Annotated in this window: 217 protein-coding genes, 4 tRNA genes, 2 rRNA genes, 1 other RNA gene and 6 pseudogenes (2 of these 230 only partly in view); 81 read left to right on the top strand and 149 right to left on the bottom strand. The window is 69.5% G+C overall.

The annotated features are described in order from the left end of the window. Positions 1-622, top strand: partial view of a hypothetical protein gene (locus AAG688_RS03890; protein ID WP_411834044.1) — the 3' portion only. 197 nt of this gene lie to the left of the window's left edge; 622 of the gene's 819 nt are visible here — the last part of the coding sequence; the start codon falls outside the window, past its left edge; its stop codon occupies positions 620-622. 105 nt (positions 623-727) lie between these two features. On the opposite strand, the gene AAG688_RS03885 is transcribed toward AAG688_RS03890, so the two are convergent. From AAG688_RS03885 to rocF, 4 genes are all read right to left on the bottom strand, one after another. After that, the gene (locus tag AAG688_RS03885) at positions 728-931 is read right to left on the bottom strand and encodes a CsbD family protein (protein WP_411834043.1); all 204 of its coding nucleotides are present in this window, start codon (positions 929-931) and stop codon (positions 728-730) included. Between the two features lie 194 nt (positions 932-1,125). Further along, the gene (locus tag AAG688_RS03880; RefSeq protein WP_411834042.1) at positions 1,126-1,257 is read right to left on the bottom strand and encodes an entericidin A/B family lipoprotein; all 132 of its coding nucleotides are present in this window, start codon (positions 1,255-1,257) and stop codon (positions 1,126-1,128) included. An 89-nt stretch (positions 1,258-1,346) separates the two neighbouring features. Beyond that, a complete protein-coding gene (locus AAG688_RS03875; protein ID WP_411834041.1) occupies positions 1,347-1,499 on the bottom strand; it encodes an entericidin A/B family lipoprotein in 153 nt (50 codons plus the stop codon). Between the two features lie 151 nt (positions 1,500-1,650). Then, positions 1,651-2,574: an arginase gene (rocF, locus tag AAG688_RS03870; protein WP_411834040.1), complete on the bottom strand. Its 924-nt coding sequence runs from the start codon at positions 2,572-2,574 to the stop codon at positions 1,651-1,653. Between the two features lie 170 nt (positions 2,575-2,744). On the opposite strand from rocF, the gene AAG688_RS03865 reads away from it, so the two are divergent. Continuing rightward, positions 2,745-3,350, top strand: a complete 606-nt coding sequence (locus tag AAG688_RS03865) for a DUF892 family protein (RefSeq protein WP_411834039.1) — start codon at positions 2,745-2,747, stop codon at positions 3,348-3,350. A gap of 233 nt (positions 3,351-3,583) precedes the next feature. On the opposite strand, the gene AAG688_RS03860 is transcribed toward AAG688_RS03865, so the two are convergent. Beyond that, on the bottom strand, positions 3,584-4,747 hold the full coding sequence (locus AAG688_RS03860) for a zinc-dependent alcohol dehydrogenase (protein ID WP_411834038.1): 1,164 nt from the start codon (positions 4,745-4,747) through the stop codon (positions 3,584-3,586). Positions 4,748-5,165: 418 nt separating this feature from the next. On the opposite strand from AAG688_RS03860, the gene AAG688_RS03855 reads away from it, so the two are divergent. Next, positions 5,166-6,368 (top strand): tyrosine-type recombinase/integrase, encoded by a 1,203-nt coding sequence (locus tag AAG688_RS03855; RefSeq protein WP_411834037.1) that lies wholly within the window; start codon positions 5,166-5,168, stop codon positions 6,366-6,368. A 130-nt stretch (positions 6,369-6,498) separates the two neighbouring features. After that, positions 6,499-7,017: a hypothetical protein gene (locus AAG688_RS03850; protein WP_411834036.1), complete on the top strand. Its 519-nt coding sequence runs from the start codon at positions 6,499-6,501 to the stop codon at positions 7,015-7,017. A gap of 92 nt (positions 7,018-7,109) precedes the next feature. Here the strand turns inward: AAG688_RS03850 and AAG688_RS03845 are convergent, their stop codons facing one another. Further along, the gene (locus AAG688_RS03845) at positions 7,110-7,625 is read right to left on the bottom strand and encodes a hypothetical protein (RefSeq protein ID WP_411834035.1); all 516 of its coding nucleotides are present in this window, start codon (positions 7,623-7,625) and stop codon (positions 7,110-7,112) included. Positions 7,626-7,732: 107 nt separating this feature from the next. On the opposite strand from AAG688_RS03845, the gene AAG688_RS03840 reads away from it, so the two are divergent. Further along, complete coding sequence (locus AAG688_RS03840; protein ID WP_411834034.1) at positions 7,733-8,674, top strand: hypothetical protein; 942 nt, start codon at positions 7,733-7,735, stop codon at positions 8,672-8,674. Positions 8,675-8,807: 133 nt separating this feature from the next. Here AAG688_RS03840 and AAG688_RS03835 read toward each other — a convergent pair whose 3' ends face one another. From AAG688_RS03835 to AAG688_RS03790, 10 genes are all read right to left on the bottom strand, one after another. Further along, positions 8,808-9,047 carry a hypothetical protein gene (locus AAG688_RS03835; protein ID WP_128988896.1) on the bottom strand — a complete coding sequence of 80 codons (240 nt, stop codon included), beginning with the start codon at positions 9,045-9,047 and terminating at the stop codon, positions 8,808-8,810. A gap of 34 nt (positions 9,048-9,081) precedes the next feature. Further along, positions 9,082-9,807 carry a hypothetical protein gene (locus AAG688_RS03830; RefSeq protein ID WP_411834033.1) on the bottom strand — a complete coding sequence of 242 codons (726 nt, stop codon included), beginning with the start codon at positions 9,805-9,807 and terminating at the stop codon, positions 9,082-9,084. A 228-nt stretch (positions 9,808-10,035) separates the two neighbouring features. Continuing rightward, positions 10,036-10,350: a hypothetical protein gene (locus tag AAG688_RS03825; protein ID WP_411834032.1), complete on the bottom strand. Its 315-nt coding sequence runs from the start codon at positions 10,348-10,350 to the stop codon at positions 10,036-10,038. Positions 10,351-10,438: 88 nt separating this feature from the next. Next, positions 10,439-10,684, bottom strand: coding sequence for a hypothetical protein (locus AAG688_RS03820; protein ID WP_411834031.1), 246 nt, complete (start codon positions 10,682-10,684; stop codon positions 10,439-10,441). Next, a complete protein-coding gene (locus tag AAG688_RS03815; protein WP_411834030.1) occupies positions 10,677-11,189 on the bottom strand; it encodes a hypothetical protein in 513 nt (170 codons plus the stop codon). The genes AAG688_RS03820 and AAG688_RS03815 overlap by 8 nt, the downstream gene beginning before the upstream one ends. 450 nt (positions 11,190-11,639) lie before the next feature. Continuing rightward, a complete protein-coding gene (locus tag AAG688_RS03810; protein ID WP_411834029.1) occupies positions 11,640-13,529 on the bottom strand; it encodes an AAA family ATPase in 1,890 nt (629 codons plus the stop codon). 198 nt (positions 13,530-13,727) lie between these two features. After that, positions 13,728-14,027 carry a helix-turn-helix transcriptional regulator gene (locus tag AAG688_RS03805; protein WP_411834028.1) on the bottom strand — a complete coding sequence of 100 codons (300 nt, stop codon included), beginning with the start codon at positions 14,025-14,027 and terminating at the stop codon, positions 13,728-13,730. Positions 14,028-14,370: 343 nt separating this feature from the next. Further along, positions 14,371-15,285 carry a hypothetical protein gene (locus AAG688_RS03800; RefSeq protein WP_411834027.1) on the bottom strand — a complete coding sequence of 305 codons (915 nt, stop codon included), beginning with the start codon at positions 15,283-15,285 and terminating at the stop codon, positions 14,371-14,373. Beyond that, positions 15,282-15,743: a DUF6932 family protein gene (locus tag AAG688_RS03795; protein ID WP_411834026.1), complete on the bottom strand. Its 462-nt coding sequence runs from the start codon at positions 15,741-15,743 to the stop codon at positions 15,282-15,284. The genes AAG688_RS03800 and AAG688_RS03795 overlap by 4 nt, the downstream gene beginning before the upstream one ends. Before the next feature lie 80 nt (positions 15,744-15,823). Next, complete coding sequence (locus AAG688_RS03790) at positions 15,824-16,261, bottom strand: hypothetical protein (protein ID WP_411834025.1); 438 nt, start codon at positions 16,259-16,261, stop codon at positions 15,824-15,826. Positions 16,262-16,351: 90 nt separating this feature from the next. Between AAG688_RS03790 and AAG688_RS03785 the strand changes: the two genes are divergently transcribed. The 4 genes from AAG688_RS03785 (at position 16,352) to AAG688_RS03770 (ending at position 18,998) form a co-directional block, all read left to right on the top strand. Further along, the gene (locus AAG688_RS03785; RefSeq protein ID WP_049431408.1) at positions 16,352-16,639 is read left to right on the top strand and encodes a helix-turn-helix domain-containing protein; all 288 of its coding nucleotides are present in this window, start codon (positions 16,352-16,354) and stop codon (positions 16,637-16,639) included. A 225-nt stretch (positions 16,640-16,864) separates the two neighbouring features. Further along, on the top strand, positions 16,865-18,094 hold the full coding sequence (locus AAG688_RS03780; RefSeq protein WP_411834024.1) for an integrase arm-type DNA-binding domain-containing protein: 1,230 nt from the start codon (positions 16,865-16,867) through the stop codon (positions 18,092-18,094). Between the two features lie 137 nt (positions 18,095-18,231). Further along, the gene (locus AAG688_RS03775; RefSeq protein WP_411834023.1) at positions 18,232-18,726 is read left to right on the top strand and encodes a hypothetical protein; all 495 of its coding nucleotides are present in this window, start codon (positions 18,232-18,234) and stop codon (positions 18,724-18,726) included. 11 nt (positions 18,727-18,737) lie between these two features. Beyond that, entirely contained in the window at positions 18,738-18,998 is a 261-nt protein-coding gene (locus AAG688_RS03770; protein ID WP_411834022.1) for a hypothetical protein, read from the top strand. A 91-nt stretch (positions 18,999-19,089) separates the two neighbouring features. Here AAG688_RS03770 and AAG688_RS03765 read toward each other — a convergent pair whose 3' ends face one another. From AAG688_RS03765 to AAG688_RS03720, 10 genes are all read right to left on the bottom strand, one after another. Then, entirely contained in the window at positions 19,090-19,605 is a 516-nt protein-coding gene (locus AAG688_RS03765; protein ID WP_411834021.1) for a hypothetical protein, read from the bottom strand. A gap of 70 nt (positions 19,606-19,675) precedes the next feature. Continuing rightward, positions 19,676-20,056 carry a hypothetical protein gene (locus tag AAG688_RS03760; protein WP_411834020.1) on the bottom strand — a complete coding sequence of 127 codons (381 nt, stop codon included), beginning with the start codon at positions 20,054-20,056 and terminating at the stop codon, positions 19,676-19,678. A 230-nt stretch (positions 20,057-20,286) separates the two neighbouring features. Further along, positions 20,287-20,526: a hypothetical protein gene (locus tag AAG688_RS03755; RefSeq protein WP_128988896.1), complete on the bottom strand. Its 240-nt coding sequence runs from the start codon at positions 20,524-20,526 to the stop codon at positions 20,287-20,289. Positions 20,527-20,560: 34 nt separating this feature from the next. Then, positions 20,561-21,286 carry a hypothetical protein gene (locus AAG688_RS03750; protein ID WP_411834019.1) on the bottom strand — a complete coding sequence of 242 codons (726 nt, stop codon included), beginning with the start codon at positions 21,284-21,286 and terminating at the stop codon, positions 20,561-20,563. 227 nt (positions 21,287-21,513) lie between these two features. Then, positions 21,514-21,828: a hypothetical protein gene (locus AAG688_RS03745; protein WP_411834018.1), complete on the bottom strand. Its 315-nt coding sequence runs from the start codon at positions 21,826-21,828 to the stop codon at positions 21,514-21,516. Positions 21,829-21,916: 88 nt separating this feature from the next. Further along, positions 21,917-22,162, bottom strand: coding sequence for a hypothetical protein (locus AAG688_RS03740; RefSeq protein WP_411834017.1), 246 nt, complete (start codon positions 22,160-22,162; stop codon positions 21,917-21,919). Continuing rightward, positions 22,155-22,673, bottom strand: a complete 519-nt coding sequence (locus AAG688_RS03735; protein WP_411834016.1) for a hypothetical protein — start codon at positions 22,671-22,673, stop codon at positions 22,155-22,157. The genes AAG688_RS03740 and AAG688_RS03735 overlap by 8 nt, the downstream gene beginning before the upstream one ends. Positions 22,674-23,150: 477 nt before the next feature. Continuing rightward, on the bottom strand, positions 23,151-25,190 hold the full coding sequence (locus tag AAG688_RS03730) for an AAA family ATPase (RefSeq protein ID WP_411834015.1): 2,040 nt from the start codon (positions 25,188-25,190) through the stop codon (positions 23,151-23,153). A 3-nt stretch (positions 25,191-25,193) separates the two neighbouring features. Then, the gene (locus AAG688_RS03725; RefSeq protein WP_411834013.1) at positions 25,194-25,496 is read right to left on the bottom strand and encodes a helix-turn-helix transcriptional regulator; all 303 of its coding nucleotides are present in this window, start codon (positions 25,494-25,496) and stop codon (positions 25,194-25,196) included. 319 nt (positions 25,497-25,815) lie between these two features. Next, positions 25,816-26,613: a NaeI family type II restriction endonuclease gene (locus tag AAG688_RS03720; RefSeq protein WP_411834012.1), complete on the bottom strand. Its 798-nt coding sequence runs from the start codon at positions 26,611-26,613 to the stop codon at positions 25,816-25,818. 85 nt (positions 26,614-26,698) lie between these two features. Between AAG688_RS03720 and AAG688_RS03715 the strand changes: the two genes are divergently transcribed. From AAG688_RS03715 to AAG688_RS03700, 4 genes are read left to right on the top strand one after another with little or no spacing between them, the layout of a single operon-like run. Beyond that, positions 26,699-26,899: a plasmid-related protein gene (locus tag AAG688_RS03715; RefSeq protein WP_411834011.1), complete on the top strand. Its 201-nt coding sequence runs from the start codon at positions 26,699-26,701 to the stop codon at positions 26,897-26,899. Next, complete coding sequence (locus AAG688_RS03710; protein WP_411834010.1) at positions 26,896-27,852, top strand: DNA cytosine methyltransferase; 957 nt, start codon at positions 26,896-26,898, stop codon at positions 27,850-27,852. Before AAG688_RS03715 ends, AAG688_RS03710 begins: the two co-directional genes overlap by 4 nt. Positions 27,853-27,900: 48 nt before the next feature. Continuing rightward, on the top strand, positions 27,901-28,278 hold the full coding sequence (locus AAG688_RS03705; protein ID WP_411834009.1) for a very short patch repair endonuclease: 378 nt from the start codon (positions 27,901-27,903) through the stop codon (positions 28,276-28,278). Continuing rightward, positions 28,275-28,559, top strand: a complete 285-nt coding sequence (locus tag AAG688_RS03700; RefSeq protein ID WP_411834008.1) for a hypothetical protein — start codon at positions 28,275-28,277, stop codon at positions 28,557-28,559. Before AAG688_RS03705 ends, AAG688_RS03700 begins: the two co-directional genes overlap by 4 nt. A 38-nt stretch (positions 28,560-28,597) precedes the next feature. Here AAG688_RS03700 and AAG688_RS03695 read toward each other — a convergent pair. From AAG688_RS03695 to birA, 4 genes are all read right to left on the bottom strand, one after another. Beyond that, positions 28,598-28,673, bottom strand: a tRNA-Thr gene (locus AAG688_RS03695). A 361-nt stretch (positions 28,674-29,034) separates the two neighbouring features. Then, the gene (locus AAG688_RS03690) at positions 29,035-29,703 is read right to left on the bottom strand and encodes an SPOR domain-containing protein (RefSeq protein ID WP_411834007.1); all 669 of its coding nucleotides are present in this window, start codon (positions 29,701-29,703) and stop codon (positions 29,035-29,037) included. Continuing rightward, a complete protein-coding gene (locus AAG688_RS03685) occupies positions 29,697-30,476 on the bottom strand; it encodes a type III pantothenate kinase (RefSeq protein WP_411834006.1) in 780 nt (259 codons plus the stop codon). The genes AAG688_RS03690 and AAG688_RS03685 overlap by 7 nt, the downstream gene beginning before the upstream one ends. Next, positions 30,473-31,438, bottom strand: coding sequence for a bifunctional biotin--[acetyl-CoA-carboxylase] ligase/biotin operon repressor BirA (gene birA / locus AAG688_RS03680; protein WP_411834005.1), 966 nt, complete (start codon positions 31,436-31,438; stop codon positions 30,473-30,475). Before birA ends, AAG688_RS03685 begins: the two co-directional genes overlap by 4 nt. Before the next feature lie 256 nt (positions 31,439-31,694). Here birA and AAG688_RS03675 point away from each other — a divergent pair, with 256 nt between their 5' ends. Together AAG688_RS03675 and AAG688_RS03670 are read left to right on the top strand one after the other, a co-directional pair. Beyond that, the gene (locus AAG688_RS03675; protein WP_411834004.1) at positions 31,695-32,003 is read left to right on the top strand and encodes a hypothetical protein; all 309 of its coding nucleotides are present in this window, start codon (positions 31,695-31,697) and stop codon (positions 32,001-32,003) included. A 3-nt stretch (positions 32,004-32,006) separates the two neighbouring features. Beyond that, a complete protein-coding gene (locus tag AAG688_RS03670) occupies positions 32,007-32,765 on the top strand; it encodes a zinc-dependent peptidase (protein WP_411834003.1) in 759 nt (252 codons plus the stop codon). Positions 32,766-33,394: 629 nt separating this feature from the next. Here AAG688_RS03670 and AAG688_RS03665 read toward each other — a convergent pair. From AAG688_RS03665 to AAG688_RS03615, 11 genes are all read right to left on the bottom strand, one after another. Beyond that, positions 33,395-34,843: a sensor histidine kinase gene (locus AAG688_RS03665; RefSeq protein WP_411834002.1), complete on the bottom strand. Its 1,449-nt coding sequence runs from the start codon at positions 34,841-34,843 to the stop codon at positions 33,395-33,397. Further along, entirely contained in the window at positions 34,843-35,529 is a 687-nt protein-coding gene (locus tag AAG688_RS03660) for a response regulator transcription factor (protein ID WP_411834001.1), read from the bottom strand. The genes AAG688_RS03665 and AAG688_RS03660 overlap by 1 nt, the downstream gene beginning before the upstream one ends. A 63-nt stretch (positions 35,530-35,592) precedes the next feature. After that, complete coding sequence (locus AAG688_RS03655) at positions 35,593-35,946, bottom strand: hypothetical protein (RefSeq protein WP_411834000.1); 354 nt, start codon at positions 35,944-35,946, stop codon at positions 35,593-35,595. Between the two features lie 203 nt (positions 35,947-36,149). Continuing rightward, entirely contained in the window at positions 36,150-37,064 is a 915-nt protein-coding gene (locus AAG688_RS03650) for an arginine deiminase-related protein (protein WP_411833999.1), read from the bottom strand. Continuing rightward, positions 37,064-38,107, bottom strand: a complete 1,044-nt coding sequence (dusA, locus tag AAG688_RS03645) for a tRNA dihydrouridine(20/20a) synthase DusA (RefSeq protein ID WP_411833998.1) — start codon at positions 38,105-38,107, stop codon at positions 37,064-37,066. Before dusA ends, AAG688_RS03650 begins: the two co-directional genes overlap by 1 nt. Positions 38,108-38,301: 194 nt before the next feature. After that, entirely contained in the window at positions 38,302-40,434 is a 2,133-nt protein-coding gene (gene recG / locus AAG688_RS03640) for an ATP-dependent DNA helicase RecG (protein ID WP_411833997.1), read from the bottom strand. Positions 40,435-40,563: 129 nt separating this feature from the next. Further along, complete coding sequence (locus AAG688_RS03635) at positions 40,564-40,947, bottom strand: RidA family protein (protein WP_411833996.1); 384 nt, start codon at positions 40,945-40,947, stop codon at positions 40,564-40,566. A gap of 77 nt (positions 40,948-41,024) precedes the next feature. Then, complete coding sequence (locus AAG688_RS03630) at positions 41,025-43,196, bottom strand: RelA/SpoT family protein (RefSeq protein ID WP_411833995.1); 2,172 nt, start codon at positions 43,194-43,196, stop codon at positions 41,025-41,027. 125 nt (positions 43,197-43,321) lie between these two features. Further along, positions 43,322-43,621 (bottom strand): DNA-directed RNA polymerase subunit omega, encoded by a 300-nt coding sequence (gene rpoZ, locus AAG688_RS03625; RefSeq protein WP_411833994.1) that lies wholly within the window; start codon positions 43,619-43,621, stop codon positions 43,322-43,324. A gap of 135 nt (positions 43,622-43,756) precedes the next feature. Next, complete coding sequence (gene gmk / locus AAG688_RS03620) at positions 43,757-44,371, bottom strand: guanylate kinase (protein WP_411833993.1); 615 nt, start codon at positions 44,369-44,371, stop codon at positions 43,757-43,759. A 133-nt stretch (positions 44,372-44,504) separates the two neighbouring features. After that, a complete protein-coding gene (locus tag AAG688_RS03615; RefSeq protein ID WP_411833992.1) occupies positions 44,505-45,365 on the bottom strand; it encodes a YicC/YloC family endoribonuclease in 861 nt (286 codons plus the stop codon). Positions 45,366-45,455: 90 nt separating this feature from the next. Here AAG688_RS03615 and rph point away from each other — a divergent pair, with 90 nt between their 5' ends. The 6 genes from rph (at position 45,456) to pepQ (ending at position 52,636) form a co-directional block, all read left to right on the top strand. Further along, positions 45,456-46,181, top strand: coding sequence for a ribonuclease PH (rph, locus tag AAG688_RS03610; protein ID WP_411833991.1), 726 nt, complete (start codon positions 45,456-45,458; stop codon positions 46,179-46,181). Positions 46,182-46,361: 180 nt separating this feature from the next. Then, positions 46,362-46,955, top strand: coding sequence for an RdgB/HAM1 family non-canonical purine NTP pyrophosphatase (gene rdgB / locus AAG688_RS03605; RefSeq protein ID WP_411833990.1), 594 nt, complete (start codon positions 46,362-46,364; stop codon positions 46,953-46,955). Between the two features lie 161 nt (positions 46,956-47,116). Next, entirely contained in the window at positions 47,117-48,265 is a 1,149-nt protein-coding gene (gene hemW, locus AAG688_RS03600) for a radical SAM family heme chaperone HemW (protein ID WP_411833989.1), read from the top strand. A gap of 94 nt (positions 48,266-48,359) precedes the next feature. Continuing rightward, positions 48,360-50,867, top strand: coding sequence for a DUF1631 domain-containing protein (locus tag AAG688_RS03595; RefSeq protein WP_411833988.1), 2,508 nt, complete (start codon positions 48,360-48,362; stop codon positions 50,865-50,867). Further along, positions 50,864-51,214 carry a PilZ domain-containing protein gene (locus AAG688_RS03590; RefSeq protein ID WP_411833987.1) on the top strand — a complete coding sequence of 117 codons (351 nt, stop codon included), beginning with the start codon at positions 50,864-50,866 and terminating at the stop codon, positions 51,212-51,214. The genes AAG688_RS03595 and AAG688_RS03590 overlap by 4 nt, the downstream gene beginning before the upstream one ends. A gap of 69 nt (positions 51,215-51,283) precedes the next feature. Next, a complete protein-coding gene (gene pepQ, locus AAG688_RS03585) occupies positions 51,284-52,636 on the top strand; it encodes a Xaa-Pro dipeptidase (RefSeq protein WP_411833986.1) in 1,353 nt (450 codons plus the stop codon). A 73-nt stretch (positions 52,637-52,709) separates the two neighbouring features. Here pepQ and AAG688_RS03580 read toward each other — a convergent pair whose 3' ends face one another. The 3 genes from AAG688_RS03580 to AAG688_RS03570 all read right to left on the bottom strand — a co-directional run bounded on the left by AAG688_RS03580 (position 52,710) and on the right by AAG688_RS03570 (position 55,556). Beyond that, complete coding sequence (locus AAG688_RS03580) at positions 52,710-53,492, bottom strand: TerC family protein (RefSeq protein WP_411834924.1); 783 nt, start codon at positions 53,490-53,492, stop codon at positions 52,710-52,712. A 196-nt stretch (positions 53,493-53,688) separates the two neighbouring features. After that, entirely contained in the window at positions 53,689-55,017 is a 1,329-nt protein-coding gene (locus AAG688_RS03575; protein ID WP_411833985.1) for an aminopeptidase P N-terminal domain-containing protein, read from the bottom strand. Next, positions 55,017-55,556, bottom strand: a complete 540-nt coding sequence (locus AAG688_RS03570; protein WP_411833984.1) for a UPF0149 family protein — start codon at positions 55,554-55,556, stop codon at positions 55,017-55,019. Before AAG688_RS03570 ends, AAG688_RS03575 begins: the two co-directional genes overlap by 1 nt. An 87-nt stretch (positions 55,557-55,643) precedes the next feature. On the opposite strand from AAG688_RS03570, the gene AAG688_RS03565 reads away from it, so the two are divergent. From AAG688_RS03565 to AAG688_RS03520, 10 genes are all read left to right on the top strand, one after another. Further along, positions 55,644-57,950, top strand: a complete 2,307-nt coding sequence (locus tag AAG688_RS03565) for a putative bifunctional diguanylate cyclase/phosphodiesterase (RefSeq protein WP_411833983.1) — start codon at positions 55,644-55,646, stop codon at positions 57,948-57,950. A gap of 61 nt (positions 57,951-58,011) precedes the next feature. Then, complete coding sequence (locus AAG688_RS03560) at positions 58,012-58,233, top strand: TIGR02449 family protein (protein WP_411833981.1); 222 nt, start codon at positions 58,012-58,014, stop codon at positions 58,231-58,233. Continuing rightward, complete coding sequence (locus AAG688_RS03555) at positions 58,230-58,529, top strand: cell division protein ZapA (protein ID WP_411833980.1); 300 nt, start codon at positions 58,230-58,232, stop codon at positions 58,527-58,529. Before AAG688_RS03560 ends, AAG688_RS03555 begins: the two co-directional genes overlap by 4 nt. A gap of 115 nt (positions 58,530-58,644) precedes the next feature. Next, positions 58,645-58,829, top strand: a non-coding RNA gene (ssrS, locus tag AAG688_RS03550) — 6S RNA. 331 nt (positions 58,830-59,160) lie between these two features. Then, positions 59,161-59,763, top strand: a complete 603-nt coding sequence (locus tag AAG688_RS03545; RefSeq protein ID WP_411833979.1) for a 5-formyltetrahydrofolate cyclo-ligase — start codon at positions 59,161-59,163, stop codon at positions 59,761-59,763. Beyond that, on the top strand, positions 59,760-60,242 hold the full coding sequence (locus tag AAG688_RS03540; protein ID WP_411833978.1) for an EVE domain-containing protein: 483 nt from the start codon (positions 59,760-59,762) through the stop codon (positions 60,240-60,242). Before AAG688_RS03545 ends, AAG688_RS03540 begins: the two co-directional genes overlap by 4 nt. A 97-nt stretch (positions 60,243-60,339) precedes the next feature. Next, positions 60,340-60,987, top strand: coding sequence for a ribose-5-phosphate isomerase RpiA (rpiA, locus tag AAG688_RS03535; RefSeq protein WP_411833977.1), 648 nt, complete (start codon positions 60,340-60,342; stop codon positions 60,985-60,987). A gap of 91 nt (positions 60,988-61,078) precedes the next feature. Next, positions 61,079-62,548, top strand: coding sequence for a DNA polymerase thumb domain-containing protein (locus AAG688_RS03530; RefSeq protein ID WP_411833976.1), 1,470 nt, complete (start codon positions 61,079-61,081; stop codon positions 62,546-62,548). A gap of 43 nt (positions 62,549-62,591) precedes the next feature. After that, the gene (locus AAG688_RS03525) at positions 62,592-63,047 is read left to right on the top strand and encodes a DUF192 domain-containing protein (RefSeq protein WP_411833975.1); all 456 of its coding nucleotides are present in this window, start codon (positions 62,592-62,594) and stop codon (positions 63,045-63,047) included. Between the two features lie 142 nt (positions 63,048-63,189). Beyond that, positions 63,190-64,038: a SirB1 family protein gene (locus AAG688_RS03520; RefSeq protein WP_411833974.1), complete on the top strand. Its 849-nt coding sequence runs from the start codon at positions 63,190-63,192 to the stop codon at positions 64,036-64,038. Between the two features lie 453 nt (positions 64,039-64,491). Here the strand turns inward: AAG688_RS03520 and AAG688_RS03515 are convergent, their stop codons facing one another. After that, complete coding sequence (locus tag AAG688_RS03515) at positions 64,492-64,677, bottom strand: rubredoxin (protein ID WP_411833973.1); 186 nt, start codon at positions 64,675-64,677, stop codon at positions 64,492-64,494. A 63-nt stretch (positions 64,678-64,740) separates the two neighbouring features. Between AAG688_RS03515 and thiE the strand changes: the two are divergent. Then, positions 64,741-65,377: pseudogene (gene thiE, locus AAG688_RS03510) on the top strand (thiamine phosphate synthase). 103 nt (positions 65,378-65,480) lie between these two features. Continuing rightward, positions 65,481-66,774, top strand: a pseudogene (gene hemL, locus AAG688_RS03505) (glutamate-1-semialdehyde 2,1-aminomutase). Positions 66,775-66,900: 126 nt separating this feature from the next. Here the strand turns inward: hemL and AAG688_RS03500 are convergent. Next, positions 66,901-68,019 carry an alpha-hydroxy acid oxidase gene (locus AAG688_RS03500; RefSeq protein ID WP_411833972.1) on the bottom strand — a complete coding sequence of 373 codons (1,119 nt, stop codon included), beginning with the start codon at positions 68,017-68,019 and terminating at the stop codon, positions 66,901-66,903. Continuing rightward, on the bottom strand, positions 68,016-68,696 hold the full coding sequence (locus AAG688_RS03495) for a Fe2+-dependent dioxygenase (RefSeq protein ID WP_411833971.1): 681 nt from the start codon (positions 68,694-68,696) through the stop codon (positions 68,016-68,018). The genes AAG688_RS03500 and AAG688_RS03495 overlap by 4 nt, the downstream gene beginning before the upstream one ends. A gap of 426 nt (positions 68,697-69,122) precedes the next feature. On the opposite strand from AAG688_RS03495, the gene AAG688_RS03490 reads away from it, so the two are divergent. Then, positions 69,123-69,776 (top strand): hypothetical protein, encoded by a 654-nt coding sequence (locus AAG688_RS03490; protein WP_411833970.1) that lies wholly within the window; start codon positions 69,123-69,125, stop codon positions 69,774-69,776. Between the two features lie 342 nt (positions 69,777-70,118). Here the strand turns inward: AAG688_RS03490 and AAG688_RS03485 are convergent, their stop codons facing one another. The 8 genes from AAG688_RS03485 to AAG688_RS03450 all read right to left on the bottom strand — a co-directional run bounded on the left by AAG688_RS03485 (position 70,119) and on the right by AAG688_RS03450 (position 76,748). Next, positions 70,119-71,348: an acetylornithine transaminase gene (locus tag AAG688_RS03485; RefSeq protein ID WP_411833969.1), complete on the bottom strand. Its 1,230-nt coding sequence runs from the start codon at positions 71,346-71,348 to the stop codon at positions 70,119-70,121. A gap of 95 nt (positions 71,349-71,443) precedes the next feature. Continuing rightward, the gene (locus AAG688_RS03480) at positions 71,444-72,106 is read right to left on the bottom strand and encodes a hypothetical protein (RefSeq protein WP_411833968.1); all 663 of its coding nucleotides are present in this window, start codon (positions 72,104-72,106) and stop codon (positions 71,444-71,446) included. Between the two features lie 97 nt (positions 72,107-72,203). Next, a complete protein-coding gene (locus AAG688_RS03475) occupies positions 72,204-73,295 on the bottom strand; it encodes a hypothetical protein (protein ID WP_411833967.1) in 1,092 nt (363 codons plus the stop codon). Then, on the bottom strand, positions 73,292-73,828 hold the full coding sequence (locus AAG688_RS03470) for an RNA polymerase sigma factor (RefSeq protein WP_411833966.1): 537 nt from the start codon (positions 73,826-73,828) through the stop codon (positions 73,292-73,294). The genes AAG688_RS03475 and AAG688_RS03470 overlap by 4 nt, the downstream gene beginning before the upstream one ends. A 108-nt stretch (positions 73,829-73,936) precedes the next feature. Beyond that, complete coding sequence (locus AAG688_RS03465; RefSeq protein ID WP_411833965.1) at positions 73,937-74,467, bottom strand: cysteine hydrolase family protein; 531 nt, start codon at positions 74,465-74,467, stop codon at positions 73,937-73,939. Between the two features lie 20 nt (positions 74,468-74,487). Continuing rightward, entirely contained in the window at positions 74,488-74,925 is a 438-nt protein-coding gene (locus AAG688_RS03460) for a VOC family protein (RefSeq protein ID WP_411833964.1), read from the bottom strand. Between the two features lie 193 nt (positions 74,926-75,118). Further along, on the bottom strand, positions 75,119-75,931 hold the full coding sequence (locus AAG688_RS03455) for an SDR family oxidoreductase (protein ID WP_411833963.1): 813 nt from the start codon (positions 75,929-75,931) through the stop codon (positions 75,119-75,121). A 154-nt stretch (positions 75,932-76,085) separates the two neighbouring features. After that, the gene (locus tag AAG688_RS03450) at positions 76,086-76,748 is read right to left on the bottom strand and encodes a serine/threonine protein kinase (protein WP_411833962.1); all 663 of its coding nucleotides are present in this window, start codon (positions 76,746-76,748) and stop codon (positions 76,086-76,088) included. Positions 76,749-77,005: 257 nt separating this feature from the next. On the opposite strand from AAG688_RS03450, the gene AAG688_RS03445 reads away from it, so the two are divergent. Next, a complete protein-coding gene (locus AAG688_RS03445; RefSeq protein WP_411833961.1) occupies positions 77,006-79,012 on the top strand; it encodes a VTT domain-containing protein in 2,007 nt (668 codons plus the stop codon). A 42-nt stretch (positions 79,013-79,054) separates the two neighbouring features. On the opposite strand, the gene AAG688_RS03440 is transcribed toward AAG688_RS03445, so the two are convergent. Next, a complete protein-coding gene (locus AAG688_RS03440) occupies positions 79,055-79,630 on the bottom strand; it encodes an LON peptidase substrate-binding domain-containing protein (protein WP_411833960.1) in 576 nt (191 codons plus the stop codon). 122 nt (positions 79,631-79,752) lie between these two features. After that, a complete protein-coding gene (mpl, locus tag AAG688_RS03435; RefSeq protein WP_411834923.1) occupies positions 79,753-81,156 on the bottom strand; it encodes a UDP-N-acetylmuramate:L-alanyl-gamma-D-glutamyl-meso-diaminopimelate ligase in 1,404 nt (467 codons plus the stop codon). A gap of 167 nt (positions 81,157-81,323) precedes the next feature. On the opposite strand from mpl, the gene AAG688_RS03430 reads away from it, so the two are divergent. Next, positions 81,324-81,848: a DUF411 domain-containing protein gene (locus AAG688_RS03430; protein WP_411833959.1), complete on the top strand. Its 525-nt coding sequence runs from the start codon at positions 81,324-81,326 to the stop codon at positions 81,846-81,848. Between the two features lie 131 nt (positions 81,849-81,979). Here the strand turns inward: AAG688_RS03430 and AAG688_RS03425 are convergent, their stop codons facing one another. Continuing rightward, complete coding sequence (locus tag AAG688_RS03425) at positions 81,980-82,543, bottom strand: adenylate kinase (protein WP_411833958.1); 564 nt, start codon at positions 82,541-82,543, stop codon at positions 81,980-81,982. A gap of 122 nt (positions 82,544-82,665) precedes the next feature. On the opposite strand from AAG688_RS03425, the gene AAG688_RS03420 reads away from it, so the two are divergent. After that, positions 82,666-83,922: a 6-phosphofructokinase gene (locus AAG688_RS03420; RefSeq protein WP_411833957.1), complete on the top strand. Its 1,257-nt coding sequence runs from the start codon at positions 82,666-82,668 to the stop codon at positions 83,920-83,922. Between the two features lie 60 nt (positions 83,923-83,982). Here AAG688_RS03420 and AAG688_RS03415 read toward each other — a convergent pair whose 3' ends face one another. Beyond that, a complete protein-coding gene (locus AAG688_RS03415; RefSeq protein ID WP_411833956.1) occupies positions 83,983-84,219 on the bottom strand; it encodes a thioredoxin family protein in 237 nt (78 codons plus the stop codon). Between the two features lie 78 nt (positions 84,220-84,297). Between AAG688_RS03415 and AAG688_RS03410 the strand changes: the two genes are divergently transcribed. After that, positions 84,298-84,633 carry a winged helix-turn-helix transcriptional regulator gene (locus tag AAG688_RS03410; protein WP_411833955.1) on the top strand — a complete coding sequence of 112 codons (336 nt, stop codon included), beginning with the start codon at positions 84,298-84,300 and terminating at the stop codon, positions 84,631-84,633. 68 nt (positions 84,634-84,701) lie between these two features. Here the strand turns inward: AAG688_RS03410 and AAG688_RS03405 are convergent, their stop codons facing one another. Further along, positions 84,702-85,196, bottom strand: coding sequence for a hypothetical protein (locus tag AAG688_RS03405; protein WP_411833954.1), 495 nt, complete (start codon positions 85,194-85,196; stop codon positions 84,702-84,704). Between the two features lie 248 nt (positions 85,197-85,444). Here AAG688_RS03405 and AAG688_RS03400 point away from each other — a divergent pair. The 3 genes and pseudogenes from AAG688_RS03400 to AAG688_RS03390 form a co-directional block, all read left to right on the top strand. Then, a pseudogene (locus AAG688_RS03400) lies at positions 85,445-87,469 on the top strand (sodium-translocating pyrophosphatase); the annotation flags it as partial. Further along, a complete protein-coding gene (locus AAG688_RS03395; RefSeq protein ID WP_411834922.1) occupies positions 87,458-87,850 on the top strand; it encodes an OmpA family protein in 393 nt (130 codons plus the stop codon). The pseudogene AAG688_RS03400 and the gene AAG688_RS03395, both read left to right, overlap by 12 nt. Positions 87,851-88,392: 542 nt before the next feature. Next, positions 88,393-88,935, top strand: a complete 543-nt coding sequence (locus AAG688_RS03390) for an acyloxyacyl hydrolase (protein WP_411833953.1) — start codon at positions 88,393-88,395, stop codon at positions 88,933-88,935. 21 nt (positions 88,936-88,956) lie between these two features. On the opposite strand, the gene AAG688_RS03385 is transcribed toward AAG688_RS03390, so the two are convergent. Next, positions 88,957-89,490 carry a lipocalin family protein gene (locus tag AAG688_RS03385; protein ID WP_411833952.1) on the bottom strand — a complete coding sequence of 178 codons (534 nt, stop codon included), beginning with the start codon at positions 89,488-89,490 and terminating at the stop codon, positions 88,957-88,959. Between the two features lie 168 nt (positions 89,491-89,658). After that, a complete protein-coding gene (locus tag AAG688_RS03380; protein WP_411833951.1) occupies positions 89,659-90,030 on the bottom strand; it encodes a BON domain-containing protein in 372 nt (123 codons plus the stop codon). 193 nt (positions 90,031-90,223) lie between these two features. On the opposite strand from AAG688_RS03380, the gene AAG688_RS03375 reads away from it, so the two are divergent. Continuing rightward, positions 90,224-91,267: an oxidoreductase gene (locus tag AAG688_RS03375; RefSeq protein ID WP_411834920.1), complete on the top strand. Its 1,044-nt coding sequence runs from the start codon at positions 90,224-90,226 to the stop codon at positions 91,265-91,267. 142 nt (positions 91,268-91,409) lie between these two features. On the opposite strand, the gene soxR is transcribed toward AAG688_RS03375, so the two are convergent. Next, entirely contained in the window at positions 91,410-91,853 is a 444-nt protein-coding gene (gene soxR, locus AAG688_RS03370) for a redox-sensitive transcriptional activator SoxR (RefSeq protein ID WP_411833950.1), read from the bottom strand. 95 nt (positions 91,854-91,948) lie between these two features. Between soxR and AAG688_RS03365 the strand changes: the two genes are divergently transcribed. Together AAG688_RS03365 and AAG688_RS03360 are read left to right on the top strand one after the other, a co-directional pair. After that, positions 91,949-92,512 carry an NADPH-dependent FMN reductase gene (locus AAG688_RS03365; RefSeq protein ID WP_411833949.1) on the top strand — a complete coding sequence of 188 codons (564 nt, stop codon included), beginning with the start codon at positions 91,949-91,951 and terminating at the stop codon, positions 92,510-92,512. Positions 92,513-92,565: 53 nt separating this feature from the next. Beyond that, positions 92,566-94,419 (top strand): ABC transporter ATP-binding protein, encoded by a 1,854-nt coding sequence (locus AAG688_RS03360; protein ID WP_411833948.1) that lies wholly within the window; start codon positions 92,566-92,568, stop codon positions 94,417-94,419. A gap of 67 nt (positions 94,420-94,486) precedes the next feature. Here the strand turns inward: AAG688_RS03360 and AAG688_RS03355 are convergent, their stop codons facing one another. Further along, complete coding sequence (locus AAG688_RS03355) at positions 94,487-94,909, bottom strand: hypothetical protein (protein ID WP_411833947.1); 423 nt, start codon at positions 94,907-94,909, stop codon at positions 94,487-94,489. A gap of 163 nt (positions 94,910-95,072) precedes the next feature. Between AAG688_RS03355 and AAG688_RS03350 the strand changes: the two genes are divergently transcribed. Next, the gene (locus tag AAG688_RS03350) at positions 95,073-95,282 is read left to right on the top strand and encodes a hypothetical protein (RefSeq protein ID WP_411833946.1); all 210 of its coding nucleotides are present in this window, start codon (positions 95,073-95,075) and stop codon (positions 95,280-95,282) included. Positions 95,283-95,312: 30 nt separating this feature from the next. Here the strand turns inward: AAG688_RS03350 and AAG688_RS03345 are convergent, their stop codons facing one another. The 3 genes from AAG688_RS03345 to AAG688_RS03335 form a co-directional block, all read right to left on the bottom strand. Then, complete coding sequence (locus AAG688_RS03345) at positions 95,313-95,522, bottom strand: CPXCG motif-containing cysteine-rich protein (RefSeq protein WP_411833945.1); 210 nt, start codon at positions 95,520-95,522, stop codon at positions 95,313-95,315. Between the two features lie 7 nt (positions 95,523-95,529). Further along, the gene (locus AAG688_RS03340; protein ID WP_411833944.1) at positions 95,530-95,829 is read right to left on the bottom strand and encodes a DUF3247 family protein; all 300 of its coding nucleotides are present in this window, start codon (positions 95,827-95,829) and stop codon (positions 95,530-95,532) included. Between the two features lie 309 nt (positions 95,830-96,138). Then, positions 96,139-96,822, bottom strand: coding sequence for a type 1 glutamine amidotransferase domain-containing protein (locus AAG688_RS03335; RefSeq protein WP_411833943.1), 684 nt, complete (start codon positions 96,820-96,822; stop codon positions 96,139-96,141). A gap of 138 nt (positions 96,823-96,960) precedes the next feature. On the opposite strand from AAG688_RS03335, the gene AAG688_RS03330 reads away from it, so the two are divergent. Both AAG688_RS03330 and AAG688_RS03325 read left to right on the top strand, forming a co-directional pair. Further along, on the top strand, positions 96,961-97,821 hold the full coding sequence (locus AAG688_RS03330; protein WP_411833942.1) for an SDR family oxidoreductase: 861 nt from the start codon (positions 96,961-96,963) through the stop codon (positions 97,819-97,821). 150 nt (positions 97,822-97,971) lie between these two features. Then, positions 97,972-98,520, top strand: a complete 549-nt coding sequence (locus AAG688_RS03325; protein WP_411833941.1) for an adenine phosphoribosyltransferase — start codon at positions 97,972-97,974, stop codon at positions 98,518-98,520. Positions 98,521-98,566: 46 nt separating this feature from the next. Here the strand turns inward: AAG688_RS03325 and AAG688_RS03320 are convergent, their stop codons facing one another. Next, positions 98,567-98,773: a hypothetical protein gene (locus AAG688_RS03320; RefSeq protein ID WP_411833940.1), complete on the bottom strand. Its 207-nt coding sequence runs from the start codon at positions 98,771-98,773 to the stop codon at positions 98,567-98,569. Between the two features lie 113 nt (positions 98,774-98,886). Beyond that, the gene (locus tag AAG688_RS03315; RefSeq protein ID WP_411833939.1) at positions 98,887-99,255 is read right to left on the bottom strand and encodes a glycine zipper 2TM domain-containing protein; all 369 of its coding nucleotides are present in this window, start codon (positions 99,253-99,255) and stop codon (positions 98,887-98,889) included. Positions 99,256-99,521: 266 nt separating this feature from the next. On the opposite strand from AAG688_RS03315, the gene AAG688_RS03310 reads away from it, so the two are divergent. Next, complete coding sequence (locus AAG688_RS03310) at positions 99,522-100,187, top strand: hypothetical protein (protein WP_411833938.1); 666 nt, start codon at positions 99,522-99,524, stop codon at positions 100,185-100,187. Positions 100,188-100,222: 35 nt separating this feature from the next. Here AAG688_RS03310 and AAG688_RS03305 read toward each other — a convergent pair whose 3' ends face one another. The 6 genes from AAG688_RS03305 to AAG688_RS03280 all read right to left on the bottom strand — a co-directional run bounded on the left by AAG688_RS03305 (position 100,223) and on the right by AAG688_RS03280 (position 107,260). Beyond that, positions 100,223-100,621: a host attachment family protein gene (locus tag AAG688_RS03305; protein WP_411833937.1), complete on the bottom strand. Its 399-nt coding sequence runs from the start codon at positions 100,619-100,621 to the stop codon at positions 100,223-100,225. Between the two features lie 119 nt (positions 100,622-100,740). Continuing rightward, positions 100,741-101,061, bottom strand: coding sequence for a thioredoxin family protein (locus tag AAG688_RS03300; RefSeq protein WP_411833936.1), 321 nt, complete (start codon positions 101,059-101,061; stop codon positions 100,741-100,743). Positions 101,062-101,086: 25 nt separating this feature from the next. Continuing rightward, positions 101,087-101,446, bottom strand: coding sequence for a response regulator (locus tag AAG688_RS03295; protein ID WP_411833935.1), 360 nt, complete (start codon positions 101,444-101,446; stop codon positions 101,087-101,089). After that, complete coding sequence (locus AAG688_RS03290) at positions 101,443-102,465, bottom strand: sensor histidine kinase (RefSeq protein WP_411833934.1); 1,023 nt, start codon at positions 102,463-102,465, stop codon at positions 101,443-101,445. Before AAG688_RS03290 ends, AAG688_RS03295 begins: the two co-directional genes overlap by 4 nt. Positions 102,466-102,768: 303 nt before the next feature. Beyond that, positions 102,769-105,939, bottom strand: a complete 3,171-nt coding sequence (locus tag AAG688_RS03285; RefSeq protein WP_411833933.1) for an efflux RND transporter permease subunit — start codon at positions 105,937-105,939, stop codon at positions 102,769-102,771. Between the two features lie 190 nt (positions 105,940-106,129). Beyond that, a complete protein-coding gene (locus tag AAG688_RS03280) occupies positions 106,130-107,260 on the bottom strand; it encodes an efflux RND transporter periplasmic adaptor subunit (protein ID WP_411833932.1) in 1,131 nt (376 codons plus the stop codon). Positions 107,261-107,336: 76 nt separating this feature from the next. Here AAG688_RS03280 and AAG688_RS03275 point away from each other — a divergent pair, with 76 nt between their 5' ends. From AAG688_RS03275 to AAG688_RS03265, 3 genes are all read left to right on the top strand, one after another. Then, on the top strand, positions 107,337-108,002 hold the full coding sequence (locus AAG688_RS03275) for a TetR/AcrR family transcriptional regulator (RefSeq protein WP_411833931.1): 666 nt from the start codon (positions 107,337-107,339) through the stop codon (positions 108,000-108,002). Between the two features lie 132 nt (positions 108,003-108,134). Continuing rightward, positions 108,135-108,791 (top strand): protein-L-isoaspartate O-methyltransferase family protein, encoded by a 657-nt coding sequence (locus AAG688_RS03270; protein ID WP_411833930.1) that lies wholly within the window; start codon positions 108,135-108,137, stop codon positions 108,789-108,791. 21 nt (positions 108,792-108,812) lie between these two features. Further along, a complete protein-coding gene (locus AAG688_RS03265; RefSeq protein ID WP_411833929.1) occupies positions 108,813-110,162 on the top strand; it encodes a TolC family outer membrane protein in 1,350 nt (449 codons plus the stop codon). A 133-nt stretch (positions 110,163-110,295) separates the two neighbouring features. On the opposite strand, the gene AAG688_RS03260 is transcribed toward AAG688_RS03265, so the two are convergent. Further along, positions 110,296-111,534, bottom strand: a complete 1,239-nt coding sequence (locus AAG688_RS03260; protein ID WP_411833928.1) for a CaiB/BaiF CoA transferase family protein — start codon at positions 111,532-111,534, stop codon at positions 110,296-110,298. After that, positions 111,527-112,846 carry a lipid IV(A) 3-deoxy-D-manno-octulosonic acid transferase gene (waaA, locus tag AAG688_RS03255; RefSeq protein WP_411833927.1) on the bottom strand — a complete coding sequence of 440 codons (1,320 nt, stop codon included), beginning with the start codon at positions 112,844-112,846 and terminating at the stop codon, positions 111,527-111,529. Before waaA ends, AAG688_RS03260 begins: the two co-directional genes overlap by 8 nt. 153 nt (positions 112,847-112,999) lie before the next feature. Between waaA and lpxL the strand changes: the two genes are divergently transcribed. Further along, positions 113,000-113,950 carry an LpxL/LpxP family Kdo(2)-lipid IV(A) lauroyl/palmitoleoyl acyltransferase gene (gene lpxL / locus AAG688_RS03250; RefSeq protein ID WP_411833926.1) on the top strand — a complete coding sequence of 317 codons (951 nt, stop codon included), beginning with the start codon at positions 113,000-113,002 and terminating at the stop codon, positions 113,948-113,950. Here lpxL and AAG688_RS03245 read toward each other — a convergent pair. From AAG688_RS03245 to AAG688_RS03225, 5 genes are all read right to left on the bottom strand, one after another. After that, the gene (locus AAG688_RS03245) at positions 113,941-114,843 is read right to left on the bottom strand and encodes a lysophospholipid acyltransferase family protein (RefSeq protein ID WP_411833925.1); all 903 of its coding nucleotides are present in this window, start codon (positions 114,841-114,843) and stop codon (positions 113,941-113,943) included. The genes lpxL and AAG688_RS03245 overlap by 10 nt on opposite strands. Continuing rightward, the gene (locus AAG688_RS03240) at positions 114,840-116,174 is read right to left on the bottom strand and encodes an O-antigen ligase family protein (RefSeq protein WP_411833924.1); all 1,335 of its coding nucleotides are present in this window, start codon (positions 116,172-116,174) and stop codon (positions 114,840-114,842) included. The genes AAG688_RS03245 and AAG688_RS03240 overlap by 4 nt, the downstream gene beginning before the upstream one ends. Next, positions 116,149-117,288, bottom strand: coding sequence for a glycosyltransferase (locus tag AAG688_RS03235; protein WP_411833923.1), 1,140 nt, complete (start codon positions 117,286-117,288; stop codon positions 116,149-116,151). Before AAG688_RS03235 ends, AAG688_RS03240 begins: the two co-directional genes overlap by 26 nt. 28 nt (positions 117,289-117,316) lie before the next feature. Next, complete coding sequence (locus AAG688_RS03230; protein WP_411833922.1) at positions 117,317-117,514, bottom strand: zinc-finger domain-containing protein; 198 nt, start codon at positions 117,512-117,514, stop codon at positions 117,317-117,319. A 222-nt stretch (positions 117,515-117,736) separates the two neighbouring features. Continuing rightward, on the bottom strand, positions 117,737-118,315 hold the full coding sequence (locus tag AAG688_RS03225; RefSeq protein WP_411833921.1) for a YceI family protein: 579 nt from the start codon (positions 118,313-118,315) through the stop codon (positions 117,737-117,739). A gap of 175 nt (positions 118,316-118,490) precedes the next feature. Between AAG688_RS03225 and AAG688_RS03220 the strand changes: the two genes are divergently transcribed. Beyond that, positions 118,491-119,435, top strand: coding sequence for a mitochondrial fission ELM1 family protein (locus AAG688_RS03220; RefSeq protein ID WP_411833920.1), 945 nt, complete (start codon positions 118,491-118,493; stop codon positions 119,433-119,435). A 187-nt stretch (positions 119,436-119,622) separates the two neighbouring features. On the opposite strand, the gene glnE is transcribed toward AAG688_RS03220, so the two are convergent. From glnE to AAG688_RS03200, 4 genes are all read right to left on the bottom strand, one after another. After that, positions 119,623-122,409, bottom strand: a complete 2,787-nt coding sequence (gene glnE / locus AAG688_RS03215; RefSeq protein WP_411833919.1) for a bifunctional [glutamate--ammonia ligase]-adenylyl-L-tyrosine phosphorylase/[glutamate--ammonia-ligase] adenylyltransferase — start codon at positions 122,407-122,409, stop codon at positions 119,623-119,625. A gap of 484 nt (positions 122,410-122,893) precedes the next feature. Next, positions 122,894-123,562 (bottom strand): lipoyl(octanoyl) transferase LipB, encoded by a 669-nt coding sequence (gene lipB, locus AAG688_RS03210; RefSeq protein WP_411833918.1) that lies wholly within the window; start codon positions 123,560-123,562, stop codon positions 122,894-122,896. Beyond that, complete coding sequence (locus AAG688_RS03205; RefSeq protein WP_411833917.1) at positions 123,550-123,828, bottom strand: DUF493 family protein; 279 nt, start codon at positions 123,826-123,828, stop codon at positions 123,550-123,552. The genes lipB and AAG688_RS03205 overlap by 13 nt, the downstream gene beginning before the upstream one ends. 121 nt (positions 123,829-123,949) lie before the next feature. Further along, positions 123,950-124,906, bottom strand: a complete 957-nt coding sequence (locus AAG688_RS03200) for a CsgG/HfaB family protein (protein ID WP_411833916.1) — start codon at positions 124,904-124,906, stop codon at positions 123,950-123,952. Between the two features lie 250 nt (positions 124,907-125,156). On the opposite strand from AAG688_RS03200, the gene AAG688_RS03195 reads away from it, so the two are divergent. After that, entirely contained in the window at positions 125,157-126,017 is an 861-nt protein-coding gene (locus tag AAG688_RS03195) for an EamA family transporter (RefSeq protein ID WP_411833915.1), read from the top strand. Between the two features lie 116 nt (positions 126,018-126,133). Here AAG688_RS03195 and AAG688_RS03190 read toward each other — a convergent pair whose 3' ends face one another. The 8 genes and pseudogenes from AAG688_RS03190 to AAG688_RS03155 all read right to left on the bottom strand — a co-directional run bounded on the left by AAG688_RS03190 (position 126,134) and on the right by AAG688_RS03155 (position 135,926). Continuing rightward, entirely contained in the window at positions 126,134-127,327 is a 1,194-nt protein-coding gene (locus AAG688_RS03190; protein WP_411833914.1) for a D-alanyl-D-alanine carboxypeptidase family protein, read from the bottom strand. 87 nt (positions 127,328-127,414) lie between these two features. Further along, positions 127,415-128,644, bottom strand: coding sequence for a septal ring lytic transglycosylase RlpA family protein (locus AAG688_RS03185; protein ID WP_411833913.1), 1,230 nt, complete (start codon positions 128,642-128,644; stop codon positions 127,415-127,417). 7 nt (positions 128,645-128,651) lie between these two features. Beyond that, positions 128,652-129,770 (bottom strand): annotated as a pseudogene (gene mltB / locus AAG688_RS03180) (lytic murein transglycosylase B); the annotation flags it as partial. A 191-nt stretch (positions 129,771-129,961) separates the two neighbouring features. Beyond that, positions 129,962-131,080, bottom strand: coding sequence for a rod shape-determining protein RodA (gene rodA / locus AAG688_RS03175; RefSeq protein ID WP_411833912.1), 1,119 nt, complete (start codon positions 131,078-131,080; stop codon positions 129,962-129,964). Beyond that, entirely contained in the window at positions 131,077-133,248 is a 2,172-nt protein-coding gene (gene mrdA, locus AAG688_RS03170) for a penicillin-binding protein 2 (RefSeq protein ID WP_411833911.1), read from the bottom strand. Before mrdA ends, rodA begins: the two co-directional genes overlap by 4 nt. Before the next feature lie 7 nt (positions 133,249-133,255). Beyond that, positions 133,256-133,735, bottom strand: coding sequence for a rod shape-determining protein MreD (mreD, locus tag AAG688_RS03165; RefSeq protein WP_411833910.1), 480 nt, complete (start codon positions 133,733-133,735; stop codon positions 133,256-133,258). Beyond that, entirely contained in the window at positions 133,732-134,712 is a 981-nt protein-coding gene (gene mreC, locus AAG688_RS03160; RefSeq protein ID WP_411833909.1) for a rod shape-determining protein MreC, read from the bottom strand. Before mreC ends, mreD begins: the two co-directional genes overlap by 4 nt. Before the next feature lie 167 nt (positions 134,713-134,879). Then, positions 134,880-135,926, bottom strand: a complete 1,047-nt coding sequence (locus AAG688_RS03155; RefSeq protein ID WP_411833908.1) for a rod shape-determining protein — start codon at positions 135,924-135,926, stop codon at positions 134,880-134,882. Between the two features lie 288 nt (positions 135,927-136,214). Between AAG688_RS03155 and AAG688_RS03150 the strand changes: the two genes are divergently transcribed. After that, the gene (locus AAG688_RS03150) at positions 136,215-137,150 is read left to right on the top strand and encodes a carbohydrate kinase family protein (protein WP_411833907.1); all 936 of its coding nucleotides are present in this window, start codon (positions 136,215-136,217) and stop codon (positions 137,148-137,150) included. A gap of 7 nt (positions 137,151-137,157) precedes the next feature. Here the strand turns inward: AAG688_RS03150 and AAG688_RS03145 are convergent, their stop codons facing one another. From AAG688_RS03145 to AAG688_RS03125, 5 genes are all read right to left on the bottom strand, one after another. After that, a complete protein-coding gene (locus tag AAG688_RS03145; RefSeq protein ID WP_411833906.1) occupies positions 137,158-137,424 on the bottom strand; it encodes a hypothetical protein in 267 nt (88 codons plus the stop codon). A gap of 13 nt (positions 137,425-137,437) precedes the next feature. Further along, positions 137,438-138,163, bottom strand: coding sequence for a hypothetical protein (locus tag AAG688_RS03140; protein ID WP_411833905.1), 726 nt, complete (start codon positions 138,161-138,163; stop codon positions 137,438-137,440). 79 nt (positions 138,164-138,242) lie between these two features. Next, on the bottom strand, positions 138,243-140,165 hold the full coding sequence (locus AAG688_RS03135) for a leukotriene A4 hydrolase C-terminal domain-containing protein (RefSeq protein ID WP_411833904.1): 1,923 nt from the start codon (positions 140,163-140,165) through the stop codon (positions 138,243-138,245). Between the two features lie 189 nt (positions 140,166-140,354). Further along, complete coding sequence (gene ubiE / locus AAG688_RS03130; protein ID WP_411833903.1) at positions 140,355-141,116, bottom strand: bifunctional demethylmenaquinone methyltransferase/2-methoxy-6-polyprenyl-1,4-benzoquinol methylase UbiE; 762 nt, start codon at positions 141,114-141,116, stop codon at positions 140,355-140,357. A gap of 39 nt (positions 141,117-141,155) precedes the next feature. Continuing rightward, on the bottom strand, positions 141,156-142,736 hold the full coding sequence (locus tag AAG688_RS03125; RefSeq protein ID WP_411833902.1) for a hypothetical protein: 1,581 nt from the start codon (positions 142,734-142,736) through the stop codon (positions 141,156-141,158). Between the two features lie 162 nt (positions 142,737-142,898). On the opposite strand from AAG688_RS03125, the gene AAG688_RS03120 reads away from it, so the two are divergent. Next, positions 142,899-143,345, top strand: coding sequence for a nucleoside deaminase (locus AAG688_RS03120; RefSeq protein WP_411833901.1), 447 nt, complete (start codon positions 142,899-142,901; stop codon positions 143,343-143,345). Positions 143,346-143,364: 19 nt separating this feature from the next. Here the strand turns inward: AAG688_RS03120 and AAG688_RS03115 are convergent, their stop codons facing one another. The 5 genes from AAG688_RS03115 to hslV all read right to left on the bottom strand — a co-directional run bounded on the left by AAG688_RS03115 (position 143,365) and on the right by hslV (position 147,665). Continuing rightward, on the bottom strand, positions 143,365-143,829 hold the full coding sequence (locus tag AAG688_RS03115; RefSeq protein WP_411833900.1) for a DUF2269 family protein: 465 nt from the start codon (positions 143,827-143,829) through the stop codon (positions 143,365-143,367). A 1-nt stretch (position 143,830) separates the two neighbouring features. After that, complete coding sequence (locus tag AAG688_RS03110; protein WP_411833899.1) at positions 143,831-145,147, bottom strand: SDR family oxidoreductase; 1,317 nt, start codon at positions 145,145-145,147, stop codon at positions 143,831-143,833. A gap of 40 nt (positions 145,148-145,187) precedes the next feature. Beyond that, positions 145,188-145,529, bottom strand: coding sequence for a zinc ribbon domain-containing protein YjdM (locus AAG688_RS03105; RefSeq protein ID WP_411833898.1), 342 nt, complete (start codon positions 145,527-145,529; stop codon positions 145,188-145,190). 112 nt (positions 145,530-145,641) lie between these two features. After that, entirely contained in the window at positions 145,642-147,006 is a 1,365-nt protein-coding gene (gene hslU / locus AAG688_RS03100) for an ATP-dependent protease ATPase subunit HslU (RefSeq protein WP_411833897.1), read from the bottom strand. 107 nt (positions 147,007-147,113) lie between these two features. Then, positions 147,114-147,665 carry an ATP-dependent protease subunit HslV gene (gene hslV / locus AAG688_RS03095; RefSeq protein ID WP_411833896.1) on the bottom strand — a complete coding sequence of 184 codons (552 nt, stop codon included), beginning with the start codon at positions 147,663-147,665 and terminating at the stop codon, positions 147,114-147,116. Between the two features lie 252 nt (positions 147,666-147,917). Here hslV and AAG688_RS03090 point away from each other — a divergent pair, with 252 nt between their 5' ends. Further along, positions 147,918-148,361 carry a CopD family copper resistance protein gene (locus AAG688_RS03090; RefSeq protein WP_411833895.1) on the top strand — a complete coding sequence of 148 codons (444 nt, stop codon included), beginning with the start codon at positions 147,918-147,920 and terminating at the stop codon, positions 148,359-148,361. 93 nt (positions 148,362-148,454) lie between these two features. Here the strand turns inward: AAG688_RS03090 and xerC are convergent, their stop codons facing one another. The 8 genes from xerC to AAG688_RS03050 form a co-directional block, all read right to left on the bottom strand. Continuing rightward, a complete protein-coding gene (gene xerC / locus AAG688_RS03085) occupies positions 148,455-149,378 on the bottom strand; it encodes a tyrosine recombinase XerC (protein WP_411834919.1) in 924 nt (307 codons plus the stop codon). A gap of 56 nt (positions 149,379-149,434) precedes the next feature. Further along, positions 149,435-150,124: a DUF484 family protein gene (locus AAG688_RS03080; RefSeq protein ID WP_411833894.1), complete on the bottom strand. Its 690-nt coding sequence runs from the start codon at positions 150,122-150,124 to the stop codon at positions 149,435-149,437. Next, complete coding sequence (dapF, locus tag AAG688_RS03075) at positions 150,121-150,969, bottom strand: diaminopimelate epimerase (protein WP_411833893.1); 849 nt, start codon at positions 150,967-150,969, stop codon at positions 150,121-150,123. The genes AAG688_RS03080 and dapF overlap by 4 nt, the downstream gene beginning before the upstream one ends. Beyond that, positions 150,962-151,159 (bottom strand): LPS translocon maturation chaperone LptM, encoded by a 198-nt coding sequence (gene lptM, locus AAG688_RS03070; protein WP_411833892.1) that lies wholly within the window; start codon positions 151,157-151,159, stop codon positions 150,962-150,964. Before lptM ends, dapF begins: the two co-directional genes overlap by 8 nt. 35 nt (positions 151,160-151,194) lie before the next feature. Beyond that, positions 151,195-151,623, bottom strand: a complete 429-nt coding sequence (locus AAG688_RS03065) for a YbaN family protein (RefSeq protein WP_411833891.1) — start codon at positions 151,621-151,623, stop codon at positions 151,195-151,197. A 136-nt stretch (positions 151,624-151,759) separates the two neighbouring features. After that, entirely contained in the window at positions 151,760-153,889 is a 2,130-nt protein-coding gene (locus AAG688_RS03060; protein WP_411833890.1) for a S9 family peptidase, read from the bottom strand. Between the two features lie 166 nt (positions 153,890-154,055). Beyond that, on the bottom strand, positions 154,056-156,149 hold the full coding sequence (locus AAG688_RS03055) for a prolyl oligopeptidase family serine peptidase (protein WP_411833889.1): 2,094 nt from the start codon (positions 156,147-156,149) through the stop codon (positions 154,056-154,058). 77 nt (positions 156,150-156,226) lie between these two features. Continuing rightward, positions 156,227-156,547, bottom strand: a complete 321-nt coding sequence (locus AAG688_RS03050; protein ID WP_411833888.1) for a hypothetical protein — start codon at positions 156,545-156,547, stop codon at positions 156,227-156,229. A gap of 152 nt (positions 156,548-156,699) precedes the next feature. On the opposite strand from AAG688_RS03050, the gene AAG688_RS03045 reads away from it, so the two are divergent. Next, entirely contained in the window at positions 156,700-157,272 is a 573-nt protein-coding gene (locus AAG688_RS03045; protein WP_411833887.1) for a lipocalin family protein, read from the top strand. A gap of 123 nt (positions 157,273-157,395) precedes the next feature. Here AAG688_RS03045 and AAG688_RS03040 read toward each other — a convergent pair whose 3' ends face one another. Further along, the gene (locus AAG688_RS03040; protein ID WP_411833886.1) at positions 157,396-158,364 is read right to left on the bottom strand and encodes a helix-turn-helix transcriptional regulator; all 969 of its coding nucleotides are present in this window, start codon (positions 158,362-158,364) and stop codon (positions 157,396-157,398) included. 235 nt (positions 158,365-158,599) lie between these two features. Between AAG688_RS03040 and AAG688_RS03035 the strand changes: the two genes are divergently transcribed. Further along, complete coding sequence (locus AAG688_RS03035) at positions 158,600-158,773, top strand: hypothetical protein (protein ID WP_411833885.1); 174 nt, start codon at positions 158,600-158,602, stop codon at positions 158,771-158,773. A gap of 128 nt (positions 158,774-158,901) precedes the next feature. Then, complete coding sequence (locus AAG688_RS03030; RefSeq protein WP_411833884.1) at positions 158,902-159,795, top strand: YdiY family protein; 894 nt, start codon at positions 158,902-158,904, stop codon at positions 159,793-159,795. A gap of 21 nt (positions 159,796-159,816) precedes the next feature. Here AAG688_RS03030 and hemC read toward each other — a convergent pair whose 3' ends face one another. The 10 genes and pseudogenes from hemC to AAG688_RS02980 all read right to left on the bottom strand — a co-directional run bounded on the left by hemC (position 159,817) and on the right by AAG688_RS02980 (position 169,090). After that, complete coding sequence (hemC, locus tag AAG688_RS03025; protein WP_411833883.1) at positions 159,817-160,728, bottom strand: hydroxymethylbilane synthase; 912 nt, start codon at positions 160,726-160,728, stop codon at positions 159,817-159,819. Between the two features lie 281 nt (positions 160,729-161,009). Then, positions 161,010-161,738, bottom strand: coding sequence for a LytR/AlgR family response regulator transcription factor (locus AAG688_RS03020; protein WP_411833882.1), 729 nt, complete (start codon positions 161,736-161,738; stop codon positions 161,010-161,012). A gap of 84 nt (positions 161,739-161,822) precedes the next feature. Then, positions 161,823-162,503: an alpha/beta hydrolase gene (locus AAG688_RS03015; protein ID WP_411833881.1), complete on the bottom strand. Its 681-nt coding sequence runs from the start codon at positions 162,501-162,503 to the stop codon at positions 161,823-161,825. 112 nt (positions 162,504-162,615) lie between these two features. Further along, a tRNA-Ile gene (locus tag AAG688_RS03010) sits at positions 162,616-162,687 on the bottom strand. A 206-nt stretch (positions 162,688-162,893) separates the two neighbouring features. Beyond that, positions 162,894-163,070, bottom strand: a complete 177-nt coding sequence (locus AAG688_RS03005) for a hypothetical protein (protein ID WP_411833880.1) — start codon at positions 163,068-163,070, stop codon at positions 162,894-162,896. A 699-nt stretch (positions 163,071-163,769) separates the two neighbouring features. Next, positions 163,770-164,126 (bottom strand): hypothetical protein, encoded by a 357-nt coding sequence (locus tag AAG688_RS03000; protein ID WP_411833879.1) that lies wholly within the window; start codon positions 164,124-164,126, stop codon positions 163,770-163,772. A gap of 146 nt (positions 164,127-164,272) precedes the next feature. Further along, a pseudogene (locus tag AAG688_RS02995) lies at positions 164,273-164,498 on the bottom strand (transposase); the annotation flags it as partial. Between the two features lie 100 nt (positions 164,499-164,598). Next, positions 164,599-165,371 (bottom strand): annotated as a pseudogene (locus tag AAG688_RS02990) (IS5 family transposase). A 423-nt stretch (positions 165,372-165,794) separates the two neighbouring features. Further along, positions 165,795-167,276: a hypothetical protein gene (locus AAG688_RS02985; protein WP_411833878.1), complete on the bottom strand. Its 1,482-nt coding sequence runs from the start codon at positions 167,274-167,276 to the stop codon at positions 165,795-165,797. Positions 167,277-167,287: 11 nt separating this feature from the next. Further along, entirely contained in the window at positions 167,288-169,090 is a 1,803-nt protein-coding gene (locus tag AAG688_RS02980) for a hypothetical protein (protein ID WP_411833877.1), read from the bottom strand. 314 nt (positions 169,091-169,404) lie between these two features. On the opposite strand from AAG688_RS02980, the gene AAG688_RS02975 reads away from it, so the two are divergent. Beyond that, entirely contained in the window at positions 169,405-170,841 is a 1,437-nt protein-coding gene (locus AAG688_RS02975) for an IS1182 family transposase (protein ID WP_411833876.1), read from the top strand. A gap of 272 nt (positions 170,842-171,113) precedes the next feature. Here AAG688_RS02975 and AAG688_RS02970 read toward each other — a convergent pair. Continuing rightward, positions 171,114-171,189: transfer RNA gene (locus tag AAG688_RS02970), tRNA-Ile, on the bottom strand. A gap of 99 nt (positions 171,190-171,288) precedes the next feature. Here AAG688_RS02970 and AAG688_RS02965 point away from each other — a divergent pair. Further along, positions 171,289-171,498 (top strand): nitrate reductase cytochrome c-type subunit, encoded by a 210-nt coding sequence (locus AAG688_RS02965; RefSeq protein ID WP_411833875.1) that lies wholly within the window; start codon positions 171,289-171,291, stop codon positions 171,496-171,498. A 259-nt stretch (positions 171,499-171,757) separates the two neighbouring features. On the opposite strand, the gene AAG688_RS02960 is transcribed toward AAG688_RS02965, so the two are convergent. From AAG688_RS02960 to dtd, 10 genes are all read right to left on the bottom strand, one after another. Next, positions 171,758-174,181, bottom strand: coding sequence for a prolyl oligopeptidase family serine peptidase (locus AAG688_RS02960; RefSeq protein WP_411833874.1), 2,424 nt, complete (start codon positions 174,179-174,181; stop codon positions 171,758-171,760). 106 nt (positions 174,182-174,287) lie between these two features. Beyond that, positions 174,288-176,831, bottom strand: coding sequence for a TonB-dependent receptor domain-containing protein (locus tag AAG688_RS02955; protein ID WP_411833873.1), 2,544 nt, complete (start codon positions 176,829-176,831; stop codon positions 174,288-174,290). Positions 176,832-176,969: 138 nt separating this feature from the next. Beyond that, positions 176,970-177,341, bottom strand: a complete 372-nt coding sequence (locus AAG688_RS02950; RefSeq protein ID WP_411833872.1) for an STN domain-containing protein — start codon at positions 177,339-177,341, stop codon at positions 176,970-176,972. 119 nt (positions 177,342-177,460) lie between these two features. Further along, positions 177,461-178,534 carry a FecR family protein gene (locus AAG688_RS02945; RefSeq protein WP_411833871.1) on the bottom strand — a complete coding sequence of 358 codons (1,074 nt, stop codon included), beginning with the start codon at positions 178,532-178,534 and terminating at the stop codon, positions 177,461-177,463. After that, positions 178,531-179,061 (bottom strand): RNA polymerase sigma factor, encoded by a 531-nt coding sequence (locus AAG688_RS02940; protein ID WP_411833870.1) that lies wholly within the window; start codon positions 179,059-179,061, stop codon positions 178,531-178,533. Before AAG688_RS02940 ends, AAG688_RS02945 begins: the two co-directional genes overlap by 4 nt. A gap of 376 nt (positions 179,062-179,437) precedes the next feature. Further along, positions 179,438-179,511: transfer RNA gene (locus tag AAG688_RS02935), tRNA-Ile, on the bottom strand. A gap of 46 nt (positions 179,512-179,557) precedes the next feature. Continuing rightward, positions 179,558-181,459: a glucans biosynthesis glucosyltransferase MdoH gene (gene mdoH, locus AAG688_RS02930; RefSeq protein ID WP_411833869.1), complete on the bottom strand. Its 1,902-nt coding sequence runs from the start codon at positions 181,457-181,459 to the stop codon at positions 179,558-179,560. Further along, positions 181,456-182,982, bottom strand: a complete 1,527-nt coding sequence (locus AAG688_RS02925) for a glucan biosynthesis protein (RefSeq protein WP_411833868.1) — start codon at positions 182,980-182,982, stop codon at positions 181,456-181,458. The genes mdoH and AAG688_RS02925 overlap by 4 nt, the downstream gene beginning before the upstream one ends. Before the next feature lie 328 nt (positions 182,983-183,310). Then, the gene (gene rpoD / locus AAG688_RS02920; protein WP_411833867.1) at positions 183,311-185,167 is read right to left on the bottom strand and encodes an RNA polymerase sigma factor RpoD; all 1,857 of its coding nucleotides are present in this window, start codon (positions 185,165-185,167) and stop codon (positions 183,311-183,313) included. 112 nt (positions 185,168-185,279) lie between these two features. Then, positions 185,280-185,720, bottom strand: coding sequence for a D-aminoacyl-tRNA deacylase (gene dtd, locus AAG688_RS02915; protein WP_411833866.1), 441 nt, complete (start codon positions 185,718-185,720; stop codon positions 185,280-185,282). Positions 185,721-185,910: 190 nt separating this feature from the next. Here dtd and AAG688_RS02910 point away from each other — a divergent pair, with 190 nt between their 5' ends. The 5 genes from AAG688_RS02910 to AAG688_RS02890 all read left to right on the top strand — a co-directional run bounded on the left by AAG688_RS02910 (position 185,911) and on the right by AAG688_RS02890 (position 190,876). Then, positions 185,911-186,810: a lauroyl acyltransferase gene (locus AAG688_RS02910; RefSeq protein ID WP_411833865.1), complete on the top strand. Its 900-nt coding sequence runs from the start codon at positions 185,911-185,913 to the stop codon at positions 186,808-186,810. 113 nt (positions 186,811-186,923) lie between these two features. Then, complete coding sequence (locus AAG688_RS02905) at positions 186,924-187,469, top strand: PH domain-containing protein (protein WP_411833864.1); 546 nt, start codon at positions 186,924-186,926, stop codon at positions 187,467-187,469. Continuing rightward, on the top strand, positions 187,466-188,986 hold the full coding sequence (locus AAG688_RS02900) for a PH domain-containing protein (protein WP_411833863.1): 1,521 nt from the start codon (positions 187,466-187,468) through the stop codon (positions 188,984-188,986). The genes AAG688_RS02905 and AAG688_RS02900 overlap by 4 nt, the downstream gene beginning before the upstream one ends. Positions 188,987-189,062: 76 nt before the next feature. Next, entirely contained in the window at positions 189,063-189,818 is a 756-nt protein-coding gene (locus AAG688_RS02895) for a glycosyltransferase family 2 protein (RefSeq protein ID WP_411833862.1), read from the top strand. Beyond that, complete coding sequence (locus tag AAG688_RS02890) at positions 189,815-190,876, top strand: glycosyltransferase family 9 protein (protein ID WP_411833861.1); 1,062 nt, start codon at positions 189,815-189,817, stop codon at positions 190,874-190,876. The genes AAG688_RS02895 and AAG688_RS02890 overlap by 4 nt, the downstream gene beginning before the upstream one ends. 45 nt (positions 190,877-190,921) lie before the next feature. Here AAG688_RS02890 and AAG688_RS02885 read toward each other — a convergent pair whose 3' ends face one another. From AAG688_RS02885 to def, 5 genes are all read right to left on the bottom strand, one after another. Further along, on the bottom strand, positions 190,922-191,755 hold the full coding sequence (locus AAG688_RS02885) for a glycosyltransferase family 2 protein (RefSeq protein WP_411833860.1): 834 nt from the start codon (positions 191,753-191,755) through the stop codon (positions 190,922-190,924). 30 nt (positions 191,756-191,785) lie between these two features. Further along, the gene (locus AAG688_RS02880; RefSeq protein ID WP_411833859.1) at positions 191,786-193,060 is read right to left on the bottom strand and encodes an O-antigen ligase family protein; all 1,275 of its coding nucleotides are present in this window, start codon (positions 193,058-193,060) and stop codon (positions 191,786-191,788) included. A 157-nt stretch (positions 193,061-193,217) separates the two neighbouring features. After that, complete coding sequence (gene rsmB / locus AAG688_RS02875) at positions 193,218-194,510, bottom strand: 16S rRNA (cytosine(967)-C(5))-methyltransferase RsmB (RefSeq protein WP_411833858.1); 1,293 nt, start codon at positions 194,508-194,510, stop codon at positions 193,218-193,220. After that, on the bottom strand, positions 194,507-195,427 hold the full coding sequence (gene fmt / locus AAG688_RS02870; protein ID WP_411833857.1) for a methionyl-tRNA formyltransferase: 921 nt from the start codon (positions 195,425-195,427) through the stop codon (positions 194,507-194,509). Before fmt ends, rsmB begins: the two co-directional genes overlap by 4 nt. A gap of 93 nt (positions 195,428-195,520) precedes the next feature. Then, positions 195,521-196,036: a peptide deformylase gene (gene def / locus AAG688_RS02865; protein WP_411833856.1), complete on the bottom strand. Its 516-nt coding sequence runs from the start codon at positions 196,034-196,036 to the stop codon at positions 195,521-195,523. A 129-nt stretch (positions 196,037-196,165) separates the two neighbouring features. Between def and AAG688_RS02860 the strand changes: the two genes are divergently transcribed. The 9 genes from AAG688_RS02860 (at position 196,166) to AAG688_RS02820 (ending at position 205,629) form a co-directional block, all read left to right on the top strand. Next, positions 196,166-197,290: a LysM peptidoglycan-binding domain-containing protein gene (locus tag AAG688_RS02860; RefSeq protein ID WP_411833855.1), complete on the top strand. Its 1,125-nt coding sequence runs from the start codon at positions 196,166-196,168 to the stop codon at positions 197,288-197,290. Between the two features lie 73 nt (positions 197,291-197,363). Next, positions 197,364-198,527, top strand: coding sequence for a DNA-processing protein DprA (gene dprA, locus AAG688_RS02855; protein WP_411833854.1), 1,164 nt, complete (start codon positions 197,364-197,366; stop codon positions 198,525-198,527). A gap of 16 nt (positions 198,528-198,543) precedes the next feature. Continuing rightward, on the top strand, positions 198,544-199,017 hold the full coding sequence (locus AAG688_RS02850; RefSeq protein ID WP_411833853.1) for a DUF494 family protein: 474 nt from the start codon (positions 198,544-198,546) through the stop codon (positions 199,015-199,017). Positions 199,018-199,060: 43 nt separating this feature from the next. Next, positions 199,061-199,774, top strand: a complete 714-nt coding sequence (locus AAG688_RS02845; RefSeq protein WP_411833852.1) for a pilin — start codon at positions 199,061-199,063, stop codon at positions 199,772-199,774. A gap of 110 nt (positions 199,775-199,884) precedes the next feature. Then, positions 199,885-200,865 (top strand): RDD family protein, encoded by a 981-nt coding sequence (locus AAG688_RS02840; RefSeq protein ID WP_411833851.1) that lies wholly within the window; start codon positions 199,885-199,887, stop codon positions 200,863-200,865. A gap of 195 nt (positions 200,866-201,060) precedes the next feature. Next, the gene (locus AAG688_RS02835; protein ID WP_411833850.1) at positions 201,061-203,628 is read left to right on the top strand and encodes a DNA topoisomerase I; all 2,568 of its coding nucleotides are present in this window, start codon (positions 201,061-201,063) and stop codon (positions 203,626-203,628) included. 25 nt (positions 203,629-203,653) lie between these two features. Beyond that, entirely contained in the window at positions 203,654-204,232 is a 579-nt protein-coding gene (locus AAG688_RS02830) for a Sua5/YciO/YrdC/YwlC family protein (RefSeq protein WP_411833849.1), read from the top strand. A gap of 54 nt (positions 204,233-204,286) precedes the next feature. Next, positions 204,287-204,970 carry a hypothetical protein gene (locus AAG688_RS02825; RefSeq protein WP_411833848.1) on the top strand — a complete coding sequence of 228 codons (684 nt, stop codon included), beginning with the start codon at positions 204,287-204,289 and terminating at the stop codon, positions 204,968-204,970. Next, positions 204,967-205,629 carry a DUF4124 domain-containing protein gene (locus AAG688_RS02820; protein WP_411833847.1) on the top strand — a complete coding sequence of 221 codons (663 nt, stop codon included), beginning with the start codon at positions 204,967-204,969 and terminating at the stop codon, positions 205,627-205,629. The genes AAG688_RS02825 and AAG688_RS02820 overlap by 4 nt, the downstream gene beginning before the upstream one ends. 28 nt (positions 205,630-205,657) lie before the next feature. Here AAG688_RS02820 and AAG688_RS02815 read toward each other — a convergent pair whose 3' ends face one another. Further along, entirely contained in the window at positions 205,658-206,431 is a 774-nt protein-coding gene (locus AAG688_RS02815) for an SDR family oxidoreductase (RefSeq protein WP_411833846.1), read from the bottom strand. Positions 206,432-206,493: 62 nt separating this feature from the next. Between AAG688_RS02815 and AAG688_RS02810 the strand changes: the two genes are divergently transcribed. Continuing rightward, the gene (locus AAG688_RS02810) at positions 206,494-206,721 is read left to right on the top strand and encodes a hypothetical protein (protein ID WP_411833844.1); all 228 of its coding nucleotides are present in this window, start codon (positions 206,494-206,496) and stop codon (positions 206,719-206,721) included. Positions 206,722-206,796: 75 nt separating this feature from the next. On the opposite strand, the gene sppA is transcribed toward AAG688_RS02810, so the two are convergent. Beyond that, positions 206,797-208,692 carry a signal peptide peptidase SppA gene (gene sppA, locus AAG688_RS02805; protein ID WP_411833843.1) on the bottom strand — a complete coding sequence of 632 codons (1,896 nt, stop codon included), beginning with the start codon at positions 208,690-208,692 and terminating at the stop codon, positions 206,797-206,799. An 81-nt stretch (positions 208,693-208,773) separates the two neighbouring features. Next, a complete protein-coding gene (locus tag AAG688_RS02800; protein WP_411833842.1) occupies positions 208,774-210,132 on the bottom strand; it encodes an MATE family efflux transporter in 1,359 nt (452 codons plus the stop codon). Positions 210,133-210,233: 101 nt separating this feature from the next. On the opposite strand from AAG688_RS02800, the gene AAG688_RS02795 reads away from it, so the two are divergent. Both AAG688_RS02795 and AAG688_RS02790 read left to right on the top strand, forming a co-directional pair. Further along, positions 210,234-210,581, top strand: coding sequence for a DUF4286 family protein (locus AAG688_RS02795; protein ID WP_411833841.1), 348 nt, complete (start codon positions 210,234-210,236; stop codon positions 210,579-210,581). 462 nt (positions 210,582-211,043) lie between these two features. After that, positions 211,044-213,272: a primosomal protein N' gene (locus AAG688_RS02790; protein WP_411833840.1), complete on the top strand. Its 2,229-nt coding sequence runs from the start codon at positions 211,044-211,046 to the stop codon at positions 213,270-213,272. Between the two features lie 129 nt (positions 213,273-213,401). On the opposite strand, the gene AAG688_RS02785 is transcribed toward AAG688_RS02790, so the two are convergent. The 3 genes from AAG688_RS02785 to AAG688_RS02775 form a co-directional block, all read right to left on the bottom strand. Next, a complete protein-coding gene (locus AAG688_RS02785) occupies positions 213,402-215,048 on the bottom strand; it encodes a hypothetical protein (protein ID WP_411833839.1) in 1,647 nt (548 codons plus the stop codon). 274 nt (positions 215,049-215,322) lie between these two features. Beyond that, positions 215,323-216,129 carry a hypothetical protein gene (locus AAG688_RS02780; protein ID WP_411833838.1) on the bottom strand — a complete coding sequence of 269 codons (807 nt, stop codon included), beginning with the start codon at positions 216,127-216,129 and terminating at the stop codon, positions 215,323-215,325. Next, entirely contained in the window at positions 216,126-217,118 is a 993-nt protein-coding gene (locus tag AAG688_RS02775; protein WP_411833837.1) for a hypothetical protein, read from the bottom strand. The genes AAG688_RS02780 and AAG688_RS02775 overlap by 4 nt, the downstream gene beginning before the upstream one ends. Positions 217,119-217,344: 226 nt before the next feature. On the opposite strand from AAG688_RS02775, the gene AAG688_RS02770 reads away from it, so the two are divergent. Both AAG688_RS02770 and AAG688_RS02765 read left to right on the top strand, forming a co-directional pair. Continuing rightward, a complete protein-coding gene (locus AAG688_RS02770; RefSeq protein ID WP_411833836.1) occupies positions 217,345-220,062 on the top strand; it encodes a tetratricopeptide repeat protein in 2,718 nt (905 codons plus the stop codon). Positions 220,063-220,097: 35 nt separating this feature from the next. After that, on the top strand, positions 220,098-220,715 hold the full coding sequence (locus tag AAG688_RS02765; protein ID WP_411833835.1) for a trimeric intracellular cation channel family protein: 618 nt from the start codon (positions 220,098-220,100) through the stop codon (positions 220,713-220,715). 245 nt (positions 220,716-220,960) lie between these two features. On the opposite strand, the gene rpoH is transcribed toward AAG688_RS02765, so the two are convergent. From rpoH to AAG688_RS02745, 4 genes are all read right to left on the bottom strand, one after another. Beyond that, positions 220,961-221,839 carry an RNA polymerase sigma factor RpoH gene (rpoH, locus tag AAG688_RS02760; RefSeq protein ID WP_411833834.1) on the bottom strand — a complete coding sequence of 293 codons (879 nt, stop codon included), beginning with the start codon at positions 221,837-221,839 and terminating at the stop codon, positions 220,961-220,963. 92 nt (positions 221,840-221,931) lie between these two features. Further along, positions 221,932-223,197, bottom strand: coding sequence for a dipeptidase (locus tag AAG688_RS02755; RefSeq protein ID WP_411833833.1), 1,266 nt, complete (start codon positions 223,195-223,197; stop codon positions 221,932-221,934). 95 nt (positions 223,198-223,292) lie between these two features. After that, positions 223,293-223,407, bottom strand: a 5S ribosomal RNA gene (rrf, locus tag AAG688_RS02750). A gap of 126 nt (positions 223,408-223,533) precedes the next feature. Then, positions 223,534-224,096 (bottom strand): 23S ribosomal RNA (locus tag AAG688_RS02745); it runs 2,317 nt beyond the window's last position.

Genomic DNA, 224,096 nt, shown 5'->3' with positions numbered 1-224,096 from the left:
CACCAGCGGCGAGCGCGTGCTGGTGGTGCTGTCGGTCGACGGCGTCAACGCGATCACCGGCCAGATCGCATCGCCGTCGCAGGCCGGCTACGTGATCGGGCCGTGGGAAAGCGCCGAGATCACCGGCTGGCGCAAGTCGATGGGCGAGGTGGCGCAGTTCGTGTTCAGCGCGCCGCACGACAGCTATGCCTCGCGCACCGGACGACCGCGCAACGTCGGCGTGATCGGCATCGCCGTGTACACCGAGGCCGCGCCCCACCGGCAGCCGCCCTCGGCGCCGCCGATCGCCGGTGCGCAGGCGCGCGCGGCGCAGGAAGCCGCGGCTGCCACGGACGACGGCCAGGCCCGGCGCGCGGCATCGGCCGACGCCTACGGCATGCCCGCTCCTTCCGCGCCACCCGGCATCGGCACCGGGCATGGCGCGCGCGAGTCGTCGTGGACGCAGCGCACCCACTTCGTCCGCAGCGCCCGCCCCGCGCAGATCGAGCAACTGCGCTACGACACCCGCGAGAACCTGATCGCCCGCGGCATCCTGCGCGAGCGGCGCATGCCCCCGTGGCCGCGCCCGGCGCCGCAGGCGTTCCCGCAAGGCTTCGTCGCCGATCCGCCGTACCGGCGCTGACGGGTCGTGCCGCCGCCTGCCGCGCGGAAACGAAAACGGCAACGGACCCGAAGGTCCGTTGCCGCTCCGGCCCGCAGGCCGGCGATGCCCTGCCGGTATCGAAGGTCAATCGCGCAGGCTGCGCTCGAAGTCGCGCACCTCGCTGGCGGCGCGATCGCGATCCCAGCCATAGCGCTCCTGCAGTTTGCCGGTCAGGTATTCGGCGTTGCCCTCGGCGACGGTGAAGTCGTCGTCGGTCAGGTCGCCCCACTTGGCCTGGATCTTGCCCTTGAGCTGCTTCCAGTTGCCGGCGATGGTGTCCTTGTTCATGGATGTCTCCTCTCGGATGCAACGGCGGGAGTTGCCGCCGGCACAGGCTCGCATCCCTCGCGTTCCCAGCGAATCAAGCCGGCGTCAACGCGGCATTACCAGCGCATCAAGAACGCATTCACCCCGGCGCGCCGCGCAAGCAAAAGGCCGGGTTTCCCCGGCCTTTCGTGCGGAATGCATGGCGGCGAAGCGGCCTACTTGGCCGCATCCTCGACCTTCTCGCCGACCTTCTGCACGTCCTTGCCGGCGCCGGCCACGGTGTTGCAGGCGGACAGCAGGGCCATCGAGAACAGCGCCAGCATCACCAGGGAAAGGGAACGCTTCATGGTGGACTCCTCGGGGAATGGGATGGAAGGAACCGCGGCAACCGCCGTCGCCGCGGGATTGGCGCGGCCGCGGATCGCGGCCGCAACCGTCAGCACTTGCCGTCGCTGCAATCCTGGGCCTTGTCCTCGACCTTTTCTCCCGCCTTCTGCATATCCTTGCCCGCGCCGGCCACGGTGTTGCAGCCGGAAAGCACCGCCACCGAAAACAGCGACATCAGAAACAACGCCATCAAACGCTTCATGCCTGGACTCCTGGTTGGATAGGGAGCGGCTGCCTGGCGTTTTCCCCCTGCGTTGGCGGCGCCAGCGGCCTGCGCGAAGACATTAACCGGCGGTGATGTGGAAGCCGGGTGAAGCCGGCCGGCGCCGTTCAGTCCGCAATCACCGCATGCCTCAGTCGCGCATCAGCGTGGACTTGCCGAACAGGCTCTCGACCAGGTCCACCGCCAGCATGGCGGTGCGGTTGCGGCGATCCAGCACCGGGTTCAGCTCGACGATGTCCAGCGATCCCATCCGCCCGCTGTCGGCGATCATCTCCATCACCAGTTGCGCCTCGCGGTAGTTGGGACCGCCCGGCACGGTGGTGCCGACGCCGGGCGCGATGCTGGGATCGAGGAAGTCCACGTCGAAGCTGACGTGCAGGTGGGTGTCGGCGTCCACCCCGGCCAGCGCCGCCTCCATCGTGCGCTTCATGCCCACCTCGTCGATGTAGCGCATGTCGTAGACGTCGACGGCGTGTTCCTTGATCAGCCGCTTTTCCTCCGGATCCACCGAGCGGATGCCGATCTGCCGCACCATCGCCGGCGTGATCGCCGGCGCGTCGCCGCCGAGCCGGGTCAGCTCGTCCGGGCCGATGCCGCACAGGCAGGCCACCGGCATGCCGTGGATGTTGCCCGACGGGGTGACCTGGCGGGTGTTGAAGTCCGAATGCGCGTCCAGCCACAGCACGCGCAGCTTCTTGCCGGCCTGCCGGCAGTGGCGCGCCACCGCGGTGATGCTGCCGATTGCCAGGCAGTGATCCCCGCCCAGCATGATCGGCAGGCGGCCGCGCGCCAGCTCGGCGGCGGTGGCCTCCATCAGCGCGCGGTTCCACGCCACCACCTCGGCAAGATGGCGGTAGCCCTGCACCGGCTCCACCCAGGGATTGCGCGGACCCTCGACGTTGCCGACGTCCTCCACCTGCAGGCCGCGCGCGGCCAGCGCCTCGCCCAGCCCGGCGATGCGCAGCGCTTCCGGCCCCATGCGCGCGCCACGGTGCCCGGCACCGACGTCGGTCGGCACGCCGATCAGGGAAACGGGCGGGAAGGTTCGGCTCATCGGCTCTCTCCGTGCAGGCAGGCGGGCCACAGAGTCTAGACGGTTGCGATGGAAACCGATGCGGCGGCGCAACCGGCGAGGGCCGGGGGCCGCCCGTGCGCGTCCTCACGATCTCTTCGCCGGCCGGCTCCTAGCGTGGGTGCCCCCACCCTTACCGGCAGGCGATCCCAATGGCGCGTTCACGCACGAGCAGCGATCAGGTCCACGAACTCCTCCTCCAGGCACTGGAGACCGAGCGTGGCGGCATCCAGGTCTACACGGCCGCGGTCGAGGCCGCCGTCAACGAGGACCTGAAGAAGGAATGGCAGGAATACCTCGAGGAAACCCGCACCCACGAACAGGTGCTCACCCGCGTCTTCGAGCAACTGGGCATGGATACCGAGGAGCAGAGCCCGGGGCGCGCCATCGTCGCCCACCACGGCAAGTCGCTGGTCAAGGCCATCGAGATGGCGATGGCGCAGGCAGATCCCGCCGCCGCCGAACTGGTCGCGGCCGAATGCGTGGTGCTGGCCGAAACCAAGGATCACCAGAACTGGGAACTGATCGGCCGCGTGGTCGAACAGGGCGGCAAGCACGCCAAGGTGCTCAAGGCCGCCTACGACGCGGTCGAGGAGGACGAGGACCACCACCTCTACCACACGATGGGCTGGTGCCGGGAACTGTGGATCCAGAGCCTGGGCATGCCGGCGGTGCTGCCGCCGCCGGAGGAAGTCCGGAACGTCGAGACCGCGATCGGCGCATCGCGCGCCGAGCAGGCGCGCGACACCATGCTCTGAACTGCCGGCGCGCATCCGCCCACTCCGATCGGGCGGCACGCAGCGGACAAGGAATGGCCCCGATGATCGGGGCCACGTCATGGACTGCCGATTCCGGCACGAAGGCCTCCGACACGCGCCTACCCTTCTCCTTCTCCCGCAAGCGGGAGAAGGTGCCCCGCAGGGGCGGATGAGGGCGCTCCCCGCGCGTCCGGTTCCTCCATCGCGGTCTGGCATGAAGAATCCGGGTGCCCTCACGGCGTCAGCACGACCTTGCGGCAGTCCTCCTCCTTCCCGTCGAAGATCGCATAGGCCCGCGCGGCCTCGGCCAGCGGCAGCCGGTGGGTGATGATGGCCTGCGGGTCGAGGCGGCCGTTGCCGATGTGCTCGAGCAGTTCCGGCATCAGCTTCTGCACGTGGGTCTGGCCCATCTTGAAGGTCAGGCCCTTGTCGAACGCGTCGCCGAACAGGAAGCCGTGGATGAAGCCGGCGTACACGCCCGGCACGCTGACCGTGCCGCAGCGGCGCGTGGCCGCGATGCACTGGCGCAGCGCGGCGCCGCTGCTGCCCTCCAGCTTGAGCGTGGTCAGCGCGGTTTCCAGCCGGCTGCCCTTGGCCTCGAAACCCACCGCGTCGATCGACACGTCGACGCCGCGCCCCTGCGTCTGCTCGACGATGATTCCGGCCGGGTCGTCCTGCTCGTCGAAATCGATGGGGATGACGCCGTAGGCGCGCTGCGCGAACTGCAGCCGGTACGGATGGTGATCGACCATGAATATCTCCGCCGCGCCCAGCATGCGGCAGCAGGCCGCGGCCATCAGCCCGACCGGGCCGGCGCCGAAGATGGCGACCGTGCTGCCCGCGCCGACGCCGGCGTCCACGGCCGCCTGGTAGCCGGTGGGCAGGATGTCGGACAGGAACAGCACCTGCTCGTCGGGCAGCGCGTCGGGCACCGCGAACGGCCCCACGTTGGCCATCGGCACGCGCACGTACTCGGCCTGGCCGCCGGCGACGCCGCCGTAGAGATGGCTGTAGCCGAACAGCGCGGCCGGCGGCCGGATGCCCTTCTGGTTCATCGCCGCGCCCTTGCCGGTGTTGGTGGTCTCGCAGGCCGAGTATTCGTCGAGCCGGCAATGGAAGCACTGCCCGCAGGCGATCACGAACGGGATGACCACGCGATCGCCCTTGCGCACCGCGGTGACCCCGGGGCCGGCGTCCTCGACGATGCCCATGAACTCGTGGCCGAGGATGTCGCCATCGTGCACCTCGGGAATCTTGCCGCGATACAGGTGCAGGTCGGATCCGCAGATCGCCGTGGCGGTGACGCGCAGGATGATGTCGTCGGGCTGGAGCAGGACGGGATCGGGGACCGATTCGACGCGGACGTCCTTGGAACCGTGGTACGTGAGGGCTTTCATCGAACGTTTCCTGTGAGATAGGAAACGCCATCCTTCGCTTCATGCGGTGGACACGACGTGACAGGCGCGCGCGACATCGTGCCGGCATTCACGCCGAGGCAGCTTATTCCGCATGCCATTACCGCAGCGCCGGGGATCACCCGTTTCATGCTCGCGCCGGTCGGGAACCTTCATGGTCCCCGGCGCACGGATCTGGGGGGATGGTGCCGGCAGCAGGAATCGAACCCGCGACCTACTGATTACAAATCGGCACGCGGATAGCTTGCCATGATTTGAAATCGGATGGCCTAAGTGCGCTTACAACAAGGGAAAACCACGACCTAATGAGGCTTCAGGGGCACTTACGGCGCGACTGAACACGGCAGCTTGTGGTGCGAAACCGTGTCCGTGCCGTGGCCCCGCCACCCACGGAGCCAGCATGAAGTCGAAGATCACCCAGTCCCTCGTCGAGCGCAGCCCCACCCCCGAGCGCGGCAAGTCTATCCTCCACGCGGACACCGAGATGCGCGGGTTCTACCTCATCGTCACGCCCACGAAGCGCAGCTTCTACGTGCAGTCGCTCGTCAACGGGCGGCAGGTGCGCACGAAGCTGGGCGACCACCCGGCGCTCGACGCGAAGCAGGCCCGCGACATGGCGCGAGGCGTCCTCGTCGGGATGCGCGGCGGCGTCAACCCGAACGAGGAGCGACGCCGGGCGCGTGCGCGCGGGATCACCCTGCGCGAGGCGCTCGACCTCCACCTGGCGGCAAAGCCGCTGTCCCCGAGGACCAAGGACGACTACCGCTACAACTGCGAGCAGTACCTGTCCGACTGGCTCGACCGCCCGCTGGCCGAGCTCGGCGCGGACCGCTCGGGCGTGCGCGACAGGCACCGCAGGATCACCGAGCGGCACGGTGCGCCCTCGGCGGACAACGCCTTCCGCATCTTCCGGGCCGTGTACAACCGAGGCCTGCGGGAGCACCCGGACCTGCCGCCGAACCCCTGCGGGAACGTGGACTACCACGGGCTGCGGCGCCGCAAGGTGGACGCCCCGACGGACAGGCTCAGGGCGTGGGGCAAGGCGGTGCTCGGCCTCCACCCGGTGCGGCGGGACCTGCACCTGTTCATGGTGCTCACCGGCATGCGGCGCACGTCGGCCTGCGAGGCACGAGCATCCGACCTGGACCTCGCCTCCGGGCGCCTGCACGTGCCCAAGCCCAAGGGCGGATCGACCCGCGCGTTCGACCTGCCGCTGTCCGGGCCGCTCGCCGACCTGCTCGGCCACCGCGCCGAGGAGAACCCGCGCCTGCACCGCAAGACTCCGTGGCTGTTCCCCGCCGAGTCGAAGTCGGGCCACGTCGCCGAGGTCGCGCAGCACGAGCTGGACGGTCTGACGGGACACGCCCTGCGGCACACGTTCGCCACGCTCGCCGTGCAGGCCGGCGTCCCGCTGCTCGAGCTGAAGTACCTGCTCAACCACGCGGCGAGCAACGTCACGATGGGCTACATCCACGTCGGTCCCGAGCACCTACGCAAGCACCAGGAGGCGGCGTCGCGCTACATCCTCGAACAGCTCGGCCTCGAATGGACCGAGGGCGAGTGGCCTCCTCACCTCGCAAGCACGCACGCTGGTGCGTTGTAAATAAACGTTCCTCGGAACTGTCGGGAAGGCGGCAGTTCCAGCATTCGTTTACATACGGCGTCGAAAAGTGTGCTTAGCATTCCTCACCAGCTGGTCGCCCGATCAGTGACAACCAACTGGGAAAATGCACATGAGCCAGAACCGAAACATCGAAACGAACACCAAGGCCGTGGCTGGTATCTACGAGTTCGCTCGCTACCAATTGTTTGCGGTCGCGATCGATCTTGCACCCTCGGAAACCGGCGGCTCCACAGAGCGCCTCGTCTCGGCCTGGAAGCTGATGCCGACGAGTATCCTCAGTGACAGAGACCATGACGACGACGAGGGCTGGGTACTCCTCGAGGCGGTGAAGAAGGACCTCGACGAGGCGACTGCCCTGCGCGGGTTCGGCGCGGACGTACTCGACTGCCACGCGGAGTACGACTGGTACCGTTACTACATCGATTTGGCGGACGTCTACGGCGCAGAGGACTGGCCGACCGCCGCGCTGACTGACTACCTGCGCGGATTCGAGGGCATGCACGAACTCCATGCACGCGTCACGGCTGCCCTCGTGTGGGAGAAGGCGAAGCACCTCTACAACGCCCAGAAGGCGGATGACCCCGAAGCTCAAGTCCCCGTCATGACGCCTGAGGAAGCGGCCGCCTGATCCGCAGTCGTCGCGCGACGCATCATAAGGCGATGAAATGAAAGGGCCACCGTGACGGTGGCCCTTTTTTCGTACACGACGGGAGAACGGCGTCAGTCGTCAGATGGCGCGGGCTCGACCACCCGGACGGTGGACAGCGCCTCGGCCGACTGCCCCTCGTCCATGTCTGCCGGGTGGTGCTTCTGACGCGGCGGCACCTCGACGCCCTTCTTGCGCATGTCGTTGGCATACCACCGAACGCTCTTCGCGGTCGCCGCCGCGCCCGCGATCTGCGCGTTGACCATCTCCGCGATGAGCGCGTGCGGGTGACCGGCCGGGTCCATCAGAATCGCGCGTGCGAGCGCGCCCACGCCGAGGCCGCGCGGCTTCTTCTCGGCGGCTTCGGGCGCCTCGGCGGCCTCGGCCTTCGGCTCTGCGCGCTGCGCGGTCGCCTTGGGCTTCTTCGGCTGCCCGAACGAGGCCAGGTCGATGTTCTTGTCGGCCGCGACCTGCTCGATCCGGGCGACGAGCTTCGTCCGCGTCGCGAAAGTCTTGGGTCCTGCGGGCTTGTCGGCGATGCGGTTGTGCAGCGCGAGCAGTTCCTTGGTGGGCATCTCTTCCAGCTTCATGGCGCTCTCCTACGTGTGGGTGGACACATAGGCATTAGGTCGCGATACGCTGGGTTCGGGAGCCCCCCGCCCCTTTACGGACCCTTGGACGACAATCCGGTGCCCTTATGGCTGAGCAGATATACAACGTCTTTCTCTTCTTTGACGCCAAGGACCTATGCTCCGTGGCGGGCTATGCCACCCACCTACACGAAGGCTCAGACCAGGAAGGGATCGACTTCTTACGGCAGCGAGTCGACGCGGACCTCGCCCTTGCCCAAAAGGTTCCACTCTCAAGACCATTCACAAGGTCCGAGTACAACGCGAGGTGTCGAATTGGAGAGGGCCACCATCTTTACGATGAGTTGTTTGTGCAAACGGGTGCTGGCGCGGCCCCACTTTTCGTGTCGACGCCTGTTCTAGATGGGAAGACCCACTTCAATTACAGCTCCGAGCATGGGGATCTGGATGTGAACGAGGTTTCAGAGAAGTTGGGGGAACCCGGCGTCATGGTGGATTGGCTGCGAAAGTACGCCAGTGACGATGGAATCAACTTCTCCCAGCTCATCCACGATGACTACTTCTTGGCGATCAAGTTGACCTTCAACGCAGGCCTATATGTATCTGCGATGAAACTTCTTGTCTGCTGCATCGACAGCTTGGCGTACATCGAGTACGGAGACGACCGGGGAGCCTTCGTGAAATGGATGGAGGCTTATTGCGATCTAGCACCGCTGGGCATAACGGCCGCAGAGCTCTGGGGACTACGCAACGGCATACTTCACATGACGAACCTCAATTCCTCAAGTGTGCTGAAGGGCCAAGTCCGCCGAATATCTTTCCGGGTTGGAGATTCCCCGGAAATCCCGCGCGATGTTGGAGGCGTCTACTACTTTGACTTCCTCGGGCTCGTGCACGCTTTCGCTCAGGCCCAGGCTCGCTGGATCGAGAGCTACAACGATGACCGAGGCAAGTTCGCCAAGTTCGTGGAGCGGTACGACGAGACGATCTCGGATAGCAGAGTCGCAGTCGCGCACTTGGGTGACGGCGGGTTCGCAACAGCACCCTAACTCGCTGTCGGCGCGCGAGGGTCCGCAAGCGCATGAAAAAGAAGGGGATGCCGTGAAGACATCCCCTCCGAAACACGGCCGGGCCACCCTTTGCCCTCTGCGCACCTAACCAACCCGACCGGGTTTGCTCGGGTCAGGCCGGGAGGAAGGCCAGGTGCGCCATCCCCGACCCCAGGGCGTCCGCCCTGCGCTTGGTCTCGCGGTCGACGTACAGGTCCAGTGCACGGCAGTACGGCTGCCCGGCCAGCGCTGCGGCCTCGTCGAACTCCTCGGAGCCGACGGCCACGCCGTTGCGGGCCGCGGCTGCCTCAAGCTCGGGGAACGGGTCGCACCTGTGCTGGATCGCCGCGACCAGGGCCGCGAGTGCCAGCATCGCCGGGTGGCACGGTGGATAGTGGGCGCGTCGGTCAGTCATCGCCGTCGCCCCCGATCAGGTCGTGGTCGATGTCCTTCTCACGCATCGCGAGCTGCACCGCGCCGAGCGGGTTCGACTTGCCGGAGTTCCAGGCGCGGATCGCGACCAGGATGCCCTGGAGGCGCGCGTCGCCCAGCTTGATGTACTCCTGCACCTTGAGGAAGTCGTCTTGCCTCATCGCGGTCGCCAGCTCGACCGGGCCGACCGGGCGGTCCTTGCTGGGCATGCGGTCGATCAGGGACAGCACGGCCGAACCCAGGGCGACGTTCTTGGTACCGACGGCGACCTGGGCCATGTGGCCGAGCTCGGCCGGGCCGGCGTGCTGGATCTGCTGGAGGTACTCGGTGCGCCTGGGGTCGCCCAGGGCGGCGCGTGCCAGGACCTTCGCCGGGGAGTCGTAGAACTGGCGCTGGCCGACCAGCTGCGCATGCGGGGCGCCCGCGTCCTTGATGATCTTGTCGAGCTCGGCCTTGGAGTTGTCCCTGATCTCGCGGACGGTGGCGATGGTCTCGTTTTGGGCGAAGCGCGCGAGGTCGCCGGACGACAGGCCGGGTGCATTCTTCCAGCGCGATGCGATCTGCTGCTTGCGGGTTGCGACGTCCTTGTTCAGCCGCTCGATCGCGGTGAGGGCACGCTTGTGCAGCAGGTCCAGGGTCGAGGCGAGCTCGCCGATCTGCTGGGTGCTGAGGAGGGGGGTGTCGCTGAGGGTGATCTTCATGGCTCGTGTGCTCCGGTGGTTGTGGTCCTCCGGTCGCCTGTCACGAGCGAGTGCACCAAGCCGAGGTGCTGGTCACGCGCGCCTGTGCGCTGACCGGATGCCTGCAATGTGTCGCGGAGCATTGGGCGCGAACGCCATCGTTCTCCGGGCGTGTTTCCCTCGGATCTGCCGCTGTCGCTGTGGCTTGCGATTCATGGGCTTGGCGTAGCGCCGCCCACCGATGGAATGTCAGACGTCCTTGGCTGGCGCGCTGCCCAGGCCGCCGCACTCCTCGCACATGCGCACGCGCACCACGTCGTCGGAGAAGGTGAAGCGGGCGCAGCACATGCAGCGGAGCCAGCCGATGCGGCGCACCACCTTCGGTGGCCCCTCGTTGAGGTCCAGCACATCGGCGCGGCGCCTGCCGCCGTCGCAGGGCCAGCGGGCTGGCTCGACCAGCGCCCTGGCGATGCGCCTGTCCTCGGGCCTCAGTTCGCGCCTGCCCGGCGTGGCGCCGAGCCATCGGTAGTTCTGGTGCCTGGGGTCGTGGCATCGCGCCGTCACGGCGCTGTACCCGATCCCCACGGCTGCCGCGGCCGACCTAGCGGAGGGGTATCGCACCCCGTCCACCTCGACGGCGACCGCGTGACCGTTAGTGCCCGCGGTTGACGCTGCCATGCTCGCGCCGCCCCTCGTACTCCTGCGACATGCGCTCCCAGGTCTCGGCGTCCAGGCGCGGCACCGGGCCGATGCAGGTCATCTCCGACTTACGGGCTAGGGCGTCGCGCCCGCCCATCGCCTCGACCGCGTCGGGCGCGGTGCCCTGGATCGCGCCCAGCATGGCGTCAATCTGCTCGGCCTTGTGCAGCGCCTCGGCGACGCTCAGGTGCTCACTCATCGTCTTCCTCCTGCGGCCGCGCCGCGTTGTACTTGGACAGCAGCGCCACCAACTGGGCGCGCTCCTCGGCGGGCATCGCCAGCAGGGCGTCGGCCGACAGGCCCGTGTCCTCCACCTTCACGCGCAGCCTGTCCGCCATCTGCTCGCCGTAGCGGAACTTTAGGAGAACCTCCAGGAGTCTGTCGCTGTGCTTCCTGACGGTGAGCGGCCGCTCCTCCCCGGTCGCCGGGTCCGCGGTGGTGGCGAGGCGTCCCTGGTGGATGACCGGCTCGTCGTAGCCGATCGCGGCGCGCCTGTACGCCTCGTCCAGCAGCGAGTCCAGGGCGACCTCGATGGCCTTCTCCCACCGGGTGCGGAACTCGATGTCGTTTGCCTTGTGGTAGAAGGCTGTCTGCCTGCTGATGCCCGCCGCTGCCGCGGCCTGCTTGGGCGAGCACGTGTCCTCCAGCACCTGGAAGAACAGCTCGCGCCGCTCGGGCGTGAAGGTGTTCGGGATGGAAAGCACGACTGCGGTCTCCGGGGTGAAAAGTGGCTTACGTTGTGATGGTGTCGTGCTTACGCGCGCAGGCACGCCATCGTTCAAGCAGTTGGATCAACGGCTTGGATGGCGTCGGCCATCCGATGCTCGATTAGATGGCGCGCGTCGCCTGGGATTGCCTGTCCTGTTCGCCTCGCGCGCGAGGGACACGGCACGCAAGGTTGGACGCATCCGTCCATGCGCTCGCCGTTTGTGGGGTAACTCAAGAATCAGACTCCGGGCAGACTTCGCTTTCACTTTCTTAAGAAAGTGAAAGCTGCGAAGTCTCGTCTGCCGTGGCCGAAGTCTCGTCCGAAGTCTGCGAATCGAGTGGGCGCATAAGCTGCTGATCCGGAACAGACTTCAGACTTCAGGACGCCGCGAAGTCTCCGAAGTCTCGAGACTTCAGAATCAGACTTCAGGAGACTTCGCGGGCGTTCATGGCGCGGCCTCGACCCGCACCACCTTCGGCGCCGTGGAGTGCTTGCCGACGCGCTCGCACCACAGCCAGAAGTGGCGACCGTCCCAGCTTGCGCGCACGGCGTCGATGCGACCCTCGGGGATCCTTTCCGTCACCGCGCGCTGCGCCGAGCTCTTGCTCATGCCCAGGCGCTTGGTGGCTGCGTCGAGCAGCTCGGACGCCTTCACCGTCCCGCCCGACGCGCCCAGCTCGCACGCCAGGGCGGTCAGCCCGTCGTCCGTCGTCGCCTCGCCCCCGAAGTCGGAGGCCGCGTCGACCATCACGGTCGGACGGAGCACCAGCGACGACGGCGGCCTGCCGTTCCAGTCGGGTTCCCCCGGAAGATCCACGCGCTCCAGGTTGAATCGCATCGGCGGCTCGCGCTCCGCGTCCTTCTGCTTGTGCACGGTCACGGTGATGGCGCGTACCTCCTTGTCGCGGCTCACCTCGACCGTGGTGTCCATCGCCCCGAGGAGCGACGAGCTGCCGCGCATGCCCTTGCCGGGGTCCTTGCCTGAGTGGTGCACGACCACGACGGTCGCGCCCGTCTCGTCGCGGATGCGCTTCATGCTGGCGATGTAGCGCCCCATGTCCTTCGCCGAGTTCTCGTCGGCGCCAGCCGCCGTCTGGTTGAGGGTGTCGATGACGACCAGGCGCAGCGGCCCGAGCTCCTCGACCACGTCGCTGACGAAGGCGCGGACGCCGCCGTCGCGCTCGGCTGCGAGGTTGATCTCGCCGTGGTCCAGCCAGAGCGGGAACTTGCCCACGTCGATGCCGCGGTCGATCTCCCACGCGCGGACGCGCTTGCCGAGGCCAGACGCGCCCTCAGCCGCGACGTACAGGACGCCGCCGTCGGTGACCCTGCGGCCGTGCCAGTCCACGCCGCCCGCGACGGCCATCGCGATGTCGAGCGCCAGGAACGACTTGCCCGACTCGGGCGCGCCATAGATGGCCGCGACGCTGTCCTCCACCAGCAGGCCGGGCACGAGCCACCGCGGCGGCGGCAGCGCCTTCAGGTCGTTCACGTTGAGGAAGCGCCTGCGAGCGCGCGGCTCGATCGGCTCGACCTCGTCCCACACGTCGAAGTCTTCGGCAGCGTCGGGCGGCGCGATGTCGGACCCGACCTCGTTGAGGCGCCTGCGCAGCGTGGCGATGGTCACCGCGTCGTCGCGGTCGGCGTGCAGCGAGTCCCAGCGACGCCCGACGATCCACTCGTGGTCTGCGTAGCTGGGGTCCGACGTGGACCAGGCGATGAACTCCTGCCGCGCCTCGCCGTCGCCGTCGGTGGCGTGGTGGCAGGCCATCATCAACTCCAGCCAGCGATCGTGCTCGCGGAAGTCCGTCGGGTCCAGGTACTCCAGCGACGCGGCGAGCTGCTCGGCGGTGATCTCGCCAGCGCCCGCGGCGCGCTTCCTCTCCGGCCTGCGCGCCGCCTCGACCAGCCGCGCGGGCAGGTCCGGCATGTCTGGTAGCGGCGGCGAATCAGATGCCCAGCGGTACAGGCCGCCGGTCGGGTGTACAGAGCCGGCCGCGACGACCTGGCGGCCCAGCGACTTGAACTCGACGCCCTCGAAGCCGTCCACGGTGTCCAGCAGCACGGCGCCCGCTGGCTTGCGGAAGTAGAAGTGGTGGCCGGGGTGTTCCAGGTTGCCGGTGAGGACGTGCGGCGCAGACGCGAGCGGCAGGCCGAAGGCGGCGGCCAGCTCGGCCAGGCTGTCGCGCCCAGCCGGGAAGTTGCGCGGGTCCACGTCCACCACGACCACGTCGGCGGGCAGGCGCACGCCCAGGTTCAGGCCGTCGCGCCTCGCGCGCTCCAGCACCTCGCCCCGGTCGTAGCTGCGCTCCTGCCAGCGCTTGTCGGCGGGCACCTTGTCGCGGCGGCGCAGGGGGATCAGGTCGAGCCGGGCGCGGCGGTACTCGGACGCGGCCTCAAATGATGGCGTCGCGGCGGCAGACCCCGCGGCATCATTGATCCCGTGAGTCCTGGACAGCTCACTCTCCTGGTCGGTCGTACCCCTGCGCCCACGGTCTCGCACGCCGTGGGCGTTTTCATGTGCGGCCATCGGTCAGCCCTCCGCGTTGGCGGTGCGGGCGGCGAGCATCGCGGCGGCGACCTTGCGGACGCCCTCGCTCATCGGCTGGCCCTTGGCATATTCGCGCAGGTCGCCCATGCGGTACCGGATCAACTTCGGTCCGACGCGTGAGTAGTTCGGTCCACCACCGTGGCAGCGGTACCACGCCAACGTGGCGCGCTTGAGCCGCAGGAGCGCGGCGGCTTCCTCAGGCTTGACCATCGCCTCGTCGGGAAGCGCGTGCAGTTCGGCCAGCTCTTCGGGGTTGAGCTTCTTGGGTTCGGGGGTAGTCACAGGCGTGCTCCATCTCCAAGTTCCCACGGAGGCGGAATGCCGCCGGGGGACTGGGCCTGCTGTGCGTCGCAGAGATGGGCTGCTCAGTTCGTCATGCTGGGCTGGCCTCGGCTGTTCTTGCCACCGAAAGCACTTCTGATCGCCATAGCCATTGCCGACGATCCTCGGGCTGGTCTGGTCCGCAGCCCGATTAACCACACTGTACCCAGATGGCTCGCGCGTTGACACCAACATTGCATCCGGGCTCCCCGGTGAGCCCGTGTTGTCCGATTCGATCCGGGCTGCTCGGTATCAGGCCGCGTGGTCCCGAGCTCGGCACGGGCCGTCTGGCGAGGCCGTGCGGCTACTGAACCTCGACAAGCTGTCGCTTGTAGATGTCCTTTTTCTGCACAGAATCCCAATAGCGTGCAGTCTCTACTTGGATTGTGGTCAATGACGTAATGGTCAAGCGTTGCACCTGCTCCGTAAGCTTGAGCGGGAAGCGGATCATGACCTTTCCATCGTCGGTGCGGAGTTCCAGCCTGCCCGTGTCGGTGATGCCAGCAACCCTGCCCGTGATCGTCTCAAGATACCGCTCTGGCTCGCGGATGGTGTCGAGGAGTGCGCGAATACGGACAATCTCGTCAGGGCGCCCCTCCCAAAATTGCCGCCCTCGCGGGGACTGCCACGTGAATTGCGCGGCGAAGCCACCTTGATCTAGCTCCTTCATAAACTCGCCGAGCTGGTGCGCGGACTTGCCGCCCACAGCATCCACCGCATCGTAGAACTCATCTTGGCGTGCGTTTAGCAGGCGAAATACCTGAGCAAGCGTCGCCTGCAACAGGCTCTCCCCGGTCAAGTCAGGCATAGCATTGCCAGTAACGAAGATGCGGGTCGAACCGTGGCCTATGCCAGCCAGCTTCAGGTTGAGGGCGCTGATGACATCAGAACCGGCACCTCGCGCTGCATCATTGCCGTAGCGCAGCCTGTGTGCAGCGAGCTTCCACGCCTTCGACAAGGGGTCCATCGCTCGAATGAACCAGTCGAGAGAGATGCTGCCATTTGCCCGTGGCCCCAGAAGCCGCAAATCAACCAGCTCTCCAGCCTCTTCGGCCTCTTCAAGCATTAGTTGATGGGCCGCTTCCCGCGCTGCATCTTCCTGATTTCGTGCAGCCAGCTGGAGGAAGAAGTCATCGGGCTTTTCACGGGCGCGATCCGACGTCTCCTTTGCGAATTCAGAGAGCGCTTCGGCGTGGCCTTTCAATATCTTGCTGCTCATATGCCCACCTCCGCTAGACCCTTCGCCGTCACCCGGTCGTGGCAGAACCCGAAGAAGCCACGCCAGTATGCTTGTCGATGCACCAACTTGAGCTGATCTGGCGTTTCTATATACAAGTCCAAGCCGAACAGAGCCTTAGCAGATGGCTTGTCCAACAGGCGCTGGGCCTGCTGCTGATTTGCAGCCGTGGCATTCGCCGCTGACGACCACCGCGGGTACCAAAGCACGCAATCGATGTCGCTGGGACCAGGCTTTTCCGTCAAGAAAGAGCCATCCAGCCAGAGCGTACCATTCACCCCGCAGGCATTGAGTGCCCCGACCCAGTTCATCAAGTTCTGGTACAGACCGGTACGCTGCGCATCATCAGGGAACGGCGTGACCGCCAGTGCCTGTATGTCTGCCAAGGTCAGATTGTGCATCCCCGGCGCCAATAGCGCCGGGAAATCGGGCTTCGCCATTTATTCCCCCATCCAGTCCTTCCCGAACTAGTTGGGGAAGTTTCACCCACCTGAACGGCGCTGTCGAGTCAGCGTTGACCCTATAGGCACGCCCCGACCCAAGCGTCAGCGACATTATCCCGTCCTTCGACGATGACGATCTTTCCGTCAAACACAAAGCGCCGAAAACCCGTGTATCCACCGAACTCGTTCTTGGCGTTGACCCGGCCACAGGCGACCACGCCGAACTCCTCGGTGTAGTTCGCACGCACTTCCTTGAACTGCGCTGCGTCCGGATCCTTCAGTTCGCGCCTGACGGCGTGCTCGGCCGCGACGATGGTCTTGGCGCCGAACCACTTCTCCTGCTGAGCCTTCTTCTCGGCGGACGACATGGGTCGTTCCGGCTCGGGCTGCTGGACCTGCTCATGCGGCGCCCCGGCCGCCGCGGCGGCAACTGCGGGCTTGCTGCGCGGCACCACCTTCGACCCGATCCAAGCCAGGACCACCAAAACCACCAGAAGAATCCCTATCCGCTTCATGCACTCCCCCTGAGCAACGCTAGTAAATAGTCTATTTTGGACTAATCCAATACGAACTCTAGCGTGCGGTGACCAACCTGTCACCGTGCGATGGCCCAATCGACCCACAACCCTGACTACCAGCTACTGCTGACCGTCCTGAAGGCGGCCCGCAAGCGCGCCGGCGTGTCACAGGTCGATCTGGCCGAGCGGCTTGGGAACACGCAGACCTTCGTGTCCAAGTGCGAACGTGGGGAGCGGCGCATCGACGCCGTGGAGCTGGTCGAGTTCGCTGAGGCGCTCGGCGTGCCGCCGCTCGGGCTGCTCGGCGAGTACCTGGAGCAGCGCGCGGCCAGACTCCAGCCGAAGTCCAGAAAGAGCAGCGCGAAGGGGCGCTGACTACGAGGGATGGTGCCGCTTCACAGACTCGAACTGTGGACCTATCGCTTACAAGTCGGCACGCGGATAGCTTGCCATGATTTGAAATCGGATGGTCCAGGGCCGCTTACACCGAGGAAAAACCGCGACTTAATGAGGCTTCAGGGGCACAAACGGCGCGTCTGAACACGGCACCTTGTGGTGCGAAACTGTGTCCGAGCCGTGGCCCCGTCACCCGGAGCCAGCATGAAGTCGAAGATCACCCAGTCCCTCGTCGAGAGGGCACCAAAGCCCGAGCTGGGCAAGTCGGCCCTGTACGCCGACACCGAGATGAGGGGGTTCTACCTCATCGTCACCCCCACCAAGCGCAGCTTCTACGTCCAGTCCCTCGTCAACGGGCGTCAGGTCAGGACGAAGCTGGGCGACCACCCGGCGATGGACGCCAAGCAGGCCCGCGACGCCGCCCGGCAGACGCTGGTCGGCATGAGGGGCGGCACCAACCCCAACGAGGAGCGCCGCAAGGCCCGGGCGCGCGGGATCACCCTGCGGGAGGGACTGGACCTGCACCTCAACTCCCGGCGGCTGGCCGACAAGACCCGCAGCGGCTACGAGTACCACGTCACCTACTACCTCAAGGACTGGCTGGACAGGCCGCTGGCCGAGATCGGCGCTGATCGACAGGGCGTGCGCGAGCGCCACCGCAGGATCACCGAAAGGAGCGGCGCCACCTCGGGCGACAACACCATGCGGGTCCTGCGCTCGGTCTACAACCGCGCCCTGCGGCAGTTCCCCGACCTGCCACCTAACCCGGTGGGCAATGTGGACATGAACGGCATGCGCCGGCGCGAGGTGGACGCCAGTCCCGAGAAGCTCAGGGCGTGGGGCAAGGCGGTGCTGTCGCTGGGCAACCCCGTGCGCCGCGACCTCCAACTGTTCATGCTGCTGTCGGGCATGCGCCGGACGGCGTCGTGCGAGGCGAGGCGCGCGGAGCTCGGCGACGGGCGCTTGCACGTGCCGAACCCGAAGGGAGGATCGTCCAAGAAGTTCGACCTACCGCTGTCGTCGGCGCTCACCGACCTGCTCGCCCACCGCGAGGCGAACGCCGACGGCGTGAGGCGCAAGACGCCCTACCTGTTCCCGGCCGACTCGGCGTCGGGCCGGGTGGCGGAGGTCCAGCAGCACGAGCTCGGCGACCTCACCGGCCACGCGCTGCGGCACGCGTACGCGTCGCTCGCATTGCAGGCTGGCGTGCCGCTGCTGGAGCTGCGGTTCCTGCTGAACCACAGCGCATCCAGCGGCGGCGTCACGATGGGCTACCTGCACCCGTCAATCGACCACCTGCGCGAATACCAAGAGAAGGCATCGCGCTACATCCTCGACGCGCTCGGCCTCGTGCACGAGCCGGGGACGTGGCCGCCGAGGCTCACAACCACGCCCGCGAATGCGCCGTCAATCAACGAATGCGAGGTTGCGTAGCGCCTGCAAACGTTTATGGACGCGCAAAAATCGGGGCGCGAAACTCCTCCCTACACCGCGCGGTGTTGTTGCATCGGAGTTCGACGAGGACTGGCCCCCTCGTTGACTCCTTCACCAACAAACCAGGAGAACGAACAATGCTTCCCTCATATGTAACGATCATCAAGACATTGACCGACGAGTACTACCCCAGCTTCAAGGGCGGTGGAACAGGGTCACTGCTCGACGTAACACTTGGCCCCGCATGGAATGGATTGATGTCCAAGGATGGCTCCGACGGCATCCTCAGGGTCGTGTCCGCCTGGCACGGCATCATGGAGGATGGAGTGACGCAGAATTGCGCCTACGACGAATGGGCTGACGACATTGCGAACTACGTCGAGCAAGACCTCGGCAAGGAGATTGCAGCTGCCGACCGCTACGAGGTGCGCGAGCACAGCATGCTGTACTGGAGTTTCGCAATCTTGTTCCAAGCATTCGGGGACGACTGGCCTACCGAAGCACTGACAGCTCGCATCTTGGAGAACGAAGACATCTCGAAGGTGCAAGGTGCGGCGTTGACCGAAGTCATCTGGGAGCATGCGTTGCGGGAGTACCGCGCGTTCAAGGCCCTCCAAGCCAAAGCGGCATAGGGAGAAGCGCGATGGAAATCACCTTGCAGAACCCATCCCTGCGTGCCCTCAAACTGGTCATGCGTGCGAACATCCAGGAGCAGCTACGGGAGCGCTTGGGTGACAGGCGCCTCAAGCTAGGCACGAAGACTCACAACATCGTCCGGTGGGTCGGCTACCAGCTCTACGAGGGAAGCGACGAGGAACTCCAAGGCTTGCAGGCCACGCTGGAAGAGTGCCTTGCCTTCGTGCTGAAGGAACAGCGGCGGCAGAAGGAAGCGACGACCACCTGATCCACCATCGGGACGCGATCGCGCGCAAGCGCATGAAAAGAAAGGGCCACCGCATAGGTGGCCCTTTTTCGTACACGACGGGAGAACGGTGTCAGTCGTCGGATGGCGCGGGCTCGACCACTCGAACCGTGGACAGCGCCTCTGCCGACTGCTCCTCGTCCATGTCGACGGGGTGGTGCTTCTGACGCGGCGGCACCTCGACGCCCTTCTTGCGCATGTCGTTGGCGTACCAGCGAACGCTCTTTGCAGTCGCCGCCGCGCCATCGATCTGCGCGTTGACCATGTCGGCCACCAGCGCGTGCGGGAAACCCGCTGGGTCCATCAGGATCGCGCGTGCCAGCGCGCCCACGCCGAGGCCGCGCGGCTTCTTCTCGGCCGCATCCGGCGCTTCGGTGGCCTCGGCCTTCGGCTCTGCGCGCGGCGCGGTCGCCTTGGGCTTCTTCGGCTGCCCGAACGAGGCCAGGTCGATGTTCTTATCGGCCGCGACCTGCTCGATCCGCGCGACGAGCTTCGCGCGCGTCGCGAAGGTCTTGGGGCCTGCGGGCTTGTCGGCGATGCGGTTGTGCAGGTCCAGCAGTTCCTTGGCGGGCATTTCTTCCAGCTTCATAGCGCTCTCCTACGTGTTGGTGGACACGTAGGCATTAGGTCGCGGTTCGCTGGAGTCGGGAGCCCCCCCCCTATCGATTAGCTGCCATAGCAAGGGTGTCCTGCTCTTCAAGCTCCTCTTCGGCAGTCGGACTAGGCGCAGCGGGCCGATTCGCGATCAACGCAGTGACATCGCTCCACTCTTCCATACGGAACACGTGCACCCTGTTTACGTGGGCACAGAAGTTTGGGGCCTGCGTTTGCAGAACTCCTTGCAATGTCATCAGCGCCGTAATTGGATCCTGGTCGCTAACAGTGTGATACAGCGAGCCTTGAGGGTGTGCGGTGAAACCACAGGCCGCCAGCGCCTGTGGGATTTCCACTTGGTACACACGAGTGATTTGAGCGTTCGTGAAACCAGCGGCACGCATGCCGACCGTATTCAAGTCAAACGCGATCGCGTAGTTCGCCATATGTCCTCCATCCGCTGGTTAATAGGCGTATGACGATATACCTCTACAAGATGAGCCGCAAACTACGCAGGACGAGTTAAGAGAATCGACTCTCCAACTGGCTGTCTGGGCGCGGTGCGCCGTAAGCCCATGAAAAAGAAGGGGATGCCCTAGGGACATCCCCTCCGAAACACGGCCGGGCCACCCGTTGCCCTCTGCGCACCTAACCAACCCGGCCGGGTTTGCTCGGGTCAGGCCGGGAGGAAGGCCAGGTGCGCCATCCCCGACCCCAGGGCGTCCGCCCTGCGCTTGGTCTCGCGGTCGACGTACAGGTCCAGCGCGCGGCAGTAGGGCTGCCCGGCCAGGGCCGCGGCCTCGTCGAACTCCTCGGAGCCGACGGCCACTCCGTTGCGGGCTGCCGCTGCCTCGAGCTCGGGGAACGGGTCGCACCTGTGCTGGATCGCCGCGACCAGGGCCGCGAGGGCCAGCATCGCCGGGTGGCACGGTGGGTAGTGGGCGCGTCGGTCAGTCATCGCCGTCGCCCCCGATCAGGTCGTGGTCGATCTCCCGCTCGCGCATGGCGAGCTGCACCGAGCCAAGCGGGTTGGACTTGCCGGAGTTCCAGGCGCGGATGGCGACCAGGATGCCCTGGAGGCGCGCGTCGCCCAGCTTGATGTACTCCTGGACCTTCAGGAAGTCGTCCTGCCTCATCGCCGTCGCCAGCTCCACCGGGCCGACGGGGCGGTCCTTGGTGGGCAGGCGGTCGATCAGGGACAGCACGGCGGACGCCAGGGCGACGTTGCGCGTGCCGACGGCGACCTGGGCCATGTGGGCGAGCTCGGCTGGGCCTGCATGCTGGAGCTGCTGGAGGTACTCGGTGCGCTTCGGGTCGCCCAGGGCCGCGCGGGCCAGGACCTTCGCCGGGGAGTCGTAGAACTGGCGCTGGCCGATCAGCTGGGCGTGCGGCGCGCCCGCGTCCTTCAGGATCTTGTCCAGCTCGGCCTTGGAGTTGTCCTTGATCTCGCGGATCGTGGCGACGGTCTCGTGCTCGGCGAAGCGGGCGACGTCAGCCCCGCCGATGCCGGGGGCGCTCTTCCAGCGCGCGGCGATCTGCTGCTTGCGGGTCGCGATGTCCTTGTTCAGCCGCTCGATCGCGGCGAGGGTGCGCTTGTGCATCAGGTCCAGGGTCGAGGCGAGCTCGCCGATCTGCTGGGTGCTAAGGAGGGGGGTGTCGCTGAGGGTGATCTTCATGGCTCGTTGGCTCCTGTGAGGGTTGTGGTCCTCCGGTCGCCTGTCACGAGCGCATCCCCAGCCGCGGGGTGGTCTGCGCGCCAATGCGCTGACCGGATGCCTGCAATGTGTCGCGGAGCGTTGGGCGCGAACGCCATCGTTTCCCGGACGTGTTTCCCTCGAAGCTGCCGCCGTCACTGCGGCTTGTGATTCATGGGCTTGGCGTCGCGCAGCCCGCCGATGGAATGTCAGGCGTCCTTGGCTGGCGCGCTGCCCAGGCCGCCGCACTCCTCGCACAGGCGCACGCGCACAACGTCGCCCGAGAAGGTGAAGCGGGCGCAGCACATGCAGCGGAGCCAGCCGATGCGGCGCACCACCTTGGCCGGACCCTCGTTGAGGTCCAGCACGTCGGCGCGCCGCGTGCCACCGTCGCAGGGCCAGCGTGCCGGCTCGACCAGCGCCCTGGCGATGCGCCTGTCCTCGGGCCTCAGCTCGCGCCTGCCCGGCGTGGCGCCGAGCCATCGGTAGTTCGGGTGCCTGGGGTCGTGGCAGCGCGCCGTCACGGCGCTGTACCCGATCCCCACGGCTGCCGCGGCCGACCTGGCGGAGGGGTATCGCACCCCGTCCACCTCGACGGCGACCGCGTGACCGTTAGTGCCCGCGGTTGACGCTGCCATGCTCGCGCCGCCCCTCGTACTCCTGCGACATGCGCTCCCACTCGTCTGCGTCCAGGCGCGGCACCGGGCCGAGGCACGTCATCTCGCTGCGTCGGGCCAGGGCGTCGCGCCCGCCCATCGCCTGGACCGCATCGGGTGCCGTGTCGTGGATCGCGCCCAGCATCACGTCGATCTGCTCGGCCTTGGCTAGAGCTTCGGCGACAGTCAGCTTCTCACTCATCGTCCTGTTCCTCGTCCTGCGGCCGCGCCGCGTTGTACTTGGAGAGCAGCGCCACGAGCTGCGCGCGCTCGTCGGCGGGCATCGCCAGCAGGGCGTCGGCCGACAGGCCCGTGTCCTCGACCCTGACGCGCAGCCTGTCCGCCATCTGGTCGCCGTAGCGGAACTTGAGCAGCACCTCCAGGAGCCTGTCGCTGTGCTTCCTGACGGTGAGCGGCCTCTCGTCGCCGGTCTGCGGGTCCGCGGTGGTGGCGAGGCGTCCCTGGTGGATGACCGGCTCGTCGTATCCGATCGCCGCGCGCCTGTACGCCTCGTCCAGCAGCGCGTCCAGGGCGACCTCGATGGCCTTCTCCCACCGCGTGCGGAACTCGATGTCATTGGCCTTGTGATAGAAGGCGGTCTGCCTGCTGATGCCAGCCGCCGCTGCGGCCTGCTTGGGCGAGCACGTGTCCTCCAGCACCTGGAAGAACAGCTCGCGCCGCTCGGGCGTAAAGGTGTTCGGGATGGAAAGCACGGCTGCGGTCTCCAGGGAAAAAGTGGCTTACGTTGTGATGGTGTCGTGCTTACGCGCGCAGGCACGCCATCGTTCAAGCAGTCGGATCAACGGCTTGGATGGCGTCGACCATCCGATGCTCGATTAGGTAGCGTGCATCGGTGGGATCGCACGGCCTGTTCGCCTCGCGCGCGAGGGACACGGCACGCAAGGTTGGACGCATCCGTCCACGCGCTTTCGATGATGTGGAGGGGTTCGCTTTTCGATTGTCGGACTGATTGTCACGTTCGTCGTCTATAGACTGACGAACGCCGTGACAATCGAATCCACCAGTGACTTTCGCTTTGACAATCGGGTGGCCGAAAGTGGCCTAAGTGCTTGCCGCGATTAGATTGTCGAGCTGACAATCGAAACTGACTTTCGGCGACAATCTGATTGTCACTGGGCGCGACAATCGAGCTCCGAAAGTCGCGCCCCGTGACAATCGAAAACGCGCGTTCACCCCTCCGTCCTGACTAGGATTCCGAGCCTCGGGTTGCGCGCGTCCATCGGCTCCAGCCACACCATGAAGCCGTCGATCGACGCCCTGGCGTTGCCGCGCCCATCGAGGATGGCGGCCTCGATCTTGCGCCTCGCCGTCTTGTCGGCGACGCCGTCTCGCTCGCAGACGATCGCGGCCAGCTCCTTCAGCGGGATGCTGCCGCCGCGCTCGTTCGCCTCCTGCCGTGCCAGCTCCAGGATGGGGTCCATCGCGCCGCCGAACTCACCCTGCGCATCGACCATCACGGTGGGACGCAGTACCAATGAGTCGCCGACTTTCTCCATGTTGAAGCGCATCGGGGGCTCGCGCTCCGCGTCCTTCTGCTTCTTCACCGTCACCCTGATCGAGTGCCCGTCGCTGGCGCGCTCCACCTCGACAGTCGTGTCCATCGCGCCCAGCAGCGCGGTGCTGCCGCGCATGCCCTTGCTCAGGTCCTTGCCCGAGTGGTGCACCACGACCACCGCCGCGCCCGTGGCGTTGCGCAGCAGCTTCATGCTCGCGATGTAGCGGCCCATGTCCTTCGCCGAGTTCTCGTCGGCGCCTGCGGCCGTCTGGTTCAGGGTGTCGATGACGATCAGGCGCAGCGGTCCCAACTCGTCGGTCACGGCCTGGACGAACGCGCGCACGCCGCCGTCCTTCTCGGCCGCGAGGTTCAGGTCGTCGCGCATGAGGTGCAGGTCGAACCCGCGACCCTGGGCGCACCTGTCCGCCTTCCAGGCGCGGAAGCGCTTGCCCAGGCCGGGCGCGCCCTCCGCGGCGATGTAAAGCACGCCGCCGTGCTCGACCTGCCTGCCATGCCAGTCGATGCCGCCCGCGATGGCCATCGACATGTCCACCGCGAGGAACGACTTGCCCGACTCTGGCGCGCCATAGATGGCGGCGAGGCTGCCCTCAGTCAGCACGCCAGGCACCAGCCACTTCGGCGGCGGCAGCGACTCCACGTCGTCCAGCGAAAGGAAGTTCCAGCGGCTGCGCTCCTCTGCGGGTTCGACCTCGTCCCACACGTCGAAGTCGTCGGCCGCGTCGGGCGGCGCGATGCCGCCACCCACCTCCTGCAGGAACATTTGCAGGGTCGCCGTGGTGACGGACTCATCCCTGTCAGCGTGCAGCGAGTCCCAGCGGCGACCGACTTTCCACTCTTCGCCGCGGTAGTGACCGTCGCCCATGCACCAGTCGATGAACTCCTGTCGTCCTTCGCCGTCGGTGGCGAAGTGACAGGCCATCATCAGGTTCTCCCAGCGCTTGTGGTCGCTGCCGCGGCCGAAGTCGCACGGGTCGAGTTGCTCCAGGGTCTCGGCCAGTTGTTCAGGCGTCAGCTCACCGGCGCCGGTCGCCTGCTTCTTGGGGCGATCCGGCCTGCGCGCCTTCTCGACCAGCCTTGCGGGCAGGTCCGGCATATCGCCCAGCGGCGGCGAGTCGGGCGCCCAGCGATACAGGCCACCAGACGGATGCACAGAACCCGCCGCAACCACCTGACGGCCGAGCGACTTCAGCTCCACACCCTCGAAGCCGTCCACGCTCTCCAGCAGCATGACGCCCGCAGGCTTGTGAAAGTAGAAGTGGTGGCCGGGGTGGGACAGGTTGCCGGTGAGGACGTGCGGCGCCGACGCGAGCGGCAGGTCGAAGGCTGCGGCCAGCTCCGCCAGGCTGTCGCGCCCCTCGGGAAAGTTGCGCGGGTCCACGTCCACCACGACCACGTCGGCGGGCAGGCGCACGCCCAGGTTCAGGCCGTCGCGCCTCGCGCGCTCCAGCACCTCGCCCCTGTCGTAGTTGCGTTCCTGCCAGCGCTTGTCGGCGGGCACCTTGTCGCGACGACGTAGGGGGATCAGGTCGAGCCGGGCGCGGCGGTACTCGGACGCGGCCTCAAATGATGGCGTTGCGGCGGCGTGCCCCGCGGCATCATTGATCCCGTGAGCTCTGGCAGGCTCCGTCTCCCGGTCGGTTGTAACCTTGCGCCCACGGTCTAGCACGCCGTGGGCGTTTTCTTGTGCGGCCATCGGTCAGCCCTCCTTCTTTGGGGACAGGCCGCGAGCGACAAGTGCCGCCTGGGCACAGCGTCGCATGCCCTCGCCCATTGGCTGGCCCTTCGCGTATTCGCGCAGGTCGCCAAGGCTGTAGCGGATCAGCTTCGGCCCGACGCGGGTGAACTTCGGACCGCCGCCCTGGCAGCGATACCACGCGAGGGTCCCGTAAGTGAGGCGGAGGAAGGCCGAGGCCTCCTGAGCGGTGACGAGCGCGTCGTCGGGTAGTGCGTGGAGCTCGGCGAGCTCCGCAGGAGAGAACTTCTTCGGTTCGTAGGCCATCTTCTGGACTCCGTGCAGGTGCGATCCCCACGCGGCGACATGCCGTGCGGGGACTGCCTGCTGTGCGTCGCAGAGATGGGCCCGTTTGCTCCCCTCAGTCGGCGGGGCGGGTCTCGGTCTTGTAGGCCACCGAAAGCCTGGCGTCGGCGGCTGGTGGCACCGACAGACCTAATAGTGCACGAGGTGTTCTCGCGCTGATACCAACGCTTTGTCCGGGCTCCCCGGCGAGTCCGTATCGCGCGATGCGGTCCGGGCTGCGCGGTATCAGGCGACGTGGCCCCGGACGCGGCACGGGCCACCTGGTGAGGCCGTGCGGCTATCAGATGCTCAGCCAGTCATCCTCGTTGAACTGAGTAAACCCCTGCGCTACAAACTGGGCACGATCTGCCATGTAAGTTGCACACAGAACCTGTATTCCTTCTGGCGCAAGGATTGCTTTAGCTTCGCGAGCGCGCTTGAGTGAATCCCTTTGCTGTGCCACCTGCTCTATGACAGAACGAGGGATGATCTTCCCGCGCGCATTCCGAAAAAGCGCCGCGATAGCCTGCTTTCCGCTTGGCGCAGTCATGATGGCAACCCGCGCCGAATTGGGTAGGTCTAACATGAAGTTGCGGGGCATCGCCCCCTGCGCCAGCCAAACAATCTGTGCCTTACCTGCGGCCGATACGCTCTTCTTGCCATCCTGATTGGCCCCGTTCGTCAGAACGCTGGGCACCATCCTAAGAATCCCGATCCCGCAAGTCCCGGTGTCGTCGTTGCCGGTGACGAGGAGGCAGAGTTCCCCAAAAGCCTCGCGCGGGATCATCCATGTGTTGCCCACCGTGAACTTGGTGTCCACTTCGTGGCCAGCAATCAGGTTGTCAAGAATCTGGCCGCGCGCTAGGCCTAGCTCCGCTCGGAGCACAATCTCGACCTTTGTACCGATATAGGTCTTCTCGGTCTTCTCCAACTGCTGGATGCAGTAGCGGCCAGTGCGCGGGCCATCGATGACTTCGTCGAATGACTTGCGAATGGCGCGGCCAACTGTACCGAGCAAGTCCGGTTTTGCTAGCAGTTCGGCTTGTACTTGAACCAAAGCCGGGTCCGCAGCCAATGGATTGGGAATAACCGCACTCATCTCGCACATCTCCTACATGCTGTTCTTGAGTATGGAGATGCCCACGTGGATACACAAGTGTGTATCCACGTGGTAGATTCGCTGGGTGAACAGAAAAGATGTCGGTCTGCGTATTCGCGTTGATAGGGGCCTACGGGAGTCCTTCGTCGAGGCGTGCCGAGTCCAGGATGTCCAAGCGTCTCAGGTGCTGCGCCAGTTCATGCGTACCTTCGTTGAAAAAAGTGCAGGAGGCAGCCAGCTAGCGCTGCCGCTTGAGAAAGATCACAAATTGCAGAGTGCCAAATGAGCGGACCCACTTCCCTAGAAATTTGTAGCGGCGCCGGCGGCCAGGCGCTTGGCCTCGAGCTAGCCGGTTTCGGCCACGAGGCGCTCGTAGAAATCGAACCGCCCGCATGCGCCACCCTGCGTGCCAACCGACCCGACTGGCAGGTCTTCGAAAAAGACCTGAGAACTTTCAGCGCTAAGGCCTACAAAGGCATCGACCTTCTCGCAGGCGGAGTGCCGTGCCCACCCTTTTCCAAGGCTGGCAAGCAACTTGGCGCTGATGACGAGCGCGACCTATTCCCGGAAGCCATCAGGCTCGTGGACGAATGCCGCCCGCGGGCTGTGATGCTTGAAAACGTGCGCGGCCTGCTGGATGCGGTCTTTGATGACTACCGCAATAAGGTTGAGAAGCAACTTAAGAAGCTGGGCTATGTCCCAAGCTGGCGGTTGCTTAATGCATCCGATTACGGCGTCTCGCAGCTGCGCCCTCGTGTTGTCTTCGTGGGCATCCAGAAGGAGTTCGCCAGTCAGTTTTCGTGGCCTAAGCCCAACGACAAGGACCCTCTCACCGTTGGCGAGCTACTGCATGACCTGATGGCTGAAGCAGGATGGCGCGGGGCGAATCGCTGGAAGGAACAAGCTAATGCAATCGCGCCCACCTTAGTTGGGGGCTCAAAAAAGCATGGCGGTCCCGATCTAGGACCGACGCGCGCCAAGCGTGCATGGGCAGCGCTTGGAGTGGACGGCCTCGGCATCTGGGATGCTCCACCAGAGCGTGACTTTGTTGGGATGCCGCGCCTTACGACCCGCATGGCCGCGCGCATTCAAGGCTTTCCCGACGAATGGCAATTCTCGGGCAGGAAGACTGCGGCGTACCGCCAGATCGGGAATGCCTTCCCGCCTCCGGTTGCCAAAGCCGTCGCCAGCCAGATCTATCAGGCCATCACTGCCCGCAAGATGTTTGCGGTTGCCTGAAGGCGCAGCCCGGTGGACAAACTTTCACCGGACCGGCGAAGCGCGAACATGAGCGCCATACGGAGCTCGGATACCAAGCCTGAGCTCCTCGTCCGCAAGCTGGCCCACCGCTGCGGATATCGATTTCGTCTCCATCGCAAGGACCTACCTGGGAAGCCAGACCTCGTCTTTCCAAGCCGCAAGGCCGTCATCTTAGTCCACGGCTGCTTCTGGCACATGCACGGCTGCCCGAGCGTTCGAGCCCCCAAGTCCAACGCCGACTACTGGCGCCCAAAGCTCGAACGCAATCAGAGGCGGGACGCCGAGAACATTTCTGCTCTTCAGTCTCAGGGCTGGAAAGTTCTAACCATCTGGGAGTGCGAGACGAGCGATCTGCCCGCCATCGAGCGCACCATCAGAGACTTCCTATCCCCCTCCAAGTCATGAGCAGATCGACAGAAGCACAGGACAAGGCCGCAGGCGGCGCGAAGAGGCGGCAACTCCGAGTAGAAGACGGCGCCATCGTCGTTGCTTCCGTCTCCGTGCGAGCCTTCAAGAGGTCGAAGCAACTCTACGGGTACCTTCAGTTCAAGCTAAACAACAAGACAGTGACCCGCTACATCGGTAACGTCAGCTCAGACTCCAAGCTCGAGTCCATCTCCAAAGGCTGGCGTGCGGTGCGAAAGATGCGCATTGCCGAAACAAACGGCTGGACTTGGGTGAAGTAGAGAGAAGGGCCGCCCGCGAGCGGCCCTTCTCTGGCGTCTGGTGCCGCTTGTCCGAATCGAACGGACGACCTACTGATTACAAATCAGTTGCTCTACCGACTGAGCTAAAGCGGCGATGTCGTACTTCTCTTGCTCAAACCGTGTCCGGCTTGCCCCACAGTCTACGCGCTGGCGGGCCTAAAGCCTTACCGCGCTTCGCCTTCCTGCCTGCCGCCACAACAACCGCGTCCGAGTTACAAGGCGATTGCTCTACCAACTGAGCTAAAGCGGCAATGTCGTCGTACTTCTCTTGCTTAAACCGTGTCCTGTGTATCCCACAGTTTAAGCGATGAACCCCGAAAGCCTTGCCGCATCTGGCTTTCGGCTCGGCCGCCAAGACAGCCGCGTCCGAGTTACAAATCAGTTGCTCTACCAACTGAGCTATGCCGGCAATGAAGCGCGGCCATCGCGGCCGCGCGGCATTCTACCGCAGGCGTCACGGCGTGGCCGCGCAGGGCTGCGGCAGCGCCTGCGCGCCGCCGGCCAGTTGCCGCAGCGATTCGCCGTCCTCGCCGGGCGGCAGCACCGATTCCAGCCACCACTGCATCGGGCCGGTCGCCCCGACCGGCTCCAGCAGGGCGGCGAACCCGGCCGCCTGCAGCGCCTGCTGGCGGTTCAGCGCGACCGCGTGGCTGCGGTAGCGGCCGAGCGCGATGCTGTTGGCTTCCGCGCCACTGCCGATGATCAGGAAATCGTCGAAGCCCGCCGCGGCGATGCGCGCGGCCAGCGCCTGCGCGGCCGCGCGATCGGCCGCCGGCGCGATCAGCACGCGATAGCCCGACGGGGTGCCGCCGGGCAGCTGGCGGGGATGGCTCTCGATGCCGCGCGCCTTCAGCCGCATGCCGGCGCCGGCGAGCGCCTGTGCGTCGGCATAGGGCCCCAGGCGGATGCAGGAAGCCGGTACGGCCGGCGCGGGCGACGCCGGCGCCGCGGCTTCGGCAGCCGGCACCGATGCCTGCACCTGCGGCGCATCCACCAGTTGTAGCTGCGCCACGCCCACCGGCAGGGCCGGCGCGGGCAGAACCGGGTCGGCCCGCAGCATCCACCACGACGCCACGCCCAGGTTGAGGGCGACCAGCAGGACGATCAGGGCGCGTATCAGCATGCGGCGATTCTAGAGCGCGCCAGGCCGTCTGGAACCGACCCGGCCATCGCCCAGCGGGCCAGTCCTTCCAGCACCAGCGACGGCGCATGCACGGCCTGCGGCAGCTGCGTCAGCAACGCGTCGGCGCCGCCGCCATGCAGCACCAGCGCCGGTTCGCCGGCGCCATCCAGCGCGGCCTGCCGCAGGCTGCGTTCGATCAGGCCCACGGCGGCGCCATCGCAGCCTGAAGCCAGTGCGTCGGCGGTGTCGGCGGCGAAATCGCCGACCTCGCCGCCCTCGGCCGGCAACTGCGCGGCGGCATGGTGCAGCGCCTGGCGCATCAGCCGCGGCGAGGGCGCGATCAGCCCGCCGCCGTGCTCGCCCCCGGCCGCGAGCAGGTCGATCGTCAGCGCGGTGCCGACGCCGACGATCAACTGCCGGCCCGGCCGCCGCGCATGCGCGCCGATCATCGCCAGGAAGCGGTCCACGCCCAGCCGGCCCGGTTCCGCGTAGGCCACCCGCACGCCGGCGAAGCGCCGCTGCGTGCGCGCCAGCGAAACCGTGCGGAAATGCGCAGCCAGGATCTCCACCACCCTTGCCGTCAGCACCGGCGAGGCCACGCTGGCCAGGCAGGCCGAACCGCCGCGCCCGCCGGCCGCCAGCAGGCCATGCAGCGCATCGGCGAAGGCGGATTCGTCATGGCCCAGCGCGATCACCTCGCCCATCCTTCCGTCTTCGCCCAGGCGCGCGGCCTTGAGCCGCGAGTTGCCCAGGTCGAACAGCCACCGGCTCATTGCGCCCTCACGCTGACTTCGCCGGCATGCACCGGCTGCACGATGCCGTCCATGCGCACCAGCAGCGCGCCATCGGCGGCGATGCCCTCGGCCACGCCTTCCAGCACCCGCGTCGGCGCGTAGACGCGCACCGGCTGGCGGGCCAGTGCATCGAGCGCGGCGAAGCGCGGCAGGAACGGCGCCAGCCCCTCGCGGTCGAACTGCGCCAATGCCGGCAGCAACCGCGCCAGCAGCGCGGTGGCCAGCGCGTTGCGCGAGGACGCGCCGGCGCCGGCGCTGGCCAGGTCCGTCCACGGCTGGTCGATGGTGCCCGCGCTGGCGGCCGGCATCTTCACGTTCAGGCCCAGCCCGATCACCGCGCGCACCGGGCCGGCGTGCTCGCCGCCGCCCTCGACCAGCAGGCCGCCGAGCTTGCGTCCATCGACGACCAGATCGTTGGGCCACTTCAGGCCCACGCCTGTCACGCCCAGTTCGCGCAACGCTTCGGCGGCGGCGACCCCGGCGACCAGGCTCAGCCCGCCCAGTCGCGCCAGGCCGCCGGAGAACTGCCGCGCCAGCGACAGGTAGAGGTTGGCCGCCAGCGGCGAAATCCAGATCCGGCCGCGGCGACCGCGCCCGCGTTGTTGCCGCTCGGCCAGCAGCGCCACCGCGCCGCGCTCGGGCGGCGGACGCCGCAGCAGTTCGCTGTTGGTCGAATCCAGCGACCACGCCGTCTCCAGCGCGGCCAGTTCGTCGCACGCCGCGGCCGGCAGCGCGGCGACGATGGCCTGCGCATCGAGCAGATCCACCGGCGCGGCGAGCGCATAGCCCAGCCCCGGCTGCGCCTGCACCTCCAGCCCGGCCTCGCGCAGCGCCTGGATGCGCTTCCACACCCCCGCGCGGGTCAGCCCGCTGGCCCGCGCCAGGGCATCGCCGGAGACCGGGCCGTCGCACAGCCGCAGGACCAGGGCGCGCTCATCCATCCGCCCGGCCTCCGGTACGGATGCGGCGGGGCGGCGGCGGCGCATGCGCGCGGCGCGGGCGTGGAACGGGATACGGGGCGGCGGGCATCGGCATGCGCGGCATTATGCGCGATGCCCGGCGGCCGGCCTCGACGCCGCCGGTCCGATCGGGGCGCGGAGCCGGCCGGCGGCACGCGCCGCCGGCCGGCTTTCACGCTATATTCCACCGGCTGTCCGCCCGCCGCCGGTCGTCCGGCCCACCGACAGGAGTCCGAAGATGCTGCGCTTGCTTCCCCTGATGCTGCTGTTGGGCGCCTGCGCCACCGCGATGGCGCAGAACGGACGCGTCAACGCGCCCTCCGACGTCACCTCCTGCCAGGAACTGGCCGAGAAGCCCGCCGAGACAGGCCTGGCCGACACCCCGCGCGACAGGGCCGCCGCCGTGCGCAACAAGTACGCGCCGGTGTCCACCGCGCTGCCGGCGCCGGCCTCCGGCTCGCGCGGTGGCGGCGACGACGACGAGTCGCCGTTGCCGCGCCCGCGCGCGCCAAAGTGGCACAGCTTCCTGCCGGGCATGTTCCGCTGACGCGTGCTGCGCTGGCTGCGGCGCCGCGCTGACGCGCCGATAGACGACGCCCGCTGGTCCGCGCTGCTGGCGGGCCACCCCTGGTTCTCCTCGCTGGACGAAGAACGCGCCGCGCGCCTGCGCAAGCTGTGCGCGCGCTTCCTCGCATGCAAGGCCATCACCCCGATCGCCGGGCTGGAACTGGACCAGGCGCAGCGCCTGCAACTGGCCGCGCTGTGCTGCCTGCCGCTGCTGGAATTCGGCGAGAACGGGCTGCACGGCTGGTCGCAGCTCATCGTCTATCCCGATGCGTTCCGCGTGCAGCGCAGCCACGTCGACGCGGCCGGCGTACTGCACGAATGGGACGACGAACTGGCCGGCGAATCCTGGGACGCCGGGCCGCTGATCCTGTCCTGGGCCGACGTGCAGGCCGACCTGGCCGAACCGGACGCCGGCTTCTGCGTGGCGGTGCACGAGATGGCGCACAAGCTCGATGCGCTGGACGGCGCGATGGACGGCACCCCGCCGCTGCCGCGCGCCTGGCAGCGGGAATGGGCGCGCGATTTCCAGCGCAGCTACGACGATTTCTGCGCCGAGGTGGACGCGCGGCGCGAGACGGCGATTGACGCCTACGCGGCCGAGGCGCCGGAGGAATTCTTCGCCGTGGCCAGCGAGTACCACTTCTCCGCGCCGGCCATGCTGGAATCGGCGATGCCGGAAGTGGCCGCACACCTGCGGCGCTTCTACGGCCCCTCGCCGATGCAGCACACCGGACATCCGTAGGCCCGGTCACAGGCCATACCCCACGTAGAGCCGAGCTTGCTCGGCTGCTTTTACGTCTTCGCATCGCAGAGCCGAGCAAGCTCGGCTCTACAGGCCACTCCCGCGAACGATGCACGACCGCAGCGATTCAGATCCCCGCGGACCACTCGGCACGTATCCCGGCCAATCCCGCCGAGCGGACAAGAACCTTTCCCTGTAGAGCCGAGCTTGCTCGGCTGCTTTCCCGCCTCCGCATCGCAGAGCCGAGCAAGCTCGGCTCTACAGACCGCTCACGCATGCGATGCGACGAACCCGCAACGATTCAAAGCCCGGCCCACCGCACCGGCACGTATCCCGGCCAGTTCCACCGAACGGACAAAAACCTTTCCCCTGTAGAGCCGAGCTTGCTCGGCTGCTCTTCCGCTCCGTATCGCGGAGCCGAGCGAGCTCGGCTCTACAGACCTGCTCACGCATGCGATGCGGCGAACCCGCAACGATTCAAAGCCCGGCCCACCACACCGGCACGTATCCCGGCCAGTTCCACCGAGCGGACAAAAACCTTCCCCTGTAGAGCCGAGCTTGCTCGGCTGCTCTTCCGCTCCCGTATCGCGGAGCCGTGCAAGCTCGGCTCTACAGACCGCTCGAACGATTCAAAGCCCCGGCGGCAGCGTCACCTGGAAATGCGCGCCGCCCAGTTCCTGCGAGCGGCCCACGCTCAGCTCGCCGCGGTAGTCGCGCACCACGTCCTGCACCGTCGACAGGCCGATGCCGTGGCCCTGCACGCGCTCGTCGCCGCGCACGCCGCGCTGGAGGATGCGCGCGACGTCTTCCTCGGCGATGCCGGGGCCGTCGTCCTCCACCGACAGCAGCAGGCCGGCGCGGCGGTTGGCCTGCTGCTGGCCGGGCCTGACCGTCAGCAGCACGCGCGAGTGTGCCCACTTGAAAGCGTTCTCCAGCAGGTTGCCGAGCAGTTCCAGCAGGTCGCCCGGCTCGCCGTGGAAGCGCGCGGACGGGTCGATCTCGAACTCGCACAGCACGCCCTTGGCGGCGTACACCTTCTCCAGCCCGCGCACGATCTCCTCGGCGTGCGGCTCGATCGCCACCGGCGCGGCGAACAGCTTGTGCCCGCTCGACGCCGCGCGGGCCAGTTGGTAGGTCACCAGGTTGTTCATGCGCTTGAGCTGCGCGTCCAGTTCCTCGCGCAGCGCCTGCTCGCCGCCGCCGCTGTCCAGCTGCGTGCGCAGCACCGCCAGCGGCGTCTTCAGGCTGTGCGCCAGGTCGGCCAGGGTGTTGCGCTGGCGCTCCAGGTTCTCGCGCTCGCTGTCGATGAAGGCGTTGATGCTGTCGGTCAGCGGTTCCAGCTCGATCGGGTGGCGCTCGCTCATGCCCTGCGCCTCGCCGCGCTGCACGCGCTTGAGTTCCTCGACCACGCGCCCCAGCGGGCGCAGGCTCCAGCGCAGCACCAGCACCTGCAACAGCACCAGCAGCACGCCGGCGCTGCCCAGGTAGACCCACAGCGCGCGGCGGAACACCGCGATCTGCGAGTTCAGCGCCTGCGCGTTCTCGAAGATGTAGACGGTGTACGGGTATTCCTCGTCGCGCTCGCTCTGCGGGTAGACGATGCCCAGGCCGTAGCGGTAGGTCAGGCCCTCGCCGTAGTCGGCGCGCCGGTACGGCAGCGGCCCATCGAAGGACTCCTCCAGCGGGCCGAGCATCGACGACGGCGGCAGGTCCGGCCCCAGCGTGGAATTGGATCCCCACGGCGCGCCCTCGGGCATCACCACCTGCGCGTACAGCCCGCTGTCGGGCATGTCGAAGCGCGGATCCGGATCGTCATAGGGCGGCACCAGCGCGCCGTTGCGGGCGAACTCGATGCCCTCGGTGTACTTGAGCGCGTAGGCCTTCAGGCGCTGGCGCAGGTTCTCCTCGGCGGTGGCGACGAAGGCGCGATCGAGCGCGTAGCCGGCCAGAGCGAGGAAGGCGATCAGGCCCAGGCCCGCGCCCAGCATCTGCCGCGCCCGCAGCGAGCGCGGCCGCCAGCCTGCGAAGCGGACCCTGCCGCCGGCGCCGGACGGCCTGGCGTCCGTGCCGCGCGCCATCAGTCCTCGTTGTTGCGCGGGATCGCGAAGCGGTAGCCGCGGCCGCGCACGGTCTCGATCGGCTTCAGCTCGCCTTCCGGATCCAGCTTCTTGCGCAGGCGGCCGATGAACACTTCCAGCACGTTGGAGTCGCGATCGAAGTCCTGCTGGTAGATGTGCTCGGTCAGGTCGGCCTTGGAGACCAGTTCGCCGGCGTGCATCATCAGGTACTCGAGCACCTTGTACTCGTAGCTGGTCAGGTCGACGTTGTTGCCGTGCACGCTGACCGTCTGCGCGGCCAGATCCAGCGCGACCGGGCCGCACTCGAGCGTGGGCTTGCTCCAGCCGGCGGCGCGGCGCAGCAGCGCGTTGACGCGCGCCAGCAGCTCCTCGACGTGGAACGGCTTGACCAGGTAGTCGTCGGCGCCCTGCTTCAGGCCCTCGACCTTGTCCTGCCAGCTCGAGCGCGCGGTCAGGATCAACACCGGGAACTTCTTGCCCTCGTCGCGCAGCGCCTTGATCAGCTCCATGCCCGACATCTTGGGCAGGCCCAGATCGATGATGCCGACGTCGAACGGCACTTCGCGGCCCATGTACAGGCCTTCCTCGCCGTCCTGCGCGGCATCGACGGCGAAACCTTCGCGCTTGAGGCGCGCGGCCAGGGTCTCGCGCAGGGGGGCTTCATCTTCGACCAGCAGGATACGCATGGACTCTCCTTGGAATGCCGGCACCACAAGGGCGCGGCGGATACTTCAGGCAATGACGCAAGACTACGGGTTGTCGGGGTTATCGCCGCGTGCAGGAGGCGGAGAGACATCGCGCGGCGGCCGCGGCGGACCCTGCCGGCGCGACTGGCCGGCCTCCTCCATGTAGCGGACGCGGCCGCGCTCGTCGAGATACTTGACCCGGTTGATGTCGCGTCCGTCGAACTGCAGGCGCTCGGCGCCCAGCACCTGCCCGCCCATCTCGCTGCGCACGCGGCGCACCGAATCGGACAGCGAGTTGTGCCGGCTCTGCCGCGAGGCATCCTGCGACGGACGCGGCAGCACCGTCGGCGGCGCGGACGCACGCGGGTCGCCCTGATCCTGCGCGCATGCGCGCCCGATGCCCGCCGGCAGCAGCACGAGCAGAGCGGCCGTAATGGAAATGTGACGGATGCAAGTCATAACGGAATCGTAACGGATATCGGCCCTTCAAACTGAACGTACACCGAAACCCCTCTGGAAGCTCTCTGCCACGGTGTCAGGGGCGCAGTGTTGGCGCGCGGCAATGAATCCGGTCTTAACTTATCCACAGACCGGAAGCGCTTATTCAGCTATATGAATACTCAAAAAATCTCCGCCACACAACACCTTAGCGAGCCTCCGGCGGCCTCGATGGCGTCCAGCGCCACCGTGCGCACCGCGAAACCCGCAGCGGCCAGCGCCTGCCGGCTGGCTGGTACCAACGCGGCCGCCGCCCGCGCGCTCATCCACACGCCCTCGCCATCCAGGGCGATGGCGTTGCCGGCGAAGGCCGCCTGCTCGGCGGCCGAGAGGCGGACCACGCCCGCGCCGTAGATCCCGTCGAGCGCGTGTCCGACCGGCTCCGGTTCGGCCAGTCCGGACGGACAGACCAGCGCGGCGCGGCCGGCCAGCACCGCCAGTACCACGTTGGTGTGGTACTCGCCCTCGGCCAGGTCGAACATCAGCGTGGCGCGCAGGCCGAAAGCCTCGTGCATCAGCGCCGCGCCAGCCTCGTCGCAGCGCTCGGACAGGCCGCAGAAACCCAGCCCGCGCGCGCGGTCGATCACCAGCGCGCCGGTCAGCTCGCACGGGTGCGGCTGCGCCGACAGGTCGATCTCGGCATACCCCATCGCCTCGACGAAGAAGCGGCGGATGTCCGCGCGCGCGGCTTCGCGCCGGCGCACCGGATGGCGCATGCGGCCGACGATCAGCCGGCCCGGCGCGGTGGCGAACACGTTGTTGGGGAACACGCCGTCGGGCGTATCGGCGGCGCCGGGGAAACAGACCACCGACACGTCGGCCGCCAGCGCCGCCTGCAGGCGACGGTGCTGCTCCAGCGCGGCGGCGCGGTCGAAGCCGTCCGGCGCGGCCATGTAGCGGTTGTCGGCCGCCGACTCGGCGGCATGGGCGAATCCGTCCGGCGCCACCAGGAAGGCCGCCTTGGCGGTCGCAGGCCCGAAATCGGTCGCACAGCGGCGCGCATGCGCCAGGAAGTCCACCGGATCGCGGGTGATCATCAGGCCGCCGGGCGCAGGTGCTGGCGCATGGCGTGCAGCGCGCGTTCGATCAGTTCCCAGTCGGCGCCGGGCCGGTGCGCGCCCTCGCTGAGCGCCTGCCGGAACAGGCGTCCGCCCGGCTGGCCGTGGAACAGGCCGAGGACGTGCCGGGTCATGTGCTTGAGCGCGACGCCGGCCTGCAACTGCCGCTCAACGTAGGGACGCCAGCGCAGCAGCAGTGCCTCGCGGGTGGCCGGCGGCCGATCCCACAGCCGGCATTCCAGTTCGTGCAGCAGGTAGGGATCGTGATAGGCCGCCCGCCCCAGCATCACGCCGTCGCAGTGGCGCAGGTGTTCCTGCGCATCGTCCGCCGCGGCGATGCCGCCATTGAGCACGACGGTCAGCTCGGGGCGCTCGCGCTTGAGGCGATAGGCCCAGTCGTAGCGCAGCGGCGGGATCTCGCGGTTCTCCTTCGGCGACAGGCCCTGCAGCCACGCCTTGCGCGCATGCACGACGAACTCGCCGCAGCCGGCAGCCGCCACCGTGTCGACGAAGGCGGCGAAACGCCCGTAGTCCTCCTGCTCGTCGACGCCGAGCCGGCATTTCACCGTCACTGGCACCCCAACCGCCGCGCGCATCGCCGCCACGCAGTCGGCGACCAGCGCCGGCTCCTTCATCAGGCAGGCGCCGAACCGTCCGGCCTGCACGCGGTCGGAAGGGCAGCCGACGTTGAGGTTGATCTCGTCGTAGCCCGATTCCTGGCCGATGCGCGCGGCCTGCGCCAGCAGCGCCGGCTCGCTGCCGCCCAGTTGCAGCGCGACCGGATGCTCGACGGCATCGAACCCCAGCAACCGATCGCGATCCCCGTGGATGACCGCCTGCGCATGCACCATCTCGGTATACAGCCGCGCATGCGGCGCCAGCAGCCGATGGAACACCCGGCAGTGGGTGTCGGTCCAGTCCATCATCGGCGCGACGGACAGGCGCACCGAGGCCCGGTAGCGCGCCGTGTCGTGCGCGGCCGGGCTACCGGTGGGCGGTGTGCTGGGCTCTGCTGGGATCATTCGTAAAGCGGCGGCGAGTGCGCGCTGGAAGGGCCGGGAAACGTCGTCATTGTGCCATGACGGCTGAAACAGCCATCCGGTAGCAGCAAGGTTCAACATCCTGCTGCGCGGCGCGGCCGGCATGTCGGGAAGCTGGTCGCCGGGCCGCACTCGTCGCGCGCGCGAGCGCGGCCACAGGCGCCGAAAGCCCGGCCTCACGCCGCCGCGTAGCGCGCCGCGCCGCCGACCCAGCGTTCGATGATGCGGTCGGCGACGGCCGGCGATCGCGCCAGCAGCGCGTCGGCCATCTCGCGCACCTGCGGCAGCAGGGCGGCGTCGCGCGCCAGGTCGGCGACCCGGAAGCTCGCCAGGCCGGTCTGGCGGGTGCCGAGCAGTTCGCCTGGGCCGCGCAGTTCCAGATCCTTCTCGGCGATGACGAAGCCGTCGTTGGTCTGGCGCATCGTCTCCAGCCGCTGCCGCGCCATCGCCGACAGCGGCGGCTGGTACAGCAGCACGCAGTTGGAGACGGCCGCGCCGCGGCCGACTCGGCCGCGCAGCTGGTGGAGTTGCGACAGGCCCAGCCGCTCGGCGTTCTCGACGATCATCAGCGAGGCGTTGGGCACGTCCACGCCGACCTCGATGACGGTGGTGGCGACCAGCAGGTCGACCGCGCCGTCCTTGAACGCGCGCATCGCCGCCTGCTTCTCGGCCGCCTTCATGCGCCCGTGCACCAGCGCCACACGCACGCCGGGCAGCGCGGCCGTCAACTGCTCGTAGGCGGTCTGCGCGGCCTGCGCCTCGATGCGCGGCGCCTGCGCGGGCTTGCCGGGCTCGTCCTGCGCCTCGTCGATCAGCGTGCACACCCAGTAGACCTGCCGCCCTTCGGCGCAGGCGGCGCGGATGCGCTCGATCAGTTCCGGCCGGCGTTCCGTGCTCAGCGCCACCGTCTGCACCGGCGTGCGGCCCGGCGGCAGTTCGTCGATGGCCGAGACGTCGAGATCGGCGTAGGCGGTCATCGCCAATGTGCGCGGGATCGGCGTGGCGGTCATCACCAGCTGGTGCGGCACATAGCGGCCGCCAGCGCCCTTGTCGCGCAGCGCCAGCCGCTGGTGCACGCCGAAGCGGTGCTGCTCGTCGACGATGGCCAGCGCCAGATCGTGGAAGACCACCGCCTCCTGCATCAGCGCATGGGTGCCGACGACGACCTGCGCGCGCCCGTCGGCGACCTCGGCCAGCGCCTGCGCGCGCGCCTTGCCGGTCACCTTGCCGGCCAGCCACGCCACGTGGATGCCGAGCGGTTGCAGCCAGCCGCGCAGGTTGGCCAGGTGCTGCTCGGCCAGCAGTTCGGTCGGCGCGGCCAAGGCGGCCTGCCTGCCCGACTCCACCGCCAGCATCGCCGCCAGCGCGGCGACCACGGTCTTGCCGCTGCCGACGTCGCCCTGCACCAGCCGCAGCATCGGCGAAGTCCTGGCGAGATCTACGCGGATCTGCGCGAACACGCGCCGCTGCGCGCCGGTCAGCGGGAACGGCAGCGCCTCCAGCAGCCGTGCGGCGAGCCGCTCGCCGGACAGCGCCGGCGCCTCGTGCCGCTGCAAGGCCATGCGCTGGCGGCGCAGGCTCAGGTGGTGGGCCAGCAGTTCCTCCAGGATCAGCCGTCGCTGCGCCGGATGGCGGCCGGCGTCCAGCGCATGCAGGTCCGCATCCCGCGGCGGGCGGTGCAGGGTCAGCAGCGCCTCGCGCAGGGTCGGCAGGCCGAGGCCGCGCAGCATCGCCGGCGGCAGCAGTTCCAGCGCCTCGGCCGGCGGCAGCCGTTCCAGCGACTGCGCGATCAGCTTGCGCAGCGTGGCCGGGCCGACGCCTTCGATGGCCGGGTACACCGGTTCCAGCGACTGGCCCAGCGCCGCGTCGTCGTCCTCGTCGAGGAGGCGGTAGCTGGGATGGACGATCTCCAGCCCGTGCTGCCCCGGCTTGGGCGTGCCGTAGCAGCGCACGCGCGCGCCGACCTTGAACTGCGCGGCCTGCGCGGCGCGGAAGTGGAAGAAGCGCAACACCAGCGTGGCTTGCGAGTCGTCGCCGATCGCCACCCGCAGCAGCGGCCGGTAGCGGAAGCCGCGCTCGACCGCCTCGACCCGGCCTTCCACCTGCGCCGGCTCGCCCGGCCGCAGCGCGCGGATCGGCGTCAGGCGGGTGCGGTCCTCGTAACGCAGCGGCAGGTGCAGCCACAGGTCCTGCACGCTGGCGATGCCGCGCGCAGCCAGCTTCTCGGCCACGCGCGGGCCGGCGCCGGTCAGGCGCGACAGCGGCTCGGCGGAAAGCGCGGCGGGGGATCCGTCTCCGGTTTCAGGCATGCGGCAAGCATGCCGGCAACCGGCGCGAAGCAGAACCCCCGGGGTTCATGCGGCGGATTCGGAATGCATCCCGTCCGGAGGTAGGCGTTCGCCGCGACGATGCGGCGAACGCCCGCGGCGCGACGCGGATTATTCCAGCACCATCACCGCGTCGACCTCGAACGCCGCGCCCTTCGGCAGGCCGCTGACCTCGATGGTCGAGCGCGCCGGGAACGGTGCGCTGAAGTATTCCTGCATCACCGCGTTGACCTGGGCGAACTGGCCCAGGTCGGTCAGGTACAGGCCCAGCCGCACGATCCGGTCCAGCGAACCGCCGGCCGCCTCGGCCACCGCCTTCAGGTTGTCGAAGGCGCGGCGCGCCTGCGCGGCGATGTCGCCCTCGACCAGGTTGCCGGTGGCCGGATCCAGCGGGATCTGGCCGGAGAAGTACACGGTGCTGCCGCTGCGCACGGCCTGCGAATACGGGCCGATGGCGGCCGGTGCGCGGTCGGTGTGGATGATCTGGTGGGACATGGCGGACTCCAATCGTGACCCGGCGATTCTACGCGACGGTCCTGCCTGCGCACCGCCGTGGGAACGACGTCGTTGGGTTACTGGCGCCTGACGCCGTGCACGACGTTGAGGCGGCGCAGCCGGCGCATCACCTCGGCCAGGTGGTTGCGGTCGCGCACCTGGATCGAGAAGCGCAGCACCGCGGCGTGGATGTCGCGCTCCAGGTACTCGACGCGCTCGATGTTGGACTGGCTCTTGGCCACCGCCGCGGCCACCTGCGCCAGCACGCCGGGGCGGTTCTCCACGTCGATCAACAGCGAGGCGTCGTAGTCGCCGCTGACGCCGGCGTCCCAGGCGATCGGCACCCAGCGGTCCGGCGACTTGCGGAACTCGGTCACGTTGGGACAGTCCAGCCGGTGCACGACCACGCCCTTGCCGGCGGTGTGGTAGCCCATGATCTCGTCGCCGGGGATAGGCTGGCAGCAGTTGGCGAAGCTGACCACGCCGCGCTCGCCGCCGGTGATCAGGATCTTCTCCTGCGAATGGCGCGAATGGCCGCCGCTGCGCAGCTCGGCGAAGGCGGTCAGCGCCTGCGCGGCCTGCGCCGGCATCCAGTTGCCCAGCGCGACGTCGGCCAGCAGCGCTTCCAGCCGCGGATAGCGGTGCTCGGCCAGGAAGGCCTCCAGCCGCTGCGCCGGCAGCCGCTCCAGCGAGCTGTCCAGCGCTTCCAGCGCGCGGTCGAGCATGCGGTGGCCGAGTTGCACCGCGTCCTCGTGCTCGAGCTGCTTGAGCTGGTGGCGGATCGCGGTGCGCGCCTTGCTGGTGACCACGAACTCCAGCCACTGCGGCTTGGGCACGGCCGACTTGGCGGTGATGATCTCCACGCTCTGGCCACTGCTCAGGCGCGTGCGCAGCGGCGCCAGCTTCTTGTCCACGCGCGAGGCCACCGCCTGGTTGCCGACGTCGGTGTGCACGGCGTAGGCGAAGTCGAGCGCGGTGGCGTTGCGCGGCAGCGCCAGGATCTTGCCCTTCGGGGTGAACAGGTAGACCTCGTCCGGGAACAGATCGACCTTGACGTTGTCGAGGAACTCCAGCGACGAGCCGGCCGCGCGCTGGTTCTCGATCAGCTCGACGATCCAGGTGTGGGCACGGTTCTGCGCGCTGTTGGGCGCGTCGGCGCCGAGCTTGTAGGTCCAGTGCGCGGCGATGCCGCGCTCGGCGATGAGGTCCATCTCGGTGGTGCGGATCTGCACCTCGATCGGCGATCCGTAGGGACCGAACAGCACCGTGTGCAGCGACTGGTAGCCGTTGGCCTTGGGGATGGCGATGAAGTCGCGGAAGCGCCCGTCCAGCGGCTTGTACTGCGCGTGCACCGCGCCGAGCGCGTGGTAGCAGGCCGGCACCGAGTCGACCACCACGCGGAAGCCGAACACGTCCATCACCTGGTCGAAGCTTTTGCCCTCCGCGCGCATCTTGTTGTAGATGCTCCACGGGGTCTTGATGCGGCTGACCAGGCGGTGTTCCAGCCCCTCGTGGGTCAGGCGCTGCGACAGGTGCGCCTCGATCTGCGCCATCGACTCGCGCCGCATCACCGGCTGGCTGCGGATGTGCTTGTCGATGATGGCGTGGCGCCACGGGTGCATCGTGCGGAAGCCGAGATCCTGCAACTCCGACTTGACCAGGTTCATGCCCAGCCGCTGGGCGATGGGCGCGTAGATCTCCAGCGTTTCGCGGGCGATGCGCCTGCGCGCCTCCAGCGTCTGCGAGCCGAGCGTGCGCATGTTGTGCAGGCGATCGGCCAGCTTGATCATGATCACGCGCAGGTCGCGCGACATCGCCAGCAGCATCTTGCGGAAGCTCTCGGCCGCGGCCTCCTGGCGGTCGCGGAACTTCAGCTTGTCCAGCTTGGTGACGCCGTCGACCAGCTCGGCCACCGCCTCGCCGAACTGGCCGGCGATCTCCTCGCGGGTGAGCGGCGTGTCCTCGATGGTGTCGTGCAGGATCGCCGCGATCAGCGTCTCCACGTCCATGCCCAGCTCGGCCAGCACGCCGGCCACGGCGACCGGGTGGGTGATGTAGGGCTCGCCCGACTTGCGGGTCTGGCCGATGTGGGCGGCGGCACCGACTTCCCAGGCGCGGCGCAGCAGCGGGAGCTGGTCGGCGGGCAGGTAGGCGGCGGTCTTCTCGAACTGCCGCACGTACTCGGGCAAGGACGCATCGCCCTCGACGAGGGGCGTGCGCTGTGCCTTGGCGGTGCGGCCTGGGTTCATGCCGCCAGCCTATGCCAGACGCGGGTTCACGGCAATTCGCGCGGCGTCGCGCCGGCCGCGTTCGCGCAACGAAAAGGCCCGCTTGCGCGGGCCTTGCGATGCGGTCCCCGGGCGGGAGCCAGGGCTCAGTCGTCGCCCTTGGACAGATCGTCGTCGGCGACCACCTCGGCGGCGGCCCACTCCAGCGCCTCGCGCTCGGCGCGCTCGCGCTCGGCCTTCTCGACGCGGTCGATCAGCTCGTTGTCGATCTTGCGCGCGGCGATCTCGCGCAGCGCCAGCACGGTCGGCTTGTCGGCGCTCTCGCTGTTGTCGATGGTGGCTTCGACGCCGTTGGCGAGCTGGCGGGCGCGGCGCGCGGCCATCGTGACCAGGTCGAAACGGTTGTTCACAACTTCCAGGCAGTCTTCAACGGTGATGCGGGCCATGCGGGCTCCCGGCGACCGGCTGGCCGCGCAAGCGATAGGAAAAGGGACCGCGGATTGTAGGCCCTGGCCCCGTCTCGCGCAAGCGTTCCCTTGAAAATCAGCCGGTTACGTTCAGCCCCGGGATCCGCCAGGGCCTCATTCGGCCAGCAGCGTGGCCAGCAGCCCGGCATGGCGGTGCTGCTGCGGGGCGCGGCGCAGGCGGCTGGCGACGAAGATCGCGTGCATCTGCTCGACCGCATGCTCGAACACGTCGTTGACGATCACATAGTCGAACTCGTCGTAGTGCGACATCTCCTCGCGCGCGGCGGCGAGCCGGCGGGCGATGGTCTCCTCGCTGTCCTGCCCGCGCGCGCGCATGCGCTGCTCCAGCGCGTCGCGCGACGGCGGCAGGATGAACACGCTGACCGCGTCGGGCACCTTCTGCCGCACCTGCCGCGCGCCCTGCCAGTCGATCTCCAGCAGCACGTCGTGGCCGGCCGCCAGCTGCGGCTCGACCGACTGCCGCGCGGTGCCCTTCCAGTCGCCGTGTACGTCGGCGTACTCGAAGAAGTCGCCGGCGGCGATCATGCGCTTGAACTCATCGGCGCTGATGAAGTGGTAGTGCTGCGCGTGCCGCTCGCCCGGCCGCGGCGCACGCGAGGTGAACGAGATCGACAGCGCGATCTCCGGATCCTTGCCCAGCACCGCGTTGACGATGCTGCTTTTGCCGGCGCCGGAGGGGGCGGCGACGATGTAGAGGGTTCCGCGCATCTAGGCGTCCGGGAATGGGGAATGGGGAATAGGGAATGGTCGAAGCCCCGGCTCCTGAATCTCGGGCTCGGAGCGGGAGACGGGAAGCCCTTTGCTTTTCCCATTCCTCATTCCCCATTCCCGATTCCCTGCCTTACTCAATGTTCTGCACCTGCTCGCGAATCTGGTCGATCAGCACCTTCAGCTCGACCGCGATGTTGGTGGTGCGCACGTCCACCGACTTGGAGCCGAGCGTGTTGGCCTCGCGGTTGAACTCCTGCAACAGGAAGTCCAGCCGGCGGCCGACCGGTTCGGTCTGCTTCAGCACGCAGCGCAGTTCCTTGACGTGGCTGTCCAGCCGGTCCAGCTCCTCGTCCACGTCCAGCTTCTGCAGCCACAGCACCAGTTCCTGCTCCAGCCGGCCCGGGTCGGCCGGCTGCGCCAGGTCGGCCAGGCGCGCCTCCAGCTTCTGCCGCTGGCCGGCGCGGATCAGCGGGATCAGTTCGCGCACCTGGGCGGCGTTGGCGGCGATGGCGTCCACCCGCTCGCCGATGGCCTGGGCCAGCTTGGCGCCCTCGCGCTCGCGCGATTCGACGAAGCCGTCCAGCAGATCCTCCAGCAGCGCCAGCGCCTCGTGCTGCAGCGCCGCCGGATCCACCGCCCGGCTCTGCAGCACGCCGGGGAACTGCAGCAGGTCGGTCAGGCCGGTGCGCAGCGCCGGGAAGCGCGCCGACAGGTCCGTCGACAGTGCCGACAGCTGCGCCACCAGCGCGTCGTTGAGTTGCAGGGTCCCGGCGCCCTCGGGCGAGCGCAGGCGCAGGACGAAGTCGAGTTTGCCGCGCGAGACGCGCGTGGCGATGCGCTCGCGCAGCACCAGCTCCAGCGCGCGCAGTTCCTCGGGCAGGCGCAGGCCGATCTCGAGGAAGCGGTGGTTGACCGCGCGCAGCTCGGCGGCCAGCGTGCCGCCGTCGGTGGCGCGCTCGGCGGCGGCGAAAGCGGTCATGCTGCGGATCATCGGCGGCGCTCGGGGAAACAGGGCGCGAATGTTACCCTAGCGCGCCCCGGAAGCCCGATCTTTCGGCTCCCCCCACCCGTGGATGCCCCGATGTCCCTCGCCCGTCCCAGCGGCCGCGCCGCCGATCAACTGCGCCCGGTCACCCTCCAGCGCGGCTACACCCGCCATGCCGAAGGCTCGGTGCTGGTCAGCTTCGGCGGCACCCGCGTGCTGTGCACGGCCAGCGTGGAGAACCGCGTGCCGGCGTTCCTGCGCGGCAAGGGCGAGGGCTGGGTCACCGCCGAGTACGGCATGCTGCCGCGCGCGACCCACTCGCGCTCGGATCGCGAGGCCGCGCGCGGCAAGCAGGGCGGGCGCACGCTGGAGATCCAGCGCCTGATCGGCCGCGCACTGCGCGCCTGCGTCGATCGCACCGCGCTGGGCGAGCGCACCATCACCCTCGATTGCGACGTGCTGCAGGCCGACGGCGGCACCCGCACCGCCGCCATCACCGGCGCCTACGTGGCCCTGGTCGACGCGGTGAACTGGTTGAAGGCACGCAGCGAGATCAAGCGCGAGGCCATCCACGGCGCGGTCGCGGCGGTGTCGGTCGGCGTCTACCGGGGCGTGCCGGTGCTGGACCTGGACTACGCCGAGGACAGCGACTGCGACACCGACATGAACATCGTGATGAACGACGGCGGCGGCTTCATCGAACTGCAGGGCACCGCCGAGGGCCACGCCTTCCGCCGCGGCGAGCTGGACGCGATGCTGGCGCTGGCCGAGAAGGGCGTCGGCGAACTGCTGGCGGCCCAGCGCGAGGCGCTGGCGGGTTGAGCCATTCGCGGGAGCGACGTCAGTCGCGATGGAGCTTTCCCGATGGTTCGTCGCGACTGGCGTCGCTCCCACGGACACCTTGCTGAAACAGATTGCCGTCCTGGCCACCGTGCGGGTGGACGACGACGCCATCATCGGCAATCGCCGGAATCCGCTGCAACCCGAATCCCGAGGGGAAACATGAAACTGGTCCTGGCCTCCTCCAACCACGGCAAGCTGGAAGAACTGCGCGGCCTGCTGGCCGGCGGCGGCATCGAACTGCTGGCGCAGTCCGACCTGGGCGTGGACGACGCCGAGGAGACCGCCACCACCTTCGTCGAGAACGCGCTGATCAAGGCCCGCCACGCCAGCCGGCTGACCGGCCTGCCGGCGCTGGCCGACGACTCGGGCATCTGCGTCGACGCGCTGGGCGGCGCGCCCGGGCTGTACTCGGCCCGCTACGCCGGCGAGCACGGCAACGCCGGCCGCAACATCGACAAGCTGCTGGAAGCGCTGGCCGGCGTGCCGGACGAGCGCCGCGGCGCGCATTTCTACTGCGTGCTGGTGCTGCTGCGCCACGCCGGCGATCCGCAGCCGCTGATCGTCGAGGGCGAATGGCACGGCCGCATCCTGCACGCGCGCCGCGGCGAGGGCGGGCATGGCTACGATCCGGTGTTCCTGGATCCCGGATACGGGCAGTCGGCGGCGGAGATGGAGCTGTCGCTGAAAAACGGCCTGAGCCATCGCGGCAAGGCGCTGGCGGCGTTGAAGCAGCGGCTGGCGGGCGGGCTGTAGTACGCCATCGCCCGGCACGGCGACCGCCCCGCCATGCCGGATGCAGCCCTCACCCCGGAACCCGCTCACATTCGCAGCCACACCGGCCCCCTAGCCCCTAGCCCCTAGCCCCTAGCCCCTAGCCCCTAGCCCCTAGTCCCTAGTCCCTAGTCCCCAGCACCATGCTCCTCCCGCCCCCCCTGTCCCTCTACGTCCACCTCCCCTGGTGCGTGCGCAAGTGCCCCTACTGCGACTTCAACTCGCACCAGGGCAAGGGCGAGCTGCCGTTCGAGGCCTACGTCGATGCGCTGATCCGCGATCTGGACCAGGACCTGCCGCTGGTGTGGGGCCGCACGGTGCACAGCGTGTTCTTCGGTGGCGGCACGCCCAGCCTGTTCCCGCCGGAGGCCATCGATCGCTTCCTGCAGGCGGCCAGCGCGCGCCTGCGGCTGGCGCCGGGCTGCGAGATCACGCTGGAGGCCAATCCCGGCACCGCCGAGCACGGCCGCTTCGACCGCTACCGCGCCGCCGGCGTCAACCGGGTCAGCTTCGGCATCCAGAGCTTCGACGACGGCTGTCTGCAGCGGCTGGGCCGCATCCACGACAGCGCCGAGGCCGAGGCGGCGGTCAAGCTGGCGCAGGACGCCGGCCTGGACAACCTCAACCTGGACCTGATGTACGCCCTGCCCGGGCAGACCCGGGCGATGGCCGAGGCCGACCTGCAGCGCGCCTTCGCGCTGGAACCGGCGCACATCTCGCACTACCAGCTCACGCTGGAGCCGAACACGGTGTTCTTCGCGCGCCCGCCGCAGGGCATCCCCGACGACGACGGCGCCTGGGAGATGCAGGAAGGCTGCCAGCGCCTGCTCGCGCAGGCCGGCTACGCGCACTACGAGGTCAGCGCCTACGCGCGCCCGGGGCGGCAGTGCGCGCACAACCTCAACTACTGGCGCTTCGGCGACTACCTTGGCATCGGCGCCGGCGCGCACGGCAAGATCTCCCTCGGCGCCGACGGGCGCCTGCTGCGGCGCTGGAAGGTCCGCCATCCGGCCGCCTTCATCGAGCAGGCCGGCACCCCGGCCGGCATCGGCGGCGACGACGACATCGACGCCGGGCGGCGGCCGTTCGAATACATGCTCAACCTGCTGCGCCTGCGCGAGGGCTTTGCGCTGGCCGATTTCGAGGCCTGCACCGGCGTGCCGCGCGAGCGCATCGACGCGCCGCTGCGCCAAGCGCGCGAGGCGGGCTGGCTGCGCGTGGAGGAAGGGCGGATCGTGCCCACCGAGCTTGGCCGCCGCTTCACCAACGACGTGGTAGCTTTGTTCCTGTAGCGCCGCTGGAGAGGGCGCGGCCACGCTGCAGTTCTGGCAAGCCAGGCCGATGATGTGATAATCGTCCCAGTACCGGGGAGCCCGCCAGACACCGATGTCAGCCGCACGACCACCCTCGCCGTCCATCGCGCCAGCCACCCTCGCCAGTGCCCCGCTGCCGCCGCGCGTGCGCAGGATCCTGCAGCGGCTGCTCGAATACATCACGCCCGACTTCATCACCTCGCTCAACGCGATGCTGGGCGAGTTCGACCACATGCTGTTCAAGCAGACCGAGCTGGCCCGCACCAGCCAGCGCCAGGCCGAGCAGTTCGCCAACCTGCGCACCTTCCAGCGCAACCGCGGCGAGCTGGTGCCGCATTTCCTGATGGCGCTGCAGGCCGAGCTGGCCAACCTGCGCCAGCGGCCGGCGCCGCCGTCCGAGGACGGCCCGGCGCCGGTCGAGTTCCGCACCCTGACCCTGGTCGAGGACGCGGTGATGGACCAGCAGATCGTGCTGCGCGAGATCGCGCGCCGGCACGAATACCGCTCCACCAACCCGATGCTGCTGCTGGGCCAGCGCTTCGGCGTGCTGGCCGGCACGCCCGCGTTCGAGCCGGAGCAGTTGCCGGTCGGCCCGCAGGCGCTGTGCCGGCTGCTGCGGGACGCCGGCGCGACGCTGGACCTGGACCTGGAATCGCAACTGCTGCTGTACCGCGCCTTCGACCAGAAGGTGATGCACAACTACAGCGAGTGGCTGCAGGCGCTCAACCAGTTCCTGTCCGACGAGGGCGTGTTGCCCGGCCTGGTCTACATGCCGCGCCGCGCGCGCCTGCCCCCGGCCGCTCCCGGCACGCGCAAGCCGCCGATGCCGGGCGCAGCCGACGGCGTGCGGCCGCTGACCAGCTGGCATGGCCAGGCCGCGCCGTCCTGGCACACCGTCGAGGAACTGCGCGACGGCGGTGCCGGAACCGGCGGCGGTGCGGGCGCAGCACCGGAGGCCGGCACCGCGGGTACGGCGGGACCGGGCGGCATGGCCGCCCTGGCCGGCCTGGGCAACGCGCCGGCGGCCGGCGGCGGCGAGCAGGGCTCCTTCTCCGCATTGCAGCAACTGCTGTCGGCCGGACGCGCTGCGGCGGTGATGCAGCACGCCGGCGCCAGCGCGGCGGCGGCGGCCGGCGCCGGCCCGGCGGGTTCGACGGCGGGCGCGGCGGATGCCGGCCAGTCCAGCCAGCCGGGCGGCCACCCTGGCCAGTCCGGCGGCGCGGCCGGCGCCGCAGGCGCAAACGCCGCGGCGCCGGCGCCACGCAAGCTGATGGCCACGCCCGAGGTGCTGGACACCCTGCGTTCGCTGCAGCAAGTCGTCGCCCGCGAGCCCGGCCGCGCCCGGCGCCGGGTGCAGGACCTGCAGCAGGCGATGCTGGAGAAGATCCGCGCCGAGCACGGCCCGCAGGCCGCCCTGGCCAGCGCCGACTCGGACACCTTCGAGCTGCTCGGCCTGCTCTACGACCAGATCGAGCGCGAGGTGAAGCAGGACGCCCCGGCCGCCGACCTGCTGGTCGACCTGCAGGTGCCGGTGGTGCAGGCGGCGCTGCGCGACCGCGATTTCTTCCTGCGCGCGCAGCACCCGGCGCGCGAACTGCTCAACACCGTGGCCGAGTCCGGCGCCACCTGGCTGGCCGACGACGAGGTCGATCCGCAACTGGTCGGCAAGCTGCACGAGGCGGTCGAGCAGGTCGTCAACGAATACGACGGCGACGAGAGCGTCTTCGAGAAGGCCAACCAGAACGTCGATCACCACCTGCAGGCGGCCGCGCGCAAGGCCGAACTGGCCGAACGCCGGCAGGTCGAGGCCGCGCGCGGCAAGGATCGCCTGATCCTGGCCAAGCAGCGCGCCGCCGACACCATCGAGACCGCGCTGCGCGACCACAAGCCGCAGAAGTTCGTGCTGGCCCTGCTCAACCAGGCCTGGGCCGACGTGCTCACGCTGACCCTGCTGCGCAACGGCGATACCTCCAACGAGTGGGCCGAGCACCTGCAGACCACGCTGCAGATCGCCGCCGCCACCACCGCCTCCGACCCCGCCCCCAACCCGGAGCTGGCCGCCAAGGTCGAGAAGGCGCTGGCGCAGGTCGGCTACCACGAGGACGAGGCCGCCGCCATCGCCCGCCGCCTGTCCAGCGCGGAAAGCGACGACGAGACCACCTCGCGCACCGAGCTGACCGCCCGCCTGAAGGCGCGCGCGCGGCTGGGCGAGCAGGCCGCCGAGACGCGCAAGAAGCGCACCGAGCCGCGCACCCCGCGCGAGCAGCAGTGCTACGACTACCTGCGCACGCTGCCGTTCGGCACCTGGTTCGAGTTCACCAAGAACCAGCAGGGCGACGTGCAGCGCCAGCGCCTGTCCTGGTACAGCCCGGTCACCGGCAACGCGCTGTTCGTCAACCAGCGCGGCCAGCGCGTGGGCGAACACTCCCTCGACCACATCGCCCACCTGATGGCCAAGGGCCAGGCGCAGGTGGTGACCACCGACAAGGGCCGCCTGATCGATCGCGCCTGGAACGCCACGCTGAAGGCGCTGCGCGGCCTGGCCGGCGGCCGCGACGACATCGCCGGAGCGCAGGCATGACCCACGATTCCCGCCGCTCGCGCCGCCGCAACGTCACCGAGCCGGTCGACGTGCTGGACACCATGACCGACCAGGTCATCGGCCGCCTGGGCAACGTGTCCGAGTCCGGCATGCTGCTGATCGCGCACGCGCCGATCGTCGACGACGGCCTCTACCAGCTGCGCTTCAACATCCGCGACGGCCGCGGCCACGAGACCCTGGTCGATGTCGGCGCGCACCTGCTGTGGTCGGCGCACGCCAACACGCCCGGGCAGGCCTTCGCCGGCCTGCGCTTCCTGACCATCGCGCCGGACGTGCTGGAAGCGCTGCGCAACTGGGTCGACGCACCCGGCGCCAGCACCAGCTGACGCGCCGGCCGCGCAGCGCAGCGGACGGCGATGCGGCAGAATGGCGTTTTCTCCGCTTCTGCCGCCGCCATGAACGCATCCGCACCCTCGCCCGATCCCGCCGCGCTCTACGCCGACCACCTGGCCACGATGATGCGCCGCGCCGACGAGGCGCTGGCGCGCAGCGGCCACGATCACCTGGTGGTGCCCAGCGGCACCCAGCACTGGCAGGTGTTCGACGACCGCGACTATCCGTACGCGGTCAACCCGCAGTTCAAGGCCTGGCTGCCGCTCACCCGCCTGCCCTACAGCTGGTTGGTCCACACCCCGGGCCAGCGGCCCAGGGTCGTCTACTACCAGCCGTTCGACTACTGGCACGTGGTGCCGGACGCGCCGAATGGCTGGTGGACCGATCATTTCGACATCCACATCATCCGCAAGCCGGAGGAGGCGCTGGCGCTGCTGCCGCAGCCGGCCGCGCGCTGCGCCATCCTCGGCGAGCCGCAGAGCGCGCTGGGCGACCATGTCCCCAACAACCCCGAGCCGGCGTTGCTGTACCTGGAATACCAGCGCTCCTGCAAGACGCCGTACGAGATCGCGATGATGCGGCAGGCGCAGCGGATGGCGGTGCGCGGCCACCGCGCCGCCGAGGCGGCGTTCCGCGCCGGCCACAGCGAGTTCGGCATCCACATGGCCTATTGCGCCGCGGTCGGCCAGGACGCCGGCGAACTGCCCTACGGCAACATCGTCGGCCTCAACGAGCACGCCGCCGTGCTGCACTACACCGAACTGCAGCGCGCCGCGCCGAATCCGCTGCGCAGCTTCCTGATCGACGCCGGCGCCAGCTTCCACGGCTACGCCAGCGACATCACCCGCACCTACGCCCATGACACCGGCAGCGAGTTCCAGGCGATGATCGACGCGGTGGACGCGGCGCAGCAGCGCATGTGCCAAGGCGTGCGCGCCGGCGTGGACTACAAGCAGCTGCACGTCGACGCGCACCTGGCGCTGATGGGCATCCTGAAGGAGTTCGGGGTCATCACCGTCTCGCCGGAAGCGGCACTGGCCACCGGCGTCAGCTTCGCCTTCTTCCCGCACGGCCTGGGCCATCCGATCGGCCTGCAGGTGCACGACGTGGCCGGCTTCGCCGAGAGCGACCGCGGCGGCCGCATCCCGCGCCCGCAAGGCCACCCCTACCTGCGCATGACCCGCGTGCTGGAACCGGGCATGGTCGTGACCATCGAGCCGGGCCTGTACTTCATCGACATGCTGCTGGACGAGGTGAAGCAGAACGGCCATGCCGGCAGCGTGGACTGGGCGCGCGTGGACGCCTTCCGCCCCTATGGCGGCATCCGCATCGAGGACGAGGTGCTGTGCACCGAGGGCGAGGCGGACAACCTGACCCGGCCGGCGTTCGCCGAGGCGCAGGCGGCGGCCGCCTGACCGCAGGCCCCGTCCCGTCCGCACGAACAGGGAAGGCGCCCTCGCGGGCGCCTTCCTCGCATCGGGCCGGAGGTCAGGTCCGCGGCGGGCCGCCCGGATTGCCCTCGCCGGCGACGTAGCGCTCGTTGAGCCTCACCGGCCGCCGCGCCCGCTCGCTGCGCCGGCGGATCCACAGGTTGATCAGCTCGACGAACACCGAGAACGCCATCGCCGCGTAGATGTAGCCCTTCGGGATGTGCTGGCCGAAGCCGTCGGCGATCAGCACCAGGCCGATCATGATCAGGAAGCTCAGCGCCAGCACCTTGACGGTGGGATGGCGCTCGACGAAATCGCCGATCGGGCGGGCGAAGCCGATCATGAAGGCGATCGAGATCAGGATCGCGGTCACCATCACCCAGCGCTGCTCGACCATGCCCACCGCGGTGATGATCGAATCCAGCGAGAACACCACGTCCAGCAGCATGATCTGCACGAGCACGCCGCCGAAGCTGGCCGCCGCGCTCGGCTTGATCTCCTGCGAGGCGCCCTCGAGCTTCTGGTGGATCTCGTGGGTGGCCTTGGCGATCAGGAACAGGCCGCCGCCGATCAGGATCAGGTCGCGCCAGGAGAACTCGTTGCCGAACGCGCTGAACAGCGGCGCGGTCAGGCCGATGATCCAGGCGATGGCGAACAGCAGCGCCAGCCGGGTGATCGCCGCCAGCGCGATGCCGAGCCGGCGCGCCTTGTTGCGCTGCCCGGGCGGCAGCTTCCCGGCCAGGATCGAGATGAAGATGATGTTGTCGATGCCCAGCACCAGCTCCAGCGCGGTGAGGGTGGCCAGGGCGATCCAGATTTCGGGATTGGCGAGCGATTCCAGCATGTGCGGAAAGTCCGGGAAGGGGAAAGGGGGATAGGGGGAACACGCAGCCGGCGGACTATAGCCGGAACCCGCATCATCGCCGTGTGCAGGGCAAGGGCGGCGCGCTGCCCCCCGGCGGCTGTGGGAGCGACGTCAGTCGCGACTACGGCCTCCGACATGCGGCAACGGTCGCGACTGACGTCGCTCCCACGGGTCAGTGCGCGGCGGCCATCTCCGCCTCGATCTCGTCGGCGCTGCGCGCCAGCGCGCCGGTCAGCACGCGGTGGCCGTCGGCGGTGATCAGCACGTCGTCCTCGGTGCGGATGCCGATGCCGCGCCACTGCTCGGCCACCCCGGCGTCGTCGGCCGGGATGTACAGGCCCGGCTCGATGGTGAACACCATGCCCGGTTCCAGCAGCCGCGACTGGCCGTCGATGCGGTAGTCGCCGACGTCGTGCACGTCCAGCCCCAGCCAGTGCCCGGTCTTGTGCCGGTAGTAGCGGCGGTAGCTGCCGTCGGCAATGTTCTTCTCCAGCCGGCCCTTGAGCAGGCCCAGCTTCAGCAGCCCCTCGGTCAGCGTCGCCACCGCCGCCTCGTGGCCGGCCTCGTAGGGCACGCCCGGGCGCGCCTGTTCCAGCGCGGCCGCCTGCGCGCGGCCGACCAGGTCGTGCAGCGCGCGCTGGGCCTTGCCGAAGCGGCCGTTGACCGGGAAGGTGCGGGTGATGTCGGCGGCGTAGCCGCGGTACTCGGCGCCGGCGTCGATCAGCACCAGCTCGCCGTCGCGCGCCTGCGCGGCGTTGGCGCGGTAGTGCAGCACGCAGGCGTTGGCGCCGGCGCCGACGATGCTGTTGTAGGCCGGCCAGGCGTCGCTGGCGCGGAACACCCGCTCGACCTCGGCCTGCAGCTCGTACTCGCGCACGCCGGCGCGCGCGCAGCGCATCGCCGCGCGGTGCGCCTGCACGCTGATGTCGGCGGCGCGCTGCATCAACCGGATCTCGTCCTTCGACTTGAACAGGCGCAGCTCGTGCAGCAGGTGGCCCAGTTCCAGGAACTCGTGCGGCGGCTGCGCGCCGTGGCGCACGTGCGCGCGCACGTGGCGGACCCAGCCGATCAGCTTGAGGTCGAAGTCGGCGTCGCGGCCGAAGTGGTAGTAGACCCGCGAGCGGCCTTCCAGCAGGCCGGGCAGGATGTCGTCGAGATCCTCGATCGGGTAGGCGTCGTCCATCCCGTAGGTCTCGACCGCGCCCTGCTGGCCGGCGCGCGGACCGTCCCAGCCCTCGCGCTCGGGATCGCGCTCGCGGCAGAACAGGATCGCCTCGCCGTGGCGGCGGCCGGGGATCAGCACCAGCACCGCCTCCGGCTCGGGGAAGCCGCACAGGTACCAGAAGTCCGAGTCCTGCCGGTACGGGTAGTGGGTGTCGTGGCTGCGCACCCGCTCGGGCGCGGCAGGCAAGATCAGGATGGCGTCGTCGCCGGCCATCCGCATCAGCTGCCTGCGGCGGCGCGCGAACTCCGACGCCGCGATGCCGGTCGCCGCCCTCATCAATTCAGGCTCTGGCGGTGGCGCGGCCCCAGCACGCAGTCGCCGTGCAGCAGCAGCACCGCCACCCGCACGAACTCCTCGATCTCGGCCAGCGCGTCCTCGTCTTCCTCGTCCTCGCCGCCCTCCGGCGCGGCCTGCGCCAGCCGCGCCATGTCCTGCAGTGCCTCCTGGCCCTCCTCGGACAGCGCAACGCGCGCGCCGGCGGCCAGGCCGAAGCCGCCGAGGAAGCCGCGGCACCAGGCGAACAGCGCCTCGGCGCGGGTGGCCAGGTCGGCCTCGGCGGGCAGCAGCAGTTCGAAGCCGAAATCGCGATCCTGCAGCTGCGCGGCGGTGGCCACGCGCAGCCGGTCCAGCGCGTCGCCCGGCGCCGGCGCGGGCAACTGCGGGTCGACCAGCACCCGCGCGGTCCAGTCGCGCACGTCGCCGCCGCCAGCGGCCAGCCAGCCGCCCAGCGCGCCATGCAGCTCGGAAGGTTCGACGCCCAGGTCACCCTCGCGGGCGGCCTGTTCCACATCTTCGTACGAGGGAAGGTCAGCCATGTTTGAACGCAGGCGAAGCCGGAATACGGACAGGTGCGCCAGTGTAGCGCCGAACCCGCCCGCCTCGCTTGTTGTCGCCGTGTCCACATGCCTAAACTCGGCCATTCCGAGGGCCGCCACCGCATGCACTTCCTTCCCGTCGCTGCCACGTTCGCAACGGCCTTCCCCGCCTCGCCGCTGTGGTCGCGGCTGCCGCTGATCCTGCTGGCGCTGGCCGCGCTGCTGGTGGTGGCGGTCATCGCCACCCGCGCGCGCTGGCAACCCTGGCTGCGCGCGCGCCGCCAGCGCAGCGATGCGCGTGGCGAATCGCTGCGCATCCGCGACGAGCGGCTGAAGCTGGCGCTGTGGGCCTCGGGCGAACAGTTCTGGGACTACGACCTGGCCCAGCGCCGCCTGTACCGCATGCGCGCCGACGATCCGGCCTCGGCGCAGAACGCCGACATCACCGTGCTGACCCGCCACGGCGAGGTGCCGCCGATCCACGAGGAGGACCTGCCGCTGGTGATGGAACGGCTGCGCCTGCACCTGCAGGGACGCACGCCGGTGTTCATGTCCGAGCACCGCATGGACATGCACCGCGACGGCCGCTGGATCTGGGTGCGCGCGCGCGGGCGCGTGGTCGAGCGCGACGCCACCGGCGCGCCGCTGCGCCTGGCCGGGACCGCGCGCGACATCACCGCCACCCGCAACGCCGAGTACGAGCACCGCATCGCCGGCGAGGTGATGCGCAGCATGAACGAGGCGGTCGCGGTGCTGGACTGGGCGCACCACTTCGTCGCGGTCAACCCCGCCTTCACCCGCATCACCGGCTACGAGGAGGCCGAGATCGCCGGCCGCCCGGTCACCCTGCTCGACAGCGACCAGCACGACGAGGCGTTCTTCAGCCGGATGGAGCACGAGCTGCAGCGCACCGGCCGCTGGTCAGGCGAGGTGTGGAAGGTGCGCAAGGACGGCGAGGAGATCCTCTGCCGCATCGAGACCAACGTGGTGCCCGACAGCCAGGGCGATCGCCAGCTGTACGTGCAGGTGCTCACCGACATCACCGAGCAGAAGCGCGCCGAGCAGGAACTGCGCTACCTGGCCAACTACGACACCCTGACCAGCCTGCCCAACCGCTCGCTGCTGTCCGAGCGGCTGTCGCGCGCGATCGTGCGCGCGCGCCGCGAGCACGGCCACGTGGCGGTGCTGTTCATCGACCTGGACCGCTTCAAGGACATCAACGACTCGCTCGGCCACGCCACCGGCGACCGCATCCTGCGCGCGGCCGCCGCGCGCGTGCAGCAGACCGTCGGCGCCCAGCACACGGTGGCGCGGCTGAGCGGCGACGAGTTCACCATCGTGCTGGAGGACATCGGCTCCATCGGCGAGGCCGAGGACGTGGCCACGCGCATCATCGAGGCGTTCCGCGCGCCGCTGAACTTCGGCGAGCGGCTGGAACTGGCGGTGTCGCCGTCGATCGGCATCAGCCTGTACCCGCACCATGCGCAGGTGCCGACCGAGCTGCTCAAGCACGCCGACACCGCGATGTACCAGGCCAAGGCGATGGGCCGGCACACCTACCAGGTGTATTCGGAGCGGATGGACGAGAAGAACCGCCACCGCGCCATCGTCGCCAACGCGCTGCGGCGCGCGCTGGAGCGCGACGAGCTTTCGCTGGTGTTCCAGCCGCGGCTGTCGCTGGCGCAGCACCGCATCACCGGGGTGGAGGCGCTGATGCGCTGGCAGAGCGCCGAGTTCGGCGACGTCTCGCCGGGCCAGTTCATCCCGCTGGCCGAGGAATCGGGCCTGATCCTGGAAATCGGCGCCTGGGCGCTGCGCCAGGCCTGCCTGGTCCTGAAGCAGTGGCACGCCGCCGGGCTGGAGGAACTGGCGATGTCGGTCAACGTCTCGGCCGCGCAGCTGCAGCGCGGCGACCTGCCGATGCTGGTCGAGCGCGCGCTGCAGGAAAGCGGCATCCCCGCCAACCGGCTGGAGCTGGAACTGACCGAGAGCGTGATCATGGCCCATCCCGGGGAGAACGCCGACACCCTGCGCGCCTGCCGCCGGCTCGGCATCTCGCTGGCGATCGACGACTTCGGCACCGGCTATTCCTCGCTGGCCTACCTCAAGCGGCTGCCGCTGACCACGCTGAAGATCGACCGCGAGTTCATCGGCGACCTGACCCACGACGTCGACGACGAGGCCATTACCAGCACCGTCATCACGATGGGCCAGTCGCTGGCGCTGAAAGTCGTCGCCGAGGGCGTGGAGACCTACGACCAGTACCAGTTCCTGCGCAACCACGGCTGCGACGAGGTGCAGGGCCACTGGGTCTCGCAGGCGCTGCCGGCCGAGGCCTGCCTGCGCTTCATCCGCGAGTACTACCCGGATTCGGGCGTGCGCGCGGTCTCGTGACCCGGCCGCCCCGACCAATCTCCCTTGACCGCCCGCCGCGCGGGTGCCTATCGTGGCCGACATGGAATCTCCCGACCCCATCGAACAGTTGCGCCAGCTGTCCTCGCGCATCCACGAACTGGCCGATCGCTGCCAGCGGCTGAGCGAGGAGAACCGCAGCCTGCGCCACCAGCAGGAACAGCTGGTCGGCGAGCGCTCGCAGCTGCTGGCCAAGAACGAACAGGCGCGCTCGCGGGTGGAAGCGATGATCACCCGCCTGAAATCGCTGGAGCAGCACACGTGAGCGGCACCGAACCGGTCAGCATCCACGTCCTGGATCGCGAGTACACCGTCGGCGTCGAGCCGGACGAGCGCAGCAGCCTGATGGCCGCGGCCAGGCTGCTGGACGGCAAGATGCGCGAGGTGCGCGGCAGCAACCGCATGGCCGCCGTCGATCGCGTCGCCGTGCTGGCCGCGCTCAACCTGGCCCACGAACTGCAGCAGCTGCGCGCCGAACAGCAGGCGCGCGAACGCGAGTTGAGCCGCACCCTGGACGATCTCAACCGCAGGCTCGACGCGCTGCTGGACGCGCCGCGCTGAAGCAGCGCTTTTCGCATTGCCGATGCGAAAAGCAAGCGCCATGCCATGCAACTTGCGCTGAATCGCGCCGACGAACGGGATGCGCGAATCGGGCGTGATCGCTATACTGGCGTCGCGTCCTCTGCCGTGTCCGACAGCGCGCAAAACATTCGCCTTGTCCCTTAATGACGACCACGGGATGGCAATGGCAACCGGGAGTGCATGTCCGCCTCGCAGCGGGAAGCCCGATGGCCGCCAGGCCTTCCCACTTGAACCCCGGGTTCAAGGTCGTTTCGCGTGCATCGCCATGGCGGAGGACGTATTTCTTTCCTTCACGGGCATCCGGATTCCGGCCAGGAATCCCCGCGCATGCCCCGCTTCCTTCTCCTGCAGGCGGGAGAAGGTGCCCCGCAGGGGCGGATGAGGGCGCTTTCCGCCCCATCCATTTTCGGCATTCCCTGTTCCCCCTTTCCTCCCCCTCGCAAGTTCCGCCATCCCCGCGCAGGCGGGGACCCAACGACTTCATGCCTTGCAACAACGCAAGGACACGGGGTCCCCACCTTCGCGGGGATGACGGGGAAAGCGCGTTCTCCTGCCGGCCCCGCCGAAGCCTTAAAATCCCGCGCATGACTGTTTCCGCGCGACCAACCCCATGACCCAGGACCGCGACGCTCTGCGCAGGCAGCTGCGCCAGCGCCGCCGCGACATCGCCGCGCCCGAGCGCATCGCCGCCGCCGAGCGGCTGGCCGGGCAACTGGCCGCGCTGCCGCTGCTGCCCGAACGCGGCCACGTCGCCGGCTACTGGGCCATGCAGGGCGAGATCGGCCTGCACGCCTGGCAGGTGCGGCTGCCGCCGTCGCTGACCTACTGCCTGCCGGTGCTGCACGCCGACGAGGTGCTGCGCTTCGCGCCGTGGAAGGCCGGCGAGGCGCTGGTGCTCAACCGCTACGGCATCCCCGAGCCCGACGTCGATCCGGAGCACGCCCTGCCCGCCTCGGCGATGGCGCTGGTGGCGATGCCGCTGGTCGGCTTCGACGATCGCGGCCACCGGCTGGGCATGGGCGGCGGCTGGTACGATCGCACTTTCGCGTTCCGCCGCGCGCAGGCCGCCCCGCCCTGGCTGGTCGGCGTCGGCTTTGCCCTCCAGCAGGTCGCGACGCTGGAAAACCAGCCCTGGGACGTGCCGCTGGACGCAGCCTGCACCGAGCAGGCGACGCTGCTGTTCTCCCCTCCCGCCGCCGGAAACCCCGCATGACCGCACGCAAGCGCCATTGGCTGATGAAATCCGAGCCAGACGCGTTCTCCATCGACGACCTGCAGAAGGCCGGCACCGAGCCGTGGAACGGCGTGCGCAACTACCAGGCGCGCAACTTCATGCGCGACGGCATGAAGGTCGGCGACGGCGTGCTGTTCTACCACTCCAACTGCAAGGTGCCGGGCATCGTCGGCATCGCGCGCGTGGCCAGCGAAGCCTACCCGGATGAGACCCAGTTCGACCCGAAATCGCCCTACCACGATCCCAAGGCCACCCGCGCCGAGCCGCGCTGGTTCCTGGTGGACGTGGCGTTCGAGCGCAAGCTGTCGCGGATCATCCCGCTGGAGGAGATCAAGCGCCACGCCGACGAACTGGGCGAAGGCTTCGCGCTGATCGCCCGCGGCAGCCGCCTGTCGGTGATGCCGGTAACGGCGGCGCAGTGGAAGCTGCTGGTGGCGCTGGAAGGCCGGGATTCGTGATTCGGGATTGGGGGATTCGTTTTCCCGCCTGATCCTGCTTCCGTCTTCCTGACACTGCCTTTATCGAATCCCCAATCCCCAATCCCGAATCCCCAACATGTCCGAAAGCAAGCGCCTGGCCGGCGAGAAGGCCATCGAATTCGTCGAGGACGGCATGATCGTCGGCGTCGGCACCGGATCGACCGTGGCCTATTTCATCGACGCGCTGGCGCGCATCAGGGACCGCATCGCCGGCACCGTGTCCAGTTCCGAGCAGAGCACCGCGCGGCTGAAGCAGCACGGCATCGAGGTGCTGGATCTCAACCACGCCGGCAAGCTGTCGCTGTACGTGGACGGCGCCGACGAGTGCGACCCGCACAAGCGCCTGATCAAGGGCGGCGGCGCGGCGCTGACCCGCGAGAAGATCATCGCCGAGGCCAGCGAGCGCTTCGTCTGCATCATCGACCCGAGCAAGCAGGTGCCGGTGCTGGGCCGGTTCCCGCTGCCGGTGGAGGTGATCCCGATGGCGCGCAGCCTGGTCGCACGCGAGATCCTGGCGCTGACCGGCGGCCAGCCGGTCTGGCGCGACGGCGTCACCACCGACAACGGCAACGTCATCCTCGACGTGCACAACCTGTCCATCACCGACCCGGTCGGCATGGAGCGCGAGCTCAACCAGATCCCCGGCGTGGTCAGCGTCGGCCTGTTCGCGCGCCGCCCGGCCGACGTGGTGATCGTCGGCGGTGAGCCGCCGCAGGTGCTGTAGGCGCGGCGCAACCACGCAAGCCCCTGATCCGGCGGGTTTCTCTCCCGCTGAGACGGCACCGGCGGATACTGGCCCGCCGGGAGCCGCCGCGATGACCCTGCGCTGCCTGTTCGTCGACTTCAACTCGTTCTTCGCCTCGGTCGAGCAGCAGGACCGGCCGGAGTTGCGCGGGCGGCCGGTGGGCGTGGTGCCGGTGGTCGCGGCGACCACCTGCTGCATCGCCGCCAGCATCGAGGCCAAGCAGTACGGCATCGGCACCGGCACGCCGGTGTGGGAGGCGATGGAGAAGTACCCGGGCATCGCACTGGTCGAGGCGCGGCCGGCGCGCTACGTGGAAGTGCACCACCGGCTGATGAAGGCCATCGAGGACTGCATCCCGCACGGCGAGGCCGCCTCCATCGACGAGGTGCCGTGCTGGCTGATCGGGCGCGAACGCCGGCGCGACAACGCGGTGGCCATCGCCCATGCCATCAAGCGGCGCATCACCGCCGAGTTCGACTGGATCCGCTGCTCGATCGGCATCGCGCCCAACCGCTTCCTGGCCAAGACCGCCTCGGACATGCGCAAGCCCGACGGGCTGACCGTGCTGGAGACGGGCGATCTGCCGCATGCGCTGCACCCGCTGGCGCTGCGCGACCTGTGCGGCATCGGCCCGTCGATGGAGCGGCGCCTGCGCGCGGCCGGCATCGACACCGTCGAGCAGCTGTGCGCCACGACCCGCGAGCGACTGCGCACGGCGTGGGGCAGCGTGGAAGGCGAGCGCTTCTGGCTGCAGTTGCGCGGCCACGAGCTGCCCGAGCGGGCGACCCGGCGCGGCTCGATCGGTCACTCGCACGTGCTGGGGCCGGAACTGCGCAGCTACGACGGCGCGCGCTCGGTGCTGTTCAAGCTGCTGGCCAAGGCGGCCATGCGCCTGCGCAAGGACGGCTTCCTGGCCGCCGGCATGGCGATCCGCATCCGCTTCGTCGGACTGGAGCATCGCTTCGAGCGCGACCTGTCCTTCGCCCCGATCGACGACACGCCGACCTTCCTGCACCTGCTCGGCGGGCAGTTGCAGGCGCTGGAGCAGGCCGCCGCGAAAGGGCGCTGGCAACCGCGCCGGCACCCGCCGCTGTCGGTGGCGGTGACCCTGGTGGGGCTGGAAAAGGCCGGCGACGTCAGCGCCGAACTGATGGACACGCGCCGGCGCGACCGCGACATGAGCCGGGTGGTGGACCGCATTAACCAGAAGTACGGCAACAACGCGATCTACTTCGGCGCGATGCAGCACGCGATCCACCACGACGCCGCGCCGATGCGCATCCCGTTCTCGCACGTGCCGGAAACCGCCAGCGAGCAGGACGTCGGCACCCGCCGCAAGGACGCCGGCGCCGACGAGCTCTACCTGCAGCGCGAGCGCCAGTACAAGGTGCTGGCCGAGACCGCCCACCGCGAGGCGCAGAAGCGGCGCGCGCACCCGGCCGTCCCGGCCGAACCGTTCAAGGCCGGCGCCGGCGGCTGGAACGCCGGCAGGTGGCAGGAGCCGGCGGTCGAAGCCGGCCAGACGCTGCCGCTGTTCTGAACCCGCCGCGGATACACTAGCGGCTCGCCGAAAGGAGCCCGCCATGTCCGCCTTCCGCCTGTCCCCGCTTGTCCTGTTCCTGCTGCTCAGCGGCTGCGCCAATGCCGGCCCGTGGGTGGAAGTGGGCGGCCAGCGCTACGCGGTGGAGGTGGCCGACGACAACGAGGAACGCGCGCGCGGGCTGATGTTCCGCGATGTCCTGGCCGAAGGCACCGGCATGCTGTTCATCCACGACCGCGAGGAACCGCAGGCGTACTGGATGAAGAACACCCGCATCCCGCTGGACATCCTCTACTTCGACGACGCGCGCAAGCTGGTGGCGCAACAGCGCGACGTGCCGCCGTGCTCGGCCGGCAACGCCTGTCCGTCCTATCCCAGCCGCAAGCCGGCGCGCTACGTGCTGGAACTCAACGCCGGCCAGGCGGCGAAGCTGGGCCTGAAGGACGGCGACGAGATCCGCTTCAGCCGCGACATCCCGGCAGCGCCGGCCAATCCCTGAGCCGTGGAACGGCGCCGACATGCCCCGGCGCACCGGTCGCTGCAGGAAACTTCATCGCGACTGACGTCGCTCCCACGGGATGACATCGGCGATTCCGGGCGCGGGGCTTGATCGGCGCGGCGCTTGCCCGCACTCTGCCGGCATGGGGGATCGACTGACATTGCCGGAGTGGAATGCGTTGGCCGGCCAGGCCGACGACACGCTGCCGCTGCTGGAAACCGCGCTGCTGATCGCGCGCGACGAATACCCGGACCTCGAGGCCGATCTCTACGACACGCTGCTGCAGAGCCATGCCGAGCACCTGCGCCACGAGATCGACACCATCGACGCCTGGCCGCTGAAGATGGCCGCGATCAACCGCCACCTGTTCGACGAACTGGGCTACAGCGGCAACCACGCCGAGTACTACGACCCGCGCAACAGCTACCTCAACCAGGTGTTCGAGCGCCGGCTGGGCAACCCGATCTCGCTGGCGATGGTGCAGATGGAGGTCGCGCGCCGGCTCGGCGTGCCGCTGGACGGGGTGTCGTTCCCGGGCCATTTCCTGGTCCGGCTGCCGGTGGACGACGGCCTGCTGGTGATGGACCCGTTCAACGGCGGCCGCCCGCTGGGCGTGGACGAGCTGCGCGAGCGCGCCAAGCCGCACCTGGGCGGCGACATCCCCGACGACAACGCGCTGCTGCACATCCTCGACCCGGCTTCGCACCGCGCCATCCTGGTCCGCATCCTGCGCAACCTGCACGGCGTCTACGCCGAAAGCGGCGAATGGGACCGCGCCGCGCGCAGCGCCGACCGCGTGCTCAAGCTCTCGCCTGACCAGCCCGAAGCGCTGCGCGACCGCGGCCTGGCCTACCTGCAGATGGACTACCTGCACGGCGCGCGGCAGGATCTGGCGCGCTACCTGCAGGTCGCGCCGAAGGCCCAGGACGCGGTCAAGGTGCGCGAACAACTGATCGAACTGAACACGGGACGCCCGTCCAGGATGCATTGAGGAGCACCGCATGGCGTAGAGCGGAGCTTGCTCCACTGCTCCCGGCTCCGGCGCCGACGTAGCCGAGCAAGCTCGGCTCTACAACGGTTAGGCCACGCCCCCTGTAGAGCGGAGCTTGCTCCGCTGCTCCCGGCTCCGGCGCCGACGTAGCCGGGCAAGCTCGGCTCTACAACGGTTAGGCCACGCCCCCCCGTAGAGCGGAGCTTGCTCCGCTGCTCCCGGCTCCGGCGCCGACGTAGCCGGGCAAGCTCGGCTCTACAACGGTTAGGCCACGCCCCCCTGTAGAGCGGAGCTTGCTCCGCTGCTCCCGGCTCCGGCGCCGACGTAGCCGAGCAAGCTCGGCTCTACAACGGTTAGGCCACGCCCCCCCGTAGAGCGGAGCTTGCTCCGCTGCTCCCGGCTCCGGCGCCGACGTAGCCGAGCAAGCTCGGCTCTACGGCAGCGCAGATATCCTCAATCGACCTCGATCATCTCGAAGTCGTCCTTGCCCACGCCGCAGTCCGGACAGGTCCACGTGTCCGGCACGTCCTCCCAGCGCGTGCCGGGCGCGATGCCATCCCCGGGCAGGCCGTCGGCCTCGTCGTAGATGAAACCGCAGACCACGCACATCCAGGTACGGTAGGCGGTGGCGTCGGTCATCGATAATGCCCCCTCGGCGATGGCCGCATTGTCCCACCCTGGTCCGCACACCGGAAGCTCACCATGACTGCATCTCCCCTTCCGCCGCCGCGCGGCCTGTACCTGATTACGCCCGACGAGGCCGACACCGCGCGGCTGCTGGCGCGGGTGACGCCGCTGCTGGGCGAGGGCGTGGCCTGGCTGCAATACCGCAACAAGAGCGCCTCGCCCGGCCTGCGGCGCGAGCAGGCCGAGGCCTTGCAGGCCACCTGCGCGGCCGCCGGCGTGCCGCTGATCGTCAACGACGACGCCGCGCTGGCGCTGGCGGTCGGCGCGGCCGGCGTGCACCTGGGCGAAGACGACGGCGACATCGCCGCGGCGCGCGCGCGGCTGGGGCCGGACGCCATCGTCGGCGCGTCCTGTTATGACGAACTGGACCGTGCGCGGCGCGCGGTGGCGGCCGGCGCCGGCTGACGTCGCCTTCGGCGCGTTCTTCCCCACCCGCAGCAAGGCCGGCACGCGGCAGGCGCATCCGGACCTGCTGCGGCAGGCGGCCGCGCTGGGCGTGCCGCGGGTGGCGATAGGCGGGATAACCCCGGACAATGTGCGGGATCTGATCGAGGCCGGCGCGGATCTGGTCGCGGTGATCGGCGGCGTGTTCGAGGCCGCCGACCCGGTCGCGGCGGTACGCGCGTACCGGCGGTGTTTCGCGCTCCAGTGACTTTCTTCGTGGGAGCGACGTGAATCGCGATGGAGCTTTACCGATGGATCTGTCGCGACTCACGTCGCTCCCACACGATACTTCCCGTCTGAATGGAACCACCATGAACCACGATCAATCCCACGCCCTCTTCGCCCGCGCCCAGGCGCTGCTGCCCGGCGGCGTCAACTCGCCGGTGCGCGCGTTCAAGTCGGTCGGCGGTGAGCCGTTCTTCGTGCAGCGCGCCGACGGCGCGTACCTGTACGACGTGGACGGCAACCGCTACATCGACTACGTCGGATCGTGGGGGCCGATGATCGCCGGCCACAACCACCCGACGGTGCGCGAGGCGGTGGAGCGCGCGATCCGCGACGGCCTGTCGTTCGGCGCGCCGTGCCCGGCCGAGGTGACGATGGCCGAGGCGATTACCGCGCTGGTGCCGTCGTGCGAGATGGTGCGCATGGTCAATTCCGGCACCGAGGCCACGCTGTCGGCGATCCGGCTGGCGCGCGGCGCGACCGGGCGCCAGCGCATCGTCAAGTTCGAGGGCTGCTACCACGGCCACGGCGATTCGTTCCTGGTCAAGGCCGGCAGCGGCATGCTGACCCTGGGCGTGCCGACCTCGCCGGGCGTGCCGGCGTCCTTGAGCGAGTTGACCGCCACGCTCAGCTACAACGACTTCGATGGCGCGACCGAACTGTTCGACAGCATCGGCGGCGAGATCGCCGCGCTGATCATCGAGCCGGTGGTCGGCAACGCCAACTGCATCCCGCCGCGCGAGGGCTACCTGCAACACCTGCGCGACCTGTGCACCCAGCACGGCGCGCTGCTGATCTTCGACGAGGTGATGACCGGCTTCCGCGTCGCGCTGGGCGGCGCGCAGGCGCACTACGGCATCACGCCCGACCTGACCACCTTCGGCAAGATTATCGGCGGCGGCATGCCGGTCGGCGCCTATGGCGGCCGCCGCGAACTGATGCGGCAGATCGCCCCGGCCGGCCCGATCTACCAGGCCTGGCACGCTGAGCGGCAACCCGGTGGCGATGGCGGCGGGGCTGGCGATGCTGGAACTGATCCGCGAACCGGGCTTCCACGATCGCCTGGCCGCGTCCACCGCCGCGCTGTGCGAAGGCATGGAAGCGGCCGCGCGCGAGGCCGGCGTGCCGCTGACCACCACCCACGTCGGCGCGATGTTCGGCCTGTTCTTCACCCCGGAGAAGGTCGAGACCTACGCGCAGGCCACCGCCTGCGACATCGCCGCGTTCAACCGCTTCTTCCACGCGATGCTGGAGCGCGGGGTGTTCCTGGCGCCGTCGGCGTACGAAGCCGGGTTCATGTCCAGCGCGCACGACGAAGCCGTGATCGCGCGGACGCTGGAGGCCGCGCGCGAGGCGTTCGCGATCGTCGCGCGGGGCTGATCGGCGCTTGGCCGGTGTAGCCGAGCAAGCTCGGCTCTACAGCGCCAGGCCCGGCGATACCTTGCGACCCTCCTGTAGAGCAGAGCTTGCTCCGGTGCCCTTCGGCCCCACCGAGCAAGCTCGGCGCTACGGCGGTACGTCGCCCGGCCAGATCACCGATTCGTCGATATCGGCCAGCGTGCGGCAGCCGGTCAGCGCCATCGCCATTTCCAGTTCGGCGCGCAGCAGGTGCAGCACGTGGGCCACGCCGACCGCGCCGGCGGCGGCCAGCGCGTGCACGCAGGGGCGGCCGACCAGCACCGCGTCGGCACCCAGCGCCAGCGCCTTGAGCACGTCGGTGCCACGGCGGATGCCGCCGTCGAGCAGCAGCGGCACGCGACCGCCGACCTCGCGCGCGATCGCCGGCAGCGCGTCGATCGTGGCCGGCGCGGTATCCAGCGTGCGGCCGCCGTGGTTGGACACGACGATCGCCGACGCGCCGGCTTCCACCGCGCGCCGCGCATCGTCGGGCGAGAGGATGCCCTTCAGCACCACCGGCAGCGGCGACAGCGAGCGCAGCCAGGCCACGTCGTCCCAGGTCGGCGCGTGCGCCAGCAGCGGGCCGCCGAACAGCGGGTTGCCGCCGGCGCTGGCCACGGCGGCCGGCGGCGGCGCCATGCCGCGCAGGTTGACCGCCTCCACCCCGGCCGGCAGCGCGAAGCCGTCGCGCTGTTCGCGGTTGCGCGGCCCGTTGACCGGCGCATCGACGGTGAGCACCAGGGCGCGGTAGCCGGCGGCGTGGGCGCGCGCGACCAGTTGCGCGGTGAAATCGCGATCGTGCTGCAGGTAGACCTGGAACCACAGCCGCGTCTGCGCGGCCTGCGCCAGATCCTCCAGCGCCACGCTGGACTGGGTGCTGACCACCATGCCCGCCTTCATCGCCGAGGCGCCGAGCACGCTGGCGAACTCGCCGTCGCGGTGCGCCAGCTGCTGGAACGCCACCGGCGCCAGCAGGATCGGGTGCTCGTACTCCTCGCCCAGCAGGCTCACCCGGGTATGGCCGCCGGCCACGGGACGGAGTACGCGGCTGCGCAGGCGGATGCGCTGGAACGCGGCGAGGTTGTCGCGCAGCGTGTGCTCGTCGCCGGCGCCGCCGCTGAAGTACGACCACGCGCCGGGCGTCATCCGCTCGCGGGCGAACGCCTCGTAGTCGGCGACCGCGGCGATCTGCGGCGGGATCTGCGCCAGCGGCGGCAGCGGCTTCACGTCTCCGCCCATTGCCGCAGCAGGTTGTGGTACACGCCGGTCAGCCGCGACAGTTCCGGGCTCTCCGGCACCTGCCGGGTCAATGCCTGGATGGCGTCGTCCAGTTCCAGCAGCAGCGCGCGGCGGGTGTCGTCGCGGACCAGGCTCTGGGTCCAGAAGAACGACGCGTAGCGGGTGCCGCGGGTGACCGGCTCGACCCGGTGCAGGCTGGTGCCCGGGTACACGACGGCATGGCCGGCCGGCAGCTTGACGCTGTGCCGGCCGTAGGTGTCCTCGACGATCAGTTCGCCGCCGTCGTACTCGTCCGGCTCGCTGAAGAACACCGTGGTGGAGATGTCGCTGCGGATGCGCAGCGCGGTGCCCGGCACGTTGAACACGGCGTTGTCGATGTGGTTGCCGTACTGGCCGCCGCCGCGGTAGCGGTTGAAGCGCGGCGGCAGCACGCGCAGCGGCAGCGCGGCGGCCATGAAGCGCGGGTGCCGGCCCAGCGCGTCGAGGATCAGGTCGCCGATCCGGCGCGCAACCGGGCTGTCGAACGGCAACTGCTGGTTGTCCTTGACCCGGACCGCGAGGTGGCCGGCGGTGGCGCGGCCGTCGTGCCATTCGGCCTGTTCCAGCGCCTGCCGGCAATGCCGGACCTGTTGCGGATCCAGCAGGTGGGGAAGGGTCAGCAACATGGGGCGGCGCGCCTGCAAGACAGGGGATCGGTGAAGGGCCGGCCAGCCCGAGGCCGGGGGAGTTGCAACCACGGTGGTCCCGGCCCGCGCATGGCGCTGGAAAACACCGGCTTGGTGGAATTCATATCAATGATAATCATTATCAAGCAAGATGCGAACCTTCGCGCCCGACACTGGACTGCCGGTGTGCCGCCTTTCTCCTGCCACGCTGGCAGTAGGGTCTCTGCTTGTGTCCTGCGCAGGCATGGGCAACGCGACGGTGGCGCCATCCGGTGACTGCCCTTCGCGGTTCGTCGGCTGGTGGAACGGCCGATTATCATGGCGCGCCGGACAACGGCCTGGGCAGGCCGGGAAGCCGCGGTGAGCAGTACCGAAGTGCGGGGTATCCGACATCCATCCAGCATGAAAGGGAAGAGAGGATCATCAATGCGCAAGCCGGTTCGTCTGTCGATGACCCTGGCGATGCTGGCCCTGGCGCCAATCGCGATCGCGCAGCCCGGTTCCACCGACCAGCCCCCTCCCGAATCGAGATCGGTGATCAAGAACGGGAACATCCACATCCGGCCGGAAAACCGCAACATGCCGTCCGTGATCATCCCCAACACCGTCGGCGCCCGCGGCATCAGGCCGCGCTGGCCTTACTTCCACGACTACCAGATCTCCACGCCCGCCAGGTCGAGGAATCCCGCCACCGTCGCCAACGCGTTCGCGGGCAATCCCACGCCGGGGGATGACGATCGCGCATCGCCTCAAGGCACGCTCAACAACGCCGGGCATGTCTACATGCAGCCGGACTTCGGAGTGAACCTGGTCCGCTCGTTCACCGTGAAGTCGCCGGACCCTGCAAGGTTCACGGATATCACGGTCAACTACACCGTCGACGGACATCACATGCTGAACGAGGGTTTCCTGCTGCATTTCGGCGAAATCCTGCCGTCGGGGCAAATCGTCAACGTCAGCTACGGCGAAGGCAACGCCTTCCGGCAGGGAAACTGGACCAAGCCGATGTGGTGGCCGGAAGTGCGGCTTATCTGGGAGAACCACCACAGGGAAATAAACAGGATCCTCGAAGGCAGATGAAGCCTTCCGCGCCTTCCCGCGCAACCCCGTGCCGATAGCGGCGCCGACGAGGGAGCGTCGAGCATTGCGGCGGGCTGCCGGTGGCGATGCATTTCCGATTCACCGGATCGCAGTACACATCCATGGAAACGTCCAGGACGCGCTCGCGATGCCTGCACGACGATCGCAACGCAATCGCCTCGCTGCATTTGAACCTTGATCCGCAGCGGCACCCGAGGATGCGTTCCCACAGGAGAACACGTCGCAGGACGAGGCCGCCGTGCGCGGCGCATTGTCCGTGCTGGCACTGGCCGCACCGTACATCACGCGCCGCCCCGCCGCCCGGCATGCGCGACGGCAGGATTACCTCGCCACGAAGTCCGCCAGCGCCGCCTTCAGCCGCTTCAGGCCTTCGGCCACCTCGGCGTCGATGATGTTGAGCGCGGGCACGAATCGCAGCACGTCCGGACCGGCCTGCAGCAGCAGCAACCCATGAGCGGCGGCATGGTCGAGGATCTCGCCGGCGCGGCCCGCGAAGGCCGGCTTAAGCACCGCGCCCAGCATCAGGCCGCGGCCGCGCACCTGCGCGAACAGGCCGAACCCGGCGCCGATCGCCAGCAGTCCCTCGCGCAGCGCCTGCGACTGCCGCGACACGTTGGCCGCGATCTGCGGCGAGGCCAGCTTGCGCAGCGCCACCCGCGCCACCGCCGCGGCCAGCGGGTTGCCGCCGAAGGTGGTGCCGTGCGCGCCGAACTGCATCGCCTCGGCGACCTTCGGCCCGGCCAGCAGCGCGCCGATCGGGAAACCGCCGCCCAGCGCCTTGGCCAGGGTGACGATGTCGGGCACCACGCCGTCCTGCCAGTGCGCGAACAGCGTGCCGGTGCGGCCCATGCCGCACTGGATCTCGTCCAGCACCAGCAGCGCGCCGTGGCGATCGCACAGTTCGCGCACCTGGCGCAGGAAGCCGGACGCGGCCGGCATCACCCCGCCCTCGCCCTGCACCGGCTCCAGCATCACCGCGGCCACGTCGCCGGCGGCCATCGCCGTCTCCAACTGGATGAGGTCGTTGAAATCGACGTAGCGGAACCCGCCCGGCAGCGGCTCGTAGCCTTCCTGGTACTTCGGTTGCGCGGTCGCGGTGACCGCGGCCAGCGTGCGGCCGTGGAAGCTGCCGCGGAAGGTGACGATGACGCGGTGATCCGGCGCGCGGCCCTGGCTGGCCGCCCAGCGCCGGACCAGCTTGATCGCCGCCTCGTTGGCCTCGGCGCCGGAGTTGCACAGGAACACGCGCGAAGCGAAGCGCGAGGCCGCGACCAGTTCCTCGGCCAATCGCAGCGGCGGCTCGCTGTAGAAGACGTTGCTGGTGTGCCACAGCTTGCCGGCCTGCTCGGTCAGCGCGGCGACCAGGTCCGGATCGTTGTGGCCCAGCCCGCACACGGCGATGCCGGCGGACAGGTCAAGGTATTCGTGGCCGTCGCGGTCCCAGACCCGCGCGCCCTGGCCGCGCTCCAGGATCACGTCGCGCGGGCGGTAGATCGGCAGGTAGTAGCGGCTGCCCTTGGCGAGGAGATCGGACGCGGAACTGTCGTTCATGGCACGGCCCCTAGGGGGAGATGGCGAGCCGGCCATTGTCCCCGATTCCGGCGCCCGCCCGCACATGGCGGGCGCCGTCCGCCGCATCCGGCCGATCACATCGCCGTCTGGCCCAGGTTGCGCGCCAGCAGGCCGTCCGCCGCCGCGCCCGCGCGCGCCAGCCGGGCATGCCGCTGCGCCTCGTCGCCGCGCGCGTCGGCACGCGCCACCAGCGCGGCGGCGAAATGCATCGCCGCATCGCCCGGGCGCAGCGACAGCGCCTTCACGATGCTGGCGTAGCCGTCCCGGCCGGCGCCGGCACGCCGCAGCGCGGCCGCGTCCACCCGGCCGATGCCGGGCATGTCGTAGCCTTGCAGGCGCACCACGTCCTCCAGCGTCTCGCTGAAATAGCCGGCGTCGAACAGCGCCAGCGCGCGCGCATCCGCGCTGGCGGCGGCGGCGATGCGCGCATCCAGCCGCACCTGCACCTCGGCCAGCGCCTGGCCGTCGCGGCTGGCGTAGATGGCGGCGCGGCGCAGCGTCTCCATCCGCGCGATCACCGGCGTGCCCGGTGACAGCAGGGCTTCGGTGCGCTCGCCCAGCCGCTGCAGATCGAAGCCCGCGTGCGGCCGGTTCCAATCGTCGCCCCATTCGAGGCTGGCGGCCGCACCGATTTCGAACGGATGGCACAACAGCGGCGGACCGGCGAAGGCGTCGCCGGGACGGAACAGCAGCAGCGCCAGCGCCAGGCCGGCCAGCATCGATGACTTTCGCAACATGGGAAGTCCTCCTCGGGAAGATCCGCCACGGGTGCGGCGGTCGCGCCGCAAGATGCGCGCATGGAAAGGACGCGCGCGGCGGCGGCCGCGTTAACCGTCAGCGGCGATCGCCGGACAGCAGCGCGTCGGCGTCGGCGCGCACGCCGATCGCGTCGGGCCAGTGCAGCCACCAGCGCTTCATGCGCGGATACGGCAGGCGGTCCCACCACGCGCCGTAGGCGTTCAGGCCCTGCGTGCGCACCTGCGCGCGGGTGACCAGCGCGTCGGCCGGCATCAGTTCCGAGAGCCGGTCGAACACCGGGCCGTCGAGCAACTGCGGGCGCGCGTGCAGCAGCGACAGCAGGCTCAGCGCATCGTGCGGGCGCGCCGCGGCGACCAGTTCGCGCACGCGCGGATCGTCGGCCGCGATCGCGGCATCGGCCGCGTCGATGCGATGCAGCGCGGCCCGGAACGCCGCGCTGCTGCGCAGGTCGTAGGGCGTGCCGGGGCGGCCGCCGGCATGGATCTCCACGCGCGCGCCCTGCGGCACCAGCACCTCCTGCCAGCCGTTGTCCAGCTGCACCCAGCCGCTGCGCACGCTGAGGCTGCCGCTGCCGTCGGTCCCGGCGCGCAGCACGAACTCGCAGCCGAGGTCGTAGACCTCGCCCATCGGCGTGGCCACGCCGAACGCGCCCGGCGGCGCCCACACCCGCGCCCACAGGCTGCCCTGCTGCAACTCGGTGCGGTGGCGGCCGCTGGCGGTGCGCACGATGCGGAAGCGCGAACGCTCGCCGACCACCACCTCGCCGATGCGCGCGGCGCGCATGCGCACGCTGGCGCCTTCGGCCGTTTCCAGCACGGCCCCCGGCCGCAACGCGGACAGCGCGGGCCGCGCCTGGCCGTCGAGATTGACCTGTCCGCGCACCTGGCTGATCCGCCAGGGCTGCGCCTCCGGCCAGGCCAGCCGGTGCTGGTGCCAGCCGCCGATGCCCAGGCCGAGCAGCAGCGCGGCGGCCAGCGCGGCCAGCGCGCGGCGCAGGCGGCGGCGCGGACGCCGTGGTTCCGCCGTCCACGCGCGGCCGGCGGTAGCGCGCGGCGGCATCGCACGCAGCGACAGCGGCGCCAGCGCCCGTTCCAGCGCGGCGATTTCCTCATCGACCGGCCCGCTGCGGTCCCACAGGTAGTCGTCGGTGTCGTGTCCGCCGCTCATGTTCCGTCTCCTCTGGCCGTCACCGCCAGCGCCGCGCGCAGCAGCGCCATGCCACGGTGCAGGTTGACCCGCACGCTGCCGGCGCTCAGGCCGGTGCGCGCGGCGATCTCCGGGCCGGTCAGGCCTTCGGCCAGGCGCAGCAGCAGCGTCTCGCGATAGGCCGCCGGCAGGCCGCGGATGGCGCGCAGCGCGCGTTCGGCGTCGAAGCGCGCCTCCACGTCGGCCGTGTCGGGCAGGCGCTCGATCTCAGCCTCGGCCAGCGGCGGACGCCGGCGCTTCGCGTCCAGCGCCATGCGCCGGGCGATGCTGGCGATCCAGCCGGGAAAGGCCGCTGGATCGTGCAGCGCCGGCAGCCGCTGCATCGCCGTCTCGAACGCATCCTGGGTCAGGTCGTCGGCATCGGCCGGCGCCACGTAGGACAGCAGGATGCCGTGCACGACCGGCGCGAAGCGGCGGTACAGCCGCGCCATCGCCGCGCCCGCGCCGGCGCGGGCCGCGACGACGAGTGCGGCGGTCGATTCGGTGTCGTCCATTCCAGTCCGGGGAAGCCTGTCCTGTCGATGGACGCCGCCAGCGCCGCGAGCGTTAACGGACCTGCCGTCGGTGGGCGGCCGTGCGTCCACGCCCGGCCGCCGCGCGAATCAGCCGAAGGCGATTTCGCCGGCAGGCAGCGCGCGGATCCGCGGGCCGAAGCTGGTGATGGCCGGCAGGGTGGCGTTGTGGTGGGCGCGGATCTGCGCCGCGCTGGCGTGCGGCCTGTCGTGGGTGGTGTGGGCGTCGGCCGCCAGGGTCACCGCGTAGCCGTGGGCGGCCGCGCTGCGCACGCTGGTGTCGACGCAGAACTCGCTGGCGTAGCCGCAGACCACCAGTTCCTCCACGCCCAGGAACGACAGCACCTCGTCCAGCCCGGTGCGCAGGAACGCATCCGGCGTGGTCTTGCGGATGCGGTGGTCGCCGTCCTCGGCGCGCAGCACCGCCGGCAGGTTCCAGGCCTCGCTGCCGTGGGCCAGCGCCGCGCTTTCGTGCTGCACCAGGATCACCGGCGCGCCAGCGGCCCGCGCCCGCGCCGACAACTCGTTGATGCGCGCAATCACCGCGTCGGCCTCGGCCGGCGGCGGTTGGGTGTCGAACAGGCCGCGCTGCACGTCGATCACCATCAAGGCGGTTTTCATCGTCTTCCTCGCTGTAGGGGTTACCAGTTGCCGGTATTGGCCATCGACGCCCACGGCTCGGCCGGCGGCAGCGCTGCGCCCTTCTGCAGCAGTTCGATGGAGATCAGGTCGGGCGTGCGCACGAACGCCATGCGGCCATCGCGCGGCGGGCGGTTGATGGTCACGCCCAGCGATTGCAGGTGCGCGCAGATCGCGTAGATGTCGTCCACCTCGAAGGCAAGATGGCCAAAGTTGCGCGCGCTGCCGTAGTCCTCCGGCGGCGATCCGTCGGCGGGCGGCCAGTTGTACGTGAGCTCGATCTCGGCCTCCGGGTTCTCCGGCGCGCCGAAGTAGACCAGGGTGAAGCGGCCGGCCTCGCTGTCCATGCGGCGGGTCTGCCGCAGGCCCAGCCCCTCGGTGAGGAAATGGCGGGTGGCGTCCAGGTCGTGGACGCGGATCATGGCGTGCAGGTATTTCATTGGGATTAGGGATTAGGGATTAGGGAAGAGCTTATCGCCTTTGCTCGTCATCCCAGCTTGCGCTGGGATGACGGCAAAAAAGCGAATCGCTTTCCCGGTTCCGGCCGCCCGCATGGATCAGCCTTCCCGTCTCCCATGCTCTTGCCAATCCCGAATCCCGCATCCCGAATCCCCGCTCTCCCTAATCCCCGCCTTACAGAAACAGATCCGGCAGCAGCGGCTGCGACGGATCCACGGTGTACGGCGACAGGTCGGTGACGCCGGCCTCGGCCAGCACCTCGTCGTCGATCAGGAAGCGGCCGCTGAAGCCGGCCGCCGGGCGGGTGAGGATGGCGTGCGCGGCATCGGCCATGATCTCCGGCCGGCGGCCGTTGCCGGCGGACACGCCGGGGATCATGTTGAGCGCGTCGGTGGCGATCAGCGTGCGCGGCCACAGCCCGTTGACCGCCACGCCCTGCGGGCCGAACTCGCCGGCCAGCCCCAGCGTGACGAAGCTCATGCCCATCTTGGCCAGCGTGTAGCCGGTGTGCGGCGCCCACCACTTGGGATCCAGCGAAGGCGGCGGGCACAGGGTCAGGATGTGCGGGTTGGGCGCGGCCAGCAGGTGCGGCAGGCAGGCCTGCGCGCACAGGAAGCTGCCGCGCGCGTTGACCTGCTGCATCAGGTCGAAGCGCTTCATCGGCGTGTCCAGCGTCCCGCGCAGCCAGATCGCGCTGGCGTTGTTGACCAGGATGTCGATGCCGCCGAAGGCGTCGACGGTGGCCGCCACCGCCGCGTTGACCTGGTCCTCCTCGCGGATGTCGCACTTCAGCGCCAGTCCCCGCCCACCGGCGGCGTTGACCGCCTCGGCCGCGGTATGGATGGTGCCGGGCAGGCGCGGATTGGGCACCGACGACTTGGCCGCGATGGCCACGTTGGCGCCGTCGCGCGCGGCGCGCAGGGCGATCGCCAGGCCGATGCCGCGGGAGGCGCCGGTGATGAAGAGGGTTTTGTTGGCCAGGGACATGGGAATGGGGAATGGGGAATGGGGAATGGGGAATGGGGAATGGGGAATGGGGAATGGGGAATGGGGAACAGGCTACGCTTTCATGGCTGCCGCACAACTCCGGCGATCGCTTTTCACCATTCCCTATTCCCCATTCCCTACTCCCGCCCCAATCTCAAGGCTTCGGCCCCTGCCCCTCGTTGTCCTCCCACTTGAGGATCCTGCGCGTGACGAACCGATACACCGGCTTGCCGGTGCGGAACCAGGCGTCGCGCAGCCACGAGTGGCGCTTGAGCAGGCGCTTCTCGACCGGGGTCAGGTGCTCGCGGCAGTACATGCGCTTGTGCTTGAGCAGGTGGCGCAGGTCCTCGCGCGCCAGCAGCCGCATCCAGCGCGAGCGCGGGCGGCCGCGCACGGCGAGCTGGAAATCGATCACCGCCGGGCCGCCGTCGGGCAGCACCAGCCAGTTGGCTTCCTTGGCCAGGTCGTTGTGGGCCACGCCGCGGCGGTGGATCTGTTGCAGCAGCCGGCGCGCGGCGCGGAAATAGGCCAGGTCGCCGCGCGGCGGGCGCTGGTACATCGCATCGCCGGCCATGTAGCTGCGGTCCAGCCGCACGCCGTCCCAGCCCAGCAGTTGCGGGGTGGCCGGCTGCCCGGCGATGGCCTCCAGCGCCAGCGCCTCGCGCCGCGCCAGCCGCCAGGCCGGCAGCCGCAGCCACCACGGCGTGGCGGCCAGGTCGCGGCGCACGAACAGTCCCTGCGGCCCGCGCATCAGCGCGATGCGGCCGAAACTGTCGGCCTTCAGCGTGGCCACTTCCACCGGGATCTGCGATTCCATCGGCGAATCTTACGGGAACGTCGCGGATGGACCATGCGCAGGTGCAAAGGCGCGAAGTCGCGACTGACGTCGCTCCCACGGCATGGCCACCGCCAGCGGCGCGAATCCTCCCTGGAGCCTTGTGGGAGCGACGTCAGTCGCGAATTGGGACGCCCCCGGGACGGCCGCGCGCGGCATCGTCCAATGGTCGGAACCGACGCAGGCGGCCGCCGTCAAGAGGGCACCGGTCAGGGACCGGCACCTATAATCGCCGCCAGATGATGCCCGCCTGGTTCGACAATCTGCTGGCCTGGATCGGCGCGCATCCCTGGGCGGCCGGCGCGGCGATATTCGCCATCGCCTTCTGCGATGCGGTGATCGTGCTGGGCGCCATCGTGCCGGCGCTGCCGCTGCTGTTCGCGGTCGGCGTGCTGATCGGGCTGGGCGAGCTGTCCGGTCCCTACGCGGTGGCCTGCGCCGCACTGGGCGCGCTGATCGGCGATGCGACCAGCTTCTGGGTCGGCCATCGCTGGGGGCCGCAGCTGCGCAGCCACTGGCCCTTCAGCAAGTACCCGCAACTGCTCGACCGCGGCGAGGCGCTGTTCCGCCGCAACGCCTTCAAGAGCATCCTCGTCGCCCGCTACGTCGGCCCGATCCGGCCGTTCGTGCCGGCGGTGGCCGGCATGCTGAAGATGCCGCTGCGCCGCTACCTGCCGGCCAGCGCGGCGGCGGCGGTGTCGTGGGCGCTGCTGTTCCTGTTGCCGGGCTGGGTGCTGGGCCAGGCCTACGACGCGGTCGCCGCGGTCGCCGGCCGGCTGACCCTGGTGCTGGGCCTGCTGGCGGTGGTGCTGGCCGCGGCCTGGGCGCTGGTCCTCTACTCCTACCGCTGGTTCGCCGGCCACGCCGACGCGCTGCTGGCGCGCGCGCTGGCGTGGTCGCACGCGCACCCGGTGCTGGGACGCTATTCGTCGGCGGTGTTCGACCCGGCGCGGCGCGAATCGGTGCCGCTGGCGCTGCTGGCGATCCTGCTGCTGGGCATCGTCTGGGTGTTCTTCGCCTTCCTGGTGCTGGTCATCGGCCACGGCGAGCCGCTGGCGCTGGACCTGGCCGTGCACGAGCTGATGCAGTCGCTGCGCAATCCGCTGGCGGATCATCCGCTGGCGGCGATCGCCGCGCTCGGCGACTGGCAGGTGCTGGCGCCGGCCTCGACCCTGGTGCTGCTGTACCTGTGCTGGCGCAAGCGCTGGCTGGCGGCGGCGCACTGGCTGGCGGCGCTGGCGTTCGGCCTGGCGCTGACCACCTGGCTCGGCGCGGTGGTCGACATCCCCAAGCCGCCGTCGGTGGCCAGCGGCTTCGGCTTCCCCTCCATCGCGGTGACGATGGCGACCATCACCTTCGGCTTCTTCGCCGTGCTGATCGCGCGCGAGCTGCCCGGGCGCACGCGCGTGTGGCCGTACCTGGTGTCGGCGGTGGTGGTGGCGCTGATCGGCTTTGCGCGGCTGTACCTGGGCGCGCACTGGCTCAGCGACATCGTCGGCGGGATGCTGTTCGGCATCGTCTGGCTGCTGATCCTCGGCATCGCCTACCGCCGCCGCACGGTGCGCTCGTTCTGGATGAAGCCGCTGGCGTGGATCTTCTACGGCGCGTTCGTCGCCGCCGGCCTGTGGCACGCGCCGCGCGACGTGGAGGCGATGCTGGCGCGGTTCGAGCATCCGCTGCCGGTGCGCACGATGGCGGCGGCACAGTGGTGGCAGCAGGGCTGGCGGGAGTTGCCGGCGCGGCGCAACGAGTTCGACGACGAGCAGCGCTGGCCGCTGGACGTGCAGGTCGCCGGCCCGCTGGCGCCGCTGCGCGCGCGGCTGGAACAGGCCGGCTGGCAGGTGCAGGCGCAGGCCGGCTGGGAGCAGGCGCTGCTGATGCTGGACAACGACCTGCCCGCCGACGCGCTGCCGGTGCTGCCGGCCACCCTGGACACCCGCGCCGAGACCCTGCTGATGCTGCGCCCGGGCGCGCACGCCGACGAGCGCTACGCGCTGCGGCTGTGGCGCAGCACGCGGCAGTTGCAGCCGGGCGACGAGCCGGTGTGGATCGGCAGCGCGCAGGTGCTGCGCCACCGCCGCGTGTTCGGCCTGATCGGGCTGTGGCACCCGCTGCGCGAGGCGCGCGAGGCATTGGAAGCGGTCGCCGCCGACACCGCCGGCTTCGAGCACCTGGCCGAACCGCACCCGGACTCGCAGTTGCCGGTGCTGCGGCTGCGCACCCTGCCCGCGCCACCGGCGCCCTGAAGCCGCGACGCCGCTACGGGCGGCGCGTGCGGATCCGCCTGCTCAGGCGAGGCAGGCAAGCAGCCGGTCCAGCCGCGCGTGCGGATCGTCCAGTTGCAGCACGCCCAGTCGCTGGTCTGAAGTCAGCGGCAGCAGCTCGGCCAGCCGCCAGCCCACCCACGCCGCCTGGTCCATCTGCGCCGGCGTCACCGCCAGGGTGGCGTTGCCGATCTGCTCCAGCAGTGTCTGCAGCAGCGTCGCCAGCAGGCCGTGCTCGGGGCGCAGTTCGTCGCCGGGATCGGCCGGCAGCCATTCGACGTCGCCGATCACCAGCCCGTTGTCGCGCACCCGCGTGCGCTGCACGTGGAAGCGGCGCATGCCGCGCAGCTTGAGCATCAGCAGGCCGTCGGCGCCGGTGTCGAAGTCCTCGATGATCGCCTCGGTGCCGAACGCCGCCGGCGTGGCCGGCGCGCCGGTCTCGCCGCCTTCCAGGATCAGGCAGACGCCGAAGCCCCGCCCGCTGCGCCCGCAGTCGCGGACCAGATCCAGGTAGCGGCGCTCGAACACCCGCAGCCCCAGCGCCGCGCCCGGCAGCAGCACCGTGTGCAGGGGGAACAGCGGCAGCGGCTCGGGCGTCATCGCCGGCAGTCTACGTGAGCGGCCCGGCCATGCGCCTGTGGGAGCGACGTCAGTCGCGACTGTATTTCCCTCGTCGCGACTGACGTCGCTCCCACGGGGACACTGCCGCTTCCCCGCGACGGTCAATCCTGCAACGCCGCCAGGAACCGCCGCGGCGCGCCGTCGAAGCCGCCGTTGGACATGAACACCACGTGGTCGCCGGCATGCGCGATGTCCCGCAGCGCGGCGATCAGCGCGTCGGCATCGGCCACGGTGAGCGCCTGCCCGCGGATCGCGGCCACCACCTTGCCGGCGTCCCACGCCAGCTCGGGCCGGTGCAGGAACACCACCGCGTCGGCGAGTTCCAGCGACGGCGCCAGCGCCTCGGCGTGCGCGCCCAGCCGCATCGAATTGCTGCGCGGCTCCATCGCCACCACGATGCGCGCATCGCCGACCTTCGCGCGCAGCCCCTCCAGCGTGGTCGCGATCGCGGTCGGATGGTGGGCGAAGTCGTCGTAGACGGTGATGCCGCCGTGCTGGCCGATGACCTCCAGCCGCCGCTTGACGCTGCGGAAGCGCGCCAGCGCCGGCAGCACCGCCGCGACGTCGACGCCGACCGCGTGCGCCGCGGCGATCGCCGCCAGCGCGTTGAGCACGTTGTGGCGGCCGAGCAGCGGCCAGTGCACCTGGCCGATCGCCTGTCCGCGATGCAGCACGGCGAAGGCGCTGCCGTCGGCCGCCAGCAGCCGCGCGCTCCATTCCAGCGACGCGTCGAAGCCGAAGCGCTCGACCGGCGTCCAGCAGCCCATCGCCAGCACCTCGGCCAGGCGCGCGTCCTCGCCGTTGACGATCAAGCGCCCGCGCCGCGGCACCGTGCGCACCAGGTGGTGGAACTGGCGCTGGATCGCCGCCACGTCCGGGAAGATGTCGGCGTGGTCGTATTCCAGGTTGTTGAGGATCGCCACCCGCGGCCGGTAGTGGACGAACTTGCTGCGCTTGTCGAAGAAGGCGGTGTCGTATTCGTCGGCTTCAACGACGAACAGCGGTCGACGCGCATGAGTGGACTCTTCTTTCCCTTCTCCCCTCGGGAGAAGGTGGCGCGAAGCGCCGGATGAGGGTTCGACCGCTGCGCCTCCCAACCGCGCGGACACCCCGAAATCCTCGGCCACCCCGCCGATCAGGAAGCCCGGCGCGCGGCCGGCGGCCTCCAGCAGCCAGGTCAGGATGGTCGTGGTCGTGGTCTTGCCGTGGGTGCCGGCCACCGCCAGCGTGTCGCGCCCGGGCAGCACGCGCTCGGCCAGCCACTGCGCGCCGGAGATGTAGCGGCGGCCCTGGTCCAGCACCGCCTCCACCGCCGGGTTGCCGCGCGAGAGCGCGTTGCCGATGACGATTTCCTCGCAGTCCGGCGCGATGTTTTCCGGCAGGTAGCCCTGCGACAGCGCGATGCCGAGCTTCTCCAGCTGGGTGGACATCGGCGGGTAGATCGCCTGGTCGCTGCCCTCGACCTCGTGGCCCAGTTCGCGCGCGAGCGCGGCGACGCCGCCCATGAAGGTGCCGGCGATTCCAAGGATGTGGAGCTTCAAGTACGGACTTCCGTGCGGGACTGCGCGGACTTTACCCGAGCCGGCGCCTTCCTGGCTGCAATGGCGCAAGGCGTGGCCGCCGGCGGACCGGTAAACTGCCCGCCTCCCCCGCCACCGACGGAAAAGCCGCCATGCCCCGCACGCCGCTCGCCGCCATCGCCACGCTGTCGCTGCTGCTGAGCGCCTGCGCGGGCGCCGAATCGCCGCATGAAGCCGCCGTGTCCGCGGTCCCTGCGCATCCCGCCACCACCACCGCCGACGCCACCACCGCGCTGCCGCTGCTGACCGTGCACAAGCACCCGAGCTGCGGCTGCTGCGGCGTCTGGATCGAGCACATGCGGCAGGCCGGCTTCCCCGTCGAGGAAAAGAACACCGAGGACATGGAGCCGGTGAAGGCGGCGGCGGGCGTGCCGTATGCGATGGGCTCGTGCCATACCGCGCAGGTCGCCGGCTATTTCGTCGAGGGCCACGTGCCGGCCGGGGACGTGATCCGGCTGCTGCGCGAGCGCCCGCAGGCCAAGGGCCTGGCCCTGCCGGGGATGCCGGTGGGCTCGCCGGGAATGGAGCACCCGGACGGATTCGTGCAGCCGTACACGGTGTCGCTGGTGCTGGCCGACGGCAGCCTGCGCGAGTTCAGCCGCCACCCGCGCGACTGAAGCGCCGCCACAAGGCCCGGGACCGCAAGGACAGGCGCGGAAGCGAATCCGCGCCGGCAACCGGCCGTTCGCGCAGGCGACCGGCTCCGGGAAGGGATGGCCCGCGCGCGGCCGCAGCCGCGCAGCCGGCTTCAGCGGCCGATGGCCTCGAGGATGCGGCCGAACACCTCGTCCAGCGATCCCACGCCGTCGACCACGCTCAACTGGCCCTGCTCGCGGTAGAACGCGATCACCGGCGCGGTCTGCTGGTCATAGACGTTGAGGCGGTGGCGCACCGATTCCGGGCTGTCGTCGGCGCGGCCCTCGGCCTTGGCGCGGCCGGCCAGGCGCTCGATGATCTTCTCGTTGTCCACCGCCAGCTGCACGGCGGCATCGAACTTCTGCCCCAGGCTGGCCAGCAACTCGCCCAGCGCCGCGGCCTGGGCGAGGTTGCGCGGGTAGCCGTCGAGGATGAAGCCCGGCCGGGTGTCGTCGCGGGAGAAGCGATCCTTGAGCATGCCGAGCAGGATCTCGTCGGAGACCAGATCCCCGCGCGCCATCACTTCCCTGGCCTGCAAGCCCAGCGGCGTGCCGGCCGCCACCTCGGCGCGCAACAGGTCGCCGGTTGAGATGTGCGGAACCCCGAGGTAGTCCTTCAGACGCGCGGCCTGCGTACCCTTGCCCGATCCCGGCGGTCCCAACAATACCAATCGCATCGTGTCACTCCCGAACTAGAATCCGTGGCGATCACAGCGCCCGGCAGCGCCCGCCGGGCCGACGCTGCACCGCGTCAATGTGTGAAGCTTAACCCATCCCCCCACCCCGCAACGAGGCGAACATGGCCAAGGGCACCCTACTTTATGCGCAGTCCGGCGGTGTCACCGCCGTCATCAACGCCACCGCGGCGGCGGTCATCGGCCAGGCACGGGCGAGCGGCGTCAAGGTGCTGGCCGCGCGCAACGGCATCCTCGGCGCGCTGCGCGAGGACCTCATCGACACCTCGAAGGAATCGGCCGCGGCGATCCGCGCACTGGCCAACACGCCCGGCGGCGCGTTCGGATCGTGCCGGTTCAAGCTCAAGTCGCTGGAGGCCGATCGCGCGAAATACGAGCGCCTGCTGGAGGTGTTCAAGGCGCACGACGTGCGCTGGTTCCTCTACAACGGCGGCAACGATTCGGCCGACACCGCACTGAAGGTCTCGCAACTGGCGGCCGCCTTCGACTACCCGCTGTCCTGCATCGGCGTGCCCAAGACGGTGGACAACGACCTGGCCGTCACCGACGCCTGCCCCGGCTTCGGCTCGGCCGCCAAGTACACCGCGGTGTCGGTGCGCGAGGCCGCGCTGGACGTGGCGGCGATGGCCGAAACCTCGACCAAGGTGTTCGTCTACGAGGCGATGGGCCGCCACGCCGGCTGGCTGGCCGCCGCCGCCGGCCTGGCCGGGCAGTCGCCGGACGAGGCGCCGCAGATCATCCTGTTCCCCGAGCGCGCCTACGACGAGGCCGCGTTCCTGGCGCAGGTGCGCAAGGTCGTCGATCGCGTCGGCTGGTGCGTGGTGGTGGCCAGCGAGGGCATCCAGCACGCCGACGGCCGCTTCGTCGCCGACGCCGGCGGCGGCAAGGACTCGTTCGGCCATACCCAGCTCGGCGGCGTGGCCTCGTACCTGGCCGGCCGGGTCAAGGACGAGCTCGGCTACAAGGTGCACTGGACCCTGCCCGACTACCTGCAGCGCTCGGCGCGGCACATCGCCTCGAAGACCGACTGGGAGCAGGCGCAGGCGGTCGGCAAGGCGGCGGTGCAATACGCGCTCAAAGGGCAGAACGCGGTGATGCCGGCGATCGTGCGCACTTCCGACGCGCCGTACCGCTGGAGGATCGAACCGGCGCCGCTTTCCAAGGTCGCCAACCACGAGAAGAAGTTCCCGCCCGGCTTCATCCGCAAGGACGGCTACGGCATCACCGCCGCCGCGCGCCGCTACCTGCAGCCGCTGATCAAGGGCGAGGCTCCGCTGGCCTACGGCGCCGACGGCCTGCCGAAGTACGTGACGCTGAAGAACGTGGCGGTGGGGAAGAAGCTGCCGGCGTGGGAAGGCTGAGCCGGACGAGGATCGCAGCGGCCGGCGGCGGGACGGCGATCCGCCCCGCCGCGGACGCGCCTACTTCAACGCCTCGATGCCCGCGCCGAAGTTGATGTGGAACGCCTGCCCGTCCAGCACGAGCGCGGGCACCGACTTCACGCCTGCGGCCTCGGCCTCGGCGATGCGCGGGCTGTCCTGGCCCAGGTGCACCACTTCGACCTGGTAGCGCGCAGGGTCCAGGGCATGGGCGAGGTTGCGTTCGGCCTCGACGCAGACCGGGCATCCGGCGTGGTAGAAGATCGCTTTGCGGGTCATGTCGTTTCTCCGGGTTTTCGGCCAAGTCGCCGGCTTCCCATTCTTCATGCCCACGAACGCCTGAAAAGAAGGCACGAAATGGTTACCACGCACAAAACGGTCACCCCTGCCGGCGCCCGCGCGTCCATCACCGGCCTGCTGGAGGACGTGCTCGGCTGCAAATGGTCATGGAGCGTGCTGCGCGCGATCCACGCGGGCGTCTCGCGCCCGGGCCAGCTGGAACGCGCCATTCCCGGCATCTCGACCAAGGTGCTCAACGAGCGCCTGCGCAAGCTGGTCGCCCACGGCGTGCTGGAGAAGACCGAGTTCGACGTGGTTCCGCCGCACGTGGAATACCGCTTCACCGATCTCGGCGCGAAGTTCCTCGCGGTACTGCGGCAGATCGAGGCGCTGGAGCGCGAGCAGGCCGGCTGACTTGCCGTGCAACACCGTCGCGGCGGTGCGGCGCGGAAAGATGGGCAAACACAAACGCCCGGGCTTGCTCAGCGGCAGGCCGCTCCGGTGATTTCCAGCCCAATGGCATACATCGCCACCGGCGCGACGCCGCCACCGGCAGCCTGGCGCTGCGCATCCTGCAGGTAGACGCGCGCCTGGCCCTGGCCATCCAGTGCCGGGGCCTGCGTCTGCGCCGGCTTGCGCCAGACCCGCAGCACCGCCTGCTGCGACGGGCAGGCCGCCGACGGGATGGCGATGCGATCGTTGAGCTTCCAGCCGGTCGCTTCCGACGGCCTGGCCTGCGCGTAATCGACCAGGCGCGCGCGCGGCTGGCACTGCGGGTGGGTCCTGGCCACGGCCATCGCGTAGGGCTGCGCCGGCTGGCCGGTGAAGCGGCCCTCGATGCGCGCGCAGGCTTCCGGTATCTGGCGCACCGTGTGCACGACCCCCACCGCCTGCGGCGCGGCGCCCTCGCGACGGATTTCCGGCACCGGCTCGGCCGCCGCCGCCAGCAGCGGCGACAGCAGCGCCGCACAGATCATCAGCCTTCCCATGTCATGCCTTCCGCTCGGAAACCCGGCGAGGCTGGCATGGCCGTCCTGAACGCACCGTCATCGCTGGCGGTATGCAGGGCATCGGTTCATACTCGGCGCAGCTCCAGAGATTGTGTGACCCGGTCGGACCGCGCCCAGGCGCGGGGATACCCGTGCGTTCAACAGGCTCCACGGGATTGACTGGCCGGAACTCCGCGCTCCGCTGGGCAACCATCCGTCAACCCTTGGGAGGGGTCATGCTGGAACAACACGGTCTGACGCTGGCGCTGATCTGCGCGGCGGTCGCGATTCTCTACGGCATCATTTCTGCGCGCTGGATCCTCCGGCAGCCGGCGGGCAACGCGCGCATGCAGGAAATCGCCGCGGCGGTGCAGGAGGGCGCGAGCGCCTACCTCAACCGGCAGTACACCACCATCGCCATCGCCGGCGTGGTGCTGTTCGTGCTGGTCGGCTTCTTCCTGAGCTGGGCCACCGCGATCGGCTTCCTGATCGGCGCGGTGCTGTCGGGCGCGGCCGGCTACATCGGCATGAACGTGTCGGTGCGCGCCAACGTGCGCACCGCCGAGGCGGCGCGCAAGGGCATGGGCGCGGCGATGGACGTGGCGTTCCGCGGCGGCGCGATCACCGGCATGCTGGTGGTCGGGCTGGGCCTGCTGGGCGTGGCCGGCTACTGGCTGGTGCTCGGCCGCATGGGCATCACCGGCGACGACGCGCTGCACGCGCTGGTCGGGCTGGCGTTCGGCTCGTCGCTGATCTCGATCTTCGCGCGGCTGGGCGGCGGCATCTTCACCAAGGGCGCCGACGTCGGCGCCGACCTGGTCGGCAAGGTCGAGGCCGGCATCCCCGAGGACGACCCGCGCAACCCGGCGGTGATCGCCGACAACGTCGGCGACAACGTCGGCGACTGCGCCGGCATGGCCGCCGACCTGTTCGAGACCTACGCGGTCACCGTGATCGCGACGATGCTGCTGGGCAGCCTGATGATGGCGCAGGTCGGCAGCAACGCGGTGCTGTACCCGCTGGTGCTGGGCGGCGTGTCGATCATCGCCTCGATCATCGGCGCGTTCTTCGTCAAGGTGAAGGAAGGCGGCTCGATCATGGGCGCGCTGTACAAGGGCGTGATCGTCTCCGGCGTGCTGGCCGCGATCGCGTTCTACCCGATCACCACCCAGCTGATGGCCGACTCGCCGTACGGCGCGATGGGCCTGTACGGCTGCGCGCTGGTCGGCCTGGTGCTGACCGGCGTCATCGTCTGGATCACCGAGTACTACACCGGCACCCAGTACGCCCCGGTCAAGCACGTGGCCGCCGCCTCGACCACCGGCCACGGCACCAACATCATCGCCGGCCTCGGCGTGTCGATGAAGTCCACCGCCTGGCCGGTCATCGCGGTGTGCATCGCGATCCTGGCCGCGTACTGGCTGGGCGGGCTGTACGGCATCGCCATCGCCGCCACCGCGATGCTGTCGATGGCCGGCATGATCGTCGCGCTGGACGCCTACGGGCCGATCACCGACAACGCCGGCGGCATCGCCGAGATGGCCGAGCTGCCGCCGGAGATCCGCAACATCACCGATCCGCTGGACGCGGTCGGCAACACCACCAAGGCGGTGACCAAGGGCTACGCGATCGGCTCGGCCGCGCTGGCCGCGCTGGTGCTGTTCGCCGACTACACGCACAACCTGCAGACCGCGCATCCCGACGCGGTGTTCACCTTCGACCTGTCCAACCACCTGGTGATCATCGGCCTGCTGATCGGCGGCCTGATCCCGTACCTGTTCGGCGCGATGGCGATGGAAGCGGTGGGCCGCGCGGCGGGCAGCGTGGTCGAGGAAGTGCGCCGCCAGTTCCGCGAGATCGCCGGCATCATGGAAGGCACCGGCAAGCCGGACTACAGCAAGGCGGTGGACCTGCTGACCAAGTCGGCGATCAAGGAGATGATCGTGCCGTCGCTGCTGCCGGTGGTGGTGCCGATCATCGTCGGCCTGCTGCTGGGGCCGCAGGCGCTGGGCGGCCTGCTGATCGGCACGATCGTGACCGGCCTGTTCGTCGCCATCTCGATGACCACCGGCGGCGGCGCCTGGGACAACGCCAAGAAGTACATCGAGGACGGCCACCACGGCGGCAAGGGCAGCGAGGCGCACAAGGCCGCGGTCACCGGCGACACCGTCGGCGACCCGTACAAGGACACCGCCGGCCCGGCGATCAACCCGCTGATCAAGATCATCAACATCGTCGCGCTGCTGCTGGTGCCGGTGCTGCCGGTCAACGGCTGGCTCGGTTCGGCCACCGCCGGCGCGTCGCACGCGGCCGCGCCGATCGCCGCCGAGGGCCACCTGGCCAAGGTCTACTTCGACACCGGCTCGGCGGTGGTGCCGGCCGACACCAGCGCGCGCCTGGCCGGCGTGCTCGGCACGCTGCACGCCGACGGCAATGCCCGCGCGCAGGTGTCCGGCTTCCACGACGAGAGCGGCGATGCGGCCGTCAACGCCGAACTGGCGCGGCAGCGCGCGCAGGCGATCGCGCAGTGGCTGGTGGTCAACGGCGTGGACGAATCGCGCATCGACCTGGACAAGCCGGCGGTCACCGCCGGCGACGGCGCGGCCGACGAGGCGCGGCGGGTGGAAGTGCGGGTGAAGTAGTCTCCGCGATCAAGGGCATCGGTGGATGCCCGTGGCAAAGCCACGGGTATCCCGGTGTAGGGCCGAGCTTGCTCGACTGCGCAATCTACGGGCGAAACGGGAAAGCAGCCGAGCAAGCTCGGCTCTACAGACGAGGAAAAGCGGCCGCAGGGCCGCTTTTCTTCTTCCGCGGGCCATGCCTCGTCCAGCCCCCGGCCAGCAGCCTGCACGCTGGAGGACCGGCAACGCGCTGCTGTCCCATGCCAGGCGCCGGGCGCAACTGAAACTGCGGCTGGAACAGTCCGTCGCCGCGCAGTCGGCGATGAACCCGCCGGGATCGGCTATCGTGCCGGCGCATCGGACTTGCCCGCCCTGCTCGACGCGCAGCGTTCGCAATCGGCCGCCGACAGGGACCGCCGTCATCCGGGTCACACGCTGGCGATGCTTTCACCCGCCGATATCCGATAATGCGCGGCCGCCGCAGCCGGCGGCCGCGCCCCTTCTCCCCCGACAGAAACGTTCCCGTGCCGCCTATCGCTTCCGGTCCCCTGACCTCCTCCGCCGTGACGCGGAGCCGCCTGCTTTCCCTCGCAATCACCCTGGCCGCCGCCGGCCTGCCGGCCGCTTCGCTGCATGCGCAGCAGGCGCCGGCGCGCGGCTGGTTCGTGCAGGCCGGCGCCGCCGAGCACGCCAATGCGATCAACGTCGGCCTCACCCGCGACTGGCGCTGGCAGAAGCAGTATTCGCTGGGCCGCGTCACCGGCTACTGGGAAGGCACGCTGGGACGCTGGTTCGTGCAGGGCCGGCGCGATTCCACCCAGGTCGGCCTGACCCCGGTGCTGCGGCTGTATCCGGACGCCTGGCGGCCGGGCTGGTTCGTCGAGGGTGGCATCGGCGTCAATGCGATCTCGCCGCGCTACGACAACGGGCGCAAGCGCTTCAGCACCACCTTCCAGTTCGGCGATCACGCGGCGGTCGGCAAGCGCTTCGGCGCCGGCCAGCGGCAGGAATGGTCGCTGCGCCTGCAGCATTATTCCAACGCGCGCATCGAGCAGCCCAATCCGGGCGAGAACTTCCTGCAGCTGAGGTATTCGCGGGTCTGGTGACGTCCCGCGCGCAGCCCGGCATCAGTCGCGCAGCGGCGCGGTCATCACCAGCGGCTGCAGGTCGTAGCCCATCGCGGTGGCGCGCGCCTTCAGGCGCTCGAACAGCGCGCGATCCATCGACGGCTCGCGCGAGAGGATCCACAGGTAGTCGCGGTCCGGTTCGCCGACCACCGCCCAGCGGTAGTCGGGATCCAGGTCGATGACCCAGTAGTCGGCCCACACCATCGGCAGGAACGACAGCCAGCGCGGCGCGAAGCGCACTTCCAGTTCGCCCGGCCGGCCCGGCACCGGGCGCGCCACGCCCTGCGCCGACTCCATTTCACCGCGCTTGTTGCGGCAGGCGTTGCGCACGTCGATCAGGCCATCGCTGCGCGCGGCATAGGTGGCGGTGATGTCGCCGACGCATTGCTTCTGGAAGCGCATCGGCAGGTGCGCGATCTCGTGCCAGGTGCCGGCGTAGCGCGCCAGATCCAGCGCGGGCACCGGGCGTACCGGTTCGGCTGCGGTGGCGAGCAGGGGCAGGGAGGCGAGCAGCAGCAGAAAGAGGGTTCGCATGGAGTGGCCGGATGTTGGCGGTTGGAGAATCTCTCGGGTGCACTTCCCCGTCATTCCCGCAGGCGGGAATGACGGCATGTCCGGAGGTTCCCGGGGTGGGTGAAGTTTGCGTAGAAAAGGCGGATGCGCCGCGAGGTGCATCCGCCTTTCGTCATCGATGGCGCGCGATTAGCGGCCGGCGACCGTCAGCTTGGACGAATCGACGCGGGTCACGCCCTTGATCGCCTTGGCCTTCTCGATCGCACGATCGGCCTCGGCCTGGCTGCCGACCGAACCGGTCAGGTGGACCACGCCATTGACGGTATCGACCTTGATGTCGGTGCCCGAAACGCCATCGCTGGCCAGCAGGTCCGCCTTGACCTTGGTGGTGATCCAGGTGTCGTCGACCGGCTGGTCGGAGCGGCCCTCGGTCTGCGCCTCGCGCGCGGCTTCCTTGTTCTTGTCCTTGTGATCGTCGGCCATCGCGCTGCCGGCGAAGAGCAGGCCCACGGACAACGCGCCGGCCAGCATCGAACGGGTGACATTCTTGGGGGAATTCATCGCATCATCTCCTGCTCCTTCGTGGAGCTGCTTGTGTGTGGCGAGTGTCGGCGGGCCTGCGTGGAACCGGCGTGAAGCGCATCGCGACATCGCCTTAACCCCGGCATCGCGTTCAGCAAGCTCGACCGCGGATGAAAAGCGCGCGGGCTGCGTCTATGCTGGCCCGCATCCTGTTGCCTGCATGTCCGAACGCATGTCCGCACTGAACGTCGCGCTCGTCGGTTATGGCCTGGCCGGCCGCGTCTTCCATGCGCCGCTGATCGTGGCGACCGAGGGGCTGCGGCTGCACACGGTGGTCTCGCGCCAGCACGAGCGCGTGCTGCAGGAGCATCCCGGCGCGCGCGTCGTCGCGCAGGCGATCGAGGCGTTCGACGACGACGCCATCGACCTGGTCGTGGTCGCCGCGCCCAACGCGCTGCACGCGCCGCTGGCGATGGCCGCGCTGGAACGCGGGCGGCACGTGGTGGTGGACAAGCCGTTCGCGGTGACCCTGGACGAGGCCGAGCGCATGGTCGCCTGCGCGCAGCGCCACCGGCGCATCGTCAGCGTGTTCCACAACCGCCGCTGGGACGCCGATTTCCTGACCCTGCGGCAGCTGCTGGAGGACGGCGCGCTCGGCGAGCCGGTGGAACTGCACTCGCACTTCGACCGCTACCGCCCGCAGCCCGTCGATCGCTGGCGCGAGCGCGACGAGCCCGGCGGCGGACTGTGGTTCGACCTGGGGCCGCACCTGATCGACCAGGCGCTGCAGCTGTTCGGCCCGCCGCAATCGCTGCAGGCCGACATCGGCCGCCAGCGCAAGGGCGGACAGGGCGCGGACTTCTTCCACGCGGTGCTGCGCTATCCGCGCCTGCGGGTGTTCCTGCACGCCGGTTCGCTGGTCGCGGCCAACGGCCTGCGCTTCGCCGCGCACGGCACGCTGGGCAGCTACGTCAAGCACGGCACCGACGCGCAGGAGGCGCTGCTGCGGCGGGGCGGACGGCCAGGCGATCCGGGGGGCTGGGGCGAGGATCCGCTGCCGGGCCGGCTCACGCGGGTCGGCGACGACGGCACGCTACAGGCACGCGAACTGCCCGCGGTGCGCGGCGACTACCGCCGTTACTACGCCGCGCTGCGCGCGGCCATCGCCGGCGACGGCCCGCTGCCGGTGACCGCCGCGCAGGCGCTGCAGGTGATGCGCCTGCTGGAACTGGGCCTGCGCAGCAGCGCCGAGCAGCGGGCGCTGCCGTTGCATTGAGCGTTGGCGGTCTGGTCGGCCGGTTGAACCGCGGCCGGCCCATGCAAAGAATACTTGTGGGAGCGCCGTCAGTCGCGACGAAGCCTTACCGACTCACCACCGCGACTGACGGCGCTCCCACAAGCCATCGCAGCGGAAGGCCTCAACCGTCCCCGGCATCCAGCAGCCTCGGGCCGGCGCCTTCCTCGGCCAGTTCGTCGGCGGGATTGCGCAGCGGGCACGCCTTCAGCGACAGGCAGCCGCAGCCGATGCAGTCCCCCAGTTGATCGCGCAGGCGGACCAGGCGCTCGATGCGGTCGTCCAGATCCGCGCGCCAGCGGGTGGACAGGCGGCGCCAGTCGGCGGCGGTGGGCGTGCGCCCCTCCGGCAGCGCGGCCAGCGCGCTGGCGATCTCGGCCAGCGGGATGCCGGTGCGCTGGGCCACCTTGATCACCGCCACCCGCCGCAGCACGTCGCGCGAATAGCGGCGCTGGTTGCCGGCGTTGCGCCAGCCGTGGATCAGCCCGCGCGACTCGTAGAAATGCAGCGCCGACACCGCCACGCCGGCGCGCCGCGCCACCTCGCCCACGCTCAGCTCCCGCGCCATCCCGGCATCGCCGCGCCTGCCCATATCCTGCCTCTTGACCTTAACAAAGGTTGAGGTTTTACCGTGCACGTCCCTTCACCGCAACAGGAACCAGGATGCAGGCATTGAGGACGGCGCTGATCTACGGCAGCGCGCGCGAGGGCCGTTTCTGCGACACGGTGGCCGGCTGGGCCGGCGCCTGCATCGAGGCGCGGCGCGGATTCGACCTCGATCGCATCGATCCGCTGCTGCTGGATCTGCCACAGCGGCCCGGCCGGGCGAGCACCCCGGATCTGGTCAACCTGCAGCAGCGGATCTGGCGCGCCGACGCCTTCGTCGTGGTGACGCCGGAGTACAATGCCGGCTATCCGGCGGCGCTGAAATCGCTGATCGACTCGGTGCAGCAGCACTGGCAGGCCAAGCCGGTGGCCTTCGTCGCCTACGGCGGCCGCAGCGGCGGCCAGCGCGCGGTCGAGCAGCTGCGGCAAGTATTCTCGGAGCTGCACGCGGTGACGGTGCGCAACGCGGTGACCCTGCCGATGGCCTGGGAACGCTTCGACGCGCACGGCCAGCCGGCCGATGCACAATCGGCCATCGCCGCCGGTGCCATGCTGGACCAGCTGGCCTGGTGGGGCCATGCGCTGAGGCAGGCCCGCGCGGGCTGGCCCTACCCGGGCTGACCGCGGTCTTCCTTCCCCTTTGCAATGCGCGCCGGACGCGCGACAGGTGATCCATGTTCTCCTTCTTCGAACGCCGCATCGACCCTTACCCGCAAGGCGAGCCCGACACGCCGCCGCGCCGGCTGCTGCCGTTCCTGCTGCACTACTCACGGCCGCTGCTGCCGTGGCTGCTGCTGATGTCGCTGCTAACCGGCGCGATCTCGGTGCTGGAAATCACCTTCTTCGACTACATGGGCAAGCTGGTGGACTGGATGGGCCAGTCCGACCGCGCCGGCTTCATGGCCGCGCACGGCCGCCAGCTGCTGTGGATGGCGGCGCTGGTGCTGGTCGTCTACCCGCTGCTGGTGCTGCTGCAGTCGCTGATCATCCACCAGACCATCTTCGGCAACTACCCGATGATCGCGCGCTGGCTGTCGCACCGCTACCTGCTGCGTCAGAGCGTGGCGTTCTTCCAGGACGAGTTCGCCGGGCGCATCTCGCAGAAGGTGATGCAGACCGCGCTGTCGATCCGCGAGACGGTGACCAAGCTGATGGACGTGTTCGTCTACGTCATCGTCTATTTCATCGGCACGATGGTGCTGGTCGGCCAGGCCGACGCCTGGCTGATGCTGCCGCTGGCGCTGTGGCTGGCCGGCTACCTGGCCATCCTGTTCCACTTCGTGCCGCGCCTGCAGCGGGTGTCGATGGCGCAATCGGACGCGCGCGCGCAAATGACCGGCCGCATCGTCGACAGCTACACCAACATCCAGACCATCAAGCTGTTCGCCCACACCGCGCGCGAGCAGGACTACGCGCGCGGGGCGATGGACGAGTTCATGGTCACCGTGCACGCGCAGATGCGGCTGGTGACCCGGCTGACGGTCAGCCTGCACACGCTCAACGCGCTGCTGCTGGGCGGCATCGGCGGCGTGGCCGTGTGGGCGTGGCTGCAGGGCTCGATATCGCTGGGCGCGATCGCGGTGGCGATCGCGCTGGTGATGCGCATCCGCTCGATGTCGGACTGGATCCTGTGGGAGGTCGCCGGCCTGTTCGAGAACATCGGCACGGTGCAGGACGGCATCGGCACGCTGGCCCAGCCGCTGACGATCGCCGACGCGCCCGGCGCGCGCGAGCTGGAGGTCGAACATGGCGAGATCCGCTTCGAGCAGGTGCGCTTCCACTACGGTCGCAACGCGCGGGTGATCGACGACCTGTCGCTGGTCATCCGCCCGGGCGAGAAGGTCGGCATCGTCGGCCGCTCCGGCGCCGGCAAGTCGACCCTGGTCAACCTGCTGCTGCGCTTCTACGACCTGGAGGGCGGCCGCATCCTGATCGACGGCCAGGACATCGCCGCGGTCACCCAGGAATCGCTGCGCCGGAACATCGGCATGGTCACCCAGGACACCTCGCTGCTGCACCGCTCGATCCGCGACAACATCCGCTACGGCCGGCCTGACGCCGACGAGGCGGCGATCGTCGAGGCGGCGCGGCGCGCGCATGCCGACGAGTTCATCCGCGAGCTGGCCGACGCCAAGGGCCACCGCGGCTACGACACCCAGGTCGGCGAGCGCGGCGTCAAGCTGTCCGGCGGCCAGCGCCAGCGCGTGGCGATCGCGCGCGTGCTGCTGAAGGACGCGCCGATCCTGGTGCTGGACGAGGCGACCTCGGCGCTGGACTCGGAGGTCGAGGCCGCCATCCAGGAGCAGTTGTACGCGCTGATGGAAGGCAAGACCGTCATCGCCATCGCCCACCGGCTGTCCACCATCGCCGTGCTCGACCGGCTGGTGGTGATGGACGCCGGCCGCATCATCGAGAGCGGTAGCCACGAGGAACTGCTGCGCCAGGACGGCCTGTACGCGGCGCTGTGGCGGCGCCAGTCCGGCGGCTTCCTCGGCGTGGACGTCGAGGAGGCGGCGGCGCAGGTGTGATCGCGCCGCGTTACCTTCGGCACGGAATGGCCGCCGCTTCCGTCCGGAAGCGGCGGCCTGCGTTGCCTCAGCCCAGTGCGCCGCGCGCCGCGGCCCGGTGCGCGTAGCGCCAGAGCAGCAGGGCGACCAGCAGCACGATCGCAGGCATCACCAGCCCGGCCACGCCGTAGGCCGACCACGCCGGCGTCAGCGTGAAGGCGCCGGCCACCTGCACCAGCACCGCCAGCAGCGACAACAGGAACAACGGCACCGCCCAGCGCCGGCGCAGCAGCAGGCCGATCGCGCCGAACACGCCGGCCAGCACCGCCACGCCATAGACGATGTTCAGCCAGCCCGGCGTCGCCTCGTACACCTGCCGCTGCGCCTCGGTGAACTGCGCGAGCTGCTCGGGCGTGAGGTTCATCTGTATCCAGAACATCGCCACGCCGATCAGGTTCCAGGCCAGCGCCAGCACGCCCACCACCCTCAAGCTCGTGGATTTCGTCGTCATCGTCGCGTTCATGTCCCCTCCCCAGGGTGTCGTCGAACGCGGCGAGCATACGCCGTCGCCGGGCACAGGTGAACGGTGTGTCAACGCCACCGCGCACCGCGTTCGCGGGCCGCTGACACCTGCTGGACTAGCGTGCCCGCATGGCCCCCACAGGAGATCCGCCATGCACGGCACCCCGAAGACCCGCGACAACGCGCACAGCGACAACCAGAAGCCCGACACCCCGGACAAGTACCGCAACCCGGACGCGCAGTGGAAGGCGCCCGACCAGCCGGATCCGCCGCGCCAGCACCAGGATCGCGATCCGGAAAGGGACTACGTGGAAAAGGACAAGGGCGGCGCGCGCGGGCACGACATCGGCGAGGGGCTGTAACGCCCTTGCCGCAAAACCGTGCGCGGCCGGTCAGGCTTCGTCCTGTGCACTGGCGCTGACGCGCGGCTCGCCATCGTCTCCCCGCCAGCAGGCGATGTCGATGGGACGGCAGCAGACTTGGCAGTCCTCGACGTAGCGCTGCGCATCCGCGGCGATTTCCAGTCCGGAATCGTCGATCAGCACGGTGATCGTCTCGCCGCAGTACGGGCAGGCGAGATCCAGGGCAGGCAGCGCCGGCATCACGGCGTCAGGCGCTGCCCAGCGGGAAGATGTCGCGCACCTGGTCCAGCCACAGGTAATGGGCCTGCTCGGGATGGGCGAGATCGTCCAGCCGCAGCACCGCGTTGATGCCTTCCTCGCCGTCGGCGGTGCGGAACACCTGCGCGCTGGGCCGCACCGCGACCGTGCCGTGCAGCGCACTGCCATCGTCCAGGGTGACGCGGACCTTGGCCTCGTCGGGTAGCGCGGCGATGCAGGCCTCGATCAGGGCCACGTCGGCCGCTTCGGTGCAGACGTGCCGCGGCTGGGTGAGTGGGATGTCGCGCATGTCGCCTCTCCTGCTCCGCTCGGGTCCGGCGCACGCTACCCAGCGGCGCGTAAGAGGCCGTGAATCCGGCACCGGCGCGGCGGGAGATCGGACTGCTCCAACAACGGAGTATCGCGCGGAACGTGAGCTGCTCCGCTCCTCGGGCGAGCATCCACCGAGCAAGCTCGGCGCTACAGTCATCTCCCGGGCGCACTGTAGAGCGGAGCTTGCTCCGCTCCAACTCGGCGCTACAAGTGCCCCCGGACCGCCGAGGAAACGCATGAGAGGATTCATCGCCTCCTCCCGCAAGCGGGAGAGCGGCTTCAGGCCTCAACGCGGCCGCAGCAGCGCCAGCACCGCCTGCGCCGCGCCGACGGACGAGGCCGGGTTCTGTCCGGTGACGAGGTGGCGATCGACGACCACGTGGCTTTCCCAGTCCGGCCCGCGCGAGTAGCGCGCGCCCTGCTCCACCAGCGCATCCTCCAGCCGGAACGGCACCACGTCGATCAGGCCGGCCGCGGCCTCCTCGCTGTTGCTGAAGGCGGTGACCCGCCGGCCCCGGACCAGCGGCTCGCGCAGCGCGCCCTGTGCGTGGCGCAGTGCCGCCGGCCCGTGGCAGACCGCGGCCACCGGCCTGCCGGCGGCATGGGTCTTCTCGATCAGCGCGATCGAATCGGCATCCTCGACCAGATCCCACATCGGCCCATGCCCGCCGGGATAGAACAGCGCGTCGAAATCCTCCTCCATCACCTCGGCCAGCCGGCGCGTATGCGCCAGCGCGTCGAGCGCATCGGCGTCGGCGGAGAAGCGCGCGGTCTCGGGCGTGCGCGCGGCGGGCGCGTCGCTTTCCGGATCCATCGGCGGCTGCCCGCCTTTTGGCGAGGCCAGCACGACCTGCACGCCGGCATCGGTGAACACGTAGTACGGCGCGGCCAGTTCCTCCAGCCAGAAGCCGGTCCTGCGGCCGCTGTCGCCGAGCCGGTCGTGCGAGGTGACGACCATCAGGATCTTCATCGCCGCGTCTCCGTGCCGGAATGCGCGCAGGCTAGCAACGGCCGCGATAAACCCGCGTGACCGCGCCGCGGCTTCATCGCGCCACCACGCCGGCCGTGCCAGCGTGCATGCCAGACGAACCGCCGGAGGAAGCCCGCGATGGCCAGCAAGAAGCGCGTCAACCCGCCCCAGAAGCAGCGCCGCCAACCCGGCCGCCAGCGGGCGATGCATCCGGAGCCGGAAACCATCCGCAACACCTACCGCGGCAGCGCCAGGCTGGCCGGCAAGGTCGCGCTGGTCACCGGCGGCGACAGCGGCATCGGCCGCGCGGTGGCGGTGCATTTCGCCCGCGAGGGCGCGGCGGTGGCCATCGCCTATCTTTCCGAAGATGCCGACGCACAGGAAACCCTGCGCCTGATCGAGGCCGAGGGCGCGCGCGGGCTGTCCATACGCACGGATCTCTCCGTGCCGGCGAACTGCCGGCGCGCGGTCAGGCAGGTGGCGCGCAAGCTCGGCGCGCTCGACGTGCTGGTCAACAACCACGCGCAGCAGTATCCGGTCGAACGCGCCGAACAGCTGACCCCGGCGCAGATCCGCAAGACCTTCGAGACCAACCTGTTCTCGTTCTTCCATCTCACCGAGGCGGCGCTGGAATTCCTGCCCGAAGGCGGCTGCATCATCAACACCGGCTCGGTGACCGGCGCGCGCGGCCACGACACCCTGCTGGACTACGCGGCGACCAAGGGCGCGATCCACGCGATGACGTTCTCGCTGGCCAAGCACCTGTCCGACCGCGGCATCCGCGTCAACGCGGTCGCGCCCGGGCCGATCTGGACGCCGCTGATCCCGGCGTCCTTCGATCGCAGGCAAGTGGCCGAGTTCGGTTCGGACACGCTGATGAAGCGGCCGGGCCAGCCTTCGGAAGTGGCGCCGGCCTACGTCTACCTGGCCAGCGAAGACGCCAGCTACGTCACCGGGCAGATCATCCACGTCAACGGCGGCGGCCATATCGCGGCGTAATCGCGCAGCGTTCCCGCATCGGCCATCCGAACACGTCAATCCCCTCTGCCGCCCGCGAGGTGAGCAGCGCCGTTTGCGAGCGCTCCCGGCGACGCATGGGTTCACCCTCGTCCTTTCCCAGGCGGGACACGCGAACCGAACCGTCCTAGGATGCAGGCCGGCATCCCACAGGAACATCACATGGCGCCCTGGCAAACCCTGTTGCGCGACATTCCCGACTTCCCGCGCGCAGGCATCGTGTTCAAGGACATCACCCCGGCGCTGGCCGATGCCGACGGCTTCGCCGCGGCAATCGAGGCGCTGGCCGATCCCTGGCGCGGCATTGCGCTCGATGCGGTGATCGGCATCGAGTCGCGCGGCTTCATCCTCGGCGCGGCGCTGGCGCGCACGCTCGGCACCGGCTTCGTCCCGGTGCGCAAGCCGGGCAAGCTCCCCGGCTCCACCCTGGCCATCGACTACGCGCTGGAATACGGCAGCGACCGCCTGGAAATCCATGCCGACGCGTTGCCGCCGGGCGCCCGCGCGCTGGTGATCGACGACGTGCTGGCCACCGGCGGCACGCTGTGCGCGGCGACGGCGCTGGCGCGCCGGCAGGGAGCGCAGGTCATCGGCGCCAGCGTGCTGATCGAGCTTTCGTTCCTGCGGGCGCGCGAGCGCTGGGACGATCCGGCGCCGCTGCTGGCCGCGGCGACGTACTGAAACACGCGGCGAAACACGCGGCCGGAGTCGATTCGGAACTTGCGGCTCAATCGACGCGGCTGATCACCGCGCCGGTTCCCGGCACCTGGAAGGTATCGCGGTCCAGCCGGCGCAGCATCGTGCCGTCCTCCAGCTGGTAGACCGGGCCATGCTCCTGGTGTGTGCCGCGCTCCAGCGCCGGCACCGCGCGCAGCACGTCGACCCGGCAGCGGGTGCCGGCGGCGTCCTGGACGAAGAAATAGTCAGTGTTCATCTCGACGCTCCTGCAGGCGAGCCTTCATGCAGGGCAGTCTGGATCGGCGGCGGTTAAGTCTTCGGAAAAACGCACCGGCACGGTAATGCACCGGTGCGTCGCGCCTCCCGCACTCAGCGCCAGACGCGCTCGCAGCGCCGCTCGATCACGCGATCGCCGCGCGCCTCCTGCTGGTTGCCCTGCACCTTGCGGCCGATGGCACCGCCCGCCACCGCGCCGCCGACCGTGGCGGCCTTGCGGCCGGAACCACTGCCAATCTGGTTGCCGAGCAGGCCGCCGACCACCGCGCCCACCGCAGTGCCGGCAACGCGGTTGGGATCACGGGCGCTGCGCTCGACCTCGACGTCGCGGCAGACCACGCGGCTGCCGTCGTCGAAACGGCGTCCCTCGTCCTCCGGTCCATAGGTGCGGCCGCTCTGCGCGACGGCGGTCGCGGCGATGGCCATCACGCCCAGGCCGATCAGGTGACGTAGCGTTTTCATCCTGTTTCTCCTGCGTTGCGATTCGCCCCGATTGTCGGGACGCCGCCGCGAACAGGGCATGAAACGCCCCGCGCAGGTTGCGGGGAATTCATCTTGCGCCGCCTTCGCAAGGTGAAGCGGATTTCACCTTTCCGGGCGATTGACCGTTCCTCCCCCTGCATGGCCCATCCGGCCGACCGCCGACGTTGTTGACATCATCACCACGGACATATGGACAAGCTGCCCGCAACGGTCCGGCGTACTGCCGACCACGGGCGACAGGGGCGATGAACATTCTTGGCACAGCGGGTTTCCTGGCATTCGGACTGGCCGTCGGCGCCTCGCTGTCGGCCATCGTCGGGTCGCAGCCGCCGCTCCTGCCGACGCCGCCGGTACCGGCGCAGTCCCAGCCCCTGCCCCCTCCCGCCGAGAAGGACCCCGCGCAACTGGATCTGGACGCGGCCGGCGAACAGCGCCAGGCGCTGGGCCTGTTGATGGCCGTCAGCCTGCACGAACGCAGCGTGGCGCGTTCGGCCAGCGGCCGCGCCTCGCCGGCGCTGCTGGCGATGATCCGCGACCACGAGCGCCAGCACGAGGATCTCATCGCCGCGCTGCAGGCGATGGACGCCAGCCTGGATTCGGCCGCGGCCATGCGCCTGCTCAGTTCGGCCGAGCACGAGGCCGCGCTGCTGGACCTGCTGCACGCCGGCGAGGTGGATGATGCCTACCTGATGGCGGCGATGAAGTGCAACCAGCGCCTGCTCGGCCTGGTGCGCTACCACGTGCTGCCGGCGCTGCGCGACGAACCCTCGCGCCAGCTCGCGCACAAGGCCACTTCCGAGGCGCGCCTGCGCCTGCACCAGATCCGGCAGATGCGCGCGCAGCTGCCGCATGCGGAGGCCGACGCGCACGAACGAACCGTGGCCGGCAACGCTCCCGATCACGCCGGTTGACGCCGGCGCGGCCTGCTTCCTGCACGGCGCGCGCGTCACGGCGCCAGCGCGCGCTCGATGTCCTCCAGCCGGGCATTGGTCAGCGTCTTGGCCATCTCGCCGATCAGGCGCTGCTGGGTCTGCTTGTGCAGCAGCGGGCGCATCCGCCCCAGCGTCTGCGGATCGGCCACCAGCAGCAGGTGCGCGTACTGATCCTTCAGCGCGCCTTCGTTGAGGCCCAGCGCGAGTTGCTTGGCGAAGGTGGCCTCGTGGATTTCCTGCCCGCTGGCGTCAGCCGCGATCACGCCGGACGGGCCGTCGTCGTTCATGTTGACCAGTTCCAGCAGGTCCAACTGCTGCAGCGACGGCGCCATCGGCGTGCCGATGTTGCGGAACACGCGCGCGCCCTGGCCATCGGCGACCACCACCAGCGTCCCGGACGGAATCTTGTTCATCGCTGCTCCTGCCTCGTCTGCGTTGCGGCGAGTATAGGAAGCGGCTTGTTAGCATCCCTTCAATGGCATGGGTGAAATGCGTGCCGCCATCGATGGTGTCGCCGCGGTTCGCGCTGGATTCAGTCCAGTGAGGACAGCGCGCGCTCCAGTTCGCCGGCATCGGCGGGGCGCACCAGCCGCGCCACCTCGCGGCCATCGCGCAGCAGCACCAGGGTCGGCCACAGCTTGATGCGGAACGCGCGGCCCAGCGGCCGGCCCGGCCCATCCTCGATCCTGAGATGGACGATGTCGCGCGTGGACAGCGCGGCCTGCAGCATCGGCTGCGCGGCCTGGCAATGGCCGCACCAGTCGGTGCCGAACTCCAGCGCGACCGCGCCGGGCATGGCCTCGACCTGTTCGCGCGTGGGCGCTTCGGCGGTGTATTGGTCCACCTGTGTCATCCTCAACCTCCTTCGTCGCCATCGATCATCCCAGCATGCCCTCCAGCGCTTCCAGCAGGCTGCGCAGATCGAAGGGCTTGGCCAGCACCGCCGCCTCGGCCAGCAAGGGATCGCTGTCCTTGCCGTAGGCGGTGGCGAAGAGGTAGGGCACCTGGCGGTCCCGCAGCAGATCCGCCACCGGGAAGCTCTTGCCGTCGCCGAGGTTGACGTCGAGCAGCGCGCCGTCGAGCGCCTCGCGCCCGGCCAGCGCCAGCGCCGACGCCAGGCTGGCGGCCGGCCCGATCACCCGCGCGCCCTCGTCGGCCAGAATGTCCTCCAGCATCATGCTGATCAGCGGCTCGTCCTCGACCACCAGGATGCGCTTGCCCGCCAGCCTGCCGTTCAAGCCGCTTCTCCCACCTGGTCCATCGGCGCGTCCAGCGTGCACACCAGTCCCTCCGGCGCGAACGCCAGGCCGACCTGGCCTTCGATCTGCCCGGCCAGCACGCGTTCGAGCATGCGGCTGCCGAACCCGCGCCCGCCCCCCGGATCCGACACCGACGGCCCATCGTGCTCGGTCCAGGTCAGGCGCAGCCGCGGACGCGCGTCGCCGCTGATTTCCCAGCGCACGTCGATGCGGCCGGCCTCGTTGGAGAACGCACCGTACTTGGAGGCGTTGGTGCACAGTTCGTGGAAGGCGATGGCCAGCGGCACCGCCGCGCGCGGGAACACGTCGATGCGCGGCCCCTCGATCCGGTAGCGCGCGTCGTCGCGCGTCCAGCCCGGCAGCATGCCGGCGAGCAGCGCGCGCAGATCCAGGCTGGAAGCGCCGGCCTCGCGCAGCATCCGGTGGGTATCGGCCAGCGCCTTGATGCGCGCCTCGAACACCGCCACCTGGCCCGCGTGCTCCGGCGATCGGAACGTCTGCCGCGCCAGCACCTGCACCAGGGTCAGCACGTTCTTGACACGGTGGTCGAGCTCGTCGATGAGCATCGACTGCGCCTGGCTGGCCTGGCGGTAGGCGGTCACGTCGACGCAGCTGCCCAGGTAGCCGGCGAACTCGCCATCGCGGCGGAACGGCTCGCCGCTGTCGCGCAGCCAGCGGTACTGCCCGTCGTGGCGCAGCAGACGGTATTCCATCGTGAACGTCCGTCGTTGCGCGAACGCCTGCGCATGGACTTCCCTGCAGCGCGCGTAGTCTTCCGGATGCACGCCGCGCATCCAGCCGTGGCCGGTCTCCTCGTCCAGCGGGCGGCCGGTGTAGTCCAGCCAGCGACGGTTGAACCAGTCCCAGTCCCGGTCGGCGCCGGCGCGCCAGAGCATCACCGGCGCGCCATCGACCAGTTGGCGGAATTGCCCCTCGCCGCTCGCGGCGGCATCGTCGCCGGCCTGGACAAACCCGGCGGACGTACCGTCTTCGGTCATGAGGCCCTCCCGTGGACGCGGGAACGATGCGGCGCGGGCCGGGAACCTTCGATCAGCGGACGGAACATGCACATCGCCTGGGAGGATGGGCGCCTTCACCTGCGTCGCGCCCGGCTGCCCGGGATGCGAAAGGAGCGGAGCCACGACATCGCGCGCTTGGAAACGCGGGAAATCTTCCATGCGCTTGCGTGATGAGATTGAGAACGCAGCACCGGCGAAGACACGCGACACTCGTCGCGTGCGATGCACGCGGCCGCCATTCCGCATTGCATGCGGCGCGGACGCCGCGCGATGCGGCAGGCCTCAGCCGCCGGTGCCGCGCTCCTCCGGCTTGACCCGGAACCAGGCCGCGTACAGCGCAGGCAGGAAGAACAGCGTCAGCACCGTGGCCACGGTCAGGCCACCCATGATCGCCACCGCCATCGGCCCGAAGAAGGCGCTGCGCGACAGCGGGATCATCGCCAGCACCGCCGCCAGCGCAGTCAGCACGATCGGGCGGAAGCGGCGCACGGTGGCGTCGATGATCGCGTGCCAGCGGTCGTGGCCGGCGTCGATGTCCTGCTGGATCTGGTCGACCAGGATCACCGAGTTGCGCATGATCATGCCGGCCAGCGCGATCGTGCCGAGCATGGCGACGAAGCCGAACGGCACCCGGAACACCAGCAGCGCCAAGGTCACCCCGATCAGCCCCAGCGGTGCGGTCAGGAACACCAGCAGCATGCGCGGGAAGCTGCGCAGCTGCAGCATCAGCAGCGTCGCCACCACCAGCAGGAACAGCGGCATGCCGGCCTTGATCGAGTCCTGCCCGCGCGCCGAGTCCTCGACCGTGCCGCCGGTCTCCAGCAGGTAGCCCTCGGGCAGTCCGGCGCGGATGCCCTCCAGCGTCGGCAGGATCTGCGCGACCACGGTCGGCGGGGTCAGGTCGTCGCGGCCGATGTCGGCGCGCACGGTCACCGTCGGCAGCCGGTCGCGGTGCCAGATGATGCCGTCCTCGAAGGCGTATTCGAGCTCGGCGATCTGCGCCAGCGGCACGCTGCCGCCGGCGGTCGGCATCGCCAGGCTGGCCAGCAGTTCCGGCGCGGTGCGCTCCTCCTGCGGGCCGCGCAGCAGGATCTCGATCAGCTCGTTGCCCTCGCGGTAGGTGCTGACCGACAGCCCGGACAGCGAGCTGGAGAGGAAGTGCGAGACCTGCGCGCTGCTGACGCCGAGCGCGCGCGCGCGGTCCTGGTCGATCTTCAGCCGCACCACCTTGCTCGGCTCGCTCCAGTCGAGGTTGACGTTGGTGACGTTGGGGTTGGCGCGCACCTGCTCGGCGACGCTGCGGGCGATCGCCTGCACGCGATCGACGTGCTCGCCGGAGACGCGGAACTGCACCGGGTAGCCGACCGGCGGGCCGTTCTCCAGCCGGGTCACGCGGAACTGGATCTCCGGGAAGCGCGGCGCGACCTCGTCGATCAGCCAGCGGCGCGTCGCCTCGCGCGATTCGATGTCCTCGGCCAGCACCACGAACTGGGAGAAGTTGGCCTGCGGCAGTTGCTGGTCCAGCGGCAGGTAGAAGCGCGGCGATCCGGTGCCGACGTAGGCCACGTAGTTGGCGATGCCCTCGCGCCCGGCCAGCAGCTTCTCCAGCGCGCGCGCCTGCGCGTCGGTCGAGCGCAGCGAGCTGCCCTCGGCCAGTTCCAGGTCCACCATCAGCTCCGGCCGCACCGAATCCGGGAAGAACTGCTGCGGCACGAAGCGGAACATCGCGATCGACAGCACGAACGCCACGACGGTCGCGCCGATCACCAGCCAGCGGTGGCGCAGGCAGGCGTCGAGCCAGCGGCGGAAGCGGCGGTAGAACGGCTTCTGGTAGGGATCGTGCTCGTGCGCGTCGTGCGCCGGCGGCGCCAGCACCCCGGCGAAGGCCGGATGGCGATCGGCCAGGCGCGCGCGCCAGCCGTGCCAGCGCGCCTTCAGCGAACCCGGGCGCGGCGGCTGCGGGCGGTGCAGGTCCGGCAGCATCTTGTCGCCCAGGTAGGGGATGAACAGCACCGCGGCGATCCACGACACCACCAGCGCGATGGTCACCACCTGGAACAGCGAGCGGGTGTACTCGCCGGTGCTCGACGCCGCCGTGGCGATCGGCAGGAAGCCGGCCGCGGTCACCAGCGTGCCGGTCAGCATCGGGAAGGCGGTCGATTCGTAGGCGAAGCTGGCCGCGCGCAGGCGGTCGTAGCCCTGCTCCATCTTGATGGCCATCATCTCCACCGCGATGATCGCGTCGTCCACCAGCAGGCCCAGCGCCAGCACCAGCGCGCCCAGCGAGATCTTGTGCAGGCCGATGTCGAAGTAGTGCATCACCGCGAAGGTCATCGCCAGCACCAGCGGGATCGACACCGCCACCACCATGCCGGTGCGCCAGCCCAGCGAGAAGAAGCTCACCAGCAGCACGATCGCCACCGCCTCGGCCAGCACCTTGATGAACTCGCCGACCGAGGCGCGCACCGCCTGCGGCTGGTCGGACACCTTGCGCAGCTCCATGCCCAGCGGCAGGGTCTGCTGCAGGCGCTGGAACTCGCCTTCCAGCGTCCTGCCCAGGCGGATGATGTCGCCGCCGTCCTTCATCGCCACCGCGATGCCGATCGCGTCCTGGCCCATGAAGCGCATCCGCGGCGCGGCCGGATCGGCGAAGCCGCGCTCGACCCCGGCGATGTCGCCCAGCAGCACGGTGCGGCCGCCGGCGCGGATCGGGAACGCGCGGATCTCGTCCACCGAGGTGAACTCGCCGCTGACGCGCAGCTGCACGCGATCGCTGGCGGTCTCGAGGAAACCGGCCGGGGTGACCGCGTTCTGCTCGTCCAGCGCCTGCTTGACCGCGTCCAGCGGGATGCCGAGCGTGGCCAGCTTGGTGTTGGACAGCTCGATCCAGATCTTCTCGTCCTGCAGGCCGAGCAGCTCGACCTTGCCGACGTCGTCGACACGCTGCAGTTCGAGCTGGATGCGGTCGGCGTAGTCCTTCATCAGCGCATAGTCGAAGCCCGGCCCGGTCAGCGCGTAGATGTTGCCGAAGGTGTCGCCGAACTCGTCGTTGAAGAACGGTCCGATCACGCCCTGCGGCAGGGTCGCGCGGATGTCGCCGACCTTCTTGCGCGCCTGGTACCACAGCTCCGGCACGTCCTTCGACTTCATCGAATCGCGCGCCACGAAGATCACCTGCGACTCGCCCGGCCGCGAGTACGAGCGGATGAACTCGTACTGGCCGGTGGTCATCAGCGCCTTCTCGACGCGCTCGGTCACCTGCCGCGAGACCTCCTCGGCGGTGGCGCCCGGCCACACCGTGCGCACCACCATCACCTTGAAGGTGAACGGCGGATCCTCGGACTGGCCCAGCTGCTTGTACGACCACGCGCCGATCAGGCCGAGCACGATCATCGCGAACAGCACCAGGCTGCGGTTGCCCAGCGCCCATTCGGAAAGGTTGAAGCGGCGCATGGTCAGCGAGTTCCCTTGATGAGCTCCCTCCCCCGTTCACGGGGGAGGGTGGGGGTGGGGGCGAGTGCTGCAGTGCAAACCACGGTGAAGATGCTTGCGCCGGCAACGCTGGCGCTTCGCCCCCGTCCCATCCTTCCCCCGCAAGCGGGGGAAGGGGCGTTTGTCCCGTGCGGGAGTCGCTGCGGGCCGATCATCGCGCCGGCTCCGGTTGCGGCTTCGGAGCTTCCAATCGGAGGGGCCGGTTCTCCCGGTCCACCGGCTTGACCCGCTGGCCCTCGCGCAGCAGGTGGCCGCCGCCGGCCACGACCCATTCGCCGGCCTTCAGCCCGGACAGGACCGGCACGCTGCTCTCGCCGTAGCCGCCGAGCTGCACCTGGCGCAGGTGCGCCTGGCCGCTGCGTGGATCGACGACCCATACGGCGGTGCGTCCCTGCTCGCCGCGCTGCACCGCCGACAACGGCACGCTCGGCGCGTCGGCCGCTTGGCCGTCCTGCGGCACGTAGACCCGCGCACTCTGGCCCAGTTCGACCGCCGCGCCGGCATCGCCGAGCAGTTCCACCCGCGCCGCGTAGGTGCGGGTCTGCGCGTCGGCGGCGGCGGCGATCTCGCGGATCGTGCCGGGCAGGCGCTGGCCGGGGGCGCTCCACAGCTCCACCTGCACCGGCTGGCCGATGCGGAACTGGCGGATGCGGCTTTCCGGCAGGTGGATGGCGATCTCGCGGCCGCTGTCGGCGGCCAGGGTGAAGACGGTCTGGCCGGCGGCGACGACCTGGCCGGCCTCGGCCTGACGGCTGGCGATCACGCCGTCGCGCGGCGCGCGCAAGCGGGTGTAGCCGGCCTGGTTGCCCGCCACCGCCGCCTGCGCGCGGGCGGCCTGCGCCTGGCCTTCGGCGGCCTTGTAGGCGGCCAGCTGTGCGTCGTAGGCCGAGCGGCTGACCACCTGCTGCTCGACCAGCCGGGCGAAGCGGTCGCGGTCGCCACGGGCGCGGGCCAGGTCGGCCTCGGCGGCGGCCAGTTGCGCGCGCGCGGCCTGCGCCTGCAGGGCCTGGTCGCCGGGATCGAGTTCGGCCAGCACCTGCCCCTGGCGCACCGCCTGGCCGGCATCGACGTGGCGCCTGATCAGGTTGCCGCCGACACGGAACGACAGCGGGCTCTCCTGGCGGGCGCGCACGTCGCCGGCGTAGGCCGGCATCGCCGCCGCCGCGGCCCTTTCGGGCTGGACCACCAGCACCGGACGCGGCGCCTCCACCGGCGCCGGCTCGCCCGAACATGCGGCCAGCACCAGCAGCAATCCGCAAGACAGCCTGTTCCGTCCGTGCATCCTTATCACCCTGGGCCTAATTAATGGACTTCACGGTAGAGTATAAATATCGAACCGCTTGGTCTAGTATTGAGAAATGGTCAGCCGAGTCCCTTCCGCCAGCCGTGGCAAAGTCGCGGCCAAGCCCGCCAGCGGTCCCGGCCGCCCCAAGGACCTGGGCAAGCGCGCCGCGATCCTGGAAGCGGCCAAGAAGCTGTTCTCCAGCGAGGGTTTCGCCGGGGTCAGCATGGATCAGACCGCCGCCGCGGCCGGGGTCTCCAAGCTCACGGTGTACAGCCACTTCGGCGACAAGGAGGCGCTGTTCACCGCCGCCGTGCTCGCCAAGTGCCAGGAGTTCATGCCCGACGACCTGTTCCAGCCGCAGCCGGACGGTCCGCTGCGCGAGCAGCTGCGGGCCATCGGCCACGCCTTCTTCGCCCTGATCAGCAGCGATGAAGCGATCAGCACCCACCGCATGATGCTGGCCGGCAACGTCGACGATCACCTGCGCGAGATGTTCTGGCAGGCCGGCCCGCAGCGGACCTGCGCGGCGTTCGCCGCCATGCTGAAGGCCCGCGCGGACCGCGGCGAGCTGGACATCCCGGACCTGGAACGCGCCGCCCAGCAGTTCTTCACCCTGATCAAGGGCGAGCTGCACGCGCGGATGATGTGCGGCCTGTGCCAGCGCCCGGTGCGCAGCGATCTCGGCGCCCACATCGACGCTGGCGTCGAGCTTTTCCTGCGTGCGTATGAACGGCGCTGAGGCCCGGCTGGAGGTCGCGGTGACTTCCGGCACTGCGCCCATCCCGGGCCAGCCGCGATGCTGTCGCCGCCCGGACCCCGTCGCGCCCCGGTAAACTGTGCAGCTTCGCCCCATGCGCCGGAACTTGCCCACATGACGATCGATTACTCCCACGCCCGCGAAATGATGGTCGAGCAGCAGGTACGTCCCTGGGACGTGCTGGACGCGCGCGTGCTGGACACCCTGGCCACCCTGCCGCGCGAGGCGTTCGTGCCGGAGCAGCACCGCGCCCTGGCCTATGCCGACATCGAGATCCCGCTCGGCCACGGCCAGCGGATGATGAAGCCGGTGGTCGAGGGCCGCACCCTGCAGGGCCTGAAGGTGCAGGCGCACGAGGACGTGCTGGAGATCGGCACCGGCAGCGGCTACTTCAGCGCCTGCCTCGGTGCGCTGGCGCGCGAGGTGGTCAGCCTGGAGATCCACCCGCAACTGGCCGCCGCCGCGCGCGCGCGGCTGGACGCCCAGGGCCTGGGCAGCAACATCCGCATCGAGACCGCCGACGCCCTGCACCTCGCCGCCGACCGCCAGTTCGACGTGGTCTGCGTGACCGGCGCGGTGGACACCTTGCCCGCCGCGCTGCTGGCCTGGGTGCGCCCCGGCGGCCGCCTGTTCGTCGTGCAGGGCCGCTCGCCGGTGATGGAAGCGGTGATCCACCACCACGATGTCAACGGTTCGCGCGTCGAATCGTTGTTCGAGACCGACCTCCCCTACCTGCAGGGCGCCGAGCCGGCGCCGCAGTTCGTCTTCTAAATTGAAGGATAAGGAAACCGCATGAGCCGTCTCCCCCTCGCCCTGGCGCTGATGCTTGCGCTGCCGTCCGCCGCTGGCGCCACCGATCTGCTGCAGACCTACGAACTGGCGCGCGCGGGCGACCCGCAGCTCTCGGTGGCCGAGTCCAGCCGGCTGTTCAACAAGGAAGGCGCCACCCAGGCCTTCGGCGCGCTGCTGCCGCAGGTCAGCGGTTCGGCCGGCTACCAGCGCTCGCATTCCAGCCGCCCGGAAAGCCCGTACGGAGACGAGAAGGGCCGCACCTACGGCGCGCGCGTCGACCAGACGCTGTTCGACTGGAGCCGCATCGCCAACCTGCGCGGCCAGCGCGCGATCAGCCAGGCCGCCGACTACGACCTGGCCGCGGCCAACCACGACCTGATCACCCGCACCTCGGCGGCCTACTTCAACGTGCTGATCGGCATCGAGTCGCTGGCTGCGGCCGAGACCAACGAGGCCGCCTCGCGCAAGCAGTTCGACTACGCCGAGAAGCGCCTGGAAGTAGGCATGGCGCCGATCACCGACGTGCACGAGGCGCGCGCCCAGTACGACAGCGCCCGCGCCAGCACCATCCTGGCCCGCAACGCGCTGGACGACGCCTACCGCGCGCTCGCCGAGCTGACCGGCCAGCCGGTTTCCAACCTGCGCGGCCTGCCGGACGACTTCCGCCCGGAGCTGCCGGCCGAACGCGACGGCCAGGGCTGGGTGGACAGCGCGCTGAGCCAGAACCCGGCGCTGAAGGCGCAGGAATTCGCCGTGCAGTCATCCGAGTACGGCGTCTCCAGCGCCCGCGCCGGCCACTATCCGACCCTGAGCTTCGGCGGTTCGTACAGCAATGGCACCGGCTGGGATTCGGTGCCTGGCACCATCTCCGCGGACAAGGAGGGCTACACGGTCGGCGTGACCCTGAACGTGCCGATCTTCTCCGGCGGCATCACCCAGTCGCGCGTGCGCCAGGCCCTGGCCCAGCGCGACATCGCCCAGGACCAGTACGAGCAGCAGCGCCGCGCGCTGGTGCGCAACACCTCCAACGCCTACCAGGCGCTGGTGGCCGGCGTGTCCGAGGTCGAGGCGCGCCGCCTGGCGGTGGTGTCGGCGCAGAGCGCCTACGACGCCTCGCAGGTCGGCCTGGAAGTCGGCACCCGCACCGTGCTGGACGTGCTGCAGAACCAGCGCGTGCTGTTCCAGGCGCAGGTCGAATACGCCGAGGCCAAGTACCGCTACCTGCAGAACCGCCTGCTGCTGGAACAGGCCGCCGGCACGCTGGACATCGCCGACGTGCAGGACATCAACCGCCTGCTCACCGTCGATGCCGAGGCCCGGCTGTCCAGGCCGGCGGGCAGCACGCAGTAATCGGCCGACCCGGCCGGAATCGCGCGAACGGCGGGCTCCAGGCCCGCCGTTCTTTTTTGCGGCTTCATCCAGATGGTTGCAGCGCCGGGCTTGCCCGGCGGATACGTGCCGCAGGAGCGGAGCAAGTTCCGCTCTACGGATCGCCGACCACGCCATCGCGCCGCAGCGCGGCGATGGCCTGCGCGTCGAGTCCGCATTCGCGCAGCACCTCGTCGGTGTGCTCGCCCAGCAGCGGCGGCGCGCGGCGGCAGGTCGCCGGCGTGGCCGACAGCTTCAGCGGGCTGGCCACCAGCGGCAGCGCCGGATGCCGCGGATGCGGCAGCGTCGTCACCATGTCGCGCGCGCGCACCTGCGGGTCGGCCAGCGCCTGGCCGATGTCGTTGACCGGGCCGCACGGGATGCCCGCCGCCTGCAGCGCGCCGAGCCAATGGGCGCGATCGCGCCGCGCCAGCCGTTGCGCCAGCTGCGGGACCAGCGCCCCGCGCCCGCGCACGCGGCCGGCGTTGCTGGCGTAGCGCGGATCCCGCGCCAGTTCCGGACAGCCGAGCAGTTCGCACAACCGGGCGAACTGGCGATCGTTGCCGACCGCGACGATCAGCGGTCCGTCGCTGGCCTCGAACACCTGGTACGGCACGATGCTGGGATGGCCGTTGCCGAGCCGGCGCGGCACCTCGCCGCCGACCAGGTGTTGGCTGGCGAGGTTGGCCAGCATCGCGATCTGGCTGTCGAGCAGGGCGATGTCGATGGCCTGGCCCTGGCCGGTGGCGTCGCGGTGGCGCAGCGCGGCGAGGATGGCCACGACCGCGTTCTGGCCGGCGAACAGGTCCGCCACCGCCACCCCGACCTTGTACGGCGCCGCGCCCGGCTCGCCGTCGGCCGGGCCGGTCACGCTCATCAGCCCGCCCAGCCCCTGCACGGCGAAGTCGTAGCCGGCGCGATCGGCATAGGGCCCGGTCTGGCCGTAGCCGGTGATGGAACAGTGGATCAGGCGCGGATCGGCCGCGCGCAGGCTCGCCGCGTCCAGGCCGTAGCGGGCCAGGTCGCCGGGCTTGAAGTTCTCGACCACCACGTCGCAGCGCAGCGCCAGCCGGCGCACCAGCGCCTGGCCGTCGGGATGGCGCAGATCCACGGTGATCGAGCGCTTGTTGCGGTTGGCGCAGAGGAAGTACGCCGCATCGCCCTGGCCGTCGTCGCCGACGAACGGCGGCCCCCAGCCGCGGGTGTCGTCGCCGCTGCCCGGGCGCTCGACCTTGATCACGTCCGCACCGAGATCGGCCAGCGTCTGCGTGCACCACGGGCCGGCCAGCACGCGCGACAGGTCCAGCACGCGCACGCCGGCCAGCGCCGCCGCGGGTTCGCCGGCGTCAGCCATCGCGGTCCTGCGCGGGCGCGGCCGCCGGCAGGTCGGCATCGATCATCGCCAGCGTGCGCGGCAGCGCGCCGCGTCCCTGTTCGACCAGTTCCAGTCCGTTGCGCGCCATCGCCTCGCGCAGCGACGCGTCGTCCAGCAGCCGCGCCAGCGCCTCGGCCACCGCCGCCGCGTCGGCGGCGATGATCACAGCGCCGGCCTCCTCCAGCCGCCGCGAGATCTCGACGAAGTTGTGCAGGCGCGGGCCGGTGACCGCCGGGGTGCCGACCGCCGCCGGCTCCAGCAGGTTGTGCCCGCCGATCGGCTGCAGGCTGCCGCCGACGAAGGCGACCCCGGCGCAGGCGTAGAACGAGGTCAGCTCGCCCAGCGTATCGACGACGAACACGTCGGTGTCGGCGTCGGGCCACTGCGCCTGCCGGCGGCTGGCCACGCGCCAGCCGGCGTCCTGCGCCGCCTCGGCCGCGCGCGCGAAGCGCTCGGGGTGGCGCGGCGCCCACAGCAGCAGCAGGTCCGGCCAGCGCGCGCGCAGGCGGCGGTGGATCGCCACCACCGGCGCTTCCTCGTCCTCGTGCGTGCTGGCGGCGATCCACACCGGCCGCGACGGCGGCACGCGCTGGCGGAACTGCGCGACGAAAGCCTCCAGCCCCGGCGGCACGGCGATGTCGAACTTCAGGTTGCCTGTGGCCAGCACCTGCCCGGGCGCCGCGCCGAGGTGGACGAAGCGCTGCGCGTCGGCCGGGGACTGCGCCGCGACCCGGCGGAAGGTGCGCAGCGCGCGCGCTATCAGCGGCCGCAGCACGCTGTAGCCGCGCAGCGAGCGCGCCGACAGCCGCGCGTTGAGCAGGTAGGCGGGGATGCCGCGATCGCGGCAGCCGAACAGCAGGTTGGGCCACAGCTCGGTCTCCATCACCAGCGCCAGCGCGGGCCGGTAGTGGGCCAGGAAGCGGCCGACCGCGCCGGGCAGGTCGTAGGGCGCGTAGACGTGATCGATCGCCTCGCCCCACAGCGCGCGCACGCGCTCGGAGCCGGTCGGGGTGATGGTGGTGACGACCAGCCGGAGGCCCGGGCGTTCGCGCAGCAGCGCGTTGATCACCGGCGCGGCGGCGTTGACCTCGCCCACCGACACCGCGTGCAGCCAGACGTCGCTGCGCCGCGGCGGCGCGCGGTAGCTGCCGTAGCGCTCGTCCCAGCGCTGGAAGTATTCGCTGAAGCGGAAGCCGCGCCAAATCAGGTGGTAGACGGTGAGCGGCGTCAGCAGGTACAGCACCGCCGAGTACAGGCCACGCAGCACACGCTCGGTCGGGTCTTTCCGCATCGGCACAAGGATAGGTAAGAGCCCGCGGTGTGTCATCACGCTGCACACCGGGCGCGGGGATTGCTCGTGGAAACGGCATCCTTTCGGCTGCCGCATCCGGGCCAGATCGCGCGCTTCGCGCCCCGCCGCGGCGGCACGCCCTAGAATTGCGGCATGGCCGATCCCGTTCCCGCTGCTTCCTCCGCCGATCCGCGCGATGCGCTCGGCCCGCCGCCGCTCGGCCCGCGCCAGTGGCCGGTATGGCTGGGCGTGGGCGTGGCGGCGCTGCTGGCGCGGCTGCCGTGGCCGTTGCAGCGCCGGCTCGGGCGCGGCCTGGGCGCGCTGCTGCGCGGGCTGCTGCGCGAACGCCGGCGGGTGGCCGAACGCAACCTGGCGCTGTGCTTCCCGGAACTGGACGCGGCCGCGCGGCAGGCGCTGCTGCGGGACAGCTTCGCCGAGCTGGGCGTGGGCCTGTTCGAATTCGCGCGCGCCTGGTGGGGATCGGTGGCGCCGATGCGCGCCGGCCTGCGGGTCGAGGGCCTGGAACACCTGCAACGGGCGCAGGCGGCCGGGCGCGGCGTCATCATCGTCTCCGGGCACTTCGTCACCCTGGAACTGTCGGCGCGGCTGATGTGCGACCACGCGCCGCTGGCCGGGATGTACCGCCCACACGACACCGGCGCGATGGAATGGGCGGTCAAGCGCGGGCGCCTGCGCTACGCCGCGGCGATGTTCACCCGCGAGGAACTGCGCCCGGCGCTCAAGCACCTCAAGCAGGGCGGGCTGCTGTGGTTCGCGCCGGACCAGGACACCCGCCGCGGCGACAGCGTGTACGTGCCGTTCTTCGGCCGGCCGGCCGACAGCCTGACTTCCACCCACCAACTGGCGCGGCTGTCGGGCGCGGCGGTGCTGGGGTTCGCGCACGTGCGCCGCGACGACGGCGGCTACACGCTGCGGCTGACGCCGGCGTTCGACGGTTTCCCGGGCAGGGACGCCACCGCCGACACCGCGCGGGTGATGGCCGCCATCGAGGACATGGTGCGCGCCGCGCCGGCGCAGTACCTGTGGATCCACAAGCGCTTCAAGCGCCAGCCGGACCTGCCCGACGGCGCGCTCTACCGGTAGAACGGCGGCTCGCCGGGCGGGCGCGTCTTGAAGCGCCGGTGCACCCACAGGTACTGCGCGGGATCCTCGCGCAGGCGCTCCTCGATCCAGGCCATGTAGCGCGCCGCGTTGCCCGCCTCGTCCGGCCCGGGCCAGCCGGGCGGCGGCGGTTCCAGGTCGATGTCGTAGCGGCCGTCGTCGCCGCGCCGGCACCACATCATCAGCGGCGCGCCGCCGGTGCGCGCGATCACCCCGCCGATGGCGCCGAGCGTGGCCGTGCGCACGCCGTGGAAGGGCACGAACACGGTGCGGCGGTTGGCGTTCTGGTCGGGCACGTAGAACGCCGCCTGTCCGGCGCGCACCGCCTCGACGAAGCCGGCGACGTCCTTCTTGTCGTAGGTATGGCCGCAGTAGCGGCGGCGGCCGGCGTCGATTTCGCGCTCCAGGCAGGGATCGTTGTAGCGTCGCACCAGGATCGGCATCGCCTGCCCGCTGGCCTCGGCGACCAGCCGCATCGCGATCTCGATGCCGTCGTAGTGCGCGCCGACCACGACCGCGCCGCGTCCGGCCGCAAGCGCGGCGTGCAGGTGTTCGAGACCACGCACGCGCGCCAGTCCGTCCAGCCGGCCCGGAGCGAACCACCCGCGCAGGGTGTCGAGCGCGCCGGTGGTGTTGGAGGCCAGCGCGCGCGCCAGCAGCCGCGTGCGCGCGTCCGGCGGCAGCGCGGCGAAGCAGGCCTCGATGTTGCGCGCGGCGATGCGCCGGCGCGAGGCGTTCAGTCCCGGCACGCGCGAGAGCCAGCGGCCCAGCCGCTGCGTCCGCTGCGGCGACAGCCGCGCCAGCGCCTGTCCCAGCCAGCGCAGCAGCCGGCCGCGCAGGCAGAACCGCGGCGCGTTCGCCCCGGCTCCGCTCATGCCGTCGCCGGCGGGTCGTCGTCGCGCGCCAGCAGGCTGCCGACGTACAGCGCCGCCAGCAGCAGCGTCAGCCCACCCCAGAACGTCGAGTAGAACGCCAGGTGGGTGTTGAACGGGAACACCGTGACCGTCAGCGCCAGCATCGCCGGGCGCGCGCGCTCCTTGTCCGCCGGCGAGGCGAAGCGCCACGCCCGCCACGCCATCGCCGCGCCGGCCAGCCACAGCAGCAGGCCGACGATGCCGGTCTCGCTGAGCACCTCCAGCACGATCTGGTGCGCGTGCAGCGCCGGGCCCTCGCCCCAGGCCGCGCGCTGCTCGGGCGCCGGATCGCAGTCGGGATAGGCTTGGCGGAAGCCGCGCGCGCCGACGCCGTTGATCGGGTGCTCGCGCACCATGCACAGCGCCGCCTGCCAGATCTGCGAGCGCCCGGACAGCGCCGCGTCGACACCGGCCTCGTCGCCGGCCAGCGCGCTGGCGGTGCGCTCGATGCGCTTGTAGACCTGCGGCGACAGCGCGGCCAGCGCGACCAGCGCGGCCAGGCCGAAGGCGAACACCGCCGCCAGCTTCTTCCAGCCGAGCAGCGGCCAGCCGGAGAACACCAGCACCAGCGCATAGGTGATCCAGGCCGCGCGCGCGCCGGCCAGCACCACCACCATGCCGACCGCGGCGGCCGCCAGCAGCCAGCCGGCCATGCCGAAGCGGCGGCCGGCGGCGAACAGCAGCAGCGGCGACAGGCTGGCCATCACCATGCCCAGCTTGAGGTTGCACGGGCCGAGGAAACCGCTGAGCCGATCCAGCGCGACCACTTCCTGCGGCGAGCACATGCCGTAGCCGCTGATCGCCCACTTGATCCGGTCCAGCGACCAGAACAGCGGGCTGGTGCCGATGACCGCCTGCACCAGCGCATCCAGCGTCCAGATCGCCACGATGATCGCCAGCCCGCCGAAGGTGATCCGGCGCCCGCGCGCGTTGGCCACCGCCGCCGCGACCAGCCACAGGAACGGCAGGTAGCGCAGGTCCACCAGCGCCTCGCGCAGCGCGCGGCCGGCGTCGACCGAGTCGATCGCCGAGATCAGCTCCGGCAGCCAGTAGGCGGCGAACAGCACGCTGGTCAGCGCCCATGCCGGCCCGCTGAGCAGCCGCGATCCGCCGCGGAAGCGCGCCATCAGCAACCGCGCGATCGCCGCCAGCGCGCCGAGCACCATCACCCCTTCCGCATAGCCCGGCGCCGGCCACAGCGCGACGAAGGTCAGCACCCACGCCGGCGCCCAGCGCCAGCCGTGCGCGAGCGTGGCGCGGGGAGCCTCAGCGGAAAGCGGCGGTGCGGTCATCGGCAAGTTCGTCGTAGACGGCCAGGGTGGCGTCCTGCATGGCCTGCAAGGTGTAGGCGGACATCGTACCCAATGGCGTCGAGGGCGGCCGCGACAGCAGCGCCTGCGCGCCGGCCAGCAACCGTTGCGCGTCGAACGGTGGCACCACGCCCTGCGGCTGCAGTTGCGCCAGCAGTTCGCCGACGCCGCCGTGCCCCCAGCCCAGCACCGGCCGGCCCACCGACAGCGCCTCGATCACCGTGCGGCCGAACGCCTCCGGCTTGCGCGACAGCTGCAGCACCAGATCGCAGGCGGCGTAGGCCTCGGCGATGCGCGAGGTCGGCGCGGTGAAGGCCACCGCCTGCGCGATGCCCAGCGCCTGCGCCTGCGCTTCCAGTTCGGCGATGTAGGCCTCGCGGCCGGGTTCGCGCGCGCCGGGCAGCCACAGCCGCGCGTCGCCGCCGCCGGCGCGCAGGTCGGCCAGCAGCCGCAGCGCGTCGGCATGGCCCTTCAGGCGGGTGCCGCGACCGGGCAGCAGCAGCAGCGGGCCGTCGCCGTCCAGCGCGGGGAACTGCCGCGCGGCCTCGCGCCGGGCCTCGGCATCGGGCCAGGGACGACAAGGGAACTGTTCCGGCTCGATCCCGCGCGGGATCACCCGCAGCCGTTCGGCGGCCGTATCCGGGTAGTGGCGCAGCACGTAGTCGCGCACGGTCCGCGACACGCAGATCACGCGCTCGCCGCGGGTCATCACCGCGCTGTAGCGGCCGGGCGAATTGAGCCCGTGCACGGTGGTGGCCAGCCGCGGGCGCGTCGCCGCATCCATGCCGCGCAGCGCCAGCACCGCCAGCCACGCCGGCAGCCGCGAGCGCGCGTGCACGATGTCCACGCGCTCGCGCGCGAACAGCCGCCGCAGCGCGCCGGCGTGGCGCAGGGTCAGCAGCGACTTGCGGCCGATGTCGAGGGCGACGTGCTCGGCGCCGGTGGCCTGCAACGCCGGCAGCAGCCGGCCGCCGGCCGAGACCACCAGCGCGCGGTGGCCGGCGCGGATCAGCGCCTGGGCGATCTCCAGGGTGGAGCGCTCGACGCCGCCGGACTGCAGCGCCGGCAGCAGCTGCACCACGGTCAGCCGGCGCATCGGCGCCCGCACGCCGCGCGGGCGCGCTTCAGTCGACCAGGACGAAATGGGATCCGCAGTAGGGGCACTGCACTTCGCCGCCGGGCGCGTCCTGGATCGCCAGGTAGACGCGCGGGTGGGAATTCCACAGCGCCATCGACGGCAGCGGGCAGCTCAGCGGCAGGTCGGCGCGCTGCACGGTGTAGCGCTTTTCGGCGTTGGCGGGCGCGGCGGCGGTCTGGCTCATGGCGACAAAAGGCTGGGATGAAGCGGGGCCGCCAGTCTAGCAGCCGGGCACCGGCGGCAAAAGAAAGACCCGGATCCGTGGAGCAGAACCTGCTCCGCTGCTCGGGCAAGCCCGGCGCGATGACCAACGAGGAACAAAAGGAACGCCGGCCGGCTCAGGGCCGGACCGGCGTGCAAGCGCGCCGGGACTGGGGAGGTCCCGGCGCACGGGGGAATGCGAATCCTACTTGGCCGCCTCGGCGGTGGCCTCGGTGGTGATGCGCAGGGCGACCTCGTCGCTGACCATCGGCGCGAACCTGCCGAGGCCGAAATCGCTGCGCTTGAGCGTGGCGGTGGCGTCGAAGCCGATCGCCGGCACCTTCTTCATCGGATGCTCGGCGGCCTTGTTGAGGGTCACGTCCAGCACGACCGGCCGGGTCACGTCCTTGATGGTCAGATCGCCGGTGACCTTGAGCTTGCCCTCGCCCGCGGCCTCGACCCTGGTGCTCTTGAAGGTGGCGGCCGGGAACTTGTCCGCTTCGAAGAAATCGGCGCTGCGCAGGTGCTCGTCGAACTTGTCGGTGAAGCTGTTGAGTCCGCTCAGCGGCAGCGTGACCTGCACGCTGGAGGCGGCGACGTTGGCCGCGTCGTAGACCAGCTTGCCGTCGGCCTTGCCGAAGTGCGCGCTGGGCCTGGAGAAACCGAAGTGATCCCAGGTGGCGATGACGTCGGTATGGGTCGGGTCGAGCTTGTAGGTGACCGGCGCGGCGAAGGCGGGAACGGCCATCGCGAACAGGGCGGCGGCGAACAGGGTCTTGCGCATGGATATCTCCTGGCTTGGGGGGGCTGCATCCTGGCGACACTGCGCAGGATGCGGGGGACGGGCGACTCCGGCAACGGTCTGCCGACGGCCGGCGCAGTGTAGAGTGTGCCGTGTTTGATCACATACCAGCGCGCCGGAACGGATTGTTCCCATCGACAGAACGAGTGTCCCGCCCGTGGAACCGATAGCGACCTGGACGCTGACCGATGGTCGCGCCGGCAACGCACGCCAGGCACAGGCCTTGGCCGAGGCGCTGGCGCTGCCGGCGCGGGCGTGGACGCTGGTTCCGCGCGCACCGTGGAAATGGCTGTCCCCACGCCTGCCGCCCGGGGCGCAGCGGGCCTTCGGCGATGCGTTCTCGCAGGCGCTGGAGGCGCCGCCGGCGCTGGCGATCGGCTGCGGCCGCCAGGCCGCGCTGGCGACCCGGCTGCTGCGCCGGCGCGGCGCGTGCGTGGTGCAGATCCTGCATCCGCGCCTGGACACCACGCACTGGGACTGGGTGATCGCGCCCGAGCACGACGACCCGCGCGGGGCCAACGTCATCCCGCTGCTGGGCAGCCTGAACCCGGTCGACGACGCATGGCTGGCGCAGTCGCGGCGCGATTTCCCGCACCTGGGCGAACTGCCGGGACCGCGCACCGCCTTGCTGCTGGGCGGCCCGAGCGCGCACGCCGGGTTCGATGCCGGCGACTTCGAGGCGATCGCCGATCGGCTGGAAACGCTGCTGGAACGCGAAGGCGGCAGCCTGATGGCGACCGCGTCGCGGCGCACGCCGCCCTCCGTGCGGCAGGCGCTGCGTGCGCGCTTCGTCGATCGCGGCCTGGTCTGGTGCGACGAAGGCGACGGCGCCAATCCCTACCCCGGCCTGCTGGCCTGGGCCGATCGCATCGTCTGCACGCCCGACTCGGTCAACATGCTGTCCGAGGCCTGCGCGACCCGCGCGCCGGTGCACGTGTTCGACCCGGCGCGGGTGCGCGGCCGGCCACGCCGCTTCGTCGATGCGCTGCTCGCGCGCGGGCGCATCCGCGCGCTGGACGCGGCGCTGTCGCCCTTCGACGCCGAGCCGCTGCGCGAGACCGCGCGGGTGGCGGCGCTGCTGAGGGAACGCCTGCGCGTGTAGGGCGTGGCCCGCACTTTCCCGCAGGCCAGGCCATCGCGATGCAGTGTCGCGGGCCTTGCCGGGGCCGCTTCGCGCATCCGGCACGGCGAGCCGAGCAAGCTCGGCTCTACAGAACCCGACTCGTTGTAGAGCCAAGCTTGCTCGGCTCCCGATCCTGCCGGCGGCCCACGCCTTTCCAACTCAACTTTCAGCGCGCGCCGAAGCCCTCGCGTACGGCGGCGACGATGGCCGCGCGCGCGCGCGCGATCTCTTCGGTTTCGGCGACCAGGCGCGGGCGGCGATCCAGCGTGCAGGCCAGGCCCTCGCGCAGCAGCACGCGGTGGGCCGCCAGCAGGGCGTCGGTGCTCGCGGCATCCAACAGATCCGCCTCACGCAGCGCTTCCAGCAGCGCGATGGTGTTGCGCGGCGCCAGCAGTGCGGGGGATGCGCCGGCATGCAGCAGCACGCGCTGCTGCAGCAGGAACTCCAGATCGACCAGGCCGCCCTGCCCCTGCTTCAGGTCGAAGCGCGCCGCGTTGCTGCGGTCCAGCTCGGCGCGCATGCGCGCGCGCATGTCGGCGACCTCGCCGCGCAGCGTGTCGGGATCGCGCGCGCGCGACAGGATGGCCGCGCGGATCGCCTCGAAGTCGGCCAGCAGCGGGGCATCGCCGGCCACGCCGCGCGCGCGCACCAAGGCCTGGTGCTCCCAGGTCCAGGCACGCTCGCGCTGGTACTCGGCGAAGCTGGCCAGCGACGACACCAGCACGCTCTTGCCGCCATCGGGGCGCAACCGCACGTCGATGTCGTAGAGCCGTCCCGCGCCGGTCTGCGCGCCGAGCAGGGCGACGATTTTCTGCGCCAGCCGCGCGTACCAGCGGCCGGCCTCCAGTGGGCGATCGCCGTCGGACATCGCCTCGGCCGGCGCGTCGAACAGGAACACCAGGTCCAAGTCGGATCCGAAGCCCAGCTCCTCGCCGCCCAGGCTGCCGTAGCCGAGGACGGCGAAGCGGCCCTCCGGCACGCGGCCGTGGTTGCGGCCGACCTCGCGCAGCGAGATCGCCAGCACCACGCGCACCACCTCGTCGGCCAGCATCGCCAGCTGGCGGGTGCTGTCGGCGGCCGGCTGGCGGCCGTCCAGCGACGCCAGCGCGATGCGGAAGCTCAGCGCCTGGCGGGTCTCGTTGAGCTGGCGCAGCGCGGTTTCCGCGTCGGCCTCTTCCAGCGCGGCGGCGCACTGCGCGCGCATCGCCTCGCGATCCGGCAGCGGCCCGCCCACGCGGGTGTCCAGCAGTTCGTCCAGCAGCAGCGGATACAGCGCCAGCCGCTCGGCCAGCAGCGCGCTGCGCGCCAGCACGTCGACCAGCCGGGCCAGCGCGCTGGGCTGCTCGTCGAGCAGCGCCAGGTAGCTGGCGCGGCGCAGGATCGCCTGCAGCATCGCCAGCGCGCGGCGCAGCGCCGCATCGGGCTGGGCCGAGCGCGCGGCTGCGTCAAGCAGCGCCGGCAGCACCCGATCCAGCCGCGCGCGCGCCGCGTCCGACAACGCGCGCACGCCGGCGTGGCGGGCGAAGTCGCGCAGCGCCGCGTCGGCCCCGGCAGCGTCGGCGAAACCGGCGTCGGCCAGCATCACCGCGTCGCCGCCGTCGGGCAGCGCACGCCAGAACTGCGCCAGCGCATCCGGCGCGGCCTGGCGCTGGCGCGGCGCCAGCAGCTCGGCGAACTCGCGCGACACCCGCGCGCGCTGCGCCTCCAGTTCGGCCAGCAGCGCTGCCCAGTCGGCATGGCCCAGGCCGGCGGCGATGCGCGCGCGATCCGATTCGTCCTCGGGCAAGCGGTGGGTCTGCGCGTCGCGCAGCATCTGCAGGCGGTTCTCCAGCCGACGTAGGTGGCGGTAGGCCTGCGCCAGCGCCTCGCCGTCGGCGGCGGCGACCTGCCCGGCCGCGACCAGCGCGCGCAGCGCCGGCAGCAGCCGGCGCTCGCGCAGGCTGGCCTCGCGGCCGCCGCGGATCAGTTGCAGTGCCTGCGCCAGGAATTCGATCTCGCGGATGCCGCCGGGTCCGCGCTTGATGTCGTCGGCCATGTCGCGGCGCGCGACCTCGGCGGCGATCGCGGCCTTCATCTCGCGCAGGCCGTCCAGCGCGGTGTAGTCGAGGTAGCGGCGGTAGACGAACGGGCGCAGCGTCTGCAGCCAGCGCTCGCCGGCCTCGACGTCGCCGGCCACCGCGCGCGCCTTCAGCCACGCGTAGCGTTCCCAGTCGCGGCCCTCGCGCTGGAAGTACTGGTCCATGCCGGCGAACGACAGCGCCACCCGCCCGGCATTGCCGAACGGCCGCAGGCGCAGGTCGACGCGATGGCAGAAGCCGTCGGCGGTGGTCTCGTCGAGCAGCCGCGCCAGTTGCTGGCCGAGCCGGGCGAAGTAGTCCTCGGCCGCCAGCGATCGCGCGCCATCGGACTGCCCGCCCTCGGGATAGGCGTAGACCAGGTCGATGTCGGAGGAGAAGTTCAGCTCGCCGCCGCCGAGCTTGCCCAGGCCGAACACCACCAGCCGCTGCGCCGCGCCGTCGCCGTTGCGGACCGTGCCGTGGCGGCGGGTGAACTCGGCCTCCAGCGCTTCCAGCGCGACCCGCAGGCAGGCTTCGGCCAGCCGGGTGCTGCCTTGCAGGATCTCCTCCACTCCGGCGCCGGCGACCACGTCGCGCCAGATCAGCCGGGTGGACTCGGCGGCGCGATGGCGGCGCAGCAGCGCCGGCCACTGCACGGCCTCGTCCTCGCGCAGTGGCGGCGGCGGCAGCGGCGCGGCGCCGTCGTCGCGCGCCAGGCTCGCCAGCAGTTCCGGCTGCCGGCGCAGGGTCTCCAGTGCGAAGTCGCTGGCGACGACGACGGCCGCCACGCGCTGCGCGAACGCGGCATCGTCCAGCAGCGCCGCGGCCTCGGGCGAGGCCGCGCGCAGGCGTTCCAGGCCGCGCTGGATCAGGGGGTCAAGGGAGGCGTCGGGCATGCGCGCGATTGTGGCATGCGTGCAAAGCAGCCGAGCAAGCTCGGCTCTACAGGCGTCCACCCTCTTGTAGAGCGAAGCTTGCTCCGCTGCTGGTCCGCTCGGAGCCGGGCAAGCCCGGCTCTACAGGCACCCACCCTCTTGTAGAGCGGAGCTTGCTCCGCTGCTGGTCCGCTCGGAGCCGGGCAAGCCCGGCTCTACAGGCACTCACCCTCTTGTAGAGCGGAGCTTGCTCCGCTGCTTGTCCGCTCGGAGCCGAGCAAGCTTGGCTCTACAGGCCCCATCATCTTGTAGAGCCGAGCTTGCTCCGCTGCTGGTCCGCCAGGAGCCGAGCAAGCTCGGCTCTACAGGCGTCCACCCTCTGGTAGAGCGGAGTTTGCTCCGCTGCGTGTCCGCCCGGAGCCGGGCAAGCCCGGCTCTACAGGCACCCACCCCTCTTGTAGAGCGGAGCTTGCTCCGCTATCCCTTCTTCCCCAAAGCCCGCCGCTCAGGCCGCCTGCGACAGATCCGGCAGCGCGTCCTCGCGTTGCAGTTCCAGGCCGAATTGCGCGGCCATCTTCTCCAGCAGCACCGGCTTGACCGCGTCCATGCCGGACGGGCCGCCGAGATCGGCCAGCGCGACCACTTCCAGCCCCTGGTAGCCGCAGGGATTGATGCGCCGGAACGGCTCCAGGTCCATCGCGATGTTGAACGCCAGCCCGTGGAAGCTGCAGCCGCGGCGCACGCGGATGCCGAGCGCGCCGACCTTGGCCCCGGCCACGTAGACGCCGGGCGCGCCGTCGCGGCGCTCGGCGACGATGTTCCACTCGGCCATCGTGTCGATCATCGACTGCTCGATGCGGCAGACGTAGTCGCGCACGCCGACCTTCATCCGCTTCAGGTCGAACAGCGGGTAGGCCACGATCTGGCCGGGGCCGTGGTAGGTCACCTGGCCGCCGCGATCGACCTGCACCACCGGGATGTCGCCGGGCATCAGCACGTGCTCGGGCTTGCCGGCCTGGCCCAGGGTGAACACCGGCTCGTGCTCGACCAGCCAGATCTCGTCGACGGTGTCCTCGTCGCGCGCATCGGTGAAGCGCTGCATCGCCCGCCACACCGGCTCGTAGGGCTGGCGGCCGAGTTCACGCACCCGGCACGGCCGGGTCACAGTGTCCACTTCACTTCCGGGTGCTGGCGCAGGGTCTCGTGGGCGGCGTCGTACTGCACGCGGCTGTGCGCGCGGAAGCTGATCCGCACCGACACGTACTTGCCGTTGGAGGAGTGCTTCCAGCTGACGTACTCGTGCAGCACCTCGACGCCGGCCGATTCGAGCAGGCGCGGCAGCTGGCTCTCCAGCGCCGCGTCGGCCGCGCCCATCGCACTGAGCTCGAAGGTGCCGGGGAACTGGAAGCCGTGTTCCGGGTTGTCCGATTTGATTGTCATCGGCCGATTATTGGGACGGTGCGCGTGAAATCCAAGCCACCGCCGGCCCGCGCGGGGCCGGAAACGCGGAAGGCCGCCGTGTCGCCACGGCGGCCTTCGCGCGATCCGATGGACGGAAGGCTTACTTGGACAGTTCGAGCAGGGTCGAATTCACCCAGCCCTTGTTGCCCAGCTCGTCCTCCACTTCCCACATCGCGCCTTCCTTGTTGCCGGTGGGGTACAGCATCATGCCGACATCGAGCGAGCGCACCGCCTTGCCGGTGCCGGCCGCGTTGGCCAGCAGGCGCGCCGGCTTGGCCACCGTCACCGCCTGGTGTGCGCTGGCCGCCGAGGCGCTGTCGGGCAGGCCGCCGAGCTGGGTGATGACGTCGGTATAGGCCTGCAGGTAGGCCAGCGTGATCACCTGGCCGATCTCGGTGTTGGCATAGCCGCCCGCGCCCGCGGCGCCGAAGCCGCCGCCGGAGAACAGGCCGCCGCCGGCGCCCCAGCCGATGTCGGTCTTCTTGGCGCTGCCCTCGGCCATTGCCACCTGCTCGGAGGAGCGCACGTCGGTGATGGTCAGCACCACGTCGGCGGTCTTCTTCTTGAAGTTGAGCCCGCTGGCGATGGCGCCGGCGCGGCCGCCGATCAGGCCGCCGATGATGCCGCCGATGGCGTTGCCGCCGGCATTGCTGTTGTGCGAGATCAGGTCCGGCACCATCACGTAGTCGGCGGCCTTGATCTGGCCCTTGCCGACGTTGGAGCGCCCGCGCAGCTCGCCGCTGGCGGCCAGCGCGCGCTCGCTCATCGCCGCGTCCATGCCGGCGCCGCGATCGACCAGGGTGAAGCAGCGCGACTTGTTGACGAACACCTTGATCAGCTTGGACGGCGCCGGCAGCTGCTGGCCGGTCCACCAGTTGACCGAATCCTCGGGCTCGATCACCGAGAGCGTACCCAGCGGCTTGGCACACACCGGGATTTCCGCGGTCTGCTGCTTGCGCTGCTCCTGCGCGCTGGCGCGCTGGGCCTGGGCCGGCGCATGTGCGACGGCCAGCAGCACACCCGCGGCCAGCGCCAATGCGACCGGTTTGACATTCAAGCAATGCATATCGATTTTCCTTTTTTGAAATTATCCCGCGGGCACGCACCGTCCCCGCTCCCCATGACCGCCGCGGGCAGTGCAAGTCCCACCCGATGGCCGCGGCCATGATAAGCCAGAGGCGCCCGGCATTCCGGGAATCCTCCACCTGGCGACAACGGACGGATCGGGAAGGTGCGGACAGTCGTCGGCCGGCATGCCGATGGCCGACCCGGCGCTGCGATAATCGCCGGCCCCCAAGGAGCCCGGCATGCCCTTCCTGATCCTCAGCGTCCTGTGCAGCGTGCTGGTGTCGGTGCAGCTGAAGCTGGCGCAGCGGCGCGGCATCGACATCCCGCAGTCGATCGCCTGGAATTACCTGGCCGCCGCCGCGCTGTGCCTCTGGCTGCTGGACCCGCCGCTGCCGATGCTGCGCGATGCCGCGCCGTGGCCGGCCTTGCTGGCGCTGGCGGCGCTGCTGCCGGGCATCTTCCTGGCGCTGTCGGCGTCGGTGCGCGCGGCCGGCATCGTGCGCACCGACGTGGCGCAGCGGCTGTCGCTGGTGGTCTCGCTGCTGGCCGCGTTCCTGTGGTTCGGCGAGCGCGCCGGCGGGCTCAAGCTGGCCGGGCTGGCGCTGGGCCTGCTGGCCATCGTCGGCATCGTCGCCCGCCCCGGCGGCCTGGCCGGGCAGGCCAGCGGCGGCGCGCGCTGGCTGCTGCCGCTGACCGTGCTGCTGGGCTATGCCGGCGTGGACATCCTGCTCAAGCACGTCGCCGCCGCCGGCACGCCGTTCGCCGCCTCGCTGCAGGCCGCCTTCTGCGGCGCGCTGCTGATCATGATCGCGGTGGCGGGATGGCGCTGGCGGCGCGGCGGGCACGCGCCGACGCGCGCGGCGATGGCGTTCGGCCTGCTGCTGGGGGCGACCAACTTCGGCAACATCCTGTTCTACGTCAGGGCGCACCGCGCGCTGCCGGAAAACCCGGCGGTGGTGTTCGCGACGATGAACCTGGGCGTGGTCGTGCTGGGCACGCTGGTGGGGGTGTTCGGCTTCGACGAGAAGCTCAGCGGGCTCAACAAGGGGGCGATCGCGCTGGCCGTGGTGGCCATCGGATTGATTGCAGCGAGCCTTTGAATCCGGCTCTTCCGGTGCAGTCTGCCGTTCCGGATTTCGCCATCGTTGGCACGACGTTGCGAACGATGAAAAAGCCGGCTTGCGCCGGCTTCTTCCGATATCGATGGCGGGCGGATTCAATCCGACTCCCACCACATCCAGAACGCATCCCACAGCCGCTTGAAGAAGCCGGCCTCCTCGACCGCGGCCACCGCCACCAGCGGCGACTGCGCGACCACCTTGCCGTCCAGCGCGACCTTGACCGTGCCGATTTCCTGGCCCTGCGCGATCGGCGCGACCAGCGTGCGCGGCACGTCCATGGTCGGCTTCAGGTCCTGATAGCGGCCGCGCGGCACGCTGACCAGCAGCGGCTGCGCCACGCCCAGCTGCACCTGCTTGGCCTTGCCCTTCCACACGCGCTGGCTGGCGATGGCCTTGCCAGGCTCGTACAGGCGGTGGGTCTCGTAGAAGCGGAAGCCCCAGTTGAGCAGCGCCAGGCTGTCGTCGGCGCGCTGCTTCTCCGAGGTCGAGCCCATCACCACCGCGATCAGGCGCTGGTCGCCGCGCTGGGCCGAGCTCATCAGGCAGTAGCCGGCGCCGGAATGGTGGCCGGTCTTGATGCCGTCGACCGACGGATCGCGCCACAGCAGCAGGTTGCGGTTGGGCTGGGTGATGGTGCCGACGGTGAATTCCTTGATCTTGTTGTAGGAATACGCCACCGGGTAGTCGCGGATCAGCGCGCGGCCGAGCAGCGCCAGGTCGTAGGCGGTCGAGTAGTGATCCGGCGCCGACAGGCCGTGCGCGTTGACGAAGCGCGAGTTCTTCATGCCGATCTGCGCGGCATAGTTGTTCATCAGCGCGGCGAAGGCCTCCTGGCTGCCGGCGGTGTGCTCGGCCAGCGCGATGGCCGCGTCGTTGCCCGACTGCACCGCCATGCCCTTTTCCATGTCCAGCAGCTTGGCGGTCTGGTTGACCGCGAAGCCGCTGTAGCTGCCGTCGGTGCGCGCGCCGCCCTCGCGCCAGGCGCGCTCGCTGAGCATCACGTCGTCGGTTTCGGAGATCTTGCCGTTCTTGATCTCGGCGGCCAGCACGTAGGAGGTCATCACCTTGGTGATGCTGGCCGGCTCGACGCGTTCGTCATGGTTCTCGCCCGCCAGCACCTGGCCGGTGGTGTAGTCCATCAGCACCCAGGCGGTGCCGACCGGCTTGGGCGCAGGCGGGATCTCGACCACGGCGGGCGCGGCGGGCGCGGGCTGCGGCGCGGGCGTCTGGGCCAGCGCCAGGCCCATCGCGGCGGTGGCCAGGGCGGCAAGGGCGAAACGGAACTTCATGCGGTACGGACTCCTGACAGGCGGGTGGCTCGCGGCAAGGCGGGCATTGTAGAAGGGGACGGCGCGGTGCAGGACGCGCCGCGCGAATCATTCATTGACGAACTGCGGCCGGCCGAAACCCAACCCGGCGATGCGCCGCGCCAGCGCATCGGCGCTGTCCGTGTCCGGCGCGCCGGCGCGCAACCGCCACAGCCTGCGCCCGTTGCTGACGATGTCGCTGATCGTGCAGGCGATGCCGGCCGCGCTGAGCTGGGCCAGCGCGCGATCGGCGTTCTCGCGGCTGGCGAAGCTGGCGATCTGCAACTGCACCAGGGCCAGCCGGTCCTGCACGGCATGGCCGCTGGCCACGGCCGGCGCGGGCGTCGCCGGCGCGGCAACCCGGCCCGGCGCGGCCGGCTTGCCGGTCGCCACGCGCACGCCGCGCGCCTGCATCCAGTCGTCGAAACCCTCGGCGCCGGGCTTGCGTTGCGACGCCGCGGCGACGTCGTAGCGATGCCCGGCGGCCGGCGCAGCGGTCCTTGCCGCGTCCACGGTGGACGCGGCCGATGAAGCCCTCGCGGCGTCGGCCGCGGGCAGGCGGCCAACCAGTTCGTCCATCGGCGTCGCCGCGGCCGCCGGCGGCGGCGTGGAGGGCCGGTTCGCGGCCAGCCGCGTGCCGGCGCCGTCGGGCGTCAGCGCGCGCACCTCGACCCGGCCGGTGCCGCGCTGGGTGATGCCCAGCTTGACCGCCGCCGCGTAGCTCAGGTCGATCACCCGGCCCTCGTGGAACGGGCCGCGATCGTTGACGCGCACCACCACCGACTGGCCGTTGTCCAGGTTGGTCACGCGGGCGAAGCTGGGCAGCGGCAGCGACTTGTGCGCGGCGGTGAAGGCGTACATGTCGTACACCTCCAGGTTGGAGGTGCGGCGGCCGTGGAACTTGGCGCCGTAGTACGAGGCGGTGCCGGTCTCGACGAAGCCATCGACCTTGTCCAGCACGTGGTACTGCTTGCCCAGCACCTGGTACGGCGAGCGGTTGCCGACGGCCGAGCGCGGCTCGTGCGCCACCACCGGCTCGGCGATGCAGTCCACGTCGGGCACGTAGTCGGGCGTGGTGTCGCGCACGCCCGGCGCGTACAGCCCGCCGGAGACGTAGTCGCCGCGCTTGGAGGGATCCTCCTGCGCCGGCGCGTAGACCTTGCAGGGCTTGCCGCCCGCGCCGGCATCGGCGCCCGCCGTGCCCGGCACGATCGCGCCGGGTGCGGGCGCCGGCTTCTTCGGCGCACTGCCGCACGCGGCTAGCGCCATCCCCATCAACGCGGCCGCCAGCCACCTCATGCCGGCGGATCTCGCGCCCGGCGATCGCCTGCGACAGCTGGTAGACCGCCATCGCGTACATCTTGGAGTTGTTGTAGCGGGTGATCGCGTAGTAGTTCTGGAAGCCCAGCCAGTACTGCCGGCCGTCGGCGCCTTCCAGCGAGACCAGCGTGGCGGTGGCGTCGGGCGCGACCGGCTCGGCCGGCAGGTAGCCGCGCCGGGCGAGGTCTTCCAGCGTGTAGTCCGCGGTCCAGGTGTCCGGGTTGAACTCCTCGAAACCCGGCTGCAGCGTGGCGCGCGCGACCACCGGCGCGCCCGGCACCCAGCCGCCGCGCTCGCCGCCCTTGAGGCGGAAGTAGTTGGCGATCGAGGCGAACACGTCGGCATGGCTGGCGAACAGATCGCGGCGGCCGTCGCCGTCGCCGTCGACGGCGAACTCGCGGTAGCTCGACGGCATGAACTGGCCCAGCCCCATCGCGCCGGCGTAGCTGCCGGTCAGCGCGGTGATGTCGAGGTTCTCCTCGCGCGCCAGTGCGAACAGCTGCGCCAGCTCGTCGCGGAAGAAACGCTCGCGGCGGTGCTCGTAGACCGCGCGCTCCGGATCGCCGCTGCGCGGGTAGTTGAAGCCCAGCGTGTACAGCGCATCGATGACCCGGTGCCTGCCGGTGAAGCCGCCGTAGCTGGTCTCCACGCCGATGATGGCGACGATGATCTCGGCCGGCACGCCGTAGGCCTGCTCGACCTTCGCCAGCGCCTCGCGGTGCCGCGCCAGGAACGCGCGGCCGCCGTCGATGCGCGCGGTGGTGATGAAGTTGGGCCGGTACTCGCTCCACGGCTTGACCCGCTCGGCCGGCCGCGCCATCAGCCGCACGATGTCCTCGCGCATCTGCGCCTGCGCCAGCACCGACTCGATGCGGGCCGGCTCGATGCCGTAGCGCGCGGCGGTGTCGCGGACGAACTCTGCGCGCGCCACTTCCAGCGGCACCAGGGTCAGATCGATCGGCGCCTCCGGCTGCTTTTCTATCGACGTTTCGGCCGGACGGTCCGGACCGGGCTGGCCGGTGACCGTGGGCGACGAGGCCGGCGGGGGCGTCACGCAGGCGACGAGTCCGAAGGTGAGCAGGCAGGCCAGCAGGCGGCGGATCATCGGTTCGGCAGGCAGATTTCGGTTGAAGTCCGCCCAATAACACCATGAATCAAAAGAAAATCCCATCCTTTTGTCGGAAATCGCCGCATCCCGGTTTCAGCTGCCAGTCAGCCCCTTGCTTGTGGGAGCGACGTCAGTCGCGACCAGGATGGCCAGCAAAGGCTGTCGCGACTGACGTCGCTCCCACATGCCTAGTATCCATGCACCGGCCGGTGCGCCCGCACCGCCATCACCAAGCCCAGGCCGGCCAGCAGCGACACCGCCGAGGTGCCGCCGTAGCTCAGCAGCGGCATCGGCACGCCGACCACCGGCAACAGGCCGGAGATCATGCCGCCGTTGACGATCACGTAGACGAAGAACGACAGCCCCAGCGCGCCGGCCAGCAGCCGCGAGAAGGTGTCGCGCGCGTCGATGGCGATCCACAGGCAGCGGCCGATCACGAACAGGTACAGCGCCAGCGTCACCGCCACGCCGAGCCAGCCGAACTCCTCGCTCAGCACCGCGAACACGAAGTCGGTGGTGTGCTCGGGGATGTAGTTTAGGTGCGACTGCGACCCCTCGCCCCAGCCCTTGCCGCTCCAGCCACCGCCGCCGATGGCGATCTTGGACTGGATGATGTTCCAGCCCGCACCCAGCGGATCGTTCTCGGGATTGAGGAAGGTCAGGATGCGGTCCTTCTGGTACGGCCGCAGCAACCAGAACCAGGCCGCCGGCGCGGCCGCCGCCACGCTGCCCGCGCCCACACCCACCCACCACCAGGGCAGCCCGGCCAGCAGCAGCGCGAACGCGCCGCTGGACGCCACCAGCATGGCGGTGCCGAAATCCGGCTGCAGCAGGATCAGGCCCACCGGCAGCACGGTGATGGCGCCGGCCACCAGCACCGTGCGGATGCGCGGCGGCAGCGGCTGGCCGTGCAGGTACCAGGCCATCATCATCGGCAAGGTGATCTTCATCAGCTCGGCCGGCTGGAAATAGAACACCTTCAGGTCGATCCAGTGCGCGCCGTGCTTGCCGGTGCCGATGAACAGCACCAGCAGCAGCGGCAGCAGCGTGATCGCGTACGCGCCCGGCGTCCATGCGCGCAGCCGCACCGGCGACACTCGCGACAGCGCCCACATCGCGCCCAGGCCGACGCCGAAGCGCGCGCCCTGCGCCATCACCAGCCGCGCGCCCTGCGCCTCGCCGCCGGCGCTGTACAGCACCGCCAGGCCGATGCCCATCAGCGCGCCCAGCGCCAGCAGCAGCGGCCAGTCCAGCGTGCGCAGCAGGTGCCGCAGCAGGTCGAAGGCCCAGCGCAGGAGGTCGGTCATGCGTTCCCCCTCCGCGTGGCCGCCACGTGGTTCTTGAGCCCCTCTCCCGCCGGGAGAGGGGTGGGGGAGAGGGCCGGGACAGGCGCGGTGCCGGGTGAATCCGGAGCCTGGGGTGCGAGCGCGGCCGTGCCGCCGCGACCGCCGCCGCCGGTGGCTCTGCCGGCCCTCTCCCCCACCCCTCTCCCGGCGGGAGAGGGGCTTGGGTTTCCTGCATCCGGAGACGGGGACGGCGCATCGGGCCCCGCCTGGTTCGCGGGCGGAACTTGCGGCGCCGGCGCGGTACCGTTCCCGGTTGCCGGTTCCCCGTGCCCGGCCTCGCTTTCCGGCTTCTCCGGCATTTCGCCCAGCAGGTAGGCATCGAAGATCTTGCGCGCGATCGGCGCGGCGGTGCTGCCGCCGTAGCCGCCGCCCTCGACCGCGATGGCCAGCGCGATGGTCGGCGCCTCGGCCGGGGCGAAGCCGACGAACAGCGAGCGGTGGCGCAGGTGCATCGGCAGGCTGCGCGGATCCACCGCCGCGGTGCCGCGGCGGCTGACCACCTGCGCGGTGCCGGTCTTGCCGGCCATCGCGTACGGCGCGCCGGCGGCCATCCGCCAGCCGGTGCCGCCGGGCTGCATCGTCGCCATCATGCCCTCGCGCACCACCTGCACGTTGGCCGGGTGGGGGCTGATCGGCTGCGCCGGCGGTTGCGGCTGCGGCGTCCACGGCTCGTCGAAGCCCGCCCGCGACTGCGCCACCAGGTGCGGCCGCCGCAGCTGGCCGTCGGCGAGACCGGCGGTGGCGCGCACCAGCTGCAATGGGGTGGCCTTCCAGATGCCCTGCCCGATCGAGGCGTTGAGGGTGTCGCCGGGATACCAGCGGGTCTTCTCGGCCTTCAGCTTGTTGGCCGGCGACGGCAGGATGCCGCCGATCTCGCCGACCAGGTCGATGCCGCTGGGCTGGCCGAAGCCGTAGCGCGCCATGTAGTCGTCGAAGCGCTCGATGCCCATGTCCAGCGCCAGCCGGTAGTAGTAGGTGTTGACCGAACTGGAGATCGACTTGCGCAGGTCGGTCCAGCCATGGCCGCCGCGCGCCGCGTCGCCCCAGCCGCGCGCGGTGCCCGGCATGTAGAACATGCCGGTGGACAGCACCCGGTCCTCCGGCCTGCGCAGCCCGCTGTCCAGCCCGGCCAGCGCGATCAGCGGCTTGAGGGTGGATCCGGGCGCCACGCCGCCCAGCACCAGGCGGTTGAACTGCGGGCGCGAGGGATTCTCGTTGAGCGCCTTGAAATCGGCGCTGGAGATGCCGTTGACGAACAGGTTGGGGTCGTAGCTGGGCAGGCTGACCATCGCCAGGATCTCGCCGCTGCGCGGATCCACCGCGATCGCCGAGCCCTCGAACTCGCCGAACGCATCGACCATCGCCTGCTGCAGCTCGGCGTCGATGCTCAGCCGCAGGTCGGTGCCGGCGCGCGCCGGCACGCGCCCGACCACGCGCAGCGCGCGGCCCTCGACGTTGGTCTCGACCTTCTCGTAGCCCACCCGCCCGCGCAGGATCTCCTCGTAGTAGCGCTCCAGCCCGGTCTTGCCGATGTGGGTCAGCGCGGCGTTGCCCTCGCCCAGCGTCTCCAGGTCCTTCTCGTCGATGCGGCCGACGTAGCCGACGACGTGCGCGAACAGGTCGCCGTAGGGATAGCGGCGGGTCAGGTACGGCACCAGCTCGACGCCGGGGAAGCGCCAGCGATCCACCGCGAAGCGCGCCATCTCCTCCTCGCTGACGCGCATCTTCAGCGGGATCGGGCGGAAGCCGCGGGTGGCCCGGCGGCTGGCGTGGAAGCGCTCGACGTCCTCCGGCGACAGCGCGATCACCTGGCCCAGCTCGGCGATCAGCCGATGGGTGTCGCCGGCCTTGTCGGGGGTGACCTCGAGGCGGAACGCCGGCACGTTCTCGGCCAGCAGCCGGCCGTGGCGGTCGTAGATGGTGCCGCGCCCGGGCACCACCGGCCGCAGCTTGAGCCGGTTGGCCTCCGAGCGGGTCGCGTACTGGTCGTGTTCGACGACCTGCAGCTTGAAGTACCAGCCGGCCAGCGTCGCCAGTGCCAGCGCCACGACGACGAAGCCCAGCACCGCGCGGCGGCGGAACTGCTCGGCCTCGGCATGCGGGTTCTTGACCGGACGACGCGCGTGCATGGGACGCTCAGCCGCGCCGCTGCAGGCGCAGCGCATCCATCAGCACGAACACCGGCGGCCACAGCAGCATGCCCAGCAGCGGCGCCCACCAGTAGTTCCACGGCAGCGTCGGCTCGCCCAGCGCCACGTGCACGGCCAGCTGCACGATGCGATCGTTCAGCAGCAGGCCGCCGATGGCCAGCGACTGCTGCGACAGCGGGAAGAACCGCAGCCGCGCGCGGAAGCGCTGCAGGATGAAGGTCATGATCACCAGCCGCAGCGCCTGCTCGCCGAGCAGCGAGCCGAACATCAGGTCGGCCAGCAGCCCGACGATCACCGCGAAGCCCAGCCCGGCATGCTCGGGCGCCTCGATCACCCAGTACGCCAGCACCAGCGCCAGCCAGTACGGGCGCAGCGGCTGCAGCACGTCCGGCAGCGGCAGCAGGCCGAGCAGCAGCGCGACCACGATGCTGGCCGGCAGGATCCAGCCGGTGCGCAGGCGGCTCATGGCGTCGGCTCCTTTGGAGCCGACGGGGAATGGGGAGTCGGGAATGGGGAATGGGGAGAGCGGCTGGCCGTGCCGTTGGGTCCACTGCCCTCCGGTCCGGGTGATGCTCCTTCCGATTCCCCATTCCCCATTCCCCATTCCCGGCTCTTCAGCAGCAGCACGTTCCTCCCCCGATCCAGCTGCGCGGCCGGCCGCACGTCGCCGACCAGGAAGGCGTGGCTGTCGTCCGGGCGCAGCGCGGTGATGGTGCCGACCGGGAAGCCGGCCGGGAAGCGTTCGCCCAGGCCGGAGGTGACCACCTCGTCGCCGACCTCGACGCCGCCGTTGAGCGGGATGTCGGCCAGTTCCAGCAGGTCCTTGCGGCCGCGGCCGTAGGCGATCAGGCGCACGCCGTTGCGCGCCACCACCACCGGCACCGCGTGGTCGGGGTCGGTCAGCAGCAGCGCGGTCGCATGCGCCGGCGTGGCCTGGATGATCTGGCCCATCAGCCCGCCGGCGTCGATCACCGCCTGGCCGACGTGCACGCCGTCGCGGCTGCCGATGCCCAGCACCAGCCGCTGCCGGGTCGGGTCCAGGTCGATGTCGAGGATCGGCGCCAGCTGCACGTCCAGGCCGCGCTGCTCGGCCGCGCCGAGCAGCGAGCGCAGCTGCTGGTTGTCGGCCGCCGCGCTCTGCAGGCGGGTCAACCGCGCGTTGGCGATCAGCAGGTCGTTGCGCAGTTGCCGGTTCTCCTCCATCAGCCGCGCGCGCGAGACCGCGTCGTCCTGCACCCGCGTGCGCAACCGCCCCGGCAGGCTGGCCAGCCACCACAGCGGCTGGGTCGCCACCTCGGCCTGCGCACGCGCGCGGCTGAGCCAGTCGCCGCGGTGGTCGAGCACGATCAGCGTGATCGCCAGCGCCAGGTAGGCCAGCAGCCGCAGCGTGCCGGTGACTTCACCGGGGCGGGAGGCGACGGGGGGGCCGGCGTAGGGAGGCATCAGGAGCCGGAAATCGGGAAGGGGGAACGGGAAGTGGCGAAACGCGGACTGGCGCGGCCTTGCATCATGGACTTCCGGCCTCCGGCGTGGAAGCCGCTACCGGGTGAGGGAGTCGCGGACGCGGGAAGCCGAAGCCATTCCCCATTCCCGACTCCCCATTCCCGGCCTCAATCCGGCGCAAAGAACTCGTTGCCGTGCATGTCCACCAGTTCCAGCGCACGGCCGCCGCCGCGGGCCACGCAGGTCAGCGGGTCGTCGGCGACCTGCACGTGCAGGCCGGTCTCCTCGGAGATCAGCCGGTCCAGGTCGCGCAGCAGCGCGCCGCCGCCGGTCAGCACGATGCCGCGCTCGGCGACGTCGGCGCACAGCTCCGGCGGGGTCTGCTCCAGCGCCAGCTTGACCGCGCTGACGATGCCGGACAGCGGCTCGTGCAGCGCCTCCAGCACCTCGTTGGAGTTGATGCGGATGACCTTGGGCACGCCCTCGGCGAGGTTGCGGCCGGAGATCTCCAGCTCCTGCACCTCGGCCTGCGGGTAGGCGCAGCCCAGCTCGACCTTGATCCGCTCGGCGGTGGCCTCGCCGATCAGCATGCCGTGGTTGCGGCGCACGTAGTTGGTGATGGACTCGTCGAAGCGGTCGCCGCCGATGCGCACCGAGGCCGAGTAGACGATGCCGTTGAGCGAGATCACCGCCACCTCGGTGGTGCCGCCGCCGATGTCGATGACCATCGAGCCGCGCGCCTCGGTGACCGGCATGCCGGCGCCGATCGCCGCGGCCATCGGCTCCTCGATGAGGTAGACGTCGCGCGCGCCGGCCTCCTCGGCCGACTCGCGGATGGCGCGCCGCTCGACCTGGGTCGAGCCGGCCGGCACGCACACCAGCACGCGCGGGGACGGGCGCAGGAAGCGCGACTTGTGCACCTTCTTGATGAAGTACTTCAGCATCGCCTCGGTGTAGGTGAAGTCGGCGATCACGCCGTCCTTCATCGGCCGGATGGTGGTGATGTGGCCCGGCGTGCGGCCGAGCATCTGCTTGGCCTCGGCGCCTACCGCGGCGACCGAGCGTGCGCCGCCGATGGCGCGGTCCTGGCGCACCGCCACCACCGAAGGTTCGTTCAGCACGATTCCCTGCCCGCGCACGTAGATGAGGGTGTTGGCCGTGCCCAGGTCGATGGACAGGTCGTTGGAGAACATGCCGCGCAGCTTCTTGAACATCGGGGGAAGGATTCCTGCAGGGAGGCCCGCTCGCCCGGGACGGCGATTTTTCGGGCAGAAACGGGGCCGGCTAGCCTAGCAATCGGCCACCACAGCGGCAAGGAAAATTCTCGTAAAACCAAGGGTTGGCGGCGGTTCGGCCGGGTTCGCGCAGGCCGCGTGCGCGGCCGCGCGAAAACCCGCCGCCGCGCGCGTCAAGGCTGGTCCCGTCCGCCCCCAGCCGGTAACCTTCGCACCTGCGTGCGGCCGGGGATGGCCCGACGCCCCTTTCCCGCCAGAGCCTCGCCGATGTCCGCACTGATTTGTGGTTCCCTCGCCTACGACACCATCATGGTGTTCCCGGACCAGTTCAAGAACCACATCCTGCCGGACAAGGTGCACATCCTGAACGTGTCGTTCCTGGTCCCGCGGATGCGCCGCGAGTTCGGCGGCTGCGCCGGCAACATCGCCTACAACCTCAAGCTGCTGGGCGGCGACCCGGTGCCGATGGCCACGGTGGGGCAGGACTTCGGCCCCTACCGCGAGCATTTCGTCGAGCAGGGCATCCGCCTGGACCAGGTGAAGGTGATCGACGAGCTGTTCACTCCGCAGGCGTTCATCACCACCGACCACGACAACAACCAGATCACCGCCTTCCACCCCGGCGCGATGATGCGCAGCTACGAGAACCACGTGAAGGACGTGCCGGGCGTCACCTTCGGCATCGTCAGCCCGGACGGGCGCGAGGGCATGCTGCAGAACGCGGCCGAGTTCGCCGGGGCCGGCATCCCCTTCATCTTCGATCCCGGCCAGGCGATGCCGCTGTTCAACGGCGAGGAACTGCGCCACTTCATCGAACTGGCCGACTACGTCACCGTCAACGACTACGAATCCAACCTGTTGCAGGAGCGCACCGGCTGGAGCGAGGCCGACATCGTCAAGCGGGTCAAGGCCTACATCACCACCCGCGGCCCGCACGGCTCGCAGATCCACACCCCGGACAAGACCTACGACATCCCGCCGGCGCACGAGCGCCGCGTCACCGACCCGACCGGCTGCGGCGACGCCTTCCGCGCCGGCCTGATCTTCGGCATCGGGAAGGGCTACGACTGGCTGACCATCGGCCGCATGGGCAACCTGATGGGCGCGCTGAAGGTCGAGCATCCCGGCACCCAGAACCAGCGCTTCGACTTCACCGAATTCAACGAGCAGTTCAAGCAGCAGTTCGGGTATTCGCTGGGCTGACGGCCGCTCAACCGCCTTCGCCCTGCGCGGGCGCGTCCGGCGGATACTGCGCCGCCGCCCGCTCCAGCCAGCCCGGCAGGTCCCGCCGCCGCACCCGCTCGCGCCGCGCCCGGGCCAGGCATTCGAGCATCCATGCCTGCCGCGCCGGATCGCCGCCGGCCAGCGACAGGGCCAGGTCGCGATCCATCCAGCGCCGTATCAGCACGTACAGCGCCACGTGCAGCGCGATCGCCGGCACGGTGACCGCGGCCACGATCAGGTAGTCGGTGTTCACGCGCGGACGGGGCTCAATCCCAGCCCGGCATCTGCGCGCGCTTCAGTCCGCCGGTCTCGAACACCACCTTGCGGGTGCCGCCGGCCTTGACCGGGAACTCGATTTCCAGCGCGCCGGACTGGCCGGCCAGCTTCCACAGCGCGCGGTGATCGTCGATGAACATGGCGATCGCCTCGTCGGTGTCCGGGCGGTTGGCGGCCATGCGCCGCGGCGGGCCACCGTCGGCGGCCACGCCGACCCGGCAGCTGCGGTAGCACTCGCGGGCGAAATCGCCGGCCTGCAGCACCAGGTAGCTGCTGCGCTTCCACTTGGGATGGTCGCGGAACACCAGTTGCACCGTGCGCGGGCCGCTGCCGTCCACGTCCACGGTCTCCTTGCTGTAGATCATCGCCGAGCGCTGCTCGCCGCCGTCGGTGGCGACCTGGGCGTAGTTCCACAGCGATTCGAGCCGGCGCGCCTCGCGCGCGGCCTCGGCCTTGCCCTTCACCTCGTCGAAGCCCGGCCCGATCTGCGCCGCGGCGCGGGTGTCCGGATACTGCGCCAGCAGCGCGGCGCCGTGGATGCGCGCCATCTCCCAGTTCTGCGCGGCCAGCGCGCCGTCGTACTGGCGGGCGATGTCGGCGGCGGCCTGTTCGTTGCGCTCGGCCTGCGCGGCGGCGGCGGCCTGCGCCTCGGCCTCGCGGTCGCGGCAGGCGGACAGGGCCAGCAGGCAGGCGGCGATCAGCAGGATGCGTTTCATGGCGGCTCCGGATCGGAGAAACGTGCAGCGGCGGATGGCGGGTGCGATCGCTCCCCGCCCGCGGGCGGGGAGCCGGGCCTCACCTGGCCTGCGCCTTGTCCAGCAGCGCCTGCACCGAGGCGGTGGTGATCGGGTGGTAGCCCGGCCTGGCGCGGGCGAAGGTCTCCTGCGCGAACGCCAGCCCTTCCGGCGTCTTCACCAGTTCCTGGTAGATCGGCAGGATCAGCTTGCGGCGGCCGACCCGGGCGATGAACTCGCCGATGGCCGGCTGCGCCTCGGCGTAGCCGCTGCGCACGGCCAGCGGATACCAGCGCATGGCGATCTCGCCGTTCTGGGTGCCGGTGAAGCGGTAGGCCGCATCCAGCTGGGCCAGTTGCTCGACGGTCAGCTTCTCGCCCATGCCCTTGAGGAAGTTCACCCACTGCTGGGTGTTCCACTCGCCGGTGACCTGCGCGCTGGGCAACTGGCCACTGCCCAGCCAGGCGATGCGCGCGGTGTCGGTCAGCGACAGTCCGCGCGACTGCGCGCGGGTGGCGAATTGGGGGATGCCCGGCTGGTTGAGCCAGGCGTCCAGCTCGGCCTCGCTGACCGCGTTGGGATTCTTCGGCAGCAGGTTCTTCTTCAGGTAGGCGACGAACTGGTCGGTGTCGGCGCTCTGGAAGGCATGGTCGTCGAACCAGCCGCGCAGGAACGGATCGAACACCGCGCGGCCGAAGCGCTGCTCCAGGAACTGCAGGAACCACGCACCCTTGACGTAGGCGACCTGGCTCAGTGACTCGTCAGGGTCGCGCTCGGCCAGCGGCGGCAGCGCCAGCGCCTGGTCGGCCGGCGACATGTCCTTCACCTCGGCCAGCAGATCGGTCTGGTCGATCTGGCGCTCCATCTCGGCCATCTCCTCGCCGTACAGCGACTCGGTGATGCGCTCCTGCACGTAGGTGGTGAAGCCCTCGTTCAACCAGATGTCCTTCCAGCTCGCGTTGGTCACCAGGTTGCCGGACCAGCTGTGCGCCAGCTCGTGCGCGATCAGCGACACCAGCGACTTGTCGCCGACGATCACGGTCGGGGTGATGAAGCTCAGGCGCGGGTTCTCCATGCCGCCGAACGGGAACGACGGCGGCAGCACCAGCATGTCGTAGCGTTCCCACCGGTACGGGCCGTACAGCGCCTCGGTGGTGGCGATCATCTTCTCGGTGTCCTCGAACTCCTTGACCGCGCGGTCGACCATCGCCGGCTCGGCCCACACGCCGCTGCGCGGCGAGATCGGCTTGAACACCAAGTCGCCGGCGGCGATCGCCAGCAGGTAGGACGGGATCGGCTGCGGCATCCTGAACGCGTAGTCGCCGTCGCGCGCGGCGGCCGGATCGTTGTCGGCGCTCATCAGCACCATCACGTCGGGACGGCTGGTGACGTGCGCGCTGTAGGTGAAGCGCACGCTCGGCGTGTCCTGCAACGGCACCCAGCTGCGCGCGTGGATGGCCTGCGACTGGCTGAACATGAAGGGCAGCTGCTTGCCCTCGGTCATCGACGGCTCCAGCCATTGCAGGCCGGAGGCCTGCGGCGAGGTGCGGTAGGTGATCCGCACGCGCGGATTGCGCGCCGGCGTCTCGATGGTCAGCTTGCTGCCGTGGATGGCGTCGGCGTCGGCCAGCGCGTGCGCCAGCGGCGTCCACGCGCCGGCGGCGTCGGCGCCCTCGACCTTCTCGATGGCCAGGTCGCGCGTGTCGAGCAGCAGTTGGGTGGCCTTGTCGTCCTTCCACTCCAGCGTGTAGGTCGCGGTGCCGGCCAGTTGCCGGTTGTCGAAGTCCAGCGCCAGTTCCAGCGCCAGGTCGCGGATCGCGACCTTGCCGGGCTCGGCGTACGAACTCTCGTCGTGGCTGCGCGCGGTCTTCTGCGCGGACTCGGGCGCGGGGGCCGGCGTGGTCTCCGCCACCGGGGCGGACTCGCGGGAACAACCGGCCGCCAGCACGGCGGCGCAGGAAAGCATCATCAGCACAGAACGCATCAGGGGATCCGGCACGAACAGGGGAACCGGCATTTTAGCGCCGTTTGCCTCCGCCACGGCCCGGCACCGTTCACCGGTCCGCCGTGGGAGCGACGTCAGCCGCGACCGGAGACGTCCTGGTCGCGACTGACGTCGCTCCCACGCACACGCGCCGCTGGAAGGTGATGCTCCCGGTCGCGACTTGCGCCGCTAGATTTTGTAGCCGGTATGCACGGCGACGATGCCGCCGGACAGGTTCCTGTAGCCGGTCCGCGCGAAGCCGGCTTCGGCCATCATCGCCTTCAGTTCCTCCTGCGGCGGATGCTTGCGGATGCTCTCGGCCAGGTACTGGTAGCTGTCGGCGTCCTGGGCGAAAAGCCGGCCCAGCTTCGGCAGCACCTTGAACGAATGGAAGTCGTAGATCGGCTTGAACCAGTCCGCCTTCACTTCCGAGAACTCCAGCACCCGCGCCTGCCCGCCGACGCGCAGCACCCGATGCATCTCGCGCAGCGCCGCGTCCTTGTCGGTGACGTTGCGCAGGCCGAAGGCGATGGTCACCAGGTCGAAGCTGGCGTCGGGGAACGGCAGCGCCTCGGCGTTGCACTGCACGTATTCCAGCCCGGCCACCAGGCCGCGGTTGGTCAGGCGATCGCGGCCGACCGACAGCATGCCGGCGTTGATGTCGCCGAGCACGATGCTGCCCTCGGTGCCGACGCGATCCTTGAGCAGCGCGGCGATGTCGCCGGTGCCGCCAGCCAGGTCCAGCACGCGATCGCCGCGGCGGACCTGGCAGGTGCCGACGAAGTAGCGCTTCCAGACCCGATGGATGCCCAGGCTCATCAGGTCGTTCATCAGGTCGTACTTGCCGGCCACCGAGGTGAAGACCTCGCCGACCAGCTTCTGCTTGTCCCGGGCGGGGACGTCGCGGAAGCCGAAATGGGTGGTGCCGCGCTGGTAGGGGGATTCGCTCATGCGGCGATTATCGCACCCCGGGCCGGCGCGGCCCACTCGTCAACGCACCTGGCAGCGCACCGTGGCCTGCGCATGCGTGCGCCGCGGCTGGCAGTCGTCCGGTCGCTCCACTGGCGCCGCAGCCTCGGCGGGCAGCCGCTGCACGCCGCCCGCGGCGCTGACGCCGGCGCCGTTGCCGCGCAGGGCCGGCAGCGGCGTGCTCATCACCCGCGGCTTGGGACCGACGGTGAGCCGGAAGCCGGTGGCGGTGGCCGCATCGACGCTGATCCAGTGCGAGTCGTCCGGCGTGCCCCAGCGTTCGCCGACCTTGAACATCGAGCCTTCGTTGTTGGATCGGTTGGCCGGCGGCACGTCGGCGTCGATGCTGTAGGCGGTGCCGTACTTCTCGACCTTGTGGATGATCACCGCGGTGCCGGCCAGCCTGCCTTCGTAGGCGCCCTCGGGGCGGCGCGCCTCGACCGTGTAGACCACGGTCGCGTAGGGATCGGCCTGCGGCGACAACGACAGCACCAGCATCTGCACGTTGGTCGAGCCGGGCAGGCTGGCGAAATCCAGGTTCACCGTGCGCGTGGTCGTGTTGGCGAACGGGATGACCAACTGGCGCGCGCTGTCCACCCAGTTCAGGCGATGCCGTTGCAGGATGTTGACGTGCTTGGGCCGCGAACCGTAGGTCGGATCCGACACCGCGTTGTTCCAGGCATCGCTCATCACGTCCCACGGGTTGTCGTAGGTGTCCGAATCGCCGTCGGAATTGTCCGAGTGCGGCAGGCCGTAGCCGTGGCCCATCTCGTGCGCCAGCGGCGCGAGGTTGTTGAACGACCACGGCGGGTTCCAGGTGGTGCTCCAGTATTTCCGCTCGCCGTCCAGCGTCGCGGTCCGGCCACCGCCCCAGGCGTAGCCATCCAGGTCGCCGTTGAACATCATGTTGATGCCGGTGGCGCCGCGGAAATCGACGTCGGGATCGGCCGCGGCGATGCAGTCCTGGAACAGCTGGGACAGGTTGGCCTTGTCCTTGTCGCCTTCCTTGGTGACGTAGAACGAGCGCGGCTGCGGCAGTGCATACCAGCCGTAGGACAGGCTGCCGGCCAGGTTGATCTTGCCGTAGGACACCTCGGCCCAGTAATGGCCGAGCTGGCCGACCGCATTGCCGTACTGCGAGTCGAAGAACGCCTTGTCCTTCTGCTCGGTCGCGATGTCGCTGAACCTGCACATCAGCGTGATCCAGCGCGTATTGCCCAGCACCGGGGCCTGCGCCATCACCTTCCCGCTGGCGTCGCGCTCCGGCGCTGCCTGCCACAGCCGGTCGGTCGCGACGATCGCCTGGATCGGGCGCTGCTGCGACATCGTCCGCTGCGTGCCGGCGAAGGACACCGCCACGCGCCGTCCCGACAACGCATACAGATCGCCGGCGGCCGCCTTGGCCTGCGCCGCATCCAGCGACAGGCGGACGCCATTGTCGGTGAGCAGCGTGGCGTGCAACTGCGCCGACCGCGGGGCGCCGGGTACCGGCAGCGGATCGCCCCATGCCAGTTCAAGCTGGCCCTGCACCGTCTCGGCGCGTGCATTCATGACTGCACCGGCCAGCAGCAATGCTGCACCGGCCACGGATATTCCCTTCATGGTTTTCCCTGCCTCGATCCCCGGATGGCCGGATGGTACCCCCGTACGGAGCCGCCGTCCCGCGAAACGGGCCCACAGCGTGGTGCCGGTCACACTGGAAGAAACCGGCGCCGCTGAACAGGGTTAGGATGATGGACCCTGCCCTTCCCGACGCCGTGCACCATGCCCGACTACCGCGCCCTGCTGCAGACCGCCATCGCCGAGGCCCGCCAGGGCCTGGCCGAAGGCGGCATCCCGATCGGCGCGGCGCTCTACCACGACGACGGCCGCCTGCTCGGCTGCGGCCACAACCGCCGCATCCAGGAAAACGACCCGTCCGTGCACGGCGAGACCGATGCCTTCCGCAAGGCCGGCCGCCAGCGCCGCTACCGCGACACCATCATGGTCACCACCCTGGCGCCGTGCTGGTACTGCTCCGGGCTGGTGCGCCAGTTCAACATCGGCACCGTGGTGGTCGGCGAATCGGTCAACTTCCGCGGCGGCATCGACTGGCTGCGCGAGCATGGCGTCGAGGTCATCGACCTGCACGACCCGGAGTGCATCGCAATGCTCGGCGACTGGATCGCAGCCCATCCCGAGGTGTGGAACGAGGACATCGGCGAGGATTGATCCCGGCCCGCCACGCGGATCAGGCCGGTTTCATCACCATCAGCCAGAAAATCGCGATGACGCCAAGGAAGGCCGGCCAGCCCAGCCAGAACCAGCCGCGCATCACCCGGTAATAGGCCGCTGGCAGCACCGTGCCGTCCGCCACGGCCTGCCGTGCCAGATCACGCGCGCGCAATTGCAGCCACAGCACCGGCAGCCAGCAGGCACCGACAACGAAGAACAGCAGCAGCGCGCTCCGGACCCAGAACACGGCCAGCGGCAGGCCCAGCAGATGCACCAGCCACAGGCCGCTGGCCAGTTGCACCACCACTGCCGGCGCGGTGAACACGCTGTCGGCGATCACCACGCAGCGTGCGGTCTCGGCGACGACCCTGGGATCGCCGCGCAAATGCGCCATCCACATGAAGAAGGCGATGCCCAGGCCGGTGCCGAACAGCAGCGTCGAGGCCAGGATATGGATCCATTTCAGCCACAGGTAGAGCATCTCAACGCCGCTCCGTCAGTACCCACAGCACCGCCAGCGCCGGCAGCAGCACCAGGTTCTTGGCCAGTCCGCCCAGCGGATCCCACCATAGCGCCGGCACCAGGATGCCCAGCACCAGCGTGTAGGTCAGCAGCAGGCACAGCATCGCGGCAATGGCCAGGCGCGGGCGCCAGTTGCACAGCAGCCACACACCGAGCGCCAGGTCGAGTCCGCCGCCGAACCGTGCCAGCGCCACCGGGGCCAGCGCCTGCAACGGCGTACCGGTCGCCAGCGCCTCGATCGTCGCGGCCGGCGTCAGCACGCCGGCCAGTGCCGACAGCAGCCACAGCACCACCACCGCCAGCCGCAGCGCGGGCGCCAGGAAATAGAGCTGCGCCTGCCAGCGATCCTGCACCTGGCTGGGAGCCCCGGCCAGGGCTTCGGCCAAGCCAAGCGGACGCAGGCCGAAATCCGCGTGCAGGCGGTCCGCGGCATCGGCCGCGGTGACGTTGCCGCGCCGGAGCATCCGCCACATCGTCCGCCCGACCGGGCCGCGCCCGAGCCGTTCCATCACCTCCACCGCCAGCGACACCGCGGCCTCGGGCACGGCCACCGCGCGGTCACCGGGAATCCGCAGCCAGCGGCGCCACTGCCGTTGGTAATCGCGCAGCGATAGCGACGAAGGACCGCCGACCTCGTAGAGGCCGGTGGCCGTGTTGCCCGCGGCGCGCGCGACCAATTCGCCCAGATCCTCGGCCGCCAGCGGCTGCACCTGCCAGCGTCCTTCGCCGGGCAGCCATTGCGCGCCCGGGAACGCCGCCAGCGCACGCAGCAGCGAGGTGCCTCCATAGGAACCGGCAACCGAATAGACCACCGACGGGCGCAGCACTACCGCCTGCAACGGCAACGCCAGCAGGCGTTCGTCGAAGCGGTGCTTGGAGGCGACGAACGCGCCGTCCTCGGGGATGCCCAGCGCCGAGATCTGCACGAAGCGCTGCACGCCCCGCGCCACGCAGGCCTGCGCCAGCGCCAGCGGCGCGTCCACGTGCACGGCCTCGAAGGTCTGCCCACCCTGCTCGCGCAGGATGCCGGCGGCGTTGACCACCGCGTCGACGCCGGCCAGCAACGGCGCCCAGTCCTCGGCGCGGGTCATCGCCTGCAGGTCGCAGGCGCGCTCGTCGCCGGCCAGCACGCGGCCATGCGCGCGCACCGCACGCAGCACCTGCCAGCCATGCCGGCGCAGCGCCGCCACCACGTGGCCACCAATGAAGCCGCCGCCGCCCACCACCAGCACCGTGCGCCCTTGTCCGCGGGAGGTTGGATCGTCACGCTCGTCCATGCGTTCTTCCCTGATCGATGAATGCAGACGCGCGGATGCTTCAGGCCTTGCGCACGAACTCTGACTTGAGCTTCATCGCGCCGATGCCGTCGATCCTGCAGTCGATGTCGTGGTCGCCGTCGACCAGGCGGATGTTCCTGACCTTGGTGCCGACCTTGACCACCAGCGAGGAGCCCTTGACCTTGAGGTCCTTGATCACGGTGACCGAATCGCCGTCCTGCAGCAGGTTGCCGTTGGCGTCCTTGACCACGCGCGCTTCCTCGTCGCCGGCAGCCGCCGCATCGGCCGACCACTCGTGGCCGCACTCCGGGCAGATCCACTGCGCGCCGTCCTCGTAGGTGTAGCCGGACTGGCATTGCGGGCAGGGCGGCAGCGTGCTCATGGCGAAGGCTTCATCATGCGTCGGAAGCGGCGATTGTAACCGACGCCTTCGCCGCACCCCGGCGCAGAGGCGGGAAACCCGCCTTGCGGCGGGTCCCCGGCATGCGGCGCGGTCAGAGGATGTAGCGGCTCAGATCCGGATCCTGCACCAGCTCGCCCAAGTGCCGGTCGACGTAGGCGCGATCGATGACCACGGCCTGGCCATCGCGATCCGGGGCCTCGAAGCTGAGCGTGTCGAGCAGGCGTTCCAGAACGGTGTGCAGGCGGCGCGCGCCGATGTTCTCCTGGCGCTCGTTGACCTGCGCGGCGATCTCGGCCAGGCGATCGACGGCGTCGTCGGCGAAGTTCAGCGCCACGCCCTCGGTCTTCATCAGCTCCACGTACTGCCGGGTCAGCGCGGCCCTGGGCTCGGTGAGGATGCGGATGAAGTCCTGCTTGCTCAGCGCCGACAGCTCCACCCGGATCGGGAAGCGGCCCTGCAGCTCGGGAATCAGGTCGCTGGGCTTGGCCAGGTGGAACGCGCCAGAGGCGATGAACAGGATGTGGTCGGTCTTGACCGTGCCGTACTTGGTGGAGACGTTGGAGCCTTCCACCAGCGGCAGCAGGTCTCGCTGCACGCCCTCGCGGCTGACGTCGCCGCCGCCGACGTTGTCGCCACGCTTGGCGACCTTGTCGATCTCGTCGATGAAGACGATGCCGTGCTGCTCGCAGGCCTCGATCGCGGCGGCGCGGATGTCGTCCTCGTTGACCAGCTTGCCGGCCTCCTCCTCGATCAGCTGCGGGCGCGCGGCCTTGATGGTCACGGTGCGCTTGTGGGTCTTGCCGCCGCCGAGGTTGGAGAACATCTGCCGCAACTGCTGGCCCATTTCCTCCATGCCCGGCGGGGTCATGATGTCCACGCCGACATTGGCCGACAGCTCCAGCTCGATCTCGCGATCGTCCAGTTCGCCGGCGCGCAACTGGCGGCGCAGCTTCTGCCGCGTCTCCGACTCGCGCGAGGACGGCTCGGCGCCGATGTCGACCGTGGTCGTGCCGCCGGCGCCGAACCCGAAGCCGCCGCCAGACGCCTCGCGGCGCGGCAGCAGCGCGTCGAGGATGCGGTCCTCGGCGCGCTCCTCGGCCTGGGTGCGCACGCGCACCTTGGCCTGCTCGCGGTACAGCTTGACCGCGGTGTCGGCCAGGTCGCGGACGATCTGCTCGACGTCCTTGCCGACGTAGCCGACCTCGGTGAAGCGGGTCGCCTCGACCTTGACGAACGGCGCGTTGGCCAGCGTCGCCAGCCGCCGCGCGATCTCGGTCTTGCCCACGCCGGTAGGGCCGATCAGCAGGATGTTCTTCGGCATCACCTCGTTGCGCAGCTCGTCGCCGAGCTGCATGCGCCGCCAGCGGTTGCGCAGCGCGATGGCGACCGCGCGCTTGGCGGCCTGCTGGCCGACGATGTGGCGGTCGAGTTCCTGCACGATTTCGCGCGGGGTCATGGTGGTATTCGCTTCGCTCATATCGGGAATAGGGAATGGGGAATAGGGAATGGGAGAGCGGCGGGCTGGGGCACTGGGGAACGCTTTTACGATTCCCCATTCCCTATTCACAGCTCTTCGACCACCACATTGCGATTGGTGTAGATGCAGATGTCGCCGGCGATGTTGAGCGCCTCGACGGCGATGGACCTGGCGTCCAGCTGCGTGTGCGCGAGCAGCGCGCGCGCGGCGGACAGCGCGTAGGAGCCGCCGGAGCCGATGGCGATGATGCCGTCCTCCGGCTCGATGACGTCGCCGGTGCCGCTGATGATCAGCGAGGTCTCGCGGTCGGCCACCGCCAGCAGCGCCTCCAGCTTGCCGAGGCGGCGCTCGGTGCGCCAATCCTTGGCCAGTTCGACCGCGGCGCGCTGCAGCTGGCCGTGCTTCTCCAGCTTGGCCTCGAACAGTTCGAACAGGGTGAAGGCGTCGGCCGCCGCGCCGGCGAAGCCCGCCAGCACCTGGCCCTCGCGCCCCAGCCGGCGCACCTTGCGCGCGTTGCCCTTCATCACCGTATGGCCCAGCGTGACCTGGCCGTCGCCGGCGACGGCGACGTGGCCGTCACGGCGCACGGAGATGATGGTGGTGGCGTGGAAGACGTTGGGGTTCTGGCTGGGGTCCATGAGGCCTCCGTGGGGTTCCTCCGATAGGTGGGGATGCGACGGGAGGGTTCAAGCAGCCCGCATGCGCCGGGCTTGCACCCTGCCGGCGGCCGGGCATTCCGATGGCCGAAGCGTCCGCGGTTGATCCATGTCATGTCCGGCCGCCGCGGCCGGGGGGAAGATGACGCCGATGAGAACCATTCCCATCCATTCCGGCTTCTTCCGTGCTGCCGCGCCGTGCGCGCGAGGACACGCCTTCGTCAGGGTTCGCCCATGAGCCACTATTACCTGTTGCTGATCGCACACCTGTTTGCCGCGCTGGTATTCGTCGGCACGGTGTTCTTCGAGGTGCTGATCCTGGAGAGCGTGCGCAAGCGCGTGCCGAAGAACGTGATGCACCAGATCGAGGCCGGCATCGGCCAGCGCGCGCGCCAGCTGATGCCGTGGGTGCTGCTGGTGCTGTACGGCAGCGGCATCGGCATGGCCTGGCACTACCGTGCCGCGCTGGCGCAGCCGTTCGCCAGCACCTTCGGCCTGCTGCTGACGATCAAGATCGCGCTGGCGCTGAGCGTGTTCGGCCACTTCCTCACCGCGATGTGGCTGCGCAGCCGCGGCCGCCTGGTCTCGAGCCGGTCGCGCCGCCTGCACCTGAGCCTGTTCTTCCACATGGTCGGCATCGTGCTGCTGGCCAAGGGCATGTTCCATCTGGGCGGGTGAGGCTTTCCGCTTGTCCTCGGTTGGGCCGAACCGGGCTTTTCGGTTCGGATGCTTGCTTTCCCGTCACCCCGAAGGCGGAGATGACGGAATGTCCTAACCCTTCTTGCCGACCCGCCGCGCGCGCGGATGCGCGCCGTCGTAGACCTTGGCCAGGTGCTGGAAATCCAGGTGGGTGTAGATCTGGGTGGTGGCGATGTCGGCGTGGCCCAGCAGTTCCTGCACGCCGCGCAGGTCGCCGGACGATTCGAGGATGTGGCTGGCGAAGCTGTGCCGCAGCATGTGCGGGTGCACGTGCTTGAACAGGCCCTGCCGCTGCGCCAGCTGCTTGATGCGGATCTGCACCGCGCGCTGCGAGATCGCGCCGCCGCCGCGCCCGGGGAACACGAAGTCCGCGTCGGCGGCCGCGCGTTCCCGCCGCCATTCGGCCAGCGCCTTGCGCGCATGCGATCCGACCGGCACCTTGCGCTGCTTGCCGCCCTTGCCCATCACCGTGACCATGCCGGCGTCCAGGTCGAGATCGCCCCAGCGCAGCGCGCACAGTTCGCTCAGGCGCAGGCCGGAGGAATAGAACAGTTCCAGCAGCGCGCGATCGCGCAGGCCCAGCGGCGCGTCGGTGGGCACCTCGACCAGCTTCACCGCCTCGTCGGCGTCGAGCACTTGCGGCAGCCTGCGCGCGGCCTTGGGCGCGCGCAGCCCAGCGCAGGGATCGGCGGCGATGCGGCCATGCTTCAGCAGCCAGCGATAGAAGCTGCGGCAGGCCGACAGCCGGCGTTGCAGGCTCTTGGGCGAGAGCTCGCGGTCGCGATGCTCGGAGGCGATGAAGGCGCGCAGCTGCGGCGGTTGCAGCCCGCAGGGATCGGCGGCCTTCTGGCCGTCCATCCACTGCGCCAGCGCGGCCAGATCGCGCCGGTAGGCGTCGAGCGTGTGCGCGGACACGCCGCGCTCGACTTGCAGGTACTTCAGGAAATCGTCGATGGTCTCGTGCGCCGGCGGCGCCGTGCCCGGGTCGCGCTTCACCTTCCTGCTGGCCTTAGGGCTGCGCAATGCCGCCGCTCCGCGATCAGCGCGCGCCGTCAGCCATCGAAGCGCTTCAGCGCCACCGCCAGCGCCTCGCCCATCATGCGCAGGAACAGCGTGCCCATGCCGGGATAGAAGCGGTTGCCGTCGTGGCTGCCGACCGCGACCAGTCCCACGCCGGGCATCGGCAGCAGCGCCGAGGACTGCACGCGCTCGGTGTCGGCCGCGTACAGCAGCGCGTTCTTCTCCGGCTGCAGGCGGCCGCAGATCGGCTCGCCGTCGCGCAGGCAGTCGCGGAACGGCGCCAGGTGCGGGCTGTCGGCGGGAACGACCTGCAGCCACGGCGCATCCTCCAGCCCCGCGACCGGGCGCAGCAGCACGATGCTGACGCGATCGCCGCTGAAGTCCTCGGCCAGCGCCGCGGCCATCGCGCGCAGCGTGTCGGCGGCGCTGGTCTGGCGCAGCAGCGCCAGGGTGAGCTGGTGGGTGCGCACGGCCAGGCGCTCGTTCTCCTGCGCGTTGGCGAAGAGATCGTTCAGGCGCCGCGACAGCTCGCGGTTCTTGTCGCGCAGCACTTCCAGCTGGTAGCTGGCCAGCGAGGCGGTCGGGCCGTCGTCGCGCGGGACGACCAGGCTCAGCGCCAGGTCCGGGAACTGCTTGAGGAAGGCCGGGTGCCGGCGCAGCCAGGCCGCCACCTCGTGCGCGCCGAGCTTCCCGGGACCGTCCTTGCCGTGTGCCTCGCTCATCGTTGCCATTCCCCTTCGAAAACAAATGCAGCCGGTCCGGACATGATGACCTGCGCTTCGTCGTGCGGCCAGCGCACGCGCAGTTCGCCTCCCGGCAGCGCGACGGCCACGTCGCGGCCGACGCGCCCGCGCCGCATCAGCGCCACCGCCGCCGCGCAGGCGCCGCTGCCGCAGGCCAGCGTCTCGCCGACGCCGCGCTCGTAGACGCGCAGGGCGATGCGGTCGGGCGCGATCACCTCGGCGAAGCCCACGTTGACCGACTCGGGAAACAACGCGGATCGCTGCAACGCCGGCCCCAGCGTGGCCAGCGGCGCCTCGGCGATGCGCTCGACCTCGATCACCGCGTGCGGGTTGCCCATCGACACCGCGCCGAAGCGCACGCGCGCACCGTCGGCCTCGGCCTCGTACTCGGCCTGCGGCGCGTCGAATCCGCGCAGCGGGATGCGCGCCGGCAAGAACCCGGGCACGCCCATCGCGATGGCGTAGCCGCCGTCGTCCAGGCGCTCGACCGCGTGCGTGGCCAGCGGGCTGTCGAGCTGGAAGCGATCGCCGCGCGCCGCGCCGTCGCGCACCAGCCAGGCCGCCACGCAACGCGCGCCGTTGCCGCATTGCTGCGAGGGCGATCCGTCGGCGTTCCAGATGCCGTAGGCGGCGACCGAGCCGTCCGCGCGCGGCGGCTCGATGGTCAGGATCTGGTCGCAGCCGACGCCGAAATGGCGATCCGCCAGCCGCGCGGCCAGCGCGGCGTCCGGCGGCGGCGCGCCGTCGCGCAGGTCCAGCACGACGAAGTCGTTGCCGGCGCCGTGCATCTTGGAAAAGCGCAGCGGCGCGCGCGGATCAGCCATTGCCGGCGGCGGCGGGCGTTTCGTCTTCGGCCGGCGGCGCCTGGTCCTGCGCCTCGTCCTGCGGCGGCGCTTCCGGCACGACGACCGGCGCCCGATCGGCCGGCAGGAACAGCGGGCCCTTGGCGCCGCAGGCCGCCAGCAGCAGGGCGATCAGGGAGGAAACCGAGACTGCGCGGATGAGCTTCTTCATGTCGGCGAGTATAGCCATTGCCGGGTGAACCGGCCTCAGCGCGGCGGTTCCGGGCGCCGCCACAGCCACAGCGCCACCACCGCCATGCAGCCGATCGGCAAGGCCACCATCCAGGCCGCGTGCGAACCGGTCGCCTGCATCACCACCAGCATCAGGACCGCGCTGATCAGCATCATCAGGCTGGCCATCCACTTGGCACGGCGGCTGACCGCGCCGTGCGCCTGCCAGTCGCGGATGGTCGTCCCGAAGCGGGGATGGTGCAGCAGGTAGTGGTGCAGGCGTGCCGAACCGCGCGAGGCGGCGTAGGCGGCGACCAGCACGAAGGGCGTGGTCGGCAGGCCGGGGACGAAGATGCCGGCAATGCCCAGGCCCAGGCTCAGGTAGGCCAGCAGCCACCACAGCCAGCGGAATCGCGAGCGATAGGCGGCCGGGTCGGGCGAAGGCGGGCGTCGGTTCGGTTGCACCCGCGCGTTTTACCGCATCGCAGGTGGACGCGTAAGCACGGGGCGCCGGCCGAGCGCCGCGCGCGGACAACCGGATGCGGCGATGTGGCCGGCCTCCCGCGGCGGCAAGCCGCCGCCGGAAGCCGCGCCGAAGCCCTCAGTGGCCGTCCGCCGGGCCCTTGGCGCCGAGCTGGTCGAGCATGAATGCGTAGTACTCGGCAATCTCGCGGAAGCGGCGGAAGCGGCCGGACTTGCCGCCGTGGCCGGCCTCCATGTTGGTGCGGAACAGCACCGGCAGGTCGCCGCTGTTGAGGTCGCGCAGGCGCGCCACGTACTTGGCCGGCTCCCAGTACTGCACCTGCGAGTCCCACAGGCCGGTGCCGACGAAGATCGCCGGGTAGGCGCGCGGCTTGAGGTTGTCGTAGGGCGAGTAGGCCAGGATGTAGTCGTAGAACTCGCGGTTCTCCGGGTTGCCCCACTCGTCGTACTCGTTGGTGGTCAGCGGGATGCTGGCGTCGAGCATCGTGGTGACCACGTCGACGAACGGCACCTGCGAGACGATCACGCGGTACTTCTCCGGCGCCTGGTTGGTGATCGCGCCCATCAGCAGGCCGCCGGCGCTGCCGCCCATCGCCGCCACGCGATCCTTGGCCGCGTAGCCCTGCGCGACCAGCGCGTCGGTGACGTCGACGAAGTCGTTGAAGGTGTTCTGCTTCTTCAGCAGCTTGCCGTCCTCGTACCAGGCGCGGCCCATCTCCTGGCCGCCGCGGATGTGGGCGATGGCGTAGACCATGCCGCGATCGAGCAGGCTGACCACCGAGCCGTTGAAGCCTGGGTCCATCGAGATGCCGTAGCTGCCGTAGGCGTATTGCAGCATCGCCGCGCTGCCGTCCTTGCGGAAGCCCTTGCGGTAGACCAGCGACACCGGCACCTTGGCGCCGTCGCGCGCATCCACCCAGACCCGCTCGGTGACGTATTGCGAAGGGTCGTAGCCGATCACCGGCTGCTGCTTGAGCAGGCGGCGCTCGCCGGTGAGGATGTTCAGTTCATAGACGGTGGCCGGCGTGGTCATCGAGGTGTAGCTGTAGCGCAGCCACGGCGTATCCGGCTCGGGATTGACGTCCAGGCCCATCGAGTAGGCCGGCTCGTCGGCCTTGACGTGCTCCTGGCTGCCGTCGGCCCTGATCACGCGGATGCGCTCCAGCCCCTGCGAACGCTCGGCCACCACGGTGAAGCCGTCGAACAGCCCGAAGCCCTCGATGAACACCGCCTCGTCGTGCGCCAGCCAGTCGCGCCACTGCGCGCGCGAGGTCGCGTCGCTGGGCGCGGTGGCGATCTTGAAGTTCCTGGCGCCGTCGTTGGTGCGGATCACCCAGCGGCCGCCGTGGTGGTCGGCGTCGTACTCGACGTCGCGCTCGCGCGCGGCCAGCACGGTGAACGCGCCGGGCTGCGCGGCCGGCGTGTAGCGCAGTTCGGAGGAGACCGTGCTGCCCACCTCGATGGTGATGAAGCGATCGTCGCGGGTGCGGCCGACGCCCATGTAGAAGCTGTCGTCCTTCTCCTCGTAGACCAGCTCGTCCTGCTCGACCGGGGTGCCGAGTACGTGCTTCTTCACCCGCACGGTCAGCAGCGTCTCCGGATCGTTCTCGACGTAGAAGACGGTGCGGTTGTCGTCGGCCCAGACGATGTTGGGCGACACGCCGGCGATGCGGTCCGGATACAGCTCGCCGGTCTCCAGGTTCCTGAAGCGGATGACGTACTGGCGGCGGCCGACGTCGTCCTCGGCGTAGGCGAGGATGCGGTTGTCCTGGCTGATCTCGCGGTCGCCGACGTTGTAGTAGCCCTTGCCCTCGGCCAGCACGTTGACGTCGAGCAGGAGCTGCTCCGGCGCGTCCATGCTGCCCTGCCGGCGCGCGTGGATGGGGTAGTCCTTGCCGGTCTCGAAGCGGGTGTAATACCACCAGCCGCGCAGCCGGTACGGCACGCTGGCGTCGTCCTGCTTGATGCGGCCGACGATCTCTTCGTACAGCTTTTCCTGCAACGGCCGCAGCGGCGCCATCACCGCATCGACGTAGGCGTTCTCGGCCTCGAGGTAGGCCAGCATCGCCTTGTCCTCGCGCTTGTCGTCGCGCAGCCAGTAGTACTCGTCGCCGCGCTCGGCGCCGTGCGGGGCCTTGACCGTGTGGGGTTTCCTGGCCGCGTCGGGCGGGGTGGCGGGAGCGGCGGATGCGTCGAGGGAAGCGGTCATCAGGAAGGTGGCTGCGAGCAGGAGGGAAGTCGGCTTCATGGATGGGGTCCGGGGTGGCGGGATGCAATGGCTCGCGGAATCCGTGCCCTCCCCCGCTTGCGGGGGAGGGTTGGGTGGGGGCAAGGCGACTTCGCTCGGGTTCTGCGCTTGCCCCCATCCGCCCTACGGGCACCTTCCCCCGCAGGCGGGGGAAGGGAGTGCGGGTTTACTTCGCCAACTGCTGCCAGAGGAAGGTATAGGCCAGCGCGCTCATGTGCGCGGCCTGCGCGTTGTTGGCCGCGCCGCCGTGGCCGCCTTCGATGTTCTCGTAGTAGCGCACGTCCTTGCCGGCCTCGGACATCAGCGCGTGCATCTTGCGCGCGTGCGCCGGGTGCACGCGGTCGTCGCGCGTGGAGGTCATGAACAGGGTCGGCGGATAGTCCTTGTTCGCGTCGAACAGGTGGTACGGCGAGAACTTCTGGATGAACGCCCAGTCGGCGGTGTCGGGATTGCCGTACTCGGCCATCCACGAGGCGCCGGCCAGCAGGTGGCTGTAGCGCTTCATGTCCAGCAGCGGCACCTGCACGACGACCGCGCCGAACAGCTGCGGGTACTGGGTCAGCATGTTGCCGGTCAGCAGGCCGCCGTTGCTGCCGCCCTGGATGCCCAGGTGCCTGGGCGAGGTGACCTTGCGCGCGATCAGGTCCTGCGCGACCGCGGCGAAGTCCTCGTAGGCCTTGTGGCGGTTGGCCTTGAGCGCGGCCTGGTGCCAGCGCGGGCCGTACTCGCCGCCGCCGCGGATGTTGGCCACCGCGTAGACGCCGCCCTTCTCCAGCCAGCCCTTGCCGACGCCGCCGGAATAGCCCGGGGTCAGCGAGATCTCGAAGCCGCCGTAGCCGTACAGCAGGGTCGGGGTGCTGCCGTCGAGCTTGAGATCCTTCGAGCGGACCAGGAAGTAGGGCACCTTGGTGCCGTCCTTGCTGGTGGCGAAGTGCTGCTCGATGACCTTGCCGCTGGCGTCGAAGAATACCGGCATCGACTTGAGCTGCTCGGGCTGCTTGCCGATCTCGGCCAGCGACAGCGTGGTCGGGGTCAGGTAGTCGGTGACGGTCAGCCACACCGCGTCGCTCTCGTCGGCGTCGACCGCGCCCACGCCAATCGTGCCGAACGCCGGCGCGCCGGCGAAGGCGCTCTTCTTCCAGCCGCCCTCGCCCGGGGTGAGCACGCTGAGGCGGTTCTTGACGTCCTCCAGCACGTTGAGCACCAGGTGGTTCTTCGTCCACGCGAAGCTGGACAGCGAGGTCTTGTCGGTCGGCTCGAACAGCACGTCGAACTCGCGCTTGCCGGCCATGTAGTCGTCGAACTTCGCCGCCAGCAGCGAGCCGGCCTGGTAAGTCCTGCCGCCCACGGTCCACGGCTCGCGCAGCTCCAGCGTCAGCCACTGGCGCTGCACGCCCTTGTTGGCCGAGTTGGGCGCGTCGATGCGGGTCAGCCTGCCGTCGGCGCCGCGCAGGTACAGCTCGTCGTTGTAGAAGGCCAGCGTGCGGCTGACGAAATCGCGCTCGTAGCCGGGCGTGTCGTCGCGCATCGCGGCGATGTACATGTCCTCCGGCTTGCCCTCGTAGACCAAGGTGGCCGAGGCCAGCGGCGTGCCGCGCTTCCACTCCTTGACGATGCGCGGGTAGCCGGAGCTGGTCATCGAGCCCGGGCCGAAGTCGGTGAACACGTAAACGGTGTCGGCATCCTTCCAGCCCAGCCCGCCCTTGGCCTCGGGACGGTAGAAGCCGTCGGCGAGGAAGGTCTTGGTGGTCAGGTCGAACTCGCGGGTCTCGTTGGCGTCGGCGCCGCCGCGCGACAGCGCGATCAGGCAGCGGGTGTAGTCGGGCCGGCGGCAGTTGGCGCCGTGCCAGACCCAGTTCTTGCCCTCGGCCTTGTTGAGCGCGTCCAGGTCGAGCACGGTTTCCCACTGCGGCTGCGGCTTGCGGTATTCGTCCAGCGTGGTGCGCCGCCACAGGCCGCGCTCGTGCTGCTTGTCCTTCCAGAAGTTGTAGTAGTACTCGCCGATCTTCTGCACGCCGGGGATCTTGGCGTCGGAGTCGAGGATGGCGCGGATGTCCGCCTCCAGCCGCTTGAACTCGGGGGTGGCGGCGATTTCCGCCTCGGCCCTGGCGTTCTGCGCCTTGATCCACTCCAGTTGCTTGGTGCCCTCGACGTCTTCGAGCCAGGCGTAGGGATCGGGCATGGCGTCCTCCTGGGCGTGGGCGGTGGCGCCGGCTACGGCGAGACCGGCCATCAGGCAGGCTTGGGCGAGCTTGGGCATTGCGTGCGACTCCGGTATTGCAGGCATGGACCTGCCACGCTAGCACAGCTCCCCACCCCGGCCTGATGTGCCGAAGGTCAGGCCGCCCGCAGGCGCCGCCGCGGTAGCGCCTGCCGCCGGCGCCACGGCGCGGCGGCGACGCGGCGCGGCCGGATCGCCGGGCGCGCCGGCAGCATCGGCCAAGCCGGCAGGCGGAAGCGGTGCAGCGCCCACCAGGCCGCCGCCGGCATGCCGACCAGCCACAGCGGCAGCCAGCCCAGCAGCGGATGCGGGCCGCGCGCGAACGGCAGCAGCAGGACCAGCGCGATTCCGGTCAGCAGCAGCGCGCACAGGATCGGGTCGAATGGATGGGCCGCGAGTTGAGGCCAGCGGAAGGAACGGGAAGCCGGGTCGCGCATCTCCAATGCTCCTGCAAGGGTCGGGACGGGCAATCTGCGGGCGCGCCATCTCACCGATTGCGACGTGGCGCACGCGTGCCATGCCTTCTTCCCGCTTTCACCTTTCCATGCCTACCATCGCCGCACGCCATCCGTGCGCCCGGAGTCCCTGCATGACGTCCACCCGCCGTTTCCGCCTGCCGTCGATGGCCCTGCTGCTGGCGCTGCTGGCCGGCTGCGCCACCACGACACACGAGGACGCCGGATCCGGCATCGACCTGGCGCGCTTCATGGGCCGCTGGCACGTCATCGCGCACATCCCCTACTTCGCCGAGCGCGGCCACGTGGCGAGCCGGCAGGAATACACGCTGCAGGACGACCGCAGGATCGGCGTGCGCTACGTCTACCAGGAAGGCTTCGCCGAACCGGCGCAGGTGCGCGAGGCGCGCGCCAAGGTCCAGTCGGGCACCGGCAACCGCGAATGGTCGCTGCGCTTCTACGGCGTCATCCCGGCGCGGTTCCGCATCCTGGAGGTGGCGCCGGACTACAGCTGGGCGCTGATCGACTATCCCGGCCGCGACATGGGCTGGATCTACGCGCGCGAGCCGTTGATGGACGATGCGCTGTACCAGCGGCTGGTGATGAGGATGCGCGACCACGGCATCAACGCGCGCCAACTGGTGCGGGTGCCGCAGGCGCCGGATCAGGTCGGCCGCGAGGGTTTCGCCGAACCGAAGGAGCCGTGACGGCCCCGCCCGCATCCGTGGGAGCGACGTGAGTCGCGACCTGGGCTTCACAACCGATAGCGACAGCAGTCGCGACTCACGTCGCTCCCACGGGGCAGTCGAGGCAGGGCGCGGTCGGCGGCGCTATTTCCCGTAGTTGGACAGCGCCAGCTCCAGCAGCGACTTGGCCTGCTCGCGCAGCACCGCCGGCTCGACGATCTCGGCGTCGGCGCCGTAGTGCAAGATGTCCATCAGCAGTTCGCGCGAGACGCTGTAGGGCACCTTGAGCTCGTAGCGGCCGTCGGGCAGCCAGCGGCCCTGCTGGCGCGAGTGCCACTGCTCGTCGGCCACCCAGCGCGCGGCCTTGGCGCTGAACATGATGGTCGCCCAGCCCTTGGGCTCGCCGGAGAAGATGCCGTAGCTCGACGCCAGGTGCTGGTTGAGTTCTTCATGGCCCAGATCGCGCGCCGGCTCGTCGAGCGCGCGCGCGGCGCTGATGCGATCGACGGCGAAGCTGCGCAGCCCCTGCCGCTCGTGATCCCAGGCGTCGAGGTACCAGTTGTCGCGGTAGTGGGTGATGCGCTGCGGCGAGACCGTGCGGCGGGTGCGCTCGTCGGTGGAGCGGGCGCGGTATTCGAACTGGAGTTGGCGGCGCTCCAGCACCGCAGAGGCCACCGTGCGGAAGCTCGCCTCGTCCAGCCGGCGGCCGCGGTGCGGGATCACCCGCACCCGGTCCATCGGCCACTGCGAGACGCCGGCGTGCTCGGCCAGCAGTCCCTCGATGCGCTTCTGCAACGGCGCCAGCGCGCCGGACAGCACGCCGCCGCCGGTGCGCACCAGCAGTTGCTGCGCGGCCAACAGCGCGTACAGCTCTTCCGAGCTGAGCCACAGGCCCGGCAGTTCGAAGCGCTCGCTCTCGCCGGCGGCGTAGCGGAACCCGGCCTCGCCGTCGCCCTCGACCGGCGCCATCAGTGCGTCGCGCAGGTAGGCCAGGTCGCGGTAGACGGTGGCGCGCGAGCAGCCCAGTTCCTCCTGCAGGCGCTTGACCGTGACCGGGTAGCGGGCGGCCTTGAGCAGGCGGTGCAGCGCGGTGATGCGTTCGATCTTGTCCATGCGCGCGATTATGGCCGAGCGGTGGCCGTTTTCACCGTGACGGCTGCGTTGTCATCGATACGGCCCGCCGCGACGGCTCGGGCCCGTGCGATGCCTGGCATGCGGACGAGCCCACTCTCTCCCCGCCGCCTGCCCCCAGCGCACGGACCCGAGCCGTTTCCACGCATAACCGGCCTCTAACGCGCCCTGCCCCATCCTGCCGCGCCCTTCGGCGGCGGCGGCGGCGGCGGCGGGCATGGGCGAGCGCATCAGGGACGATGGCCACGTGGCATGGGCGGTGGTGCTGGCCGTGCACGCCTGCCTGCGGGGACTGCTGCTGAGCGGGCGCAATCCGCCGCCCGGCGCGGCCGGCGTGGAAGACGCACCGCGACTGCGCGTGCGCTGGCTGCCGCGCGAGACGGCAAACTGAATCCCACCTTAGAGGTAGGGTTTTGGTAGCAGGGAAAAGATGAATCCAAACAACCACTTGGCTTGAGCGCAAGGGAGCCGGCGGCTATCCTGAAACCGTTTCCGGATTCGTTGCCCTCCGAGGATTGCATGTCCCGCTCCCATGCCCCCCTGCTCCTGGCCGCGCTGCTGGCCGCTCCGCCGGCCTGGGCCGACGCCGGTCCCGTGCAGGACACGAACGCCAAGCAGGCCGCCTTGCCCGCCGCCGCCAAGCAAGCCGGCAAGTCCGTCCAGGCGATCGTCCGGACACCGCAGCGCCGCCAGGTGCCCGAGGCGCAGGTCGCTCCGGTGCAGCCGCAGCCCAAGTGGACCGGCGGCGGCGAACTGGGCGTGGCCTCGGCGCACGGCAACAGCACCACCGAGAGCCTCAACGGCCGCCTCAACCTGCGCTACGCCGACGGCCTGTGGGCGCACAGCCTGGAGGCCTTCGGCCTGCGTGCCAGCGCCGAGTTCGCGCGCACCGGCAGCGATGGCAGCATCACCCACGAGCGCCGCACCACTGCCAACCGCTACACCCTGGGCGGCAACAGCGCCTATTTGATGGACGCGCGCGGCACCATCAACACCGCGCTGCGCCTGGAGCACGACGACTTCGGCACCTACAGCCAGCAGCAGTCGCTCAGCGTCAGCTACGGCAACCGCGTGGTCGACGGCGACAAGGCGCAACTGGACCTGCAGATCGGCCCCGGCTACCGCCGCACCCATGACCGCATCGACGACGAGACCCGCGCCGGCGCCATCGCCCGCGGCCGGCTCGGCCTGAAGTACGCGCTCACTCCCAATGCAGAGATCGTCAACACCCTGCTGATCGAATCCGGCGACTACAACACCTTCGCCCAGAACGACCTGGGCGTGTCGGTGACGATGAACTCGCACCTGGCGCTGAAGGCCGGCTGGCAGGCCCGCCACAACAGCAACGTCGACGAAGACCGCAAGAAGACCGACACGCTGACCACGATGAACGTGGTCTACAAGTTCAAGTAAGGCGCAGGCCGGCGCGCCGGCTCAACCCCGCAGCAGTTCGCCCGCGCCCTGCGCCAGCAGCGTCCCGGCGACCCGGCGGCCAAGCGCTTCGGCATCGGTGGCGGCCGCGACGGCCTCGGCGCGGACCAGGCGGCCATCGGCGGCCGAGCCGACCAGCCCCTGCAAGCGCAGATCCTCGCCTTCGTATTGCGCCAGCGCCGCCACCGGCACGTGGCAACTGCCGTGCAGCGCGCGGTTCATCGCCCGCTCGGCCTCGACGCAACGCCGCGTCGTCGGGTGGTCCAGCCCGGACAGCAGGGCCAACAATGGCGCGTCGTCGTTGCGGCATTCGATCGCCACCGCGCCCTGCGCCGGTGCCGGCAGCCAGCGCGGCGCATCCAGCCGCGCGCGGATGCGATCGTCGAAGCCGAGCCGCTGCAAGCCGGCGCAGGCCAGCACGATGGCGTCGTACTCGCCGGCGTCGAGCCTGGCCAGCCGGGTGTTGACGTTGCCACGCAGGTCGAGCAGCCGCAGGTCCGGCCGCAGCGCGCGCAGCTGCGCCTGCCGCCGCAGCGACGAGGTGCCCACGCGCGCGCCCTGCGGCAGCGCGTCCACGTCGGCATGCAGGTTGGAGACGAACGCGTCGGCATGGTCGGCGCGCTGCAGGATGGCCGGCAGCGCGAACGGCGCCTCCAGCTCCATCGGCACGTCCTTGAGCGAATGCACCGCGCAGTCGGCCTCGCCGCGCAGCATCGCCAGTTCCAGTTCCTTCAGGAACAGGCCCTTGCCGCCGATCGCGGCCAGCGAGCGGTCCAGCACCTCGTCGCCGCGCGTGCTCATCGGCACCAGTTGCACCGACAGCCCCGGGTGCGCGGCGCGCAGCAGGGCGGCGACGTGTTCGCTCTGCCACAGGGCGAGCGGGCTCTTGCGGGTGGCGATGCGCAGGGTGTCCATCGCGGCATTATCGCCGATGGAACCGGGAAACAACGTAGAGCGGAGCTTGCTCCGCTGCTCTTCGACGCTGGAGCCAACCTGGCCAGGCAAGCTCGGCCCTACAACCACAGGCCCGGCGATACCGCGCGACCCTCCTGTAGAGCGGAGCTTGCTCCGCTGCCGTCGAACCGGCACGCATCAGGCAAGCGCCCCCCGGCGCCGGCATTGCCACCCCGGGCAGGGCGTCCAACCTGCCGGATTCCCACCTTCAGGGGGACGACGATGCCTTGCCCAGGAGTTCCCTAGAGGTTCTTCACCGTCTCGCGCAGGCCGGCCACGCAGCGGCGGCTGACCTCCAGCGGCTCCTTGCCGTGGCGCAGGATGGCCTGCACGTGGCCGTCGCCGACGCGCCGCAGCTCGACCAGTTCGTGCCGCGCCACCAGGCAGTTGCGGTGGATGCGCACGAAGCGGTTGCCGAACTCCTCCTCCAGCGACTTCAGCGATTCCTCGATCAGATCCTCGCCGCGCACGTGGTGGACGACGACGTACTTCTCCTCGGCCTGCAGGTAGTGCACTTCCTCGATCGGGATCAGCCGCAGGCTGCCGCGCAGGCGCGCGCACAGGTGGGTGCGCGCCTGCCGGCTGGGCGCCGGCGCGGCGCTCTCGCGGCCGGCGACGAAGGCGCGCGCGCGCTCCAGCGCCGCGGCCAGCCGCTCGGGCCGGATCGGCTTCATCAGGTAGTCGATGGCCGCGGCCTCGAAGGCCGACAGCGCGTGCGCGTCGTAGGCGGTGCAGAACACCACCGCCGGCCGCGGCTCGAACGCGGCCAGGTGGCGCGCCGCCTCCAGCCCGTCCACCCCGGGCATGGCGATGTCCAGCAGGACCAGGTCGGGGCGGTGCTCGGCGCAGGCCTGCAACGCGGCCAGCCCGTTGTCCGCCTCGGCGACCAGTTCGACGCCCGCCTGCGCGGACAGCAGTTCGCGCAGGCGCTCGCGCGCCAGCGGCTCGTCATCGGCGATGACCACCTTCATCGTGGGGCTTCCTCCAGAATGACCACGCGCAGGGGATGGCCGCATGGTAGCGCCAGTCCCGGGCCGGATCATCCGGTTTGCCGCTCAGTCCCCGAAGCGGCGCCCCATCCAGTCGGCGAGGTGGGCGATTTCCTCGCCGCAGACCTGGTGCGCCATCGGGTAGGAATGCCATTCCAGCGCGAAGCCCAGCGAGCGCAGGATCTGCGCGCTGCGCTCGGCATGGACCTGCGGGATGACCGGATCGGCCTGCCCGTGGGCCATGAAGATCGGCTGCGCGGTGGCCGCCTGCGCCAGCGAGGCCGCCGCCGCGTCGGCGCCGGGCAGGTAGGTGGACAGCGCGATCAGGCCGGCCAGCGGCGTGGCGCGGCGCAGGCCCGCCGCCAGCGCGATCGCCCCGCCCTGCGAGAAGCCGGCCAGCAGCAGCCGTTCCGGCGCGATGCCGCGCGCCTGCTCGCGCGCGATCAGCGCCTCGACCTGGACGATCGATTGCTCCACGCCCTCGCCGTCGGCGCGGGTCGGGAAATCCATGCCGACGATGTCGTACCAGGCGCGCATGCGCACGCCGTTGTTGATGGTCACCGCGCGCACCGGCGCGTGCGGGAACACGAAGCGCAGCGCCGGCCATTGCGGGCGCACCAGCTCGGGCACGATCGGCGCGAAGTCGTGGCCATCGGCGCCCAGTCCATGCAGCCACAGCACCGCCCATTGCGGCGACGGGCCGGTCTCGATCTCGTGGGTCTGCAGCAGTTCTTGGCTATCGCTCATGCCGGCATTGTCGCCGCTGCCGGGCATCGGCGCCACCGGGCATGCTACCCGCGTCCTTGCCGATGCCTTGACTGCGATCCATCGAAGGATTCGGCTGGACAGACCTAGGCGCTTGTCCCACCAGGACTCGAACCTGGAACCGGATTATGAGTCCTGCTCTAACCATTGAGCTATAGGCCCGACAAGGCTTTCAGGCAGATTGATGTGATGTCCGGTGCAATTTTGGTGTAGCACTGCCACCCGAGAGTCGGTCTTGGAGGGTCGCCATCGCGTCCCGCATGGAAGCGGCATGAGTATAGCGTCCGGCCATCGCCCGCGTCTTCCAGCCCCCATCGCCTGGATGGTCGCGGCATCGAGCCCAGCATGCGCGGCGTTCGTCGCTGCGGTATGTCACATCGTGTGCGACGTCACGTGCTTGGCAATGCGGGCACGCTCCACACAGCGAGCGAAGATGGAGTTCATCTGATACACCCTGCCCGACTCCGCGCGCGACGAACTGAAGATCAGATCGTCTGCATGGCGATCGACAGTGAGGCCAGCCAAGTAGTCGGCGAGGATCTGCGGCATTGGCTGCTCTCGCCGACCGGCCTTGTCCTGTCCTATCCACAAGATCCGGCGATCGACTTCGCATCCCGCACGCGCAGATTGAGGATCTGACTATGCCGTAGACCGGTGTAGAGCGCGATCATGATGAAGGGGTGCGCATGGTCGGACTGGTTGTTCTGCACCGAGCATAGAAGTCGTTGCGACTCCGCGGACGTCAGGTAAACCAGCTTGCCTCCGGTTCGCGCTGGCGGACCAGCAGCGGGGCCGAGGCCAGCAGGCGCCGCCGGGCGCATTGTGTTGAGCATATGGAGCAGCGCGGAGCGTTCGCGGTTGATCGTACCCGGGCTGGCGCCTTCCCCTTTCCGCATGGCCACATACGCGAGCCAGTCGTCGTCAGTGAGGCACGCGATCTGCTTGTTCCCGAGGTGCGCCTGCTGGCCGGTTCGGACGAGCGCCCGCGGTCACCGCGCCGGTGCTCGAACGCGGCGACGTGGAGGCGTGGCGGCTTCAGGTGCTCCCGGAAACGCATCTCTTTCGCCTTGATGTTCTTGCCGTCGTGCTTGCGCAGGTACCGGAGTAGCTGGATTCGTTCACAGATGTTTCCTCGCGGATGGGTAGGCGTAGGGAAATCCCCGATGGCGTGCCGGCGAGGCTGTGCGAACATGTCCTTCTATAGATGCACAGTCGACCTCGGGACAACCGATCCACATGAGTCTTGCCCTAATCATCCTCCTTGTGGGGGTAGCCTTCGCGCTCTACTGCTTTGTCTCTGCCAACAGGGAGGAAGATGAAGCGGCGAGGGTGGTGGCGCAGTGGGAAAAGCTGCCGACCGTCGAGCAATACCTTGAGAGCATGGCAGGAAAGGCCCGGGGGTGCCGCTGCTCGAAGTGCGGATCGAACAGCATGCGCAACCGCGGTCTCTTCAGCTCTACAGATGCCCGGCGTCAGTTCAACTGCAACCACTGCGGGATGGTGCTCTACCGCAATACGGTTAGATAGCAGATCGCCAAGATGCTGAACCCTGAAGATAAGAAGCACATGGAAGGCATGGCCTACGTCGCCGAAGCCTTTATCCATGATGGATCAGTCATAGGATAACGAGCGCCATCCTGTGTAATTCCGGTGTAACGATGTCGGAAAAGAGATCAATGTCCAGACGATTCGCGGCAACGCCAGAGATGATAAAGCCGCCGAAAATCAGCGATTTCAGCAAGAATCGGTGACTAGAGCGTGTTAGAACTTTGAAGAATCGTAGCGGCATTGTCGAGCATCAAGATTGTGAAGACGACGAAGTGCAGCCCTGCCAAGGTCTCGAGTAGTCGATCGTAGTCCTGGGCCAATCTCCGGAAGCGATTGACCCAGCCGAAGCTGCTCGACCACCCAGCGCTTGGGAAGCAGCACGAATCCCTTCTTCGCTTCCGGCAGCTTGATCACCTGCAGGTCAATGCCTTCGCCCATCGAAGTGCCTGAAGCCAGCGTTGGGTCTGCTGATAGACCGCTTCCCACGGCGAAAAGTCATTGGGGAGCAGGCGCTAGGTTGTATCGATATTCAATTCACCCACAGGCGTATGGATGCCAGGTAGAGGAAGGCAAGGAAGTGGGAGGGTTTACGGTCGAAGCGCGTGGCGATCCGGCGGAACTGCTTGAGCTTGGCAAAGCAGCGTTCGATACGATTGCGTAGCCGGTAACGCGTCTTGTCGTAGGGACGCGGTTGCTGACAACTGCGCGGCGGGATCACCGGCTCGGCATCGTGCGACTGGATCAGCGCCACCAGTTCCCGGCTGTCATAGCCTTTGTCGGCCAGGATGTACTTCGGCTTGAACCCGGCCAGCAGGGCCGGGGCCTGCGTGATGTCATTGCGTTCTCCACCGGTCAGGAGGAACCGCACGGGCCGGCCCTGACCATCGACCGCCATGTGGATCTTCGTGCTCAGGCCTCCTCGGGAACGCCCCAGAGCCGAGTCCGCAGCCCCCCTTTTCCGGTCGCCGCCTGTGCGTGCGCTCGGACAATGCTGCTGTCGATCATCAGGTACTCGTTACTTCGATCCCGGGTCAGACTCTGGAACACTTGTTCCCAGATGCCTTTGGCCGCCCAACGGGTGAAGCGTTTATGCACGCTCTTGTGTGTCCCATACCGCGGCGGCAGGTCACTCCAGCGGGCCCCGGAGCGCAACACCCACAGCACGCCGTTGACGAAGATCCGGTTGTCGGCGGCGGTACGGCCGGGGTCACCGGCTTTGCCGGGGAGCAGATCTTCGATCCGCTCCCACTGGGTCTGGCTCAATTCGTATCGGCTGGGCCGTGCATGCTTGGTCTTCGACATCTGCCGAAGATAACGGCTGAATGTCGATTCGGCCTAGGGCAGCTCGGTCCGGCTAACAAGCCAACTTATAACAGGATCCACAGACAACGCGGGCGAAGCTGCGCTGCCTTCGCACACCCTCCTGCGAGTGCGTATTCATAGGGTGAACCGACCGCAACCACTCCACACCCGCGGCATGATCATCCCTCACCCAGTCTCAGGTAAACGCCCCTGGAGTGGATCGCTTACGGTGCCACGGTCGCCCGTTCTTCATTGCGTACACCCATCGGGACGGACGCTTCTTCTTATCCAACGATAGTCCGACGGGTTCGTTGTTCAAAATACACGCTCGATAGTGGTCTCCCACGTGCGCACTCCGGGCTACAGCACCCCGCCAGAACCCGCTCCCTACAATCTGGCATGCGACGCTCTCGACCCTATCTATCAAGGCCTCTGATTGGAACTCGTGGCGGGCGGCACTCCGGTTGGCGCATTAGGTGTCGTTGGGGCGCCGGGTGCCGTTCCAGTTGGCGCATTGGGAACAGCTGGGGTCACCTGCGCCTCCTTCGGATTGCTCGCAAGCGCGTTACCGCCAGGAAACGCCAGCCTACTCAGCTTTACCGTGTCGCCCGCAAGCGTGGCCGCCCAGTAGCCCGCATTCAGGGGCTTGCCATTGCCATCCCGCAAGTAATAAGTGAGCTCCGCCGTGGAAACCGGCCTGACTTTCTCGCTGCGGAACATTGCCGACGACGTCATGACGCCATCCTCGACGGCAAGGCTGTAAGTTAGTCGCGCCAGTCCTTTGACAGGGACCTGCGCCAAGTGCGCCGGGAAGACGTTCTTGTCAATCAGCGCTTGCTGCCCCCACACAAGGGCCTCTGAAACCCCCTTCATGTCTGTACCGAGCAGGGCCTTCGCCGAGTCATAAGCCGCCTTGTGCTGATCCAGCATTAGTTTGATGGCGTTCTGTTTCAGCATCTCCAGCTGCGGCGCCTGCAGCCTCGAATCCTTCTGACCGTCCGTGAGGTCCTTGCTCGCCTTGATCTCCGCGATTTCAGCTGCAAGCCGCGCCGTCTCGGTTTTGTACTTAGCCTCCTTCGCGTCATAAATCTGAAGGAACATGGCCATTCTTTCGATACCATTGGAAAGCACCTCGGCGGCACTCAATCGCAGGCGTTCCTCCATGTTGACCTCTACACGCTCACGGCACCGCACGGAGAGTTGTTGTTCGAAGAACGCAGCGCGATCGGCGCTGCCGAAGGTCATGGAGTGATCGGTCCGAAACAGCTTGCTGAAGGATTCAATCCCGCCGCCAAGATACTGCGCTACTGCCAGCCCTCCCCCGATGGCGCTTAAGGCTGACTGCAAGTTGACGCCACCACTCAAATCCGCATAGCCCTGGTCGGCCGCGCTCGTGAGGGCAATGAACAGAGCGACATCGCGCGCGCCGGCCTGTACCTTCTGCTCGTAGTCGTTCGGAGCCAAGAAGGCCTTCTGAGTACCAAGATCCACCAAGATCTGCGCACACGCCTTCCCGCTGAGGTCACTGACCAGCTTTAGGCCGCTTGCCTTCATGGACAACGGAGTCGCTTGCGCCGACACAAAGGTTACTTTCCCCTCCTTTCCTGCCGCCGCTGTAAGACCCTTAGATTTGAGCACGTCGGCGAGCAGGAAATCAGACTCTAGTCGCACTTTCCTCAAAGCCAGCTCAGCCTCAAGCTCCTCTTTCCTGGAGGTCGCATTGTCTGCGGAGGACGCATTTCGACTGCTCTGAGTAGCGGCCAGCTGATCGTAATATTCCTTCTCCCGCTTCAGTCGCTCCGTCTGCTTGACGAGCTCGTCGTCAGTCAGCGAGCTCACCTGAGCCATGGCGCACGATGAACTGCAGGCCAGAACAAAACCGGAAACTGCGACCGCGAGCTTCATCCCCTTCTCCTTCATTGTTTATCAGCTTCAAACAGCTTGTCTTCGTTCAATCCGTACTTCTGCAGCACGGTCCCTGGTCCAGCAGATTTGAGGCCTTGCAGAAACTGCTTCTGCCGCTGATTCCACAGCAGTCGTGCATAGGGCGTCATCGGAATGGCTTGGCGCTCCCCATGGATGGCTTCACGCGCTGCCATGAGCCACGTCACACGCGGGGTTGAGAAACTGGTGCCACAACGCTTCGCATCCAGCCGCCCGGAAAAGGCCACACCCAGCAGCTCGATTCCGCCGGAATCATCGAATACGTTGCTAGCGCAAGGACCGGCTATGCCATCCGAGTTTAGGACTGCGACGACATCTCTGTTGGTGGCGGCACGGGAAGCGAGTTGCAACTCATTGGCGAGAAAATCCGATCCGACCCCGGCCACGCCGCCGTTTCCGACGGCGGCGAACTTCCAGCCATACGGGCTCTCCACTAAGTACACAGGCAGCTGCAGTTTCAGCGTCGTCCATGACAGTGAGAGCGCATGAGGCTCGCCGGTAACGGTCGAATAGGCATCCAGAACCAAGGCGACAGCCTCGATGAGGCTTCTGTCCGATGGAATGGACGCCGCCGCCAGCGTGCCGAAGGCTACCGGTCGATAGTCAAACACCTGACGGTTGCCCATCATGATCTGATCGACGACGATCATCGCAATCTGCTTGGAGCCGGCGATGGCCTTGCTTTTCTGTCCGGGCACCGGCTTTACGATCTTGATCATCTCCGCTAGATAAAGCAGCTCTTTCAGCAATGGAGTGATCCCATGCTGGGTGGCGGCCAATGGAAGATAGATCACCCTGATGCGTTGTGCCTCATCGAGCTTGATGAGTGGCCTCAACGTTTCCTTGATCTGGGACGAATGCATCCTCAGATCCGGATACAGCGTGTACCTTGGCGTCTCTTCGGGAAAGCTACTGGCAAGCCCCTTCACATCTTCAATGTAGGGCGAATCCCCCAGAAAATACTTGGCCCGTACGGTGGTAGAAAGAGAAACGACGAAATCTCTTGTTCGCGCGTATTCCTCATTGTCAGGAATGGAGTCATCCATGACGATGATCACGGGATTCACCCCATTCGCACTCCCCTTGAGTCCGGCACGAATTCGCTCTGCCACTTCGGTGCGCACTGGAGCCGCCAGACTCGCTCCCTCAGACGAGCCTGCGAATCCGAACTCTACTTTCATTTCACCGCTTGCACCCTGCTCATAGCCATCTGCAAGCTCGTATTTGTACAACTCACTCGCAGGAATGCTGAAGTACTGGATCTCTGTTTGCGCGGCGCCCTCTTCCGCAACGCCAAGAGAACCATAGGAGGTCGAATCGAGCATAGACTGCGAGATGTCCACACGCACGCCCTGGCTGAGGCGCGATGTCGCCGTCATCGGCACGACGGGCACTATTAGTTCCTGGCCTGCCACCACCTCGTCGGCGTTCTTGAGTGCATTGAGCTCGACGATTCTCGAGATCATGCGCTCGTACATGACGGGCGTCCAAGTGCTGCTGATTTTGAATTTCCGGTGCAGCTGACCGGATACCGTGTCACCCTGTGAGAGCCGTATGGTGCGCGAGGGAGAACTATCGACGAGTTTCCTCGCCTGCTCCGCGCTGAAGTCGCTACTGTTGAAGTTGCTTGGAACGCGCCGCCACATCACAACCATCGCTTCGCCTGTTGATGGCGTCGCCGCTTCCGCAATGGGGTCGTCACCCATATCCACCCCAAAGACGGAGCCGCTGAGCAGCACCACAAGACCGCCGACGAGATACGATTTCCGCTGCACGATTCCCTCCCTTGGGAGCCGTCTCGCTTGCGTTTCCAAGCGCTGGCTTCTCCAAGCAACGGAGGCGACCCCGTTCTTCGGCCACCCTTTACTCTAGAAGTACCGAAGTACAGGTTTCAGTAGGCTCGAAGCAACGGCGCCAAGCAAACCGCGCCTACGGACACCGCCCGCCTTTTGTCCCGGACCAATCTTGCTTGGGCTGACCCGTTAGGGCTCTGCTTCATTTCGGCGTTTAATGTCCGCTTCGGGTCGAGGCTGTGTGAAAACTCACTCCCTGCTGGCAAGATCTGAGCACCAGCCGGTTGGTGGGCAGCATGAAGCGATTCGTTGATGCAGTCGATCGTTCCCAGGGGCTCCTGCTCCCTGATCGGCTTGAAGATTACGTCCACGAAGACAACCCGGTGCGGGTGGTCGATGCCTTCGTCGAAGCCCTGGATCTGAGCTTGCTTGGCTTCGAGGCCGCCAATCGCGCCGCGGCTGGGCGGCCGGCGTACCACCCGGCCGCGTTGCTCAAGATCTACATCTACGGATATCTCAATCGCATCCAGTCCAGCCGGCGTCTGGAGCGTGAAGCGCAACGGAACCTTGAACTGATCTGGCTGACCGGGCGGCTGGCGCCGGACTTCAAGACCATCGCCGACTTCCGCAAGGACAACGGCAGTGCGATCAGGGCGGTGTGCAGCCAGTTCATCGTATTGTGCCGGAAGATGAAGGTCTTCTCGCATGCAGTCGTCGCGATCGACGGCAGCAAGCTCAAGGCGGTGAACAGCCGGGATCGCAACTTCACGGCTGGCAAGGTCAAGGCGCGCCAGAAGCAGTTGGAAGAGAGCGTTGCCCGCTACCTGGCCGAGCTGGATCGGGCGGATCGTGATCCCACCTTGTTACCGGAGGGGCGCGTTCTCCATCTGAAGGATAAGCTGGCGAAGCTACGCCAGCAGATGGAGAAGCTCGATGCCATCGAGCAGCAGCTTCAGGATGCACCGGATCACCAGATCTCGTTGACCGATCCGGACGCGCGGTCAATGGCAACCAGCGGGCGCGGCACGGGTACGGTGGGCTACAACGTGCAGGCGGCGGTCGATGCCGAACATCACTTGATCGTCGCGCATGATGTCACGAATACCGGTCACGACCGTGCCGAACTCTCGGCCATGGCAAGGAAGGCCAAGGACGCACTCGGTGCCGGACACATGACGGCGCTGGCCGACCGCGGCTACTTCAACGCTCCGGAGATACTGGCGTGCGAGCAGGCGAGCATCATCCCGCTGGTTCCCAAGCCCCTGACATCGAACAGCAAGGCAGAAGGCCGGTTCGACAAGCGGGACTTCGTATACGATCCGACGATGGATGAGTACGAATGCCCGGCGGGCGAGCGGGCAATCCATCGCTTCGCAGCCGAAGAGAATGGGCTGACACTGCACAAGTACTGGTCATCTGCCTGCCCCGACTGCCCAATACGGGCGCGGTGCACCACCGCTCGCTACCGGCGGATCACGCGGTGGGAGCATGAGCACGTCCTTGAGAGGATGCAGATGCTGCTCGATGCCAGGCCACAGGCAGCTGTCGCGCGGCGACAGACGGTGGAACATGTCTTCGGCACGCTCAAGGCTTGGCTCGGCACCACGCCATTACTGACCAAGACCCTTCCGAAGGTGAAAACGGAGATCAGCCTGGCAGTGCTGGCTTACAACATGAAGCGGATGATCAAGATCATGGGGCCGCAAAGGATGTTGCAGGCTATCGCGGCCTGAAGATCACAAATACTTGCCGTGCTGCCGGCTGCTCGAGGTATGTCAGCGGCCGCTGGAAGGTTGCCGGCAACGGGTTTTTACACAGCCTCGGTCGACAGCCCCCCCACAGCCCAACCTCAGGGCCACACCTTTGGTTGGCCATTTGGGCCACTGAGAAATCGACCTCGAAATGCCACTCTCGCCTGCGGAGAGAACCCTGCCCGCACACACCGCAGTCATTTCCCTGGGAACTTGCTGGATTCTGGCTACCTTGCGGTTTGCAGCTGACTGATTGGTGGGCCCACCAGGACTCGAACCTGGAACCAAAGGATTATGAGTCCTCTGCTCTGACCATTGAGCTATAGGCCCGCGGGGCGGATTGTACTGGACCGGCGAGGGGTAGCTTCAGGGCTGGCGCGCAGCAACACGGTCACCTTTCAGGCACTGCTGGTCAGCTTGACCCACTACATGAACCGCGAAGACCAGTTCCTCGCCATCATCTCGCCGCGCCGCTACTTCTGCAACCAGTGCCACATCGTGCAGACCAACGCGCAGCCGCACGCGCTAGAAGTTCCTCGACAATCGGCTGGAACTGGCGATGCACGAATGGGACCGGTTCAAGGCCAACGACTCGCTGGAATGCCGCAAACCGCCACGACCACACCTCGATGGACCTGACTTGGCAGGCATCGCGCACGGCCCACCGGACGGCGCCACCGCCTCTCAATGCCAAAGAACAGCCCCGGCCAGAGCCGGGGCAAGGGAGGGAGGGAGACCTCGCGCATGAAGGTGCAAGGCGCCGATTGCCATATTTCACCGAGCGCCCTCCACCATTGCCGCAAGGCGTGTCGCTGTGGCGCCCAGAATAGGCCCAGCGTAGTGCACAGGCGCCGGGACTTCTTCTTCCGCAGACTACGGCGCGGACCTCGCTGCAACGTCAGCGATGCCTATTTTCCGTTTCACCGAGACCGGCAGAACTCTGCACAAGATGCCTGCGAAGGAACTCGACCATCCGGCGGCTGGCATCGGCGGCATGGGCAACTGACCACTCACTGATGACATGCCCCTCGCCCGGATAGATCGCTAGTTGCGCTGGCCTGTTCATCCGCCGCAGGCCCACGAACAGGCGCTTGGACTCCTCGAAACCGACGGCGTTGTCCTTCTCGCCGGCGATGATCAGCATCGGGGTGTGGATGCGGTCGATCCGATAATAGGGGGAGTTGGTGATGTAGCGCTGGATGTTTTCCCACGGCGGCTCGCCCATCCGTCCCTGCCCCTTCTCAGCCCAATGGGTCATGAAGCTGCTGCCGCGGCCGTCCATGCCGCCATAGAAGCCGGCAAGGTCGAAGGTGCCGTTGACCGGAATCGCGGCGCGGAACAGGTTGGTCGTGCTGACCACCGCGGCGGTGCTGTAGCCACCATAGGACTGACCGCTCACTGCCAGCCGTCCGATATCGATGTAACCCGCGTTCGCCAGCGCGTAGACCTGCGGCAGCAGGGCGTCGGTAATGTCCTGCGCCGGATGCGCCGGCTCCCCCATTTCGGACAGGCGTATGTCGGCCATCACCACCGCGAACCCGCGGCTCGTGAAGACCTGATTCGGGACCGTGTTGCCCACTCCCCCGCCGTACTGGGTCGCGCTCGTGGACAGGTCGGAACCGGAGTAGACCATCACCACCGCCGGCAGCCTGTCGCCCGCCTTCGCCCCCTGCGGCAGCAGGAGCGTGGTGCGCACCTTCTGCAAGCGACCGTCATGCAGGGGCACCAGGTTCTCGACAACTTCGACACGGGCCGAGGCCAGCCCCTGCGCGCGCGGTTCGATCATCGACACGCGGCGCGCGCGCCCGAGATTGGCGCCGTAGCGGTACAGGTCCGGCGGCTTGGCGAGATCCTCGTAGACGGCATGCAGCTGGCGATGGTCGCCGCCGGAACCGAAGTGGCGGAGCCGATGCAGGCCAACGTCGACCTGTCGCGCCTGTCCCGTGTCCAGCGCAATCCGGTACAGGGCCTCGTGGCCGGTCACGCGATCGCGCAGTTGCACGGTCAGATGGCGCGGATCGGGCTGCCAGATCACGTCCTCGTTCGCGAGCACAAGGCCTAGGAACTGCCACCGCGCTGTATCCGGCAGCGCCAGCCGCATGGGTTCGCCGCCGTCGACCGGCACCACAGCGAGTGCGCCGGGCACCCGATCGCGGCCTTTCCCCTGCGGTTCGATGCCCACGACCAGCGAGCGGCCGTCGCGCGTGAAATACAGCACTGAGGCCAGCGGCTCGCCCAGCGTCTCGGCTAGACGCCGGGGCGATCCGGGGCCGTCCTGGCCGAAATCCACCCGCCACATGGCCTTGCCGTGCAGGTATACCAGCCGATCTTGGCCCGGCTGCCAGCGGTAGTCCAGCTCCATGCTGTTATTGGCCGACACCAGCCCCTCGACCAGCACCGAGGGCTTGCCGCCGGCGGCAGGTACGAAAGCCAGGCTGCGCAAAGGCGCCGAGGGATTGCTGGCCGGCAGCGAGGCATAGCTGAGCCAGCGCCCCGAGGGCGAAACCTTCAGCGTGGTCGGCCGCGGCTCGGTGCGCGCGTCCACCCGCATGCGGACCTTGCCTGTTCCGGCATCGACGGCCACGAGGGAGGCGTTGTAGTTCGACAGGATGAACGGGCCTAGGTCGACGGAGCCGGTAGCACCCTCGCCATCCCTGGCCTCGCTTCCGCTGCGGAAGACCCGCGCCGGCGCGCTACCGTCCTCCTTGCCACCCACGTCGGCTGTGGCGAACGCCATCGGGTTGATCGCGTCCGACATTTCCAGCGGCGGGTCCGGGCGCAGCGGCACGTAGACGGTTCGCCCGTCCGGCGACCAGCGCGGCTGGTAGCCGGTGAACATGCTCGCGCGGATCACCGCAGCCTCGGTCCGCCGGCAGGTGCCATCCCCGAGTTCTTGGATCCACAGCTCGGGACGGCCGTGCTCGTCCGAATAGAATCCCAGCCGCCGCCCGTCCGGCGACCAGGACGGGTTCCACTGGTTCCCGCGGCCGCCGCAGATGAGTGTCGACCCCGACGGCTCCCCGTCCCCGGACACGTGGATCCGCGCCCCGATCGCATCGACCGGGGTTCCATTTGGCAGGAAACGCACCGATTGCAACCGCACGTCCGGCGGAGTCACGACCACATAGGCGACGCGGCCGCCGTCCGGCGACACGACCGGCGGGTCGCCGCTGCGCAGCTTGCGCATGTCGAACGCGAGTTCATACGGGTAAGTTCCCGGCAGATCGGCGGCCGCCTCGTCCGCCACCGCCGCAAGCGCGATCGCGGGCATCAGGCAGCCCACCAGCACGGCGACGGCCAACAGCGACAGCCAGCGTTGCATGGTTCGCCTGCGGCTCACGGGATGCCCCGGTTCTCGGATGGAGTTCTTTCGGTGCGCCAGACGCACGCACGCGCGCGGCGGGACAGGCAGTTGTTCGGGCACGGGATCACCATTGCTTGCTGACCGACAGGCTGACGAACCTGCCAATCGCCGAGTGGTTGGTCGAGTCGTAGTTGACGATGAAGTCGAACAGCGGAGCCATCAGCGGCGGCTCGCGGTCGAGCAGGTTCTGCACCGAGAGCCCCAGCCCCACGCCGGCAAGCGCGCCTTCGCCGGCGAAGGTGTAGCGCGCATTGGCATCGACGGTGGTGAACGAGGCGATCCTCGTCTCCACGGGCCGGAGGTTGTCGGTCACGCCGCCCACGTGGTTCAAGAACGAGGACAACATGAATGGCCCGCGGTTCCACGTCGCGCCCACGCGACCGCGGAACTTCGCCGGATTGAAGACCTTGCCCGCCACGTCGAACTCCTCGGCCGCGGAAGTGTTGCGCTGGCGACTATCCAGCCAGCTGCCCGAGCCGCGCAGTGTCATCCGGCCGCCGCCCAGGTCGAACCCGTACGTGCCGGACAGGTCCACCCCGCGGATGCGCTGGCGGGCGACGTTGGCATAGGTGGCGTAGACCAAGCCCATCACCTTGGACGGATCGTAGGGGGCACCCGTGGCGTTGAGCAGAGGCTGGCCGCTGCGCGCGATCAACTCCGCCTGGAGCGCCTGCGGCGGGTTGAACACGATGAACTCCGCATAGGCGGGATCGCGGAAGGTCGCCTGTATGTTGCTGACCGGCATCACGACGCGGTCGGTGTAGTCGATGTCGAACACACCCAATTCCAGCTGCAGGCCGGGAACGGATTGCGGATGGAAGAGAATCGACGCGGTCCAACTCTCCGCGCGCTCGGGCTTCAGGTCCGGGTTCCCGCCCGATATCGTCAGGGCGGTGGCATCCGGTGGGTATCCCACCGCACCCTGTATCGCCGCCGGCCGCAGGTACGTGAGCATGCTCTGGTGCTGCTGCATCAGGTTGGGCGCCTTGTATGACCTCCCCCAGGAACTCTTCAGGGTGAAACCCGCCCGCGGCTGGTAGACGACGCCGAGCTTGGGCGTGGTCACGCTACCCATGTCCCCGTAGTCCTCGTGGCGGAAGGCTGCGGTGAAGTCAAGCCGATGCGTGGCCAGTTCCTGCTCGGGCGAGACCAGGGGCATGTTGACTTCGCCGTAGGCGTAGCGGCTGCTGCGCCTGCCTGCCGTCAGACTGGTCGAGGTATAGGATCGGTTCTCGAAGTCGTTCTCGCGCCAGCCCGCGCCCACGGCGGTCCTGACGTCGCCTCCCGCCAGCGCGAACACCGGCCCCTCCGCACCAATTTCGAGCGCGCGGGTGGTGTTGCAGTAGCACCCTCCCGAGTCTCGGAGCCAAACCCCGTCGAGGGTGAAATACCGGTTCATGGACACCGTCCGGTCGCGTGCGTAACTGCCGCCGAGTGTTAGCGACCATTCGCGCGGCAGGAAGAATTCCAGCGTCGGTGCGACCGCGGTGTTCTCACTCTCTGCTTCGTACACCAAGTGCATGGGTGTCTGCACCGCCTCGGTGCTGGTATCGCGCCTCGTGCGGACGGCGTCCAGGCTGATCGTCGCCGCGTCGCCCAGATCCTTGTACGCGCTGGCGAACAGGTTGCTCTGCCTGCGGCCGGGAAGGATGGACGTCAGTTCCGGGCGTGGCATGTAGCCGAGGTAGGCGCGCTGGCTGGCCAGGATCGGATCCATGTCCGTGTATTCATAGGCGGCGATGGCGCCGCCCCCGTTCCAGGTCGTCCCCGCCGTCAGGCCGTATCGGCGTTCGATGCCGCCGCCGTCACTGGCCGCGCCGACGCGCGCATCGGCACGCACGCCGTCGAAGTCGCGCCGGGTGACAATGTTGGCCACGCCGGCGACGGCGTCCGAACCGTAGATCGCCGACGCGCCGTCGGCGACCACTTCCACGCGCTCGAGCGCCCCGATGGGGATGACCGAGATGTCGATGGCGTTGGTGAAGCCGGAATACGACAGGCGGCGGCCATTGAGCAGGGTGAGTGTCGCGTCCGCACCCAGCCCGCGTAGGTTCAATGCGGATCCGGAAGTAAGGTTCTGGTTGGCGACGCCACTCAGGCTTGCGCCGAGCGCTACGCCCGGATTCTGCCCACCCGAGAAGTTCTGCGGGATAGCGCGGATCACCTCACCCAAGTCGGCATGCCCATCCTCACGGATCTGCGCTTGACTGATGCTGATGAGCGGCGACGGCGTCGTGGCGCCGCGGATGCGGGTTCCGGTGACGATTACCGCGTCGAGCGAGCGCGTGCCCGTGTCGTTCTTTCCGGAAGGCGAAGGCGCCTCACGGATGATGGAGATGGTCCTGGCGTCGATGTTCTGCCAGGAGAGCCCAGTGCCTTCCAGCATCGCGGCCAGGCCTTCCTGAGTGGTGAAGGTTCCACTGAGTGAACGCAGCTCTACCTTGGAAACCACGTCCTGCGAGAACACCAGCGTGATGTCCGCCTGCTCGGCGAACTGGTTGAGCGCGGAGGCCGCCGATTGCGCGGGAACCTCGAACTGTTTCCTTTGCACTGCATCCTGCGCGCGGGCGCCCGTCACTGCGCCGCCCGCCGCCAGCGCGAGGGCCAAGGCGCTGCACAGCAGGTTCCGTCGAGCTTCTGTGACTGCAGAGTGGCACTTCATGGTTGCACTTTCTCCCCGGGAAAAATTCACGTACGCGGCGTTGTCACCGGCTTGTCATGAAGACGGGCCCGCGGATCATTTCCGCTATTGCCGTTCGGGCGGGCGCGGCTCGCCCGGCACGGCGGCGGCCGACGGGCCGCAGGCCGCCCGCAGGCAGATCAGGTAGGTACCGTCGCTGGACTTCCTGTAAGCCAGGCCGGTGTCGCGCAGCAGCAAGGCGATCCCTTCGTCCACCGGGTATCGGCCCTGCAACGAGCGGGTGCGAACGTTGGATACCGAGTCGTAGGAGAAGATCAGGGTGGCGTCGGCCTGGCGCGCGAACTCATTCAAGGCCAAGGCGGCCGGCTGCGCGGCGATGTCGAAGCGTACTCGCGCCGAGTCGGCCCGGGCGCACGCGCACAGCAGGAACAGCAGCAGTACGACAGCAACCCTGTATACCCCCGTGGCGTTCCCCATTGATCCGTGACGATGGCTGCGACGCGATGCGCCGGACCCTCCAGAGACGGGGCCGGAGGGGATTTCCGCCACGCGGCGCCGGACTCAGCTCTCCCAGCTTCCCTCGATCTGCTTCTGGACTATTGTCGGAGCGCGGGCGCCGTCTCGCGCGCATGTACATAGATGAGGTTGTCCGCCCCGCGCCGCGTCGCCACCGGGAAGGCGCGCGTCAGCGCAGCCACGAATCCATCCACGTCGCCGGTGCGAAACCGGCCGCCGACGCGCATGTCCTGGATGCCGGGATCGGCAATCACCAGTCTCGCGTCGGTATAGCGGTTCAGTTCCTCGATGGCCTTGGCCAAGGGTACGCCGTCGAACACGATAGCGCCCTCGCGCCACGCCAGCGCATTGGCCACTTTCGCCTCGGGAAGCGTATCCACTGGCGATGCCGCGTCGGGCTGGAAGCGCTGGCCGGCCGTCAGCTCGTTGGTCCCCGGTACCAGATCGCGGGCGGCCGGTGCCGCTTCGATGCCAACCCGGCCGCCTTCCCGAAGGATCTCCACTCGACCCTCGGTCACAATGACCTCCACGTCACCGCCGTCGCGCATTCGCACGTTGAACGCCGTTCCGACCGCCCGCACGCGCGTATCCCCCGCGATGACCACGAAGGGCCGATTCGGGTTCTTCGTGACCGTGAACAGTGCTTCGCCCTTGTGCAGGTAGACCGAACGCTCACTGCGAGTGAAGCGCGTTTCCACGATCGAATTGGTGTTGATGTCGATGGTGGATCCATCAGCGAGCCTGGCGCTGCGGTGCTGGCCGACTGCCGTAGACAGCGTCTGGGATTCGTGTCCCTGCTGGTACCAGAACAGAACACCCGTCGCTGCCAGTAGGGAAGCGGCAACCATGCCTATGCCGAACCACCGCAGGGGCCGCATGCGGCGTTTCCGTTCCGGCCACGCCTGCAGCCGGCGCTCCTCGGCCACGAACGTGGCCAGCTTCTCATCCCGCTTAGCCTCCGCCAGTTCGTCCAAGGCTTGCCAGACGCCGCCGAGTTCCTCGAAGACGCGGCGGTGACGCGGATCGCGCCGCAGCCATTGCCCGAACTCGGCGCGCACCTCCGCGGACACGTTGTCGTCGTCCAGCCGCCAGACCCAGGCTGCGGCCTCTTCCTCCAGTTCAACAAGGCTGCGGAACTTCAGCACATCGCTCATCGGCGCTCTCCTTCGTCCTTGAGTCTGCGCAAGCTCCCGCCCGCCTCCGCCGGGTCAGCGCCGTCCGGCAGGCCGTGCTTGCGTAGGTGATCCCGGCACCGCACTAAGCCCTTGACGACGTGCTTCTCGATAGTGCTTTCCGCAATGCCCAGCACCGCGCTGATCTCCGCTTGCGACAACTTGTAGACCTTCCTAAGCACAAACACGCGCCGGCAGACCGGCGGCAGGCTGTCCACCGCCGAGCAGAACGCCTCGAACCGGCGTCGTGCATCGAGTTGATCCTCGAGCTGAGGATTGCCTGAAGAGACGCCCAGTGCATCGAAATCCGCCACTGCATCCGTCGCCCGGCGGCTCCTGCGGCGCCCGATCTCCACCGCCAGGTTATGGGCGATGGTGATCAGCAGTGCCTTGGGCGACTCGACCGTCGTGTAGTCCTGAATGGCGTAGATGCGCAGGTACGTGTCCTGTATCACGTCCTCGATGTCCTCGACGGAGGACAGGTAGGTGCGCAGGTACTTCTGCAGCATCCTTCGATGGCAGAATACTTGATTGAGGAACCATTCCTGGCGGTCAGGCGGCATGAGCGGTGGAATCCCCGGACGTGGTCGTCATTTTTTCTATAACGTCCGGGGAACCAACTTGTAAAGCAAGGAGCAGCCTTACAAGCGCCTGATTCCCGAATGGAAAGCCGGGATGGCGGAAAAACGGCTCTGGCCCGTCCTCACCCGGTTGCGTTCACCCAATCACCCACCATCCGGCGCCGTGGCAGTTGCCGGTGTATCTCCGCGACAGCCACCCGGGATGCCGCCGCTCAAATGCCGGCCTGATCGTTCGGTTACAAGAAGTGCCGCAAGCTCGATAGGCTGTCCAACTCCACTGGGTCACACATCGGGAACAGTCGGCTGTTGCCCACCAGGACTCGAACCTGGAACCAAAGGATTATGAGTCCTCTGCTCTGACCATTGAGCTATAGGCCCTGCTTGCGGGGATTGTACTGGAAGCCCCTTGCGCCGCGGCCGGACGTCAGCGGCCCGGGGGACTGCGCAGTTCGGTGGCGCGGGCCAGCACGGCGGGGGGTGCGACTTCCTCCGGAATGCGGAGCAGGCCGAGCCGGCGCAGGCGCTGTCCGGCGCGTTGCGAGGCAGTCAGCAGGTTGACCGGGATCGACAGCACCATGCCGAGGATCACCGGCGACATCCACGCGGCCAGCGCCGGCGAGACCAGCCAGGCGGCCAGGCCGATCAGCGCGCCGAACACGCTCAGTCCGCCATAGCTGCGCAACAGGCTGGACAGCGGCACGCTGCCGTCGTCGCGGCGCTGGGGTTCCCAGCCCGAGTCCTTGCCCGCCAGCACCTCGGCCACGCCGCGCGATTGCACGTACATCGTCACCGGCGCCATCAGCGCGGCCAGCAACGTCTCCAGCAGCATGCCTGCGGCGATGCGCAGCGCACCGCCGCAGGCGCGGCGCGTAGCCGCGTCGGCCAGCGTGGCCAGGTAGCCCATCGCCTTGGGTGCCAGCAGCACCGACATCGTGAACCAGAACACCCACAGGAAGCGTTCGGGGTCGCCGCCGCGCCAGTAGGTGGCGGGACTGAAATCCTGCAAGCGCAGTTGATCGACCGCCAGCCCAGCCTGCTGCAACGGGATGGCCAGGCCGACCAGCATCAGCATCGCCCACATCGGCGCGGTGAAGTAGTGGCCGATGCCGATCATCAGGTGCACGCGGCTGATCCAGTGCAGCCCGCGCGCGTCCAGCACGCCGCCGTGTTGCAGGTTGCCCTGGCACCAGCGGCGGTCGCGCACCAGCATGTCGCTCAGCGAGGGCGGGCCTTCCTCGTAGCTGCCGCCCAGGCCCGGCACCATGTACAGCGCCCAGCCGCCGCGGCGCAGCAGTGCGGCCTCGACGAAGTCGTGGCTGAGCACGGTGCCCGCGAACGGCTTGCGGCCGCGCAGTTCCGGCAGGCCCGCGTGCGCGGCGAACGCGGCGGTGCGGATGATCGCGTTGTGGCCCCAGTAGTTGCTCTCGGCGCCGTGCCACCAGGCCACGCCGTGCGCGACCACCGGCCCGTACACGCGCCCGGCGAACTGCTGCATGCGCGCGAACAGCGTGCGGCCGTTGACGATCATCGGCAGCGTCTGGATCAGCGCGACGTCGCCATTGCGCTCCATCGCGCCAGCCAGCCGCACGATGGTCTCGCCGGTCATCAGGCTGTCGGCGTCGAGGATCAGCATCTGCGCATAGGCGCCGCCGAAGCGCCGCACCCAGTCGGCGATGTTGCCGGCCTTGCGCTCGGTGTTGCGCTCGCGGCGACGGTAGAACAGCCGCGCGCCCTCGCCCAGCCGCGCGCGCAGCGCAGCGAAGGCCGCTTCCTCGGCCTGCCGTTCCGGCTCGCGGTTGGTGTCGCTGAGCACGAAGAAATCGAAGCGATCCGATTGCCCCGTGGCGGCCACCGATTCGTGGATGGCCTGCAACCCGGCCAGCAGGCGCTGCGGATCCTCGTTGTAGGTTGGCATCAGCAATGCGGTGCGCGAGGCGAGCACTGGCAGCGGTCCTTCCGCCTTCACCCCCAGCCAGTCGCCGCGCCGGGCCAGCACGTGCGCGAAGCCGGCCAGCGCGCTGAAGAACGCAAGCGCGATCCAGCCGAACAACGCGATGAACAACGCCAGCAGCACGCCTTCGAGCACGTCGGTGCCCCCGCCGCGCAGCACCCACCAGATCTGGTAGGCGGCCACCAGCGTCAGCAGCGCGGTACCGCCGAAGATCCCCGCGCGCCTGAGCGCCATGCCGGCGGGCGCACCCACCGGGCGACGCGCCGCCGGCGCGTTGTCGTGCAGATCCTGCACCGGCATCGCAAGCGGCGACTCCGGCGGCAGCCATGCGTCGCGCGCGATCGTGTCCATCGCCAGCGGCTGCATCCGGTTCATGCGCTCCACCGGTACAGCCAGGTTTCCGACAGCGCGCCCTGAGCGTCCTGCACGCGCGCATGCAACTCGGCATCGCCCGTGGACGGCGGCACGAACTCGAAGCCCAGCCGCCAGCCGCCGCCCAGCGGATTGGCATGGGCCACGGCATGGGCGACCTCGCCGGCGGAAGTCCATACGTCGGCCTGCACCTGTGCATCGGCCGGCAGCCCGGCCAGCCGGCCGCCGGCCAGGTCGATCACCACCAGCCGCGCGCCCGCACGCGGCGCGGCGCCAATGCGCGTGGCGGCCACCCTGGCCAGCGCGCGCTGCCACGGGTGATCGGCGCACCAGTGCATGCGGTAGTCGAAGCGATGCTCGCGGCCGGCCGGCAGCGGCTGCGCCGGCCGCCAGAACGCAACGATATTGTCGTGGTACTCGTTGGCGGTGGGAATCTCCACCAGCGTCACCGCGCCCCTGCCCCAGCGCCCCAGCGGTTCGATCCACAGGCTCGGCCGGTCCTGGTAGCGCGCCTCCGCGTCGGCGTAGTCGGCGAAGCGGCGCTTGCGCTGCATCAGCCCGAATCCGCGCGGCTGTTCGTCCTGGAAGGCGCTGATCCGCACCTGCGCCGGATTGCACAGCGGCCGCCAGATCTGCTCGCCGCGCCCGTTGAGCATCGCCAGCCCGTCGGAGTCGTGCACGGCCGGGCGGTAGTCGTCCACGCCGACGCGATCGCCGGCATCGAACTCGAACATGCTGGTCAGCGGCGCGATGCCGGCGCGCGCCAGCGTCACCCGCGGATACAGTTGCGAGCGCACGTCGATGACCGTCTCCTCGCCGGGACGGACGACGAAGCGGAACGCGCCGGCCACGCTGGGGCTGTCCAGCAGCGCGTGCACGGTCAGGCTGTCCGCCTCGCGCGCCGGGCGCTCGATCCAGAACGAGCGGAACAGCGGGAACTCCTCGGCGCCTTCGTCGCCGCTGCCCAGCGCCAGCCCGCGTGCCGACAGCCCGTATGCCTGTCCCTTGGCCAGCGCGCGGAAGTAGCTCGCGCCGAGGAAGGCGATCAATTCGTCGAAGTAGTCGTCTCGGTTCAAGCGCGCATGCACGCGGAAGCCGGCGAATCCCAGGTCCGCGCCTGCATCCGGCGCCGGCAGGTTCTGGAAATCGAACATACGCGGCGAATACGCCAGCGGCAGCGCCCGGCCCTGCTCCACCTGCCAAAGTTCGACGCGCTGGGCGAACAGGAAGCCGCGGTGGAAGGCCTGCAACTGGAACGGCAATCCCTGCTCGCGCCAGATCGCCTGCCGCGGGTCAAAGCGGATGTCGCGGTACTGGTCGTAGCCGATGCGCAGCGATTCGGGCAGCGCCGCCTCCGGCGCGCGATAGGGCGAGGCGGCCAGCCGGCGCGCCAGGCCGGCGACGGTGCCGTCATCGAACGCCTGCGCCTGGGCTGCCTGCGCATTCCGGGCATCGGCGCGGACGGACGCGCCGGCGCCCAGCAGCGCCAGCGACAGGGCGCCCTGCAACACGGTTCTGCGTTCCAAGTTGTAGCTCCGGGGGAGGAAGTCCGGCGCATTCTAGTGAAGAGAATGTAAGCGCCGTGAATACGTCGCGCGGGCGGGACGATCTCGCATGCTGGCGTTCTTCCGATTCGATTCTTCGTCCCGTCATCCCCGCGGTTTTCAACAGACGAACGTCTGGTCAGGCGGGGAGCCCGTGTCTTTTCAAGGCCGGAAGTCGCTGGGTCCCCGCCTTCGCGGGGATGACGGCAGAGAGCATGCGAACCGGAAGTGCTCCCGCCCGGCATCCGGGCAAGAAAAAACGCGGCCTGTCGCCAGGCCGCGTTCATGACCGCTCCGCGGCGCGGAACCGTCAGTCGATGTCGAGGAAGCTGCGCAGCTGCTCGGAGCGGCTGGGATGGCGCAGCTTGCGCAGCGCCTTGGCCTCTATCTGGCGGATGCGCTCGCGGGTGACGTCGAACTGCTTGCCGACCTCTTCCAGCGTGTGGTCGGTGTTCATGTCGATGCCGAAGCGCATGCGCAGCACCTTGGCTTCCCTCGGGGTGAGGCCGGCCAGCACGTCGCGCACGGTCTCGGACAGGTTGATGTTGGTGGTGTTCTCGATCGGGGACTCGACGTTGGTGTCCTCGATGAAGTCGCCCAGGTGCGAGTCCTCGTCGTCGCCGATCGGGGTCTCCATCGAGATCGGCTCCTTGGCGATCTTCATCACCTTGCGGATCTTGTCCTCGGGCATGTCCATTTCCTTGGCCAGCTCCTCCGGCGTGGCCTCGCGGCCGAACTGCTGGAGCATCTGCCGGGAAATGCGGTTGAGCTTGTTGATCGTCTCGATCATGTGCACCGGGATGCGGATGGTGCGCGCCTGGTCGGCGATCGAGCGGGTGATCGCCTGGCGGATCCACCAAGTGGCGTAGGTCGAGAACTTGTAGCCGCGGCGGTACTCGAACTTGTCCACCGCCTTCATCAGGCCGATGTTGCCCTCCTGGATCAGGTCCAGGAACTGCAGGCCGCGGTTGGTGTACTTCTTGGCGATCGAAATCACCAGGCGCAGGTTGGCCTCGACCATCTCCTTCTTGGCCTTGCGCGCCTTGGCCTCGCCGTAGGCCATCGCGCGGCTGATTTCCTTGATGTCGGCCAGCGACAGGTGCATCGCCTGCTCGATGGCGATGGTGGCCTCCTGCTCGGCGACGATCTGGTCCTTGACCTCGCGCAGCGCCGAGGACCACTTCTGCTTGCGCTTGAGCACCTCGTCCACCCAGCCCAGGTTGGTCTGGTTGCCTTCCCAGGCGCGGATGAAGTCCTTGCGCGGCATCTTGGCCACGTTGGAGGACAGGTGCAGCACGCGGCGCTCGTGTTCCTTGATCTGCGCCACCACCTCGCGCAGCTTCTTGACCAGCGTGTCGGTCAGCGGCAACGGCAGCTTCAGGGTGACGAAGGTCTCGGCCAGGTCGGCGCGCAGCTTGACCACGGCCTTGTTGTCCGGGCCGTTCTTGGCGTAGGACTTCTTGAACTTGGCGTAGCCGTCGGCCAGCACCTGCATGCGGCGCGCGACCTCTTCCGGATCCGGGCCGACCGGGCCGGTTTCCTCGGCTACGTCGTCTTCGGCCTCGTCGGCGTCGTCTTCGGCTTCGACCACGGCATCGTCGGCCACCGCCACCACCGGCACTTCCTCCACCGGCTCCTCGACGTCGTTGAAGCCCACGACGATCTCGGCCAGGCGCTTCTTGCCGGCCTTGTGCAGTTCGTACTCTTCCAGCAGCAGCTCGATCGACCACGGGAAGTTGCCGAGCGAGGCCTGCACCTGGCCCAGGCCTTCCTCGATGCGCTTGGCGATGGCGATCTCGCCCTCGCGGGTCAGCAGCTCGACCGTGCCCATCTCGCGCATGTACATGCGCACCGGGTCGGTGGTGCGGCCACCCTCGGTGTCGAGCGAGGTCAGCGCGGCGGCGGCTTCCTCGGCGGCGGTCTCGTCGACCTCGCGGCCGCCGTCGCTGGTGCCGGCCAGCAGCAGGGTTTCGGCATCGGGCGCGACTTCATGGACGTCGATGCCCATGCCGTTGATCATGCCGATGATGTCTTCGATCTGTTCGGGGTCGACCAGATCGTCGGGCAGGTGGTCGTTGACTTCCGCGTAGGTCAGATAGCCCTGCTCAAGGCCCTTGCTGATCAGTAGCTTGATGTCGGATTGTTGGGCAGGACGTTCGTTCGCCATGGGGGGTTGCACCACCGGCTGGAGGGGAAATGAGGAACCTAGCATTATACCAGCGCGGGGCCGCCGGCAGTCGCACCGGGCTGGAAGGAGCCTCCTGAGCCGTCGGTGGCGGTCAAGGGCGCAGCAGGAAGGTCACCGGGCCGTCGTTGGCCAGGTCCACGACCATATGGGCGCCGAACCGCCCCGTTTCCACCCCCGGGGCGTGGTTTTCACGGCAGATGTCGACAAAGCGGTTGAAACCGCGTTCAGCCTCGTCCGGCGGCGCGGCGGTGGTGAAGCTGGGCCGCATGCCCGAGCGGGTATCGGCCGCCAGGGTGAACTGGCTGACCAGCAGCAGCCCGCCGCCGGTATCGGCCAGCGAGCGGTTCATCCGCCCGGCTTCGTCGGCGAACACCCGGTAGCCCAGCAGCCGCTGCGCCATCCGCTGGAACTGCGCCTCGCCGTCGCCCGGCTCGATGGCCACCAGCGCCAGCAGGCCCGGGCCGATGGCGCCGACGGTTTCGCCTTCCACGGTGACGGCGGCGCGGGTGACGCGCTGGATGAGGGTGAGCATCGGGATTCGGGATTCGGGATGACCGGACATTCGCCCGTTAAAAACGGGGATTCGGGAAAAGCTTATCGCCTTTGCTCGTCATCCCAGCGCAAGCCGGGATGACGAACCTCGCTCTCCCATCTTGATGCCGTTCCGATGAGGGACAATCCCTTCCCCAGCCCATGCGCCGTTCCCGTCTAGACTCCGCATCATGAAGCCTCCCTTCTCCGCCCGCCTGCTGTACCTGGCCGCCTGGCTGGTCGGCCGCCTGCCGTGGCGGTGGCTGTACGCGCTGGGCGATGCGGTGGCGATGCTGTGGCGCCGGCTGGACGCACGCGAGAGCCGGGTGGCGCAACGCAACCTCGAACTGGTCTACCCGGACTGGCTGCCGGGCCAGCGCGAGGAACTGCACCGCGCGGTGCTGCGCACCACCGCGCGGCAGGCGCTGGAGACGCTGCGCTTCTGGACCCGCCCGCCGGCCGAGAACCTGTCGCACCTGCGCGAACTGCATGGCGCGGCGCTGTACGACGCCGCGCTGGCCTCGGGCAAGGGCGTGATCGTGGCCGCGCCGCATTTCGGCAACTGGGAGCTGCTCAACCAGTGGCTGTCCTCGCGCGGCCCCATCGCCATCGTCTACCGGCCGCCGGAATCGGCCATCGGCGATGCGTTCCTGCAGCGCGTGCGCCACGCCGACAACATCCGCCAGGTGCGCGCCGAAGGCCCGGCGGTGCGCCAGTTGTGGAAGGTGCTGAAGGAAGGCGGCGCGGTCGGCATCCTGCCCGACCAGCAGCCCAAGGCCGGCGACGGCGAGTTCGCGCCGTTCTTCGGCAAGCCGGCGCTGACGATGACGCTGGTGTCGCGGCTGGCCGAACGCACCGGCGCTATCGTGCTGGTGGCGTGGTGCGAGCGCGTCGGCCCCGGGCCGGACTTCGCACTGCACGTGCAACCGATGCCCGAAACCATCGCAAGCGCGGACCTGGCAGTGGCCACGGCCACGCTCAACGCCGAGGTCGAGCGCATCGCCCGCCGCGATCCGGCGCAGTACCAGTGGACCTACAAACGCTATACGCTGCGGCCTGCCGACAGCGGCGAATCATCGCCGTATCGCTGATCGAATACGGGAGAGACGATGCGCACGCGCCCCACGTGGAGCAGATGCGAGGTATTGGACATGCGCGACACGGGCCATTGCGCGCGCATGCGCTGCGCCTGCCGGAGCGGCCGATGACGTCCGTCCCGCCGCCCGGGCCGACCGTGGCCTCCATTCCTCCGCCCGTGCCCCCCCTGCCATCCCAGCCCGCCGCGTCCGGCGACTGGCAGCCGCTGCCCGCGCGCGGCGCCTGGCTGGCCGCGCTGGGCGGCGCGATGCTCGCCCTTCCCTTCGGCGGCGCCTCGATTCCGCTGGCCACGCTGTGGCCGGTGGTGTCGCCGTGGATCGCGATCCCGGCAGGCGCCCTGGCCGGCGCGGCGCTCGGCGCCTGGGTGGCGGTGCGCCGGCACCGGCGCACGTTCTGGAAGCTCGACGGGCACGGCTTCGCGCTGCGGCGGGGCCACTGGTGGCGGGTCGAGACGCGGGTACCGATCTCGCGCGTGCAGCATCTGGACCTCAAGCACGGCCCGCTGGAACGGCATGCACGGCTGGCCACGCTGGTGATCCACACCGCCGGCACGCGGATGGCCACGGTCAGCGCCACCGGGCTGGACGCCGGCGACGCGCAGCGCCTGCGCGACCGGCTCGCCCACCAGCTCGATCACGACGACGCCCTGTGAGTTCGCCGGCCGGACCCGCCTCCGCCTCGCCCGCGCAGGAGCACCGGCTGCATCCGTGGTCGTGGCTGTTCGTGCTGATCCAGCAGTTGCGCCAGTTCATCGTGCCGCTGGCGGCGCTGCTGGTGTTCGGCAGCCGCGGCGATCGCTACGAAGTCATGGCCGGGCTGGCGCCACTGATCGCGGTCGCGGTGCTGGCGCTGACCTCGGTGATGCAATACCTCACCTTCCGCTACCGCATCGGCCAGGATGGACTGAGCGTACGCGAAGGCTGGCTGCACCGCTCGCAACGCGAGATTCCCTACGCGCGCATCCACAACGTGGTCGTGCACCAGAGCCTGCTGCACCGGATGTTCGGCGTGGCCGAGGTGCGACTGGAATCGGCCGGGGGGCAGAAGCCCGAGGCGCAGATGCGCGTGCTGGGGCTGGACGCGGCGCTGGCGCTGGAGGATCTGATCCGCCATCGCGGCCAGGACGCGGCGGTCGCCGGTGAAAGCGCGCCGGCCGCGCCGGGCACGCTGCTGGCGCTGCCGACCGGCGAAATCCTGCGCCTGGGGCTGGTCTCCAACCGCGGCATGATCGTGGTGGCGGCCGCCTTCGGCGCGGCCTGGCAGTTCCTGCCCGAGGATCGCATGGGCGGCTGGATGCGCCTGGCGACACGGCAGGCCTCCGGCTACGTCAGCCATCTCCAGTGGGGCTGGCTCAGCACCGCGGTCTCGGTGGCGACGCTGATCGCGCTGGCGGCGCTGCTGCTGCGCGGCCTGTCGGTATTGCTGGCGCTGCTGCAGTACCACGGCTTCCGCCTGAGCGAGGATCCGCGCCGGCTCACCGTCGAGCGCGGCCTGCTCGCGCGCCTGCGCACCAGCATCGCGCGCCGCCGCATCCAGTCCTGGACCTTGCAGGAGACGCTGCTGCACCGGTGGTTCGGGCGGCGCAGCCTGCGCATCGACACCGCCGTGGCCGAACAGCAGCAGCAGGGCGAACAGCGCGCGCTCAAGGAACTGGCGCCGATTGCCACGCCCGAGGCCTGCGACGCGCTGGTGCGCCACCTGCTGCCGCAGGCGCACTGGCCGCGCGGGGACTGGCGGCCGCTGCCGGCGTCGAGCTGGTGGCGGCTGTTCCTGCCCGGCGTGCCGTGGATGCTGCTGGCCGCCGCGGCGGTGGCGTTCTTCATCGGGCCGTGGGGATGGCTGGTGCTGCTGTGGCTGCCGTGGAGCGCGTACGGCGCCCGCCTGCACGCGCGCCACGCCGCCTACGCGGTGGACGAGCGGATGGTGGCGGTGCGCGGCGGCTGGTGGTCGCGCTGGTGGCGCTTCGCCGAAATCGACAAGCTGCAGGCGCTGCGGCTGAGCCGCTCGCCGCTGGATCGCCGGCTCGGCACCGCCTCGCTGTGGCTGGACACCGCCGGCGCGACCGGCCTGGCGCCGCCGCTGCGCATCCGCTTCCTGCCCGAGGCCGATGCGCAGGCACTGTACGACTCGCTGTCAGCCGCACTGGCAGGGCGGCGATTGAGATGGTGATCCGGCGTTCAGCCGGCGCACCGACTGGCGCCAGGGCACTGGGAGAAAATGCCGGGCCTTTCCCCCGATTTCCCCCATGCAGCAAACCCTCCCGATCTCCGGCGTGGTCATCAGCAGGAACGAAGCCGATCGCATCGGCCGCTGCCTTGCCTCGATGAAGCCGCTGTGTCGCGAGATGCTGGTGCTGGATTGCGGGTCCGATGACGGCACCGTCGCGGTGGCGCGCGCGCACGGCGCCCGCGTCGAGCACCAGGACTGGCTAGGTTTCGCCGCGCAGAAGAACGAGGCCATCGCGCGCGCGACCCAGCCGTGGCTGCTGCTGCTCGATGCCGACGAATGGCTGGCCGAAGGCGCCGGGCAGCGCATCCGCGAACTGTTCGCCAGCGGCCGCGTCGAACAGGCCGACGTCTGGCGCCTGCGCCGCGAGAACTGGTTCCTCGGCCGCAAGCTGCACGGCCACGAGTGCGCCGAGCGGCTGGTGCGCCCGGACCTGCGCTACCTGCCGATGCGGGTGCACGAAAAGCCCGACCTGCGCGGCAGGCGGGTGGCCGACTGCGATGCGGTGATCGAGCACGACACCGCGCGCTCGCTGGCAACGCACCGCGCCAAGAACGACCACTACGCGCAGCTGTGGGCCGAACAGCGCCACGAGCAGGGCCTGCGCGCCTCGGCGCTGAGTCCCTGGCTGCACGCCGCCGCCTACTGGCTCAAGCAGTACCTGCTGCGCTGCGCCTGGCGAGATGGCCGCGAGGGCTACTGGTTCCACGCCAGCCATGCGCGCGCGGTCATCACCAAATACGCACTCCTGCATCGAATGGGAAGGAAGGCATGACCGGGATCGCAAGCAATCCCCGCCCGCTGGTCGTGCGCTGCGGCGCGTTCGGCGACGTGGTGATGATCACGCCGCTGATCCGCCTGCTGCATGCGCGCTACGGGCAGCCGGTGGACGTGGTCGGTTCGGGCGGATGGACGCCGCCGCTGCTGGAACACGAGCCGGCGCTGGGGCACCTGCAGATGATCCGCAGCCGCAACACGCCCTACCTGCTGTGCCCGAGCCAGTGGGCGCTGGTGCGCTGGCTGCGCGCGCGCGGCCGCGGCCCGGTCTACCTGTGCGACACCGATGCGGCGATCGAGGGCCTGCTCGCCCGCGCCGGCCTGCCCGAGGCCGACATCGTGCGCCGCCTGCCCGCCGACGATCACGACGCCGACGGGCGGACGCGGTTGTGGCCGGATCGCTGGATGCACATGGGCATGCGCGATCCGGCGCAGGCCTACCCGACGCGCGCCGACGTCGATCCCGCCGCCCATCGCCTGCCCGTGCTCACCGTCACCGCCGCCGATCGCGCCGATCTGGCGCAGTGGCGCCAGGCCAGCGGCCTGGGCGATTGCATCGTGCTGTTCCAGCCCGGCAACAAGCGCACCCACAAGCGCGGCAGGATCGCCACCGCCTCGCATCCCAAGTACTGGCCGCCACAGGCCTGGGCCGAACTGGCCGCGGCGATCTGGCAGGCGCGGCCGCAGGCGCGCATCGTGCTGTGCGGCTCGCCGGCCGAGCGCAGCGTGCTGGAGGAAATCCGCCAGGCCGCCGGCGGCGACGCCCGCATGTTCAACGGCGCCGACGCGCTGCCGGTGCCGCGCCTGCTGGCATTGCTGGAGGTCGCGCACAGCCTGGTCTCGGTCGATACCGGCCCGGCCCACGCCGCCGCCGCGCTGGGCTGCCCGTTGGTGGTGCTGTTCGGCCCGGCCTCGCCGGCCCTGTGGCGGCCGATCGGGCCCGGGACCGTCATCGCCCTGGGCGGCGAGCATGAAGGACACGGCCGCGTCCGCGACATCCCGGTGGATTCGGTGATTTCCGCATGGCGCCAGCTGGCGGACGCGCCTGCGTCCTGACCGGCCTCGATGCCGCCGCCTTCGCATCGCATGGCGGCGGCAGGACTAGGGCGAAGGCGACTTGACCAGTCCGTGCGCGGTCCAGCGGCTGCCGCTGGCGCGGGTCGCGGCGCGGATCCGCCGGTTGGCCTGCAATCCTTCCTCGGTGACGTAGCCGCGCTTGTGGTCCAGGTGGACGACGATGGCGCGGTAGCGGATGCGCTTGCCGCGGATGCCGGCGTTCTCCAGGCGCTCGCCGAACTCCCGGTCCTCGCCGCCGTAGCGCATGCGCTCGTCGAACCCGTTGACCGCCACGATGTCGCGCTTCCACGCCGAGGCGTTGTGGCCGTTCCAGCTGGCGCGCGCGGTGCTGAGCGCATCCAGCACGCGCCGCAGCCGCGGGCCGGCGCCGATCTTGAGGTTGCGGAAACCGCCCGGCATGCCGTGGCCGCGCAGCCAGTCCAGTTCGAAGCAACGGTTGTGGAGGATGTCGTCGGCGGTGATCGCCTGGCTGGTCGCCATCGGCAGCTTGTGGTAGCCGCCGGAGAGGAACCTGCCCGGTTCGCGCAGGCGCAGGTGGGTGGAAACGAAATCGCGGCGCGGGATGCAGTCGCCGTCGGTGAAAATCAGGTAGTCCGCGGCGGAAGCGGCCACCGCCATGTTCAGTGCCTCGCACTTGCGGAAACCGTCGTCGGCCTGCCACAGGTGGCGCACCGTCACCGGCAACCGCGCCTGCACCGCCTCGATGCGCCGGCGCGTTTCCTCGCCGCTGCCGTCATCGGCGACGAGTATCTCGAAGTCGTGCCGATCCTGCGCGCCGAAACCGATCAGCACCTTCTCCAGCCAGTCGGGCTGGTTGTAGGTGGTGAACACGACGCTGGCGACGGGGAGCTGGGACATGGACGCGGCAAACCGGGGGGACGCCCAAGATTACTGCATCGCCGCCCCTTGCCGCTGCGCGCCCGGCGCGCGCGCCGCTTCCGCCTCGCCCAGCGCGATGCCGATCAGCAGGCCGACCAGCACGGCGTAGTTGGTGGTGGTCAGCGCGTGCGCGAACATCGACTGGGTCAGGCCCGAGAGCATGTAGGTCAGCACCAGCACCGCTCCGGCCCAGGCCGCTCCCACGGTCCTGGTGCCCGGCATGGCCAGCGCCAGGCGCAGCAGCAGCGCCAGCGGCAACAGGTAGATGGCCAGGATCGACAGCAGCCCCGGCACGCCCAGCGTCGCCGACCACTGCGCCAGATCGTTGTGCGCGTGGCCCATGCCGCATACGCCCAGCGATTGCTGCCGGCAAGCCGGGATGGTGCGGATGCGGGTATCGAAGCGGTCCAGGCCGACCCCGGTCCAGGGACGCTCGGCGAAGGCCTCGCCCGCCAGCGCCAGGTATTCCAGCCGCGCCCCGATCGGGGTGTCGACATGGCCGCGCGCATAGGCATGCAGATCCGTCCGCACTTCGGCCAGGCGCGAGCGCTCGGCCAGCGCCGGCACGAACCACAAGGCGGCGAGCACGCTGGCCAGCAGCGCCACCGCGATGCCCGAACGCAGCCAGAAACCGCGGCCGCCGCCGATGATCGCGATCAGCAGCATCGCCGCCAGCCCGGGCAGGACGCCGCGGCTGCCGGACATGACGATCGCGGCCATCCCCAGCGAGAGTATCGCCAGCAGCGCCAGGACCCGCCAGAAACTGCTGCGCGCCGGCAGGCAGTGGATCGCCAGCACCAGCAGGGTGAGCATCGCGTTGGCGAACACGATCGGGTTGCTGCCCGCGCCGGCGCGATCGGCGCCCTGCATGACCTGCATGCAGGCCAGCGCGAAGCCCAGCACGATCCCGGCCATCGCGCCCCACCACAGCAACGCGCGCGGGGGCGACAACGCATAGGCCACCGCCGCGCACCAGGGCAGCAGCAGCAGGCGTGCGACGTAGTCCACGCTGCGCAGGCCCTGTCCCGACTGCTGCATCGAAACGAGCGCGAGCGCCAGCACCAGCAGCGCCATCAGCAGCAGCGCCGCCAGCACTTTCGCGGCGGGTCTGCAGGCCGCGCGCCAGCTCCCGAAACCCAGCGCCGTGCACAGCAGCAGCAGCACGCCGAACGCGCTCCAGCCCTTGTGCAGCAGCAGCAGCGCCGGCGCGCAGAACAGCGCCATCAGCATGACCGTGCGCGCCGTCGTGACGCGCGACGGGAGCAGTCCCTCTCCCGTGTTCAACAACAAGGTATTCACTGTCGACTCTGTTCCCTGAGGACGAACTACATGCCGATGCGCGAAGCATCGGCATGCCGGACAGTATCGGCAGGGGAAATTCAGATCGGGTGAATTCGACGCCGCGGCTGTGACGCAGTACCGTCAGCCGGCCATCTCCGGTTCATCCGGACTTGCGCAGGCGCGCATAGAAGAATCCGTCGCAGCCGGCTTCACCAGGCAGCCGCTGGCGACCGGCGCCGGCTTCATGGCCGAAGCGATCCTCCGGCTTGTCGGCCAGCGCATCCGGCGTACGCGCCAGGAAAGCCTCGACCTGCTGCGCATTCTCCCGCCGCAGCAGCGAGCAGGTCGCGTAGACCAGGCAGCCGCCCGGCCGTAGCGTGGGCCACAGCCGATCCAGCAGGCGCGACTGCAGCGCCGTCAGCGCGTCGATGTCGGCGGGGCGGCGATGCAGCAGGATATCGGGCTGGCGGCGCACCACGCCGGTGGCCGAGCACGGGGCATCCAGCAGTACCGCGTCGAAAGGCGCGCCATCCCACCACGCCGCCGGATCGGCGGCATCGGCCACCCGCGTTTGGGCTTCGGCGCCCACGCGTTGCAGCGTCTGCGCCACGCGCTGCAGCCGCCGCGCATCGACGTCCAGCGCCAGCAGTCGCAACCCCGGCTCGCGTTCGAGCAGGTGCGCGGCCTTGCCGCCGGGCGCCGCGCAGGCGTCGAGCACGCGCATGCCGGGGCGCAGTTCGAACAGATCGGCCACCTGCTGCGCCGAACCGTCCTGCACCGACGCCAGCCCGTCGGCGAAGCCGGGCAGATCGCCGACCGCTATCGGTGCGTCGAGGCGCAGCGCATCGTCCAGCCAGTCCACCGGCGCCGCCTCGATTCCCGCCGTGCGCAGCCTGTCCAGATAGTCGTGGCGCGCAACGCGCCGCCGGTTCACCCGCAGCCACGGCGGCGCCGGCTCCAGGCTGGCGGCGAAGATGGCCCGGGCCTGCTGCGGCCAGTCGGCATTGATTTCCGCGCGCAGCCACGCCGGCCATGCCTGCGCCGGGTCCGTGGCCGGGATGCCCTCGCGCTGGGCGCGGCGCAGCAGCGCGTTGACCAGCCCGGCCTGGTGCGGCCGGCCCAGCGTGCGCGCCGCTTCCACCGTCGCCGACAGCGCCGCATGCGGCGGCAGCGCGAGCGCATCGAGTTGGGCCAGTCCGGCCAGCAGCAGCGCGCGCAGCGGCGCATCGCGCTGGCCCAGCGGTTTCTGCAGCCAGCCCGCCAGCGCCTGTTCGTAGCGCGGGCGCTGGCGCAGCGCGGCGAAGCAGATCGCCTCCAGCAGCGCGCGATCGCGCGCATCGGCCAGTTGCGGCAAGGTCGAGGCGAGTTCGGCCTTCAGCGAGCGGTGCTGGTGGACGACCGCGTCGAGCACGCGCGCGGCATGGACGCGGACGGCGACGCCGGCCAGGCTCATGCGCGGACCAGATCCCGGCGCGCGTTGAGGAAGTCGGCGGCGGTGATCGCCTTGCCGCCCTCGCGCTGGATCACGCGCAGGCGCAGCACGCCGCGCCCGCAGGCCACGTCCAGCCCCTCGCGGCCGGCGCGCAGCAGCGTGCCGGGTTCGGCTCCATGCATTTCCTCGACGGCCACCGCGCCGTGGATGCGCAGGCGCTCGCCGGCGACGACGGCCTCGGCCACCGGCCACGGGTCGAAGGCGCGCACCTTGCGCGCCAGCGCGTCGGCCGGCTGCGACCAGTCCAGCCGCGCCTCGGCCTTGTCGAGCTTGTGCGCGTAGGTTGCGCCCTGCTCCGGTTGCGGCCGCGCGACCGGCCGGATGCCGGCGCGCAGCAGGCCCAGGCCGTCGGCCAGCACCGCCGCGCCGAGCTCGGCCAGGCGATCGTGCAACTGTCCGCCGGTCTCGCCCGCACCGATCGGCGTGGCCCGCGCCAGCAGCACCGGGCCGGTGTCCAGGCCGGCTTCCATCTGCATCAGGCACACCCCGGTCTCGGCATCACCGGCCTCGATGGCGCGCTGGATCGGTGCGGCGCCGCGCCAGCGCGGCAGCAGCGAGGCGTGCACGTTCCAGCAGCCGTATTGCGGGATGTCCAGCACCGCCTGCGGCAGGATCAGGCCGTAGGCCACCACGATCATCAGGTCCGGCGCGAGATCCCGCAGCGCCTGCTGCGCCGACCTGCGCCGCAGCGACTCGGGCTGCAGGACCGGGATGCCGCGCGCCACCGCCTCCAGCTTGACCGGCGAAGCCTGCAACCCGCGCCCGCGCCCGGCCGGCCGGTCCGGCTGGGTGTAGACGGCGGCCACCTCCCCGTGCGCATGGGCCGCGCGCAGCGAAGGAACGGCGAAGGCCGGCGTGCCGGCGAAGATGATTCTCATGGGCGGGAATGGGGAATGGGGAGTAGGGAATGGTACGGCGCGCGCTGATCCGCTGTTGCGATTCCCTATTCCCGATTCTCCATTCCCAGGCTTTCAGGCCGCCGCCTGCCGACGCTGCTTGGCCAGCTTCTTGCGCACCATCTCGCGCTTGAGCGGGGACAGGTAGTCGACGAACAGCTTGCCGTCGAGGTGGTCCATCTCGTGCTGGATGCACACGGCCAGCAGGCCGTCGGCGCGCAGTTCCTGCGCCTGGCCCTGGCGGTCGACGTAGCGCACGGTGATTTCGTCGGCGCGGGTGACGTCGGCGAAGATGCCCGGCACCGACAGGCAGCCTTCCTGGTAGACCTGCTCGCCGGCCTTGTCGACGATCTCGGGATTGATGAACACGCGCGGCTCGTTCTTCTCCTCGCTGACGTCGATCACCATGAAACGCCGGTGCACGTCCACCTGGCTGGCGGCCAGGCCGATGCCCGGGGCGGCGTACATGGTCTCGAACATGTCGTCGAGCAGGCGCTGGAAGTCCGCGCCGGGGACCTGCGCGGCGTCCACCGGCACCGCCTTGGTGCGCAGCCGGGGGTCGGGGAATTCGAGAATGGGGAGCAGGGCCATGACATCGGGAATGGGGACGCCGGTGGAATCCGGCAAGGCCTCACGGATTCTAACGCCAGTGCTTGCGTTGCGCGCCGTTTTCTGGACTATAGTCGTGACCACCTGTCGGGGAATCAGGTAGATACCGCCATGTTCAAAAGTATTCGTACGGTTTTCGCCGTTGCGGTCCTCACCGTCGCGACCTATACCGCCGCGGCCGCGATGGCCGAGACCCACCCTGACACCTACGTGGTCAAGCGGGGCGACACCCTGTGGGACATCTCCGCGCGCTTCCTGAAGAAGCCGTGGCTGTGGCCGGAGATCTGGCAGGCCAACCCGCAGATCAGCAATCCCCACCTGATCTACCCCGGCGACGTCATCAGCCTGGCCTACCTGGATCGCGTGGCGGTGCAGCCCGGTCCGCGCGAGGAAGCGCCGCTGAACGCGATCCCGCTGGCGGACATCGAGCCGTTCCTGAGGAACCTGCGCGTGGTCGACAGCTTCGAGCACCTGCCGCACGTGGCCGGCCTGGACGGCGACCGCCTGCGCAGCACCTCCGGCCAGGCCGTCTACGTGCTCGGCCTGGACGGCCAGCCCGGCCAGCGCTACGCGGTGGTGCGCCCGACCGTGCGCTACAGCGCCAACCCGCGCGCCGAGGACCTGGATTTCCGCGGCCGCCGCACCGCCGGCGACGCCGACCTGTGGAAGGAGCTGATTCCGCAGACCGGCAGCAGCGAATTCCTCGGCTACGAGCTGCAGCAGGTCGCGGTCGGCACCCTGACCCGCGGCGTCGTGCCCGGCACCGAGACCGCCACCCTCACCGTGGACGCCGGCGGCCACGAGGTGCGCGTGGGCGATCGCATCATCCCGGTCGACGCGCAGCCCTACGACCTGCATTTCTTCCCGCATCCGCCCGCCGCGCAGGCGCCGGAAGGCATGCTGCGCGTCCTCGCCGTGGCCGACACCTTCACCGCCGGCGGTCCGCGCGACGTGGTGGCCATCTCCGGCGGCAGCCGCGACGGCCTGGACAACGGCACCGTGCTGTCGGTCTGGCGCCAGGGCAGCCACACCGCCGACCGCATGAAGCATCCCAACGCCTCGCGCATCAGCGAGTCGCCCAAGAGCGGCGCCGGCCGGGTCAGCCTGCCCGACGAGTACGCCGCCCACGTGATGATCTTCCGCACCTTCGACAGGGTCAGCTACGGCTTGGTGATGGAAGGGGTCAAGCCGGCGCGCGTGGGTTACGCGCTCAAGCATCCCGACGCGACCTACTGAGCCGGGCTTTTCCTACGTTCCACCGCGACGGCGCCCGAGGGCGCCGTCGTCGTCTGCGGCCTAGGCTGGGCCGATGGACGAAGAAGACTCCCGCGCGCTGCTGCGCCTGATCCTGGCCGGCGGCCCGGCCGCCTGCCGCCGCCGCCTGCTCGATGCGCACGCCGGCCCCGCCGCGGCGCTGGCCGCCGGCCCGCCCGCCTGGCGCGCGGCCGGGCTCGACGCCAACCAGATCGCGGCGCTGTCGCGCGCCGGCGCCGACGGACTCGATCGCGCCCGTACCTGGCTGGCCGCTCCCGGCCACCACCTCATCGGCTGGCACGATGCCGACTATCCCGAACTGCTGCGCAGCATCGCCGCCCCGCCGCTGGCGCTGTTCGTCGAAGGGGATCCGGCGCTGCTGTGGCACCCGGCGGTGGCAGTGGTCGGCAGCCGCAGGCCCAGCGCCGGCGGGCGCGACAATGCCCGCGACTTCGCCCATGCGCTGGCGGCCGCCGGCATCACCGTCGCCAGCGGCATGGCTGCCGGGATCGACGCCGCCGCGCACGAAGCGGCGCTCGCCCTCGCCGGCGGGCGCACCGTCGCCGTGCAGGGCACCGGTCCCGACGTGGCCTATCCGTACGCGCACCGCGACCTGCGCGAGCGCATCGCCGCCCGCGGCGCGGTGGTCAGCGAGCATCCGCCTGGCACCGGGCCGCGCCAGTCTCACTTCCCCAGCCGCAACCGCATCCTGGCCGGATTGGCGCTGGCGACAGTGGTTGTCGAGGCGGCCACCCGCTCCGGCGCGCTGATCACCGCCCGCCAGGCCGCCGAAAGCGGCCGCGAGGTGTTCGCCGTGCCCGGCTCCATCCACAACCCGATGGCGCGCGGCTGCCACCGGCTGATCCGCGACGGCGCCGGGCTGGTCGAGGACGCCGGTGAAATCCTCGCCGCCGTCGGCCCGCTGGCGGCCGGGCTGGCACGGGCGTTGCAGCAAAGACTCGGCGTTCCCGAAGCTGAACCGCAGTCTGTCTCAATACTGCCGGAGACGAGTGGCGGGGGAAGCGCCGACTACAAGAGATTGTGGGAAGCGCTGGGTCACGACCCTACCCCTATGGATCAGCTGATCGAGCGCAGCGGATTGACGGCCGCCGAAGTGTCCTCCATGCTGCTGGTCATGGAACTGGATGGACGGGTGACGGTCGAACACGGCCGCTACACGCGCAAGCGCTGGCTTCCTTCCTCCACAGCGTCGCCATGACGCAGGCCGAGGGGCAATGAAAGAGAGCATCCTGGATGTACTGCTGTACCTGTTCGAACATTATTTCACCGAGGACGCCGACCCCGTCCGCGACCGCGACTCGCTCCAGAACGGCCTGATCCAGGCCGGTTTCAGCCCTGCGGAAATCAGCAAGGCCTTCGATTGGCTCGACGCCCTGGCCGAACAGCGGCCGGGCACGTCGCGCCCGCGCGTGGGCGGGCCGACCCGCGTGTTCCACGGGCCGGAGCTGGAAAAGCTCGACGTCGAGGGGCGCGGCTTCCTGATGTTCCTCGAACAGCACGGCATCCTCGACGGCGACCAGCGCGAGCTGGTGCTGGACCGCGCGATGGCGCTGGACCAGGACGAACTGGACCTGGACGACCTCAAGTGGGTCGTGCTGATGGTGCTGTTCAACCAGCCGGGTTCCGAGGCGGCCTACGCCTGGATGGAGACCCAGATGTTCACCGACGAACCGGAGCCGGTACACTGAATCCACCGGGGGCGGACGCCCCGTCCGCTTCTGGGGAGAAGCAATGACACAGTGGTACTACGCCAGCCGCCAGCAGCAGCGGCTGGGTCCGGTGCAGGCCGACGAACTGGTCCGGCTGTTCAATGCCGGGCACATCGCCCTCGACACGCTGGTCTGGCGCGAGGGCCTGGCGCAGTGGCAGCGCCTGGGCGATTTCGCCGACGAACTGTCCCTGCTGTCCGTGCCGGCGGCCGATGCCGCGGCGGTCCCGCCGTCGCATGCCGTCCCCCCGTTCCATGCCGCTCCGCCGCCGGCCGCCGTGCCGGTCGCGCCGCGTCCTGGCATGTCCGGCGGCAAGATCGCCCTCATCATCGGCGCGGTACTGATCGTGCCCGTGATCGCCATCATCGGCATCCTGGCCGCCATCTCGCTGCCGGCCTACAACGACTACACCCAGCGCGCCAAGATCTCCGAGTCGTTGGCGCAGGCCGCGCCGCTGAAGGTGATGCTCGCCGAGCACTACGCGACCACCAGCGAATGTCCGAGCAACGGCGAGGCCGATTTCGGCGAGCCGGACAGCTACGCCAGCCGCTACGTCGCGCAGGCGCGGATCGGCGAGTTCGAGGACGGCACCTGCGGCATCGAGCTGCGCCTGCGCAACACCGGCAACCCGCGCATCGACGACAAGCACATCTGGCTGTCCTACGACACCGACAGCTACGACTGGGACTGCAGCTCCGATCTCGAGGACCGCCTGCTGCCCGGGCAATGTCGCTGAACCCCGCGCGGGCGCAGCCGATCGCCAACGCCCGACGCTTTCCCTTACCCCTTCCTCCGCCGCGGCGTGCCGGCCATGCGCGCCGCCCCAGCACGAGAGCGATCTGACCGATGACCGAGTGGTACTACGTCGACAACCAGCAGCAGCGGCATGGCCCGCTGGATTCCCAGGCCCTGCGCCCGCTGTTCACTTCCGGCCGCATCGACCGCGCCACCCTGGTCTGGCGCGAGGGCATGGACCAGTGGGAGGCGCTGGAGAAGCGCGCCGGCGAACTCGGCCTGGTCATGCCGGCGCCGCCGCCGGAATCCGCTCCGCTGCCGGAACCGGCCGTCGAGCCGGCCGAGCGCCCGCTGACCGGCCGCGCCGTGTTCGGCGCCAGCGAGCCGTCGGCGCAGTTCACCCCGCCCGCGCTGGATCCCAACGCCGCCTATGGCATGGACGCGCCCTACGCGCCGCCGCGCGCCAGCGTGGCGGCAGGCGTGCGCGTGGTCGCCGGTGGCGAGGTGGTCCTCGCCGGTTTCTGGAAGCGGGTGGCCGCCAGCCTGATCGACGGCCTCATCGTCGGCATCGGCGGCGGCATCATCAGCATGCTGGCGATGGCGGTCCTGGGCATCGGCATGGCGGTGAGCTTTTCCGACATCGCGATGGGCACCGCGCCGGTCATGCTGCAGGTGGTCAACTGGGTGGTCTCGATCGGCATCGCCGCGGCCTACTACGGCGGCTTCCATGCCTCGCGCGCGCAGGCCACGCTGGGCAAGATGGCCATCGGCATCAAGGTGGTGCGCAGCGACGGCGAGCAGATCTCGCTGGCGCGCGGCATCGGCCGCTACTTCGCCACCTGGATCAGCTACCTGGTGCTGTGCATCGGCTTCCTGATGGCGGCCTTCACCGAGCGCAAGCAGGGCCTGCACGACTTCGTCTGCGACACCCTGGTGGTGGACAAGTGGGCCTATACCGACCACCCGGAATGGCAGCGCGAGGAACTGGGCGTGGTGGCCTGGATCGTGCTGATCCTGGGCGGGCTGCTGGTGATCGGCTCGTTTGTGATCATCGTCGCAATGTTCGGCATGCTCTTCGCCAGCCTGCGCTGACTCGGGACCGCGCCTGGCCCGGCCGCGGCCGTCCCTCCAGCTTGACAGGGCCGCCGCACCGTGATTCCACTATTCGCCAGTAAACTGAACGCCCGGGGCTGCTCGCCCCGGGCGTCGGCTTCTCTGAACGGCGCTTTTGCGCCACCCTAGCCGCCCCCCGACCGGGGCCAGCCGTCCTCCCAGAACCCGGAACTGATGCCCAAGCACCTGCTCATCGTCGAATCGCCCGCCAAGGCCAAGACGATCAACAAATACCTCGGCAAGGACTTCACCGTCCTGGCTTCGTACGGTCACGTGCGTGACCTGGTGCCGAAGGAGGGGGCGGTCGACCCGGAGCAGGGCTTCGCGATGTCCTACGCGCTGATCGACAAGAACGAGAAGCACGTGGACGCCATCGCCAAGGCGGCCAGGGGCGCCGACGACATCTTCCTGGCGACCGACCCGGACCGCGAGGGCGAGGCGATCAGCTGGCACATCGCCGAAATCCTGAAGGAGCGCGGCCTGCTCGAAGGCAAGCCGCTGCACCGGGTGGTGTTCACCGAGATCACCCCGCGCGCGATCAAGGAGGCGATGGCCCAGCCGCGCCAGATCGCCGGCGACCTGGTCGACGCGCAGCAGGCGCGCCGCGCGCTCGACTACCTGGTCGGCTTCAACCTGTCGCCGGTGCTGTGGCGCAAGGTGCAGCGCGGGCTGTCGGCCGGCCGCGTGCAGTCGCCGGCGCTGCGCATGATCGTTGAGCGCGAGGAGGAGATCGAAGCCTTCGTCGCGCGCGAGTACTGGAGCATCGGCGCCGATCTGGCGCATCCGTCGCAGCCGTTCTCGGCCAAGCTGACCAAGCTCGACGGAAAGAAGTTCGAGCAGTTCACCATCACCGACGGCGACACCGCCGAGGCCGCGCGCCTGCGCCTGCAACAGGCCGCGCAGGGTGCGCTGCACGTCACCGACGTGGCCAGCAAGGAGCGCAAGCGCCGCCCGGCCCCGCCGTTCACCACCTCCACGCTGCAGCAGGAAGCCTCGCGCAAGCTCGGCTTCACCACCCGCAAGACCATGCAGGTGGCGCAGAAGCTGTACGAGGGCGTGAACATCGGCGAGGAAGGCACGGTCGGCCTGATCAGCTACATGCGTACCGACTCGGTCAGCCTGTCGGCCGAGGCGCTGGGCGAGATCCGCGACGTGATCGCGCGCGACTACGGCACCGCTTCGCTGCCCGACAAGCCCAACTTCTACCAGACCAAGTCCAAGAACGCGCAGGAAGCCCACGAGGCGGTGCGCCCGACCAGCGCGCTGCGCACGCCGGCGCAGGTGGCCCGCCACCTGTCCGACGACGAGCGCAAGCTGTACGAGCTGATCTGGAAACGCGCGGTGGCCTGCCAGATGATCCCTGCCACGCTCAACACCGTCAGCGTCGACCTGGCCGCCGGCAGCGAGCACAGCTTCCGCGCCAGCGGCACCACCGTGGTCGTGCCCGGCTTCCTGGCGGTCTACGAGGAAGGCAAGGACCAGAAGAACGCCGAGGACGAGGATGAGGGCCGCAAGCTGCCGGCGATGAAACCGGGCGACCGCGTGCCGCTGGACCGCATCCACGCCGACCAGCACTTCACCCAGCCGCCGCCGCGCTTCACCGAGGCGGCGCTGGTCAAGGCGCTGGAGGAATACGGCATCGGCCGTCCCTCGACCTACGCCTCGATCATCCAGACCCTGCTGTTCCGCAAGTACGCCGAGATGGAAGGCCGCGCGTTCAAGCCCACCGACGTTGGCCGCGCGGTGTCCAAGTTCCTCAGCGGACATTTCACCCGCTACGTCGACTACGACTTCACCGCCAAGCTCGAGGACGAGCTGGACGCGGTGTCGCGCGGCGAGGAGGAATGGGTCCCGCTGATGGAGAAGTTCTGGGGGCCGTTCAAGGAACTGATCGAGGAGAAGAAGGAATCGGTCGATCGCAGCGAGGCCACCGGCGCGCGCGAGCTCGGTACCGATCCCAAGACCGGCAAGCCGGTCAGCGTGCGGCTGGGCCGCTTCGGGCCGTATGCGGCCATCGGCAGCACCGCCGAGGACGCCGAGGAGAAGCCCAAGTTCGCCTCGCTGCGCCCCGGCCAGTCGATGCACACGATCACGCTGGACGAGGCGCTGGAACTGTTCCTGCTGCCGCGCGCGCTCGGCCAGGACAAGGGCGAGGAGGTCAGCGTCGGCATCGGCCGTTTCGGCCCGTTCGCCAAGCGCGGCGGCGTCTACGCCTCGCTGAAGAAGGAAGACGATCCCTACACCATCGATCTGGCGCGCGCGGTGTTCCTGATCGAGGAGAAGGAGGAGATCGCGCGCAACCGCATCATCAAGGAATTCCCCGGCAGCGACATCCAGGTGCTGAACGGGCGCTTCGGCCCCTACATCAGCGACGGCAAGCTCAACGGCAAGATCCCCAAGGATCGCGAACCGTCCTCGCTGACCCTGGCCGAGGTGCAGCAGTTGCTGGAGGAAACCGGCAAGCCGGCGCGGCGCGGCTTCGGCGCCAGGAAGGCGGCGGCCAAGAAGACCGTGGTGAAGAAGACCGCGGTGAAGAAGGAAGCCGCGCCGAAGAAGACCGCTGCCAAGAAGGCGGCGAAGAAAACCGCCGCCAAGGCTCCGGCGAAGAAGGCCGCAGCCAGGAAGGCGGCCGTGCGCCCCGCCGCGCCCGAACCGGCCAGGTCGCTGCTGACGCCCTCGGCCGGCGCCGTTCCCGGGCGCAAGCGCGTGGTCAAGAAATCCGGCGACGATGCGCCATTCTGAGCTTCCAATGGCGTACTGAGCGGACATGGTGGAACCGGCGGCCATCGTCATGCTGTCCCCGGTGCGGGCCGCCCAGGTCCTGCACCGCGGCGGCGTGATCGCCTACCCGACCGAGGCCGTCTGGGGCCTGGGCTGCGACCCGGCCGACGAGGCCACCGTGCAGCGGCTGCTGGACATCAAGCAGCGCCCGCGCGAGAAGGGCCTGATCCTGATCGCCGCGACGCTGGAGCAACTGCGGCCGTGGGTGGACCTGTCCGCCCTGCCGGCCGACCGGTTGGCCGAGGTGCTGGCCAGCTGGCCCGGCCCCTACACCTGGGTGCTGCCGGCCAGCGCGCAGGCGCCGGCGTGGATCACCGGCAAGCACGACGGCATCGCCGTGCGGGTCAGCGCGCACGCGGACGTGGCGGCGCTGTGCGAGGCATTTGGCCGCGCGCTGGTCTCCACCAGCGCCAACCTCGCCGGACAGCCGCCGGCGCGCAGCCGCGATGAACTGGACCCGGCCCTGCTGGCGCGCATCGAGGGCGTCTGCATCGGCACGGTCGGCGATCTGGCCCGGCCGACCTCGATCCGCGACGCGATCAGCGGCCAGCCGCTGCGCGACTGAACGGCAGCCGCAGCGCCCCTTGCGACGCCCTGTCCGGCGCGCAACAGTGGCGGCATGTCTCCCCGCGCGGCCCTGTTCCTTCTGCTGCTGGTGCCGCCGCCCACGGCCGGTGCCGCCGACGAGGTCGTCATCTACCGTTGCACCGCCGCCGATGGCGCATTGACCCTGCGCGATTCACCGTGCCTTGCCGGCGAGCGGCAGGAAACCCGCAGCATGCAGCGCCCGGCCGCCGCCCCGGCCAGGCCGCCGGCAACACCCGCGCCGCCCGCCGTCGCACCGCCGCCGGCCGTGCCGGCGCCGCCGCGCACCATCGTCTACCGCACGCCGCCACGGCCGATGTACGAATGCGTCGGCGCCGACGGTCAGCGCTACAGCAGCGACAACGGCGAAGGCCGTCCGCGCTGGGTGCCGTACTGGACGCTGGGCTATCCGGGCTGGCGGCATCCGCCGCGGCCGCACGACCCGCATCCGCCGGTGCGCCCGCCCGGCGGCACGCCGGGGTCGCCGCGGCCGCCGCCTTCGCGCCCGCCCCTGGTCGCCGTCCCGGCCGGTGGCGCCTGGGTGCGCGACGAATGCCATCCGCTGCCGCAGGCCGAGGTCTGCGCACGCCTGTCGGATCGACGCTACGAGATCCTGCGCCGCTACCACGGCGCAATGCAGAGCGAACGGCGCGAACTGGATCTCGAACAGCGCGCGATCGATGCGCGCATCGCCAACGACTGCGGAAACCCCCGATGAACCCGAAACCGCTGCTCCCGCGCCTGTGCCTGCTGCTGCCGCTGCTGGCGGCATCGCCGGCAATCGCCGGCGACGTCGTCATCTACCGCTGCACCGATGCCGGCGGCGCGCTGACCCTGCAGAACTCGCCCTGCCCCAAGGGCAGCCGCGAGGAGAAACGGGTGATGCAGGGCGTCGGCACGTTGCCGATGTCCAGGCCGGCGCAACCCGCGCCTTCGACTGCCCCGCCAACGCCACCGGAACCGGCCGGGCAGGCACCGGCGACCGCGCCAGCCGCCCCGCCCGCGGCGCCTCCATCCACGCCCGCACCGGCGGCGAGCGCCGACGCCGCCCGCCTGCCGCCGCCGTGGCTGTACCAGTGCACCACCCACGACAGGGACAGCTATTTCAGCGAGGACGACCAGCCCGCGCCGCGCTGCGTGCCGCTGCGCACGGTGGGACTGGACGGGAACCCGCAGACCGGCGCCGGCCAGGCCTGCGAGATGGTCCGCGATACCTGCGCGCGCGTGGCCGACGGCGCGCTGTGCGCCGCGTGGAAGCAGCGCCGCGACGCCGCCGAGGTCGCCTGGCGTTTCGCCAAACCGGAGAACGTCGAACGGAACCGCGCCGATTTCGAGCGCATCCCGCGCATCCTCGGCGAGAGCGCCTGCGGGCGCTGATTCATCCGGCGTGCGCCCGCCTGCGCGCTCAGAACCCGTAGCGCAGGAACCCGCCGTCCACCGCGATGCACTCGCCGGTGATGTAGCTGGCCGCCGGCAGGCACAGGAAGCCGACCGCCGCGGCCACTTCCTCCGGCTCGCCGATGCGGCGCATCGGCGTGCGCGCGATCACTTCCTCGTAGTAGTCCGGATCCGACAGCGGCCCGGACGTGCGGCGGGTGCGGATGTACCACGGCGCGACCGCGTTGACGCGCACGCCATCCTCGGCCCATTCGGCGGCCAGGTTGCGGGTGAGCTGGTGCAGCGCCGCCTTGGTCATGCCGTAGGGCGCGCCGCTGCGCACCGCGGTCAGGCCCGACACGCTGCCGACGTTGACGATGCTCGACGCCGCATGCCGGGTGAGCAGCGGATGGGCGTAGCGCGAGAGCTCGAAGGCGGAGAACAGGTTGGTCTCGAAGATCCCGCGCCACTCGTCCTCGGTGTAGTCGATGGCGGGGCGGGTGACGTTGCCGCCGGCGTTGTTGATCAAGATATGCAGGCCGTCGCTGTGGTCCTCGACCCAGTCGAGGATCTCGCGGCGATCCTCGTCGTCGGCCACGTCGGCGGCCAGTCCCAGCACCTCGCGCTGCGGGAACTCGTCGGCCAGGTCGTCGCGCGCCAGCGCCAGCAGGTCGGCGTCGCGCGCCACCAACAGCACGTCGGCACCGAGGCCGAGCAGCTCGCGCGCGATCGCCAGGCCGATGCCGGCGCTGGCGCCGGTGACCAGCGCGGTCTGTCCTTGCAGTCGCCAACGATGATCCATGCACGCGCCTCCCCGCCGTTGCGGCGTAGGATAGCGCCACCGCACCGTTGGGAGGCCCGCGCATGAAGATCCCAGGCCCGTCCGTCCTCGTCGCCGTGCTGGCGCTGTCGGCCTGCAGGGCACCGGAACCGCCACCGAAGGACGAACCGCCCAAGCCGCAGGCCACCGCGGCGCAGACGCAGCTGCGCGACACCATCCAAGAACCGCTGGACAAGGCGCGCGGCGTCCAGGACAGCGTGCAGGCCGCGGTGGACAGGCAGCGCGCGGAAATCGACGCCGATACGCATTGACGCCGCGGGCCGGCATCGAGGGTGGCCCCGCGCCTCCACGCCGATGCACGCGGGCGTCGGCGTGGGGTTCCTGCTTCAGAACCCGCAGAAGCAGTAGGCCAGCGCCTTGACCGGCGAACCGTCCGGCGACTTCGCCGCTTCCTCGACGAAGCGCAGCTGCGCGCCGGCTTCCGGCATGGCGCGGGCCAGCAGCGCCTGGGCGATGTCCGAATCCTTCACCAGCAGCGCGCCGATGCGGCTGCCGGCCAGGCCGGCCATGAACTGCGCGAACGGCGACGGCGCCTTCTCGACGTAGCGCACGCGGTACTTGCCCGCCTCGCCCAGCCTGGCGCGCTTGGCGGCGTCGGCCAGCGCGGCCTGCAGGCCGCCCAGCTCGTCCACCAGCCCGCGCTCCTGCGCCTGCGCGCCGCTCCACACGCGTCCGCGCGCGACCTCGTCGATCGCCTCGACCGGCTTGTTGCGCGCCGCGGCGACCTTGCCGGTGAAGTCGGCGTAGCCCTTGTCGATGATCGACTGGATGACGCTGCCGACCGCCGGATCCATCGGCCGGGTGATGTCGAACGCGCCGGCGAAGCGGGTGGTGCCCACGCCGTCGGTATGCACGCCGATGCGATCCAGCGTGCGGGTCACGTTGGGAATCATGCCGAAGATGCCGATCGACCCGGTGATGGTCGACGGATCGGCGTAGATGCGATCGGCGTTCATCGAGATCCAGTAGCCGCCGGACGCGGCCAGGTCGCCCATCGACACCACCACCGGCTTGCCGGCTTCCTTCAGCGCGGCCACTTCGCGGCGGATCTGCTCGGAGGCGTAGACGCCGCCGCCGGGCGAATCCACGCGCAGCACCACCGCCTTGACGTCGTCATCGTCGCGCGCCTCGCGCAGCAGCGCCGCGGTCGATACACCGCCGACGCGGCCAGCCGGCTGCTCGCCGTCGGTGATCTCGCCCTCGGCCACCACCACCGCCACCTGCGGGCGCTTGTCGAGGGGCAGGCGCTTGCTGTCGAGCAGGGCCAGGTAACCGTCCAGGCCGATGCTGCGGAAACCGGTCTCGGCATCGGCGTCGGCCACGCCGCGCTCGGCCAGCAGGTTCTCCACTTCTTCCTGCGTCTTCAGCCCGTCGACCAGCTTCTGCTGCAGCGCGAACCTGGCCAGGTCGCCGCCGGCGGCGGCCAGGCCCTCGGGCAGGGTGTCGATGCCGGCCGCCAGTTGCGCGGCCTCCAGCTTGCGCGCCTTGGCGATGTCGGCCAGGTAGCGCTGCCAGACGTCGTTCATCCAGTACAGATCCGCTTCCTTGGCCTCGGGCGAGGCGGCGTCGAGGATGAACGGCTCCACCGCCGACTTGTACTCGCCGACCTTGAACACGTGCACGTCCACGCCGAGCTTTTCCTGCAGGCCCTGGCGGTAGTACTGGCGATAGCGGCCCAAGCCCTCGAGGATCAGCCCGCCCATCGGATCCAGGTAGACCTCGTCGGCCTGCGCCGCCAGCAGGTACTGGTGCTGGCCCAGGTTCTCGCCGAAGGCGACGATCTGCTTGCCGGACTGGCGCAGCCGCGCCAGCGCGTCGGCGACCTCGCGCAGCGAGGCGTAGCCGGTGGGCTGCAGCTTGTCCACGCGCAGCATCACCCGCTCGATGTGCTTGTCCTCGCGGGCCGCGTCGATGGCGCGCAGCAGGTCGCGCAACTGCACTTCCTGCGCGCCCTTGTCGCCGGTCATCCGGGCCAGCGCGCGCATCGCCGGGTCGGCGCTGTACTGCTCGACCAGCCGGCCCTCCGGCGCCAGCACCAGCGTCGTGCGCTCGCTCAGCGGCTTGATCGCGCCGCTGCCGGCGGCGATCACGAAGATCATGACGACGAACAGCAGCAGGCCGAAGAACAGGAAATTGACGATGAGCCGGCGGGTGAAGTTCATCACGTCCCACAGGCCGACGAAGAAGGCGGCGATGGGACCGCGACGCACGGGTTGGTTCATGGAAGACGACTCCGGAAGACTGCCGCCAGCTTACCGGGTCGCCCGCGGGCTTTCATGCCCCTGAAGTCACCCTGCCAGCCTTCACGCCACCGGCAGCGCGCGCCGGCTGCTGTGGCGGAAACGCAGCCCCATCAGCACCGCCGCCGCGGTCAGGCCCAGGATCAGCCCCAGCCACATGCCCTGCGGTCCCCAGCCCAGCCCCAGGCCCAGCCCGGCACCCAGCGGCATGCCCAGGCCCCAGTAGGAGAAGGCCGCCAGCCACATCGGCACGCGGGTGTCCTTGAGCCCGCGCAGCGCGCCGGCCGACAGCACCTGGATGCCATCCGGGAACTGGAACGCCGCCGCGTACAGCAGCAGCGTGCCGGCCAGCGCCGCCACCGCCGCATCGCGGGTATACAGCGCCACCACCGCATCGTGGCCGAGCAGCAGGCCGATCGCCGACAAGCCCTGGGTCAGCAGCACGATCACGTAGCCGGCGTAGGCGGCGCGGCGCATGCCCTGCGGATCCGCGCGGCCGACCGCACGCCCCACCCGCACCGTGGTCGCCTCGGCCACGCCCATCGGGATCATGAAGCACAGCGCCGCCACGTTGATGGCGATCTGGTGCGCCGCCGCCGGCACCGCGCCGAGCCGTGCGATCAGCAGCGCGGTGACGATGAACAGGCTGCCTTCCATCAGCACGGTGATGCCGATCGGCAGGCCGGTGCGCAGCAGTTGCCGGATCGGCGCCAGCCGCGGCCATTCGAAATGCGCGAACAGCCGCAGGGGGGCGAAGCGCTTCGCGTTCCACAGATATGCCGCGAAGGCCAGCGCCTGCGCCCACATCATGATCGCCGAGGCCACGCCCAGCCCGCCCGCGCCCATCTCCGGCAGGCCGAAGCGGCCGAACGTCAGCACGTAGCCCAGCGGCGCCAGCAGCAGCAGGCCGCCGAATCCCAGCAGCATCGTCGGCAGCGTCCAGTGCATGCCCTCGCTCAGGTAGCGCATGCAGAAGAACAGCGTCAGCGCCGGCACGCCCCAGCGGATGCCGTGCAGGAAGTCCCTGGCGCCGGGGATGATGTCGGGCGCGATGCCGAACGCCGCCAGCGCGTAAGGCACCGCGCTGAGGAAAGCGAACATCAGCGCGCCCAGCCCCAGCGACAGCCACAGCGCCTGCCGGAACAGCGGCCCGATCTCGTCGCGCCGCTGCGCGCCGTCGAGCTGCGACACCGAGGCGGTCAACGAGATCAGCGTGCCGATCGGCACCATCATCGGCAGCCACAGCAGCGCCGTGCCGACGGTGACCGAGGCCAGCGTCTGCGTACCGTGATGGCCGGCGATGACGTTGTCGACGAAGCCGATGAGGCCGGTGGAGACGTGGCCCAGCACCAGCGGCAGCGCCAGCGTGGCGGTGGCGCGCACCTCGCCACCCAGGCGCGCGCGGGAAACGGAAGCGGACATGCGGAAGAACCTGCCGGACTGCGGCCGCGCGGCTGCGCGCTGGTACCGGGTCGCGAAGGGCCGGTATCTTATCGGTTCGACATGACGTCCACCTGAGTGCGATGAGCCTGCCCCCTTCCCGGCCGCCGGATCGCGGCGGCGTCATCTACGAGGTCACCCTCGACGTCGAGGCCGGCCTGCGCGCCGAGTACGAGCCGTGGCTGCACGATCACGTCCGCCAGATGCTCGCGCTGCCCGGTTTCACTGGCGCTGAGATCGGCATCCCGCTGGAGCCACCGGCCGAGCCGGGCCGCTGCCGCTACTGCGTGGCGTACCGGCTGGTCGATCAGGCGGCCTTGCAGGCCTACCTGCGCGATCACGCCGCCGCCATGCGCGCCGATGGCCTGGCCCGCTTCGGCGAGCGTTTCCGCGCCAGCCGGCGCGTCCTCGAAGTGGTCGCCCGCTACTGACCGCCCCCTTGCCGCAACACCGTCCCGGAGCGACGGGCCTTTCCGGCGCACTTCCCTGCAAGGCTGGTGCCATCGCGTGGTGAACCCGCCTCCGCACTTGACATCGCGCGGAAATCCGCTCCCCCATTGACACCGCGCCTGCACGTTGTGCACAGCACACACAGGTTCCCGTGCACCGGGTCACTGGCGATGCCAAGTTTCTTGCCTTCAGTTTCGTTTCACGGCCAAGTTATTGATTGAAAAAGGAAATATCGTGTGACGATTTTTTGTCCAAGTTGGCGGCGAGGCTTGCGGATGCGCGTTTGCGGCGTGGAGCAAAGCCTCCATGCACATGCTTATCCACAGAACATGTGGATAAATGGGAATCCCTTTCCAGAATCGCTAGTTGCGTGACTTTCGTCATCGTTTTCACAGCTTGTTGACGCAACCGCACAGAACCGGCGCACCGCTACACTGGCGCCGATGACCGCTCCCGTCCTGCTCCAGGTCGCCCTTCCGGTGCCCCTGCCGCACCTGTTCGACTACCTCCCGCCTCCCGGCCACGTACCCGGACCGGGCGACGTCGGCAGGCGGGTGAAGGTGCCTTTCGGCAGCCGCGAGCTGGTCGGCATCGTCGCCGGCACGGGTGCGGCCGAAAGGCCTTCGGCCGAACTGCGCGCCGCACTGGCCTGGCTGGACGCCGCGCCGCTGCTCGGCGGCGAACTGCTCGACTCGCTGCGCTGGCTGGCCCGCTACACCCATGCGCCGCTGGGCGAGACGCTGGCCACTGCCCTGCCCGGCCCGCTGCGGCATGGCGATCCGGCGCCGGACACCACCTCGTGGGCCTGGCGGCTGACCGAGGCCGGCCTGACCGCCCTGCCCTCGCTGCGCGCCGGCAGCCGGCCGCGGCGGCTGGCCGAGCGGCTGGCCGCCGCTGCGCTGGCCGAGGACGCGCTGGACCTGCGGATGGAAGGCTGGCGCGAGCCGGCACGTTCGCTGGCGCGGCGTGGGTTGGCCGAACGGGTCGCCAGCGAAGACCCGGGTGCGGCCCCAGCGCCGCAGCCCGGCCCGCCGCTCAACGACGAACAGCAGGCCGCCGTCGAGGCGGTGGCCGCCACTGCCGGTTTCGCCCCATTGCTGCTGGATGGCGTGACCGGCAGCGGCAAGACCGAGGTCTACCTGTCGGCGATCGCCGCCTGCCTGGCGCGCGGCCGGCAGGCGCTGGTGCTGGTGCCGGAGATCGGCCTGACCCCGCAGACGCTGGCGCGCTTCCGCGCCCGCCTCGGCGTGCCGGTGCACGCGCTGCACTCGGGCCTGGCCGAAGGCGAGCGTGCACGCGCCTGGATGGCGGCCGCGCGCGGGCAGGCACGTGTCGTCGTCGGCACCCGCTCGGCGGTGTTCGTGCCGCTGCCGCAGGCCGGCCTGATCGTCGTCGACGAGGAGCACGACGGCAGCTACAAGCAGCTCGACGGCATCCGCTACCACGCCCGCGACTTCGCCCTGGTGCGCGGCAAGGCGCTCGGCGTGCCGGTCATCCTCGGCAGCGCCACGCCGTCGCTGGAAACGCTGCACAACGCGCGCGGCGGCCGCTACGCGCACCTGCGCCTGCGCCGCCGCGCCGGCCAGGCGCAGCCGCCGGCGGTGCGGGTGATGGACGTGCGCAAGCGCGCATTGCAAGGCGGCCTGTCCCTCGAGGCCATGCAGGCCATCGGGCAGGCGCTGGCGCAGGGCGGCCAGGTGCTGGTGTTCAAGAACCGCCGCGGCTACGCACCGGCGCTGCTGTGCCACGACTGCGGCTGGACCGCGCACTGCAAGCGCTGCGACAGCGCGATGACCGTGCACGCCAGCGGCCGCCGCCTGCAATGCCACCATTGCGGCGCCCGCCAGCCCGCGCCACCCGCCTGCCCCGACTGCGGCGGACTGGCGCTGCAACCGCAGGGCATCGGCACCGAGCGGCTGGAGGAGACGCTGGCGGCAAGCTTTGCCGACGTGCCGGTGCTGCGCATCGATCGCAGCACCACCCAGCGCCGCGACGCCCTGGCCCAGCACCTGGCCACGCTCGGCGACGCGCCCGGCATCCTGGTCGGCACCCAGATCCTGGCCAAGGGCCACGACCTGCCGCGGCTGACGCTGGTGGTCGTGGTCGGCGTGGACGAAGGCCTGTTCTCGTCGGATTTCCGCGCCGGCGAGAAACTCGCCCAGCAGCTGATCCAGGTCGCCGGCCGCGCCGGCCGCGCCGAGCGCGCCGGCCAGGTGCTGCTGCAGACCCACCATCCCGGCCATCCGCTGCTGGAGACGCTGATCCAGGGCGGCTATGCCGCCTTCGCCGAAGCCGAATTGCAGCAGCGCGAGGCCGCCGGCTTCCCGCCGTTCGCGCACATGGCGCTGCTGCGCGCCGAGGCCATGCACGCCGACCCGCCGATGCGGTTCCTGCACGAGGCGAAGGCCGTCATCCTCTCGCTTCTCCCCGCTGCGCGGGAAGAAGGTGTCCGCAGGCCGGATGAAGGGCAGCCCACCATCGGCATCCACGGCCCGCTGCCCGCGCCAATGCCGCGCCGCGCCGGCTACCAGCGTGCCCAGTTGATCCTGTCCGCAGCGCAGCGACGCAGCCTGCACGCGGCGCTGGACGTGCTCGTCACCACGCTGCACGCCTCGCCGCAGGCGCGCAGGGTGCGCTGGTCGCTGGACGTGGATCCGGTGGATTTGTACTGACGCTTCCACGTACATGGCAACGTGGCTGTCGCTACGATTCCTGGACCCAGCCAGGCGTTGAAGCAAGAATCGCCATGAAGACAAGCTCCCTGGATTCGCGGGACCTGTTCCTGTTGATGCTGTTCTGCATCATGGTCGCACGCCGGTCGGGGAATCCGGTTCGTTTTGCCGCCCATCGATCCCGCCCATATTCCAGGTTCCGCCATCAAAGGCAGTACCCAAGGCGCCCCTGGAAGCTGGCGGGCAGCCTGGCCGGGTGAGAAAACGCGCCTTCACCATATTCGCCACGAACTCCAGGAAACCCGGCTTCCATACGTCAGAATGTCCGGGGATGAGGCGCTCGTCCACCGAGACGATCAGGTAGGGTGAAAATGGGGCGTTGTGGGATTCCTTCCGCTGCGCGGAACGGGGCAAGGTGCCGGCATCGGACGTGTCCCTTGCTTGAATGCGTTCCAGGGTGATGTCGCCATTCGCCCAGCCGGGCGCATGCCCGCACAGGAAATTTCTCCAGGCATCCTGATCCTTGTTCCACTGTACGAAACCTTCCTCCAAGCCTGCCGGATGGGAAGAGGGTGGAATGAACATTTCCAGCGTTTCGCCTTCATTGGTTTTCAATGCCGGCGATTTGCCTGATGCGGTTTCGCCCGCCAGCGCCAGCCGGTGCGTCAAGCTTTCCTGCAGGTGGCCAAGCGCCACGATGTCCCGCTTCCGCTGGCCTGGGACATAGGTTTTGAGCAAGGTCGTAAATGCGCGCGCGAACGGGAATGCATTCTTGGTCGCTCTATCCCCTTTGGACATGAATACCGTGAGGATCGGCAGCTGCCCGGCCTGGAACTCGGCTTGCTTCGATCGCGCCAGGAGTGGATCGAAGCGCACGGTTTCGAAGGCTGGATTCACGATCACGATCAGATCGGCCACGGAGGATGAAAGCGAGCCGTGACACCTGCAAGCGGAGGCGGCCAAAGGCCTGGACAAGGTGGAAGCATCCGAAGGCGCGGGCAAGACAGCGGCCTCCACAGGTCCGAACGGCACGAATGAAAGCCTGGGCTTCCCATCATGCAGCAAGTGGGAACCGACACCCGTCTTGCAGATACAGCTGTTCTGGGCCTCCACCAGTTCCCGCATCAGCAGGTGGCGTGTCGCGTAGAACGCGGCCATGCCGCCGAAGCTGTGCCCGGCCATGACGAAGACATGCTGCTTGTCCGTGTCGGCCAACTTCTGCGCCCGGATTTGAGCCAGTTCCGAGACCACCTCGATGAGGCCGTCGGTGCCCACGCGGGTCCCGGCGGCCTTGCGTGTCCAGAACGTGAGTTCCCGCGCGCCCCATGCCCCCCACATGCCCGCACTCTTGCCACGCCAGCCGAGGTAGACGCCTTCCACCTGCCAGCCCGGAAAGCTCTTTTGCAGCTTTCCGAGCAGCGTCTGGAACTGGGCCACGTTGCCCGAGTCCACGGAGGCGTTGTGTTTCCAGCCGTGGGCGAACGCAACGATCAGCGTCGGTTTCGCGCGTGCGCGTTCACGCAATTCCTGCAAGGCCTGCATGGCTTCCTGGCGCGCGAGCATGCTGCCCTGGTCATCGAACTCGACATAGGTGATGAAGGGAGCATCCCGTTCCGGGCCAATCTGGTGGCGGACGGCACAGGCAAAATCTCCTCCCTTGGGATGCGCAAGGCACTTCTCGTTGTGCTTGGCCAGGTCTGCCGAGCGGTACGGAGTGATGGCACAGCCGCAAAAAAGCAGGGTGGCCGCGAGCGCAAGCGCGACCAGGTTCGTCAATCGTGGCATATACATCTGCAATGCCTCCTGTGGCGGGACTGCTCGAGAACCCAAGTCCGCCCTTTCGCTGCGATGCGGCTTCCGCAGTGCCGGCATTCGCAACCGGCGCCCGCTCGACTGGACCTGTTGGATCCACCTGCGCGTCGCGTCCATCATTCTCGGCGATGAAACGGCTGAACACCCGCGGGTCGATGACAACGACGCCCGGCGAGTCCATTGGCATCGGCCCGCCGCCATCCACACACGTCCAGGCACGCGCGCGGGAGGAAGGACTTCACTCGCCCTCGTACATGAACACCGAATCCAGCGGGGCGCCGTACTTGTTCTGGCACTTCATTTCCCCCACGCTCGCGTCGGCCCTGGCCGCATCGACGGGACCACTGGCCGATCCGCTGACTTTCCAGCGACCGGCCACACACGTGTATTGCCATCTTCCATACCGGACCACCGATTCATTCGCGTAGCTGTTGTAGCCGTACACGTTGTCGTTGCGATCCCTTCGTTCGTAGGGGCAGGTGAAGAAGTGGCAGGGGCTTCCCGACCAGTTCTGCGCCGGATCCTTGGCCGGATAGCCTTCCTGCTGCGCCTGCTGCTTCAAGCGCTCGAGCCTTTCCCGCTCCTGCCGCCTTTTTTCCTCCTCGCTGGGCATGTCCCCGCCACCGCTGTCGCCTGCCGCGCCGTCGCCGGCGCCGCCACCATCGTCGGCCAGGCTGGCCAGCAGGCCATGGGACTGGGCGCGCAGCGGATCGCTTTTGGCCTTGCTGTCATAGTCCGAGACGGATCCCATGCCTTCATCCGACTTTCCACTTGCCTCGCCGGGGCATGCCGTCCCCTTGACCTGTTTCAATCCGGCCTCCAGTTGCCGCAGGTATGCTCCATACGTCGGGTTCTGATAGGGGGACCCGCCCGTGCTTATGGCCGATATGGCCTGGCGGGTCTGTCTGATCGCCTTTTCGATCTCGGAAATGTTGTGCCGTTTGGCGGCCTCGCAGCTCATCCCCGTTTGCGAAAGGGCGGAAGGGCAGAGCGCGGAGAACACCAGCAGGCACCCCCATGCGCGCCAGCTTGCGTTCCTCTTCATTGCAAGGCGCTCAATGCCCGCACCAGGACCTCGTAGTCGGCCTCCATGAAGGCGTTGTTGCGGTTCTCCAGTTCCTCTGCCGCCGCCTGTGCATCCGATCCCATCATGTCCGCCGTCTGTTGCGCATAAGACAACACCTGCGAGTACTCACCCAATCCAGCCGCACTGGCCTGCCCGGCCAAGGCGCCGAACAGACCGCCGAGCGTGGACATCGAACTGGCCTGCCTGCGCTTCCGTTCCAGTTCATCGCGCAGCGATCGCGCCCGTTCGGCGGCGCCATTGGCCGCGTCGTTCTCGGCGGCGATCATCCGGTCGAAGTGGCCCAGGCACAGCTCGACCAAGCCACGGCACCGCCCCTTGGCCGCCGCCTCGCGCGCGGTCTTCAGGTAAGCGGCCTTCTGCCTGTAGACCGCGGCGCGCTTGTCCCAGTCCTCCGCGGTGTTCGGAGCGGGCATCCGTGTATCCACGCTTGCCGAGAACGAGGCCACCGGCGTGACCACATCCCGCACGAACGCACGGGCGAGATCGGCTTCGCCCTTGCGCCCGTCCTTCTCCAGCAGCGAGGCGTAGGCTTCAAGTGCCTCTTGATCCTGTGGCCGGCGCTGGAAGCGATCCTCCACGATCGAGAAAGCCAGGGCGCCTTCACCCTTGTCGTGCAGCGTCGATAGCACCTCCGGCCTCATCGCCCGGTGATGCTGGCAGCCGCTCATCTGGAACCGGCCTGCCGCCGACCGCAACAATCCGTCATCTCCGCCTTGGGCACCGAGCCTGGCTTGCAGTGCCAACAGCCGGCATCGGCATGCCACATCGCCCTCGCACTTGCGGTTTTGCAGCAGTTTCCCCGCACCCTGCAATGCCTCTGCGGGCGCCTGACTCTCGATACGATCCAGCTTCCTGGTGAAATCCGCCGCATCCAGGCTTCCACAGGCCACTGTCAGCATGGCGGCCACAGCCAGAGCCAGCCAACCCGAATTTGTGCTGTTTTTCATTTTCCACCCCGGTGATGATTCCTGTGTCCCTGTGTTACTGCCAATCACGCTGGAAAATCCTTCCCCAATCCTGACGAATGCGGACGAATTCCGCCGACGCGTAAAATCAATCACTTGCATGCAGCCGGCAGGGGTCGTGGCCGATTGCCCGGCCGGGAGTTGCAAGGGCAAGAATCGGCGCGCACATTGGCGCGGCCAATGACGGGGGGACGGGGAAGACACGCGCATGGGCGATCGCGACGCACCGAAGCTGTGGCATTTCGGCCGGGTGATGCTGGACGAACGCGGCCCGGTCAGCGTGGGTGGAGAGACAGTGGCGCTGGACCGCAGCGGATTCGATGTGCTGCTGGCATTGCTGCGCCATGCCGGCGAAGTGGTGACCAAGGACGAGCTGCTGGCAGCCGGCTGGCCCGGCCGGGTGGTCAGCGAGAACACACTGAACAAGGCGATCAGCCGCCTGCGCCAGGCGCTGGGTGGCGACGGCGAGGCGATCAAGGCGGTGTACGGCTACGGCTACCGGCTGGCCGCGATAGTGCGGGTGCAGGCGGTCGACGACGGCGGCGAGGCCGGGGCCACGCCGACGCACGGCATCGATCGCCTGCGGCCAGGCGAGCCGTTGCCGCTGCGCCCGCAGTGGCGTATGGAACGCTGGCTGGGCCAGGGCGCCGCCGGCGCGGTGGCGTTGGCGCGTGATGCGGCGGGCCAGGCGCGGGTCTTCAAGTTCGCGGTCGGCGAAGCTGGGTTGCGCGGGCTGCGCAGGGAGGTGGCACTGGCGCGGTATCTGCAGGCCGCCGCGGACGGCGTAGCGGGCGTGGCCCCGCTGCTGGGTTGGAATCTCGCCCAGCCGCCGTTCTTCGCCGAGATGCCGTATTACCCGGAAGGCGACCTCCGCGACTGGGCCGAGCGCGACCAGCGGCTGAAATCACTGCCACCGCCGGCACGCGTGGAATTGTGCGCTCAGATCTGCGAAACGGTGGCCGCACTGCACGCGGCCGGCGTCATCCACAAGGACCTGAAGCCGGACAACCTGTATCCGCTGGCCGATGCCGGCGCGCCACACGGCTGGCGGCTGCTGCTGGGGGATCTGGGCGCTGGCGAGGCGGCGCTGTCGCCGCAGCTGGCGGAGCTGGGCATGACCCACAGCCTGGTCGCGGTGCCCTACGGCCTTTCCCCGGACGGCGGCAGCCTGCTCTATCTGGCCCCGGAGGTGCTGGCTGGTCACGCCGCCACCCAGCAGAGCGACGTCTATGCGCTGGGCGTGCTGCTGTACCAACTGCTGGCCGGTGATTTGCGGCGGCCGCTGGCGCCGGGCTGGGAGGCCGACGTGGGCGATCCACTGCTGCGCGAGGACATCGCGCTGGCCGCGGCGGTGGAGCCGGAGCAGCGGCAGTTGGATGCGCGCACGCTGGCGCAGCGGCTGCGCGGGCTGGACGCGCGCCGCGCAGAACACGCCGCCGCGCTGATCGAAGCCGAGCGCCAGTGGCGGCGGGATGCGCAGTTGCAGCGGCTGCGCCAGCGCTGGCGCTGGGGGCTGGCGCTGTCGATCGGACTGGCCTGCGGACTGACGGTGGCGCTGTGGATGTTCTGGCGCGCCGAGAACGCTCGCCTGCAGGCCGAGCGCAACCAGCGCCGCGCCGAGGCGGTGCAGGCTTTCCTGACCCGCGACCTCCTGCTGGAAGCCGATCCCTACACCGCCGGCGCTTCGTCCGACGTCAGCGTGCGGCAGGCCATCGAGGCGGCGGCTGGCAAGGTGGACCGGCGCTTCCACGATCAGCCCGACAGCGCAATCGCTATCTACCACAGCATCGCCGACGTGTATTCCGGCTGGGGCGAATACGCGCGCGCCGTCGGCATGCTGCAGCGTGCCCGCCAGCAAGCCGCCCACCTGCGCGGCAACCCGGCGGCGTTGGCAGAGGTGGACAGGCACCTGTGCGAGGAACTGCGCATGGCCGGCGACGTCGCCGCGGCCCGGGCCGCCTGCGCCGCCGCACTCGCCGGCTTCGACGTGGCCGGCGTGCGCAGCGATGCGGCCACCGTGACACAGGCCAAGGTGATGTTCGAGGTCGGCGAATGGACGCAAGCTGTGCGGGCGCTGGACCTGGTGGTGGTACGACTCGACGGCAGCGCATCGCCGCGCCTGCTCGCCGATGCGCTGTGGTTCCGCGCATTGTCGCTGCGCAAGCTGGCGCGTTTTGTGCAGGCCGATGCCGATTTTCGGCGGCTGATCGCGCTGCAGCAGCGGGAACGCGGCGAGCACCATCCAATGACCGGATGGGCGCTGGCCGACTACGGCGACTTCCTCGTTGATGCCGGACGCTTCAGCGAAGCGGAGGCTGTGCTCGATCGCGCACAGGCCATCTTCGACGCCGGCCTTCCCCCCGGCCATCCGGACGCACTCGGCCCCGGCTACAGCCGCGCCGAGATGCACCTGTGGAAAGGGCAGTGGCAACCCGCCATCGCGCTGCTGGAGCCACGCGTGCGGCAATGGCGGGAGACACTGGGCAACCGGCACTTCTGGACGCTGTACGCACTGACCGAACTGGCCTGGGCGAAGGCCGAAGCCGGCGAAGCGGACGCCGCGGCCATGTTGTTGCGCGAGGCGCGCGCGTCAGGTCGCCTGCTGCTGGCGGGGCACGATGCCAAGAGCGCCTTCTTCCATGCACGCTGGGCACGCACCCTGCTGGCGCTGCGCGACGCGGAAGCCGCCGCACTGGAATTGCGGGAACTGGACGCCGCCCTGGCCGCACACTACGCCGCAGACCATCCCTGGCGGGCCACCGCGTCCTGCCTGCATGCGCGCATGGCGCTGCTGCGGAGGCGGCCGGACGTGGCGGTGCGACTCGCTGCCGATTGCCGCGCCGGCCTGCTGCGGCGCCTTCCCGCCGACCATCCCGCGCTGGCCGAACCCGCCCGGCTGCTGGCCCTGGCCACCGCGGCCCGCTGATCGGGCCGCGGCGGCGATTGCCCTATCCTCCACGCATGCCTGCACTCCTGCTAGCTTTCGACTTCGTCGGCACCTTCGTGTTCGCCCTCAGCGGCGGCACGCTGGGCGTGCGCCAGCGGCTCGATCTGTTCGGCGTGCTGGTGCTGTCCTGCGCGGCGGCGGTTTCCGGCGGCATCGCCCGCGACGTGCTGATCGGCGCGCAACCGCCGGCGGCGCTGGCCGACTGGCGCTATCTCGGCGTCGCCTGCCTGGCGGGCCTGGTGACGTTCTTCCGCCACGAGGCCATCGAGAGGCTGCGCAACCCGGTGCAGATCTTCGATGCCGCCGGGCTGGCGCTGTTCGCCGTGCTCGGCACCGGCAAGGCGCTGGCCTACGGGCTGGGACCTTTCAGCGCCACCTTGCTGGGCATGCTCAGCGGCATCGGCGGCGGCATCGTCCGCGACCTGCTGGTGGCGCGCACGCCCGTGGTGCTCCAGGCCGAACTGTACGCGGTGGCCGCATTGCTGGGCGGCGGTGTCGTGGCGATCGCGCATGTCGCCGGCTGGTCGCAGGCGCCGGCGATGGCCGCGGGCGCCTTCGCCTGCTTCGGCCTGCGCTACATGGCGATCCGCTACGGCTGGCACCTGCCGGTCGCGCGGCCGCCGGAAAGCTAGGCAATTTCGTTTCGCTTCATGCCTCCTCCGTCATCCCCGCGAAGGCGGGGACCCAGTGTCTTTGCTCCTGTTTCAAGGCATGAACATGCTTCAAGGCGTTGAAGTCACCAGATCCCCACCTTCGCGGGGACGAAGGAGGTTTCATGGGTTGAGCCCCGGCACGCCAGAGCGCACTTCCGGCAACGTCCACAAACGCGAAACGGCCCGGTTTCCCGGGCCGTTCCTCATCGGCATGCCAGTGGCGATCAGGCCGCAAACAGCGCCTTCATCTTCTTCAGCGCATTGGCCTCGATCTGGCGGATGCGTTCTGCGGACACGCCATACTCGTCGGCCAGTTCCTGCAGCGTGATCCTGCTTTCGCCATCCAGCCAGCGGCGCTTGATGATGTCGCGCGAACGCTGATCCAGACCGGCCAGTCCTTCGCGCAGCAGTTCGAGCTGGTTGTCGGCACTGTCGGCACGCTCGTAGGCCTGCGACGGATCCTCGTCGCTGGCGACCAGGTAGTTGACCGGCGACGGCGGCGCGTGATCCTCGTCCTCGTCGGACGGCGCGTCGAAGCCGATGTCGCGTCCGGACAGGCGCGACTCCATTTCCAGCACTTCGCGCTCGGACACGTTCAGATCCTTGGCGACCGCGCTGACCTCGGCCGCGTTCAACCAGCCCAGGCGCGTCTTCGACTTGCGCAGGTTGAAGAACAGCTTGCGCTGCGCCTTGGTCGTGGCGACCTTGACGATGCGCCAGTTCTTCAGGATGAACTCGTGCATCTCGGCGCGGATCCAGTGCACCGCGAAGCTGACCAGGCGCACGCCCATATCCGGGTCGAAGCGCTTGACCGCCTTCATCAGGCCGATGTTGCCTTCCTGGATCAGGTCGCCCAGCTGCAGCCCGTAGCCGCTGTAGCCGCGCGCCACGTGGACGACGAAGCGCAGATGCGAGTGCACCAGCTCGCGCGCCGCGTCGAGATCCTCCTCGTCGCGGTAGCGGCGGGCCAGTTCCTGCTCGTCCTCGACCGTCAGTACCGGGATCTGGTGCACGGCGCCGATATAGGCGTCGAGCGAACCCAGCGCACTGGGAACGGGCAGGTTGTGGGTGACCAAGGCGGTAGTGGAAGCGGATGCGTTCATGGCACTCATCTTAGCAGTCGGGGCCTTCGACTGCTAAAGCGGGGATGGGTTCCATTGTTCCATCGGCGTCATGAAACCCGGTTTCACTTTCGTTAATCTTGTGCAGATGGTGTCTTTTGGAGCCTTTCGGCGACCTTTCGGGCCTGATCCAGCACCCGCAGCAGGTTGCCACCCCAGATTGCCTCGATGTCGGCCTCGGAATAGCCTTCATCGAGCAGCCGCGCGGTGATCAGCGGCAGCCCAGCGACGTCCTCCAGCCCGGCCACGCCGCCGCCACCGTCCCAGTCCGCCCCGATCCCGACGTGGCGGGGGCCTGCGACCTTCAGGATGTGCAGCAGGTGGCGCATGTAGTCCTCGAAGCCGGCCTGGCGCACCGGGTAGCGCACTTCGATCCTGCGCCGCTCGGCGAGATAGGCCGGGATCCGTTCGGCCGTCATCCGGCTCTCCGGCCCGTAACGTTCAGAGAGCGCCGCCAGGGCGGCCTCGCGCTCGGCGATCTTCGCCACCGGCACCAGGTACCCGCCATAGGCGTTGACGTGGATGACCCCGCCCTGCGCCGCCAACCGGCGGATGCGCGCGTCATCGATATTGCGTGGGTGGTCGTAAATGGCGTCGGCACTGGTATGCGACAGCACGATCGGGCTGGCCGACAGTTCCAGCAACTGGTCGAACACCGCGTCGCTGGCATGCGAGGCATCCAGCAGGATACCCAGCCGGTTGGCCTCGGCGACGAGCGCGCGGCCGGTCGGGCTCAGGCCCTGCCATTCGGCGCCGGCCGGGTCGGTCGACGAGTCGCCGAAATCGTTGTTGCGCACGTGGGTGATGCCCAGCATCCGCAAGCCGAGGCGATGGTAGAGCTCCAGCAGGCTGGGATCGCCCGCCAGTGGCGAAGCGTTCTCCATGCTGATGAAGACGATGCGCTTGCCTTCGCCGGCAATGCGGCGCGCATCGTCCGCGTCCAGCGCCAGCTCGAACGCATCGGCATGGGCGGCGAGCATCTCGCGGATCTCGACCAGCCTGCTCAGGCCGTGATCCCGCGCCTGCCGATGGCCCTTGGCATCGCGCGTTCCCTGCCCGGTGTAGATCACCCAGAAGCCGCCATCGAGGCCGCCTTCGATCATCCGCGGGAGATCCACCTGGGCCAGGTCGCCGTGGTGATCATGCCGGTCGGTGATGCGCCAGCCCGGCCTGGCGAAATTGGCCGGCGTATCCAGGTGCGTGTCCAACACCAGGATGCGTTCGTGCAGCGCACGCGCCTCGGCGGAAATCCCGCCCGGCTTCGCTCCCGCCGGGTCCCATGCCAGCGCATGGCCCGCGATCAACAACAAGGCCGCGAACGGCAACGCACGCTGTCTCATCCTGCTCCCCTCGAAATCGCCAGCGCTGATTGTTTTCCAAAGCCGGGCAAGAAAAAACCCCACCTTCTACCGAAGGTGGGGTTTTGGGGTAAAGCCCCTGGCGATGACCTACTCTTGCATGGCTTGAGCCACACTACCATCGGCGCGGCTGCGTTTCACTTCCGTGTTCGGGATGGGAACGGGTGGGACCACAGCGCTAATTTCACCAGGGAGACGGTTGGAGCGTCGCTCGTTTCCGAAGACGGAACGGCGCCAGTCTCTCATAGGGTCTTGTGACGTAGCGGGCATTGGATTTTCTCTGACGGTATCGTCGAGTCCAAGGCCACTTGAGGTTATATGGTCAAGCCGCACGGATCATTAGTATCAGTTAGCTCAACGCCTTGCAGCGCTTACACACCTGACCTATCAACCACGTAGTCTTCATGGTTCCTTTAGGGGGCTTGTGCCCCGGGAAGTCTCATCTTGAGGCGCGCTTCCCGCTTAGATGCTTTCAGCGGTTATCGCTTCCGAACATAGCTACCCGGCAATGCCACTGGCGTGACAACCGGAACACCAGAGGTTCGTCCACTCCGGTCCTCTCGTACTAGGAGCAGCCCCTCTCAAACTTCCAACGCCCATGGCAGATAGGGACCGAACTGTCTCACGACGTTCTGAACCCAGCTCGCGTACCACTTTAAATGGCGAACAGCCATACCCTTGGGACCGACTACAGCCCCAGGATGTGATGAGCCGACATCGAGGTGCCAAACACCGCCGTCGATATGAACTCTTGGGCGGTATCAGCCTGTTATCCCCGGAGTACCTTTTATCCGTTGAGCGATGGCCCTTCCATACAGAACCACCGGATCACTAAGTCCTACTTTCGTACCTGCTTGAGCCGTCGCTCTTGCAGTCAAGCA

The organism is Pseudoxanthomonas mexicana (assembly GCF_046736355.1).
Taxonomy (GTDB): Bacteria; Pseudomonadota; Gammaproteobacteria; order Xanthomonadales; family Xanthomonadaceae; genus Pseudoxanthomonas_A; species Pseudoxanthomonas_A mexicana_B.
Note: the sequence above shows the minus strand (reverse complement) of the source record. Positions and strands in the feature narration are given on the sequence as shown.

Coding starts and splice junctions, on each gene's coding strand:
- AAG688_RS02845 (WP_411833852.1), top strand. CDS start 199,061: ATGACACAGTGGTACTACGCCAGCCGCCAGCAGCAGCGGCTGGGTCCG.
- AAG688_RS03710 (WP_411834010.1), top strand. CDS start 26,896: ATGAGCGGACCCACTTCCCTAGAAATTTGTAGCGGCGCCGGCGGCCAG.
- AAG688_RS03405 (WP_411833954.1), bottom strand. CDS start 85,196: ATGATCTGTGCGGCGCTGCTGTCGCCGCTGCTGGCGGCGGCGGCCGAG.
- AAG688_RS03760 (WP_411834020.1), bottom strand. CDS start 20,056: ATGGCGAACTACGCGATCGCGTTTGACTTGAATACGGTCGGCATGCGT.
- AAG688_RS03560 (WP_411833981.1), top strand. CDS start 58,012: ATGGAATCTCCCGACCCCATCGAACAGTTGCGCCAGCTGTCCTCGCGC.
- AAG688_RS03765 (WP_411834021.1), bottom strand. CDS start 19,605: ATGAAGCTGGAAGAAATGCCCGCCAAGGAACTGCTGGACCTGCACAAC.
- lptM (WP_411833892.1), bottom strand. CDS start 151,159: ATGAAGAAGCTCATCCGCGCAGTCTCGGTTTCCTCCCTGATCGCCCTG.
- pepQ (WP_411833986.1), top strand. CDS start 51,284: ATGAACGCATCCGCACCCTCGCCCGATCCCGCCGCGCTCTACGCCGAC.
- AAG688_RS03140 (WP_411833905.1), bottom strand. CDS start 138,163: ATGAAACGCATCCTGCTGATCGCCGCCTGCCTGCTGGCCCTGTCCGCC.
- hslV (WP_411833896.1), bottom strand. CDS start 147,665: ATGGACCCCAGCCAGAACCCCAACGTCTTCCACGCCACCACCATCATC.
- AAG688_RS03665 (WP_411834002.1), bottom strand. CDS start 34,843: ATGGCGCGCGGCACGGACGCCAGGCCGTCCGGCGCCGGCGGCAGGGTC.
- AAG688_RS03315 (WP_411833939.1), bottom strand. CDS start 99,255: ATGAAAACGCTACGTCACCTGATCGGCCTGGGCGTGATGGCCATCGCC.
- AAG688_RS02860 (WP_411833855.1), top strand. CDS start 196,166: ATGTTCAAAAGTATTCGTACGGTTTTCGCCGTTGCGGTCCTCACCGTC.
- AAG688_RS03875 (WP_411834041.1), bottom strand. CDS start 1,499: ATGAAGCGTTTGATGGCGTTGTTTCTGATGTCGCTGTTTTCGGTGGCG.
- AAG688_RS03675 (WP_411834004.1), top strand. CDS start 31,695: ATGCTGCGCTTGCTTCCCCTGATGCTGCTGTTGGGCGCCTGCGCCACC.
- AAG688_RS03270 (WP_411833930.1), top strand. CDS start 108,135: ATGACGATCGATTACTCCCACGCCCGCGAAATGATGGTCGAGCAGCAG.
- AAG688_RS03325 (WP_411833941.1), top strand. CDS start 97,972: ATGCAGGCCGGCATCCCACAGGAACATCACATGGCGCCCTGGCAAACC.
- AAG688_RS03770 (WP_411834022.1), top strand. CDS start 18,738: ATGGAAATCACCTTGCAGAACCCATCCCTGCGTGCCCTCAAACTGGTC.
- AAG688_RS03285 (WP_411833933.1), bottom strand. CDS start 105,939: ATGCGCCGCTTCAACCTTTCCGAATGGGCGCTGGGCAACCGCAGCCTG.
- AAG688_RS03185 (WP_411833913.1), bottom strand. CDS start 128,644: ATGAGGTGGCTGGCGGCCGCGTTGATGGGGATGGCGCTAGCCGCGTGC.
- AAG688_RS03265 (WP_411833929.1), top strand. CDS start 108,813: ATGAGCCGTCTCCCCCTCGCCCTGGCGCTGATGCTTGCGCTGCCGTCC.
- AAG688_RS03840 (WP_411834034.1), top strand. CDS start 7,733: ATGGCTGAGCAGATATACAACGTCTTTCTCTTCTTTGACGCCAAGGAC.
- AAG688_RS02960 (WP_411833874.1), bottom strand. CDS start 174,181: ATGCAACGCTGGCTGTCGCTGTTGGCCGTCGCCGTGCTGGTGGGCTGC.
- AAG688_RS03705 (WP_411834009.1), top strand. CDS start 27,901: ATGAGCGCCATACGGAGCTCGGATACCAAGCCTGAGCTCCTCGTCCGC.
- AAG688_RS03105 (WP_411833898.1), bottom strand. CDS start 145,529: ATGAGCACGCTGCCGCCCTGCCCGCAATGCCAGTCCGGCTACACCTAC.
- AAG688_RS02950 (WP_411833872.1), bottom strand. CDS start 177,341: ATGGGGAACGCCACGGGGGTATACAGGGTTGCTGTCGTACTGCTGCTG.
- AAG688_RS03360 (WP_411833948.1), top strand. CDS start 92,566: ATGTTCTCCTTCTTCGAACGCCGCATCGACCCTTACCCGCAAGGCGAG.
- AAG688_RS03775 (WP_411834023.1), top strand. CDS start 18,232: ATGCTTCCCTCATATGTAACGATCATCAAGACATTGACCGACGAGTAC.
- AAG688_RS03795 (WP_411834026.1), bottom strand. CDS start 15,743: ATGGCGAAGCCCGATTTCCCGGCGCTATTGGCGCCGGGGATGCACAAT.
- AAG688_RS03425 (WP_411833958.1), bottom strand. CDS start 82,543: ATGCGATTGGTATTGTTGGGACCGCCGGGATCGGGCAAGGGTACGCAG.
- hemC (WP_411833883.1), bottom strand. CDS start 160,728: ATGGACACCCTGCGCATCGCCACCCGCAAGAGCCCGCTCGCCCTGTGG.
- AAG688_RS03750 (WP_411834019.1), bottom strand. CDS start 21,286: ATGAAGATCACCCTCAGCGACACCCCCCTCCTTAGCACCCAGCAGATC.
- AAG688_RS03005 (WP_411833880.1), bottom strand. CDS start 163,070: ATGCCGCAGATCCTCGCCGACTACTTGGCTGGCCTCACTGTCGATCGC.
- AAG688_RS03150 (WP_411833907.1), top strand. CDS start 136,215: ATGTCCGCACTGATTTGTGGTTCCCTCGCCTACGACACCATCATGGTG.
- AAG688_RS03615 (WP_411833992.1), bottom strand. CDS start 45,365: ATGATCCGCAGCATGACCGCTTTCGCCGCCGCCGAGCGCGCCACCGAC.
- AAG688_RS03330 (WP_411833942.1), top strand. CDS start 96,961: ATGGCCAGCAAGAAGCGCGTCAACCCGCCCCAGAAGCAGCGCCGCCAA.
- AAG688_RS03690 (WP_411834007.1), bottom strand. CDS start 29,703: ATGCTGATACGCGCCCTGATCGTCCTGCTGGTCGCCCTCAACCTGGGC.
- AAG688_RS03660 (WP_411834001.1), bottom strand. CDS start 35,529: ATGCGTATCCTGCTGGTCGAAGATGAAGCCCCCCTGCGCGAGACCCTG.
- birA (WP_411834005.1), bottom strand. CDS start 31,438: ATGGATGAGCGCGCCCTGGTCCTGCGGCTGTGCGACGGCCCGGTCTCC.
- AAG688_RS02810 (WP_411833844.1), top strand. CDS start 206,494: ATGAAGATCCCAGGCCCGTCCGTCCTCGTCGCCGTGCTGGCGCTGTCG.
- AAG688_RS03835 (WP_128988896.1), bottom strand. CDS start 9,047: ATGCTGGCACTCGCGGCCCTGGTCGCGGCGATCCAGCACAGGTGCGAC.
- AAG688_RS03490 (WP_411833970.1), top strand. CDS start 69,123: ATGCGCAAGCCGGTTCGTCTGTCGATGACCCTGGCGATGCTGGCCCTG.
- AAG688_RS03030 (WP_411833884.1), top strand. CDS start 158,902: ATGTCCCGCTCCCATGCCCCCCTGCTCCTGGCCGCGCTGCTGGCCGCT.
- AAG688_RS03060 (WP_411833890.1), bottom strand. CDS start 153,889: ATGAAGCCGACTTCCCTCCTGCTCGCAGCCACCTTCCTGATGACCGCT.
- AAG688_RS03365 (WP_411833949.1), top strand. CDS start 91,949: ATGCAGGCATTGAGGACGGCGCTGATCTACGGCAGCGCGCGCGAGGGC.
- AAG688_RS03235 (WP_411833923.1), bottom strand. CDS start 117,288: ATGCGCCGGCTGACCGTGGTGCAGCTGCTGCCGGCGCTGCAGTCCGGC.
- AAG688_RS03445 (WP_411833961.1), top strand. CDS start 77,006: ATGATGCCCGCCTGGTTCGACAATCTGCTGGCCTGGATCGGCGCGCAT.
- AAG688_RS03230 (WP_411833922.1), bottom strand. CDS start 117,514: ATGAGCCAGACCGCCGCCGCGCCCGCCAACGCCGAAAAGCGCTACACC.
- AAG688_RS03110 (WP_411833899.1), bottom strand. CDS start 145,147: ATGGACGAGCGTGACGATCCAACCTCCCGCGGACAAGGGCGCACGGTG.
- AAG688_RS03830 (WP_411834033.1), bottom strand. CDS start 9,807: ATGAAGATCACCCTCAGCGACACCCCCCTCCTCAGCACCCAGCAGATC.
- AAG688_RS03305 (WP_411833937.1), bottom strand. CDS start 100,621: ATGAACAAGATTCCGTCCGGGACGCTGGTGGTGGTCGCCGATGGCCAG.
- AAG688_RS03380 (WP_411833951.1), bottom strand. CDS start 90,030: ATGAATTCCCCCAAGAATGTCACCCGTTCGATGCTGGCCGGCGCGTTG.
- dusA (WP_411833998.1), bottom strand. CDS start 38,107: ATGATCCCAGCAGAGCCCAGCACACCGCCCACCGGTAGCCCGGCCGCG.
- hslU (WP_411833897.1), bottom strand. CDS start 147,006: ATGACCCCGCGCGAAATCGTGCAGGAACTCGACCGCCACATCGTCGGC.
- AAG688_RS03495 (WP_411833971.1), bottom strand. CDS start 68,696: ATGTTGCTGACCCTTCCCCACCTGCTGGATCCGCAACAGGTCCGGCAT.
- rpoZ (WP_411833994.1), bottom strand. CDS start 43,621: ATGGCCCGCATCACCGTTGAAGACTGCCTGGAAGTTGTGAACAACCGT.
- AAG688_RS03035 (WP_411833885.1), top strand. CDS start 158,600: ATGGGCGAGCGCATCAGGGACGATGGCCACGTGGCATGGGCGGTGGTG.
- AAG688_RS03480 (WP_411833968.1), bottom strand. CDS start 72,106: ATGTTGCGAAAGTCATCGATGCTGGCCGGCCTGGCGCTGGCGCTGCTG.
- rpiA (WP_411833977.1), top strand. CDS start 60,340: ATGTCCGAAAGCAAGCGCCTGGCCGGCGAGAAGGCCATCGAATTCGTC.
- AAG688_RS03420 (WP_411833957.1), top strand. CDS start 82,666: ATGGCCAAGGGCACCCTACTTTATGCGCAGTCCGGCGGTGTCACCGCC.
- AAG688_RS03740 (WP_411834017.1), bottom strand. CDS start 22,162: ATGAGTGAGAAGCTGACTGTCGCCGAAGCTCTAGCCAAGGCCGAGCAG.
- rodA (WP_411833912.1), bottom strand. CDS start 131,080: ATGACCGACCTCCTGCGCTGGGCCTTCGACCTGCTGCGGCACCTGCTG.
- rocF (WP_411834040.1), bottom strand. CDS start 2,574: ATGAGCCGAACCTTCCCGCCCGTTTCCCTGATCGGCGTGCCGACCGAC.
- AAG688_RS03290 (WP_411833934.1), bottom strand. CDS start 102,465: ATGACCGAAGACGGTACGTCCGCCGGGTTTGTCCAGGCCGGCGACGAT.
- AAG688_RS02940 (WP_411833870.1), bottom strand. CDS start 179,061: ATGCTGCAGAAGTACCTGCGCACCTACCTGTCCTCCGTCGAGGACATC.
- AAG688_RS03720 (WP_411834012.1), bottom strand. CDS start 26,613: ATGAGTGCGGTTATTCCCAATCCATTGGCTGCGGACCCGGCTTTGGTT.
- rdgB (WP_411833990.1), top strand. CDS start 46,362: ATGAAACTGGTCCTGGCCTCCTCCAACCACGGCAAGCTGGAAGAACTG.
- mreC (WP_411833909.1), bottom strand. CDS start 134,712: ATGCCTCCCTACGCCGGCCCCCCCGTCGCCTCCCGCCCCGGTGAAGTC.
- sppA (WP_411833843.1), bottom strand. CDS start 208,692: ATGAACCAACCCGTGCGTCGCGGTCCCATCGCCGCCTTCTTCGTCGGC.
- hemW (WP_411833989.1), top strand. CDS start 47,117: ATGCTCCTCCCGCCCCCCCTGTCCCTCTACGTCCACCTCCCCTGGTGC.
- AAG688_RS02830 (WP_411833849.1), top strand. CDS start 203,654: ATGGTGGAACCGGCGGCCATCGTCATGCTGTCCCCGGTGCGGGCCGCC.
- AAG688_RS03850 (WP_411834036.1), top strand. CDS start 6,499: ATGAGCCAGAACCGAAACATCGAAACGAACACCAAGGCCGTGGCTGGT.
- AAG688_RS03055 (WP_411833889.1), bottom strand. CDS start 156,149: ATGCCCAAGCTCGCCCAAGCCTGCCTGATGGCCGGTCTCGCCGTAGCC.
- AAG688_RS03635 (WP_411833996.1), bottom strand. CDS start 40,947: ATGTCCCACCAGATCATCCACACCGACCGCGCACCGGCCGCCATCGGC.
- AAG688_RS03340 (WP_411833944.1), bottom strand. CDS start 95,829: ATGCGCGACATCCCACTCACCCAGCCGCGGCACGTCTGCACCGAAGCG.
- AAG688_RS02945 (WP_411833871.1), bottom strand. CDS start 178,534: ATGAGCGATGTGCTGAAGTTCCGCAGCCTTGTTGAACTGGAGGAAGAG.
- AAG688_RS03050 (WP_411833888.1), bottom strand. CDS start 156,547: ATGCGCGACCCGGCTTCCCGTTCCTTCCGCTGGCCTCAACTCGCGGCC.
- AAG688_RS03540 (WP_411833978.1), top strand. CDS start 59,760: ATGACCGCACGCAAGCGCCATTGGCTGATGAAATCCGAGCCAGACGCG.
- AAG688_RS02825 (WP_411833848.1), top strand. CDS start 204,287: ATGTCTCCCCGCGCGGCCCTGTTCCTTCTGCTGCTGGTGCCGCCGCCC.
- mreD (WP_411833910.1), bottom strand. CDS start 133,735: ATGAGCCGCCTGCGCACCGGCTGGATCCTGCCGGCCAGCATCGTGGTC.
- AAG688_RS03545 (WP_411833979.1), top strand. CDS start 59,161: ATGACCCAGGACCGCGACGCTCTGCGCAGGCAGCTGCGCCAGCGCCGC.
- AAG688_RS03125 (WP_411833902.1), bottom strand. CDS start 142,736: ATGAAGGGAATATCCGTGGCCGGTGCAGCATTGCTGCTGGCCGGTGCA.
- soxR (WP_411833950.1), bottom strand. CDS start 91,853: ATGGCGCGGGAGCTGAGCGTGGGCGAGGTGGCGCGGCGCGCCGGCGTG.
- AAG688_RS03020 (WP_411833882.1), bottom strand. CDS start 161,738: ATGAAGGTGGTCATCGCCGATGACGAGCCGCTGGCGCGCGAGCGCCTG.
- rph (WP_411833991.1), top strand. CDS start 45,456: ATGTCCCTCGCCCGTCCCAGCGGCCGCGCCGCCGATCAACTGCGCCCG.
- AAG688_RS03120 (WP_411833901.1), top strand. CDS start 142,899: ATGCCCGACTACCGCGCCCTGCTGCAGACCGCCATCGCCGAGGCCCGC.
- mdoH (WP_411833869.1), bottom strand. CDS start 181,459: ATGAACCGGATGCAGCCGCTGGCGATGGACACGATCGCGCGCGACGCA.
- AAG688_RS03090 (WP_411833895.1), top strand. CDS start 147,918: ATGAGCCACTATTACCTGTTGCTGATCGCACACCTGTTTGCCGCGCTG.
- AAG688_RS03650 (WP_411833999.1), bottom strand. CDS start 37,064: ATGATCACCCGCGATCCGGTGGACTTCCTGGCGCATGCGCGCCGCTGT.
- AAG688_RS03820 (WP_411834031.1), bottom strand. CDS start 10,684: ATGAGTGAGCACCTGAGCGTCGCCGAGGCGCTGCACAAGGCCGAGCAG.
- AAG688_RS02890 (WP_411833861.1), top strand. CDS start 189,815: ATGACCGGGATCGCAAGCAATCCCCGCCCGCTGGTCGTGCGCTGCGGC.
- fmt (WP_411833857.1), bottom strand. CDS start 195,427: ATGAGAATCATCTTCGCCGGCACGCCGGCCTTCGCCGTTCCTTCGCTG.
- AAG688_RS03245 (WP_411833925.1), bottom strand. CDS start 114,843: ATGAGCGGAGCCGGGGCGAACGCGCCGCGGTTCTGCCTGCGCGGCCGG.
- AAG688_RS02780 (WP_411833838.1), bottom strand. CDS start 216,129: ATGAAGAGGAACGCAAGCTGGCGCGCATGGGGGTGCCTGCTGGTGTTC.
- AAG688_RS02815 (WP_411833846.1), bottom strand. CDS start 206,431: ATGGATCATCGTTGGCGACTGCAAGGACAGACCGCGCTGGTCACCGGC.
- AAG688_RS03320 (WP_411833940.1), bottom strand. CDS start 98,773: ATGAACACTGACTATTTCTTCGTCCAGGACGCCGCCGGCACCCGCTGC.
- AAG688_RS03855 (WP_411834037.1), top strand. CDS start 5,166: ATGAAGTCGAAGATCACCCAGTCCCTCGTCGAGCGCAGCCCCACCCCC.
- AAG688_RS03565 (WP_411833983.1), top strand. CDS start 55,644: ATGCCTAAACTCGGCCATTCCGAGGGCCGCCACCGCATGCACTTCCTT.
- AAG688_RS03630 (WP_411833995.1), bottom strand. CDS start 43,196: ATGAACCCAGGCCGCACCGCCAAGGCACAGCGCACGCCCCTCGTCGAG.
- AAG688_RS02910 (WP_411833865.1), top strand. CDS start 185,911: ATGAAGCCTCCCTTCTCCGCCCGCCTGCTGTACCTGGCCGCCTGGCTG.
- AAG688_RS03755 (WP_128988896.1), bottom strand. CDS start 20,526: ATGCTGGCCCTCGCGGCCCTGGTCGCGGCGATCCAGCACAGGTGCGAC.
- AAG688_RS03000 (WP_411833879.1), bottom strand. CDS start 164,126: ATGGATAAAGGCTTCGGCGACGTAGGCCATGCCTTCCATGTGCTTCTT.
- AAG688_RS02895 (WP_411833862.1), top strand. CDS start 189,063: ATGCAGCAAACCCTCCCGATCTCCGGCGTGGTCATCAGCAGGAACGAA.
- AAG688_RS03590 (WP_411833987.1), top strand. CDS start 50,864: ATGACCCACGATTCCCGCCGCTCGCGCCGCCGCAACGTCACCGAGCCG.
- AAG688_RS03685 (WP_411834006.1), bottom strand. CDS start 30,476: ATGAGCCGGTGGCTGTTCGACCTGGGCAACTCGCGGCTCAAGGCCGCG.
- mpl (WP_411834923.1), bottom strand. CDS start 81,156: ATGGGCGGCGTCGCCGCGCTCGCGCGCGAACTGGGCCACGAGGTCGAG.
- AAG688_RS02795 (WP_411833841.1), top strand. CDS start 210,234: ATGAGCCTGCCCCCTTCCCGGCCGCCGGATCGCGGCGGCGTCATCTAC.
- AAG688_RS03440 (WP_411833960.1), bottom strand. CDS start 79,630: ATGACGCCCGAGCCGCTGCCGCTGTTCCCCCTGCACACGGTGCTGCTG.
- AAG688_RS03195 (WP_411833915.1), top strand. CDS start 125,157: ATGCCCTTCCTGATCCTCAGCGTCCTGTGCAGCGTGCTGGTGTCGGTG.
- AAG688_RS03205 (WP_411833917.1), bottom strand. CDS start 123,828: ATGACAATCAAATCGGACAACCCGGAACACGGCTTCCAGTTCCCCGGC.
- AAG688_RS03515 (WP_411833973.1), bottom strand. CDS start 64,677: ATGACCGACGCCACCGCCTACCGTACCTGGATGTGCGTGGTCTGCGGT.
- AAG688_RS02820 (WP_411833847.1), top strand. CDS start 204,967: ATGAACCCGAAACCGCTGCTCCCGCGCCTGTGCCTGCTGCTGCCGCTG.
- AAG688_RS03470 (WP_411833966.1), bottom strand. CDS start 73,828: ATGGACGACACCGAATCGACCGCCGCACTCGTCGTCGCGGCCCGCGCC.
- AAG688_RS03040 (WP_411833886.1), bottom strand. CDS start 158,364: ATGGACAAGATCGAACGCATCACCGCGCTGCACCGCCTGCTCAAGGCC.
- AAG688_RS02835 (WP_411833850.1), top strand. CDS start 201,061: ATGCCCAAGCACCTGCTCATCGTCGAATCGCCCGCCAAGGCCAAGACG.
- AAG688_RS03135 (WP_411833904.1), bottom strand. CDS start 140,165: ATGCGTTCTGTGCTGATGATGCTTTCCTGCGCCGCCGTGCTGGCGGCC.
- AAG688_RS03860 (WP_411834038.1), bottom strand. CDS start 4,747: ATGAAAGCCCTCACGTACCACGGTTCCAAGGACGTCCGCGTCGAATCG.
- waaA (WP_411833927.1), bottom strand. CDS start 112,846: ATGCGGAAAGACCCGACCGAGCGTGTGCTGCGTGGCCTGTACTCGGCG.
- dapF (WP_411833893.1), bottom strand. CDS start 150,969: ATGGCTGATCCGCGCGCGCCGCTGCGCTTTTCCAAGATGCACGGCGCC.
- mrdA (WP_411833911.1), bottom strand. CDS start 133,248: ATGCACGCGCGTCGTCCGGTCAAGAACCCGCATGCCGAGGCCGAGCAG.
- AAG688_RS03845 (WP_411834035.1), bottom strand. CDS start 7,625: ATGAAGCTGGAAGAGATGCCCACCAAGGAACTGCTCGCGCTGCACAAC.
- AAG688_RS03355 (WP_411833947.1), bottom strand. CDS start 94,909: ATGACGACGAAATCCACGAGCTTGAGGGTGGTGGGCGTGCTGGCGCTG.
- AAG688_RS03415 (WP_411833956.1), bottom strand. CDS start 84,219: ATGACCCGCAAAGCGATCTTCTACCACGCCGGATGCCCGGTCTGCGTC.
- AAG688_RS03115 (WP_411833900.1), bottom strand. CDS start 143,829: ATGCTCTACCTGTGGCTGAAATGGATCCATATCCTGGCCTCGACGCTG.
- dprA (WP_411833854.1), top strand. CDS start 197,364: ATGGACGAAGAAGACTCCCGCGCGCTGCTGCGCCTGATCCTGGCCGGC.
- AAG688_RS03700 (WP_411834008.1), top strand. CDS start 28,275: ATGAGCAGATCGACAGAAGCACAGGACAAGGCCGCAGGCGGCGCGAAG.
- AAG688_RS03880 (WP_411834042.1), bottom strand. CDS start 1,257: ATGAAGCGTTCCCTTTCCCTGGTGATGCTGGCGCTGTTCTCGATGGCC.
- gmk (WP_411833993.1), bottom strand. CDS start 44,371: ATGCGCGGAACCCTCTACATCGTCGCCGCCCCCTCCGGCGCCGGCAAA.
- dtd (WP_411833866.1), bottom strand. CDS start 185,720: ATGCTCACCCTCATCCAGCGCGTCACCCGCGCCGCCGTCACCGTGGAA.
- glnE (WP_411833919.1), bottom strand. CDS start 122,409: ATGCCCGACGCCTCCCTTGACCCCCTGATCCAGCGCGGCCTGGAACGC.
- AAG688_RS03730 (WP_411834015.1), bottom strand. CDS start 25,190: ATGGCCGCACAAGAAAACGCCCACGGCGTGCTAGACCGTGGGCGCAAG.
- AAG688_RS03375 (WP_411834920.1), top strand. CDS start 90,224: ATGTCCGCACTGAACGTCGCGCTCGTCGGTTATGGCCTGGCCGGCCGC.
- AAG688_RS03015 (WP_411833881.1), bottom strand. CDS start 162,503: ATGAGCGATAGCCAAGAACTGCTGCAGACCCACGAGATCGAGACCGGC.
- AAG688_RS03350 (WP_411833946.1), top strand. CDS start 95,073: ATGCACGGCACCCCGAAGACCCGCGACAACGCGCACAGCGACAACCAG.
- AAG688_RS03310 (WP_411833938.1), top strand. CDS start 99,522: ATGAACATTCTTGGCACAGCGGGTTTCCTGGCATTCGGACTGGCCGTC.
- AAG688_RS02885 (WP_411833860.1), bottom strand. CDS start 191,755: ATGTCCCAGCTCCCCGTCGCCAGCGTCGTGTTCACCACCTACAACCAG.
- AAG688_RS02985 (WP_411833878.1), bottom strand. CDS start 167,276: ATGAAGCTCGCGGTCGCAGTTTCCGGTTTTGTTCTGGCCTGCAGTTCA.
- AAG688_RS03800 (WP_411834027.1), bottom strand. CDS start 15,285: ATGAGCAGCAAGATATTGAAAGGCCACGCCGAAGCGCTCTCTGAATTC.
- AAG688_RS02905 (WP_411833864.1), top strand. CDS start 186,924: ATGACGTCCGTCCCGCCGCCCGGGCCGACCGTGGCCTCCATTCCTCCG.
- AAG688_RS03280 (WP_411833932.1), bottom strand. CDS start 107,260: ATGCACGGACGGAACAGGCTGTCTTGCGGATTGCTGCTGGTGCTGGCC.
- AAG688_RS02840 (WP_411833851.1), top strand. CDS start 199,885: ATGACCGAGTGGTACTACGTCGACAACCAGCAGCAGCGGCATGGCCCG.
- AAG688_RS02975 (WP_411833876.1), top strand. CDS start 169,405: ATGAAGCGATTCGTTGATGCAGTCGATCGTTCCCAGGGGCTCCTGCTC.
- AAG688_RS02800 (WP_411833842.1), bottom strand. CDS start 210,132: ATGTCCGCTTCCGTTTCCCGCGCGCGCCTGGGTGGCGAGGTGCGCGCC.
- AAG688_RS03485 (WP_411833969.1), bottom strand. CDS start 71,348: ATGAACGACAGTTCCGCGTCCGATCTCCTCGCCAAGGGCAGCCGCTAC.
- AAG688_RS03430 (WP_411833959.1), top strand. CDS start 81,324: ATGCCCCGCACGCCGCTCGCCGCCATCGCCACGCTGTCGCTGCTGCTG.
- AAG688_RS03455 (WP_411833963.1), bottom strand. CDS start 75,931: ATGTCCCTGGCCAACAAAACCCTCTTCATCACCGGCGCCTCCCGCGGC.
- AAG688_RS03575 (WP_411833985.1), bottom strand. CDS start 55,017: ATGAGGGCGGCGACCGGCATCGCGGCGTCGGAGTTCGCGCGCCGCCGC.
- AAG688_RS02765 (WP_411833835.1), top strand. CDS start 220,098: ATGCCTGCACTCCTGCTAGCTTTCGACTTCGTCGGCACCTTCGTGTTC.
- AAG688_RS03260 (WP_411833928.1), bottom strand. CDS start 111,534: ATGGCTGACGCCGGCGAACCCGCGGCGGCGCTGGCCGGCGTGCGCGTG.
- AAG688_RS03530 (WP_411833976.1), top strand. CDS start 61,079: ATGACCCTGCGCTGCCTGTTCGTCGACTTCAACTCGTTCTTCGCCTCG.
- AAG688_RS02790 (WP_411833840.1), top strand. CDS start 211,044: ATGACCGCTCCCGTCCTGCTCCAGGTCGCCCTTCCGGTGCCCCTGCCG.
- def (WP_411833856.1), bottom strand. CDS start 196,036: ATGGCCCTGCTCCCCATTCTCGAATTCCCCGACCCCCGGCTGCGCACC.
- recG (WP_411833997.1), bottom strand. CDS start 40,434: ATGCCTGAAACCGGAGACGGATCCCCCGCCGCGCTTTCCGCCGAGCCG.
- AAG688_RS03225 (WP_411833921.1), bottom strand. CDS start 118,315: ATGCGCAAGACCCTGTTCGCCGCCGCCCTGTTCGCGATGGCCGTTCCC.
- AAG688_RS03450 (WP_411833962.1), bottom strand. CDS start 76,748: ATGGAATCGCAGATCCCGGTGGAAGTGGCCACGCTGAAGGCCGACAGT.
- AAG688_RS03385 (WP_411833952.1), bottom strand. CDS start 89,490: ATGCGAACCCTCTTTCTGCTGCTGCTCGCCTCCCTGCCCCTGCTCGCC.
- AAG688_RS03240 (WP_411833924.1), bottom strand. CDS start 116,174: ATGACCGCACCGCCGCTTTCCGCTGAGGCTCCCCGCGCCACGCTCGCG.
- AAG688_RS03475 (WP_411833967.1), bottom strand. CDS start 73,295: ATGAGCGGCGGACACGACACCGACGACTACCTGTGGGACCGCAGCGGG.
- AAG688_RS03785 (WP_049431408.1), top strand. CDS start 16,352: ATGGCCCAATCGACCCACAACCCTGACTACCAGCTACTGCTGACCGTC.
- AAG688_RS03410 (WP_411833955.1), top strand. CDS start 84,298: ATGGTTACCACGCACAAAACGGTCACCCCTGCCGGCGCCCGCGCGTCC.
- AAG688_RS03080 (WP_411833894.1), bottom strand. CDS start 150,124: ATGAGCGAGGCACACGGCAAGGACGGTCCCGGGAAGCTCGGCGCGCAC.
- AAG688_RS02965 (WP_411833875.1), top strand. CDS start 171,289: ATGAACCGCGAAGACCAGTTCCTCGCCATCATCTCGCCGCGCCGCTAC.
- AAG688_RS03190 (WP_411833914.1), bottom strand. CDS start 127,327: ATGAAGTTCCGTTTCGCCCTTGCCGCCCTGGCCACCGCCGCGATGGGC.
- AAG688_RS03155 (WP_411833908.1), bottom strand. CDS start 135,926: ATGTTCAAGAAGCTGCGCGGCATGTTCTCCAACGACCTGTCCATCGAC.
- AAG688_RS03460 (WP_411833964.1), bottom strand. CDS start 74,925: ATGAAATACCTGCACGCCATGATCCGCGTCCACGACCTGGACGCCACC.
- rpoH (WP_411833834.1), bottom strand. CDS start 221,839: ATGAACGCATCCGCTTCCACTACCGCCTTGGTCACCCACAACCTGCCC.
- AAG688_RS02755 (WP_411833833.1), bottom strand. CDS start 223,197: ATGAGACAGCGTGCGTTGCCGTTCGCGGCCTTGTTGTTGATCGCGGGC.
- AAG688_RS03865 (WP_411834039.1), top strand. CDS start 2,745: ATGGCGCGTTCACGCACGAGCAGCGATCAGGTCCACGAACTCCTCCTC.
- AAG688_RS03465 (WP_411833965.1), bottom strand. CDS start 74,467: ATGAAAACCGCCTTGATGGTGATCGACGTGCAGCGCGGCCTGTTCGAC.
- AAG688_RS03595 (WP_411833988.1), top strand. CDS start 48,360: ATGTCAGCCGCACGACCACCCTCGCCGTCCATCGCGCCAGCCACCCTC.
- AAG688_RS02775 (WP_411833837.1), bottom strand. CDS start 217,118: ATGAAAAACAGCACAAATTCGGGTTGGCTGGCTCTGGCTGTGGCCGCC.
- ubiE (WP_411833903.1), bottom strand. CDS start 141,116: ATGAGCGAATCCCCCTACCAGCGCGGCACCACCCATTTCGGCTTCCGC.
- AAG688_RS03570 (WP_411833984.1), bottom strand. CDS start 55,556: ATGGCTGACCTTCCCTCGTACGAAGATGTGGAACAGGCCGCCCGCGAG.
- AAG688_RS03045 (WP_411833887.1), top strand. CDS start 156,700: ATGACGTCCACCCGCCGTTTCCGCCTGCCGTCGATGGCCCTGCTGCTG.
- rsmB (WP_411833858.1), bottom strand. CDS start 194,510: ATGAGCCTGGCCGGCGTCGCCGTCCGCGTCCATGCCGCGCGCGTGCTC.
- AAG688_RS03335 (WP_411833943.1), bottom strand. CDS start 96,822: ATGAAGATCCTGATGGTCGTCACCTCGCACGACCGGCTCGGCGACAGC.
- AAG688_RS02850 (WP_411833853.1), top strand. CDS start 198,544: ATGAAAGAGAGCATCCTGGATGTACTGCTGTACCTGTTCGAACATTAT.
- AAG688_RS03345 (WP_411833945.1), bottom strand. CDS start 95,522: ATGCCGGCGCTGCCTGCCCTGGATCTCGCCTGCCCGTACTGCGGCGAG.
- rpoD (WP_411833867.1), bottom strand. CDS start 185,167: ATGGCGAACGAACGTCCTGCCCAACAATCCGACATCAAGCTACTGATC.
- AAG688_RS03275 (WP_411833931.1), top strand. CDS start 107,337: ATGGTCAGCCGAGTCCCTTCCGCCAGCCGTGGCAAAGTCGCGGCCAAG.
- AAG688_RS03520 (WP_411833974.1), top strand. CDS start 63,190: ATGGGGGATCGACTGACATTGCCGGAGTGGAATGCGTTGGCCGGCCAG.
- lpxL (WP_411833926.1), top strand. CDS start 113,000: ATGGCCGATCCCGTTCCCGCTGCTTCCTCCGCCGATCCGCGCGATGCG.
- AAG688_RS03790 (WP_411834025.1), bottom strand. CDS start 16,261: ATGAAGCGGATAGGGATTCTTCTGGTGGTTTTGGTGGTCCTGGCTTGG.
- AAG688_RS03300 (WP_411833936.1), bottom strand. CDS start 101,061: ATGACACAGGTGGACCAATACACCGCCGAAGCGCCCACGCGCGAACAG.
- AAG688_RS03885 (WP_411834043.1), bottom strand. CDS start 931: ATGAACAAGGACACCATCGCCGGCAACTGGAAGCAGCTCAAGGGCAAG.
- AAG688_RS02770 (WP_411833836.1), top strand. CDS start 217,345: ATGGGCGATCGCGACGCACCGAAGCTGTGGCATTTCGGCCGGGTGATG.
- AAG688_RS03525 (WP_411833975.1), top strand. CDS start 62,592: ATGTCCGCCTTCCGCCTGTCCCCGCTTGTCCTGTTCCTGCTGCTCAGC.
- AAG688_RS03725 (WP_411834013.1), bottom strand. CDS start 25,496: ATGGCCTACGAACCGAAGAAGTTCTCTCCTGCGGAGCTCGCCGAGCTC.
- AAG688_RS03780 (WP_411834024.1), top strand. CDS start 16,865: ATGAAGTCGAAGATCACCCAGTCCCTCGTCGAGAGGGCACCAAAGCCC.